This is a genomic window from Anabaena sp. CCY 0017, from assembly GCF_963920885.1.
Classification (GTDB): Bacteria; Cyanobacteriota; Cyanobacteriia; order Cyanobacteriales; family Nostocaceae; genus Nodularia.
The window spans coordinates 1-230,686 of the sequence record NZ_CAWUDG010000006.1 but is presented as its reverse complement, the minus strand read 5'-3'; the positions used below and the strand labels follow the sequence as shown (position 1 = coordinate 230,686).

Here is a 230,686-nt window from a genome sequence, read left to right as displayed (position 1 = left end):
GGTCACGTCCTCCCACGGGAATGGTAAAATAGAAGGTTGAACCTTCTCCGAGTTGTGATTCTACCCAGATCCGCCCCCGGTGGCACTCAATAATCTTTTTGCAGATGGCTAGACCCATACCTGTACCGGGATATTCATCTCGCGTGTGCAAGCGTTGAAAGATGATAAAAATGCGATCGCTAAATTGGGGATCTAGGCCTATACCGTTATCTTTTACCCAGAATAACCACTCATCTTCTAACCTTTCGGCTCCTATATGGATTTTTGGTGGTTCATCGCTGCGGAATTTGATGGCGTTAGCAATGAGGTTGAGAAATAGCTGCATCAGTTGGGTACTACCAGCCATGACGGTGGGTAAGGGATCATGGGTAATAGTTGCCCCAGTTTCGGTAATGCGTTGGCGTAAGTTGCTGAGGGCGCGTTCTAAAGGTGTTTCTACTTCAGTCAGTTGAAAGGCGATCGCCTGAGTATCTACTTTAGAATATACCAACACGTCATCAATTAAGGTCTGCATTAAGCTGACTCCTTCGACGGCGTAGGTAATAAATTCCTTAGCATCTTCATCCAGTTGTGCTTCATAGCGCATCTCTAACAACTGCACATAATTAGCCACTTGATTTAATGGTTCTTGCAAGTCATGGGAAGCGACGTAGGCAAACTTTTTCAGTTCGGCGTTGGAACGTTCTAAATCATGAGCTAATTGTGCTAGTTCATCGGCTTGACGCAGAACAATATTGACAATTGCTTTCCGCAATTCTAATGCGGCTTTAATTTCCACATATCGCCACGGTAAAGAGGTGAGGCTGACTGTTTCTTTCCACAGTTCAAATGATTTACGGGGACACAAACGCACATTACCATCTGTGTGACTCACTTCAAAAGCTTTATGAGGATCACCACCCCAATTCACAGTTTGAATTACTTCTGGTCGGAACCATAAAACATAATTGCGCTGGGAAATGGGAATTGCTAATAAACCACTGGCGAGATTTTTAAATCTTTCGGCATCTGGATAGATTTGTGGTAAAGAATCTGTGTAGAAAACTTCATCGTCAACGTTATTTTTTAACCACTGTACTAAGAAATTCAGGTCTTCTGGTTGAGGAGTTTCTCCAATTACTGTACATTCTTCACCAAAACAGACAGCCGCACCTTGAGCGCTGGTTAAATCCAACAAATTCGGCTGATTTTTCAGCAAACCATCAATAAAGTTTTCTTCTTGAGACATATATTCCACTAGCTTGGTTTGAATATATGTCAAATTCATCCGATAGTCGTAATCTTCTGTTTCCTCTCTGGCGGAGATTTCTGAAAATATGACTCGCCCTAAAAATTCACAAGCTTTCCGCAATTCATAAGAAACATATTTGGGTACTTGATGATGACAAGCTATTAATCCCCAGAGTTTTTGGTCTTTAATTAAAGAAATAGTCAACGAAGCACCTACACCCATATTGTGTAAGTATTCTGTATGACAAGTAGCGGCGCTGCGCAGAATTGAATTAGTTAAATCAACCGGGCGATCGCTCAATGGATTTTGAGCCGGTATAATCTGTATTGATTGGGCATGAGAATCGGGAATGATTCTGATGGAATTAGCAACGAATAATTTTCTGGCTGGTTTGGGTATATCTGACTCAGGATAATGTAATCCTAAGTATGGTTCCATACTTTCTAGTTTTTCTTCGGCGATGACTGAACCATGTCCGTCGTCATCAAATTTATATAGCATCACCCGATCAAATCCGGTGACTTTTCGCACTTCCTGCACAATTATTTGGCAAAAATCATGCAAATTTGCCGTTTTTTCTAATTGATTAATCGAAGCTTTGGCTAAATGATAAAAACTCAGAAAAGGAATATTTTCGCGAGAAACTGCGGGTTCTAGCTCTAGAATCAAAAATCCTTCGGAATTGCGGTGAAAAACTGCATCAAATACTGCATATTCATCACCTTTTTTTCTTGCCCAAATTTTTGTAGGATTGATAAATTCCAGATTACCTTCTGATATACCGGTTTTAATTCTTTCGATTTGAAACGGATCTAGCAGGTCTTCTAGTTTTGTTTGCAAAATATTTTCAGGATGAATTCCAAAAATACTCCAAGTATTATTACTAATTTGTAATATTTTTAAATCTGGTTCTTCTAAAACCAAAAGCACCCCGTGGGGTTGAATATGCTTAAAAAGATGTATAGGAGCCTCTTTTAAGCTATTTACATTAATCCCTGGCAGTTCTAATTCTATACTCATTATGATCCGATCCTCCTCTGTTATTTGGGAGCATCAAAAGTAGAGTTGATATTTTTTATTATATATAAGCTACTCTACTTAGATGTTATTATGTAATATTTTTCTAATTCAACAAACAACGTATCGAAACATTACTGATGATTAACAATTGAGAAATTTCATCCAGTTCCTCAAATTTCAATGTTCTCACTTAATCTTGTTTTCATCAGCAATTCCTAAAATAAGATTTTTTTATACAGCTAATTTTTGATTTCTTAGTAGTATTTGGCAGTGTTTCTTAAGCGGCTTGCGTTTAACAGTCTAACAGTCAAATCATGAAAATAGAGATAAGAAATATGAAAAATTTGGTGATTGATTAGAATAGCCTATATGTAGATATATGAAGTAAGTCTACAAAATATATTCTGTTTTGGCTTTTTCTTCAAATTAGCTTAAATCGCTGACAAAGCCGTATAATTTTGGTTGTGAAAATTATTTTTTAAATTCCTCTCCCCTATAACCAGGCGATCGCTAAAAATATAAATACTTCAGCACACATATAGGAAGGGATGAAAAAATTTAAGTATTGTATTGGATTGAAAGTAGGTTGGGTTAAGCGCAGCGCAACCCAACGCTGCCAATAATGATGTTGGGTTTCCTTCCCTCAACCCAAACTACAATTTTTTGCATCACTTTAAGCTTGCTAAACACGCCATGATTAAGGCTGTCAAGGATGCAGATATCAAAATTGATGTCGTTAGTTTTCCCTAACTTACGCGTAATTACTGGTACATATTATACTATTATTTGGGTAAACTAAGAGAATTACTAATACATTTGTATTGACAGACTTGTAGCTGACCACAGTAGAGGGGTATATTAGATGATTAATACCAGTTACGACTTTGACCAGGCTATTCTACCTACTGGCTCTTCATTAAAGACTAATATTCTGCTTCGTTTTCGGGCTGCTATTGCAGAATCTCCCCGACGTAACCTGAATCTTTCCTTGGTAATTGACCGTTCCGGCTCTATGGCGGGTGGTGCTTTGCATCACGCACTCAAAGCGGCTGAGTCGGTGGTTGATCAGCTGGAGTCCAATGATATTCTCTCTGTGGTGGTTTACGATGATGAAGTGGATACCGTCATACCACCCCAGCCGGTAACTGATAAACCTGAACTGAAAAAATCCATTCGCAAAGTTAGAGCCGGCGGTATTACTAATTTATCTGGGGGTTGGTTGAAAGGTTGCGAATATGTCAAGGCGCAACTTGACCCCCAAAAAGTCAATCGTGTGCTTTTACTTACCGATGGTCACGCCAATATGGGTATTGTAGACCCCAAAGTACTGACGGCGACTTCGGGAAAAAAAGCTGAAGAAGGTATAACTACAACTACATTGGGATTTGCTCAAGGTTTCAATGAAGATTTGTTAATTGGAATGGCGAGAGCCGCCAATGGTAATTTCTACTTTATCCAAAGCATTGATGAAGCTACGGAAGTATTTAGTATTGAGTTAGACAGTCTCAGAGCCGTGGTTGGTCAAAATCTGACAGTAACTCTGGAATTAGCTGATGGTGTCAAGCTTGTAGATACTTTGAGTCTGGCGACAGTTAATCACAATGATGCTGGTCAAACTGTGATTAATTTGGGCGAGCTTTATGAAGGGGAAGATAAACTTTTGGGGTTGAGTTTAGAGATATCCTCAGCGAACCTCGGCGATTTACCTGTGATGAAGTTGCATTATAGCGCTGATGTTGTGCAAGATAACCTGATTTCAAGTGTTTCAGGTACAACCGATGTGATTGCTAAAGTTGGTACTATCGAGGAATCTGCTGCTGCGTCTTCGAGTGGTGTGATTCTGGAACTTAGTCGCCTGACCATTGCGAAAGCCAAGGAAATCGCCCTTGATTTAGCTGAACATGGTAAACATGAAAAAGCTGAACAAATCCTGCGGGTATTAATTAAAGACCTTAAGGATAAAGGGTTAAATGAAAATTTTGAAATTGCGGAAGAGATAGAGCAGCTAGAGTATTTCGCTGGTAGAATTGCTCAAAAAGCTTTGGGTAATGCGGGACGTAAAGAACTGCGAGATCAAAGTTACCAGACAATGACGCGCAATCGCAGCGATTTGGCGGGTCGTGGTATCACTGCTGGCGATGAAGTCTATGCAATGCCGGTGGTGAATGAAGTTGGTTCTGGGGTAGAACTACAATGTGTTCGAGAAGGTGGTAAATTGCGGGTCAAAGTTGTCTCTGAGGGTTACGATAATAGTAAAAATGTCCAGTTTCCGCGAGCAATACGGGCTGAGGGCGCACATTATATTGTAGAAGGATTGGAACTTTCAAGCGATCGCACTTTCTACCGTGTCCAGGGAGACATCACTCGTTTTGCTCAAGCAGGTGTTGAAGATACCTTTGTCAACAGTAGAAATACACAACGAGTTAGCACAGGTAAAGCTTCTAAAGGTCCCGCCAGTGCTGCTGACTTGGAAACAACTGATACTGTTGATCATCAGGTTTTAGTGCAGTGTGTCAAAGATGGTAGTAAGCTCAGAGCCAGGGTGGTTTCTGATGGTTATGAATCAGATTGGAATATGCGCTTTCCTCGTTCGGTACGGGAAGAAGGAATGCTTTACGTTGTTGATGAAGTGAAAACAGCACCTGATGGTAAATCTTATATTGCTTGTGGTGAAATTAAACGTTTTGTGCAACCCATTTAAGAGGCAGAGGGGCAGGGTGCAGGGTGCAGGGGGGAAGAGTTTAGCTAGTAGGGTGGGTTAGCGATAGCGTAACCCACCATTAATTATGACTAGATATTTTTGAGCTTATGCTTCAATTAATGGATGATAATCATCTGGGTTGTTAAAACCTGCAATCCAGGCTGCTGCTTGATGACAGGTTCTCATGTTGGGGGGAACGCGTAAAACATGAATGTGTCCTGTGGAGGGACAAGTGACTTTTAATACCATTAATGGTTCATCGTCTTCAAAGGGGATGTATACAAGTTGACGTTCTCCACCAGCATCTTGATCGCGATCGCGAACCAAACCTCCCACTTGCTGCAATAATGTTTCATATCCCAAACGCTCAATTAACACACGGCGTAATTCTACATTCTCAATGTTAAGGACATCTTGCCCTGTGATAGAATCTGATGCAAAAGCAATCTGATCATTTACCTGCACACCTCGCCAGCGCAAAACGAAACCATGTCCCGCAGGTAAATTCGTAATTCCGCTATTAGCTAACTCAATCCCATGAGTGACGTGTAAACCTGGGGGAAGGGTAGTTAAATTTATACAGTCGCTGATATCTAAACTTTCACAGGTGAGATTTTCCGGTAAATTGTAAATATCTGATGCGCCGCTTAAATTCAAATTACCCAAGACACGCATCCCATCCCAGGCGTGATGTGCCAAAATGAGTTTTCTGGCAGTTTCAGGCGACACAGGCTCATGGCTGGCTTGAGAGTGCTGTTTAATGGGCTTTTTGGGGATACGACCCTTGGACATCAAATTTAGCATTAGTCCTCTACCTCTACATAAGCATCAGGACGGTATTCCCGTTGTTTCCAAACTCGGTAAAGTCCCTGGGGTAATTCAATGGCTCGATGTTCTTCATGAATTAAGGTAGCACTTACTGCTTTAACTTCCAGAAATAACTCACTACCATTTACCCACAATTGTACAGCCTGGGTTTGCTGAATGCGGTGGCTATGTCCGGTAACTTCACCGTGTGCGAGGGTAGCACCTGTCCGCTTTTGCACACCTATGGGTAAAGCCGGAATTTTGCTGATGAGAACGTCGCCATGTCTGTAAAGCATATCAGTTTGGGAATTTATTTCACGCAGAGGCGCAGAGAGTTGGAGAGTTTGTTTGACATTACATTTATACTCGCTTAAGTTTAAACAAACAAGCTAAATTACATACGTGAAATTACGTGATTATGAATAATCCAGATTTTTTCAATGATGAACTTCTCGAAAAATTCATTGAAACATTTTATGGCTACGGTAATTTGCAAGGAAAGTATTGGTTTATCGGAATGGAAGAATCAGGACAAGACTTTAAAGACATTAATAACAGAATAAATATATGGGATGATAGAAAACAGAAGGAAATAGAAGATGTTGCAGAATATCATATAGCTCTCGGATATGAGGAAAGTTTTAAACCAGGTGCAAAATTACAACCAACATGGAATAAATTAATTCGCATTGTATTAAGTTCCAAAGGAAATGAAAATAATATTAATACAGAAGATGTTCTTACATATCAAATAAATGAATTAGGTAGAATAGGTAAAGAAACTTGTTTATTAGAATTATTGCCTTTACCGTCACCATCTCTCAAGCATTGGATATATAAGGATCATTCTCGGCTGAGTTATTTATCGGATAGAGTTCATTATGAAAAGCATTGTCTAGAAACCCGCATCAATAAAATTAGCGAGAAAATCAAAGAACATCAACCTAAAGCAGTTGTGTTTTATGGAACTGGATATGAATATTTTTGGAGAAAAATCACACAACAAATAACAGACGTTGAATTTTTACCAACTTCAGAAGGTTTCTTAACCTGTAGAAACAGTCAAACCGTATTTGTGATATCTCAACATCCTGTAGCCTTCCGTGCAACAAACGAATATTTCCATAACATTGGTAAATTAATAGCTGCTAACCCAACGTAAAATCCTAACTTCTCTTACTCTCTGCGCCTCTGCGTCTCTGCGTGATAAAAATCATTTATTAAACCACTCCACAACACCCTCAGCCAAAACCCTCGCTAACCTCCTTTGTTCCTGAACATCCATCGCTAACTCAAAATCTTCAGGGTTACTCATAAAACCCAACTCCAATAAAACCGATGGCGCAGTGTGGGGACGAGTCAGCGCTAAATTATTCCAATACACCCCAAAAGAAGACCTACCTAAATTTTGCACTAAGCGATTTTGTAGCAACACAGCTAAACTGTGCGCTTGGGGATGATACCAATAACTGCTAACTCCCTTGGTATTTTCCGCATCATCATCATCAGCCAAAAATCGATAATGAAAAGTCAGTGCGATGCCTACGGCGGGCGAAGCCATCGCAGGTTGATTTTGATCTATCATTTTCTGACGGGCTACTAAAGACAAATTCCGGTCATCTTCTCTAGCCATTACAACTGTTGCACCTCGTCGCTGCAATTCATCCCGCAACAGTTTTGTAACTACCAAATTTAAATCTTTCGCTAAATATCCCGTCGGTCCTGCTGCGCCTAATTCTTCACCACCATGTCCGGCGTTCAGCAGAATCTTTACCCCAGATAAAGGTTGTGTTTGTCTGCGGGGAACAACCGGAGGATGACGCAAACTCAAAACTAAGCTTGTATTTCGGTATTGCAGGTTATATCCCCACTGTTGGTTTGTTTTGAGGTTAAAAGTATATTGCACCTTGCCAGGAGCTATTTGCTGCCAATTTAGACGAGAAATTAAAGGGTTATCATCTAGGCGAATTGTGTCTGTTTGGGCTGTGGTGTTATGCAAAGTCAGGGTAAATGTTTTATCACCCTGTTCGACACTTACAGGGACAGGAACTTGCAAAGGAAAAACTATCTCTGTCTCTGTCGGTAATTCCCGTGATATTATGCTGCGAATCTTCGAGTGTGGTGGAATTGCGCCTGGAATAATCCGAGTTTCTTGACTATGAATCCAGCCTCCATAGTCTAAACGTAACCAATCACCTTCTTTACCTGTAACAGATGCTCTCACACCTTGGGGTAAAGGCGTTAACCGTGAATCAGTGGTACTAGGGCCTGTGCGCGCCACACCAGCTTCGGCTATGATTTCGACTACTGGGAGTTTAGCTGGTGACAGGGTTTGAATCTTACCAGAACTGACTTGAGTTATTGTCTCGCCATTGAGAGTAAGTTGAAATTCCGGTTTTCCCCCTGCTTCTAATCTTCCTAATGTAGTGCATCCCTGATATTTACCTGTGACAGTTTGAGTGATGGGTCGATTTTTACCATCTATATATATGGCTGAATTACTGGGTAGAGATATTTGTTTTGGTTGCGGTGATAGTTTAACAGTTTGCTCTCCCAATCTTACGTTTAAATTAGCATTGGGAGAGGCAATTGCACTAAAACAAATCTTTTCTCCTGCTAAACGGGAAATATCAACTTTGGGAGTTAGTGAATCTTCGACAAAGGCTAATCCTTGGGGTATTTTCGGCTGATTATCAACCCTAGTTACCTGCATCTGAATTTCTTGATTTTGGTAACGGACAGTAAACAGATTTTCTCCCACATCCAAGGGAAAGCTAGGGGCGAAATGTCCAGATTTGCTGCGCTTAATTGGTTGATTATTTATTAAAACTTGTCCCGTTGGTGGTGCAGTTCCCAGGAGAAATATTTTATCTGTATTAGTTTGGTGATTCGCTGGCGGATAAACCACCTTGAGCGTGTTTTCTTGCGCCCAAGCTAGCCGGGGAGTTGTGAGGGAACCGAGAATGATGAATCCAATAAGCGATCGCATGATGGAAATGTTTTGTTGGGTAAGCCTTCTCGGTGGGTTGCGACGGTACAAACCTTTTCAAGAAAATATACATAGTCGCCGTCTAACCCACCCTACTTCTAAATACTGGTTTTAAACCACTCAACAACACCATCAGCCAAGGCTTTTGCTAATTTTTTCTGTTCTTGGGGATTTGTCAGCCATTCAAATTCTTGGGGGTTAATCATAAAACCCAATTCCAATAAAACTGATGGCGCAGAATGGGGACGTGTGAGGGCGAGATTGTTCCAAAATACGCCATAAGAAGGTCTATTTAATTTTTTCACGAGATAATTGTGCATAAATATAGCTAGGCTATGAGCTTGGGGATGATACCAGAAAGTGCCAATTCCCTTGGTATTCTCCGCATCACCACTATCAGGTAAAGCATTGTAATGTATGGAAAGTGCGATCGCTGGTTCTTCTCGATCTATCATGGCCATGCGATCGCCTAAAGAAACTTCAATATCAGTGTCCCTAGTCATCACTACTGTGGCCCCTAGTTTCACCAATTCATCGCGGAATAACTTGGAGACAACTAAATTGACTTCTTTTTCTGGATATCCATTCGGCCCCACTGCACCTGATTCTTTGCCACCATGTCCGGGATCGAGTAAAATCTTCGTACCAGTTAGGGGTCTTCGTCTTTCCCGTCCCATCGTGGGTGGATGACGCAAAGCTAACGTCAGGGTTGTATCGTCGTATCTCAGCTTATACCCCCACTGTTGAGAAGTTTTTAGGTTAAAGGTGTATCGTGCCTGCCCTGGAGTCACCTGTTGCCAATCTAGACGAGAAATTAAAGGGTCATCATCTAAACGAATTGTGTCTGTTTGGGCTGTAGTGTTGTAAAGTGTGAGAGTGAAATTATTATCGCTCTGTTGTACACTCACAGGGACAGGAACTTGTAGGGGGAAAACCATTTCTGTGGCACTAGGAAGTCGCCGATATCCGACACTGCGAATAGTTGTGCGTGGCGGAATAGCACCGGGTAAAACGCGAGTTTCCCTACTATTAATCCAACCGCCATAGTCTAAGCGCAACCATTCACCGTCACGACCTGTAATTAATGCCTGTGTGCCTTTGGGGAGTGGGGTGAGTCGGGAATAATCGGTGCTGGGGCCTGTGCGTGCTACACCTGCATCTGCTACTACCTCAGCAACTTCTAAGTTCGCAGGTGAGAGAATTTGAATTTTGCCAGTTCCTGGTTGAGTTATCGTCTCGCCGTTGAGTGTTAGTTTAAATTCCGGTTTCCCCAAATCTATGGTTTTACTGCTATCTGGGGTAACAACATCATCTCTGGTGTTGTTACCGTAGATGAGGGAACCAGCTTGTTCAAGTGTCGTGCAACCTTCATACTTTCCTGGGATAAACTCAGCAGTAGGCTGGTTATTTCCGGTAAGGGCAGCCGAATTACTTGGTAGACTTACTTGCTGAGGTTGGGGTGCAAGAGAAATAGTTTTATTTGCCAGATTGACAGATACACTGGCATTAGGGGGTGCAATGGCGCTAAAACAAATTAATTCTCCCGGTAGTCTGGCTATATCGGCTGCTGGAATCAGAGAATCTTTGGCAAAGCCTAATTCTTGAGGTAACTCAGGCTGAGTGGAAAGCCTTGTAACTTGAATTTTTAGTTCTTGATTTTGGTGGCGGACAGTAAAGAGATTTTCTCCTAACTGTAGAGGAAAACTTGGAGCAAAATGGCCTGCTTGACTGCGGTTAATTGGCTTACCATTGATGAGAACCTGTCCATCTGGTGGTGCTGTGCCAATCAAGAATATTTTTTCTGCCCTTGTCTGGTGGTTGTTTGGAGGATAGACAACCAAAAATGATGATACTGCCAATGCTACGACAGAGGAGGTAACAATAAACCCTAATATTAGTAATCCTAGAAGTTTTTTCACGACAACAGCACAAAAGATTTCACCACAGAAACTGTGGCACAATAACGGGATGTTTTTTGAGAAGTTGCTAAAAATTCAAAATACTATACTATGACTAAATTTATTTTTGTAACTGGAGGTGTAGTTTCCAGTATTGGCAAGGGCATTGTAGCAGCAAGTCTAGGACGTTTACTCAAATCGCGAGATTATTCGGTGTCGATTTTGAAACTCGACCCTTATATTAATATCGATCCAGGTACAATGAGTCCTTTTCAGCATGGAGAAGTTTTTGTTACCGAAGATGGTGCGGAAACAGATTTAGACTTGGGACATTACGAACGTTTTACTGATACCTCAATGTCGCGTTTGAACAGTGTTACCACTGGCTCAATTTACCAAGCGGTAATTAATAAGGAGCGACGTGGAGATTATAATGGCGGTACTGTCCAGGTTATCCCCCATATTACCAACGAAATTAAAGAACGGATTCTGAGTGTTGCTCAAGAGACTAATCCCTCTGTGTTAATTACGGAAATTGGTGGTACGGTGGGGGATATTGAATCACTACCATTTTTAGAAGCCATTCGTCAGTTACGTAAGGAAGTGGGACGGCAAAATGTATTGTATATGCACGTTACCCTCATTCCTTGGATAGCGTCGGCTGGGGAAATGAAAACTAAGCCAACGCAGCATTCTGTGAAAGAATTGAGATCAATTGGCATTCAACCAGATATTTTAGTCTGTCGGTGCGATCGCGCCATACCTCTGGGCTTAAAACGCAAGTTATCAGAATTTTGCGATGTTCCCCAAGAATGTGTAATCACCGCCCAAGATGCCAGCAGTATCTATGAAGTACCGTTAATTGTAGAACGGGAAGGACTGGCAGAGCAAGTCTTAGATTTGCTGCAAATGGAACAACGCCAACCGAATTTGGTGCAATGGCAAACAATGGTAGAACGCTTATACAGTCCTAAGTATACTGTAGAAATTGCCATTGTTGGGAAATATGTGCGGTTAAGTGATGCTTATCTGTCTGTTGTCGAGGCGTTGCGTCATGCGGCTATTTCTACTTATGGGGATTTACGTTTACGGTGGGTGAACTCCGAAGATATAGAAAACGAATCACCCGAAACTTATTTGGCCGGCGTTGATGGTATTTTAGTCCCTGGAGGTTTCGGTGTGCGGGGGGTAGACGGTAAAATTGCAGCCATTAAATATGCTCGCGATCGCCAAATCCCCTTCTTAGGTTTATGCTTAGGAATGCAATGTTCCGTAATTGAATGGGCGAGAAATGTAGAAGGATTAGTTGATGCTAATAGTTCTGAATTTGATTCGGACACTAAGTATCCAGTAATTAACCTGTTACCAGAACAGCAAGATGTGGTTGATTTGGGCGGAACCATGCGATTAGGACTCTATCCTTGTCATCTTGTTCCTAACACTATGGCTGCTAATCTTTATCAAACAGAAGTAGTTAATGAACGTCATCGCCATCGCTATGAATTTAACAATAATTACCGTAATATGTTGTTAGAATCTGGTTATGTGATCAGTGGAACTTCCCCCGATGGACGTTTAGTAGAAATCGTCGAATTTCCCCAGCATCCATTCTTTTTATCTTGTCAATTTCATCCAGAGTTTCATTCGCGTCCTAGCACTCCTCATCCTTTATTTAAAGGATTTATGGCAGCTGCAATTAACCGGACTCACCCTATGTCTAACTTACCAACACCAGTAGAGGTTTCTTAAACAATTCAAAACTCAAGAAAATCATTTTTTTGAGTTTTGAATGAGTACTCAGCAACATTAACTTAGGATTGGAGGATAATTTCCGTTATATATATAGGGTGCATCATTATAAACTTCAAACTTCAGGAGATGTTGTGGCGTACTGGGTGAAAATCCTTTACGATAGGAGAAAGTATATAGTCAATCTTGACCGTGTGAATGCTTTTTGTTATGAAAAGAACGGCAGGGTAACTTTTTGGTTGCCTGATTGTGCTATTCCTATTGTGCTGAATCCGCAGACTAATTTAGAAGACTATCAGAAACTTCTAGAATATTTAGAATTTGTGACCGGCTTAGAACTAGAAAATGCCCAGTGGGTAAAAATAATTTATGAGCAAAATGAATATATAGTTAACCTCACCTGTATCAGTTCTTTTTGTCAAGAAGCTAATGGCAGGATAACATTTTGGTTACCTGATGGTACTATCCCCATTATTATCAATCCCGCCAGTAATCCCGAATCCTATGAAAAAGTTTTAAACTTTGTGCAAAAATCAACCGGGTATTCTTTTTCTTGAAGCCGGAAAATAAAACCTTTGTAGAGACGCGATTCATCACGTCTTGATATATTCATTTTTCAGATGCACAATCTCTCTCTCTTGTCAAGCCATCAATAGCATCACCCAAAGCTGTAGTGAGGTTATTACGGGTTAGGGAGTGATTCTCTTGTTCAGTTTTTAAGGCTTGCAATAGGCGATCGCGTTCTTTCATAATTGCAATTAGTTTACCTTGCAACTCTTCCAATGATTGGATTTGTTGAATTTCTGCGTGGGCGGCTGTGCTGGCTTTCCCATCAATGAGTATACCTGATTCCAGTCCATTGAGTTGGTGGATCTCTGTCTTCAGAGAAGCGATCGCCTGTTGGGCTAAATTCGCATCTGTCCGACGTTGTTCAGCTTCAGTATTATAAAGCTTACGCCATTTTTCAGCGCTTTCCCAAGCCATATCGCGATCGCGTTGCTGTTCTGAGAGTTGTTGCTTGAGGACTTGGATTTCGGCTAACCACTGTTGGGTTAAATCAGTGGTTTTATCAATATTTTCCGACATATTAATGCTCTTTTATATACTTTTAATATACCCAATTTAAGTATAATTTAGCTAGGCGATCGCATTAAATAATTGCAACGCCGTGCTAGAGGGAATCACATCCAGCCGCAACCAGTAAAGAATTAAAGATTTTTTCATCTGAGGATGATTTGCAGAGCAAACAAGGGATAAATAAAGATAGTTCTATCTAAGTGACCATTCTCTTAGTTACTCTATGACCTACTGTCTCAGAATTGCCGATATCCCCACGGATGAGCGTCCGCGTGAGCGTTTAATGACCCACGGCCCCAAAATTTTAGCCACAGCTGAGTTAATTGCAATTCTGTTAGGGACTGGTCAAGGGCCGGGAAAACTTTCAGCCGTGGGTTTAGGGCAGTATTTATTACAGGAACTTAGTAAACACCAACGTGACCCCTTAGCTGTCCTTCGAGAAGTCACCCCGGCGGAATTAATGCAAATTCCCGGTATTGGCCCAGCAAAAGCCACAACCATATTAGCCGCAATTGAACTGGGGAAACGTGCCTTTCAATTTCGTCCCTCAGACAGTACACCCATTGATAACCCCATTGTAGCTGCGGCTGCCCTTAGTCAAGACCTGATGTGGCAAAGTCAAGAGCGTTTTGCAGTGCTGCTATTAGATGTCAAAAATCGCTTATTGGGAACCCAAGTAATTACCATTGGGACTGCCACAGAAACCTTAGCATCTCCCCGTGATATATTTCGAGAAATCATTCGTCAAGGAGCAACAAGGGCAATTATTGCTCATAATCACCCTTCAGGTAACGTAGAACCTAGCGAAGAAGATATAGAATTAACGCGTCAATTGTTAGCAGGGGCGCAGCTTTTGGGCATCCCGTTATTAGATCATTTAATTCTGGGTAATGGTAATCACCAAAGTTTACGTGAAACTACAAAGTTATGGGATGAATCTCCCCAAGCTGATTGATGGTTTGTAGTCAGGACTTTAGTCCTCTCTACAAACTCAATTAACAGGTTGAATGGTGATGCGGATAAACAGATTACTCAACTCTGGTCTTGTGCCATCGTTATTCTGTGCTGGCAAAAACCGATCATTGATGAAAAAATTGTTGACAACTTGCTCATATAAGCTTCTTTTATCTTGTAATCTCGCTGGTTCTATTTCTAAAACTTGAGCTTGTTGAAAGTTGCCATTTTGATCAATTACTAAGCTAGCTAGTAACTGTACCGGCTCAATTGCCGAATCCCCAGGAATATAGCTTAACTCTAAATTTTTGGTATTATTTCCCTTGTGTACAGCGAGAACATCGGGTAGACCATCTGGCCTGATTCTACCCTCTAGAATTAATTGATCTACTTCAGTTTTATTTACTGGAGTAAATGTCACCCTCACTCCTGTCTCTGTGGGAGTGTTGGCAGTTGCGCCGGTGGGTGTAGGTAAAGCTTCCTCTTCGGGAGTGTTGGCAGTTTCGCCGGTGGGTGTAGGTAAAGCTTCCTCTTCGGGAGTGTTGGCAGTTGCGCCGGTGGGTGTAGGTAAAGCTTCCTCTTCGGGAGTGTTGGCAGTTTCGCCGGTGGGTGTAGGTAAAGCTTCCTCTTCGGGAGTGTTAGCAGTTTCGCCGGTGGGTGTGGGTAAAGCCTCCTCTTCCAGAATGCGTGCCGTTTCGGCTTGTTCAGCTTCAGAAAGTTTTGGTAGTTCGGAAGAAATAGATGGAATATCGCTTGGTAGTGCCTGTCCTTGCCCTAGTACAACTTCCTGACGACGGTTCCAAGGGAGATCCCCGACTGGAATTGTTGGTGTCGGCGTTGGTACTGGCGTTGGTACTGGTGTTGAAACGGTTTCTTCCGGCAAAACTGGAGTTTCAGGTGGAGAAGCTTCTATTGTGCTTTCACTTTCACGGAAGAGACTAGCATCAGAATTTATCGTTTCAGTGTCCTGATAACTAGGTGTAATTGGTGCAACAGAAGTTTCTGGTAAAGGCGCTGATGCAGACTCTTGAGCCGATATTGATGATTTCGGTGAGACTATTTCAGCTTCTAAGTTAGATTTATCTGGCGATTCTGCTGTGGGAGAAATTTCGATAAATTCAATAGGAACAATAGTTTGGTTTTGCTCAGGAAACCACGGTTTAAAGACATTAGATGAGCGCATAAACCAGAAAACCAGCAAATGCAAGGAAACGGAACTGATAGCGATCGCAATCCATAAACTTGGTGGATCTGTGTGTCGTCTCCGTTCATTGGCTGGGATTGGCGTTTTGTCAGTAACCGATGATGTCATATTTGAACCCAAGAATGATTCGGAAATTTTGCAGCATGAGCAATGAGCAAAATTCAGTTTCTATCTTAGCGACTAGCCATCATTTCTGGTGTAACAACAAAGGTGAGAACTGTTTCATCGATGCCTTTCAGTTTTAACGGACTACCTTTAGTAATTTCTTCTTCTTGTAAATAATCTGCCACAGCCGCAGAAACCAGAATAGTACCGGGAATAGCCGCAGCTTGTAACCTAGCAGCAATATTCACACTCGGACCAATAGCTGTATAGTCGGCACGTTCAGCACTACCAAACATCCCCACAACTGCTGTGCCTTGGTGGATACCACAGCGAAACTGTACGCCTGCATCTTCGTGATTTTCAAAGATACCTTGCTCTTGCCAGCGCTTGTTTAACTTAACTAGTGAGCGTTGCATGGCTCTGGCTGTACTGATAGCCCGACGTACTTGTTCGTTTGGAGTGAGTTCTTCTGGCGCTCCGTATAAAGCTAAAATGGCATCTCCCATAAATTTATCTACAGTACCACCATTACTAAACACAACTTTGGTCATGCTTTCTAAATATTCATTCAGCAACTCTGCCACTCGTCGGGATCTGAGAGTATTTGATAGCTGGGTAAAACCCACGATGTCACTAAATAAAACTGTAATCAAGCGTGGTTCTGGGCGCAAATCAAGAGTTAAAGTGCCGGCGGCGGCTCTTTTCACCAATACAGCCGGCAAAAACCGTTTAAGCACGGATTCTGTGAGGTAAGTATTTAGTTCTAAAACCCGTCGTTCATTGGCTTTCAATGCTAAAAGATTTCTCACTTCTGCCAGAAGTTCCCGATCATTAAATGGTTTTGCTAAATAAGCATCCGCGCCATGTTCTGTACTTTCAATGCGGGTTTCTTCATCGACTTTGGCTGTGAGTAAAATAATTGGTGTGCCTTTTAAATTATCCTGATCGCGAATCATCCCGATCATTTCTAATCCTGTCACCATCGGCATCATTAAATCAGTAACTATCAAGTTGGGTAAAATTTCTTGAGTTTTACTGAATCCTTCATAGCCGTTACGAGCCGTGACAACTCGATAACCGTTGCGGCGCAGTATATCAGATACATAGTTCCGCAAATCAGGATTGTCGTCTACAACCAAAATAGTGTGTAGTTTGTCTGAATCTGATAATAGGTTTTCTGTAATATTTTCAATATTTTCTGTGGTTGTTTCGATCAATTCTAAATCAGCTAATTCTACTTTGGCGCGAGCTGTATTTAATGCCAGAGGAGTTTCTACTACTTGCTCTATAGGTAAGTGAGAATTGCCCGTAACCAGCCAGAGAGTAAAAGTTGTACCTTTTCCATAAACTGAGTCTACAGTGACTTTGCCCCCATGCATTTCCACTAATTCTTTGACTAAAGCCAAACCTAGACCACTACCTTCATAGGAGCGATTTTCTGCACCTTCGGCTTGACGAAAGCGCTCAAATAGTTGGGGCATTTGTGCTTGAGGAATACCAATTCCTGTATCTTGTACTTGCAATTTGCAATGGCTATCTGTTAATTGCAACTTGACGGTGATTGTGCCACCTTCAGGAGTGAACTTCATAGCATTTGACAGCAGGTTGTACACTACTTTGTCAAATTTTTCCATGTCCAAGTAGACTTGAGGACATTCACTCATTTCAGTCTCTAGATACAGTCCCTTCTTTTCACCATAGGGACGGAATGATTCTACAATTTGGTTGACAAATTCGACTAAATCACAGGGATGGAAACTGGGTTGCATCTTGCCAGCATCGAGGCGTTGTAAATCTAGTAGTTGGTTTACCAGTCTTAATAGGCGGCGGGAGTTCCGCAGGGCGATCGCACTTTGTTGATTAGATAATCCTTCCCCAGCCGCTACCGCAGACTCTAAAGGCCCTTGAATTAAGGTAATGGGAGTGCGGAATTCATGGGAAATATTTTGGAAAAATTCGGTTTTTTGTTTATCTAGTTGTAACAAGCGCTCGGCTTGCTCACGAGTTTTTTGGTATAAGCGTGATTGCTGCACGGCGATCGCCGCTTGAGCTGCTACTGCTTGAGCTAGTTCAATATCGGATGCTAACCACTTACGTATTTTACTACCTTCTTGGAGAGTAATACTACCGTTACATTTCCCATCAGCCAGTAGGGGAACTACCATGAGCGATCGCGCTGGAATATCCAAAGGCAAATCGACATCTTTAATTTCTAAAGCACAATCGCTGATATCGTTAATTACTACTGGCTCCTGTGTCCGCAAAATTTCTTGCAGGATCGGACTCTTTTCAATCGGTGCTAGTGTTGCTGCTACCCGCTTGGCCAAGACATGACTGTTTACAACTGGCTTTTCAGGATTGAGAGAACTATTATACAAGCCCACACAATCGACAAACTCATCTTCCTCTCCCCATAAAGACAACATACAGCCATTAACTTCTAAGGCTTGTCCCAATTGTTGAGTAATAGCTGCAAATATATCTTGCGGATTTAAGCTAGAGCGAATCGCCGTTGTAATGGTATTAATTAAAGATTCTCTCTTTGCAAGGGCGCGTACCTGCTCGTAGGCATAAGATTGAGACAAAGCTAAGGCTGCCTGATCCACTACCATCAGTACCAGATGTATTTCATCCTTATCCCAGGATCGAGATTGAAAACACTGGTGTAAGGCCAAGACTGCCATCAATTCCTGTTGACAAATCAGGGGTACGATCAAACTAGAACAGATGTTCGCTGTAGCAAAAGCTTCAGATCGTTGATAAAGTTCGGATGTTTCCCCATGAATGCGCTGATCACCGGCTACATCGTAAATTACCTGAACTTCGCGAGTTTCCCAAACAGTGTGAGCTAGAACAGAGACGGGGGGTATGGGGGGATGGGAGGATGAGGAAACAACTTTCTGGTAGATGAATCCTTCATCTATCAATTGCCCATCTTGAAAGGGACGTAAGAGACAAACGTCCACCTCCAAAAGATCACCCACTGTATTCACAATTGTTTGTAAAATTTGCCGATAATCTAGGGCGCTGCGGATGGTATTTGTCACTGCATTCAGCAGTGATTCCCGGCGGAGGGTGCGTGTTAGTTCGCGGGTGCGGGCTTTAAGGACGTTATGGGTATCTAGCGCCTGTCGGACTACGGCTTTGAGTTCGTCCGATTCCCAAGGTTTGGTGACATATTTGAACACCTTACCAGAGTTAATTGCTTCAACTAGGTCTTCAACGTCAGTATAACCAGTTAAAATAATGCGAATAATATCTGGATATTGAGTTGCTGTCTGACTTAAAAATTCTGTACCACTCATGATCGGCATTCGCTGATCTGAGATGATCACAGAAACATCTCCTTCTTGCTCTAGCAAATCCAGTGCCGCCGGGCCAGAGATAGCTCTTAGCACCTGATAATCGCGACAAAAAGTGCGGTAGAGCAAGTCAAGGTTGTCGGGTTCGTCGTCAACAACTAAAATTTTAGGCTTACTGTTTACTTGAGATTTCATGCACTGCTTTCCTGCAGCAACGGCAGTCGGATAAAGAATAATCGAAGTATTAGGTGGAAATGTTTCTGAGTCAGGTAAGAGCAGAGCATTTTGAGTAATAAAGCTATTTTGCTACATAAGTGCTGAATGTCAAAATATTTACTCACACTAATTAGACTCAATCGCTTGTGCAGATGGCCAATTGCTCTAGGGCAGTGCAATTTGCCGAGTTAGTCGTAGTGTGACAGAGTTAATCATCGGTTGCCAATTTTTTTTTATCTCCTGTCAGAACTGTCTCATAATAGATATAGCGTTCAAAACTGACTGCTAAAACCACGTTTAGCTACATATTTAAGTTTTCCCGTTGCAGCAGCTGCACTAACACGTGCAGGTAAATTTTATTTACGCTGGGAATGATATAGTAAGTGATCCTACAATCAATAATATTTTAAGGAAAAGTATAGTATAAGACACACAAATTTTCCCAACTTATAATTCGCATCGTAACTCAGATCAGTAGCAGTGGCATCTTTAATTTATTGTGGTTGACACGTAGCATATTTGACTCTAGCCAAGACCACAGGCGATCGCTTATCCTCCCGCCGCAAAAGTCCTCAACTATAGCATAATTTCCCAATTATTCTTGCCCAGATGATCACGAGGGAAAAATTTGCAGCCCCCAGAAATTTTATTGACAATAAACAAAATTTGTGTTATTTGCATCCTTAAAAAAAGATAATTTTGTAGTTGATTAAGTAAGAAAACGTAAATATTTACAGGTTAATAGTCACAAATTTACCCCTGGCTACGACATAGTTTGCTCAATTTAACATTATCTAACATTATTTAACACAGTTTAATTTATCAGCACCCTGATCAGGGTAAAACTTCGTAGCTTTAGCCATAAAACTGCCAATCTGACCAACTTACAGGTATTTTCAGGTAAATAGACCACACGGTAGGGGCGCAAGGCCTTGCGCCCCTACGACAGATGTGGTTCAAATACATGAAAACAGATGTAAGGATAGCGATCGCCAATTAGACGTGATGATGACTATCATCTTGCACAGTCCCACAATGATGACAGTGAGAGAGATACTTGTAAGTCAGATTATGGCAGTTTGGGCATTCAACATACTGGTAATATCCACAATGGGGACAGTATGTATCATGCGGCCGAATTTTTTTAGCACAGTTAATACAGCGTGAGTCTTGAACTCTTCTCACTGCTTGTGCTTTAGTATTCAAGATAACTTTTTGGAAAAGTTGGATAATTCCAAAACCCACAACTGGGATCAGTAAAATATAAACATAACTGATCAGGAATAGCAACCCACCTAAAAGAGTATTAAGAATATCAAAGATAAATGTAAATAATACACCAACTTGTAGAAATTCAAAGACTTTGAAAATTAGCGGCAGAAAAAAGATCACCAGCAAATGCCAACTAATCAGGGAGACTAGTCCATATTCTCTGCGTTGAGCAAAGTTGTGAACCGACAAGGCCACCAGAATCAGTGGAACAAGAAATAGGGACTGAAAAACTAGTTGGATACTTGGATACCAAAAAGACGCTTGCTGATAATTTGCTTTAACTTGATTAAAATCACTATCATCTTTCAGAAAGCTTAAAAAATTAATACTTTCCGGTTTAGCAAGCAGTTGATTTTTTAAACTAGAAATTTCTTGTTTCCGTATAGAAATTTGACGATTATTTTGGTCTAACTCTTGTTTAGCCTTTTCCGCACCGACTAGATTAATTGATTGTTCCCGCGACTGACCAGCAATTTTTTCTAAAAGTGTGGAGTCATATTGACTACGAATATTGCTATTGCTTTGTTCCAACTGAGCAATCTGACTTTGCTTCTGCTCAATATTTTGGATAATTTGCTGGTTTGGGGGGATATTAATCTGATCTTGATATTTAGCATACTGCAAGCACGTTGGCGAAACCTTACCCAGATGTCTCTCTTGAGTTTGTTGGTAAATTTGCTCTTGACTCAGTTCATTATATCTACCAGACAATGAACTTTGGATAATTTCGTAGTCTTTACCTGTAGTAGTTTGACTTTTGTAATTTTGCCATTGGGAATAACAGGGATAAGCCTGTGATGGGCTGATATACCATCTACTAATATCATCTAATCCTGTAAAAACATTGATTAATATAAAGATATCAATCACAATCAGGACAACCAAACTCACTTTATTGAGTGGTTCATTATTGATTTTTCTAGACTTATTAAAAAAATGACTCCAGAAACGGCGAATTTTGTTAAGCATATTGTTTTTTTATAGCTGCTCAATCAAAGTATGCAAGTAAAGAAAGACAACCTATCCCCAGTCATGTGGGAAAATTATCATTTCTACATCTAACGAAATAATTAGGGGAAAATAACTCTGTACTTTTATGGAGGGCAGACAAATTAGATACATCTCAAAACAGTCTAATCATCATACAATGTTCCCATTGTCTTGAGTAAGATAGAAATCCAGGTTAATTTATCAAAAAAGTTAAGTCCAGTAGGGTTTGTAAGCGCAAAGCGCAGGCTACGCCAACAAAAATCAAATAGTAGTCCTATATTTAGTCAATATATCAGACAGATGTCAATACACGTTGCTAAATACACATTGTTAACTATGCTTGCTGTAGCAAATATTACTATTGCCTGGAAAAAACATTTTAGAGATTGTCATACGCTGATGGGAAAAAACCAATAATCAAGTTTTGCATCTCTGCTGGTGATATGCAGATACATTGTCCCAGTTGTGCCAATCATCTCACCAACAGTCTAGCAAATTTTATTTGGTCGTAAAAATTATGTTAAAACAATATTTAGTCACATAAATCTGCATACAAATTTTGAATTTTTGTAAAAATATCCTGAAGTAGAAAATATTTAATCAAACTGTTTCAAGTGAAAAAATTAATGGGATTATCATTCTATAAATACCAAATTATGGGGATAGTAAGTTTATTAATGCTGGGTGAAAGTATGCTTTTGCCATTACCCAGTTACTCTACAACTTTATTAGCCCAATATAGTTTACCAACATCTACAACTTTGCTCAATCAAGGTTTACAGGCAATTCAGGCGGGAAGAATACCAGATGCGATCGCCGCTTTTCAGCAAGCAATTCAACTAGAGCCAAATTTGGCAGCAGCCCATTATAATTTAGGGTTAGCACTGCGACAAACAGGGCAATTAAAGCCGGCGGCTGATGCCTTTTATCAAGCCACACAAGCTGATCCCAAGTTTGCTCCCGCCTTTGCTAACTTAGGTGGAGCATTATTAGAAGGAAATAATTTACAGCAAGCAGTTGATTACTTAGAACGCGCCTTAGAACTGGAACCAAAGCTGGGTTTTGCCCACTATAACTTGGGATTAGCACGACAACAGCAACGAGATTGGGATAGAGCGATCGCATCTTTTAGAAAAGCTATGGAGTATAGTAAAAATGCCCCAGAAGCTCCTTATCATTTAGGAATGTCTTATCTCCAGCAAGGTAAAATTAATCAAGCTAGAGATGCTTTTCGCCAAGCAATTAAAATTAATCCCAAATATCCAGAAGCTCATTATAATCTGGGGACAATTTTGTTTAATCAAGGCAAACTAACAGAAGCATTAGCAGCTTTTAGACAATCAGCCGAAGCTAATGCTAATTATCCCAATGCTTATTATGGGGCTGGGTTGGTTTTTATGCAGCAGCAGCAGTATGCACAAGCAACGCAAGTTTTACAATATGCCAGGGATTTATACAATATTCAAGGTAATTCCCAATGGGCTAAAAATGCCGAACAATTGTTGCAACAGGCACAAAATTTAAATTACCAACCTCGCTGAGGCGCAATTTATTAATTTTACATATTATGAGATTAATAGGTGGAATAACTAGTATGGTCGGAACTTGACCAGATGGAAATAGAAAAGTAAATGTACAAGCGTTCCAAGAGTCGATTTTTATTTTGCGATCGCTGGCTGGATAGACACACAATTGTTCGCAACATGGAAGCTTTCCAAGACTTGATTGTGATTGTCTTGTGTTTGGGTTTGTTTGCCGTCATGCTGATCCAGTTGTGGGGCATATTTATGGACATCGTACAGTCACTAGATTATAAACTTGTGACGGCTAAAGTATTATTTGTGTTAATTTTGGTCGAGTTATTTCGGCTACTCATGGTCTACTTGCAAGAACATAGTATTTCAGTGGGGGTAGCAGTTGAAGTCACTATTGTATCACTCTTACGGGAAGTAGTAGTTCACGGAGTATTGGAGACTTCTTGGATTCAAACAGCAGCAATTTGTGGTTTGCTGCTTGTTTTGGCTACTCTACTACTTGTATGTGCCAAAATACCACACATGGATTGCATGAGTGCTAACACAAAATTTTGCCCTATTACCCATTTAGAAGGTATAGAAAGGCAAGATGAGCATGGATTCTAGAATTCGCATCAATATGACGATAATCGATTGTTTTTAGCTGAAAAAATCATCAACCACAGATGTAGAGGCTTTAGCTGACTTACTTATATCTATAGCCAAAATTTACCAGTAAAAAGGCTTTGACGCATCTGCTAGGTGGTAGATATTATCCAAAAACCAGGAAGTTTAAAACACCGTGTAAAAGTTCTTTTAGGCGTATCTTTTCCTACGCTTTTGGAGAGATGAATAAATCTTTGAGGATGAGTAAAAATTAATTAGTCACCTCAAGGAGAATAAAATTATGGCTACAGGTAACGGACAATCACAACAACCAATTAGCAACCTAGAGTATGACTTTATCACTGTACTGCACAATAAAGCGGAAGCAGTAAAAGCTTATGATTGCTACATCAAAGATGCACAGGAAATTAACTCTCAGCCCTGTGTAGAATTATTTCAAAAATTGCGACAATCGGAAGTAGAACAAGCGCAAGAAGTTCGCCACCATCTGCAACAAGTAATGCAGCACGGGAAAATGTAATAAAAAAGAACAGCGAACGCGTTTTCTACTTTAGTAGGTACTTGAACCCCACCCCAACCCCCTTCTCGCTTGCGAGGAGGGGTTGGGGAGAGGTTATCGAACTCACGTTAACAAAAAAGAGCGGGTTAAAAAACCCACTCCAAGAGAAACATTAATTTAAACTAGCGTTAATTAACGAACAAGTTCCGGCGCACTCAAAGAAATTTGAGGCACTTCTTTTTGCTGTGCTAAAGTCGGCACAGAATCACGCAACCTTGCTGTTAACTGTACAGTTGTCGCGTCGTACATCTGAGTTAGTAACTTGGGATAAAACCCAATCCCAATAATTGGCACTAACAAACAAGCAACGATAAACACTTCGCGGGGTTCAGCATCAATCAAAGCTTGGTGAGAAACTAATTCTTCGTTTTCTTCACCATAGAAAATTTCGCGTAACATCGACAGTAAATAAATTGGAGTTAAAATTACTCCAACAGCCATCAAAAACACCACGATAACTTTAAAAGTGGAGCTATAAGCATCGCTGGTGGCAAAGCCGACAAAGATCATTAATTCTGCAACAAAACCGCTCATTCCTGGCAATGCTAAAGAAGCCATTGAACAAGTCGTGAACAGAGCGAAAATCTTTTTCATCCTCTTACCAACACCACCCATTTCATCTAACATTAGGGTGTGTGTCCGGTCATAAGTCGCCCCCACAAGGAAGAACAAACTCGCCCCAATCAACCCGTGGGAAACCATTTGTAAAACTGCGCCACTCAATCCTAAATCGGTGAACGAAGCAATCCCAATCAGGACAAACCCCATGTGAGAAATTGAGGAGTAGGCAATTTTTCGCTTCAGGTTGCGCTGGGCGAAAGATGTCAGGGCGGCGTAGATGATATTTACTACCCCCAAAACCACTAACACAGGGGCAAAATAAGCATGGGCATCGGGCAGCATTTGGGCATTCATGCGAATTAAGGCGTAACCGCCCATTTTCAGCAAAATCCCGGCTAGCAACATATGCACGGGGGCTGTAGCTTCACCGTGGGCATCTGGTAGCCACGTATGCAGGGGAATAATCGGCAACTTGACTGCATAAGCAATCAGAAACCCAGCGTATAAGGCTAACTGAAAATTGAGGGCGAAATCCTTCAAAGCCAACGCGCGCATATCGAAAGTCACCGTATCGCCGTAAAATCCCATTGTCAGGGCAGACAGCAAAATAAACAGCGATCCACCAGCAGTGTATAAAATAAATTTAGTCGCTGCATATTGTCGCTTTTTGCCTCCCCAAATCGACAACAGAAAGTAGATGGGTACCAGTTCCAGTTCCCACACCAAGAAAAATAACAGCATATCCTGAACGGCGAACACGGCAATTTGACCGCCATACATCGCCAGAATCAAGAAATAAAATAGTTTTGGCTTGAACGTTACAGGCCAAGCTGCTAAAATCGCCAGCGTGGAAATAAACCCAGTCAAAATAATCAGAGGCATGGACAAGCCATCAGCCCCTACTGACCAATTTAAATCCAGTTGAGTCACCCAGGGGTAACTCTCCACCATCTGTAAATCTGGATTGGAGAAGTCGTAAGCATTAGAAAAAGCGTAAACAATTAGTGCAAAATCTATTAACCCCACAATCAGGGAATACCAGCGCACTGTTTTGCCGTCTTTATCTGGGATGATCGGAATCAGTAGCGACGCGGCTATCGGTAACAAAATAATGGTCGTCAGCCACGGGAAATTAACTGTATTCATCGCAATTCGTCTGCAATCAGAATTATGTTTGGCAAAAAGTCACTAGTTATTAAGTAACAGTTTTTTTGCACTTTTCCCTTCATTGTTAGGTTGATTTAATCAAATTGGCAATCCCCCATCGTCCCAAGTCACCTAGACCACATCTACAAGCCAGAATTATCCGCCAACAGGTAAACTGCCAGCTATAGCAACCGCCAGGGTGCTTAGGGCATGACAAAATTCCAAAACCAACTCACAGCCCCACAGGAGGGCGGGTTTACTCATATCCTCGTTGATGTTGAATGATATCTATGAACCCGCCCCTACCATAATTGCCTCCCACAGAGCAAGTGTGCCATCTGCTCTACATTAAAATAGGCTATTTTTAGATTATTATCGTATTCTGGGAGCATTTCATTATCTTCGCTATCTGACTGTTCAGCGTTCATATTGTTCATAGATTTTCTTTTCTGCGTTTGTAGCTTTACGGCAACTAAGTAATGCCAATATTTGATTGACGTTCTGTGTAAACTACAACGACTAATTTATCTCTACTAGAAAGACCAATATCAATTATGAAATGTCAAAATTACCTTAATTTTCTTCCTACCTTTGCGCCTAACGCACTTCGTGCTTCGCTTCGCTAGTGCGCGAACCTAATTCATATTTAAAATCAGCAATGCCAAAAATCTTGTCATCTTTTCAAACGCAACTCTCTGCGACTCTGCGCCTCTGCGTGAAATAAAAAATAATGTCGGGGCGGACAGCCGCCCACCCCTGAAAAAACTAGGTTACACCGAAGACAATCACTAAACCCAAAACCGCCCCAAAAATAATCAAGGCATAGAATTGAGCGCGACCGTTTTCTAGGTACTTCAGACCTTCACCACTAACGAGGGTGAAAAAGCCTGTGAGGTTAACAGCACCATCTACCACGCGGAAGTCAACTTCCATCACTTGTCTGGCTAGGCGACGTAAGCCCAGAACAAAGACACGATGGTAAATGTCATCGAAATACCACTTGTTGAGGGATAGATCGTAAAGTGGTTTGATTTGAGATGCGATCGCAGCTGGGTCAATTTTACCCCGCAAGTACATCAGCGAAGCCAAGGTAATGCCAATCAAGGAAATACCCACTGAAGCCCCCGCCATGACGTAAAATTCCGTCGGGTTGAACTCAGCAGCTTTTTCCAAAACTTCGGCGAGGGTTTCGCTAGGCGGGAAAATAAACTCCTCGAAGTAATTGGCATAAGGTGTCCCCAGCAAACCAATCAACATTGAAGGAATCGCCAACAGCGCCAAAGGCAAAGTCATCGTCCACGGCGACTCATGGGGAGTATCGCTGTGATGTTCGTGGGAGTCATGAGCATTTGCTGCCAATTCTCCTTGTTTCATCGCCCCTGGACCAAAATTAGGTGCTAGTGCGGCTGAATCTAATTCCACAATCAGTGGAGCGGCGGCTTTTTTGAGTTTAGCCTTGATTTTCTCGTCCGTTCCCCGGAATTTGCCTTCAAATGTCATGAAGTACATTCTAAACATATAGAAAGCGGTGATGCCGGCAGTTAACCAGCCAATCAACCACAGCAGGGGGCTGGCTTCAAAAGCCTTACCGAGAATTTCATCTTTTGACCAAAAACCGGCAAAAGGTGGCACACCAGAAATTGCCAAGCAACCAATCAAGAAGGTAATGCCGGTGATGGGCATATACTTTCGCATTCCTCCCATCAAGCGCATATCTTGCGCTAAAACGGCATCATGACCAACAACGCCTTCCATACCGTGAATCACGGAACCAGAACCCAAGAACAACATCGCCTTAAAGTAGGCGTGAGTCATCAGGTGAAATAATCCCGCACTGTATGAGCCTAATCCCATCGCCATCACCATGTAGCCTAATTGGGAGATGGTGGAGTATGCTAGACCCTTTTTGATGTCATTTTGGGTCATGGCAATGCTAGCCCCCAAAAACGCCGTAAATGCCCCAGTAAAGGCAATGACGTTCATGGCGACTGGGACGTGTTCAAATACGGGGTACATCCGGGCAATCAGGAACACCCCGGCTGCTACCATTGTGGCGGCGTGAATCAGGGCTGAAATCGGGGTAGGGCCTTCCATTGCATCTGGTAGCCAGACGTGGAGAGGAAATTGGGCGGATTTGGCCACTGGCCCTAAGAACACCAAAATCGCCAATAAGATGGCGAGAAAATTGCTGATAGAACCTGTTTCTACCAGTTGTGCTAGGCGATCGCCCATCACACCAAAATCAAAGCTTCCTGTCGCCCAGAACAGTCCCAGGATGCCCAGTAGCAGACCAAAGTCACCCACCCGGTTAGTGACAAATGCTTTTTGACAAGCATCGGCTGCGGCTTTGCGATCGTACCAAAAGCCGACCAGCAAGTAAGAACACATCCCCACTAGTTCCCAGAAGATGTAAATCTGTACCAAGTTGGGGCTAATGACTAGACCCAACATTGAGGAACCAAATAAGCTGAGATAGGCGTAAAACCTGACATATCCTGGGTCATGAGCCATATAGCCATCGGTATAGACCATGACTAATAAGGCCACCGTCGTCACAATCACCAGCATCACGGCTGTTAAGTGGTCGATAGTGTAGCCCATACTCAAGTGAAAATTGCCTGCTGCTGCCCATTCGAGGGTATAGAGGTAAGGAGCGTGTCCTTGAATTTGACTCCACAGCAAGGCCAACGATAAACTCATGGCTGCTGCCATCATGGAGATGATCAATACAGCGTTGAGTTGTCGCAGGCGGTTTGTCACCTGATTTAAAGAGATTAATCCTAGACCAACCAGCATCGCCCCTAAAAGCGGAAATACTGGAATTAGCCAGGCATATTCATAGATTACTTCCATCACTGACGCTTACTTTTAGTATTCTTGACTAAGGCGGAACTGTTAATAATTGTGACACACACCCTTGAGGATAAAATACCCCACTCAAAGCTGATTAGGTGGGGTAATTAAGCATGGTTTTATATTTGTGGACGATGACCTAGTTATTGAATCTTGATTTTTGAGTCTAATTATTACTCAGCACTCAGTCAGCTAGGAAGGAAGTACTTTGCTTAAGCTGAACGATATTCTAAGTCTGCTGTTGTGAGATTGTTGTATGTTTGAGAACGGTTGTTGTAAGTAAGTTTAATTTCTTCTAAAGCCAGACGTAAATCTTCTTTACCACGGAAATTTTCTAGACGATGCCGAATTATGCCATTTTCCACCAACAGTAAAGTTGGTAGTGACGTTAATCGGTAAGTGTTAGCCAGTTTAAAATTATCATCAGCGTTAACCCCTACTAGCTTAATTTTGTCACCACATTGAGCATTAAATTGCAACAACAGAGGGTGAATAATGCGACACAGGCCACACCAGGGTGCTTCAAAATTAACTAAAACAGGAATTGGAGATTGTAAAACTTCTTGAGTAAATGTCCGTTCACTAACCGACAACACCATGACGCCTCTAAGATTTATAAGGTTTTGATATTAAACTAGCTATCAGTAGCAAGAATTTGCCAGCCGGTCATTTCCTCAGATTCAGCTTTGAGGAAACCATGAATTATGCAACTATTCCAGTGTTGATTTTCATTCTGACAAAAAACTAGTACAGCACGGCGTAAATAGATTAATTATTCCCAGTCAATGAAAAGCCTATATAATCAGCTTTTTAACTTTTGACTTTTGTTCGCGTAGCGTGTTGGAGGCTCCCTTTTGACGAACGCCCTGCGGTGCTAGCAACACACTACTGCAAAATCTCAACCCGACTGAGCGCACCCCCACTGACAGCTTATTTAAATTTATCCTACATTGATTTGGTAGCAGTTGAATAGGGTAAATGTCCCCTAACTTATATTTTCTTTTGATAGTGGGGATCATTTCAAACTACCATTGTATCCTACTAGTCGCTACAAGTAACATGGGGTGCGCCCACGAAAGTAGAGCAATAAAAATTCCTACGCCTAAATAGGCTGGGCGGAGAAATTCCTGCCATTTGATAGATTGACGACCATCAATAATGGCTTGGAAAGGAATAATTGATGTCCTTTGTTTAGCCATTTCAAAGGACTCACCATAGCGGGCTGCAAGACGGCGATCGCCATGCCAAACTCCAAATAAGTGATGCAAAATCAACCCAATGGAAGTAACCAGGGTAAAGCTAGTACCTAACCAGAGGGTATGGGCAAAACACCAAATTATTTGTCCTACCATTTGAGGATGGCGGGTAATACGAATAATTCCTGTCTCGAACAGGTAGACTTGGGGCTTTTGAATAGCGGCAATTTCTAGTAAATTAAAGGTGGCAGGATACAAAAATAAAAAGGAAATTGCTGACAATACCCAAACTACTTCCCTAACTCCCGGCACTGCTTGCACGAACCAAAGTTGCAAGCCATCATAGCGATGATTGAAAAAGTAAATAATTAAGATTACAGCTAACGGTAAACTAACTAATGCAAAGCAAATGCGATAAAGCCTTGGTCCTATGCGTTTTTCTGCCCAAGGACGGAGGGCGGCTCCCCCACTGTGAGCGATCGCGAAAGCTAATTGTAACCCCAACATGACAAAATGACTGGGTGTAAGCCAAGAATTTGACATCGTATACATAGGTGAAGTAATTTAACAAAAATTTAACTCAGTACAACCAATACCACAAAGTATTCCCCAGGAGACTTTAGTCAAGATGTTGTGGTACTGTCTTTTTCGAGTAAAGCCTCCAAGTTGAAGATGCAATAAATCAAGCTCCGTAGCCAGATGCAAAACTTGATTAAGTAGTCATTAGTCATTGGGGGTGCATACTCAGATCATAATGGGTATAAAAACTAATAGCTGAGGACTGCATTCCAAGCATATCCCAGGCTATATCACTCAAGCTATTGTGGGTGTGGTTAACTAAGGACTAATGACTAATGACTAACGACTCCGCGTAGCGGATTGATTTGTTGCCAAAGCTGCTCCTTTCAAAATTTGTGGGTTGAGCCTTATGTCTGACCTTCCTTTTACTTTAGATCAGTTACGTATCCTGAAAGCGATCGCCGCAGAAGGAAGCTTCAAGCGCGCTGCTGATAGTCTTTACGTCTCCCAACCTGCGGTGAGTTTACAAGTCCAAAATTTAGAACGACAGTTGGATGTGCCTTTATTCGACCGTGGAGGTCGTCGCGCACAATTAACCGAAGCTGGGCATTTACTCTTAAGCTACGGTGAAAAAATCCTCAGTCTGTGTCAAGAAACCTGCCGTGCTGTTGAAGATTTACAAAATCTCCAAGGTGGTACTTTAATTGTCGGTGCTTCCCAAACCACTGGCACTTATCTGTTACCTCAAATGATCGGGATGTTCCGGCAAAAATATCCAGATGTGGCTGTACAGTTACACGTCCACTCTACCCGGCGCACCGCTTGGAGTGTAGCTAATGGACAAGTTGATTTGGCGATTATCGGGGGTGAAATCCCGGCTGAATTGGCAGAATCGTTGGAAGTGATGCCCTACGCCGAAGATGAACTAGTGCTGATTTTACCGATATTTCATCCCTTTGCAAAACTGGAAAAAATTCAGAAAGAAGACCTATATAAATTACAATTCATTGCTCTCGATTCTCAGTCAACTATCCGTAAGGTGATAGATCAGGTATTAGCACGCTCTGATATTGATACCAGACGGTTTAAATTTGAAATGGAACTCAATTCCATAGAAGCTATCAAAAATGCCGTGCAGTCAGGCTTAGGAGCGGCTTTTGTCTCCTCCTCAGCCATTGCTAAAGAATTACAAATGGGTGTACTACGATGTACCCCCATTGAAGGTGTCGTCGTTAAGCGAACGCTATGGATGATTTTTAATCCTAATCGTTATCGTTCCAAGGCGGCAGAAGCCTTTAGTCGAGAGATTTTGCCTCAGTTTGCTACTCCAGAATGGAATCAAGATATGTTAAAATTATCACAACCAAAGCTAGTGATAAATACACTGGATGCAGCTACCACTAATTCTATTGACGCAGGCTAACATCTAGTCATTAGTCTGTTATTATTAGTCTCTTGTTTTTTGTGCAGATGACTAATGAATAAATAATTACTAATTCGTAGTTCGTAATTCGTAATTAATAAGTCCAGAATGCAAATTACTGAAGTTATTAGTTAGAAAATACAATTTATTTGTGGTATCCAGTAAATTGATTAATTGATAGCAAAAAAAATTACGGATTACGAATTATAAATTACTAATTATTATGACTAATCACTAACATGAAAATTTACTGCACTCGTCCCAGTTGCCCTCGCCCAGAAAACTTTTTTGCAGATTTAGATGATACGACAAAACTGAAAACAACCCAGCAAAAATACTGTACAACCTGTGGGATGCCACTGTTACTTGATGGTCGATACGTACCAACTAAATTGCTAGGCAGAGGGGGTTTTGGTACAGCCTTTTTAGCACGCGATCGCCGCATACCTGGAATGCGTAAATGCGTAGTTAAGCAGTTTCAACCTGCGGGCAGTTTGTCCCCAACTCAACTAGAAAAAGCACAAAAGCTATTTGAGAGAGAAGCAGAAGTTTTAGCCCAAATAGGTAGCGAACACGAACAAATACCTGATTTATTTGCCTTCTTTCCAGTTACAGTTAATAGCTTGCAAGCAGGAAGAGAAGACCAGTTTTTTTACTTGGTACAAGAATATATTGATGGGCAAAACTTGGAGGAGGAATTAATTCAAACTGGGAATTTCTCAGAAGAGGCTATTTTGGAGGTACTACAAGAAATTCTTAAGGTTTTACAGTTTGTCCATGATAAAAATATTATTCACAGAGATATTAAACCTTCCAATATCATGCGTCGTCGTGATGGCAAACTCTTTCTGCTAGATTTCGGTGCAGTTAAGCAAGTAACTAATGCTAATTTAACGGAAACTGGTAAGTCTACAGGAATTTATTCTATGGGATTTGCCCCGCCTGAGCAAATGTCTGGAAATCAAGTTTTTCCCTCTACAGACTTATACGCTTTGGCTGTAACTATTCTCAACTTGCTCACGGGACAGGAAGCAACTCAGCTGTTTGATGCTTATACTAATCAGTGGAAATGGCGATCGCAAGTAAAAGTCAGTTCTCATCTGGCTGATGTTTTAGACAAAATGCTCTTAGCTGCGGCTAATCAACGCTTTCAGTCAGCTGATGATGTTCTTACAGCCCTGAATCACCAATTAATCCCCCCAACTGTTTTACCATCATCTCCACCGCAACCACAACAGAAACCACAGGTACAACAACCACCACAGCAACAACCGCAATCTCAGGTACAGCAACCACCACAGCCAAAACTTCAGAAAGTAAAATCTCAACCAGCTTTTTCAACTTGGGAATTATTGGGTGGAGCAGCTTTTAGTGGCGTTGAGGGAGCATTAATAGCGATCGCTCTTTTTAGTTTATCTCGATCATTCACAATTTCCTTAGCAGTTTCGGCTGTGATTTTAGGCATTCTAATTGTTGCCCAAACCAGGCGATGGATTGAAAAATTTGATTTATTGATAATTCCGGGAATTACCGCCGCAATTATGTTTTTTGTTCCCTTTTTGCGGCATGGTATTCAAATTCAGGAAATTGCACTGCTAGCAATTGCGGCTGGATTAGTAGCTATTTCAGTTACAGCTATATTTCGCCTAATTTTTAAATTATTATCTTTGATCCTATAATTCACAACTTAGAAATATTCTATGTCTAATAAAAACGAAACTACTGTACTTGTTTTGTCTCTGCTGGTTACATTAGGATTAGTGGGTGGTGGTCTATGGTTTTTTAAAGACCAAATATTTCCTCAAAACCAGTCTGCTAATAATTTACCAACAACAGATAATCAATCCATTGCCGACCGCATTAGTTTTGGAGAAAAAACTTTAGTTACCGGTGAAGTGACTCCAGATAAAAAACAGGGGATACAAGCCTTCGCGGATCAAAATTATCCCCAGGCGATCGCTAGTTTAGAAAAATCCTTAAAACTCAAGCGTAATGACCCCACGGCACTAATATATCTCAATAATGCCCGGATTGCTTCAGCTAAAAGTTATAGCATTGTTGCATCTGTACCGTTAGGGACTGCTCCCAATTCTGCTTTAGAAATTTTACGTGGCATCGCCCAAGCGCAAAATGCCATTAACACCTCTGGCGGAATTAAGGGAGTGCCTTTAAAGGTAGGGATAGCGAATGATGATGACCATCCTGAAATCTCTAAACAAATCGCTGCTAGCTTAGTTAAAAATGCCGATGTTTTAGGCGTAGTCGGGCCTAATGCCAGTGATACGACTTTAGCCGCAGGGGATATATATAGTAGCGGGAAACTGGTAGCCATTTCTCCTACTAGCACTTCTGTGAAAATTACTAATTTTAGCCCCTACATTTTCCGCACAGTGCCTAGTGATTTTATGGCTGCTAGAAGCTTGGCTAATTATATGGTCAAAAATTTGCAGAAAAAACAGGCGGCGGTTTTCTTTAATTCCCAAAGTAATTACAGTCAATCTTTGAAAACGGAATTTGTTTCATCTGTTTCCTTGGAAGGCGGACAAGTTTCGAGCGAATTTGATTTGTCACCGGGCAATTTTAGTGCGGCAAAAAGTCTAGAACAAGCTACCCAGCAAGGTGCAGAAGTTTTGATGTTCGCAACTAACACTGAAACTCTTGATAGAGCTTTGCAAGTAGTACAAATTAACCAAAAACGGTTAAGTCTACTGGGAGGAGATGATGTTTACACCGTGAAAACTTTAGAAGTTGGTGGAGAACAAGCCTCTGGAATGGTGGTAGCTGTTCCCTGGCACATTGAAGGCGACCGCAATTCAGAATTTCCCCAAAAGTCTCGGCAGTTGTGGGGTGGTGATGTCAGTTGGCGAACTGCTATGGCTTATGATGCCACTGTTGCCCTCATTGCCGCCTTAGAACAAAATCCGACGCGTTTGGGGGTACAACAAGCACTTTCCGCATCTAACTTCTCTGCTATGGGTGCTTCTGGTGCGATTCGATTCTTACCTTCAGGCGATCGCACCAGTCCTGTTCAATTAGTGAAAATAGTTCCTGGTAAACGCTCACGTACTGGCTATGACTTTGAACCACTATGATAAGTGTTGAGTGCGTAGGGGCGGGTTCAAGCAATCAATCTGTGGTTCATCGAAATTCTTAGTAAACCCGCCCTTCCAGGAGTGCTGAGTCTGTGTAAAAAGACTGCGTAAAGTTCAACAATTGTTATTTTATAGCTGTATTCATATCAGTTAGAACAGTGTTAATGCAGCACTCAGAACTTCAATATGCTATTAGCCCTTGCCGTTGGGGCGGACGCAAGGGCTATAGACTCTTTGATTTATTACCAAAACATTTATTCTCCCTTTTAAATGTTTTGGTAAATCGAAAAAATTGAGCATTGAGATTTTTGAATCAACATATTACCCAATCAAGCGCAATCTGTTTGTGGTGGTCAAACAGATTGTTTAAACCAAGCAGCAAGTAGGTGTTGCTGACTCTAACTTACTGTGGCTTCTTGTCATCAGCTCTGAACTGCGTTTTAGTTAACTCGATTAATCGAGTCTGCCGGCAAGCAAATGAGATTGTCTCCTTGGGTCAGGATCAAGCCACGTTGACGCAGCTTGCCCATCAAGCGAGTGACAGTAACACGAGTTGAACCGATAGCGCTACCAATTTGGGCATGGGTCAAGGGGAAGGGCAGAGCGTAGCCACGAATCACATCGGGGTCTGTTTCGCTCATGGAGGGTTCTCCATATTCCTCAATCAACAGTGTGAGGAATCCTAACAGCCGGTCAATTGTGCGCCGTTGTCCCAAGGCACTCAGCCACAGCAATTTACGTTGGTGCTGATACCTAAAGGCATCCATCACTTCACGGCGGAAGTGAGGCCAATTGTCTAAGTCGTGCCAGTACATCCACAGCACCGCAGTTTGATCGACGTGGGCGTATGCTTGGAGCGTGAATGGAGACTGAGCCACAATTTCAAACGGCTGTCCCGCACCGACAAAACCCAAAAAGGCTTCTTCTGGTGTTCTGTTAATTCGTCGAGAAGTTAGCTGACTGGCAGTAGCACTTACTTGTGCGGTTCCTACCATGCGAATTGCGCCCCTTTGCACCAAGTACAACAAACCAGGCCGAGCTGGAATGCGTTCATCTTTGCTAAAGGTGCGGCAGCGGTAGTGTTCTTGAGCCCAGTCAAGAATCCGTTGCCAAGTCAGAAAAGGCCGTGATGCCTCAGAAAAAGAAGATGGAGATTGCATAGGTAACAAAGAGCGTTCGGCTGAAGACAAAGACATAATAAAAAGGTGCAAGGAGTGTCTTTGTGTTGGCAGGGTAGGCTTAACGCCTAACAGCGCCAGCCATTCAAAGAGTAGAAAAGCAGTTAATTTGCACTCTACTCTTTTGTTATACTTCCTACTGTACAACGATGGTAGTAAAGTTTACTTACTATTCATCGAATATTCATCAAATTTTATGCTACTCTCATTTTTCTTCATGAAGATTAGATTTATATCTTAAGATAGCTGATGAAAATATACAAGCAAATAAAAGATACATGGTGAGTACAGTCCTATGTATACTAAAAGCTACTAGTGGTTAAATATCTAGCAATTAAGCGCTTATTACACAATAATTTACTATATTCAGTAAATATATATACTTTAAATACTGAATTAATCAGCACAGAAACCCATAAATTACCCTTATACAAAGGTAGAGATAATAGTCGAATTTTATATATTTCAGGTGTAGCCCTGCGGTTAGCAAAATCTCATAATCGAACAAGTTTGGAGATAGCCAATGGTATTGGCTCTCACTTGTCAGCGATTCGTGAGGACGTTTTTAGCGTAAAAATAGTTCCCCCAGGATGGATTTATTTAGAATTAAGTCATCCATTTTTAGCTACTTGGTTACAAAGCCTCCTGGTGACGAATGTCAAAGCAGAGGGGGAAATAGAAGCGAGAAAGATTACCATTCAAAATCCGGCTCGCGTATTTGCTATTCAATATACTCATGCGCGTTGTTCCTCGTTGGTACAGTTAGCTGGTCGAGAAGGATTAATTAAACTTAGAGAACTAAGTCCAGATATAAGCGAAAGCGCTGCTTTAGATTATTTAGTATCAGAAGAACACATACCTTGGTTGAATGATCAGCAAAAACTCCGCCTCAATCACCCCGCAGAGGGTCGTCTCATTGCCCAGCTAGTACAGGTAATAGACTATTTAGAGTCTCCTGATTTAAGTGATGCGGTGAATTGGGAAAAAGTAGCCCTGGATTTAAGTCAAGCTTTTGAGGCGTTTTGGAGCCAGTGCCGTATTTGGGGTAAGGTAAAAATTTCTGCCCCAGAATTAGCCCAAGCCAGGCTGGGATTAATGATTGCTACTCAGTCTGTGTTGAGGTGTTTACTGGTAGATAAACTGGGTACTAATGCGCCTCTGGAGCTATAAGAACTTTAAGCAATTTCGTGCTGAAGGACCGTACCGTCAGCCAATAGGATTTTACAAGGAAAAAATCAAAACTTTTCTCGTAACTATTGACTCATTTCATCCCCTCGGCTATATTATCAGTTGTGTGAGGAGCGAACCAGTAAAGGCACCGAGACGAAACACGGCCAGTCGTCGGTGTCTTTTCTGATTTTTAGTTTCTCTGGGTAGGTAAGAAAAATCTTTACGACAGTAAGAATTTTTCTATCGCGATCGCAGCTCCATCTTGTTCTACATGAGGAGCTACCCATTGAGCGATCGCTTGCACACCATCTGGAGCATTACCCATCGCTACACCAATTCCAGCATATTGCAGCATTTCCAAGTCATTAAAGTTATCTCCAATAGTCATCACATTGCTGCTTTCTAAACCTAGCAGTTCTTCAGCTATGTAGCGCACAGCCGTTCCCTTGTTCACTAAGGGATTAGTGGCTTCAAAAAAGGTAGCGACAGATGTTGTTAAATAAAGTTCAGCAGGTGTATATTGTCGGCGCAAGTTACCCAATAGCTCGCTGATTACTTCTGCATCGTCGCACAAAGCTAATATTTTGGTGGGTTCATTGGTGAGAACTTGACGCAAATCCCCCACGGGAATCGGCGTAATCCCAGAACGTTCGGCATAAATTCGACTTTCTTGGCTCAAATCCCGCACGTAAAGCTGATCATTGATATAGAAGTGGACGGATAGGAGCGATCGCAGATGCGGCTGTTCAAAGTAATCTAATAGTTGGTGTGCCATATCTGTGGGAACAGACCAATGGCGATGAATTTTCTGATTAACTGGGTCTTGAATCCAAGCGCCTTGATAAGCTGATAATGGTAGTACAGAGTTAACTTCTTGGTGGAAGCGTAAAGCGGAACAATACATCCGACCAGTGGCGATCGCCACCTTAATTCCTTTAGCTTGTACTGCGGCGATCGCCTGCTTTACAGGTTCGCTGACTGTGTTAGATGCTCCAGAAATCGTGCCATCTATATCTAGAACCAATAATTTAATGTTTTTTGCAGCTATAGCCAAGTCAGCCGCAGATGCTTTTTCCATAAATTCCCCAGGTTTGAACTCCCAGTATGAGGTTAGCAGTCTCTAGCAGGCAGTGGGGAGTAGTTAGGCTAAAATTTGTAGAACTTCAAAATATAAGCCAGAAATTTTGAAAAATTACTTCTATGGGACAGGAAAGCTGCTTGTCGTCTATTTATTTACAAGTTGCAACCGCTTTTATGTATGCTCATCGACACAAAAAAAACCGATTTTTTAAAACCGGTTTTTTTTATAATTAATTTAAGAATTAAATACCAGCAGCTATTTGATCAGCTCAACAGACAAACACTCAACTGCTGAAAAGCTATATTTTTGCAAGTATAACTTGTGACAATACCAAAAAATACCAACGTTCAATTAAGTAGGTACGCACAAATAAACCTAACTATGTAACAAAATGTAAAATCATCAAAACCCTTGCGTTCGCGGAGCGTGACCGCTTCGGTCTTATGCTGCACTCCGCTACGCTCCGTTCGCAATGACATACCTTTAAATTTTCACGCCTACCTACTTAGTTAAACAACCAAAGTCTAGGAATAGGAAATCTTAAACCAGCTTTTTTTGCGTTGTGATAACAGACCAATGCCGGCAAATAGACCAATTCCCAGAAGAGCAGAGGGTTCAGGAACAGTCTTCAAATCATCATAGTTATATGTGACTGAGAGACTTGCTTTGGCTAAGGTATCCACAAAAGATGCCATATTTCCAGAACCTGTCACATTTGAGTGAGCTAAAGCTGAGAATAAAAAGTCTAGATTTCCCGTACCAGTAAATACGGCTAAATCTGATAAATCAGTGAACATTTTAGTGGCTGACTGTGTAGCCGTTAGTCCTGTTACAGTCATTCCAGAAGTACCATTCCAATCAAATACACCGTCAAAGCTACTAACTGAGTATAATTCTTCACTAGTTAGAGTTATGGGGAAGGAAGATGATAGATCCAAATTAAGTTGTTTTAACTCAACGTTAGCACCTAATTTAATTTTGATTGTAGAAGCACCAGCACCTCTATTTTCAAATCCGGCTGATCCAGTCAAATTGCTTGTAAAATCTAGATAGACGCTATTAAGCGTACCCAGTGATGAGTCAAATTTTTCGATGCTCAGAACTGAATCAACGATGTTTGTTAACGCGAAATCTGTAGACACGGTACGGGTGAGTGAAGCGGCATTAGCAACTCCTGCTGTCACCATCATCCCAGCTAAAGTTGTGGCAGCAGCCAGAGAATTGAGTAGTTTAGTTGTCATAAAAAATGATTTTCTCAGAGGAATAGCTGCATGATCACTGACCTATTTATAACTCTAAGCTTTAATTTTTAGTAATAATGAATATACGTAATTTTGGATAAAGTTAATAATAGAATTACTGTGTAATTACATCTTTGATAACCTAAATATGATAAAATTTACTTAGAGTAAGTATTCGTACTGCTAATTAGTTAGGGCAGCATAATCATGATTTCTACTGATACCCGAAAATTTTGATTTTAAAGGAAATAAATCGCCAAATTGTTTAAAACTCTAGTTTATCTCAGATACATTAGCAATTTAGGATATACGATGCTATTTATACTTGAATAGAGAATTAAGTATAATTTCAGAGTATCAGTATTTTGAAGATATCAAGATTCACGCTTCTCGCGAATCATTTAAATATGCTATGGGTAAAATAGGCTTATGTCTCAAACTTTCGATGCTGTCACCGTCACACGTCCTACCGTCATCCTTGTGGATGGACACTCTCTCGCCTATCGTTCTTATTTCGCTTTCGCCAAAGGACGAGACGGCGGATTGCGGACTAAAGAGGGAATTCCTACCAGTGTATGTTTTGGCTTTCTCAAATGTCTGTTAGAAGTCATAACCACAGAACAGCCAGAAGCGATCGCGATCGCCTTTGATTTAAACTTGCCAACTTTTCGCCACGAAGCCGACGATACCTATAAAGCTGATCGTCCGGGAACACCAGAAGACTTTGTTCCTGATTTAAAAAATCTCCAGGAATTGCTCACAGGTCTTAACTTACCCATTTTCACAGCCCCCGGTTATGAAGCAGATGATGTGTTAGGAACTTTAGCACAAAAAGCCAGCGCCGCAGGATATAAAGTCAAGATTTTGTCAGGCGATAAAGATTTATTTCAACTCATCAACCCTGAGCAAGAAATCACCGTTTTAAACTTTAGTCCAGATGCTCTCAAACGCTCCACAAATAGCATCACCGAATTTAGTATAGAAGAAGTTAAAGCCAAATTAGGTGTATTACCTACGCAGATTGTTGATTATAAAGCCCTTTGCGGTGATAAATCAGATAATATCCCTGGTGTCAAGGGCATTGGTGAAAAAACCGCCGTACAGCTACTAACTAAATACGGTTCTCTGGCTGATATTTATGCAGCATTAGATGAAATCAAAGGCGCAGTTCAGAAAAAATTAGCAGCAGGTAAAGAAGACGCGGAAAAATCGCAATATTTAGCAAAGATTGTTTTAGATGTTCCCTTAGAAATCAAATTAGAAAACTGCAAATTAACAGGATTTGATACCAGTCTTCTCACACCTATTTTAGAAAAGCTCGAATTTAAACATTTCTTGGGGAAAATAGACGAACTTCAGCAACATTTTGGCGGAGAAATTACCAAAACTGCCACAGTAATCTCCAGTGATGACGAAGAGGAGGATATATCGTTTTTCAGTGCTGCTGAAACAGCCGCAGCAGTATTACAGCAACCAGCTTCATTAATTCAACCCAGAATTATTAACACCCCCGAAAAACTCAAAGAATTAGTAAAACTGCTGGAAACATTTACAAACCCAGATATCCCCGTCGCTTGGGATACAGAAACCTCTGATTTAGAACCACGGGATGCAACTTTAGTGGGAATTGGCTGCTGTTGGGGAACACAACCAGATGAATCAGCATATATTCCCATAGCGCATAAATTTGGGGAAAATTTGAATCAAGATGTGGTATTTGCAGAACTCAGTCACATTCTGACAAGTGCTGATTATCCCAAGACTTTCCAAAATGGCAAATTTGACCGCTTAGTATTTCGTTGTCAAGGAATTAAGCTGGCGGGAATTGTATTTGATACCATGTTAGCCAGTTATGTTCTCAATCCAGATACTCCCCACAATCTGAATGATATATCACTGCGTTATTTAGGTTTAATTCTCAAAAGTTATGAAGATTTAGTTCCTAAAGGTCAAACTATTGCTGACATCAGTATTGCATCTGTAGGATATTATTGCTGTTTGCAAGTCCACGCTACATTTCAACTTGTGCAGAAATTACGAGAGGAACTAGAAAAAATTCCCGCTTTGCACAAGTTATTATTAGAAGTAGAACAACCGCTAGAAGAAGTTTTAGCGGAAATGGAATATACAGGTGTTTGTATTAATTCAGCTTATTTAAACGAACTATCGCAGCAATTAGAAATAGATTTAGCCAAATTGCAGGAAACAGCAATTGAAATTGCTGGAGAAACATTTAACTTGGGTTCTCCTAAACAATTGAGCGTCATCTTATTTGATAAATTGGGATTAAGTACCAAATATTCCCGGAAAATCAAAACTGGTTACTCTACAGATGTGGCGACATTAGAAAAACTCCAAGAAGTTGATCAAAGTGGGTTTGTTGATGCCATTATGGAGTATCGCACCTTATCTAAATTAAAGTCTACTTATGTAGATGCTTTACCAGCATTAGTCCGTCCAGATACTCAGCGACTCCATACTAATTTTAATCAGACAGTAACAGCCACGGGTAGGTTGTCTTCTTCTAGTCCCAACTTACAAAATATTCCTATTCGCACAGCTTTTAGTCGTCAGATTCGCAAAGCATTTTTACCAGAATCAGGATATTTAATGGCTGCGGCTGATTACTCACAAATAGAGTTGCGAATTTTAGCTCATTTAAGTCAAGAGCCAATATTATTACAAGCATATCAGCAAAATGAAGATATTCATACTGTCACAGCCCGTTTGGTGTTTGAAAAATCAGATATTACATCAGATGAACGCCGCATAGCTAAAACTATCAATTTTGGTGTGATTTATGGTATGGGTTCGCTGAGGTTTTCCCGTTCCACCGGGATAGATAAAAGTGTTGCTAATGAGTTTATTAAGCGATTTAATGAACGTTATCCCCAGGTTTTTGCATATTTGGAAGGGGTTAAAAAACAAGCAATTTCCCAAGGTTATGTCGAAACTATTCTCGGTCGTCGGCGTTATGTTGACTTTAGAAATGATAGCTTAAGAAAATTAAAAAACAGCAACCCAGAAGACATTGACTTGAGTAAATTAAAAAATCTCGGTCCTGAAGATGCGGGATTATTACGTTCTGCGGCTAATGCGCCAATTCAAGGTTCTAGTGCTGATATTATCAAAATTGCCATGATTAGAATGCATGAAGTTTTGCAGAAATATCAAGCGCGTTTGTTATTACAAGTTCACGATGAATTAGTATTTGAAGTTCCTCCCCAAGAGTGGGAAGAATTGCAACCACAAATTAAATCTGTGATGGAAAATGCTGTATCTTTGAGTGTTCCATTGCTGGTAGATGTCCGCGCCGGTGATAATTGGATGGAGACCAAATAATTACAAAGTATTGTAGGGTGTGTTAGCGGAGCGTAACGCACCAAAGCCTTAATGACAGTGCGTTACGGACTTCATCCTAACACACCCTACAATACTGTTTATGATTGATCATGATCGCTTATTTAAAGAACTGCTAACAACTTTTTTTGTAGAGTTTCTAGAATTGTTCTTACCAGAAGTACTAACTTATTTAGAACGAGATTCTATACAGTTCTTGGATAAGGAAGTTTTCACTGATGTCACTGCTGGAGAAAGATACGAAGCCGACTTAATTGTTAAAGCTAAATTTCTGGGTCAAGACTCTTGCTTTCTGATTCACGTTGAAAATCAATCCTCTAAACAAGCAAGTTTTGATAAGCGGATGTTTCGCTACTTCTCCCGGTTGTATGAAAAATTCGACATACCTGTATATCCGATAGTTTTATTATCTTACGATTCTCCAAAAACGCCGGAAACCAATGTACATCAAGTCGCATTTCCTCACAAAGTTATTTTACAATTTAACTATGATGTAATTCAGCTAAATCAACTCAACTGGCGTGATTTTCTCCGTCAAAAAAATCCCGTAGCTACTGCATTAATGGCAAAAATGAACATCGCACCAGCAGAACGCCGTCAAGTCAAGTTTGAATGTTTGCGTCTGTTAGCGACGTTAAAATTAGACCCAGCTAGAATGCGGTTAATTTCCGGTTTTATTGATACTTATTTGCGCCTCAGTCCACAAGAGCAAGAACTTTTACAAGACGATATTGCTACCATAGAGCCAAGACAACAGGAGGAAGTTATGGAAATAGTTACAAGTTGGATGGAAGAGGGAATGGAGAAAGCAACACTATCTTTAGTTATGCGCCAACTTCCTCGAAGAGTGGGGACGCTGACACCAGAGTTAGAAGCACGGGTTCAGCAGTTATCGCTGACTCAGTTGGAAGATTTATCTGTAGCGCTGCTGGATTTTTCCTCGGTAGAAGATTTAACAGTTTGGTTGGAACAAATTTCAGTCAATACTTCTAATTAGGGATAAGGGACTGATAAATAAAAAATACCTATTTTGTAGGGTGGGTATAACCCTGGGGGTATGGCTACGCTAAAGCGCAGCGTAACCCACCATAAACTTACAGCGATTTTCAGCTAAATGAACCACATTTTTATATCTCACGCAAAGGCGCATCAGCGAAGCGTTCGCGTAGCGTGCTGTAAGCTCTAGCACGAAGTGCGTTAGGCGCAAAGGAAGAAAGAAATACAGATATCAGGGTGTGGTATAAATACATGAAAACTGCTGTAAGAGATAATAATAGGTGATGCTGTTGAGTTTATCTATTGATTTTATCCTCGATAATTTGAATCTCTTCTGCTGTTAACCCGTAAAGTTGATAAACCAGTTGATTTATTTCTGCTTCTAATGCGGTTGTGTCTGCTTGGGTGTCTGATTTTTTGGCGGTGAGGATTTGCTTAACTAATTTTTCTAATAATATTCTTTGGGGTTCTGTAGCTGTAGCGATGGGTATTTGAGAAACATACATTGGCTTAAATTCAAAAAATCCCCCCTGTTTAGATGCGGCTATTTGTTGAATAAACCACCACATTAAAGATGAGTTGAGAATGGCTAAAGTATAATTAATATTTTTCGGAATACAAATAGAGGTTTTATCGTTGCTGTAATATCCATAAAAATCTGGAGCATATTCAACATTATTAATAATTGCAGGAATAATAATTTTAGGTTGTTCAAATTCTTCCCAGTAAATACAAGAGCGTAATTCCCAAAAGAATTTACCGTGGTCGCATCGCTTAATTAATGCTTCCCTAAATTGAGTAAAATGTTGATAAATTGCAGGATATGTGATAGCCAAAACTTTCTCTGCTTCTTTTTCCGGTTTATCAGACCAAGGATGTTTTTTATTTTCAGAAGATTCGATCTTGATGATATATTGATTAGCAAATTCTACAGACCAACGCTTCACATCTCGACCACGCAAGAAAGGTTTTAACACCTCAGCAGAAGAGGGATGTTCGTTAATCAATTTATCATGAGTAGCTTTATCTACAACAAAAGCTTGATTAAATCCTGTTTTAATACCATAATAAAATCTGCCATTTACATACTCTCCTAACGGCGTTCCAGCGGTTCTGATTTTTTCTAACAAATCTAAAATATCTGAAGATTCTACCCTCCACCCGTCAGGTTTTAAATTCTCTTGTGAAATTATCACACCTGACTGATTTAACACCGTTGCAAATTGTGCAATATTTTCTTTCTTGGCTTTGTCCCATGACAAAGCTTTGACTTCATTTTGATCAGATTTAGAGTTACTTAATGTAATAATACTAGGGTAGGCGATCGCTTCCTCAAAAACCGGAAAATCACCAAAATCAATTAAACTATGAATAGTTGTTGTAGTTGTCAAAAGCTGACGTAACTTTTCACCATAACCAGCGCGAAAATATTTATTAGAGGAAATATAAGTTAAATAACCTTTTGGCTTTAATAATTTTAAACCTAGCTCATAAAAATATACAAATAAATCTGCAATTCCTGTATAACATTGATAGGTTTGTTGCAAAATTAGTTTTAAATCCTTAATTTCTTCTTGTCTAATATAAGGAGGATTCCCAATTACCACATCAAACCCGACAAACTCCCCTTTGTTATCTAAAACTTCAGGAAATTCAAAACGCCATTCCATCGAATTTTCATAAATCTGACCGTTTTGTATATCATCAATCTCAGCTTTTAACTTGTCAATCTCATTATTTAACTTAGTAACTTTTTTCTCCCGTGTCTTTTTCTCAGCTTTGGTTTCTTCAAACAACAAAATCTGATTTTCCAAATTATAAAGTTCACCATCCAACCGTCTTAATTTGGTTTTATTGGGGTCACTTAGTCCCAGCGTCGTCTGAAAATTACCCTTAATATCTTTAATTAGCTTTTCCATTTCCCGTTTCTGCTGTTTATTTTCAGCATTGCGGTAAGTTTCCACAGCATGGCGATAATTATTTATACTGTATTGCTTTTTCTTTAAAGCTTGTCGTAAATCAGCATCCAACGCAAAACGACTCATTAAAGAATTACCGCATTTGATATTAATATCAATATTTGGTAGAGTTTCTAACTCTGTGTAATTACTCTCAGCTTTATAATAAGCATTTTTGAGAAGTTCAATCCATAACCGCAGACGACATATTTTTACAGAATTGGGATTAATATCTACACCAAATAAACAATTTTCAATAATCGTCTGCTTTTCATAAAAAAGCGTTTCTTGTATGCGTTGACTTTCTTTATTTTTAGGATTATACTCAAATAATGAGCCATCATCATCAGTGATAACTAACTCATCATTTACCACTTCAATGTGATAATCTCTTAATGTTTTACCTGACCTATCTAGTAAAATCTTGAGTTCGCTTTTAATGGCTATAATTTCGTTGAGAGCTGAAACTAAAAAATGTCCTGAACCCACAGCAGGATCACAAATCTTTAAACTGTTAATAATTTGATTAGCTTCTGGTTTATCGGATATTTTCTCATATAATTGATCAATATCTTGACAATTCCAACCTTTAGCCTGATTAAATTTCTGCAAAACGACTCGGCGAATTGTTTCACGACACATATACATGGTAATGAAACCAGGAGTAAAGAAGGAACCATCTTTATATCCGTTAATTTTCTCGAAAATTAAGCCAAGTACAGAAGCATTAATTAGTCTTTTGTTGTCTTCTTGAATTTCTTCGGAACCTTCGCTGCTGAAGTCGTAAGCGTTCAGAAATTCAAATAGGTATTCTAATGTGTTGAGTTCACCTGTGCGCTTTTTACCATTGCTGTCTTTCAAGACGCTAGAGGAGAAAATCGGCAAATTCTCATCTCTGAGGTTGCTGATAAATATTGTTACTTGTTCAATATCTGTTGGTTCAAATAGGGAACTATTCAAATAAGGAACATTAGTAAATATTTTTTGGAGATTTTCGTTTCTATCGCTGGGTTTTCGAGCTAAGACGCTAAAGAAAAGACTGTTTAGATCATCGAAGTTTTTGATTTTTTCTAAATTCAGAAAGCCAAAAGACTGATCATTTTTGTGATATCTAATTAATTGCGCTTCTAATAATTTCAGAAAAAGTATGCGATTAATCCAAGTGATCGATAATTCTAACCCAAGATTAAAAAGTTGGTCTTGGTAAGTTTCCCCAAATTGTTCTGGCTTTTTTAGGCGAGAAATTTTATCTAAGCTATCAAGTTGGACAATTGCATTTTCAATTAGGGAACCTGAATTTCGTTCACCTGCTTTTTTACGTTGAATGAGTTTTTTACTACCTTCTTTGGTTTCCGTTAAACCAATAATATGTAATAGTTCGCTATAAAAACCTTTGTCAAGACTATTGCTATCGTTCGCAAAGGGTAATTTTAATAAATGTGCTGGTGAAAGTAATTTAAACAGCGCTATTAGCTGATGATCATTTTGCTGCTGTGAATGATTTAGAATTTCTGCATAGTCTCGAATATCAAAATAGGTAAAAGAAATTGAGTCTTGAATTTGGGCTATGGCTGGTTGAGCTATTTCTTTATAGAAAAATTCTGTTTTTTTACTGGATAATCTCCCCGCTTCAAATTCGATAAATTGGTTTAGAAATGTTTTGTTTTCAATGAACAATTTTTCAAAAGTATTTACGTCAAAAATGAACCATTCGTAAATATTGGTAGCGATTAAATATTTAATTTCTAGGTTTTTATTTTTAATGCGATCGCACAAAAAATACAATACCAATTCATGAAATGCTTTAGTATTTAAGTTATCAATTTTTAGCATTTCGCTTTTGTTCGTTGGCTTTTTAGTTTCTAAAATTACACCAACGGTAGTTTGAGCATCTTTACCGTTATGAATAACAAGGTCATTACGTCCTTTTGTATTGATAAAATGATTGGGGCTATAATAAGTATTCTTTAAAAAATCGGCAATCAAATTTTTATGAAATTCTTCTGATTCAACTTCGTTGATTTGGGCGAGGAGGGTGGACAGATGATTTTTAAATCGGTCAATTTCAACTCTGTTGGGTTTTACTTTTAGGAATGCTTTATTTAAGGCTTGTCTTGGTTGAATTTTATTCATTTTTTTAAAGATTTATAGATATGCAGACGCGATTTATCGCGTCTCTACAATTAATTTACCGGACGCGACAAAATTTGCGATCGCTATCATGTTCTGGGTATTGCCAAGAATAGGCAAAATGGCTAACACCTGCTAATTGGGGAGTAGATTGGCGTAGTGCTTGCATTTGCGTTTCTAGTGATGGACGATTACCTACTGATTTTCCCCAACTTCCGGCTAAAGCTGGAATAACTTTGGTTCCTGGTTGTGCAGCATTCAAAACTCGTTGGACTTCCTGCACAATGCAACTAGCATTACCACAAGTAGAATAAGACATGGGATGCCATTCTAAAGAACTAGGGAACCTATCCCAAGGTTGCAAGCGGGAATCATAGCCCTGTCCGATAGCTTGATTACCATCAGGAAAAAATACTGCCCCAGAGGGTATTCCTTGCTGCTGGGCTGGATAAGCAGCTAAGTTCACAAAGTCTAAAATACCTTGCATGGCGTGAGCAACTGCTAGTTGCCACAATTGCACTTGTAATAATGGTTGTCTCTGAGTTGCAGAGAGGATTGACTTTTGCTCCGGTTGCGTAATCCTACCTTGCCACATAGGTTCGCTTTCTTGAGGGTGAAGTTGATCAACTGCGGTGATATCGCCTGCTGTGACGTAACCCTTCCCTAAAAAACGCCGAATTAGTTCTAATCCTTTGTTGTTCTGGGCGCGCCGAAATAATGCTTCTTTAGTGGCTGGACTAAATAGCCATAAATCAGAAACCTTTGTGGCAATAGAATTACTTCCTGTTTGTCGGGGATAGCGCACATAATCAAAGAGTATTCCATCCGGGCGACGGCGTACTACTTCCTGTACCATTTGATAGTAGTCGCGTTTTGCTTGTGTATTATAAGGATCAATATATAGTTGAGAACTATTACCAGGTAAATATAAGCTTGTTTGACCTTTGCCATTGCGAGCGATCGCCTCTGCCCGATCTGGACGCTGGGCGTAGGTATACCCGAAATTGTTGGTAAACACCCAAGCGTAAACTTTTAAACCACGTTCTCGCCCTTTTTGAATAGCCGCAGAAAGCAAATCGATGTTTTCGGCTCCTGGAGTACGTACTATAGATGGCCACACTGTGGGATTACTTGCTACAGGTAATAATACTTGCCCATCCGAGAAAACTTCTACATAAATTTTGTTGTAACCACGGTTGACAACACGATCCATAACCTGGTCAATCGCACCGGGTTGAATATCACAGGGGTATAAACGTAACCAAATAGCTTGGGTTTCTGGCCATGTCCGATTGCGGCAATTCTGCAACTCCTGGGCGTGTTGTTGCACCAGTTGTTGGTAGCGGTTCTGAGCATCTTGATTGCCTTTGAGCGCTGACAAACGTAAGTCTTCTTTGGCTTTTGCTGCTGCTGTGGATAATTGGCAATACTCCGTTATTTGTGCCTGTGCTGGTTGCTTACCAAACGGGGAAACTAATAAACTACTGGTAAAAATTGTAGCGAACAGGCAACGCCAAAATAAAATTTTGCTGGCAAAATTCAAAGGAGAGTTAAACATACCTAAAAGTAGAATCACAAATCAGTCATCAATCCGAATACAAATAATTTCTAGTTTCAGGTATAAATCGTTATACTTGATAACCGAAAGTTTTGCAGGTTACTTATTCAAGACTGTCAAAATTCTATTTCTGTTGCCAGATTTTTAGAGAAATTTTTAACCTCAAGTGCAGAATGGCCTGTTTTGGGGGAATTTCGTACTCTAATTTTTTAGTTATCTTATTGACAGGATAAACTTAAGTACAGAGTTTTATCATATTCTCAGTACGTAAATATTTGTATACTTGAACTTAACAAAGCAGTCAAGAGTCAACGGTCGAGAGTGAAAACTGAAGACTCTAGACTTTTGACTCTTAACAATTGAACTGCCAATAGTTAAGCCCCACGCCTCAACGCGGTTTCTACCCGTTGTAACTCCTGCTCTAGACGATTTCTGAGCTTTTGGGGTACGGGACGATTTGGGTAAGAACTGTAGTGTCCAGCTAGGGAGTTGAGAGCTGTTCGCATGGTTGTAAAGGAACTCAGATTAGAAACAGAGTTATTCCGTTGGTAGCGAGCCGAAAAATCGTTGATTTTTTGACGTGCTTCTGCTTGGATTGCGGCTCTGTCTGGTGAATCTGGTGTTAAATCCAGAGCTTCTTTCATCACATTGACTACAGCCAAGGTGTCTTGACGGTAATCGCCTGTTAAACTGTCACGACTGTCAGAACAGCCCATGAGACCAATGGTTAAAACCAAAACCAAGGCAAGTAGACGCGACCAATAGCGCTTCATATTTCTTCAATGAATAATAAGTAAATCAACGTCTATCCTATCCTGGATTGGTATCCTGGGGATCATTTCCGGGGATCAGGTGGCAGGGGAGAATAAAGAGTATCTCGTTGTTGGTAGGGTCTTCCTAGAGAAGCGATCGCACTTTGTAGAGTTTCCACTTCCATACAAGTACCGCCCACAGCACCAGCCATGTTAGTAATGTGTTCCTCCATCAGCGTACCGCCAATATCGTTGCAACCCCACAATAAAGCTTCTGTAGCACCAGCCAGCCCTAGTTTTACCCAACTTGGTTGATGATTGGGTATGTAATTTCCTAAATAAATCCGCGCCACAGCCGTGAGTAGTAGTGCATCATTTAACACTGGTTGATCACGTCCGACACGACGGCGTAATGATTTAGGTGCTTCTTGTCCAACAAATGGTAATGGAATAAACTCAGTAATGCGTGCTGGATATCCCTGATCAATGGCAGTTTTTTGCAGCGATCGCAATTTTTCTAAATGCCCAATTTGTTGTTCAGGGGTTTCGATATGTCCCGATAATATGGTGCTAGTTGTGGGTAAACCTAATTTGTGAGCCGTACCAACAATTTCTAGCCAAGTAGCTGTGTCAATCTTTTCTGGACACAGTACCCGCCTGACTTGATCATCTAACACCTCGGCTGCTGTTCCTGGCATTGAGCCTACACCAGCATCCCGCAAAGCCGCAATTACATCAGCATATTCAATTCTGTCAATTCTGGCGATAAATTCCACTTCTTGGGGCGAAAAAGCGTGTAAATGTATCTGGGTAAATTCTTGCTTGATGGTTTCTACAAGCTTCAGGTAATAATCTAAAGATTTGCCGTTAATCTGTGCTTGTGGGTTTAATCCCCCCTGCATACAGATTTCTGTTGCACCTCTTTGCACCGCATCTGTGGATTTTTCGACGATTTGCGCCCAATCCAACCAGTAAGCACCAGCATCGCCCTCATCCCGCCGGAAAGCGCAAAAACTACAGTGTTGCTCACAGATATTAGTAAAGTTGATATTGCGGTTAATAATGTAAGTTACCGTATCGCCGGCTTGACTGTAGCGGAGTTTGTTCGCTGTGGTACGAATGGCAGCGATCGCTTCTGGCTCAGTTTGTTTTAACAATACCACTCCATCGGCCGGAGATAAATCGTACCCCAAAAGGGCGTGATCCAAAATACTATCAACAGTTTTACACGGCATCGGTGATAACCAAGTTACTCTTACTATTTTGGCAGAAATTAAGAATTAATCTTCAGACAATCAAAATTGAACCAATCCATATTTAAACTAAATTTACAGAAGTAAAAATATCGTTTGTATAATTTTAATCATTCAGTATGAATCAAAAAAACAATGCCTTGTTGTCAGAAATCACTACCCCATTACAAATTTCGGAATTACCGCCTCCCAGCTTAGGTGCTGATAGTCAACCCATCTATTTTTCACTTGTGATTCCCACTTATCAAGAGCGTGAAAATATTCAAAATATTGTCAAAATCTTGAGTGAACTGCTCAATGAATCTATACTAGGACAGTACGAACTAATTGTAGTTGACGATGATAGTCCCGACCACACTTGGGAAATAGCACAATCCCTCATAGAGGAATACCCGCAGTTGCAGGTAATGCGACGTGAACAAGAACGGGGGCTGTCTTCAGCTGTAATTCGTGGATGGCAAGTAGCCAAGGGTACAATTCTAGGGCTAATTGACGGAGATTTACAGCATCCACCAGAAATATTAATCCAATTATTAGTTGCAAAACAGGGCGCAGATTTAGCCGTCGCTAGCCGTCATGTCGATGGTGGTGGCGTTAGTAGTTGTGACTTTTTGGAAGTTCTGGGTGAACTTAAAACTCAGTTGGCAAGTCACCGAGGTAAAGTAGACCAAACCTAATTGAATTGAGAACTAGTTAATAAATGATATTAATTAAATACCTTTTATGAATTACCTACATCTGTCTATTATCATTATATTCAGCTTATTTTTTCGGTTGCCATTTTTCTTTCGCGCTACATTCAACTGGGATGAAAGTACATTTATTTTGATGGGTCAATCTATTTTAGACGGAAACTTACCTTATGTAGAACTCTGGGATTTAAAGCCACCACTAGTATTTTTTAGCTATGCTTTAGCTATTCTAGCTTTTGGCAAATCTATTATATCTGTGCGCCTATTTGGAACGCTGTGCGTCATGATTGCAGCAATTCTTATATATTATATATGTTGCTCTGTGTGGAGTTCAAAACCTAGTATATTTGCTGCGATCATATTTGTAGTCTTAACAGGCCCTTTGATGGATGGTAAAGCTGTCATGACGGAGCATATAGCTATTGTGCCTCTACTCGGTTCTTTAGCTATACTTGTCAGCAGCAATAAGTTGATTAATATTAAAGCTTTTTTTGTTGGCTTGCTGATAGGCTCTGCGTGTATGATCCGCCTAAACTTAGCTTATTTAGCATTGATTTTAGGCTTATACATTGCAGCGAAAAGTATCAAAATTAATGCAATTAAAAAAATATCTGGAGCAGCATTTGCTTATGGTATTGGTTGTTTAATTCCGTTTATAGCTTTGCTTTTGCCATACATATTAACTAAAAATACTCAAATATTTAAAATTTCTGTTATTGATGCCGCATTAACTTACTCTAATGCTCAAGCATCATTATGGGAACTTATATTTAAGCAAATTTATGATATTTGGGGAATTATATTTCTCATTGGCTGCTTCCAAATTATCAGAATGATTAAAGAATCAGAAAAATCTTCAGCTAAAGAAAGTCAATTAATATACTGCTTTATATTCTTTTGTGGTATTGAGTGGTCGATTTTAAATAGTGGTGCAGGATATAGTCATTATATGATTCAACTGGCTCCCTTCTTTGCAGTGGTATTGGCATCTTGGTTCTGGGGAATCTTGAATTCCAACCTGAAAGCAGGCTATTTTATCCTGATATTCAGTTTGATTCTGACGGCGTTACCAACATTCAATGAATATAAAATAGTAGGATTGCGCCTAGTGGTACAACAATCAATGTCCTATGGGAAAGAATATGATTTAGCTCAATACTTATCTGAAGCGGGAGGGCGCAATCCAACGGCGTACATGATGGATCATCACCTCGTTTATTGGCTGCTGGATATTAAACCGCCAAGCAAAATAGTAACGCATCCATCGAATATATCAAAAGAATATTTATTGCGTGTTTTGCAAAGTCCAACCGCTAATACGAATCAAGAATTGCTCAAAGTGTTGGAACAAAAACCTGAGTTTATTGTCAAGAAGGAAAATGTCTGGTATTTACAAGGTCATCCAGAGGCGATCGCTTTACTGGAAACCACACTAGAAACGCAGTACACACTGTTAAAGAACATGGAAGAAACGCAAATTTATCGTAAAATATCTAGTGTTAAACAATAAATAGAAGCGCAAGGTAGTTTACTTTCTAGCTTCAGCCAGCAAAAATTCTGCCTAAAAATAGATGTATTTATATAAGAATTGGCGCTATACCGTTTCTGCTCCCTGGTTTCATCCTTTACTGCTGTTGATTTGGTTAATCATTGGAATTGGCTTACGTTTGGCTAATTTGACTGGAAAACCTCCTTGGACTGATGAGTTTTCTACCTTGGTATTTAGCTTGGGAAATAGTTTTTTAGCAGTACCTTTAGATCAAGCGATCGCACCTGATATTTTATTACAGCCACTGCAACCACAAGCAACTGCCAATATCCAAGACGTATGGACACATCTGAGTCAAGAAACTAACCATCCTCCGCTTTACTTTTTTCTGGCTCATCTGTGGATGCAGTTATTTCCTACACCAGGGGGTCTAGTATCTTTATGGGGAGCGCGATCGCTAGCCGCTATTTTGGGTGCAGCCTCAATTCCAGCTATCTATGTTTTAGGCTGGCTAACTTTTCGCTCTCGATTAGTGAGTCATTTAGCTGCTGCTATGATGACAGTCTCACCCTTTGGGATCTTTTTAGCACAAGAAGCACGTCATTATACTTTGGCTATTTTGTGGGTAATTGCTTCCTTTGCTTGTTTAGTAATTGCTACACATCATATTAAAAATCATACTCAACTACCAATTTATCTAGTCTTTTCCTGGATAGGAATTAATGCGTTGGGTATTGCAACTCATTATTTTTTCGCTCTTACCCTGTTTGCAGAAGCGTTTGTTGTAGTTTTTTTAGCTTGGTATCAATGGACACAGCCAAATAAAAAGAATAATTTTCCCGACATCTTCATCTTTTCAACCATTTGGCAGCGTATTTATATAGTTGCTGCTGGTACTTTTGTGGCAGGATTGGTTTGGCTACCTGTGTTTTTACAGAATAGCTATGGTAGTAAACTAACCGAATGGATTCAGCAACCACGAGTAGGAATTGCTTGGATCAGCCCCATTTTTCAAGCTTTAGCAGCTTGGCTTACCATGCTTTACTTACTCCCAGTGGAATCACCACAGCTAGGAATTGTGATTGCTTCTGGGGTGGCGATGCTCATTTTTTTGGTTTGGGCTTTACCAATACTGATTCGTGGCTTTAAGGTGCAACTACAGCAACCAGAGAATGGGTTTATCACTCAGGTAGTAGCTGGTTTAGTTGTGGGAGCGATCGCTTTATTCTTTATTTTTACCTACTTTCTGGGCATTGATTTAACACGAGGCGCTCGTTACAACTTTGTCTACTTTCCCGCAGTCATGATTTTATTAGGTGCAAGCCTCGCAGTTTGTTGGCGTAATGACAGTATGGGTAAATGGGGAATCACTGGCAAAAAAGCCGTCATCCTCATTTGGTTCATGGGATTTTTCAGTGCTGTGACAGTTGTGTCCAATCTGGGTTATCAAAAATACTACCGCCCTGATCTTTTTGTCCAAGTTATTCAACAAACATCTCAAGTCCCAGTCCTGATTGCTAATACACAGATAACTCATGTACACATTGGCGAAATGATGGGGATAGCCAGGGAATTTAAAATGAAAAATTCACCTTCTCCGTCTCCTCTGTTTCTTCTCGCCCATCAAGACCAAGACCCCAATACTTCCACTACATCCTTAGAAAAAACTTTAAAGGAGTTACCACGACCGCTTGATTTATGGTTAGTGAATTTTCATGCTCCCATAGCTGAGGAAGCTAAAAACTGTGCGCCTGATACCCAAAGTTTGCCAGCAATCAATGGGTATTCGTATAAAATATATCATTGTACTTGATTTGTGGCTACTTCTGAAGATGCAAAAATTAGCGATCGCACTCCTAGATCAATCACAAGTTTCTGAATTGGACTCAGATAATTGGGTATCAATTTAAACAATTAGGAACATGAATTCATGCTGAATGCTAAAACTAGCTTTGCCTTACTGATGCTTGTGTGTTTGATAGCTACTGGCGTGACAGGATATTTACTGGGAGGAATCGATCCTGAGCTAATTCAATCCTGGTTACAAGCTGCGGGAATTTGGGCCCCAGTAACTTATATAGCTGTCTACGTGGTAGCAACGTTTTTGATTTTGCCTTCCACAGCCTTGAATTTAACAGGAGGAGCAATTTTTGGCCCTTGGATGGGGACATTTTGGACAAGTCTGGGGGCAATTATTGCCGCGATCGCCGCCTTTATTTTTGCCCGTACAGTAGGACATGATATTGTTTCTCAAAGACTAGCTGGACGTTGGCAAGCCATAGATGCGGAAGTGAGACAAGGCGGCATCTTTTATATGTTTGCTATCCGACTAATGCCCATTTTGCCTTATGGATTAGTCAATTTTGCCGCCGGTTTAACATCAATTAGCTTCAAAAATTACTTAATTGGCACAACCTTGGGGACAGTACCGGGAATTTTGCCATTTGTACTCTTGGGTAGCTCTGGCTTAAAAGCAATCCGCACTGGCGAAATTTTACCATTGGTAACTGCTTTGGTATTGATCGGAATGCTAGTAGGTGTTTCGACTTGGTATCGTCGTCGGCGCTCTTTTCCAAATCGGAAAAAACTTTAACACAGATGTGGATCAATAGTTTTATATTTTTAATTTTACCACAACTCAGTGACATGGAAAAAGTGTTGCTGAAAAGCTAGGTTTTTATCCTATAAGAAGAACCAAGTTATGAATTTTGGCTAAAGTCAATCTAACCGAAAAGGCTGGTTGATATGTAAGTTCAAGAAGCTTCGAGAAGGTTGCCTCTAATCCCTTAAGAGAAATTAATATGTTTTTAGAACCTAATTCTATAGTGATATCTGTTGTTGTTCCTTGTTATAACGAAGAACTTAATCTTGACTCTCTTTTTGAACGATTAGTTAAGGTACTTGATACCCTAAATCTCCAGTATGAAATTGTTTGTGTCAATGATGGTAGTCGAGACAATACACTCAAGCATTTAATTGAATATCATCATCGTAACCCAGTGATTAAGGTTGTGAATTTTTCACGTAATTTTGGCAAAGAAATCGCTTTAACTGCGGGAATTGAATATGCAACAGGTGATGCTATTATTCCAATTGATGCTGATTTACAAGATCCACCTGAATTAATTGGAGAATTAATTGAAAAGTGGCGTGAAGGTTATGATGTAGTTTATTGTAAACGCCGATCTCGTCAAGGTGAAACTTGGCTGAAAAAAATTACAGCAAATGCCTTTTACAGAGTGATTCAAAAAATGACCTCAGTGGAAATTCCTCGCGATACAGGTGACTTTCGGTTAATGGATCGACGGGTAGTAGAAGCATTAAAACAACTTCCAGAAACCCATCGTTTTATGAAGGGTTTATTTGCTTGGGTGGGATTTAAACAAAGTTTCATAGAATATGATCGTCTTCCCCGTTTTCAAGGAACAACTAAATGGAATTATTGGAAACTTTGGAATTTTGCATTAGAAGGAATTACATCTTTCAGTTCTCTACCTTTAAAAATTTGGAGTTATCTGGGTTTATTTATCTCTTTGCTGGCTTTTTTATACGGGTCTTTTCTCATCGTTCGCACGCTGATTTTGGGGATTGATGTACCAGGATACGCTTCTTTGATGGTTGCCATCTTATTTCTAGGAGGGATTCAACTTTTAACATTGGGAATTATTGGTGAATACCTCGGTCGTGTTCATGATGAAGTCAAAAAACGGCCTCTTTATATCGTGCGAGATTGTTATGGTTTTGATTCGGTTTATCATGAGATAAAAGTAGTCAACTCTAAATAGATTCAATTATGCAGGCGATCGCCATTTATAATTACTAATATCAGGAGTGACAAATTTCCAATTGAATGCCTCGTTTAACTGCTATGGTTAGTATTGCCATTTTGACTGAGCATATTGGCTGAATTTTTAATCTCCCTCTCCCAAGACATAACTTTTTGGTACACCCACAGGAGATAAACCAGCGATCGCGCGGAGATTTTGACAACGAATTAACTCGCTAAAATTCAAGGTAGAATGTTTCTCAATCTGAGCGATCGCTTCTATTGCAGATAATAGATGCTGTGCGGCTTCAGTTTCCGAGTAACCCCGACGTTCGGCTATCCGCAGCGCTGCTAAATCGGCATTTAACTCTGATTGAGAAGATTTGTTAGTGCGCCAAATCCGCACCAAAGCGATCGCACTTAATCCCCCACCTACAGCCACACCCACTACATCTGACTGTGCTGATTCCACTAATCCCGCCAATAACCCCAGCAGAACCACACCTTGATAAATATCAGGTTTAAACCACTTCACTCCCAGCAACCAGCTAACCTTCTGTAATAGTAATAAGTCCCGTTGTGGTTTAGCCAAGCGCAACCATAAATCAAAATTAATATATATTGGTCGATCCTGATTCCAAGGTAAAGGAAAAACAGCATCAATCACTTTTGGCTGCTCAGGTTTGCTGACAATTTTTGTTGTCATCCGACTAGAAGCAGGTATGACATCTAACAACCGACGAATTTCAATCCTTGGCTCCATTGGAATAATTCGTAATTCGTAATTCGTAGTTATCATCCAAAATCTTAACTCAGCGTACCTTGGCGCTAACTTAGCGTTCCTCTGCGTTGAAAAATATATTCTATTACTGTGATAATACTACTTAAGTGCTTCACTACAAACTCCTAATTAAGATTACATGGACGCATTTGCTCCCATACCCCCTAAATGGACAGATCAGGCAGTTCACGCTTACGAATTTTGCTGTCCTAGTTGTCATGCTAGTAGCCGTGAAGCTTTAGAAGTTTGGATCAATAGGCGATCGCCTGTCATGACAGCAGACCATCGTCGCAAATGGCAGGAGTTTTACAATTGCCAATGTGGTTATGTTTGGTGGGCTTGGAGTAGCGATCGCCCCCCAGTCGATATACCAAATCAACCAGATTATTTTCCGAAATAGTGATTATTTTCAAACAAAAAGCCCGCACCAAGGCGGGCTTCTTATTTAACTTCTCACTAACACCAGTTCTAGAAACTGAAGGTGGTACGGATTGTACCTACATAAATGGTGTCGTTATCGTTATTGTGTTCAGGGTTGAAAATTACCAACAAACCAGGGGTGACAGCGATATTATCAGTGAGGCGCATCTTGTAGAGACCTTCTAAATGATAAGATGTGTCGGGTTCAGAAGTTACTCCATTAGAACCACCTGTTACTTTCGGGGGTTGTCCGAAGATCAAACCAAGTACGTTCCCTTCTCTACCAAAGTCTTTCACAGCTAAACTACTAGCCCAGTAAAAAATGTCTGCATCTGCATCGCTAACTTCAGAGTTGGCTGTGGTGTAACCTGCCCAACCACCAATTGTTAACTTTGAACTAGGTTGGAAATTAGCTTGTATACCGTAATTGTTGGATGTAGTGGCTTGATCAGAAAATGGGTTGTTAGCGAAACTACTTCCTGTGCTGTCAAAAAGGCCGATGCCAGACTCATTATTTCGATAAGAGCGAGCATAGGTCAAACCAACATTGAAGGCTTGGCTAGGTTTGAAACCTATCTGACCAAAGATGGTATTGCTACCATCGAAAATTGCATTTCTATCGGCGGGATCATTAGCTCTGGGTGCAAGATAAGCCGCACTCAATGTTAAAGGTCCGCTGGGATTTAATTCCACAGTTAAACCTGCACCGCCGGCACCTTGGCGATAGATGGGGCTAAAACGTCCATAACGAGAAAGCGCACCTCCACCAGAACTGGCAAAGTCGGGGTGGAAATTATTAACGTTGTCGTTTAACTCAGCACCAGTGGCATCAATCTTGACGCGGATAGAGTCACTGAAGTTGAAAGCATAGTTAACTTTATCGATTTCAAGGTTGTTGTCGTCATCGCCTGTACCAGTGTCAAAACCAAGACGGGTCATTCTAGTACCAGTTACGTCATCATTACTGACAAAGTTACCAGAATTCAATCGAGTTTCCAGTTTGTCTCTACCAGTGAAGCTAGTATTCAGGGTTAAACGCACCCGATTAGAGAATGTGGTGTTGCTCTCCAAGTCAGCACCACCAACTCTTGTATCCCCAAATGCCTGAGACAAGCCAAAAATAGCTTCACCCTTTAACTTGGTGGTGGTAGAAAATTGATTCGCTTCTAACTCAGCAGTCCGAGCTTCTAAGGAATCTACACGACCACGCAGGGTTGCCAATTCAGCCGAAAATTCTTCTTGCAAGCGCTGTAATGTAGCTAAATCTTGTCTAGTAACTACATCGGCGGTTGCTGTCGCAATCAGTTCATTAACTCTGTCTAAACAAGCGTTCAAACCAGCTGCAAATTCGTAACGAGTCAGCGCACGATTACCACGGTATGTAGCGTTGGGATAACCTGCGATACAACCGTAACGCTCAACTAGAGATTGCAAAGCTTGAAACGCCCAGTCTGTAGGCTGTACATCCGAGAACTGAGAAACAGATGTTACTTGACCGATGCTGTTAGCCTCTTGGGATAACTGAGCAACGGTTGTTACTTGTTCGTTGACTTCAACAGCTAAAGCACTACCAGCAGCAAATAATGTAGCAGCGATCGCTGGGCTAACCTTTAGAGCATTCCAAAGTAGTTTTGTCATCTTTTTAATTTCACTCACACCCAATAATTTAAATCCTGAAAAAACTTACAGCTTTTCCATCGCGATTTACTTAAACCTTCAGTAATGAAGATAGCAAACTTTTGTTCATTAGCACAAGTAAATTATCATTTTTTTATACTATGGTTTTCATTTGTTTATTTGCTGAAAGAAGAATAATTCGACGCTTATAGCGTAACAAGTCTCCTTGCTCTTCAAATTGCTGTAGCAACCGCGTCACTGTAACACGCGTAGTATTCAACACTTCTGATATTTCTTGATGAGTAATATTGAGGTCAATTAATTTACCCTGTTCTACATCACGTCCAAACTTTTCGCTTAACCACAGCAAAAATTTCCCCAAACGTAAAGACATGGGTTTGGTATGTACAATGCTTAGAAGCTCTTCTGAGTGTTTAATATGGGATAAAAAAGCATCAATGTCTTTGTACCAAAGTTGCTGCGGTATGATGCTGACTTCTACGCTTGTTAAACATTCAATTTGGTAGGGTTGAACTTTTGATAAAGAATAGCCAATCAAATCACCAGCACCCCAGTAACCTAGGGTAATAAATATTCCGTCTTCGCTCCAGGTTAATGTCCGAACTGCTCCACGATCAATGCGCCACAGAACATCTTTATCCGGCGGAATTAACTCTCTGCGAGTAAATAACCTTTGTGGTAAATCTCCATCGGTTTTAGATTCATTGGATACATGAGATAAATTAGGAGTGAGACTTGTGGAATACATCATGCAAGTACTTGTAAGAGTGCAAAACTTAAATTTGTCTATTAAGGCAAAGTGCTGAGTAGAAAACAAGTAGGGGCGGGTTTATAGATATGTTGAATTACCAAGAATAATTTGAATAAACCCGCCCCTACATCAAGGCTTTCAGCTTTTTAGGAAATATACTTACATAATTAAAATTATTTAGACAAAAAACCGTTTCGCATTCAAAAAATAAATGCGGCGGATGTTTAATTTAATACTTTATAAACTTTGACTAAAAATTTAGCTTTTATGCTTGTAATATTTCCAAAGAGATCATTTCCCCCTCCTCGCTTGCACCAGAGGGGGTTGGGGTTGGGGTTCTTGTATCTCATTCAACCGATAACTGCTATATTGTTTAATTACATTCAATTTATTAGCTGGTGAGATAAAGAACAGCTTTTATATTGTCTGTAGGTACTCTAACTGAGCAAGTTTAAGAAAAGGTAATCGTTTGGTAAAAAGTATGTTAGTTAACAAAGTTTTAATTGTTGTCACTTACCAAGTAGGTAGACCCAACTAGACCCAACTATTTAAAAACGTTGTCCAGTGACGATGTATGCTACTCTCTGACCGATATTAGTAGCATGATCCGCCATCCGTTCCAGACAACGAATAGCCAGCGCTAACAGCAAAATTGGCTCAACCACCCCAGGTACATCCCTTTGCTGGGCTAAAGTCTGATAAACGCGATCATAAGCATTGTCTACAGCATCATCTAGGTGCTTTAAACCTCGTCCACCAACCTCATCCAAATCAGCTAAAGCCTTTAAGCTAGTTGCTAACATTGCTTGTGCATGGTGAGACATATTTTCAATCTCTGGTAAAGATGTATGCGGCGGATAAGGAAAAATTTTAACGGCAATATTTGCTAAATCCTCCGCATAATCGCCAATGCGTTCTAAATCTCGTACTAACTGCATAAAAGCACTCAAACAGCGCAAATCTTGAGCCGTAGGTGCTTGGAGAGTCATGATTGCTGTGCAATCTGATTCTATCTGTCTATAAAAGCGATCAATTTTTTTTTCTAATCTGGGAAGTTCCTCAGCTGCGGTTAAATCACGGGCAAACAGTGCTTGGTGGCAGAGGCGAAAGGATTGTTCTACCAAAGCGCCCATGCGTAATACGTCCCGTTCTAAGCGTCTAATGGCACGCGCCAACTGGGGATTTTTAGGGTTAGGATTGTGATCATACAAGGCAGCTTCCACACTTATAGTCTCAAAGGTGAAGATATTCTTAACTATAGTCTTGGCTTCGGGAGTTTGCCATAACTTCAGGAAGTTGGAGTTGCATCCAAGCCCCACCAGTTTTTGGATCGTTCATAGCTTTGATCGAACCGCCGTGGGCGACAATAATTTGCCGGACGATCGCCAAACCTAAACCATTACCCACAATCGTCCCTAGAGATTTATTTTCTGGTAATGAGGAATGAGTCCGCGCTTTATCTCCCCGGTAAAAGCGCTCAAAAATATATGGCAAATCAGCTTCAGAAAAACCTAGTCCTGAATCAATAAGATTTATTTCTAAAATATTGGCAGGGCGTAGCCCATCACGACTATCAGTATCTTGTCCAGATAGGATTTTTACCTGGACTTGAATGCTGGTATGAGGAGGACTGTATTTAATACTGTTATCCAGCAAATTCAGAAAAACTTGATAAATGCGGGCAGGATCTACTTTAATCCACAGATTTTCTGGCCCAGAATAATCAAGACACAGATGTTGCTTTTGCGTTAATGGTTCTAATGTTTCCCAAACAGATGCAATCAGCGATCGCACTTCCAACACTTCTAGATGCAATTGCATCGTTGGATTAGCTTCCATTTGGGTCAGTTCTAACCAGCTTTGCACCAAGTTAATTAGCCGATCAACTTCCTGCATCAGCCGATTCACCCAACGATCTAAGGGCGGATCTAAACGATTTTGTAAGGTTTCCACCACCAAACGAATCGAAGTCAATGGCGTTCTCAGTTCGTGGGCTAGATCAGAAAAAGAGCGATCGCGTTGTTGATTCATGTCCAGCAGAGGTTGACGATTTTCTAAGAAAACCCCTACTTGTCCGTTAGGTAAAGGTAAACTGGATGCTCGCAAAAGCAGTGATTTTACGGTTGGCATCTGTGCTGCATCATCACAAGATGGATGAAATACCCACTCTTTTGTCTGTGGTTTCTGCCAGTCACGAGTTTGTTCAATTAAATGATCAAGTTCATAAGACCGCACCAACTCCAGCAATAAGCGCACTTGTCCTGCCTGCCATGTTTGCAGATACAATATATCTTGCGCTTGCTGATTACACCACAGCAATTGATTTTCTTCATCTACCTGCAAATATCCTAATGGGGCAAAATCTAGCAAGTCTTGGTAGGTTTGTAGTGACTGCTGCAAATTGTCTCGTTGCTGCTTCACTTTGGCTATTTCCCTCTGCAAACGAGGTATTAGCGGTAACGTTAGCTTGTCAGCGCCAGAGTTTAAAGGTTGCAGTATTCGCCCCAAATAGCGTTTTAATTGAACTTGTTGCCAAATCCAAATCCCAATACCTACCGCTAAACCCAGAAAAAATCCTAGTAAGAGCATTAAAATGTGAATTGCTAGTTGCTTGGTGATTAATCAAAACTAACAACTATTTTTATCCAAAGCGATAACCAAACCCTCTGACAGTGACAATGTGTTCGGGATGGCTAGGATCTTCTTCTAGTTTTTCGCGTAACCAACGGATATGAACATCTACAGTTTTACTGTCACCAACAAATTCTGGTCCCCAAACCTGATCTAGTAACTGTTCGCGAGACCAGACCCGACGAGCATAACTCATAAACAGTTCTAGCAATCGAAACTCTTTGGGAGACAAGTTCACCTCTTGATCCCGAACCAGCACACGGCATTCTTGAGGATTTAAAGTAATATTCTTGTGTTTCAATACTTGTAGTTGTGGCAAACTACACAAGCGTTGGCGACGGAGTAGAGCGCGACACCGAGCTACTAACTCCCTCATACTAAAAGGTTTGGTCAGATAATCATCTGCACCTACTTCTAAACCCAAAACTCGGTCAGTTTCACTACCTTTAGCACTGAGGATCAAAATTGGGACTGGGTTTCCTTGATGACGCAACAAGCGGCAGATATCTAGCCCATTAATATGAGGTAGCATCAAATCAAGAATTATTAAGTCAAAAGGAGGTTCCCCTGAGTTGGGTTCACAATTTTTGAGATATTCCACAGCCGACCGCCCATCAGGGGCAGTTATGACACCAAAACCTTCTTCTTCCAATGCTACAGCTAGCATTTCTTGGATTAATTCTTCATCTTCTACAATCAGAACACGACTTGTTTGCCCGATTTCTGCTCTGGTAGAGTACTTGATTGACTCACTAGTATACATTGATATCACAAAAAGCTAGGTTTGTGGTTGTATCAATTAACATTTTGGAATTAATTATCTAATCTCAGTAGATTTATGCCTCTACTGCAATGATTTTTTTGCCAAAAGTAACATATATAACAATACATTATAAATACTTGTGATTGCAAGCGGTCAATCAGATGTTTAGTAATTCAGTCGTAAAATGTGAGATACTAAAACTTACGCAAGATGATGAAAGAACAAACCATAGACGACTCACATATCTAGAGGAATGAACTTTCACAGGGTTCCTGCGTAAGTTTTAGAGGGTGTTTTGACAGTTTTAGGCGAATGCCATTCGCTACGATCCAAACTAACTTCCTTTAGGTTTGCTAGTTGCTGGGGAATTGCTCAAGTTCCCAAAGCCCTGCACTCACCGCCTGCGAGAAAAAACCTCAAAAACTCAGGGTTTTCATCCACGCAGGTGGTCTCCTTTTTAGTAATACGCGTAGCGTCCTATCTGTATAGCCACGACTGACGGTAGCCGAGGTCAATGTGAATTGATACTTTACAAACATCCTCTTTATTGACCTAATTAATGGCACTTAGTGGCCTGTTTTTTCAGGTTTGCCATTGTTAGCAGGTCTTTTTTGGTCATTTTTAGCTGTTTCGTTGATTTTTTTGTTGGATTGTTGGTTGGAATTGTATTGTTGGTTAGACATAAATCAGCCTTCATTTGCAAATTAACTACAACTATAAATACAGCGAAGATACGAGCAATTCCAGACAAAAGTTAAAATAATCACAAAAATAAAATTTTCTTAGTTCGTATATTTATTTACTTGTATAAGAAATTACATAAATCACAACAAGATCCATTTATGTCTCCAGATTTATCTGTGGGTCAAACTAAAATCTCAAATTGGATGATTTAAGGGAGATACTTTTGAACCACAATCCAACCAGTCAGGGATACCCAAGTAAAACCCCCAAAGAGAATTATATTTACACCAATATGTAAAGGTCTAGCCCAAGAACGCCGAGGACTAATTTGTGTAGCGCTGAAAGCAGACAGCAAAACCAGCATGACTACGATTAATCCAGCAATCAAGTGCGATGAGTGTCCCAAGGAACCAAAGTGACCTAAAGTGCCAACAATGCCAATAGCCAGTAGTAGCAACACTAAAGTCACCATAGTGATGCCAATTATATAGTGGAGCGATCGCACCGTTCTACGTCCGCCCATAAACCACGGAAAACTAGGGAAATCCGGCGCAGTTCTCGCCCGAAACATCCAAATACCCGTAAGTGCTAGCAGTAAATAAGCCAACAGAGACAACCCCATTGACCAGGCGGCTGCTTTCCACAACCAAATAAAAGAAGGCAAATTCATAACATTGATTGTAAACCGGAACGGAAGCGCTGTAACCCATGAGCAATGACTAAATAAAAAGGGTTGCTGAATTTCGCAACCCTAAAATTATATAAAATTGTTTTTTTATCAACGGATTATCAGCCTGCAATTTTTAAGGGTTTTGTTGTATTTTCAATTTTTGTATTAATTGACTGCACCATTGGTTTTGTACTGATAGTATCGATGCCAATTGAGTCTGTATGAAACTCACTACTGCTAGGCTCGTGAATAGCAAGGCGATCGCACGCAATTGTATCAGACAAAATCGCACTGGCCATCATTCCCGTATGAATCTCCATTTGCGCTTCTACTGGAGCTTCAAACACCAGGCGCTGTCCTGGAAAAACAACTCTTTCAAAATACCAGTTGGAAATATTGCAGATGCGAGCTATCTGAATTTTGCTCGTAGCATTAACGTAACAACAAAGGAGATTCCCGGATTGCTCAGGTGGTAGAGGATCTAATATTTGAGCCATAACTGCGGAGGAGCTTTACGCCACAATTTTACATTACACCAGCTAAACTAACATCGCCTGATCCCCAGATGCTGTAACTCCGACTACCAACTGAAATTTTCTACGCTATATCTATCTAAATATATATTAACTATATGTTCAAGTTATGAAATTTTCACCAAAAAGCGGATAACAGGGAAAATAATATACTACGCTAGAGGGATTTGAGATTTTTTTGCAGAATAAAAGCATCACATATTACTCCCATTAGCAGAACTCTGGCAGTTATACCCTGATACCTCCTCAACTGTAAAGTCAGGTTTGTTGATTTCATCTATCCTGAGACTTACAGGCAGAGTGAATAGCTTAATAGTCAAACTCAATGTTATGGTAAAGATATATGACAATTCTCCTCATAAAATTTATCTATTTCGTCTAATGCCGAACAAATTCAACTATTCCCACAATTGTTAACACAGGCTAACTTAATCCAGCCATTGGCTGAAATGCCAATCATAATTGTGAAAAACACAGCACACTAAAACAAACAAACAGTTTTAAACCGCATATCTCTCTATATATTTCATTAAGAACTGCAAGATGGAAATTCAACAATCCATGATGGAAAATCGCATCCTCTACGTTCGCCTTCCGTGTAACCCCATCTTTCCCATTGGGGTAGTATACCTTTCCGATCACGTCCACAAGCAATTTCCCGGCATAGCACAGCGTATATTTGATTTGGGAACAGTACCACCTTTAGACTACGCCTCCGCCCTAGATACCTGTATCGATGAATTTAAACCGACACTCCTAGTATTTTCTTGGCGTGATATTCAAATCTATGCCCCTGTGGGTGGACGTGGTGGGAACCCACTACAAAACGCCTTTGAATTTTATTACGCCAAAAATCCCCTGATTAAGTTACGTGGCGCATTCGGCGGGTTGCGGATTTTTATCGCTTACTATGTAGAATTGTGGCGCAACCAGGGATTAGTCAAACGCGGTTTACGACGCGCCCAAAAATATCATGCTGATGCCCGTGCCATTTTAGGTGGTGGTGCAGTCAGCGTATTTTATGAACAATTGGGTAAAACTTTACCCCAAGGAACAATTATTTCTGTGGGTGAAGGCGAAACACTCCTAGAAAAACTGCTAAGTGGTAAAGAAATTCAAGATGAACGTTGCTATGTAGTGGGAGAAACTCAACCACGGCAACGAATGATTCATGAACAACCCACCCCCCTAGAAAAAACCGCCTGTAACTACAATTATATAGAAAGCATCTGGCCGGAATTCAACTTTTACCTGCAAGAACAAGACTTTTATATAGGCGTACAAACCAAGCGCGGTTGTCCCCATAATTGTTGTTATTGCGTTTACACCGTCGTCGAAGGCAAGCAAGTCCGCATCAACCCAGCCGACGAAGTAGTTGCCGAGATTCGTCAATTATACGATCGCGGCATTCGCAATTTCTGGTTTACTGATGCTCAATTCATCCCCGCCCGTAAATTTATGGACGATGCGGTAGAACTCTTACAGAAAATCGTCGATTCTGGCATGACAGATATTCATTGGGCAGCATACATCAGAGCCGACAACTTAACACCAGAGTTGTGTGATTTGATGGCTAAAACCGGGATGAACTACTTTGAAATCGGCATTACCAGTGGTTCTCAGGAACTCGTGCGGAAAATGCGGATGGGTTACAACTTACGAACCGTCTTGCAAAATTGCCGTGACTTAAAAGCTGCTGGTTTTAACGATGTGGTTTCCGTTAACTACTCCTTTAACGTTATTGACGAACGTCCCGAAACCATTCGCCAAACCATCGCCTACCACCGCGAACTAGAAAAGATTTTTGGGGCTGACAAAGTTGAACCTGCCATCTTCTTTATTGGACTGCAACCCCATACCCATTTAGAAGAATATGCCTTTAAAGAAGGTATCCTTAAACCAGGGTATGACCCCATGAGCTTAATGCCGTGGACAGCTAAAAAACTCCTCTGGAATCCTGAACCTCTTGGTTCCTTCTTTGGGGAAGTTTGCTTGCAAGCTTGGCAACAAAATCCCAATGACTTTGGACGCGAAGTTATGAAAATCTTAGAAGAAAAATTGGGTTGTGCCGATTTGGAAGAAGCACTTTCTGCACCTATGGAAAAGAAAGATAAACAGTTGGCTGGCATATCATAGTATTCAGGGACTGGGGATAAGAAGCAGGAGAGCAGGGAGCAGGGGGAAATTTTTGGGCTAGTCACAATCATCTCCTGTATCCCTCTTCTCCTCTAGTCTCTAATCCTTAACAATTTACGAATTACGTTCGCGCAGCGTTTCCGATAGCGCAGCGTGGCGTTAGCCATAGGAAATATTACAAATTATTAAAGCCTATGTTAGAAGGATCAATACTACAAAAACTGGAAACAGCACACCGTAATACTACTAGACCAATCCGATTTGGGGTTTATTACAAAAATACTTTAGTCTCTCTGTGCCATGCTTTAGAAGACCATATTTTAACCGAAGATAGTACACCCTTAGTCATTACAGCCTTTCAACAGGGTAAATGGTATCTGCAAGAAGCCGAAAGATATGCAGATATCGCTAAGTGTAGCCGCGAAATTGTGATTATGGCAGCATCGGATGCTAGTTTTGCTGAACATCCCACCAGCCAACTGCCTAACGTGGATTTAGTGCCGTTAGATTTAGCTGACCCAGTGGCGCAAGAGTGGCACTTAATTATCTTATCGCCAGAATACACAGCAATGGTACTTTGTCAAGAGTTATCAGAAGCCGATTATGGTGCAGGTGGAATCCCCGCGTCAGATGTAGAGCGTAAATTCTATGGCTTATGGACATTTGAACCAGACTTAGTGCAAGAAACAGCAAAATTAGCGATCGCGCACATCCAAAAATACAATCCAGAACTAGCACAAAAACTTACACATCATAAAGATGCTATAAAGTCAAGCCTAGCAACACCGGAACATTTCAGTGCAGTTGTTTCTCGCGTCGTCGATTATCTCCAGACAGGACAGGATAATTTATCCATCCCCACAGCCCTGCGTCAACAAGCATTAGACCGCAACTTGGTTTCTAACGAAATCCAGGCATTCTTGCGAATGGCGCAATTAATGGATATGGCAGATGTCAATAATCCAATGGCGGCGACGGAAGTAGTAGCACTTTCTGAGATCATGGGGCAGCTTTTAGAACTACCTGCATGGCAGATTAAGCGATTGCGACTAGCAGGTTTTTTACATCGTATAGACCCACTCCAAAAAGCCGAAAGCGTCCTGACTCCCGGTACATCCACTCGCTACCAGGAACAAGCCCCCAGTTGTCCCTTAACTTGTCCTCTAGTACCAGGAGCGCAAGTATTACGAACCATGCCCAGACTGCGGGCAATTGCCCAAATTATCACCCACCAAAGCGAATGGTGGAACGGTACAGGAGAACCAGCAAGTTTAGCTGGGGATGAAATTCCCTTAGAATCGAGAATTTTGGCCTTAGTTGCGGATTTCCAATGGCGAGTCAACAACATCAAATCATCCCAAAAAACTCGCGCCGAAATATTTGCTCAAGCTTTAGACGAATGCAGACAACAACAGTCAACCCGCTTTGACCCTAAACTTGTAGATGCTCTAAGTTTATTAGTTATGGGTTTACAGCAAGGGCTAGACTTACCTCTGATATCACCTAAAGTCAGCACCGGCGTATGGCTACTTGACTCTCAATGGGATAGCTACAGCAAGACAAGTGAGGAGATTAGTAATTACTTTAAATGAATATTGAAGCCATTAAATCAGGACAACTCAAACAACTCCCAGGTGCAAATTTAGAAGATGAGGAACTCTCTCAGCTCGATTTAAGCCGCATCAATCTTGCAGGCGCTACCCTTGTTGGGACTAATTTCAAGGGTTCCAAACTCGAAGGCGCGCATTTCGAGGGAGCGAACTTGATGGGTGCAAACCTCCAAAAAACTGACTTGCGCGCGAACCTGATGGGCGCGAACTTAATGCAAGCAGACTTAACAAGTGCTGACTTGCGCGGTAGTAATTTGCGCGGCGCTAACTTGATGGGGGCTAAACTCAGCGATGTCTCTTTGGCTGGCGCTTTCTTGAGTGGTGCAAACTTGATGAACGTCAACTTACAAGGCGTTGACTTACGCAGTGCTGACTTGCGCGGTGCAAACCTCACAGGGGCAAACCTCAAAGGTGCTGACTTGAGTGGCGCTGATTTACAAGGGGCTTTATTAAGTGAAGCCAATTTAGAAGAAGCGGATTTACGCAGGACAAATTTAGCGGGGGCGAACTTCACAGGCGCAAATCTACTCTGTGCAGAGTTAGAAGGAGCAAATTTAAGCGGGGTAAATTTAGATAAAGCTTGCTTGGTCGGTACAGTAGTTAAAATGTCTTAGTTATGAGAATAACCTTGATCATGTAGGTCTAAAATCCCACTAATTTCTTGCCGATAACGCTTGGGGGTTGTATTTAGCATTCGTCGAAACACAGATGTCATGTGACTCTGGTTGCCAAATCCCGTTTCTACCGCTACTTCTACCAGGGATTTACTTTGATTTTGTAAGAGTTGTTGGGCAAGTTTCAATCGACACCGGAGGACATATTGATAAGGCGATAATCCAGTTGTAGCTTTGAATGCTCTGGCAAAATGGTAAGGGCTGAATCCTACCTTGGCGGCTATGTGATTTAGGCTAAGTGCCTGTGGAAGATGCGCTCTAATATATTCAATAGCAGACTTTAATATATTTGGGTCTAAATACTCTGGGGGACGTTTTAGCTGTCCCGATAAATTTGAACGTCGGTAAATTATTTGTCCCAGCACCGCAGTTGCCACCGATTCTAAATAAAATACACCCCCTACTTGTCCATTATCAAAGAATTCTTGCATAGCGATCGCTACATTCAAACCCCAATAGGTTTTGGGAATTTGGCCAGGTTGTAACTCAATCATCTGTCCTTCTGCTTCTACTGTGACTATGCGGGATAGAAAAGATGGGGAATATCCAAAGACCACAGAACAAGAAGCATCCTCTACAGAACTATAGGTACTTCCTTGAGGCACAATATCAAAACCTCCTGGTAGCGCTTGGTAAGGTTGTAGCCGATCCGTATTAAAAGCCGCAATTCCACTGCTGACACCAAAACTCGTCACCACAAGGTTAAGTGGTGAGCGAATATTGACTTCTAACTTTCCTGCCGGAATTATTGCTACCATCATCTCCGGTGTTTCTATCCAGCGTCCCCATTGCGATCGCACTTCTAGTGGAGGCTGATCAAGGGGAATTTTATCCTCTGGGGGATGAAATAAAGATTCTTCTCGCAGATTCATAGACAGAGGCAATGCTTCAATCCCTATTGTTTCAGAAAGTAGATGGTTATATTCCGCAAGAATTGACAAGACAAAAACCTTTAAATTTCAGTATTTTAAACAAGTTGCTAACGGAACACTGGAAAGGTTTTTCATCATGGACAAAGTATTTAAACAAATATCTTCGGTGATGCTGCGTGCGGGACAGCCCGACGACGCACTCCCCTGTGGCACCATTTTGTATGAAGGGTTACGTGTTGTTGCGGAACAGCACGGCTTCATACCCGACTTTCCTTCTGCGGAGTTTGGGGCGGATATGTTGACCGAACTGTTGACAGACCCAACGGTTTATTCGGTCGTGGCTGAGGCTGAGGATGGGCGCGTCATCGGCAGCAACTGTTTGTGGGAAGGCGGCACTATCGCCGGCATCGGCCCCACTACAGTAGACCCCGGCGCGCAAAACAGGTCGGTTGGTCGCCGCCTAATGGAACATATTTTACAGCGGGCGCACGAAAATCGGTACGCCGGTGTGCGGCTCGTTCAGGCCGCGCATAACAGCTGTTCTCTTGCCCTGTATACAAAACTTGGCTTCGACGTGCGCGAGTCACTGGTAGACCTGCGAGGACAACCCCTCGGCTTGAAGATACCGGGCCGCACCGTTCGTCCGGCGACTGAAGCAGACCTTGCTGCGTGTAACCACCTCTGCTATCGCATTCATGGTCATGACCGGGCGGGCGAACTAAAGGGATCTGTCGGGCGGGGTACGGCAATGCTGGTCGAGTGTGATGGGCGCGTATCGGGCTACGCCACAGAAATTGGCTTCTTCGGTCACGCTGTTGGCGAGAACAATGAGGACTTAAAGGCGCTGATCGGGGCGGCTCCAGCATCCGCTGAGTTTGGCTTCTATCTTCCGATGCGTAACGCCGACCTGTTCCGTTGGTGTTTGAATCATGGCTTGCGTGTCACCCAGACCGCAACGTTGATGAGCCTCGGACTGTATAACGAACCGACAGGGGTTTTTCTACCTTCCGCCCTATATTAATAGCAGCATTAACCGTCGCCGTAAAATGTAAAATAAGATGAGTTCGGGAATCTATCAAATTTATACAGTTTGAGATTTGGTATTTGCTCGCCACCGCATCCAAAAAGCCAATATACCCATAAACACCACTCCCATAACTCCTTGTAGAGGATTCTGATTTACACCAGTTATCCAATCAGGAACTTGACCAGAATATTCAATTAATCCCCCAACATTAATGATGTAATAGCCCCAAACTAAACCACCATGCAAACCAATTGGTAAACCCAAGCGTCCCCTACGCCAGCGCTTTCCCCATACCTGCGTTAACCCCAGCAATACTAAAGCTGGAAATTGTGGCAGTGTGTGAATAATTGCCTCTAAAGGCTTAATAAAGTGCAAGACCGCAAAGGCCACAGCATTTATCCAAAGTGCCACACCTAGACTATAATCCCGTTCCAACTCATCCAGTAACCAACCTCGAAATAACAATTCTTCAGCAAACCCGATACCCAAAGAGACAAGTAAACCCTCGATAATTATTCTCAGCAAGAAAACCTGCGGTGGTTGCCACACCAGCCAACCAAAGAAACCTTGTAGCCCGAATACTACAAGAATGCTAATTATCCCAGTTGCTAGACCACTCAGCAAATCCACAGCGTTTATCTGCGTGGTTTCCCAACCATATTGCTTGAGGATCTGGGGTTGCTGATAGACATTTTTCCCCCATAGCTTCAAGAGAAAAATAAATTCAACATATAACACCACCATTGTCAAGATACTTACTAAGTTAGAATCACTAACTAATAAGTAAATCGGTATAGCAAAGGGTAGCCATAGCAGTAATAAAGCTGCAACAAAATAACCCAGCCTGATGGGAACAGGGCGTTGGGCTAAACGAATGAGGTTTATTTTCATGCGGAATTGAGGAAGAGGACAAAATCAACGTCACAAGTTAGAGGCAATATCTTTGTCTGATCTTCCTTACAATATGTATATTTATTCTTCAGGTTCAATTGTGCTACTTAGACCATGACCTTTTAACGTTTCGCAATAAAACTCAGCGTGTTCTTGAGCGCAAGTAATGACTAAAGCCAGACCATTAGTGTGGGCTTCCATCATAATACTTACAGCTTGGGGCTGGGTAAGGCTCGACACTGTGGTTAATAGTGACTGCACCACATGCTCCATAGAATTATAGTCGTCATTATGGAGCAAAACGCGATACCGAGGCGCGAGCTTGCGGGACGTGGAAGGCTTTTCAATAGTTTCGACTGACACGGCTCTTTGCTCTTTCTGCGAAAATTTACTACAACCGAATAACTGTTTAGCATTTACTTAACAGTTATTTACTTAATGCTATAACATTCCCATACAAACCTGATGGCGGCGGAATGCTTTTTTGCTGAAGCAGTTTCGTGTAAAAGTTCCAATACCTTACAGGCGTAATAGTAATTATCCAATTTTAAAGTATTTTTGTGTAAAGGTAGCGCATTTTAGGTTTTAAAATAAAAGAACCTGCAAAAATCTTTGCTTGCCACTGTCTCAACTGCGCGAACATGAGCTTAGACTTTAAACCAGGACAAATTGTGTCTTTAGACCATATTGACAGGCATCTGTTTGCAGAAGTCATTCAAGTAGTGGTTTCTCGTCAGTTGTGCTGGGTACGTCCCTTGCTGCTACTCAGCTTTACCGAAGAATCACCACTGGTTACTGATATGCGAGATGCGTCTGATTTGCTTTGGCCTGTAAATTTATTTCGACTAGCTTTAGATACAGAAGTAATTACCCACTTGAGCCAAGTTTTGGCAAAAGAACCAAAAACCGAACCTGATTCCGGGGCTAAACTGCAATTTAATCAATTTATTCACCAATTTTGGCAAGCGGATGAAAAGTGCTGAGTGCTGTTAGCGGTAGCGGGGCGTTTAGCCCGTGCTGAGTGCTGAGTGGGGAGATCGTTCACAAGCATAGGGTTATTCGGAAAAAGCTATTGCCTGGATAACCATAATGCCATATTTGTCAAGTAATTGCGAGGTTAAAGCTCTCTAGCACAGTTTAAGCCACGCTGGGGTGATAAATACTAAAGTTCACAGAAAAGCCCCAGCAATCATATTGTGGCTATATCAGGGCTGCTGTTAGTCTATACTTAAGGCTTAATTTTGCTATTTATGCTCAAAATTAGGTTTATATCCGAAGTTACATAAGTTGGGACAGTGTTGATTGCTGAGAGTTATGAAGCAACTCGTCTGATATTCAGCACTTTGCTGGTCAGGATTAATATCCCCAACTAGGTACTAACTTAATTCGACCAGCATCCATTTCTGCCATTAATAACTCTAAAGCTTCATAATCAACATCAGAAATGTGACCCAATTGAGTCAGTTCCGAATTGATTTCATTTTCGATTTCGGGGGTTAATTTTTTAATGTCAAGCGCTTTTTCTACCAATTGACGAATAACGTGCTTAGTTCTCATAATTAATAAACCAACTATATGTGATAACAATTATCCAAGATAAGCCTTCGGATCAAATGTGATTTAACTTCGCAGGCTTGTGTGATCTATATCACTAAAGACTTGGATAAATAATTTGTGTTTAACTCTGATATGCACCCCTAGCCAGTATGAAAATAAAGTCTTGAAATCTACATCTGCTACTGAGCTAAATTAGCTGAATTATCGACTAGATAAGCTAATTTCGCAAAGTTACTGTAAGTGTCTCTACTCTATGACTGTCTATGTAGATTGTTTTGGAACTGGGTTGGAAAAAAAGTATATATGAATACATTTCATCCTGTATTTATGACAATCTTTAAACAGACCCATGTAAGTCATAAAGATTTAGCAAAGACACCGGAAGAGTTTGACCAAAATTAGAAATAACAGTTTATGTTCAAAGAAATATAGGCGGAAAAATTTAATACCTCCCATCAGATTGGGATGTCAATATGCAAAGAGTCCTGAAGTGTCTAAAAATTCAAGTTCCTACGTAGCACATAATAATGTGTATTAACAGTCGAAAAGTAAATTTGTGTAAAGGAGTTGTAAGTTGCAGCGATAAACTCTACTTAATGGTAAGATATTGAAAGTCTTGACGACGAATGCCGTAAGCGAAAATCAAGCTGTATAGGTAAGTGTTGCAAGAGAAATATTTGGGTCTTGGAAGGACTCCTGCCCAGAGAGGAAATGTAAGACCAAAAAAACTATGGAGTTTTTGAGGCTGTTACCGATGAATTGGGAAGCTCAGACTCCAGCTGCAGGCAAGTGTGAGTAGTTCACAATCCTCAATCAATGCTAAGTTAGATTTGATTTCTGCAAGCCGCACACTCGTGAATTCTAGTCATGACTTAGGCGCTCCATATTTATATGTTTAGAATAGTATATGGTTGCGTATTATGGTAAAATTATTCGATATAGCCGCCGTAGGTGCGCCGGATGCTCTAAACGCTTGTGGAGAACTTGTAAGTCCTGGATTACTTCAGGCGGAGGTCGTTGAAGCAGGAATCGCGTGACTTCTAGTCATGCGAGGTTCAAAAGCTGTAATTAAGGTAGCTAGAAGATAGCATAGTGGCTGTTGCAGTTGAAAAATTAATCACACCGGATATTTTAAAGCCAGCGCGTTACTTGGGTAACGAACACTTGGCGGTACATAAACCTTGGGATACGGCAACAATACGTTGGGCGTTAACCTACCCAGAAGTATATGAAGTCGGATCGTCCAACTTAGGGCATATCATTCTCTATAACATTTTGAATGCCCAGCCTCAGCAATTATGCGATCGCTCTTATCTACCAGGTGCTGATCTGGCGGCTAAACTCCGGAGTACCAATACACCCTTGTTTGCCGTAGAATCAAAGCGATCGCTCCGAGAATTTGACATTTTGGGTTTTAGCCTCAGTTACGAACTGGGAGCAACTAATATCCTGGAAATGTTAGACTTAGCGGGAATTCCCCTAACATGGCAAGAAAGAGCCAAGGGTAACTACCCGTTAATTTTTGCTGGGGGACAGACAGCAACATCAAACCCCGAACCTTATGCCGATTTCTTTGACTTTTTCGCCCTCGGAGATGGGGAAGAATTACTCCCAGAAGTTGGTTTAGTCTTATCAGAAGGCAAACAAGAAAAATTGAGTCGGGAGAATTTGCTCCTGGATTTGGCACAGATACCAGGCGTATACGTCCCTCAGTTTTACGATATGGCGGCCGATGGTTCAGTTTATCCTTCCCGCACAGACGTACCAAAACGGGTTCTGCGCCGGGTAGCAACCCCAATTCCCGCTTATTCTATTGGGTTAGTTCCTTACGTAGAAACAGTACATGACCGCCTGACACTGGAAATTCGCCGGGGTTGTACTCGTGGTTGTCGCTTTTGTCAACCAGGAATGCTCACTCGTCCAGCTAGGGATGTGGAACCAGATCAAGTAATCACAGCCATTGAATCAGGAATGCGGGCGACTGGTTACAACGAGTTTTCCCTGTTATCCCTGAGTTGTTCTGATTATTTATCCTTACCAGCTGTAGGGATGGAAATCAAAAATCGCTTAAAAAACGACAATATTTCCCTGACTCTTCCTAGTCAACGGGTAGATAGATTTGACGAAAATATTGCCAACATTCTCGGTGGTACAAGGCAAGGTGGATTGACTTTTGCCCCAGAAGCCGGTACCCAAAGAATGCGGGACATTGTAAATAAAGGTTTAACGAATGAAGAATTACTAAGAGGTGTCAAAACTGCCTGGGAACAAGGTTGGGATAAGATTAAGTTATATTTCATGATTGGCTTACCCGGTGAAACTGATCCTGATGTTGTGGGCATTGCCGAAACAGTCAGCTGGCTACAACGAGAATGTCGGGGTAGAGGTAGAAAACCTTTAAACTTTAACTTGACGATTTCTAACTTTACACCCAAGCCCCATACACCCTTTCAGTGGCATTCAGTTTCGACTACAGAGTTCAAACGAAAACAAAACCTGCTCAGGCAAGAATTCCGCCGAATTAGGGGTGTGAAGGTGAATTTCACCGATGTCCGCATTTCGGCTATGGAAGACTTTGTGGGCAGAGGCGATCGCACTTTAGGGAAAGTTGTCCGTCGCGCCTGGGAGTTGGGTGCAGGGATGGATTCCTGGTACGAAAATTTAGATGCAGCTTTTGGTGCTTGGGAGTCAGCCATAGCCGAAGCTGGTTTAGAGGGGAAATACCGTCTGCTGGAAGAAGCAGGGGAGCAAGGAGCCGGTAGCAGGGGAGACTTTTTAAATCAACCTTTGCCTTGGGACCACATTGACACCGGTATCGATAAAAAATGGCTCCAAGAAGACTTAAACCGGGCTTTAGAAGCCGCAATAGTCCCTGATTGCTCTTTTGAAGGTTGCTCACACTGCGGTGTCTGCGGCACTGATTTTGGACATAATATTGTGATTCCGCCGCCGGCAATCCCAGAATTTACTGGTAATTTTGTCCCGAATACCACTAAAACCCAAAGAGTGCGTGTCTGGTTTGGCAAGCAAGGGTCAATGGCTTTAGTCAGTCATTTGGATTTAATGCGTCTGTTTGATCGGGTGATCCGTAGAGCCGGTTTACCAATTGCTTTTACAGGTGGATTTCATCCTGGCCCCCGAATTGCGATCGCTAGTGCCTTAGCTTTAGGAGCTACCAGCAGTGGGGAAATTGTGGATTTTGAGTTAACCCAGACAGTGGAAGTTGAAACCTTCCGGCAACAACTGGCGAAAGAACTACCCCCAGACATCCCCATATATGATGTTGGTAATATAGATTTAAAAGACCCAGCAGCTAACCAAGTCATGGAGGCGGCAGATTATTTAATTACAGTAGCAACACCCAGCGCGGTTACAGCTACACAATGGCAAGACTGGGTTGACACAATCAAAGCCAAAGAAGAACTTTGGTGGGAGAAAACAACTAAGTCAGGTAAGCAGACCTTAATAAATCTGCGCTCGCGGTTGTTTGAACTAGAATTAGTAGAAAGTGACACCAGTGTTGCCGAGTCTACAGTTGTTCTACGTTATTTAGGTAGTTGTCGCCATGATGGTGTGATATTGCGTCCTGAACAAATCCTGTCTATGCTGGAAATGGTCACAGGTCGAGAATTTCAACTCTTGCACATTCACCGGAATGGGCTAGTTTTAGGGGTATAATTCGTGATAGCAGAACTTGGCTTTAGCCTTATGGCAATTTGCTAATAGTTCTGCTTACAGTAGAGCATCATCATGGGAATTGATTCCCTAGTTTGCGTTAGAATCAGATCAAGAGAATTTTCTGGCGCTGCATTAAATGGACTGGTTCACTCCCGGTGGTCATCACTGGAGGGAAAGCGAAGACTTGTACTGAGCTTGTCGAAGTATATGAGAGTGCGACTTCTAAAGATTTTATTCCAAATCAGGCTTTGCTTTGCTTCGCAACGCCAAGGGCGAACGACATCAGCGATTAGCCGAACGGTAAGGCAGATTAAAGAACCCACTCTTTCTATAGCTACTTTGTGAACTAGTAACTTAAAAACAGGCTCGTCGGCAACTCTTTCTCTATGCTTTTTAAACAACTGCTGAATGCCTAATCCCTAGGTGGTAATGGTATCGCATCAAAAATCAACCATCTGTGGTTGATTTATTTGCATAAACCATAAGCAGGCAGTTGAAAATAATCGAGAGTGCGTAAACGCAAATTTTTAGTCAATAGCTCATTAAATTTGAGCAAAGAAGTCACAATTTTTATGATCAGCAGCGCCTTTGAGAGAGCCGCAGGGGCGAAAGGTACAAAGTACTGAGTGCCATATCCTGAGTCTTGAGTATAAACTCAGTTGATTCCAGGGCATCAAGCGATCAGCATTGTCCTGATCACAAACCTCCGAGCTTCTCGTTGCTGCTGTTAATTTTTGAGGAAATTGAATGCCAAAGCAAATTATCATCGCAGAACAGCATCAAATTGCTGCCGTCTTTTCAGAAGATCAAATACAAGAACTCGTTGTTGCTACTGGACATCACCAAATTGGTGATGTCTACTTAGGTGTAGTAGAAAATGTTTTACCTGGAATAGATGCCGCTTTTGTCAATATCGGCGACCCAGAGCGTAATGGCTTTATCCATGTTACTGACTTGGGTCCATTAAAACTCAAGCGCACCGCAGCAGCCATCACAGAACTATTAGCACCACAGCAGAAAGTGTTAGTACAAGTGATGAAAGAGCCAACAGGGTCAAAGGGTCCAAGGCTCACAGGTAACATTACTTCACCTGGACGCTATGTAGTATTAATGCCCTATGGTAGGGGTGTAAATTTATCCCGACGGATAAAAAGTGAAAGTGAGCGCAACCGTTTACGCGCCTTAGCAATTTTGATTAAACCAGCCGGTATGGGCTTGCTGGTGCGGACAGAAGCAGAAGGCAAACCAGAAGAAGCGATTATTGAAGATTTGGAACTGTTGCAAAAGCAATGGGAAGCTATTCAGCAAGAAGCACATTCTACCCGTGCGCCGGCGCTACTGAATCGAGACGATGATTTTATTCAGCGTGTGTTAAGGGATATGTATGGTGCTGATGTGAATCGCATCGTCGTGGACTCTAGCACTGGTTTGAAACGAGTTAAGCATTACTTGCAGAATTGGAGTGGAGGCCAAACACCACAGGGTGTGTTAATTGACCATCACCGCGATCGCTCTCCTATCTTAGAATATTTCCGCATCAGTGCAGCAATTAAAGAAGCACTGAAACCCAGAGTAGATTTGCCTTCTGGGGGCTACATTATCATCGAGCCGACTGAAGCATTAACAGTAGTTGATGTCAACTCTGGTTCCTTCACCCGTTCGGCGACAGCCAGAGAAACAGTTTTGTGGACAAACTGCGAAGCCGCAACAGAAATCGCCCGCCAGTTACGTCTGCGAAATATTGCCGGTGTCATTGTAGTTGATTTCATTGATATGGAATCACGGCGTGACCAATTGCAAGTTCTAGAACACTTTAATAAGGCACTGAAAGCAGACAAAGCTCGTCCTCAGATTGCCCAACTAACAGAGTTAGGACTAGTAGAACTTACCCGTAAGCGCCAAGGTCAAAATATTTACGAATTGTTTGGTCATACTTGTCCAACCTGCGGTGGTTTGGGACTGATGATGCATCTACCAGGAGACACAGAACCCCGATTACCAACAACGGCAGAAATACCAGATCGTTTTGACCTGGGCAACACTCCATCCAAAACCAGTAGCCCTCAGTCTAAAGTATCATTACCTCACAAAGAACCACGTCTGCCAAATAATCGCATCGCTGAACCACGGTTTGCTTATGATAGCTTTGGCGAAGTATTCGATGCCGAACCTGACATCGGTCCCTTAGATTTAATTAATCATCCCAGCTATCAAGAACCAGGAGACAGCAAGCGTCGTACCCGTGTGCGTCGTAATCGACCTGGTATCAATGAAGCTAATGGCAAAGATGAAAGTTTGCGTGGCGAAGCCATCAATCGAGTTACACCTCGAACAGTAGATTTTGACAACGAACCAGAATTAGAATCGGATACTGAAGTTGAACTGCGGCTGCGCTCTGTTCAAGAACTAGAAAAATCACCATCAGAAATCCCCTCTCCCACATTGGGCAAATCAGGTTGGCATGAAAGGGCAGAACGCACATCTTCCTTCGGTTCAGCTCAGTCGTCCAACACTTCCCTCAGTCGCACCACCAAAGTCACTAAAGTGGAGCCAGTTAAACCAGTGGTAGAACCACCGGAAATTAGAAGCGTGGAAATGACTCTAGAGGAACAAGATGTATTTGCATTGATGGGAGTTTCTCCTTTAGTCAAGTTAGATCAGGAAGTTAAAAGTTCTAAATCTGTAATTATTAACATTATTAGCCCTGATACCGGTAGAACTCAACCCACTGAATCAGCTTCAGACTCAACCACAGTCACAACACTCAGCAATCGAGCAAATACTGAAGTTGATACCTCAGACATTGAGCTAGAAGAGAAACCCCTTAGCCTAGTTGAAGCCCTGAAAAATTCAACTGAGTCAATGGATGTAGAAGAAAAAGCCGAGGAAAATCCAGCAAACAACACTTCCACTGGCAACCGTCGCCGCCGTCGTCGTTCTTCAGCTCTAGAATCAGATTCTTCTACATCTGAGGATAATTAACTGTTTGATGGTCAAGACAGAGCAAACTGCCACAGATATCTATTCGCCAGCACTCTTAGTCCCACCGATTTGGCTAGAGTTGTCCTCAACCCAAACACTAGTCTCTGGGTCAACTTTATCCGTAATTCCCGAGTTAGTTGCCGGCATAGATGAAGTTGGGCGAGGGGCGTTATTTGGGCCTGTGGTAGCGGCGGCTGTGATGTTGCCTGCTTGTGCCTGGCCCAAACTAATCGCATCTGACATTAAAGACAGTAAAAAGCTGTCTAGTTCTCGGAGAACTCAGCTAGCACAACAAATTTGCGAGCTAGCCACAGACTGGAAAATTGGTTTTGCTTCCACTACTGAAATTGATCAAATAAATATTTTGCAGGCCACCCTGTTAGCCATGAAACGGGCTGTACTGAAACTGAAGGTACAGCCTCAGCTATGTTTAGTTGATGGTAATCAGCCCATTAAAGACTTGAGAGTATCGCAAAAAACAATAGTGAAAGGGGACGAGCGATCGCTTAATATAGCAGCTGCTAGTATTGTGGCTAAAGTTTGGCGCGATGATCTGATCACGCGTCTAGCATTAAAGTATCCTTTGTATAATCTGGAGCAGAACAAGGGCTACGGTAGCCAAAAACATTTGGTAGCGCTGCAACAACACGGTCCGTCACCACTGCATCGTAAATCTTTTCGTCCTTGTCAAAAGGAGTGCTGAGTGTTAGAGCTTTGGCGGTTGCTATAGTTGCTGCTTGACGAAAGTTTCTATCACTTATGTGGCAAAATCGGTGAAGATGTCAACAATTATTCACCGATTCACCCGTTAAGGGCAAATCCACACTGTCATATAGCAGGGCATTTTCTGACATTTGTGATGTTACCCAGCAGCGATAGTCAGCTAAAAGTTGATGTAACAAGCGTTGTTTAACTGTCATCAGCACACTTTTGAGCAAGCCATTGCCAGTGGCTTCTAAAATTGCCTTGGGAGTAAAACAAAATGGGGGTGGTATCTCCACCTGTACTTCTAAATCGGCTCTTCCTTGCAGAGTCGTCACACCGTTTAGCTGGTGCAACGATAAATGTCCTTGTAAATTTAAAGAAAAACGCTGGTTAATATACTCAAAACCTAGTATTTTACAACTAAGCGATCGCAAGTTAATTGTGCCGTTTGATTCTGCCCAAATTTTCAAGTCTACAGTGGGTTGAATACTTAGGGACATAAAATTGAGAGGACGCATTTTCAAGCGAAATACTTCGTCGGAAAGCTGATATATCCGACTGTTATCAGCTAAAGCATTTACCAGGCGTTGAGGCTGTCGCAAGTAGTGTTGAATAGGAATCGGCTGTGGCGGAACATTAATTTTTACAGTTTGGGAGGCAGTAAACTGGGTCGCCATAAATTGAAAGTTCCTAGTTGTTTAATATTTCTATTATTAATTAAATTATAATTTTATTAATTTTAATTTGAATAAATCCCTTCTGATACCAAATCTGATTGAATCTGAAAATTTTTTTGGCAATATCAGTATTTAAAATCAGGAAAAATATCCATCACAAAGTCAGTTTTTGACAATAATGAGTTTAATTGTCTGATTGTATGTCATCTAGACTCATATTTCAGTTCAAAACAACTAATTTTGCCTAAAATAGAGTCTATAAACCCAAAAAATTAGGACTTAATCTTGTGACTATATCCATTGCCCATTTAGGGCCTCCTGGCACTTACGCAGAACAAGCAACCGTTTTTTATGCCGACTGGCTAGCTAACACAACAGGACTCACAGCTATGTTATGTCCATGTTCCAGTATTGCCCAATCACTCCAAGCCGTTGCTAGTGGACAAACTCAGTTAGCTGTTGTGCCAGTAGAAAATTCTATTGAAGGCAGTGTCACAATGACAATGGACACAATGTGGCAATTGGATAGTTTACAAATTCAGTTAGCTTTGGTTATGCCCATTGCCCATGCTTTTATTTCTAGCGCTACCAGTATAGATAGTATTCAAACTGTTTATTCTCACCCCCAAGCTTTGGCGCAATGTCAAGGATGGTTGGGGCGAACTCTCCCAAATGTGCAGCTAATACCCAGTAATTCTACAACTGAATCATTACAGCGACTAGATCAGGACTTAACAGCAGCCGCGATCGCATCCAGTCGGGCGGCTCAAATCTATAACTTACCTATATTAGCCAGTAATATTAACGACTATCCAGAAAACTGTACTCGCTTTTGGGTGGTCAGTCAAAGTCAAGAAGATTTAATCAATATATCAACAACTCCTAGTCACACGTCCCTAGCCTTCAGCGTACCTGCAAATTTACCGGGAGCGCTGCTAAAAGCACTACAAGGATTTGCTCAACGAGGGATTAATCTCAGCCGCATTGAATCTCGACCCACAAAGCGATCGCTAGGAGAATACTTGTTTTTCCTTGACTTAGAAGCAGATGCCAAACAAGCACAAATGCAATCTGCTTTAGCACAATTAACTACATACGCGGAAATAATCAAGATTTTTGGCAGCTATCATGTCCTACCAATTACCATTGCACCATAATCCGCAATTACAAATTACAAATTACAAATTACGAATTACGAATTACGAATTATTAAAAGTGTCCTTGAGAACAGCACGGGCTGCTAAATGATTGCGAGTAGAAGTCAAAATTTCTGCTTCTCTTTCCAGACGAAGCACGGTATCCTGTGTTTCTAGCAATGCTTGTTGCTCTGAGGCCACACCGTAGAGATTACTGGCCACCCAATAGGAAAGTTCTGTGGGCAAAGCGGGTAATTCTTCGGGTAGTTCCATATTTTGTTCAGTTAACTTAGCTGAAAGACGCACTACATCTCGCAGCAGTTGTTCTACCTCACTAGCCAAAGGACGTAAATCTTTGGTTGGTGGCTGGTCTTCTAACCACTCTACCAAACCAACACGGTAAGGCTTTTCTCGAACGTATTCTAAGACCCGAAACCGTTGCTGTCCCAAAGTCAACATTTTCATGCGGTCATCTGGCATCCGTTGGTAATGAATGATTTCTGCACAGCAACCAACGTTAGCAATTGTACCTTCAACTGGATCAACCATTAATACACCAAACCTGCGATCGCTCTCCAAAATCGTGTTCATCATGATTCTGTAGCGAAATTCAAAGACGTGTAGGGGTAATGGTCTAGTGGGAAATAGAACTACTTCAGGTAACGGGAACAGAGGTAGTTCGCGAACTGCAATTTTAGAAGAAGATGTCATTGTTACCTTGGTATAAATTTAATTTTAAAATTTATTATTATTCTCTGCTTTTCCCGTACTTTATTTATATTCTATCACTTGTTTTCCAGGCAATAAAAAGCCCTGAGATAAATTTTTGCTTTCTCTGGGTAAATCTTCATAGCAATGAATTTAATGTATCGTCTAGCCATGAAAACATGACCGAAGAGGCAGGGGAGTAAGAGCAGGGAGCAGGGACAGGTAAGATTTTTAACTCTCCTGCTCAAAGGATTCTGAGCAACTACATTTATTTATGCTCAAAGTATTTATGCTCAAAGGAAAAATATTTATTGTGAGATGCAAGAACCCAGAAATTATCTGTCCTTGTTTCAGAGCAAATACATTTATGTCTGGGGTCTTCTCCCCTACACCCTGTCCCCTGCTCTCTTTGGGCTACTTTAACCAAGGACTAATGACTTATAACCAATGACTAAATTATAGTTTTACTTCAATGTCCACACCAGAAGGCAAATCTAGTTTCATCAGAGCATCAATAGTTTTAGAAGAAGGTTGATAAATGTCAATAATCCGGCGATGGGTACGAGTTTCAAAGTGTTCCCGCGCATCCTTATCTACGTGAGGCGATCGCAGCACACAATAGATTTTACGTTTTGTAGGTAAAGGAATGGGGCCTATGGCTGTAGCGTTAGTCCTGTTTGCCGTATCTACAATCTTCTCGCAAGATGTGTCTAATAAACGACGGTCAAAAGCCTGTAAACGAATTCTAATTTTCTGCTGCTGTAGAGTTGCCATCTTTAATTTTCCAGGTTCTGATGAATATTTGTGATTTTTTTGACAATTTTGGGGGATTTTGGCTTAAATAGCCAAATTTTTGTAAACCATAATTTTACATAATCCCGGACGGAAGAGAAAGGAGCAGAGAGGTATTTTACCATCTCTGCTCCTTTGTTATGGGACAAAAAGGTGTTACTTCAGGATTTTGGAGACGACACCAGCACCAATGGTGCGGCCACCTTCACGAATTGCGAAGCGCATTCCTTGCTCAATCGCGATCGCGTTGATCAGTTCTACTGTCATTTTAATGCGATCGCCTGGCATCACCATTTCTGCTTCACTACCATCATCAGAAGTAAAGGCTGTGATTGTGCCAGTTACATCGGTTGTCCGCACGTAAAACTGAGGACGGTAACCAGAGAAAAATGGAGTCTTGCGACCGCCTTCTTTTTCTGTCAATACATACACTTCACCTTCAAATTGAGTGTGAGGAGTAATAGAACCGGGCTTGGCGATTACCATACCGCGTTCAATATCAGCCTTTTGGATACCGCGCAGGAGTACACCGGCGTTATCTCCAGCCATACCTTGATCGAGACTCTTCTTGAACATCTCAATCCCGGTGACAGTGGTGTTACGAGTGTCTCTGATACCCACTAATTCAACGTTGTCGCCCACTTTTACTACACCACGTTCAATCCGACCGGTAGCAACAGTACCACGACCTGTGATCGAGAACACGTCTTCCACAGCCATCAAGAAAGGCTTATCTATAGCACGGTCAGGAGTAGGAATATAGGAATCTACTGCTTCCATCAGGGCGTAGATTTTGTCTACCCAAGGATCTTCACCCTTTTTAACTTTGGGGTTAGCAGTCATTGCTTCGAGTGCTTTAAGACCGGAGCCTGTGACGATGGGAATGTCATCACCAGGAAAATCGTAGCTAGATAATAGCTCCCGGACTTCCAATTCCACCAACTCTAGGAGTTCTGCGTCGTCTACCATATCTTCCTTGTTCAAGAAGACAACTAGACTGGGAACACCTACTTGCTTTGCCAGCAGAATATGTTCACGGGTTTGGGGCATGGGGCCATCAGCAGCCGAAACCACAAGGATGCCACCATCCATTTGAGCCGCACCAGTGATCATGTTTTTGACATAATCAGCGTGTCCGGGGCAATCTACGTGAGCATAGTGCCGCTCGCCGGTTTCATACTCAACGTGAGCCGTATTAATGGTAATACCCCGTGCTTTTTCTTCAGGGGCGTTATCAATTTGGTCGTAGCCTTTACCTGTAGCTTGACCCATAGCGGCCAGAGTCATGGTAATAGCGGCTGTTAAAGTGGTTTTACCATGATCAACGTGGCCAACTGTACCGATATTAACGTGGGGTTTAGTCCTTTCAAATTTTGCGCGTGCCATGAATGCTCGTTTCCTTTTTTAATTAAGCGTTCCCTTTACTTTTCGCTATGATTGCTTCAGCCACGTTGCGAGGTACTTCTTCGTAGCGGCTAAATTCCATTGAGAAGATGCCCCGACCTTGGGTCTTCGAGCGGATATCAGTAGCGTAACCAAACATTTCTGCCAATGGGACTTTAGCAGTTACTTTGGCAATACCATCATCAGATCCCATACCCTCAATTTGCCCACGACGGGAATTAAGGTCGCCCATTACATCCCCAAGGTAGTTTTCGGGAACTTCAACCTCAACTTTCATCATAGGTTCTAAGAGTACAGGTGAAGCTTTCAACACTGCCTCTTTCATTGCCATTGAGCCAGCAATTTTGAAAGCCATTTCTGAAGAGTCTACATCGTGGTATGACCCATCAATCAAAGTTGCTTTGACATCAATCAATGGGTATCCAGCCAAAATACCGGATTCGCAACTTTCTTTCATTCCTTGTTCTGCGGGGCTAATATACTCTTTAGGTACAGTACCACCGACAATTTTAGAAACAAATTCAAAGCCCGTACCGGGTTCGCCTGGTTCCAAATTGATCACGACGTGACCATATTGACCTTTACCACCACTTTGGCGAATGAATTTACCTTCAATTTTGGTGACTTGTTTACGAATTGTTTCGCGGTAAGCTACTTGCGGCGCACCGACATTCGCTTCTACTTTGAATTCTCGTAACATCCGGTCTACCAGAATTTCCAGGTGTAGCTCTCCCATGCCGGCAATCACGGTTTGATTCGTTTCCGGATCAACGTGAACGCGGAAGGTGGGGTCTTCTTCTGAAAGAGATTGTAGAGCTTTGGAGAGCTTGTCCATGTCATTCTTGGTTTTGGGTTCAACCGCTACCGAGATAACAGGCTCAGGAATGAATAGAGATTCCAGAATTACTGGTGAACCTTCATCGGTGATGGTATCACCTGTCAAGGTATCTTTTAGCCCCAATGCTGCTCCCAAATCGCCAGCCCGCATTTCGTCCACGTCCATGCGTTCATCTGCTTTTAAAATCACCAGACGGGAAATGCGCTCTTTTTTGTTCTTGGTAGCGTTCAGAACGTAGCTACCTTTTTTCAGAACACCAGAATAAACTCGAACAAAGGTTAGACGACCATAAGGGTCGGCCATAATCTTGAACGCTAGGGCTGATAGAGGTTCATTGTCATCAGCTTTGCGTTCAATAGTCTCACCATTCGGTAATGTACCTTGAATTGCTGGTACTTCAGTTGGTGCTGGGAGATAGTCCACTACCGCATCCAGCATCAACTGCACGCCTTTGTTTTTAAATGCCGAGCCGCAAAGTACTGGCACAATCTTACCCGCAATTGTACCTTTACGCAGGGCATTACAAATTTCAGCTTCTGTAAGTTCTTCTCCCTCGAAGTACTTATTCATCAGAACGTCACTTGTTTCTGCCACCGCTTCGATAAGCTTGGTGCGGTATTCTTCTGCCTTTGCTTGCATTTCTGCGGGGATAGCTGTTTCCTCAATATCTGTCCCCTGATCGTTGTTGTACATATAGGCACATTTCCGTACCAGATCAACGATGCCGCGAAATTCAGTTTCACTACCAATTGGCAGTTGAATGGCAATGGCATTAGCCCGCAAGCGATCGCACATTTGATCGTGAACTCTATAGAAGTTCGCGCCTGTACGGTCCATTTTGTTGATGAAGGCGATTCGAGGTACTTTGTAGCGGTCTGCTTGTCGCCACACTGTTTCCGACTGTGGTTGCACGCCACCTACTGAACAAAATACTGCGATTACGCCATCTAAAACGCGCATGGAACGTTCTACTTCAATTGTGAAGTCAACGTGTCCTGGAGTATCGATAATGTTAATTTGATGATCTTTCCAACTGGTAGTGATCGCAGCCGCGGTGATGGTAATTCCCCGCTCACGCTCTTGTTCCATCCAGTCTGTGACGGCAGTTCCTTCATGAACTTCGCCAATTTTATGAATAATGCCAGAGTAAAACAATATTCTCTCGGTTGTCGTTGTCTTGCCCGCATCTATATGCGCCGCAATACCGATATTGCGTACTCTCTCTAGCGGGATGGTACGTGCCACAGTAGCCTCCTATTATAGTTTTTGCCTCATGATATCTTGTATATTACTCTTTGTTAAGATTCTATACTTCTACGGAAAACCGTATTCGTCTTTATGAGTCCGCGATATACCGCTTTTATATCCACGATATACCGCCGCTTTTCTTAGTAACGATAGTGGGCAAAAGCTTTGTTAGCTTCTGCCATCCGGTGTGTTTCTTCGCGCTTACGAATTGCATTTCCGGTTTCGTTGGCAGCATCCATTAACTCATTCGCTAATTTACTTGCCATTGTGCGCCCTGGTCTAGACCGGGAAAAATTTACTAGCCAGCGCAAAGCTAGAGTTGTACCTCGGTCTGTGCGAACTTCCATCGGTACTTGGTAGGTGGCTCCACCCACTCTTCGAGCTTTTACTTCCACCAAGGGTGTGGCGTTTCGCACTGCTCTTTCAAAGGTTTCCAAAGGAGCAGCACCAGTGCGTTCTTCAATAGTTTTCATGGCATCATAAACCAGCCTTGCAGCTAGTGATTTCTTGCCATGACGCATTACCCGCCGGATTATCATGCTTACCAGGCGACTGTTATATACGGAATCAGGCGGAACTGGACGCCTTTGAATAACACCACGACGAGACATACTTTACCTTTAATTCGGATTTGTCAACGAAATTATATGCTATCAGACACTGGATATGTGGGCGGAAAAAGCCGCCGTTCAAATTTTGTCTTTTTTTTCTCTACAGTTGCAGCGAGACTGACTGATTAATTTGCTCACTACAACTAGAGAAGGCGATAACATCATAAATTTTAATATTTAGATGCAACCGCTGCGATGCTTACGGCAGCAAGCTACGCTTTGCTGGATACTGCTTTAAATTACCTACTTCTGCCAGCTTCATCCGGCTTTAGCGAGATTTATGCAAAGAAACAGCCAGCGCTGCTAGTTTTTCTGTTCCTAGGTTTTTCCCACTGAATAGGTTAATCGTCATTCAACTACGATTAGTCGCCTATTTTCTACTTTTTCGCTTCTTTAGGACGCTTTGTTCCATACTTGGAACGCCCTTGCTTGCGGTCTTTGACTCCAGCTGTATCTAAAGTACCACGGATAATGTGATATCTTACACCTGGTAAGTCTTTCACCCGACCGCCACGAATCATGACTACTGAGTGTTCTTGCAAGTTATGACCAATACCTGGAATGTAAGCTGTGACTTCAAATCCAGAGGTTAGTCTTACCCTTGCTACTTTACGTAGAGCTGAGTTCGGCTTTTTCGGTGTGGTTGTGTATACTCTTGTACAAACACCCCGACGTTGTGGGCATTGCTTCAGAGCTGGAGATTTCGTTTTCTGACGCGCTTTTTCGCGTTCAGTACGTATGAGTTGCTGTATTGTTGGCATGAGTTACAGCGCGTAAAGCTGCTTAGAGGTCTAAGTTTTAACAAATCCTGATTATATCTTTTTTTTGGCTTTTATGTCAAACTTATTATTTTTCTTAGTTAAACATGACTCTGTGTAGCAATGGAGAAAGAATTACCACAGCCACAGGTAGCGATCGCTTGAGGGTTGTGGAAGCGAAAACCCCCACCCATTAAATCTTCTGAATAATCCAATGCCAACCCATTTACATAATTAAAGCTTTCGTCATCTATGACAACTTTAATACTGCTCAAGTCAAAAACGTGATCGCCAGCTTTTACAGTTTCGTCAAAAGACATATCATAAAACCAACCAGAACAGCCACCCAGCTTAATTGTTAATCTCAACAAAGAATTTGGTTGCTGTTTTAACTGTAATCGCCCAATTTCACTGATGGCTGCTTGACTCAGGTGAATCATAGAATCAATTTTGGCAATAAAAACCCCATCTTAAACATTACAGACGAGTGAATTACAAAAATCACACTTACCCAAAAAAAATTTTGATTGTTTGCGGACAAGATATGATTGTCTTCTTGACTAGGTATTCCCAACCTTGTCTTAATTGATTAGTAGATTACTATGACAACGAGTATATCACTATTGAGTATTACTCCCCAGCAAAATTGTGGCATTGCCGATTTTGAGTAGGGACAACTCATGATATGAACTGCCCCTACATCAAGTATTTTCAATTGAATTGCGGCAAATTAATCATAATTTTTACACTTTAAACAGCACTGTTATGGTGTTAAACCTTGGTACGGGCATAGTCATCTTGGTAGCGAATAATATCGTCTTCACCCAAGTATTCGCCATTTTGGACTTCAATTAAAACTAAAGGAATCACACCAGGATTCTCTAGACGATGAGATGTACATTGAGGAACATAGGTTGATTCATTATTGCTAAGTAGTACTTCTTGCTCACCACAAACAACCCTAGCTGTACCAGAGACAACAATCCAGTGTTCGCTACGGTGATGGTGCATTTGCAAACTGAGGCGGTGTCCGGGCTTGACTTCGATACGCTTAATTTTGTATCCGCGCCCTTCTTCCAAAACTGTAAAAGAACCCCAAGGACGCAGTTCAGTTGCAGCTACGCCTTTATTAGCGATCGCGACGGGTAGAGGCAGGGTGTTAGTTTGTGTGGTTTCTTGAAGTTGAGCCATAGTTACCTCATTGATCGACATAACAAACCGTCATTCCTGTTCAACATTAGTAGAAAAGTTTGGCGTAATTTTACAATCGTAAAACTCATAAATTTAGTTACACCTTGCTAAACATAGCAAAATTAAACTTAAAGGTGTAAAGGATTACTGCCGAAACGGGCATATCTATACCAAGTCTTCATCCAATAAATGGCAGCTTATCCTTAACTTTAAAATTGGTCATTGGGAAGTTACAGTTTCCCCACTGCTTCCTGCCCCCCTGCACCCTGCACCCTGCCCCCCTGCCTCTTCCTGCGCCTTTACTGTTGCTGCAAGAAAACGCCAATACCGTTGTGTACACGAGCCGCAGTATTTGGGGAACGGTCGAGTAGTTGTCCTCCTAGATAAAGACTAGTTGAACTACCACCGTCTAAATTAAGGGCGTTCACACAACCAATATTCTTCATTAATTGGGCGTGTTCCGCCAAGGTTGGGCCTAATCCTCCAGCCCGATTGTGAACAGCCGCAATCATTAAAGAGCCGCTTGCTGTGGTACAAATGCCACTACGAATCGCTTTTTGTGTACTAAAAGCTTTACTAAACTTTTCGCCTTCAGCGTCAAGGACAATTTTATTATTTTGTACCAATAGCGGCCCGGCTCCCATAATTTGGTGATAGCGGTTAAATTCAGCCGAATTAGTGCTGCTAGTAATGCTAACTGCTGTGCCAATAGGCAATTTTGATGCAGTATTAGTCGAATTGGCACGTAAGGTTAACAGGTAGCCATCTGAGGGAATGGGAACGGCTGTTTCACCAGCTTTTCCACCTGGTAGCTGATTTGTAACTCGGTCTTTTTGAACAACAATCAGAACTTCGTTGTCTGTTAAAGGCGTGTAACTGCTTCCCCAAGTCGGGGTATAACGAGCAATACCACTCTGAACGTAGCCACTATTCAGGAATAGAATCGGTAATCTCTGATTATTGGGAGCAATTAAAGTTTCTTGTAAGGTAAGACGACCTAAGTAAAACTGTCCAGAATCATTCCAAGCGATCGCTCCCCGGTTGAGAATCGGCCCTGATAACCACTGATTATCCCGCCGAATTGCCCCCAAAGGTAATCTATTATTCCGGTTGAAATAACCAGCATTGATTGCGGCTACGGCTGAAGACTGCTGTGCCATTTGAATTAGCGGTGCAGTACCCGTTTGGGTGTTGGGTTCTGTGCCAATGGGTTTTAAAGTTAACCCAGCTTGACGGGGATTAATATCTAACCAAACTACAGGAAAACGGTCTGTACCTAAATTGACTAATTGCTGTCGCCAGCGCAATCCAGAAGCCCAAGTAATATCTCGTTGTACGAGCGCATCGGCACGAAGGTCAATTACCAAGCGGTTAGGGTTTGCTAAGGTCATCACCTGGGGAGACATCCCAAAAGGCACACTCAGACTAATAAGTGTACGGTTGTTGACTACCTCCAATTTTGTAATTAGTGGTTCTGGAGTTGGTTGTGCAGGTAATTGTGGGAGTGAAGTTGGCGGCGCATATTGTTGAATTAAAGCTGGGTCGGCTGTGCCTTCTAAGATCACTACCCACTCTCTATTGAGTGGTGTGGTTGCTTGGGTGGTTGGTCCGTCAGAGTCAACAGGTCTATTTATGGGTAAGCCTTGGGAAAGTTGCCAAGGTACTGGGCGATCTAAATCTAAGACGATGCGAGCTGAGTTGAAAGGAGGATTACTTACGCCTGAAGGTTGCTGACTCTGACGAATATTTTTTACTTGGGCGGGTGGAATTGCGATCGCCAAAATATTACCATTGGCTTGAAATTGCCAACCTGCTGTTTGGGCAAAATTAGTAATATCAACATAGCGATACCCTTTTAACAGTCTTGTAGCTAAAATCAGTGGTTGACTAACTGACGAAAACCACTCTACTGGTTGTCTGGCTGGACTGTTGCTGCTTAAAAAATCGACTCCAATGAACTGCCTAAAAGCCCCATCACTCAGATGAGTTTTTAGCTGACCGTCTGTTCCGCGCTGCTGCAACCAAGCCCCTGACAAGGTACGACCATTGAGGGTAATTTGATTACCAGAAGCTAATCCTGGGGCAGGAGAAGTGCGTGACTGGGCGAACAACTCTGAAGTGGGATTAGGATTAATTGGGGATTTTTGGGCGCTAGGAGCTTGGGTAGCAGACAAACACAATATCGTAATTGCCACGATTATTGGTGCTATAGACCGGAATAACTTTTGTTTAGCCTTTTTAGTAATAGGGCTGTGATGTTTTCTGATGGGGCGATTTGACATTTTTACAGATACTTTTAAAAAATCTACTGGTAGTTGAATCTGTGAGGAAAGTTTTGATGGCTCTGAGCAATAAAGCCACTGAATTTTGTCCGATGCTCACGCTCCTTTCCTCTGACGCAATATCTTCAACAGACGTAATTTATCGCGTTTGAGTCTCACCACTGAGTTAACTAATTGTGAGGAAACCTTAAAAAATAGTGATTTTATTTTTGAATAAATATGATAGCCTGTATATTGGCTATCTATCTCTTGTAAAACTTAAAAGGTAATCATACCATTAAAAGCACTGTTACTAAGTGTTTTAACTATCACTTATTTCAGTAGGACTATACACAGTAGTTGTAGTGCTTCAAACTGAGTGAGAATATCTCATCCTCACCGATGATTGCTATTTAAGTGAGGTCTGTGTTGTTGCAATACAGATAATAATGTTCAGCAAAAAATAAAGAATATATACAACAACAGATATTTCTAGGAATTTTCAACTGGTCATGTTGTATAATACCTTGATTTTGTGCATGAATCAGGATTGTTTTGGCCTTTAAAACGCTGGTTGTGTTATTTGTAAGCCAAACACGTTTTATTTGAAAGCTAATCTGAATCTGGGAAGAGGGAATTGAGCAAAAAAATAGCTATGGATAACCCTACGTGACGCTATCACGATATAAATAAAGGGCTGTGAGGGCGGTATAGTCTCACATATCATTCCCACCAAAGGTATAAAAAAGTACTGCACAGATTTTAACAGGGTTAAAGAAGAAAAAAAACCGGAGTTAAAATTTTTTTCCCTAAAATTTCGGTTTGTTTATGTATTTCTCACAGGAACTAACTTTAGCCCTTCGGCTACGCTCAGGACTAGCAAATTTTTCTCACAAATATTGGCAAGATTTGTGACTAACCATCTCAGGAACAGGCTATGAAAGATAAAGCGATGCATCAATCACAAGAAATGAATTTTTCAGATATTAAATCTCAGGAGAACTATCAGGGACAAAGGTGGTTAGTAGAAGAACGAGATGCCTGTGGTGTAGGTTTTATTGCTCATCGCCAGAATCATGCTAGCCACGAAATTGTCACAAAATCTTTAGCTGCTTTGACCTGCTTAGAACACCGGGGTGGTTGTAGCGCTGACCAAGATTCTGGTGATGGTGCAGGAATATTGACAGCTATCCCTTGGGAGTTGTTCCAAAAGGACTATACTGCTGGAAATGTGGCGGTAGGAATGCTATTTTTACCCCAAAATCCCGAAATAGCCGCAAAAGCTAAAGCCACTATTGAGCAAATAGCCGCAGAAGAAAAATTAACTGTACTGGGTTGGCGAGTAGTACCAGTGCAGCCTCATTTACTGGGGAGACAAGCAAGAGAAAATCAACCCCAAATAGAACAAGTTTTTCTCGCATCAGCCGATAAGAGTGGTGAAGAACTAGAAAGAGAACTGTATATCACCCGCAGAAGAATTTTCAAAGCTACCAAAAATATTTCCGAAGAATTATATATTTGCTCCTTGTCCAGTCGCACAATTGTTTATAAAGGCATGGTGCGTTCTGCTATTTTGGGAGATTTTTATCTAGATTTAAAAAACCCAGCTTACAAAAGTGCTTTTGCTGTTTATCATCGCCGCTTTAGTACTAATACACTACCGAAATGGCCTCTAGCCCAACCAATGCGGCTATTGGGTCATAATGGTGAAATTAATACTCTACTGGGTAACATCAACTGGATGACGGCACGAGAAGCCAGCCTGAATCATCCAGTATGGGGCGTTGGCGGAGCCTCTCCGAAGGAGAATCGCGCGGATGAATTCAAGCCCTTAGTTCACATTGATAATAGTGACTCGGCGACTTTAGATAACGTCCTAGAATTAATGGTGCGTTCTGGACGTAGCCCCCTGGAAGCCTTAATGATGATGGTTCCAGAAGCATACCAAAATCAACCTTCTTTAGCTAAATATCCAGAAATTGTCGATTTCTACGAATATTACAGTGGTCTGCAAGAATCCTGGGATGGTCCGGCGCTTTTAGTATTTAGTGATGGTGAAAAAGTTGGCGCGACATTAGACCGAAATGGTTTAAGACCAGCACGTTACGTCATTACTAAAGATGATTATATTGTTGTGGCTTCCGAAGCTGGTGTAGTTGACATCCCAGAAGCCAACATTGTGGAAAAAGGCAGACTTGGCCCAGGACAAATGATTGCTGTGGATTTAGTCAATCATGAAGTGCTGAAAAATTGGGAAATTAAGCAGCGCATCGCCAAGCAGCATCCTTATGGGGAATGGTTAAAACAGTATCGTCAAGAACTGAAACACCTTGTTAGTCAGCCTTCATCTGTGAATGGTAATGGCAAGAGTCATTCCCCTACAAATACAATTGATAAACAAACCTTACTACGTCATCAATTAGCCTTTGGCTACACCACTGAAGATGTAGAAATGGTAATTCAGCCAATGGCGGCTGAGGGTAAAGAAGCGACTTTCTGCATGGGAGATGATATTCCTTTGGCGGTGCTGTCAGAAAAACCCCACCTGCTGTATGACTATTTCAAACAGCGTTTTGCTCAAGTTACAAACCCAGCTATTGACCCGTTACGGGAAAAGTTGGTGATGTCGTTGAATGTGGAACTGGGTGAACGGGGTAATTTACTGGAAGTGAAGCCAGAACACGCCCGAAAACTGAAGTTAGAATCGCCTGTGTTGACTGAAACGGAATTGGAAGCGATTCGGTTATCAGGATTTGCGACGGCGGAATTATCGACGTTGTTTGCTATTGCTAACGGTCCCGATGGTTTGAAAGAGGCTGTAGAGTCTTTGCAATCACAAGCTGCGGAATCTGTCAAGGCAGGGGCGAAGATTTTGATTTTGAGTGACCGCCACCTGGAAGGAGAAAGTGGTATCGGGACTGAATATACCTATATTCCCCCTTTGTTAGCCGCAGGTGCTGTACATCATTATTTGATTCGCCAAGGATTGCGAACAAAAACTTCGCTGATTGTGAATACAGCCCAGTGCTGGAGTACACATCATTTTGCTTGTCTGATTGGTTATGGTGTGGATGCTGTTTGTCCTTACACAGCGTTGGATACTGTCCGCAATTGGTGGTTTGAACCTAAAACTCAAAGCTTCATGGAACGGGGTAAAATTGCTACCCTGACTTTAGATGAAGCTATCGGAAATTACCGTCAAGCCATAAATTCCGGGTTACTGAAAATTCTCTCTAAAATGGGAATTTCTCTACTTTCCAGCTATCAAGCCGCACAAATTTTTGAAGCTATTGGTATCGGTGGGGATTTATTAAAACTGGGATTCTATGGCACAACTTCCCGCATCGGTGGGTTGAGTGTGAGCGAATTGGCGCAAGAGGTGCTGTCTTTCCATAGCAAGGCTTTTCCAGAACTGACGGCGAAGAAATTAGAAAATTTGGGTTTTGTGCAGTGTCTTCCCAAGGGTGAATACCACATGAACAACCCGGAATTGGCAAAGGCGCTGCATAAGGCTGTGGATGGGAAGCAATATGACCACTATGAGGTTTATAAACAGCATCTGCAAGGCCGACCGGTGACAGCTTTGCGTGATTTGTTGGATTTTGAAAGCGATCGCTCGCCCATTCCTTTAGACGAAGTAGAATCAGTCAGTGAGATTCTCAAACGCTTCTGCACTGGTGGAATGTCTTTAGGCGCGTTGTCACGAGAAGCCCATGAAACTTTAGCGATCGCCATGAACCGGATTGGCGGAAAATCTAACTCAGGGGAAGGCGGCGAAGATCCAGTCCGCTATAAAGTTCTCAATGATGTAGACGCAGCAGGTAAATCGCCCACTCTGCCCCATTTACATGGATTACGGAATGGTGATACTGCTTCTAGTGCCATTAAGCAAGTCGCATCAGGACGCTTTGGTGTCACACCAGGATATTTAAGCAGCGCCAGACAAATTGAAATCAAAATTGCCCAAGGTGCAAAACCTGGGGAAGGTGGACAACTACCAGGGCCAAAAGTTAGTCCTTACATTGCGATGTTAAGGCGTTCCAAGCCCGGTGTGACACTGATTTCACCACCACCGCACCATGATATTTATTCCATTGAAGATTTAGCACAGCTAATTTTTGACCTGCACCAAATTAACCCCAAAGCCCAGGTATCAGTGAAACTGGTGGCAGAAATTGGTATTGGGACGATTGCGGCTGGTGTAGCGAAAGCTAACGCCGATATCATTCAAGTATCTGGTCATGATGGTGGTACTGGTGCATCACCTCTGAGTTCAATTAAACACGCTGGTTCACCGTGGGAACTGGGTTTAAGTGAAGTACATCGAGTTTTGATGCAAAATGGTCTGCGCGATCGCGTAATTTTGCGTGTAGACGGTGGGCTAAAAAGTGGTTGGGATGTGGTAATAGGTGCATTAATGGGTGGTGAAGAATTCGGTTTTGGTTCCATCGCCATGATTGCTGAAGGCTGTATTATGGCGCGGATTTGCCACACGAATAACTGCCCTGTGGGTGTTGCTTCTCAGAAGGAAGAACTCCGCAAACGGTTCACGGGAATGCCGGAACACGTTGTGAATTTCTTCTGCTTCATTGCTGAGGAAGTGCGTCATCTCTTAGCCAGACTGGGATACCCTTCTTTGTTGGATATCGTGGGACGTGCTGATTTGTTGACAACACGCGCCGATGCAACAGTTACTAAAACCCAAGGACTCAACCTCGACTGTTTACTTCAGCTACCAGATGCCAAAAATGATCGTAGCTGGTTGGTACACGAAGAAGTCCACAGCAACGGTGCGGTGATCGATGACCAATTCCTGGCTGACCCTGAAATTCAAGCGGCTATTAGTAATCAATCCACTGTTAGCAAAAGCTTAAAGTTAGTCAATACCGATAGAACAGTGGGCGCACGGTTGGCTGGTGCGATCGCTACCCAATATGGTGATAGTGGTTTTGAAGGACAAATTAACCTCAATTTCCAAGGTAGTGTGGGACAAAGCTTTGGTGCTTTCAACCTTCCTGGCATGATTCTCTCATTAGAAGGAGAAGCCAACGACTACGTAGGTAAGGGAATGCACGGTGGCGAAATCATCATCAAACCCCCGGCTGATGCCACTTATGACCCAGCAGAAAATGTCATAGTTGGCAATACCTGTCTTTATGGTTCTACTGGTGGGGTATTGTTTGCCAACGGTTTAGCCGGAGAACGCTTTGCTGTACGCAACTCTAAAGGTATGGCAGTAATTGAAGGGGCTGGGGATCACTGCTGCGAGTATATGACTGGTGGCGTGATTGTTGTCCTCGGAAAAGTTGGGCGTAACGTCGGTGCGGGGATGACTGGGGGACTGGCTTATTTCTTAGATGAAGATAATTCATTCCCGGAATCAGTTAATCCTGAAATTGTCAAAATCCAGCGAGTGCTGACAGCCGCCGGTGCAAAACAACTGCAAGAATTAATTAAAACTCATGGCGATCGCACTGGTTCACCAAAAGCGAAAATGATTCTGCAAAATTGGTCAGAATATTTGCCTAAATTCTGGCAATTAGTACCACCGTCTGAAGCTGATAGTCCCGAAGCAAATCCCCAAGCTGTTCTGGAAAAACAGTTGAGTTCAGTTTAATTGCGAAAAACAAGATCCCCGACTTTTCTAAAAAGCGGGGATCTGAACTTTGTAGTATTTTCAGGATAAATATTACTTTTTATTTGCTAACAATCTTTGCTCCTTATCTTCCATTGCTAGAAGTTCGGGAATAGTCACAAAACTATAGCCTTGCTGGCGAAACTTACTAATAATTTCTGGTAATGCTTGTACAGTTTGGGAACGATTACCACCCCCATCATGTAATAATACAATACCTCCTGGTGTGGCGTTCCTGAAAACATTATTCACTAAGTTTGGAACACTAGGACGTGAATAGTCTAAGGAGTCAGAGGACCACATAATGATGGCATACTTGCTATTTCTAGCATAGGCAGCTACCCCATTATGCATGATCCCCCCAGGTGGTCGAAACAAATTGGTTTTTACACCTGTAGTTTGATAAATCAAATTTGAGGTGTGATCAATTTCATAAGCAGCTACCTGTTGATTCATGTAATGATACCAATGATGCCAAGTATGATTAGCAATAGAGTGACCTTCAGCAACTACTCGCTTTGCTAAGTGGGGATAATTTTTCACATTCTGTCCAACGACAAAAAATGTCCCTTTGATATTATTTTGTTTGAGAATATCCAGCACTTGTGCAGTAGTTTCAGGCCAAGGGCCATCATCAAAGGTGAGAGCAATTACTTTCTTACCTTTAATTAGTTTTGCCTCCTTAATGGTTGCTCCTTGAAAGCGTGCTGGGGCAGCAGAGGCTAAACCCTTAGTGTTGGCTTCTTCTTGCCAACTGTTAAGCATCGCTGTCTTTAATTCCTCAATCCTCTGCTGAGTGCCGACTTTAGCAGCAGATAAATTATTGATATCTATACTTTGTTTTCTCTGAGCCTCAGAAGCATCGGGTTTGATGAGTAACATTAAGCTAACGCTGAAAGTAGTACTCAAGGCAAGTAACGCAATTAATATTCCTTGCGGCCAGAGAAACGATTTATTATTTTCCACTTCATAGCTCCTTCAAGGTACTTAATAGCACACTTGTTTCTAAATATTAGATACACAAAGTTTGACTGCTAATCCAGAATTTTTGGATACAGAGTCACCGAAATTTAAGAAATATGGGCTATGACTGATAAGGCTTCAACTGTAACCTAGATAATCTGGTTTTGGCTGAACAATAGCCAGACAATATTTGTGAATATTTAATACTCAGGACTAACTGTACTAAGGAATTATTCTGAAAATTTGGATTATCTAGAATTTTTAGTATAATTCAGCACTTATTGACATCACTTACCTTTTAAGAAAAAGTTAAAATTTTAACTGACTGACTGTCACTTTTTAACTGCTATGAAGTAGACGGACGATGACCAACTGCATATAGTTTCCCATTATTAAAGTAAACTTAGCAGTTACTCTCTATACTGTTTACTCATTTATTTCGCATAAATTTGTTCGGCACTCAGCAATACAGAAAGCTATCATCTAATGATTGTCAAAAGATGATGGTAATTTGAGATATACGTCCATTTCGAGCAAAAAAATGGCTATTAAGCTTGGTTGTGGGGTCTCTGATTCTTTGGCTAATATTTTTAGGAAACTTACCTCTACGGGATTGGGATGAGGGGACTGTAGCACAGGTTGTCCGTGAAATCTGGCGCGCCCCAGTTGGTTCGATGCGTTGGCTTTACCCCATATTGGGAGATGAACCATATTACAACAAACCACCTCTCATCCATATACTAGTTGCTTGGGCTTACTCTCTAGGAGGAGTGAATGAGTGGACAACACGCTTACTTAGTGCAATTTTAACTGCCTTGGGAGTACCTATACTGTACTTAGTCGGAGGTTTGGTTTTTCAGCAGAATTTGCCAGCTTTGTTTACGGCTTTGGTTTACTTAACAATGTTGCCTGTAGTACGTCATGGTAGACTGGCGATGCTGGATGGCGCGAGTATTACTTTTTTCTTATTATCGTTATTTTTCTTCCTAAAAGCTCGTCAAAATAAATACTACGCTCTAAGTGTGGGCATTTGTCTGGGGCTAATTACTCTAACCAAGGGGATGCTGGTTTTATTGCTGGGTGCGATCGCTTGTTTATTCCCTTGCTATTTTCGACAATGTATTTAGTTTTAGGACTATTAATGAGTTCGCAATCCTGGATTTGGGAGTTAAATGAAGCATTTCCGGTCAAGCCTGTGGCGACATTAATTCGCGCCCATATTTCCCCAGGAACTAAAATTTATACTTCTTTTGCATATCAGCGTCCAAGTTTAGATTTTTACTGTGATTGTCAAGTCATCCCCGCAGATATCACAGTTTGACAACAAATGTGGTCAAATAAATCTTCTTTACTATTAGATCATGCCAGTTTACAGAATCTCAATTTATCCGGCGGTCGAGTCTTAGGCACATCTGAAGAATTTACCTTAATTTCGCCACCAAGGTCATAATTTTTGCGTTTTTATGTTTGACCAAGGTTATAAATGCTTATTGAATAAATACACATCGTCACTTTGAAATTGTAATTTAAATCTAGGTTCGGATTTTAGTTTATTTACTAAGCTATTAGCAAATGCTTCATTACTTCCCCAACCTGGATGACGTACATTCAATAATACATAATCAAAAATATGCAAGTCAATTGCAGGGGAACTAGCATCTGTAAACTTAATTAGTTTGCGGTGACTTAAATGGGGGGAAATTTGGGATGTTGTATAAACACCTCCTTGGGGTGAAACTAAGGAAACTGCTTGTTGTGTGGCTTGCAAATTATCTAAATATCTCAAATATCTACCGCCAAAATGGGTGAATTTTGCCAAACACAGAAATGCGATTAATGACCAGATAATAATTCCTCGTCTATGTTGTAGCCATCCTTTACCCACAGCCAAACTAGCAATTACAGCTAATATTAGAAATGGTAAAGCTGGTAATGAATATTGATGAACCAAATCTTTTTGGGCTTGATAATCAGCTAAGAAGTTAATTACTATACAGGGAATAGCAGGTATTAAGGGCTTGAGACTAGCAGAGGAAAAACCCCAAACTATAGGTATAAATAATAAAATTAAATATCCAAAGTTATCTAGTGAAAAAAGATTTTCTAGTATTATTACTGGGTTAAATATTAAATTTTTAAAAATTTCAAAAACTGAATTACCTAAGTAGCTATAACGCCCTACTGCTGCTGCTTCTCTACCACTAAATACAGGAATAATTATTTGAGTAGCGATTAAAAACCAACTCACACCTAAAAAAATAGCGATCGCACCAAACAAACGTCGCTTCTCACACAACAGTAAATAAAAACCCATTGCTACAACAGTCAGGGAAAGTACTGCTTTACATCCCAAAACTAGAATCATCGATAAGCAAAACCAAACTATTTTTCGTTCGCGTGCTGCTAAAATTGCACTTAGTAGTAAAGGAACAGCAATAACTTCAGGGTGGAAATCAAATAAGTTGGCATTAAAAACCACTGGATACAACAAATATACAACACCCATAGCCATTGCTTGGCTCTCTTTTAATCCTGCTGCAATGGCTAAATAGTATGTCGGTAAAGCACCTAAAGATAAAGAAGATGCTTGTATGGCAAATAACCAATAAACGCTGGGATAGATTTTATAAAATACAGCTAAAGGATAAAAAATCCAAGCAGCATGATCACCGAAAATGTGGAATCCGATGAAAGAAGAGATAGGGTTTTGACCTTGACTAATTAAGTAAGTGGCTTGGTCAAAAATACCCAAGTCAAAAGCAGTTGATTGAAATAAAATATGTCTTAAACTACTAGCGGCAAATAAAATTAAAGTACTCACACCAATCATCCAAGCAACAGCACGAGGTGGAATGAGTCCTTTGTGCCATCGCCCTAAAAAAATATTTTTAGTTAGCATCTTGATATTTAAAACACATAATTAACTACCTGTATTCTGCTAATTATTGCCTAAAACTACTGAAACTACAATCCCAAGTATTATTTCAAAATTTTGGGTGCAAAGGTGTGAACTATAGATGAGAAAAACCCAGAGGGGCGATATTCATTCCAAGAATCATCAGCCATCTGGGGCGGGAGAGTGTCAAACTGGAAGTTGTTTGTAAATTTTAAAGCAATTGTGAAAGCTATTACTCTTGTTGGTTCTACTGGCTCAATCGGTACTCAAACTTTAGATATCGTTACTCAGTATCCAGATCAGTTTCGGATTGTGGGATTGGCTGCTGGGAGCAATGTGGAGATGTTGGCGGCTCAAATTCGGCAGTTTCGACCAAGTATAGCAGCGATTTCGGCTGAGGAGAAATTACCAGAACTCCAAGAAGCGATCAAAGACCTTGATCCCCAACCAATTCTACTAGCTGGTATTTCTGGGGTGATAGAAGTCGCCCGTTATGGTGATGCAGAAACTGTGGTAACGGGTATTGTGGGTTGTGCTGGTTTATTACCAACCATCGCCGCGATTGAAGCTGGTAAAGATATCGCTTTGGCGAATAAAGAAACTTTGATTGCTGGTGGTCCTGTGGTTTTACCTCTAGTAGAAAAACATGGTGTCAAATTATTACCGGCTGATTCGGAACATTCAGCCATATTTCAGTGCCTTCAAGGTATCCCCAAGGGTGGCTTGCGGCGAATTTTGCTCACGGCTTCTGGTGGCGCTTTCCGTGATTGGGATGTAGAAAAGTTAGCTCAGGTGACGGTTGCTGATGCGCTGAAGCATCCTAACTGGTCGATGGGGCGGAAAATTACTGTAGACTCAGCCACTTTGATGAATAAGGGTCTGGAAGTAATTGAGGCGCATTTTCTGTTTGGCTTGGATTATGAAGATATTGATATTGTCATTCATCCCCAGAGTATTATTCACTCTTTAATTGAGTTGCAGGATACATCTGTTTTAGCTCAACTCGGTTGGCCGGATATGCGTTTACCTTTACTCTATGCTTTATCTTGGCCTGAGCGCATCTACACTGATTGGGAAAGGCTGGATTTGGTGAAAGCGGGTAATTTAACTTTCCGTGAACCAGACCACCAGAAGTATCCTTGTATGCAATTGGCTTATGCTGCTGGTAAAGCTGGGGGTTCCATGCCGGCGGTGTTAAATGCTGCCAATGAGCAGGTTGTGGCGTTATTTTTAGAAGAGAAAATTCGATTTTTAGATATTCCCCGATGTATCGAATTAGTGTGCGATCGCCATCAAAATGATAACTGTACAAATCCTGCTTTAGATGACATTTTGGCAGCAGATCAATGGGCAAGACAAGAAGTTTTAACAGTAGCTGACAAGTTAGAATCTTCTCCTCAAGTAATTTCGCTACATCAAACAACTCGATAGGACAACAGTATTAGTCATCCCGGTACAGAATGTAGAGACGTTCAATGTAACGTCTCTGCAAGGGATTTTAAACACTAATTTTAGACTTTATGTAATTAGATAATTTATATATATTTAACAATCCACCCAAAAAATTTACTAAGTTATTATATAAAACAATATTTTGAGCTAAGAATTGGGAAGTTATCCTAGTATACTTAGGAAATAACAATTACTCAAAAAATTTCCTAAAACCTTTATGGTAATGATTATTACAGCTTGGGTGCAATATTTTTTACAATAGTAATTGTTCAACTAATAACTATTTACTGTAGCCCTCAAATAAGGATAATTTTAAGGAATTGATATTGATGATTCCTACCTTAATTCTTTCTTGGATAGTCTTTGTCTTCTTGTTAAAAATTCTCAAAACTACTTTGAAGAATGCTTTAACAATTGCGGCAATACTGGTTTTGTTAAATATCGGGTTTGGGATTACACCTCAAGATATTTGGCATCAAATCACACAATTTGCTCAAATAATTTCGCCGAACTGAGTGCTGAGTGCTGTAAAGCCCTGCGGGCATGGCTGCGCTTAAAGCGGTAGCGGGGCGTTGAGCAGCGTGCTGAGTATAAACCAATTAGGGGCGGGTTTATTAAAATTATTATTGGTAATTGAACATATCTATAAACCCGCCCCTACATCAAGGCTATCAGTAATCAACAATGTTCTAACCTCCTTGGCGGTTGCGATAATAAATTAACTTTTTACAAGAAAGTAATTATGTGAATACGGCGATTAATTAAAATAAAAACAAGGATGAAGGAGAATATGTTCAAGCAAAGCTACGATCAGCTGTTTGCCAAACATCTGCATTCTTCATCCTTTTTTGTTAATTATTGGGTAAAGTGGAAATCTTAGCTAACGCGTCCTTAACAGTTGGAGGTAGCTGACGCATAATTTTACCTCTTTCGCGATCCAACCCTACTAATGTCACTTTAGCAGTAGTATATAATTCCTGTCCGTCAGTTGAGACAATTCCATAATCCCAGTTCATGCGGACACCAGTGACTTCAGCGATACGTATTTTGACGATCACTGCCATTCCTAAATGAATTGCACGGTGATAGCGTACTGAAAGTTCTACAACTGGTAAGTCGCAGCCTAAAGTTACTAAATCAGCAAAATCAATGCCGATGGATCTCAAACATTCTACCCTGGCTTCTTCCATCCAAGCGATATAAGTGCCATGCCAGACAACACCTGCATAGTCAGTATGATGGGGTTGCACTCTCACCGGATATTCAAACCAACTTTCAAATTCCGGGTTCGATGGTAGATCAATGGCGCTGGTTGGCGGTAATTGTGCTGGAATTGGTTGTTTTTCCGACATTTTTGAGTTTCTTAACAGCTATGAATGTTTCACATCTGACAGAATTCTCTCATAAAGTTTTCATTAAAGAATTTAAAATACGTGACAGCCCAAGAGTAATTTTAAATAGGTAATGTGAGATGGCAAACTCAGTCACAGTTACCTATTACCAATTACTAGCCATAGATTTCCAATGCGAGGGCGACTATTGGAACCTGTTTTGAAGTACCGCATCTGATACAGTCAGCCCTAGCACTTTTTGGCCAGGGTTTTATTACCTGAACTAGCTGATGTAGATTCTTTGACAAGATTAGCCAGTTCTTGTAACTGATTAATTGCCTCTGCACCTTCTAATTTCATTAATTCGCGGTCGTCTCGCATTTCTGTCCAAGTAATCCCGTAATCGGATACCAAGAATCGAATTAAGTGATTGTCGCCCAAGCTAACCATAAATGAAGCACTATTCATTTGGTCGCCGCAGGTATAACAGGACGCAGGATATCCCCGTCGTTCTAGTACAATTGCCAAGGCTTGTAGGTTCATTACCAAGTCTTGGACGAATTGTCGGTGTTGATGCGCTAATCTCAGAAACACGTTTTTCCTCCAGACACCACAGTGATTTTAATGTCTTTTATATTTTCTTTAGCTTTTTTCATCTACTGGTATTGTAAACTATTTATTACATTTCCCAGAATCTAACGAAATCGTTAATTGACTACCTTGCTTAGGGTAGTAGATAAATATTTAGCTTGCCGTATCAAACTATTCAATTTGTAAGTTCAATTTATCAGACAGATTGGATAAGCTTAACTTTTGTTAATATATTTCTGTCTGACTAAAGGATTCCGTTCTAAGAGTAACGCAAATTCGGTATTGGTAAACAACAGAAAAGTTACGGATATCATTTTTGTTGGACATATACTGGTAGGTTCATCTCTGGCTAAGGCTTTAAGAATACTTTAGTATTTTTTATATCCTTTATCGGGTGGTTAACCGATGTGTCCGGAAAGAAACTGGACTTTATTACTGCTAGGCGGAATACGTCAACTCTTTAGCCTTCGTCAGAACAAGTATCTTCACTGTTGCACACGAATTTTGTGGGCGAGAGGTTCAGAGATTTTTAAGTAATTCCCACAAGAGTCCCAAATACTTACCCTAAATATCTACGACTTAATACTGAAAGTAACCGAACATTGCATAAGTGTGTTGCCATTTCGCCAGTATTTTTCCATATTCCGAATTTGTGCTGCCAAAGCTACTAAAACACCTAAATTTTACTTAATTAGCAGAAAAAATAAGTTACGTTAGCTACATAAAACTTATTTTAAGTAGACCAAATTTAAATAAATTTGACAAACTAGGGAGTTTTCTCCTTGAGCCGGGAAACCACCGCTATAGTTAGGACGTTGAGTATAGCGGTGAGTATTTTAATAGACTACTTCCCACCAACCGAAGGCGGGACCGATAAAACGGATAGTTATCCACGCCACAACGATCGCACCAATACAGAACCAGGTACTACGAGTAGTCAACTCCATAAACTTTTGGGATTGGGTTTTGGTGATGGGAACCCAAGGTAAGATGCGTGTATCTTGACCGTAGTTATCTCCCATTGTAGTTTTACGACGCTTTGCTTCACCCATAATTAGGAATTCAAATTTAATGAGGTTTTAGGTTTAAACATAACTTGCACCAAAATTGATGATAGCAAGCTCTAGGAGGCGATCGCTTTGGAATTGACAAAACGTAAATACTCAACTAGTCGGGATCTTCCTCACTCGGATGGGAAAAGAGACTGGGATCAAGGTAGTTAATCCGTGCTAGAGGACTGAGAACAGCCAGGACTTGCGCGCCATAGCTACGGTTAACTACACGGCTGTCTAGTAAGGCCACAATGCCCTGACTTTCTCTGACTGGTGCGATCGCGCGTTGTAATTCATTCAAAGCAGTTGGTAATAAAAATAACCGAAACCAATCTTGATGCGATCGCTTGTAGTGAGCAACTCTACCAGCCACGAGGGGATTTTCTAAAGATGGTAACGGTAAAGTGGCAATAATTAATAGATGAGGTGCAGGTAAAACCGATTGATGCGATCGCCAAAATTCCCAGCCACTGATCAAAATCCCATTCTCATCCAAACAAGTTTTTTCCACCTGCACCCGTGAACCAAACTCAGAAGCCAAAATAGCACCGACTTGAGCCTTCAGTGGCACATCTCCCACCAATACCACCGTTAAACCTGGGGCTGCGGCACTCAGACACAGCAGTGTCCGAACCTTGTGAATAAATGCGGCTTGAAACTCTGGGGTATTGGGTAAAGGCAACTTATGGGGTACATACAATTGAATTGCTGTCCCTTGATGATCATTAGAAAACTTCAAACAAGTTACATCATCTAAACCCAAACGCTGACGAAATAATGGGGCTTCAGTTTCAGGTTCCAAGGCACTACCAATTAATACCACTGGTTGTCTGTGCCAAATAGCCTTGAGACTTTCGCCTAATTCAATCGGGGTGTAGTGTAAAGAAAATAACCCTTGACGACGGGCGATCGTTGCCCAGAAGAGATTAGATGGGGGGAGATTTTCGTTACTGGTGGAGAATTGCTGCCAGAAATCTTTCCAGGAGTCTGGTAATGTTTCCACTGACTCCAGTTGTGAATATAAATCACTGAGAATCTCTACTTCTCCTTGGGAAATGAGATAGCACTGATATGGATTAGCTGGATGCTGAAACAGTTTGTGTGTTAGCTGCGCCCGTGTAGAGCGAATTATTTCGGCTTGGTCGGGACAAGCTAACATGAGTTGATCCCAGTCATGGGGTTGAATATCTTGGGTAAGCTGATCACGTACCCAATCTTCTAGATCATCTACGCCATCAATAATTGTGGGAATGCCTGGAGGAAAACTATCAGCAGATGTGAACTGCCCTTTTAACCAAGCTTCCGGGGAAGTGAGGAGTAATCCTTGAAAATCATTTCCCGGCCAAACTTCACCTGTCCTAATGGGTTTATTCGCTTGTAGCCACGGCTGGAGACGAGGAATTTCCACTTGCAGGAGACGCTGCTGTACTGCTGCTGAGGCGACAATAATTACAGGGCCATGCCACATCAAGGCCGATGCCACAAAACTCGTGCGATAACGACCTTGATAGCCAGAAACCGCCCCCACTTGAATTAAGGCACTACGTCCCAGACGCAAGGCGCGTGCTACCAACCGTGCCATCGTTAAATGATGGGGCCAGGAAGGAAACCCCGCCTGCGATCGCAGGAAGTTATGTAGTGACAAATGAACTTCAGCCTCAATCACAAGCTTTTCATCCCATACAAAGTGATTTCTAATTCCAATCGCCCCATTTCTATTATCTTGTAGAGACGCGATTCATCACGTCTAGACATGAGTTGTTACTACCCTAAATTATGCCAACATACAAAGGAATCTCCAGCGAAGCCTTCAGGCATCCACTGGATCGCCAAGCCGAAGAAGCTTTACGAAATTTACCGGGATTTGATTTAATAGCTCGTAAATTTGTGGAATTTGTCTACGAACGCCCTCAGTTAGTCTATCTAATGGGTAATGCCATCCAAGTAGGGCCGCGGCAATATTCCACTATTTACCAGATGTTCCGCGAATGCGTGCGAGATTTGGACATTTACCCAGAACCTGCTTTGTTTGTCGTGCAGAACCCCCAAGCAAATAGCTATGCCCTGGGGCAAGAGAATCCTTACATAGTCATAAATACAGGCATACTAGACTTACTTGACGAAGCCGAGATTCGGGCAGTGTTAGCCCATGAACTGGGGCATATTAAATGTGGTCATACTATTTTAATTCAAATGGCGATGTGGGCGATGAGTGCTGCTTCCGCCTTGGGAGATTTAACCTTCGGTATTGGCAATTTTGTCTCTCAAGCTTTGATTTATGCCTTTTTTGAATGGCGACGCAAAGCCGAGTTAACCGCAGATCGGGCGGCTTTGTTAGTGATGGATGACTTAAATATTGTCATGTCATCCATGATGAAGGTTTCTGGCGGTAGTATCAAATATGCTCATGAATGCAGTTTACAGGAGTTTATGAAGCAGTCAGAAAACTATCATGCACTGGATGACGATGGACTGAATCAGGTATATAAATTCTTGATTTACAATGGCGCTCAAGGTACGATGTTGAGCCATCCTTTCCCTGTGGAACGCTTACGGTATTTACAAGAGTGGGCTGTATCAGAAGAGTACAAGCAAATTCGCCAAGGAAACTACCAGCGAACGAAATCCGGTGCTGTAAATGTTGCCGCCGACACCTCACCACAGGAAGTAGAAACTTTGCGACAGCAAATTGAAGAATTGCAACAAGAAATTAACAAAATGAAAAAATCTGAGTAGGGGCGGGTTTAGCAATATCCCCGTTAATGGCGAATCATATCTGTCAACCCGCCCCTACAAATATTATTTCAGCATTTTTGTAGGGTAAGCACCTTACCTATAGACAGCTCACTTTTCACGTTATGTGGAAAAACCAAAGCGAAACCTAACCCCCTAGCCCCCTTCCCTGGTAGGGAAGGGGGAAAATTCAAAGCCTCTCCCCTTGCAGGGGCTACGGTGTACACACAAGTGATCTGATCCCCCTAAATCCCCCTAAACCCCTTCGGGGATGCGCCTTCGGCGTAGAAAAAGGGGGACTTTAAGAAATTTTCCCCCCTTCTCAAGGGGGGTTAGGGGGGATCGAAACGCTGTTAGGCAACTTGATAAGACTTGTGTGTACACGGTAGCCTTGCAGGGGAGAGGAATGGAAGCGAGGTTTTCCAAATCCCGTGAAAAGTCAGATATACAGAGGCTGTAGCATAATTTATCTTTCAAGATTCCCTGACGTTGGATAATACTTTCTAGGTGGACTGCTGTCCCCTTAACTAACACAGTGGAAAATTGCTGAAATATCACTCAGCGTAAAATTTGATGTAGGCACTTGAAAATATGGCAATTCACCTGATTAAACGGCTAACCGTATTCGCTAGTATTCTGTTCTTTGTGATCTTTATTCCAGGAATTGCCCTGGCTGCACCAGTTCAAATCAATCCTACTTCTAGTATCATTATTGCCCAATTTTCTAACATAACTACTGGTGCTAGCTTATTCTCGGATACTAACCTGACACCGCAACAACAGCAACAAATCCAGGCTGTACGTCAGAGAAGAAATCGAGAAATCGGGGCAGTATTGAATTCATCCCAGCGAACCAAACTGGCTCACAATATGCGTTCTGGCGATGATATCAATCAGGGCTTAAAAAAACTCAACCTGCCACCAGAACAAAAAGACCTGGTAAATGCGATCATGGAATTTACTAACCTGAAAATGCAGGCTATTTCATCTCGGAATTCGCTTTAGAGGTTTGATTGACTCGCCTAGCATTCTTGAAGTAGCCCACAGATCATAAATATCTATGACTGTCAACTTTTCCAGCATCTATAATATATCTTGCCCTATTTAGTCCCTTACCATGTCGGAAGAAGATATCCGTGCCGCCAGGCTGGAAAAAGTCAACCAACTCAAGCAGCTAGGATCTAATCCTTACGCCTATCGTTGGGAGTCTACTCATCACACAGCCGAATTACAAGCAAAATTTGCTGATTTACCCAGTGGTGAAGAAGTTGATCTAGATGTTGCCGTTGCTGGACGCATTATGGCGCGTCGTGTTTTCGGTAAATTGGCTTTCTTTACGCTGCAAGATGAAACTGGCACTATTCAACTTTACTTAGAGAAAAGCCGTATCCAAGAATGCATGGCAGATGCTGATGCCGATGCCTTCGCTCACCTCAAACAACTTACAGATGCAGGTGATATTCTGGGAGTCAAAGGCACGATTAAACGGACTGAAAAGGGCGAATTATCTGTCTACGTCAAAGAATACAGCATCCTGACAAAATCCCTGTTGCCTCTACCCGACAAGTGGCATGGTTTAACGGATGTTGCTAAACGCTACCGCCAGCGCTACGTTGATTTGATTGTTAATCCCGAAGTGCGGCAAACCTTCCGCCGTCGCGCCCAAATTACTGCGGGAATTCGTCGCTATTTGACAGAACGGGATTTTCTGGAAATTGAAACTCCTGTTTTGCAAAGTGAAGCAGGTGGTGCTGATGCGCGTCCGTTTGTGACTTACCACAACACCTTAGATATGCAGTTGTATCTGCGAATTGCTACAGAACTGCATTTAAAACGGTTGATTGTCGGTGGGTTTGAAAAGGTGTTTGAATTAGGGCGAATTTTTCGGAATGAGGGCGTATCGACTCGCCACAATCCTGAATTTACCTCGATTGAGGTTTACCAAGCCTACGTTGATTACAACGATATGATGGCGCTGACAGAGGGAATTATTACCACTGTTGCCCAAGAAGTACTCGGCACACTGCAAATTACCTACCAAGGGACAGCGATAGATTTATCAGCACCTTGGCGACGGGTGACGATGCACGATTTAGTTAAAGAATATACAGGCTTGGATTTTAATTCTTTCTCGACATTGGAAGAGGCGAAAGCGGCGAGTAAAAATGCGGGGCTTCATGGTATAGAAGATGTCCCCACAATGGGCAAACTTTTGAATGCAGCTTTTGAACAAAAGATAGAAGAAAACTTAATTCAGCCTACCTTTGTCATTGATTATCCTGTAGAAATTTCACCTTTAGCTAAACCTCATCGTTCTCAGGCGGGTTTGGTAGAACGATTTGAATTATTTATCGTGGGGCGTGAGACTGCTAACAGTTTCTCGGAGTTAACAGATCCAGTGGATCAAAGAGAACGTTTAGAAGCCCAAGCAGCGCTGAAAGCTGCTGGTGATTTAGAAGCCCAAGGTGTTGATGAAGACTTTATCACAGCTTTGGAATATGGAATGCCACCTACGGGTGGTTTAGGTATTGGTATTGATAGGTTAGTGATGTTATTAACCGATTGTGCCAGTATTCGGGATGCGATCGCCTTTCCGTTACTTAAGCCAGAAGGCAGCGTGATTAGGCAATTTAGCTATAATCCCCAAACTCAAACACTAACTATTGAATTTGATAGTGGCAGTGTTTACGAGTATTTCAAAGTACCTCCTAGCGTCAAGGAAGACTTAGATAATGCACCGTCTAAAGGTCAATACTTCAACAAATCGATTAAAGGCAAATTTAAGCATGAACAATTGAGTTAGTTCTAAGTTGAGAATTTAATAGAAAAAACCATAAACTTGTAGACTTACCTCTACAAGTTTTACTATGTACAAACCTATGAAAATAACAGCGATTACAACAAATCTTATAAATATTTATTTACAAATTCTTCAGGAGTTAAACATTCAAACTCTTTTGTTTCTTGAACTAAACAGCGAATTAGCTTATAGTTAGCAGAAACAAAACACTGAGTTTCCCCCTTGCTAGCAGTTAAATAAACTCCAATATCTTCACGAGGGATTAAACCTAATTTTTCTATATTTAGCCATTCTTCAGAAGTAAAGCTTACGTAAATAACTTGTAATTTCTGCCAAATACGAGAAACAATCTGACTACCCCAGTCTTTACCATATAAACGTTTCGATACACGTAAAATCTGATCAAATAACTCTTCTGAAACGATAATTTCTACAGGTGCTGGTTCTTGAAAACCCACTAACTCCAATATTTTTCTTTCATTACTATTCTCCTGAGCCACTCCAATAATATAAATATTAGTATCTAAAAATATACGTTGGGGAATATCATGAATCATTTGGCTTATGTGCTTTTAATAAATGTTCATCAGCCATTTCTTTTTTGACATCTTGAATTAACTGGATAATCTTGTCCGGTGAATCATATCCTGTATTATCTAAAGATTCTTTGACCTCTTGTGCTAATGTTTCCAACGGAATTAACTTTTCTTGTTTCAAGTCTTGAGGGATTTCAGCAACAGCTTGTGCTAAAATGAGCTTTAACTCAGACTGTAGAGTTCGCCCATGTTTTTGCGCTTGATATTTGAGTTTTTCAACTAGATTGGGTTCTAGTCCATCGAGAATTATTTGAATCATATTCAATTGCTTGAGTGCTTTTAATTCATATTTTAGCATGAATAATTTAGACAAAATAAATAAACAATAGCTAGAATATTCATAAACACACTAAATATAAACAGATTCATGGAAAAGCAATAGATAAGTTTAATCTCAGTTTAGTTAATCAATATTTCCTCTTTTAGAGTTTTCCACTTTCTCAACTTGCTTGGGTGCTTCCATTTCGTTGAATAATCGGATAGCTTCATCAAAACTTGTGTTGCTGTTCTCCGTTTCACCCATTTTTTGATATGTTAAACCTAGTTGGTAGTATGCTTCTGCTAAATCACATTTAGCACCGATTTTATCTAATAGTTCGATTGATTGCGAATGATTAGAAAGTGCTTTTTCAAAGTATCCTTGTATTCGATATAGTTCAGCTAAACCAGTTAATGCTTTTGCTTTAACTTGAGTATAATTACTATTTTCAGCATAATCAATGGCTTGATTATACATAGAGAATGCTCTAATTTCATCTTTTAGATTTTTATAGGTTAGTGCTAGAAAAATTCTGCTATATCCTTTAATCCATGAATCACGCTTGTCTGAGTATAAATCGATGTCTCTCTCAGCTTTTAGTGCAAAATCATAAGCTAATTCTGTATCTCCAAAACATGAATTTAAAAAAGCTAATAAAAATGCGGAAGATGTTGATTGATGAAATAAATTATTATCGCCAACAGCTAAATTAACTTTATTTAAAAAAACATGAGCTTTATTTAATTCCTTAAGTTCTAAGTAACATAGACCCAAATTAATCCAACAAGATAATCTCACTGATGTTATTTTATATTCAGCTTGATATGATATGTCTTTATAAGTAAAATATTTATTTATTTTATTTATTGCTATATTATGACATTCTATTGCTTGAGATATATTTCCTGATAACCAATACAAGTCTCCTAGTAGCTTATAAATTTCACTGCTATGATAATCAGACAATTCAACATTAATTTTGAACAATAAATTAATAACATAAATCAGAATTTGTAATATTCCCAATCTAAAGAATGAATATCCTAAAGATTCATTACTTTCCCATTTATTATTTCTTCCTTTTAAAATTACACTAGCAGATTGCTCATAATCATGAATTTCAAAGTAATGATAATAAGCTTCAAAAGCTCTCCTGGCATCCTCTATAGTTTCAATACTCTTCACATTCTCTGTCCAAAAATTGGCTGCTTTCCGATTTACTTCCTCCCATTCTCCACTGCTTTTCAACCTCTCTATCCCCTGTTCACGAATAATTGGATGTAACCAGTATTCTCCCTTTTCAAACTCAACTAAACACCGATTACGCAAAGATTTAATTACACTTCTTTGCTTATCTTCTGGAACATCCCACAATAAAGCTAACAGCGCATCACTAGACACTCTTGGTACATCCTGATAACGAAAGCATCCCAAGCGACAAAGCAGTTTATAAGCTTCAGTATCTAAAGTTTGCAACCTGTTAAATTGACTATCGACTAAATTTTTTAATTCCGTTTCCACCAAAGTAGAATTTTCTTGCCAATAAGCAGCCATATCCCCATCAAAATCTGTTCTCATTACCCCAAGAGGATATCCATTGCTTTCGCATTACCCCCATAACCTTTGTGCATTGCTGAAAGAGTATCAGCATCAATTCTAATTTTGAAAGATGTAAAAAACTCTTCCCATGCAGTTACATCCAACACAGATAAAGGATAAGGACAAATACCATTGACACGCTCATCAGATAAACGTTCTCTACTCGTTATTAGGGTGATAGACTGCACGGATGAATCAGCCAAAACCCGCAACAGTTCTACATAAAGACTATGTTTTTCAATAAACCTACCTTGTTGATCTAGTGCAGGTTCTAAGTTATCAATTAATATCCCCACTTTACGGGTTTGCAGTTGTCGTCGTAATCTTATGAGGGTAATTCCAAATTCTCTTCCTGGTTCTTCCTGAAAGTCTTGTTTCAGCCATTCTTCAACTACACTTTCAACAGCCGTAATATTCTCCTTGTCTTTCGCCATTTCGAGTTGTAATACTAACTCAAATCCTTGAGTATTTAGATATTCCTTGGCTAAAGTTGACTTACCAACCCCCCCGGCTGCTTGAATAAGTATGATTTTGTTGCGCTGACTAACGAGAGTGTTGATATCGCTAATAGCCTCGTCACGTCCAACAATATAAATTATTTCATCATTACATCTAGGCAAATTTTCAACATTAAATATTTGCTGTTTTTCAGGAGGTAAATGTCTTTCGATAACGCTTCTGAGATTTCTTTTGGTAACTTTCACACCCAAAGCCGCAGAAAGTTTTTCCCATAAGAGGGGACCTATTTCTCTACTATAATATACGCTAATTTTGTATGCGTCGTATATCTCTTTATAACTTTTATCCTCTAAAGAACCCCTCAGTACAGTCATCTGTGAATCACTGAGGGGTTTTGTAGTGTGGTTTTCAATTAGACCTTGAGCAAATTTTAAGCCATTATCAATATTCATTTTATAGCGGAATTTAGGCTGTTTTTACGTAGATATTACCCAAATTTAGCATTATTTATGTAGAAAACCCACTAAAACCCACTTTTGCCCACAATTCTTTTTATACAACTCCCCACTTGTAGTGGGTATACAATTCCGTTAGATTTTGGTTTACTGTTTTTATTGGTTGAGAAGACAGTACAAACACAACACTGAATCATCAATCCAAATCTTGAACTGAAGCGCAAAAAAAACCTAACCCACCAAGGTTAGGAGTTTCTAAATTATTTCTACAGGTTATTATGACACAACTTACCTCTATAGGTAAACTCTTGATGATGTTTACCAAAACGGCATCTGCTGGCTTTGCTGTATCTATGATGTTTTCAAGTTTTGCTTCTCCAGCTTTTGCTGAATCCTTACAAGTAGGAGACAAAACATTTGAAATCATTGATATGCCTATTGTTATCAATCGAAATGCCACTGATAACAATAATCAATTGATGAACATACAAAGCAATAACAGATATCAACTTATCAAAATGTTGCCTGCTTTAACTCAGGAAAGAACCGTTGCTCCACCACCATCAGCGCGTTTATTATATAGACTTGCAGAAGTGCAAGATTTAAAAACAGGCAAAAGATTAAAAGTGGCTTTACCTGTTGTATTCAACCCTTAACTTTCTCTTAGTTAGATTCTAACTAACTTTTGATGGCTGGTTATTTGATTATACCAGCCTCTATTTCAGCATTGAATTTTTTATCAAGTCAAATTTTGAGGTAATTAGTATGAAGACCATGAGAATTGTCAAAATATCAGGTGTAATTCTAGCTGGGCTTAGTTTATCTCTTCTCTCTGGAAAAGCAGTTCATGCTGCCAATTTACATAATAATTGGTATTATGCGGTCGATTCTTTAAACGACAGTGTTAGTGGTAATGACGTTGGCGGAACTAAATATGAAATTGGTGGTATGGCTTACACACAAAAGAATGGTAAGTCTATTTTTTCAATTGTTACTAAACTTCCTCTAGAAGGAACTAGCTCTAATTTTGCTGATGATGGTCGCGTAGCATTAGGAGATATTCTGTTGAACTTTACCACAGATAGTTTTAATGTAGCTAGTGAGAAAGGTAATTTAAAAGCAATACGTTTTGTTGATAATAATGAAGCTGGAGTTAATGCTTTAGGTTTTTATGACAATGTTGTAGCTAAATCTATGTCCTCAGTTAATGGACTGAAGTTAGCAAATGTAGGAGCATATCATGATTATGTTAAAGACAATGGAGGGACACCCTCAATGGGAGATTTGCCAATTAATACTTCTGAAATTGATTCCAGTCAACATATTTTAAATGTTATTGATTCTGGAAATTGGCGCGGTAATATCAATCTTCTAGATTCTAATGCTTTAAAAGACCTCGGTTTTGATTTTGGTTATTTTGGTGTTGAGGGTTTTAACACTATAGCAGTAAGTGTTGATTCATCTTTACTTCCTAACGGTAGGTTTACTACTTTGTTTTCTCCTGAATGTGGTAATGATATAGTCGCTATGTCACACATAAAGACAACCGTACCAGAATCATCAACAATTTTAGGTTTATTAGCTTTCGGTATGGTCGGTGCGGGAAGTTTTGTAAAATCTCAAAAACGTAGTGTAAAATTGTTGAATTAATTTCTAAGTTGTCAACAAAAATATAATTTTATGTCATAATCTCTTCAATTAATTAAGAAGGGATTATTTTTTTATGCAATCAAATGTCATACCGACAAGATAATTTGAAATATTGTATTATTTGTTATTCCTAAAATAGTATCCCAGATAATCACTGTAAACAGCGCGAGGTTCAGATCCCCGACTTCTTGAAGAAGTCGGGGATCTTTCTTGTTCTTTAATAAACAAATACAGGGACTCTTTTATAAGCAGGTGTACCAGAAATCTGGTCAATTTTGGCTTTAAAAATTACGTTTACTTCAGGATAAAACATCATCGCTGCACCTGCGCGAATATCTCCGCAAATAATTTCTACATCTTCTAATTTGCCAGCGTCACCTTGCACTGTCACTCGTTGATGTTCGCTGAAACCTGCTGTTTCCATATCTTGAACATTCATCAAAATACAGTTACGGTGTGGCATTCCCCGATAATAATCCCCCTCTTTATAAACAACCGTATTGTGTTGGGCATAACTTCTTCCTGTTCCCAAAATTAATACAATCCCTGGGGTTGATTCTGTAAAACCAAAATCTACTTTTCTGGGTAACTTTAACTTTGGTAAAGTAGTTATAAACATCTTGGCTTTACCTGTTGATGTGGCAAACTTTGGTGTATCCAAAATCCTACCTGCAATGGTAAATTCTTCGCCTGTCTGATCAATTTCGGAAATTTTTTCGTAACCGGGAATCGTCTTCGCAATCAGTTCGCGGATGTATTTTGGGTCTTGGAGTTTGCGCCAATTTATCGGCGTATCTCCTAAAACTCTATGGGCAATTTCGGTAATTAATTCTATTTCAGAAATCAAATCAGCCGTTTTTAAATGAGTGGTTCCCTCATCATTGAGACGGACAAAATTATTACCCGATTCGGTGGTGGTTTTGTGGGGATTTTCAAAGCGCGTAAATACTGGGAGAATAATTGTATTGTGCTGGGCTAAACCGTGAAAATGTCCGAGGTTGGGTTTAGTGGCGACATAAAAAATGGTGGCAATTTTTCCTAAAGCGCGTTTTGCTTGGTTTAAATCTGGGTTGGCTGCATAGAGATTTCCTCCCAAACAAATCAATGTCTCAACTTCTCCCCTCTCTGCGGCTGTAATTAATGCCCTGGTATCATAGCCAGGAATGCGGCTGAGAGGACGTTGCAGGAGTTTTTCTAAAGCTTGCTGAATTTCCTTTTTTAAGTTGATGGTGACACCCATAGAGCCAAACCCTTGGACGTTTGAGTGTCCGCGAATCGGCATTGTACCTGCACCGGGTTTGCCGATATTTCCGGTTAACAGGGCTGTATTGGCAATGCTATAAATGTTATCAACACCGTTTTCTTGTTGCGTGACTCCCATCGCCCAAGCAAATACTACGCCTGTAGATGTGCCAATTATTCGGGCGGCGGCGATAATTTCAGCTTGAGAAATACCGCAAGTTGCTGTGATGGTTTCCCAAGGGGTAGCTTCGGCATTTTGAATAATGTTTTCCCAGTCTTCGGTATAGGCTTGGAGAAAATCTGGTTTAATTAAATTTTCGGCGATTAATGCTTTTTGGATACCGACAAATAAAGCGACATCACTACCGGGTATGGGTTGCAGGTACAATGAGGAAATTTCAGAACCACCAGCTAGGAAGGATTTGATGGGATAGGCTGGGGAGGAGAATTTGACTAAACCAACTTCTATTGTGGGGTTGACAATGATTACTTTACCGCCCGTTTCCCGTAATTTGATTAATTCATTCATTAACCGGGGATGGTTGGCTGGGGCGTTGGAACCTATTAAAACTACACAATCGGCTTGCTTGAGGCTTTCTAAACTTACCGTGGAAGTTCCAGAACCGAACATTTGATTTAATCCGACGGTGGAAGCTGCATGACACAAATCTGAACAGTCGGCGAGGTTATTGGAATCAAGCGATCGCATCATCAACTGTAACAAAAATGCTGCTTCATTGGATGATCTCCCGGAACTGTAAGAAGCTAACTTTTGTGGTGGTTTTTGAAATGCTGTCTCGGCAATTTGATAAACTTCATCCCAAGAAATTCGCTCATAGTGGGAACTCCCAGCACGTAAAATTAAAGGATGACTTAATCTACCTAAATTATTCGCTGCTTGGGAATTTAATTCTTGTAATTGGCATAAATTATACTGTGTTTCAAAGGTAGTTGCGGCTTGTAGTTCCGAGGCGATCGCCTCTACACTTTTAGCGCAGCGTTGTAAAACTTCCCCATCTTCATTGACAAAACCGCCCTTTTGTCCACCTGTCCCCCACGCGCAGGAAAGACAAGCACTTTTGTGAAATAACTTCTGCCAAACCTGGACACCATCAGCAGAAATAGTTTTTTCTGCCCAGTATTTAATCACAGGCATTCCGCCGCCGACATCTGGTGTTTTTTCAGCACTCATGACATCACCTTGAAACAATAACCATTGCTGACGATGAGAGTTGAAGCTGGGAAAATTAACACTTTGGAATTAACTAAACCTCGTCTAGGTTGAGACCCGTAGTTTTTAGTCAAGATGGTGAGATTGCTTCCTTACGTCGCAATGACAAAAACTCCACTTTTCATGATGGACAAGGTTTATATCAATTTTAATTCAGTTTCATATTGGTGTGAGGTGTACATCCTTCTTCACTTGGCGCACTTGGCGACTTGGCGGTTCGTTCTTTTATATAAAAAAATGGGGTGTTAATCAGATTAAACCTGAAACACCCAAAATAACTAATTTGCGACTTCAGCGATTTCAATCACGCGTCCTTCATAGTCCTTAACCAAAAAATTGAGCGGCTTTTGGTTGCGAATTTTAAATTTTAAACCACGCATTTCCACTCGTAATAAAATCAGATCCAAGCAGTCGCGGTCAAAACAAACATGACGTTGCTGATTTTTATTACCCAAACTAGCCCCTGTAATGACGTGCAACTGGGTGTTTTTCTTCATCTGATACCACAACCCATCATTAGCATTATTCATCACCTTATTAGACCAACTGGGGCTGGTAGACATATACAGTGGATCAATACCAGTCGCACCTAAAGTTTGTTCGTAGTTGTAGTAGTAGTGCAAAGGTACTTCGGCAGCTGGCAAATCTAGTAGCCCTTCATATAACTGTCGGGCAATTTCCAAGTCAGACACCATCACAGTGTGTACTTTGGGCGCACTCGTGAGGAACATCCACATAGCGCCAGCATAAGCCGCCAGCAACATCACCATAATGCCTTGGGTGGAAAATAAGCTATCCAAGGGCAAGGAAGATAAAAAAGAGCCTGAAGTCAGAGGGGCGAATAAGAAAGGCATCACATTAACTGCTATAACCATGAACAAACCAAAAAATTCTATAAGGGAGCGCTTTTATTATTGTCGATAGAACTAAATTTAAGTCCTTGTTCCTAGTTTATCAATACTAAACTAGTCTGAGTTTGAGTACTTAACAGACCAAGACCTGGATTTTATACAGATAAGCACAACGTTGGGATGAAAAATACTATTTTAACTACTATCCACTCTCAAGCTATGCAAATTCCCCATTTTCCCGAAGCTAATCACCCGCTAGTGAAGTCGCTGTTCCATCACAATGATCAGGAACTGCTGGATTTATTTCAGAGTTATCCCGATGCTGGCAAGTATTTTACGGTGATTTTTTGCCGTTATAGCCCCATAGTTTACACCTTGATTCAGCATTCAGCGCGATCGCCTGTGCAAGCAGATTATTTATTCGCCCTGACTTGGAAACATATCTACTACGAACTTGGGGGACTCAATTTAGCTGATCCCTCATCTAGCCCAGAAGCTTTAACTTTGCAAAATTGGCTAATTAATATCACCGCTTTCTGTATCAACGAGATTCAACTACCACCCACCGAATCAATTCATTATTCCCTTTCAGATACTTCGCCACCTCTATGGTGCTATGTAGAACAGGCTTTAGACCAACTACCACCCATATTGCGCTTAATAGTTTTAATGGCTCAAACTTTCCACTGGAGTGAAACGAGAATTGCTGCTTACTTGCAAGCCGAAGGAGAAAAAATATCGCCTCTCGAAGTAGCCAATTTTCTTCAGGAAGGCTATTCTATGCTAGAGGACAAACTACCCGCAGATATTCGTGTCATCTACTTGGGCGAAGACTTGGTACAATCATAACCTACATATAAATACGTAAACTGCTAGTCTTCATTTAAGAAAATGAATTCTGCTTGGGAAACCTTCTACTTAAAGCCGCAATTGTATCGGTAAATTTTATGAAACAACGGCATTTATTACCAGGGTGTTACGCTTTAGTTTTTATTGGTTTATTCAGTCCTACAGTGGCACGTGCGGCTGATATTACGCAACAACTCCACCGTCCTGCGAATAATTCGAGTCGGCAACAATCTAGAGAACAAGCTGATACATTGCTGCGTATTGGTGAACAACAATCTGCTTTGGGATTTGCTGATAAAGCCGTGACATCCGGTTTAGAAGCATTGGAAATTTATCACGCGATTGGTGATCTCAGGGCGCAAGGACTGACTTATGATTTGCTGGGAATGTCTTATATCCAGTTAAATCGCCTCAAAGAAGCGGAAGATGCTTTGCGCCGCCGGTTAGCGATCGCTCGTGATACAAAAGACTTTCAAGGTCAAATTTTTGGCTTAAATAATCTCAGCACCTTGTTATTGCGGAAAGGTGAACCCATACCCGCAGGTGAAACCCTCGAAGAAGCCTTGACAATTGCGCGTCATGTCAAAAACATTGAAGGCGAAGGACTATCTTTAAGTAACTTAGGTTTGGTAGCAATCAGACAGGGAGAATATAACAAAGCCATTAAACTCTATGAAACTGCCCTAACCTTCCGCCGTAAAACTCGTGATCCCATCGGTGAAGCTAATACGCTGAATAATTTAGGTGATGCTTACTTAGAAGCCAGAGATTATCAAGAGACAATTGGCACTTATGGGGCAGCATTGCGAATTGCTCAAGCTAGCCGCGATCGCGCTAATCAATTACGCGCAATTGATGGTTTAGTATTCTCCCACAGTGCTGTCGGACGTTATCAACGTGCCTTTGATTTACTAGAACAACGGTTAGCAATTGCCCAGGAATTACAAAGTTTCCGAGAAGAATTAAAATCTTTTGAATCTTATGCTCATTTATACGAGCAGCTAGGTAATTACGAAACTGCCCGTAATTTTTATGAACGGGCGATTGTTCTAGCACGAACTCTTGAAGATAACAAAACCGAAGTGCAATTAATTGATAGATTGACTCAAATGCTCAAGCGGTAATTCGTAATTCGTAATTCGTAATTGAATCTTTCTCCCCTCCTCCGCTTGCTTGCACTGGAGGGGTTAGGGGCGTGTTTCTAATTTAAGAAAACTGTACCATCCTCTTGAATTCGTACTGTATTTTTATCCTGCATTACATCAGTTGTGGCGTTCAATCTGACTTCAATCATTCCTGTTTCCGCAGAAGGTTGGGGAGTTACTTGAAGTAATCCGCCATCTTTACGGAAGAATGTCAAAGTTACCGGTGCGTTTAAATTTCGCAGCATCGTGTCTGATTTACCCTCAAGCGATCGCGCTGGTGTATCACCAACCACCTCATAAGTCACCTCAGCCCCACTATCATTGACTAGGCGGATATTTACCCTACCATTAGCAAGGGCAACCTGGGTACTAGGTGGTTGTTGTTGTTCTGGTAAAGGTGGCTGAATTCCGGTAACTGGTGGACGCGCCGGCACAACTGGGCTAGGAGAAATACCTTGTGCTTGCAGTTTTTGTGTAAAAGCATTGGGAGGGCATCCTTCTGGGACTAATACCTGATTATTGTGTGGTGCTTCGTAGAAAATACGTGGACAGGGATTAAGTCCGGGAGGGGCTGAATCAGGTGCTTCACCGCCCACACTGAACGGTATCTGACTAGGCGCAGGGGTAGGGGTGGTAAGAGGTGGAAGCATCCCTTGTGCTGCTAATTTTCGCGTTAGGGCATTGGGAGGGCATCCCTGTGGCACTAAAATTCGGCTATTGTGTGGTTCTTCGTAATAAATACTAGGACAAGGATTGATTTGAGAAGTTGGTCGCTGTGCTACAGCCCTTTGAGAAATTGCTGGCGCACTAATCAGCAATCCGCCGCAAATAGCACCGAATAATCCAGCATACTTGCGAATCTTTTGGGTATGTTTATTCATAATTCACTCCTAAAACATCTTAACTTTTCTTGCCTTAAAAATTTTTCAATCTATTTAAATTAGGTAAGACAATCCTAAAATATGGGATAATAAATTTTAAATCACCAGATACTTAAAATATAGCAATTAACTTGAGTTATTAAATCTAACTAGAGTACCGTAATCAATATAAACTTAAGCTCTTATTTCAATCGCAAGGCTGAGGTTATTAAATAACAAATAATTAGCAAACACCGGTAAACTCAGATCCCCGACTTCTTGAAGAAGTCGGGGATCTTAATGTTCGTAACTTATTGCTAATTTTTTAAGCTTCTTCCCAGAGTTGGCGAACTTTATCTGGTAGCCAACTAGCAATTTCTTGAATTCTTTCTGGTGATAATTCATCTTTAGTGGCAGAAAATACAGCTTTTACCACTTTTTCACGATCTACATTGGGTGGCATTCCGCCTTCATTTGCTACTCTAAATAAGAAGCGATCGCTATCAATTTTAAAAATACCAGGCCCTTGCCAAGGTGGACGCACCCGACTCAAAAATCCCACAATTGGATTTGTATCATGCCACAAATCGGCAATTTCCATTTGTAGCGATTTATCATTAGTGGTTTCAACTGGTTTGTGTAGTTCCTCTTCTACTCGGTCGGCGGCTGCTGTGGTCATTAAGTCGCGCATCACCCTATAGATTACTTCTGTCAGGTCTCTAGCGTCGAAAATATCGTTTAAACCACTTTTTGACATCACCTTTTCTAAGAAAGGCATATCTTTGGTAGCAATGGGAACTGATGAACCTGCTTTTAAACCTTCAGGTGGATTCGCCTCCAATTTCTTGAGCATTTTCTCACCTTTCTCTGTCAATTCTGCTTTTTTAAAGCTAATCAAGTGAGGTAAAGGATTATTGCTAATTTCTTGGGGATTAATGAAGTCAGGAACATCATTACTGGCGTAAGCATTACCTGTAAACTCAGCATTAATATAATCCTTTTGATTCAGATAATCTAAATGTCCTAAAAATTCTGCTGGAGTTAATTCACGACTGGCTAAATCAGCCTCATTAAACCTCACTTCGTGCATTCCTTCCCCAGTATCATTGATTTTTTTAAGCAAAATATAAGCAACATCTTTTCTAATAGAAATTGGCATATAAACCTCCAAAAATTTATTATGCAAGTATTTAGCAAAGCTAAAGCTAGCAGTTGATATAACTACCAAAGACAATGTGCAAAGTAGCAATATTAAACTGTTAGCAAAATCGTGGCTGGACAAACTCAACCTCGTTACACAGGTCGCATCAAGTCCTGGCAAAGACTCAGTTTATGTAGCTTTAGATTTTTACAAGCGCTATCACTTAAGTTAATAGATAAACTGATAGTTTTCATCTATCACCAGAAACAAATGTTAAGAATAAATTTAATACTCTAGAGTGATTGGTAAAGTGACAGTAAAAGTTGTACCTTGACCGATATTGCTTTCAACTTGCAGATGACCTTGATGATGTTCGACAATTGCCGCAGCGATCGCTAGTCCTAATCCTGAACCTGTAGAACTTGCTGCATTAGTTTTTGCTGTCTGATGGGTACGGGCTGGATCTACCCGATAAAAGCGGTCAAATAAGCGGGGTAAGGCTTCGGTGGGAATACCAATACCAGTATCGCGGACTTTAATTTGCAATAAATTCGTGTTGTAACGAACTTTAGAAACGCGATTGTTTCCCTCTAGACGCGCCAATTGTACATACACCTCTCCCTCGGCTGGGGTGTATTGCAAAGCATTACTAATTAAATTTGTCAATAGCCGTAGCAATTGATCCCATTTACCCGGAAGTGTAAACCAATTTTCTAATAATTCGGGGCTAGTTTCCGAGGTAGGAGGATCAACCAAATCCAAAGTTAAAGTAATTTTTTTTTCGTGGGCTAATAATTGTTGTTCTTCAACTACTTCCATTAGTAAAGCGTCCAAAGGACAAGATGAAAACACATCTTGGCTAATACCACTATCCTTTCTGGCTAAGAACAACAAATCATTGACTAGCTTACCCAATCGCTGTGTTAGCCTTTCCACTACCTTTAATTGTTGGCGATAGTTGACAAAAGCAGTAGTTTGTGAGTCTGCCAATTCTAAATCAGCCAGTGCAACTTGCACATTAGTTTGAATCAAAGTAATGGGACTGCGGAGTTCGTGAGAAGCGTCAGCCGTAAATTGTTTCAGGCGTTGGTAAGATTCTCCCACTGGTTCCATCGCTTTACCTGACAGAAACCAGCCACTTCCGGCGACAGATAGCACCATAAACCAAGTCCCTAATGCCAAATCAATGATTAACTGACGACTGGGTTTAGTAACTTCAAACCAGGGATGACTAACACGCAGATATCCTAATACTTGCCGTCCCACTTCTACACGCTGGGTAACTTGTCTAAGTAGGAGTGCTGAGTGCTGAGTGCTGTTAGCGATAGCGGGGCGTTTAGCCCGTGCTGAGTCTTGATTTTTGCCATCTTCCGGCTTTTCTTGCTTAACGACTCTGACAGTTTCACCGAGATGGCTACCATGAATGGGTATATTTAGAGGTTCTGATAGGGTTGACCAAATTAATTTACCATTGGGACTAAACCATTCTAGGTCAATGTGGTCATCTTCTACTGTGCTGGCATTGTCGCGAAAACTGGCTTCTACATTAACGCGCAGTTTTTCACCATCCCCATCAACTGGCGAAATTACCAAAGAGCGCTCGACAATTTCCACTACGTGATGAAGGGTATCATCAACGCGCTCAATTAATGTACTGCGGACATATAAATATACACCACTGGCGAATAGTAAAAGTAAAATCGCAGTGACGGCAGTGTACCAGATAGCAAGACGGCGGCGAGTAGCTTGAAACATTTGGCAAAGCAGAAAAATTCTGTGGTTATTCTTCTTGAAATTACCGCAAAATTTGTCCAGTGAAGATTTCGCTATTAATGTAACTTGAGAGTTTCCCTCCAGCCCCAATTTAATTTACTATAGGTATTGTCCCCCAGCTGTAGAGCTTCATCTGGCTACCCTGAGATCGTTATGCCGAAATCAAAAAAGAACGCTAATCCCATTGATTTAAACGATCCGCAATATTACATTAACCGCGAGTTAAGCTGGTTAGAATTTAACAGTCGCGTACTCCATGAAGCCTGTGACCCCCGGACACTGCTTTTAGAACGACTAAAATTTTTGGCAATCTTTAGCGCCAATTTAGACGAGTTCTTTATGGTGCGGATTGCTGCTTTAAAACAACAAGTAGAAGCGAAAGTTGCCCAGTTAACTCCTGATGGTCGCACACCACAAAAACAGCTAGAGGATGTTAGAGGAACCCTCAGTCCTCTGTTTACAAAGCAGCACCAACAATTTGAAGAAGTCCTACAACCTCTGTTGGCTAGTCATCGCATCCATATACTGGACTACATTAATTTAAATCAAAAACAACGGACTTATTTAGATAATTACTTTGAAGAACAAATCTTTCCGGTTCTGACTCCCCTGGCGGTTGACCCTAGCCATCCTTTCCCCTTCATTTCTAATCTCAGCCTAAATTTGGCAGTTGTGGTCAAAAATCCCGACACCGAAGAAGAATTTTTTGCCAGGGTGAAAGTCCCCAGTGTGCTACCGCGATTTTTGCCTATACCGCCAGAGTTAGGAATTTCTGAAACCGGACAAATTGCTCACTGGACTGGTGTACCTTTAGAACAGGCGATCGCTCATAACCTGGAATTTCTATTTCCAGGCATGAATATCCAAGAATATCATCCCTTCCGCATTACCCGTGATGCTGATTTGGCTTTAGAAGAAGATGAAGCAGATGATTTGCTGTTAGCCATTGAACAAGAATTACGCAAACGGCGCATGGGTGGGACTCCCGTCAGACTAGAAATTAAATCCCAAACACCTGACCCCATCCGTTCTCGGTTGTTGCAAGATTTAGACTTAACCGAAAATGATGTTTATGAAGTTGATGGTCTTTTAGGACTCCGGGATTTAATGTATTTTATGGCCTTGCCATTACCCGAACTCAAAGAACCACCACGTCAATCTGTAGTCCCTTCACGTTTGCAAAGGTTGAGAGAACCGAGTTTAACCTCAGATCCTTTGGAATTAGAAGAAGGTCAAGACTTTTTTGCAGTCATTCGGGAAAAGGATTTGCTGGTACATCATCCCTATCAATCCTTCTCCTCAACAGTGGTTCGCTTCATCACCCATGCAGCCCATGACCCGAATGTGCTGGCGATTAAAATGACCCTTTACCGCACTTCTGGAGACTCGCCCATAGTCAAAGCTTTAATTGCTGCGGCGGAAAATGGCAAGCAAGTATCTGTGTTAGTGGAATTAAAGGCGCGGTTTGATGAAGAAAATAATATTTACTGGGCGCGGAGTTTAGAAAGAGTTGGCGTTCACGTTGTCTATGGTTTAGTAGGGCTAAAAACCCATTGCAAAACCGTCATGGTGGTGCGACGAGAAAAAGACCGGATGCGCCGCTATGTACATATAGGGACTGGAAACTATAACCCTAAAACAGCACGATTGTATACAGATTTGGGATTATTTAGCTGTCGGGAAGAATTGGGTGCTGATATTACAGATTTATTTAACTTTTTAACCGGCTATTCTCGGCAAAAATCTTATCGAGAAGTGCTAGTTGCACCTGTAAATATGCGCGATCGCTTTTTGGGATTAATTCATCGGGAAATAGAAAATGTTCAAAATGGCTTTTCTGGGCGCATTGTTGCCAAAATGAATTCCCTGGTAGACCCCCAAATTATCGCCACTTTATACGAAGCTTCTCGCGCGGGAGTCCAAATTGATCTGATTATTCGAGGCATTTGCTGTTTGCGTCCAGGACTCAAAGACATCAGTGAAAATATTCGGATCATCAGCATTATTGGCCGCTTCTTAGAACATTCTCGCATTTATTATTTCCATAATAATGGACAGGAGGAAATTTATATTGGCAGTGCTGATTGGATGCGTCGCAACTTAGATCGCCGAGTTGAAGTAATTACCCCAATCAAAGATCCAGATATTGCTAAAGATTTGCAAGAAATTATGGGGATTCTGTTAGCTGATAATCGTCAAGCCTGGGAATTACAAACTGATGGTACTTATATCCAGCGTCGTCCAGGTGATAGCTTGGATGGCGAAGCTGTAGATTGTCCAGAAACTAATTCCCAAAAAACTCTGATAAATATGGCATTACGCTCAACTGGTATAGCCTCAAACTTGATTGATTCCAAAAAGAGTTACTACTACACAGACAAACAGAGGAATTAAATTTTGTTTAAATAAATTTAATTCCTGAGTAAACTGTCTGGTTAATTAATATGGGTAAAGAAAATTTATTCACCCATAAGATAGAGTGCTTTATGGTGCGTTTTCCCATAAGCTGTAGGGGTTATGGTATCTATTTTTTATTCCCTTAAATGTTAATGCTTTCTTGTCGATCTACGACCTTACGTGTTCTAGTGGTTGATGATCACGAACTTACACGTTTAACTCTACATCTAGCTTTTTCGGCGCAAGAAAATCTCCACGTAGTTGGGTTAGCTTGCAATGGTCAAGAAGCTATAGAAATGGTGAAAAGCTGCCAACCTGATGTCATTGTTCTAGATTTACAAATGCCAGTTATGGATGGTTGGAGTGCTTCTAGTCAGATTAAAGCAATATCTCCCCATACTCAAATCCTGGCTTATTCCTCAGTCGAAGATGCGAATTTGGGCGCTAGGAATACAGTAAATTTTGACGATATTTGCCAAAAAGATGTTCCCACAAATCAACTGATTGCTTTGGTGAGACAATTAGGAGAACGTACCGGCAATGCTTAAGTCAGAATAGCTAACGCTGCCAAATTATTGTCAAATTTTCACTCAGGCTGCGTTCTATAGCAACCGCCAAGGAAGTTAGGACATTGTTGATTGTTGAAAGCCTTGAGATAAATTGGTTTCTACTCAGCACGGGCTAAACGCCCCGCTACCGCTAACAGCACTTTGCTTTTATAGAGAAACAGCGCCAATTTAACCGCTAATTCACGGTTATGTTAGCGCTGCTGTGTGTTTTCGTATACCTAGTGTAGCCTAATTATTATCTGTTTCCGGAATAGTCCGTTTAAATTCATCAATTAAATCATCCATTTCTTCCAAAGCCTGGTTAACATCAATCCTTAAAGTGCCTAAGTTTGGTTGCTCCAAAAGGCTGAGTAGGTACTCACGCTTGCTTTGAACTACGGCAATTCGTTCTTTTATAGTCTGTAAATCCATGATTTTTTTCCAGTCTTGAAATAGCCTCAACTCTAAAGTTAACCCAAAATGGCGTAGAGACGCGATGAGTCGCATCTGCACCAGAGGTATGGGGATGAATTCCACCAATCTATAGTTCTGCGTGAGGAACTCTTCCTTAACTGTTACCAATAAGCGATGATAATAAACATAAGATGTTAAGAATTTATAAAATCCTCAGCTCATGTTACGTAAAATTTCTTTGGGGACTATCGGTTTAACCATCGGCGGTATATTAATCATTGTTGGTTTCGTCGCCTATGCTGCTGATAATGCCACACTTAATCTGGTCGGGTTTTTTTATGGGTTTCCTCTTTTTTTAGGAGGACTGGCGCTCAAAGCTAATGAAATTCTGCCTATACCCTTCAGTCAAGATACAACTCCCTCAGTATTACTCTTGCGGGAACAGCAAGCAACTATCACTCAAAATAAAATTCGCAAGGACATCACTCGATACTGTTATGGTCAAGAAGCTCATTTAGATGAAGCGCTATCTTATCTTGGTCTGAGTCCCACAGATGAAGAGCGCCCAGAGGTGACAGGTTTGCGAGAAATCGAAATTAATGGGGCTTATGCCTTAATTTTAGAATTTGATTCGCCGTTCATTTCATTTGATGATTGGCAGGAAAAACAGGAAAAAATGATCAGATATTTTGGGCCTGGAGTAGATATTAAAATTACAGAAGTTGGGGAAGATATGATTGAATTAACAATTGTTACTCAACCAGAAGTAAGCAAAACTGAGTAAATAATTAAAAGTTTGCATTTAAACTTAAGTCCTGCCTGAAATATAGCAATTGCCCAGACGGTTTAGTTAGTGTTGATTGCTTGAGGTTAATAACCTGGGTTTATCCGGGCTAAATCCCCTTGCCAACAGCAATCAGCACTCATCGCCGCAAGAAGCGTAGCTACGCCTCCTGGACTTTACAGCCCTTTGCTATCCAAGGTTTGATTTCGTTTTTCAGCCCCACCTAAATTCATCAAGGATAGGCAGCTACTTTTCTAATCGGATAGCGTACCACTGCAAATATTTTCCTGGGCCAACATCCAATTCACAACTTGTATCAATTAAATATTGGGCTTGAGCATTGACAGAATCAAACTTTTGTAAATCTGTGGGCAAATCCTGACGACTCATTTTTTGTAGCACAAGCTTGAGTTTGTCTAACAATTCATTAACTGTCATAAATTGTTCTGGTTGGTCTGTTTCTAGAACGACGAAATTATCCTGCTGATACATGAGTGAGTCTGGCATTTAAGAATATTCTCAATAAATTTTAATCTTTAAACAGAATGGTAAAATGAAATTTTTTGACCGTTTTTGTGGGTAAATAGGCATTACAGCCTTTTTTGTTACTGGCTAAAACAAGCGTTATCTGCCAGTTAACTCATCTATTTTTGATACTTCTGCACCATCTTAGGTAGTATACTGATATTTTTCATCAAAAGTCACCTATCTTTTGCCAGGAATATAAATATCTCCATTTGAAATTACACTTTTTTCTGGTCTCAATCACACAAAATAGACTGAATCACCAAGTTTGTTTCAGGATTTTTACTACTGTAAAACAACTCTCGCTTGTAGGCGATTTAGTGATGAGGTCTAGGTTTTCTCAGCTTTTTCCTAACCCGATACTCTCATTTTCACTGGAACGCTACTCATGTCATGCCTAACCCGGATTTCTCGATCTAAACAACCGCCAGTGATTCTGGTGGCTGATGATGACAAGACCATTCGATTACTGTTGCGTGAAGCTATGGAAAACGAAGGCTATCGAGTCGTTGAGGTTGCTGACGGTCAGGAGTGTTTAGATGCTTATGAAACTGTCAAACCAGATATAGTGTTACTAGATGCAATAATGCCTGTGATGGATGGCTTTACTTGCTGTAGACGATTGCTGCAAATTGCCAGAAACAATTTGATGACAGCATTGGAAAATCTTGATACTGAATCTCCTTTGGGCAATGCTGTGATCTCGAAGTTATGGGAACGCACTCCCATATTGATGATTACAAGTTTAGATGATCAAGAGTCTGTAGACCGTGCTTTTGATGCCGGTGCAACAGATTACCTGACTAAGCCAATTCATTGGGCGGTATTGCGGCAAAGATTACGAAAATTACTCCAACAAGCGCAAGTATATAAACAATTAGAAGCTGCAAATCAGGCTTTGCAGCATTTGGCTAATATAGATAGTTTAACGGGGCTGGCTAATCGTCGTCGCTTTGATGATTATCTGAACACCCAGTGGATTCACTCAGCACAGAAACAATCGCCTTTATCATTAATTTTATGTGATATTGATTTCTTTAAATTATATAACGATGAATATGGTCATCCAGCCGGAGATATTTGCATCCGGGAGGTGGGTAATGTTCTCAACTATAAGGCGCAAAACAATCAAGTTTTGGTCGCACGTTATGGTGGTGAAGAATTTGCTGTGATTATGCCTAAGACTGATGCTGCTGGTGCTTTATATGTCGCCACGGCCATGCAAGTTGGTGTCATGAATTTAGAAATTTCTCATAGTGGTTCTGCGATTAGTCAGTATGTCACCATTAGTATGGGAGTGGCAACGATTACGCCTACATGGGAGTCCTCCCCGGCTGATTTAGTGATGGCTGCGGATCAGGCACTTTACCAAGCAAAAAAAAAGGGGCGCAATCAAATTGTGCAAAAATGAGATTTTTTGGCTATTTTCTCTCTCTAAGCTGGGTATACAGGCAATGTAAAATGGAACCATGCGCCGCCATTGGGGGCAGAATCTACCCAGATTTGACCGTAATGTGATTGAATAATACGTTGGCATAAACAAAGACCAATGCCGTACCCATCGATCGCTTGATCTCGTTGTAGCCTGTAGTGGTTTTCAAAGATGCGATCGCGCTTTTCTAAGGGAATTCCGGGGCCAGTGTCACCAATACTAAATTGAATTTTTTGGGTTGTGCGATGTAATCCAGCAATGCTGATTTGGCCGCCTTCTGGCGTGTATTTGATGGCATTATCCAACAGGTTGATTAGCACTTGGCGCACACGTTCTGGATCGGCATAGACCTTGGGTAAATCTTGCGGAATATCTGTTTCTATTTGTTGGGATTTGGCAGTGTAGCGATCGCGCAATTCTTCCAATACGTTCAAGCAAAGGCTACCAAGTTCCATTTTTTGGGGTATGATTGGCAATTCTGTATCATTGCCCCGGCCAACCTGCAACAAATCAGCAATCATCCGGTCAATTGTCTTGGTTTGAATCCGGGCTTGTTTTAATAAATGTGCCGCCATAGCTGGTTTGAGCCGCACAAATGCCGCCATTTCGATATTGTAATTAGATTGGAGAGTTTCGATGGCGATCGCCGCAGCTGTGAGGGGATTGCGAAGATCGTGCGCCAGCATAGAGATTACCCTGTCTTTAAATTGTAACTGCTCCTGAAGTTTCTCTTTTTCTTGTTTTAAACGAAAAACTTCGTCTGAAAGTTTAATCAGTTCCGCAGAAACAGCTACCGAACGAATTGTAGATTTTGGTGATGACATCCGAGTGTTGTCATCGATTCGTTCTTGTAAATCTTCTTGCAATTTTAAGTAAGCATCTACAGCCCCTTGCCAGCGAGGCCACCAATTTTTCAATTGGGCGATAATATTACTTCCAGCGATAATCTGTCTCGGTTCGGGGTGGATTTTGATTAAAGCTGGCGTAGCAACTAATTTAAAGTGTTCTGCTAAATAGGGTTGTTGCCCTACATCAATAATCTGAAGTTCAAAGTTATACTGAGCTTGTAATTCTTTTAAGTAAGCACGGATACGCTGCACTTGTTGTCGAGACTTTGGTCGTCCATCGACAAATAGCAACAGTTGGAGTGGAGCCTCAGAATAAATAGGCTGATCCTGGGAAACTTGCATGTAATCGTGTTTCAGCACTGGTAACAACCTGGCGACGCTTCGCTTAACAGAAAGTAGAATGGATTGACTGTTGTCGATGGTCGTTGATTTTCTTCAATTTAATATCTATTTTAGATTTTTCATCCTCCTATCTGCTCGGCGTTTTTGACATGAGACACTTCTTTTTCAGCTTTTTGCTGCCTTTTGGTCTAATTTACCTTCCAGGAATCACTTTGGCTGTTGGATACGAGTCCCAATCTCCCCTAATTCAAAATCTTACATCAAAGCCAACAGATGAAAATTTTTATACTGAAGCTGGCAGACTGGTACAGCGTCAGCTAGATTTGATGGCTCGGATTGAGCAATCACTCACAGATCCTGATGTCAATCGTATACGAGCGGTGAGAGGACAATTAAGAATTCAAGTGAAGACGGTAGAAAGTTTTGTGAATCGTCAGCAAAAAAATCCCCAAGCTTTCTGTAATTCTCAAAGAGATTCATTGAGAAATCTGTCGCCCTTACTTGACCAGTTAACTAAAGCCCCAGATCAAATTTACTGCCCTTTGTATACTTCTAGCCAGGAGTTATTAAAACTATTTCCAGTGCTAGACATACTGTTATCTAGACGGGGTGAATTAGCTTTAGTCAGACAGCTACCCCTAGTCACTGGTGAACGCCAATCAGATCCTGTGCTTGCTATTGCACCTGTAGAGTATCCTGATCTGAGAAACCCAGCAGTATCTTTCTCTACATGGGAACCAAATTTATCGTCGGACACTTTAGGATCGCCAGCAGAATCCCCACAATTACACTTAATTGGGAGAAATGCCAAAACAGCCATAGCCAATTATGCACCGCCTGTACAACCTGCAATTGCAGCCCCTGAGTCAGCACTGACTACTTTGGCAAATGCCAAGCAAATCTTGACCGCAGCACAAGCGGCTTTTCCCCCAGAAATTCGCTTTACAGATCCTTGGGAAAATGCGGCAGTACTTGAGCGCTTTGCCTACGGACTTGATCTGCAAGAACCTCAAATTTACGCTAAGTTCTTGGAGTTGCCTCGGACTGGTATTTTCCGTGTTTTACAGTCTTCAGTTTACCAACGTCCCCTGAATACTCTGTGGAATCGATTGCAACCCAATGTTAGTGAGCGTTATCCTTTCCCCTCTTTGGGTGATGCTAAGGATGGATTTAATCCTAGTTTAGCACTTCAGCTTAGTGGGGAGCGCTTTCAATTAGTGGATCAAGGCGTAGATTATAGTTTCATGGTTGACGTGGGTGATATCCCCCTAGATAAGTTAGATGGACGGCTACAAGCTGTCGCGTCTTCACCAACGCGAGACTTTCTGCTCAATTACCAACCGCCCCAGCAGTTAGAAGCTTTACAAGTAGAAAGAAGGCGGTTTTTGACAGGTAAAAATCAGGCAGGAATTTTGCCCTATGCTGAAGCTGAATTAAACCATACTTATGTAGTGAGATCGCTACAATTTCAATTGCCAGATACCATGTTGAATGGTCAGCCTATATCCTCAAAGCAACTACAAAATATTCCCAGTAGTGACATGATCTTAGCCTTCCGTCCAGTGCGCCGCCGTGATGATGGTAGTTACACAGTACTTTGGCGAGTTTTGAATGAATTACCAGCACCGCACATTAAAAAATAAAAATTTCTCAGCCTGCACAAGTGGGCTTTATTCTTGCTATTTTCAGTAAAAATAAATACAGGAATGTATTATTTATAAAGAGGCGCATAATTAGCCCACATCAGCAGGCTTTGCTTGTAAGCCAGTCACATTGCTTCCTGTGGACGAATCAAGCGCAACCTCACATACCATTAATTTAAATCACCCAAAACCACTGAATAACACCAATTTATCCATGAAAATTTTAATTCAACACCGTCATTATGAAGAAGAGATTTCTGGAGTTTTAACTTATATTAATGCAATTATTCCAGAGCTAAAAAATAGAGCAGTTGAAGTTAAAACTATTTCCACAAGACAAGACAATTGGGCAAAAATTTTGAATCATATAGTCTGGTCAGATATAGTACATACAAACTCCAATGATTTATTTTTTACAATCATCTGTAAACTTTTCGGCAAAAAGATAATTATTAAATATCATTATATTTTTTATCAGTCTACCCATAATCGTTATGAAAAAATGCCATTCTTCAAAAGACTCAAAGCAGAATTAAAAAGGACATTACCTAAACCTCATGTACCTTGGAAATGGAAATTATACACTTTGGTTAAATGGGCTAAACTCGCTGCCCGCCTATGTACAGCACTTTTAGTTGATTATCGTACAGCTTGTAGCAGTTTCTTAGGAGAATCCTGTGCATTTCCCTATCCACTAGAAACTTTGTATAATCCCATAGAAATTAAACATCAGCATCAACAAAAATCCTTAAAAACTTTATCTAATCCATATACATTTGTTTTTATTGGTAGATTAGATAGAGATAAGGGAGTAGATATTCTATTAAAAGCAGCACAAATATTGCAGAATGAAACCCCAAAATTTCAAATATTAATCATTGGTGATGGAGGACAAGGTAAAAAATTGCAAAAGCTAGCCTCTGATTTAGGCATTCTCGACAGTGTTAGTTTTTTAGGTAAACTCCCCAATCAGGAAGCACTCGCAAAAGTTCAAGATGCACTAGCTTTAGTTGCGCCTTCTCGCTGGCAAGAACCAGCCGGCTACGTAGTGCTAGAAGCCTCTAGTGTGCAAACCTGCTCTATTGTTTCCAGAATGGGAGGACTACCAGAAATAGCTGGACAGCACAACCTATTTTTTGAAAATGAAGATGTAGAAGGATTAGTCAGCTGTATGAGAATCTGCTTAAATGATCCAGAAGCAGCAATTAAACGAGGCTTTGAGTCCAGCCAATATGTGAGCGAAAACTTTGCTCCAGCCCTTGTTGCGACTCAATTATTAAAAATTTGTAACGACCTCGTTCCTAAAAGATTAACAAAAACTGTTGATAATTCAATATCGACTCATTAATTTTCAACAGTCTGCGCTAGGGTAGGAATTGACACGTCATTTGTGATTTCTTGTGCTTTTGCGTAAACGTCCAGCTGTCTTACTGAGTTTGGCTATTTTATTCACCTCTTTAACAGCTTGTGGTAACAATCCCACCGCCAAAACCCTAGAACAGTCTTTGGCGGCAGATCCCAGGCTGCAAGAGAACCCAGGAATATTTGGTCAATCTCCGAGAAATGAACCGCAACCAGGGCAAAACCAACCCACAGTTCAGTTACCATCTGATTTTCCCCCAAATATCCCTTTATATCCCAATGCTAAATTAGAGTCAGTCACAGCTGAAAGGACTGCCGAAAATAGCGTAGTCACTCGCTGGCTAAGTTCCGACCCCAGCAATTTTATTACTAGCTTTTATAGTGACCAGTTTCAGAAAAATGACTGGCAAATTTTACAACAGCCCACAGATGATGCGGAAAATATCTTTAAAGCACGTCGGGACGATTTGCAGGTAAAGGTGTCTATTCAGGCACAATCAGTTACTAACCCCAAACCGGATCAGCCACAAACAGCCAGTGCATTGATTATTGAGTACGTATCTAATAGTACAGCTACAACACAACCTGAAACTGCAACTTCTCAATCCAGCAATCCCAATGTTTTTGGTCCACCACTCCCTGATAATTTGGCTACATCGCCAAATAACACATCCGGTAGCCAAACACCCGCTATAGCTACAGTAAAATCTCAGCAATTCAACGATCTCAACCAAGCACCACCAGAATTGCGTCAATCCATCCAAGATTTAGCCGCTTTGGGTGTTTTGTCTTTAAAATCTCAGGAAGTGAAGAGTAGTTCTAATAATGCCATAACTAACTCCTTTGAACCAAGTAAAAACGTGACGCGCCGGGAATATGCCCGTTGGCTAGTTGCGGCTAACAATGCCATGTATATTAATAATCCGGCTAAACAGATTCGTTTGGCATCCGCAAGCACACAATCCACTTTTAGTGATGTATCAAAAACTGATGTTGATTTTCCTGTAATTCAAGGGTTAGCTGAAGCAGGGTTAATTCCCAGTCCCTTATCTGGTGACTCTACAACAGTTTTATTTCAACCTGATGCACCACTGACACGAGAACAGTTAATACTGTGGAAAATTCCCCTAGATACTCGTCAAGCCTTACCTACTGCCAATTTAGATGCAGTCAAGGAAACCTGGGGTTTTCAAGACACGGGAAAAATTGACCCCAAAGCATTACGCGCCGTGCTGGCTGATTTCCAAAATGGCGAACAATCAAATATTAGACGGGTGTTTGGTTATACAACTTTGTTCCAACCCAAAAAACCAGTGTCTCGTGCTGAAGCTGCGGCAGCTTTGGGTTACTTTGGCACTCAAGGTGAGGGGATATCGGCTGCTGAGGCTTTGAAGTTAAAGGCTTCTAATTAAAAAAATATCCCATATACAGGGCTTGAAAAACCAGTCATAAAGCCCTGCTTACGAACCAAATAAAATAGCTAGGAACAGCTTAAACATTTAGAATTTTAGCCGTGCAACAACCTTGTTAGATATCGGTCAACGATAAAAATTACCTGAATTGCTGGACTTAAACAGCAATTTACCCTATATTTAAGTTTAGTATTACCATCTGTACTAAATTGGCATTTCCGGAAGAAAATAGGGAAAATTTATAAATTATCCCGCAGATAATTTCGGCTAACCCATAATAATTGTATAGATATATTTCATTTAATTACGCAAGTGGAGCCAGTCATCTGACTGGATTTTGCAATAAGTAATTATTTTAAATCCATGCATATATCATTCTTCATAAATATTGCTCAAGCTTAAGACGCGATAGAATACACCACAAAATAAACATGAAAAAGCAATTTCTGGCGGCGGGATTCGTCCTTTTTTCCTTTATGTTGCCGATGAAAGCTTCAGCTGCAATTTTTAGTCAGCTTTACGTATTTGGTGACAGTACAGTTGATAATGGTAATTTTTTTCGTTTAACCCAGGATAATTTCGGCATTGGAATTCCCCCTATTCCCTACTTTGAAGGACGAATTTCCAATGGACTAGTATGGGTGGAATATCTAGCAGCGGATCTGGGATTAACGACCAATAACTTTGCTTTTGCTGGTGCTACAACGGGAGATTCTAATACTCTTAATGTTAATTTGCCAGGATTAACCCAGCAAATACAGCTTTTTTCATCAATACTCCCTAATTTACAAGCTGATACAGATGCACTCTACATAGTATCAGCTGGCGCTAACGATTATCTTGGCGCTGGCAATCAAGACTTTACTCAACCAGTCAATAATTTACTCAATGTAGTTACTAATCTCGCTTCTGTTGGGGCTAAAAACTTTTTGATAGCTAATCTTCCTAATTTAGGAAATACTCCCGATATCAATGATCCTATTGCTTCTGCGGGACTCAATTTGTTGACTGGATTCCATAATTCTGCCTTGAGTCAAGGTCTCCAATTTTTAAGTCAGCAGCAACCAAACCTCAACATCAATCTGTTCGATGTTAATTCTTTAATTAGTCAAATTACGAACAATAGCGGAGAGTTTGGGTTGACAAATGTAACTGATCGTTGTTTAGAACAATCAATTGAATTCATAGTAGCAACAGGCAACTTTACCCAATGTTCTAATCCTGATGAGTATTTGTTTTGGGATAATATCCATCCGACAACAGCTACTCATCGGCTGATAGCAGACGCAGCACTTGTAGCACTTCACCCTCAATCTGTTCCCGAACCTGGGGCTGTATTGGGGATATTGGCCTTTGGTGCTTTAGGTGCAGCAGGAGTTATTAAACGCCAACAAAAAAAGTTTGCTTTCACTCCAGCAAGTCCGGTTCTTGCCGCACAATCATCTCATACAATGGTTGAAAACTAAGCCAACCCAAATAATCTGAACCAACCTGAGTATGTGCCAAACTCGCATACTCAGGTTTAATTGCGCTAGGTTTACCCACAGCCTCAGCTAGTAATTGAGCTTGACAAGAGCGCTCCATTGTGATGAACCACCAAGCAGCTTCATCAACTGAGTGACCAACTGTAAGCAACCCGTGGTTTTTGAGAATAATAGCTTTATTGTTCCTTAATGTTTGGGCAATACGTTGACCTTCTTCTACTTCTAAAACCACACCTGTATAGTCATTAAACAGGCTGTGGTCTTGGTAGAATGAGCAAGCATCTTGGGTAATGGGGTCAAGGAGACGACCGAGGCTAGACCAGCTTTTACCATGTATGGAATGAGCATGAGCTGCTGCTACCACATCGGGACGTGCTGCATGAATTTGGGAATGAATTGCAAAAGCTGCTTGATTTACTGGATAATTGCCCGAAATTACTTCACCTTCCTGGTTAACTAGAATTAAATCACTAACTTTAATTAGACTAAAGTGCATCGCTAAGGGATTCACCCAAAAATGTTCCGGGTGTTCAGGGTCGCGTGCTGTGATGTGTCCTGCAATACCCTCATCAAAACCATAGCGGGCAAATAGGCGTAATGCTGCGGTGAGGCGCTGTTTACGATGCAGGCGTTCATCCTCAAGAGAAGTAAAGGTTGGCGGTTGGGGTGTATTCGGCTTTTCTTGAGAGATAACTTGCATATTGCCTCGGAAATTTGTTTTTTATAGGAAGATGTCTATATTATTGCTGAAATATCTGGTAAAAACCCAGAGGAAGCGATGGGCAAAGCCCCGCCTCCGGCGATCGCGATCGCCGCACAAAAAAACATCCTACATGGGACAATAGCTGGAGTGAAGTATTTTTCAGTCATTCAACTCAAGCCGATGACGGGATTTGAACCCGTGGCCTGCTGATTACGAATCAGCTGCTCTACCACTGAGCCACATCGGCGCGTACAGCAAAACATTATAGCATTATTTACTGATGGTAAAACCAAATTCTAAAAATAACCTTAATCCTGAACAATATGCTCGCCTCAAAGCCGAAATGGCAACACCCTATCGTGGTTTTCGGCAATTTATTTATGTTGGTTTTGGTGCATCTGCTTTAATTGGGGCGTTTATTTTCTTTTTTCAAGTCCTGGCTGGAAGAGATATTGAGAACGCAGCGCCTAATTTAGCTCTACAAGTCGGAGTTTTAGCCCTGATGATTTTTCTCTGGCGCTGGGAGCAAAATCGGCAAAAACGTTCGTAAAGATACTTTGACACCCTCGAAAAATCACCAGGATGTCAAAGCGAGAAGTTTTACTGCGCTGTTACCAAATAGGGTGAAGGAATTGGTTCAACACGTCCAGCATTAACTAGCGCCTGATAAACAAAGGCGGCAATTTCTGCTCTAGTTGCGGGACGATTGGGATTGAGTTGTCTAGCTGAGGGGTAGTTAATCACTAATTGTCGTGTAGTTGCAGCAGCTACTGGGCCAATGGCGTAATTAGGAATTTGGGCAGCATCACTGTAAAAAGTCAGAGCATTTTGATTATTAGCAGTGAAACCCAGACCGTTGGCTAAAGAAACGAGTGCCTGTACTCTAGGAATTTGCTGCTGTGGTTGAAATCTCCCATCGGGATAGCCTGCGAGAAATTCACTCCGGTAAGCAGATTGAATCGCACCGTAAGCCCAGAAATTGCTAGCTACATCTCTAAAATTAGTACCCCCACGTTTCATTGGTGGTGTCAAAGCTTTAGTGACAATGGTGGCAAATTGAGCGCGGGTTACAGGGTCATTGGGTTTAAAAGTGCCATCAGGGAAACCAGCGATGATATTTTGCGCTGCGAGGGCTTCAATGTAAGCTTTTGCCCAATAACCCTCTGGCACATCTCCAAAGGCCGTTTGACCAGTAGGCAGGTCAACCGTGGCAGCTACAAAATTGACTTGACCAGAAATGCGACTCTGATCAATATCGTTGCCAATAGCGAGAATCGTATTTCTAGAGGTGGCGTTATTCACATCATGACGAGTATTACCCCGAATCAGATTGCCACCAGGATTTTCATTACTACCAAGGTCAGGTTGAGCATTGACAGTTGCCACAATACCATCCCGCTTATTGTTTTGAATGACATTCTTACGCAGAATAGGTCTAGCAGATTCTGAGATAAACAAACCATCTTGGTTTTGAACTATTTGGTTTCCTTCGATTAGGGGTGTGGAAGTACCACCGATAGCTAGACCAAAACCTGTATCTTGAAACAAATTATTGCGAATTTCACCTTGGGCAGTTTTAGTTATGGAAATCCCGTTACCCTGGTTCTGCACAAACCGATTATTTTCAACTTTGGGTCTAGCTGAACCTGTAACAAAAACACCCTCTCTAGAACTGTTAGTGAAAGTATTGTTCTTAATTGTAGGGTTACTCGATTCTACCCAAACGGCAGTACCACGCTGATTTGGGTTAGTAACCGTTAAACCTGCAACGGTAGTATTTTCGGTAGCTAAGATTGTAATATTTTGTCTGGCAAAGGTAACACTTGTGTAAAAACCACCACCAGTAATCAAAGTTGCCTGACCTTTACTAGATTCATCACCCTGGAGGGTAACACCTGGTTTCAGCAACAAAGGAAATTGTTCTCCAGATTCGCTGTTATAAGTCCCTGGTGCTAGTTGAATAACTGTACCTGCTTCGGCTGCTTCGGCTTGTCTGAGAGCAAAAGCAATAGTTTTATAAGGCGCTGCTGCGGTAGTCCCAACACCAGTTGTATCTGCACCTGTTTCTGGATTAACGTAAATTACTGTTGCAGATGTAGGCACTTGCGCCATTAAAGTCTGTTGCTGGGATGCACCTGCATTGGCCTGAGTAGTTAGTAATATGGAACTGCTTGATGCAACTAACAAAGCAGTTAGTCCAGCTCGCAAGGGTAAAGTCGATTTGAAATGACTGTTAAACAAAAGACGAAAATTTTTGGCTGATAGCTGGCGTGGCGCAGCCAGAGAAATATGAAAACCCCGATATTTCATTTTATGTATGTGGTTAGCTGAACTACAGTTGTTAAACAGGGTCAAATATAGCAGCTAAAAGCTATTTAATCCATGCAAAACTATATCTGATGACTAGCAATTAGTCAGCTAAGTTTCTGATGCAATTTGTAAATCAGAGTTTTAGCATAGCTAACCGTAGGTATTCCCACAGCCAATTTATCTTATTAACACCAGCTTACGAGTTAGATAAAAGTATAAATATGTGCCTATAGTATAGTAATTTCCATCAGATAAATACCTAGAGCCAGATACCGTAATTAACTAGGGTGGTTATGATTTCAGGAAAAGTCAACGGAGAAATATGCTGTATCGTTTTATAGTGCTGCGCCGAGCCTTATTTATAGTTAGTATGTGTGTGTTATTTAGCCAAACTTCTGCCTTGGCGGCTGAACAAGTAGTGCTAAAATACGGTATTTTCCGTGAATCAATTTCAGTAGAGGAATTATCCAAGTTTGCTGAAACTGGGGAACTCTCACGTTCACTGCGAGTTAATTTTGCTTTAGCGCAACAAGACCCCAAAGCAATTCGTCCATATTTGACGACACCTGTTAAGATTGACCTGGTGATTTTAGATAGAATTTTGAATAGCCCAATTGGTAACGTCATCCTTGATGAACTGAGTCAAGTGATTCATACGCCATCCCGTAGAGCCGACCGGCAAGCTTTACGCGCCGCTTTGATACTCTCTGCTAGTGAAGATGGGCAGGTGACGCTGCTAGAAATAATTGAAAATTATCCCACAGTAAATGTAGAAGTTGATGGAGAACGCTTAGAAAATGCTTACCATCAACTCCGCCGCTTGCAAGTAGGTCTACAAGATTTGCTCAAATTTTAGTAAGCTAAAGTTTCTAAAGTTTCTCGTAAATATCTTTGTACCTGTTGTTCCAGGTGAAGTCCCTGCAATTGGGTATTGTGTTCTAGTTGCCAGCGTTGAAAACCTGAACTAGTAGCGATCGCGCATTTTAGACTATACCAAATTTGTGGGTCAGCAGAAAAGCGGCGATCGCTAGCAGATGGAATTTGAGCCATAGTTCCTCATTCCTTCATTTTAACTTCAACCGTTATGGCAGTGTTCATTAATCAAACAGTGCATAACTCGTTTCACACCCATCAGGGTCTACTTTAAGGGTTTTTGTGGTTTTATGTTAATCTCTCTTAGGGATGGAAATATCCGAGGCACAATTTGATTAACCCTGACACCCAAAATAGTAAAATCCTGTTGAATCTTTTCTAAAGATAATGGTTCTATCGCGGCAAATTCTGTCTCATTGGTCACTAAAACGCGCGCCACACTCACGGGTATTTGTAAAAATAGATTACTGGCAAAAAAAGCTAAGGCAGCTAATATTAAACCTAAGCTGCGCCACTGGGGGAGAAATTTAGCTAAATTTTCTAGCTGTGGAAGCACCCCATAGAGTTGCCACAATACTCCAATTAATAATATTGCTGCCACCAAGGACAAAAAACGATTTAACTTTGTATTAATTAAACAGAGAATTTTACGCTGTTGCTCCGTGAGATTTTCCGGCTTCAGCGCTACAACCAAAATGGCAAATATATAAAAAGGGCGGTGTAATTGCATCCATAACAGTGGTAAAACACCAACACCAGCGACTAGAAATAACTCCATCCACACTGGCAAAAACGGTTCACCCACAGATAAAAACAATAAACACAGGACTAAAAAAATTGGCAGCATCGCCAATCCAGCCACGTGAATCCACAAGATAGGTTCAGAGCGAAAGGAGGTCATATAAAATTTGTAAGTGCTGTAGACGCTGGTGTGGCGTTATTCCAGTTTTCTCCCAGAGGTATAGACCAAAGCCGATATAAATAAATTCTTGCTGTGAGCAACGGCAAAAGACTGTACCTCCGGGGCGGCTTTCCTGACTAGGGTGGCAACTGGCATTGCTAAACGCTGTAAGCATTAAGGGCGTAGCCAGTGCGGGAGGATGAGTTTTGAAGTTTGAGTTGTCAACTCTGTTCAACTCAAAACTCATCATTTTTACTCATGACCCAGCAGTTAGTAACAGACACTACTTCGTTAGTGTGAGTGTACGACGCTTAGTTACCATCTGGAAGGCTTCAATGAGGTCTCCTTCAACCCAGTCATGGAATTTATCAATGTTGATGCCGCATTCGTAACCGGAGTTAACTTCACGCGCATCTTCTTTGATTCGTTTCAGGGAATCAAGGACACCTTCGTAGACCACCTTACCGGAACGACGCACCCGAACTTTACAGTTGCGAACCAATTTACCCGACTGCACATAGCAACCAGCAACTGCTCCACGACCGACTGGGAAGACGGCACGGACTTCGGTTTGACCAAGGGGTTCTTCCACCAACTCTGGTTCCAGAAGACCTTCTAAGGCTCCTTGGATGTCTTCCAAGAGTTTGTAGATGATATTGTATTCCCTCACATCCACCCCAGATTCGTCGGCAGCTTGTCTAGCACCACTGGCGAAGGTGGTATTGAAGCCAATAATTACGGCTCCACTCGCTGCGGCTAGGTCAATATCTGTTTCAGTTATTTCTCCAGCAGTAGCCAATAGCATCCGAATTTGAACTTCGTTTTGGGGGATTTGTCTGAGAGATCCCACAATGGCTTCTACAGAACCTTGGACATCTCCCTTCAGGATCAAGTTGAGTTCTTTTAACTCGCCTTCTTGTGCTTGAGCCGAGAGAGTTGTCAGAGTAATACGTCCCTGTAACAGGCGGGATAGACGTTGTTTGTCAGCGCGAGTTGCAGCCAGCGCTCTGGCTTCTTTTTCATTAGCGAATACTTCAAAGTCATCGCCTGCACCCGGCACATCGCTTAAACCTAGAACCTCTACAGCAAAGGAAGGACTAGCAATATCTACTCTCTTGCCTCGGTCATCGACCATTGCCCGCACTTTACCAAATGCCGAGCCAGCTACTAACATATCGCCGACGTGCAGGGTGCCATTCTGAATCAGCAAGGTAGCTACTGCTCCTTTAGCCTTATCCAGATGCGCCTCAATGACTGTTCCCTTAGCAGAACGGTCTGGGTTAGCAGATAGTTCTCCGACTTCTGCGACTAGCAGAATCATTTCTAAGAGGGTATCAAGGTTTTCACCTTTAATCGCACTCACAGGAACCATGATAGTTTCACCACCCCATTCTTCAGGTGTGAGACCATACTGAGTCAGTTCTTGTTTAACGCGGTCTGGCTGTGCGCCTTCCTTATCAATTTTGTTGATGGCTACAACAATTGGGACTTCAGCAGCTTGAGCATGGCTAATAGCTTCTATGGTTTGAGGACGAACACCATCATCAGCCGCTACTACCAAGATGGCAATGTCTGTGACTCTTGCACCCCGTGCGCGCATTGCTGTAAATGCTTCGTGTCCGGGAGTGTCTAAGAAGACGATTTGCTGCGCCTTACCGTCGTGTTCCACATCCACATGGTATGCACCAATGTGCTGGGTAATACCACCAGCTTCACCAGAAGCTACTTTGGTTTTGCGAATGGAATCGAGTAGAGTAGTTTTACCGTGGTCTACGTGACCCATAATTGTCACAACTGGCGGACGACGTTGGAGCAGTTGCATATCTGCCACATCCAACATTTCTGTGACTTTGCGGGCTTCTGCTTCTCGTTCGGTGGTTTCGATTTCAATTTCTAGCTCTTTACCTACCAAATTAATGGTGGGAATATCCAAATTCTGGGTGATACTCACCGCCATGCCTTTGAGGAACAGGATTTTCACAATCTCTGTATCGGCAACAGCTAAAAGATCAGACAGTTCTTGGACTGTCATTGGCCCTGTAATCTCTACTTTTTCTGGACGATCTACCTTGGTATCGACTTCTTGGCGACGGTTGTGGTCGCGGCGAGAAGAAAAGGTTCTCTTCTTCCTAGTATTGGGGGCGCTAATAACTGCTGCACTGGGTGATTGTGCAGATCGAGCTGCTTTTGGTTTGGGAGGACGGGCGATGGAAAGACTGACTTGCACGGTTGCTGGTGAGTCTTTATCCTCATCATCAAGTAAATCGTCTTCTTCAAAGTCATCCTCAACAACTGGTTTGACTCGCTTGCCTTTAACCCCTAGCTTGCCAGCTTTTTCCTTGATTTCGTCAATAATTTCTTCTTCTTGCCACTTTTTACCACCTTTGGCTAGACGTGGTGGGGTGGGGCGTTTTAAATCAAGTAATTCGGCGGAAACTCGATCATTGCTGAGATCATCTTTTCCTTGTCCGCCTGACATCGGTCTACTAGGCGGTGTAGCAATTGGCATTGCCGCTACAGCTTCCGATGGACGTACTGGGCGGCTGGGTCTTGGTCCGTCTCCTAGTGGTGATTGTCCGGGAGGTCTATTTCCTCTTGGCTCGGATCTGGTTGGAGATGGAGTCGGACGAGCCTGTTTTGGCACTGGAGCCTGTGGGGCATCTGTGGTGCTTGGCTTCGCCACCTTTTGCTTGGTTTGATCTCGTTTGAGTAATGGTTTCTCTGCTGGAGTTAGCTGTTCAGGGGCTACATGAGCATTTCCCGCAGCCGGACGGGCTGGTGGGGAGACCAGATGTGGTTTTTGAGGTTTTTCCCCTTTCGGTCTCGGTGAAACCGCACTTCGGCTGCGCTCAGTGCCAGCTTGTTCAGGTTTTCCCGTTGCTATTGTTTCCGGTGCCTCTGTCTTAGAAACTTGTTCTGCTGGTGTGCTTGCAGGTTCTGTTGAGGTCTCTGATTGATTCCGGGGTACAGGTCGAATTGGTGCCGTCGGCTTCATGGGTGAGACTGTTGTATCTGAGGGCTGTGATGTTGAAGTAGAATTAACTTCCGAGGAAGCTAGTTGGCTATCATGAGCAACTGAAGCTTCTGGGGCGTTTGAGGTAGTATTTCTCAATATTTTGGGTTTGCGAATTTCCAAAATTTGCTGTTTGTGAGGTGGGGTTGGTCGATTGCGATCGCCTGTCTGTGATGCATTTGACTTATGGCTGGATATACCTTGTTCTTTTTTATGCATCGCATTGCTAGCTATCAGTTTTTCGGCAGTTGTGCGGATGCGTTCTGCCTCAGATTCTGAAATAGTGCTGCTATGACTTTTGACCGCAATGTTGAGCTGGTCGCAGATTGCTAATAGCTCTTTGTTATCCAAATTCAATTCCTTTGATAATTCGTAGATTCTAACTTTGCCGTTGTTCATCCACTCTTCCCCTTTAATTTACAGTTTTTTAGCGGATGGTTGCCTGGTTTTCGACATCTCCATCCTTTGATTACTGTTTTTAGGTTGCCCTTGGTGATTTTGCCGGTGCCTCCAGTCAGGAAAGAGAGATGTTTAGGTTTAACTTTGGCATGACCACCTGGAATGATGGTTGATGCCAAGGTGCGCCTGAGCGCTACCAGGTTGCCATTTTTTGGTTTTTTGTTTTGCTGATTCTGAGTCTTCTACAACACAATCGAGTAAAACTTATTGGGGTATTGTTCTGCCACTTTTCTTGTGAAAAAGTTACATCTGACTACACCCATTTACTATTTTGGCATTCACCCCATGAATTGCAGAGTCGGCTTGATGCACAAGTACTCTGGGGATTAGCGCCAGTAGGTTTTTGTACCTAATTTTAATTTTGATTTTGGGGATAGCTTGGGGCTAGACGTTGCCACAATGTTTGGTACACTGTTTCTGGCACTGACGCACGTAGCGATCGCCCTAGTCGATTTTTTTTCTGAGCTGCTTGTAGGCAACTCATTTGCGGGCAGATATAGGCGGAACGCCCCATGCCCTGATCTAATTGTACCTTTCCAGATGGAAAGACGCGGACAATCCGCCAAAAGTCTTCTTTCACGCCTACTTTGCGGCAACTTATACAACGCCGATAATTTGGTTTCATTGGTCTAATTTGGCTACAGGTGAGCAATCTGGTGATGAAAATAAATTTGGCTTTACCAATCTTTACTTACATTGGAATGATTGATGCCTGTAATCATTAAGACTAGTAATCTTGTCAATAGTAGCAGAACTCCATAAGACTAATAAATTAATCTCGATCGCTCGTCTCAAAAGATTCTTCTTCCTCTTCTAGTTGTTCTTGATTTTCATAATCTAGCTCCTCTAGTTCCAGATCATCTTCCTCTGGTTGATATTTGGCTCGTGCAGCAGCGAACTTAGTGTCCTCTCCTGCATAATCGTACTTAGCTTTGTCTTTAATGTCTATTTTCCAACCAGTTAAGCGGGCTGCTAACCGCACATTTTGTCCTTCTTTACCAATAGCTAAACTCAGTTGATCTTCAGCCACAAGGACGTGAGTTTGGCGAGTTTCGGGGTCCATGAGCCGGACTTCATCTACCCGCGCTGGACTCAAGGCGTTAGCAATATATGTAGATGGGTCTGGAGACCAGCGAATCACATCTATTTTTTCGCCGCGTAATTCATTGACTACGACTTGAATCCGTGATCCCCTGGCTCCAATACAAGCCCCAACTGGGTCTACATCTCGGTCAAGGGTATCTACAGCAATTTTAGTCCGAGGACCGACATAACGGGAAGGGGGGTTAGCTTCTCGTGCTACGGCCACAATTCTGACCACTTCATCCTCAATTTCTGGGACTTCGTTGGCAAATAGATAAACTACCAAACCAGCATCAGCACGAGATACTAATAACTGGGGTCCCCGTTGTTGCCCTTGGGAAACTTTTTTCAGATATACCTTAAACGTGGCATTTGCGCGATAATTGTCATTGGGTAGTTGTTCTCGCTTTGGTAACTCAGCTTCCACTTCTGGCTGACCAAAACCACTAGCTACTGCCAAAATTACTGATTGTCTCTCAAACCGCAAAACTCTGGCTTGCAAGACAGTTCCTTCCAAGTCTTGGAATTCTTCTTGCACCATTTGGCGTTGTTGATCCCGGAGTTTCTGCGCCAGGACTTGCTTGGTTTGCATTGCTGCCATGCGGCCAAATTCACCTTGATCTGGGGTGACATCTAGCACTACAGAATCTCCCAATTGGGCTTCAGGAGCAACTTGTTGTACTTCCTCTAGGGAAATTTGATGATCGGTGTTATCCACTGCTTCTACAATGCTTTTAGTAGAAAGAACGCGAAATCCTTCACCTTCGATATCAAGTTCTACTTCAAAATTATCAAAATATTCTTCATCAAACAGTCTTCTTTCTAAGTTTTGGGCGCGACGATAACGTTCGTAGCCTTTCAGTAATGCTTCTCTAATCGCTGATTGGACTGCTAGACGAGGTAAATTGCGCTCGCGACTGATACTTTCAATTAATTCTTTTAATCCTGGTAAACTAACCATTGACATAAGCAATCTCCTTTAAAATCGATTCTAAAAAATAGAGATAAGAAACAGCGCAGACGCGATGAATCACGTCTGTAGAAGGGGATGAGGAGTGAGAAACTACGCATCAAAGACTGGGGATTAGAGAAAAGTTTAACTCTACTCCCTATCCTTTAGCTTCTAGCACCGCACGGCGTAAATAGGCATACCATTTGAAAAAGTCCAAAAGTTCAAAATTCCAGCCTTTTGACTTTTGACGAACGCTCTGCGGTACTAGTTCTTAGTCTCTAGCCCCTAGCCCTTAGTTCCTCGTCTATTGGCACTCATCTAGCAGCACCCTAGTAATGAGGGTGCGGGGAATCTCGATCACGCGACCTTTTTGATTTAAGTAAACAGTGGTTTCGTCCCGGCGAATCAACTTACCAATCCACTCTTGCTGTCCGTCGTAGGGTGGGGAAGTGGAGACGATTACAGGAAATCCTTTGAAGGAAATAAACTCTCTGTCTGTTATTAATTGTCGTGAAATTCCCGGACTGGAAACTTCCAAGACATAAGTATCTGGAATGATCTCTGCCGCATCTAAGGAAGCTTCTAAAGCACGACTCATGCGCTCACAATCATTCAAACCAGTATCCTCCTGGGGATTGCGGATGTCTACCCGTAAGACTGGTGGACGTTGGTTAGTGTGGAAAACTATGCCAACGACTTCCAAGCCCAGTTCTGCTGCTACTGGTGTCGCCAAATCGATAATTTGTGGAACTAAAGGATGAGTCATGCGAAATTTCAATAAAAAAAGTGGGCATAGACCCACTTCCTGCGATAGGGATATCTTCCAAGAAGTCTTGTGACGAATCAATAATGGTTCGTCTCTATTCCGAGTTTAGCGCATTTCTTTCATAGTCAATAGTCATTAGTCGTTGGTCATTGGTCAATTTTTTCTGGAATTGTCTGCCTATTTGCATTAACTTTGCTTCTTGACTGGGAGAACAGTACCTTGATCTACTAATGGTCGAACTGATGATTTTGTTCTTAGTTGTTTAGTTTGCTCCATAATCTGGTCTATATCTTCTTGGGACAAGCGCTGGACATAGTTGAGCTTAACTTCTTCGAGGAAGTCGGACATTAAGCTTTGAATTTCGCCAATTACGTGTTTTTGTTGGACTTCTTCCCCCAAGGCTTTGGTGAAGCTTTCGGCTAGTTGATTAGAAAGTTTAGCTCCCACGGGGTCTTCCATAGCCGTAGTGACAGCACTGTAAAGGTTGGCGGTGATTTGAGTTGCTAGTTGTTCGCTGAGTTGGTTTTGCATATCTCCTATCCCCGGAAGATTGTGGAGGTTGCGATAACCGGGGGTTTGATTGATTGCAGTGGCAATGTTATGGCGTAAAATGGCGATGATTTCTGGTTGAATTTTGGGCAGCACTTGATAAACTAATGTTTGCACCACAATTCCGGCGATCGCCTCCACTTCATTTGTATTATTAATATCTATGTAAGGTCGCAAATTCTCTTTTTGCGTCAGCCAGCTAGTTAAATCACCGCGCCGAATTGATCCTTGAATTTGGTTAATTACTCTAACTACGACTATTTCTGTAAGATCCTCGGCAAAATTAGCTAATATTGATTGATTTATTTGCTGCTGTAACGGTTGCAGATTCAATAACCGGGCTTGGTCAAGGCGAATAATTACGGGTAGAATGCGTAACCACCGCCCGAAAGGGAGTATGAGAAATAAATCGTACCACCGCCACAATATGGCATTTATCCAGGTAAAACTGGGATGACGGCGGCGCAGATAAAAGGAACGCGCCAGCAACTCTGCACCAAATAACAAGACAAATGGTAGGTCAATCACCCAAAAGTTATCCAGAAGGTCGCCATTTTCACCAATACGGCGGAAATAGTTACTGGCGATTAAAGGGCGGATTTGCCTGTTAAAAAAATCAATTTCTTCGTTCCAGCGCTGTGGCGATAAATATTCTGGACTCCAAAATTGGGAAAAGGACTCTTTTGCTGATTCTTCACCGATGCGATCGCGCATCTGATTTTTGGCTTTTTCAAAGTTACCACTTTTATTTGCGGCTGCAAATGGATTCGTATCAACCATTTCGCTGCTGAGACGATCAAGTTCCTCTAATTTAGCCTTGGCTTCTGGTGAGGTTAACCCAGTTTGACTAACCTGTTCTTGGAGTGCATCGACGCTGTTTAAATAATTTTTCGTTTCTCTATGGTCTTCAATTCCCTTGACGGGATCATAAATTTGGGTGATTTGGGGGAAATTCCGCAAATAGAAATCCCGCCACGGTACGTAGCTTAAATCAAACAAGACTAAGCCTAAATTTACGGTGGCAATCAATGCCATTAGTCTTTCAAAAAAAAGGTTTGGCTGTTTTGGTGATTTTTTCTTCGTCATTTTTGCTGCTTCTTTATACATGAAAATGCAGTTATTTTCGTTGCATAATTATTAAACCCATGATGACGGCTCAATTAAAATACCTCTATAGGATGATGGCAAATATATGTGGTTTAGATAATAAGTTAAATTTAATTAACTAAATTTAGATTAATTAACAAACCTTGATAATTACCAACACAAATTTTAAAGAAATGTAAGATTATTCTGTAAACTTCTATATACTTATATTTTTGAAGATTCTTGATTTAACCAGAGGAATTTTAAATTATGTGGTGTGGATTTGGAAAATCCAGTATGACTATTGCCGTTACTTGCTTAGTAACTGCTAGTTTGGTAGTTGCAGATACAAGTTTTGCAGCGCGTCAGCGTAATTATACGCCAGAGGAATTCCGGACTGTGTTGCGGGGATTAGGCTATGACGTGAAGGTAACAAAGACCGCTCTCACAGATGAAGAAACAAGAAAGGCAATCCGTGAATTTCAAAGGGGTTATAAGCTTACTGTTGATGGTATAGCAGGCCCTCAAACCCAAGATTTTGCAGCTACTATTGTGCAAATTTTGCAAGCAAATTTGAATGCGGTACTTCAACCAGATACTCCTTTACCTCGTGATCAGTTTTATGGAACTCAGACAGAAGCTGCTGTAAAAGAAGCTCAGAAAAAATTTCAAATGGAAGAAACTGGTATTGCTGATTTGCGATTCCGTCAGATGTTGAATGAAGAGGCAAGAAAGATTATAACTCAGCCTAGCACTGAGGCAAAGCCGACCCCAACACCAACGCCAACACCGACCCCAACGCCAACGCCGAGAGCGACACCAAGCCCAACACCAACGCCGAGAGCGACACCAAGCCCAACACCAACGCCGAGAGCGACACCGACCCCAACACCAAGAGCGACACCGACCCCAACCCCAACACCAACGCCAACGCCGAGAGCGACACCAACCCCAACACCAACGCCAAGAGCGACACCGACACCGACACCAACGCCAACACCAACGCCGACACCAACACCCACACCCACACCAATACCAACACCAATACCAACACCAACGCCAACGCCGACACCGACACCAACACCAACCCCTTAAGTTAACAAAAGAGTCAAAACTATTTTGACGGTTGGAGAGACGCGATAAATCGCCGTCTCTACAGAAAATATATCTGTCAATTATTTTTTGACAAAATACTAGTCCACTGAAGTGGACTTTAGCTATTAGTCAGGAACTTAAGTTCCTGGCTTTTTTGCTTTGCAGTTAATCCCTTGGGTGCGATCGCCAAATTTTGATATTTCCGCTATCATCTCCAGCCGCAAGCCATTTTCCATTGGGACTAAAGACGACGGAATTAACTGAATCAAAATGATTCAGGGAGCAAATTTCTTTCCTTGTTGCCACTGACCACAGTTTGATAGTGTTGTCATGACTACCACTAGCTAGAATTTGTCCATCACTACTAAAAGCGACACAATTCACAGATTTGGAATGAGCATTCAGGGTGCAAATTTCTCTACCTGTTGCTAATTCCCATAATTTGATTGTTTTATCCAAACTACCACTAGCTAGAATTTGTCCATCACTACTAAAGGCTACGGAATAAACCCAGTTAGAATGACCAGTAAGTGTGCGAATTTCTTTCCCTGTGGACATTTCCCACAGTTTGATAGTGTTATCCCTAATACCACTAGCCAGAAACTGCCCCTCACTACTGAAAGCTACGGATTTCACCCAGCCAAAATGTATAGTCAGGGAGCGAATTTCTTTCCCTGTGGACACCTCCCATAGTTTGATAGTGTTGTCAGGACTAGCACTAGCCAGAATTTTGCCATTATTACTGAATACTACGGATTTAACTGATTTAGAATGACCAGACAGAGTGTGAAGTTCTCTACCTGTAGCCACTTCCCACAGTTTGATGGTGTGGTCATAACTACCACTAGCCAAAATTTGCCCATTCTGACTGAAGGCTACGGAATGAACCCAACTGGAATGACCAGAAAAAGTGCGAAGTTTTTTACCTGTTTTTACTGACCACAGTTTGATAGTGTGGTCATAAATACCACTAGCCAAAATTTGCCCATCACTACTGAAGGCTATGGATTTAGCATCAGAGGCCGTAAGATTGTGAATTTCTTTACCTGTTTTTACTGACCACAGTTTGATAGTGTTATCCACGCTACCACTAGCCAGCATTCGCCCATCACTACTAAAGGCTACAGAATTAACTGATTCGGAATGACCAGTCAGGGTACGAATTTCTTTACCTGTTGCTACATTCCACAGTTTAATTGTGTTATCCCAACTACTACTAGCCAGCGATCGCCCATCACTACTGAAGGCTACAGAATTAACTGAGTAGGAATGACCAGTCAAGGTGTAAATTATATTGCCTGTTGCTACGTCCCAAAGTTTGATGGTGTTGTCCCAACTACCACTAGCCAGCATTCGCCCATCACTGCTGAAAGCTAAAGAATTCACCGATTCAGAATGACTGGCCAGGGTGTAAATTTCTATGCCTGTGGCTATATTCCACAATTTAATAGTGTGATCATAACTACCACTAGCGAGCGATCGCCCATCATTACTAAAGGCGACGGAATTAACCAATTTGGCATGACCAATCAGAGTATAAATTTCTGTGCCTGTTGCTACATTCCACAGTTTGATGGTTTCCCAATTACCACTAGCTAGAATTTGCCCATCTATACTGAAGGCTAAGGAATTAACTGATTTGGAATCAGCAGTCAGAGTGCGGATTTCTTTGCCTGTGGCTACATCCCACAGTTTTATTATGTTGTCATTACTACGACTAGCCAGCATTCGCCCATCACTACTGAATACTACGGAATTAATTCTGTCTTCATGACTAATCAGGGTGCGGATAAGTTTACCTGTAGCGACGGACAACAAGTGAATAGCACTACCAGCTACACTGGCAAGTATTTCTTGTTTGGGACTAAAGGCGATGATTCCCATAATTCCAGGGATGATGCGTATACATTCCCAGTGTAGGGGTGTACGACGATCAGATATTACTGGTTGTGTTAGTGATATACCGTTACTTAACAAATCCAACCACTCCTGCACAGATTGGGGGCGAAACTTGTAATTTAACGCCATTCCCTTCATAATTGCCTGATTTACCCTGTCGCTGATTTTGGGGTTCAACTCTTGAGGCGATCGCATGGTAAAATTTTGCAGTCTGACTGGTGCTGACATTGGTAATTCTCCAGTCAGCAAAGAATATAATGTAGCGGCTAAGGCGTAAACATCAATATATTCTCCCCGTTCCTCTATAGGTGCATACTGTTCTGGTGGCGCATAGCCAGGGGTAAGACTTTCTGTATGTTGTAAAACTGCACCGGGAATAAATTGTTTAGCAATGCCAAAGTCAATCAATACGGCTTCTGGCTTACCTGCACGCATCATAATGTTACTGGGTTTTAAATCCCGATGCAGCAAGCCTTTTTCATGAACCAGTTTTAACGCATAACCAATTTGCTTCATGTATTGTAGAGCTTCAGCTTCTGGTAATGCGCCTTGTTGACTGATACGCTTGCTTAAATCTTCCCCTTCGATGTACTCCATCGCCATACAGGGTAAATCGTCGTGATTAAAGACATTTTCTATTTCTACAATGTGGGGATGGCGGCATAAGGCTAGGCGTAATGCTTCTTCTTTGAACTCTTGTTTGAGTCTATTTTGATTTGTTATCCAAGCAGGATTATTGAGTATTTCTATACGTAGAGTTTTAATTACCCGTAGTTCACCTTGTTGATTTCTCGCTAGGTAAGTAATACCAATTCCACCTTCACCTAAATATTTTTCGATGATGTAGCGCCCACCAAATAATTGCTGCCCTGGATTCCACACGATAGGTAAAGACGGTAGTTTTCACTGATATTTTATTTCTAATCCTCAAAAGCTTGGTTTTTTGGCAAGAAAAATTTGAGGTGCTGCTGATTTCGCCTACAGAAGCTCTCACACAGGAAAAGCATTATTTTGATGTTTGGCAGTCATCGGTAACTATTATACAACCGTCTCAGGAAAATCGTATAGTTTTATGTTTTTTTATACTTTACTACCTCTGATTTGGTTCTTCCATCGGTCTGCCTTTGGGCGAGGGTAATATGGGACGACGGTCATCGTAGGGCATGGGAATGTACTGGACGCTGGGTCGTCCTCCTTGTGGTTGTGGATACAAATCCATGAGTTTGTAAATAGAAAGGGGTAGCCCGACGGTTATGGGTAGCCCCATTTCTGTTGCTTCCTCGACGGTGACTGGATAGTCGTGGGTGACGCGTCCTGTTGTTAAGGCTTCAATAATCGGTTCGATATCTTCTGGTAAAACTTTTTGTTTGGGTACACTATCTTTCAGTAGAGTCCTGACAAAGCGCTGTACCTGCTGAATTGCTTTGCCTGCCAGGTCGGCCATAATTAGGGTTTGGTCGTCAATATCACCGACAGGTTTATCTGCAACCACTTTTAAAATACTGGCTGCCGGAAAACTACCTAATTGGGGATCAACTGGCCCTAAGACAGCGTTGGCATCCATGATAATTTCATCTGAGGCCAGGGCAAGCATTGTACCGCCACTCATGGCATAGTGAGGCACAAAAACGGTGACTTTGGCAGGGTGACGAATTAATGCTCTAGCGATTTGTTCGGTAGCTAAGACCAAACCACCAGGGGTGTGTAAAATCAAGTCAATGGCAACATCGGGCGGGGTGAGGCGAATAGCCCGTAATATCTGTTCTGAGTCTTCAATGGTAATGTAACGCGATATGGGAATTCCTAATAAACTGATGGATTCTTGGCGGTGTATCAGTAATATTACTCGACTTTTGCGTTCCTGCTGGAATCCGTGTAGGGTGCGTACGCGCTGAGATTCTATTTGGCGCTTTTGCCAGATAGGTTGTAGGGAAGTGAAGACGAGGAAAATCCAGAATAAATCACCAATGCCAAAATCCATAGGATTGTTGTCTCAATAATAACGGTTAATATCATTAATTGTGACAATTTTTAGGCGATCGCGTGTCTATCTAGAGATTTAACTCAGATGATCAGATTACTGTTTTGCCAGTTCCCAGAATATTTTGACACTGTTATTCTACGAGGTGCTGCTGACCAAGCTGAGATCAAACATTCTTGAGCCATTCCTAAGAACGAAAACCAGAACACGAACCTATTTTGTTAAAATACGAACGAAATATGTGCTTTTTAGTGCTATACATATTTATTATTTATTGTCAATGCGTAAGCCCTAGTTTTTAGTTACGCTTTAGCGCTAAAGCGTAACTACGAGCGAATTCGGGTTTTTGAGGTTTATTCTTCTTCTTCCTCTTCCTCGTCATCCAGTTCTAAGTCGCTGGCTTCTAAGGTTTGGTGAGGGATAGCAGCGATAATTGCATCTATTACTTTGGCGACTGGTAATATCTCGATGTCATAATCAGGGTATTTTTGACCTTTGGGAACGATCGCACGTTTAAATCCTAGTTTGGCAGCTTCTTTTAATCGTAGTTCCATTTGGGACACTGAGCGCACTTGTCCGCCTAAGCCGACTTCACCGATTAATACTGTGCCTGGATCGACGATGCGATCGCGGAAACTGGCGACAATGGCGATCGCAATCCCTAAATCTACGGCTGGTTCTGCTACACTCAACCCACCAGCCGAGGCGACGTAAGAATCTAGTTTAGACATGGGAATCCCCACACGTTTTTCTAAGACGGCGAGAATCTGCACGAGGCGGTTATAGTCTATACCCGTACCCGCACGCCGGGGGGAAGGATAACTGGTAGGACTAACTAAAGCTTGCAATTCCACAACAATGGGGCGAGTTCCTTCGCAAGCTACGACAATGGCTGTTCCCGGTGCAGGATCATCACGGTTGCCTAAAAATAGCTCTGAAGGGTTGGAAACTTCTCGCAATCCGTGTTCCACCATTTCAAAAATGCCGATTTCGTGAGTTGCACCAAAACGGTTTTTTACGGTTCTTAATAGTCGATGAGAGGCAAAGCGATCGCCTTCAAAGTACAATACTGTATCTACTAAGTGTTCTAAAACTTTCGGCCCGGCGATCGCACCTTCTTTGGTTACGTGTCCAACAATTAACATGGTAATATCTTCATGCTTTGCCACCTTCATCAAAGCTGAGGTACATTCCCTGACTTGGGCTACAGAACCCGGTGCAGAAGTTAGTGCCGGAAAGAACACTGTTTGAATACTATCAATTACTGCTAAATTAGGTCGGAGAGAATCTATCTCTCGTAAAATCTCCTCTAAATCTGTTTCTGGTAATACATACAAATCCGCATTTTTACCTTCTTCAATTTCTTCTGAACTCAGCGTTTTTACCTCTACATCTGCTTCTACTTTGCCGTTCTCAGCATGATCTTCATTTTCCTCACTAGACAAATCAGTATGCTTTGATACTCCCAAGCGAGAAGCTCGTAATTTTACCTGTTGCCCTGATTCTTCCCCAGTTACGTAGAGGATACGGTATCTCTGCGCCAGTGCATTTGATACCTGTAACAGTAGAGTAGATTTACCAATTCCAGGATCACCACCAATGAGAACCATTGAACCTGGAACAATTCCCCCGCCCAGCACCCGATCTAGTTCACCATAACCTGATTCCCATCGAGCAATTTGGCGATCTGTAATTTGATCAAATGTTAGCGAAGCTCGTGCTTTAGCTGGTTTATGAGCAGGTTTGCCATTACCTTGAGTTGCTTGCCAGTTGCTGACTCCTCCTCTAGAAGGTACATCTACCGATGATTGGATAGAAATCTGCTCTTCTAAGGAGTTGTAAGTACCGCAGGCTGGACATTTGCCAAACCACTGAGAAGATTCAGATCCACAGGCGTTACAAACGAAAGAGGTTTTAGGCTTTGCCATTCTTACAATTTATTAAATAATCTTAATATTTACTTAATCTTTTAGCTAAAATTAGAATCCAAGAATATTGACACTCCTCGACCTAAAGGTAGGAGGATTCTTGCTTCGCGGGGATTCCAATGAATTTACCCTCAGCAAGCATCTTGACCGTATGCCCTACGGCTGCAAGTCCGCGGATTGCGACTACTTGAGCGGCTGCAACATCTCTATCAGTCGTATAACCGCAATTTGAGCAAACATGAGTACGTTGAGAAAGTTCTTTCTTTCCTGTCTTAATTCCGCAGTTGGGACAGATTTGGCTTGTTTTCCGCGCATCTACTTTTTGAAAATAGACATCACGTTTAAAACAAGTTTGTTCGAGGATATTAAAGAATTGACCAAACCCCGCATCCAGGCAATGTTTACCCAACATTCCACGGGACAAACCAACTAAATTTAAATCCTCAACAAACACCATCCCGGCACTGTCACAAATTTGGTGAGACAGCTTTCTGTGCCAATCTTTACGACAATTAGCAACGTACTCATGCAATGAAGCTACTTTCTTTTGTGCTTTTTTCCAATTGTTCGAGCCTAATCGTTTTCTGGAGACACGCTGTTGCAGCAATTTCAGCTTGCGTTCGGCATCTACAAAAAACCTCGGACGCTTGACTAATAGATTATTAGAAGTAGCAATAAAATTTGTTAATCCAACATCAATTCCTACTGCTTCCCCATGTGGGATGGGTTGGGGTAGACTAACATCCCACTGGATAATTAACATTACGTACCACCCAGAAACACGCTTGACTACACGTGCTTGTTTCATCACTCCCCCATCTGGGATTGAACGGGATTGTCGGAATTTAACCCAACCAATCACAGGTAGGTTAATTCTCCCACCACTTAATTTATCCCCCTTCATTTGCGGGAAGACAAAACTACGCATATTTCCAGATTTTTTAAATCTAGGAAATCCATGATTTTGTTCCCACATACTTGTGAATGCGTTTTCAACTCGTTTTAACGTTTGTTGCAATACCTGAGATTGTACTGATTTTAGATCAGGATTAGTCCTTTTCGCTTCGGTTAATGACTTGCATTGACTAGCGTAGGTGGGACGGGAAGTCTCAGCAGAAATGATGTATTCAGAGCGGAGCGAACAAGCATTAACCTGACAACTGCGAGATTTATACCAATCCTTACGTTCGCGCAAAGCATAGTTATAGACTCGACGATTAATTTCAAGCCATTGCTCAAAAGTATTCGATTGTTTTTGAGTCGGTTTGAGTTTGAATTCGTAGGTCAGGTTAAACACTTTTATCATCTCCTGGGTACATTATACATTATTTTTAACTATCGCTAAACTGAAAGATAAAAGAAATGCTCAAATAAAAAGCCGTTCTAGAAGGCGATGCACTGAGCAGTTCGACAGGCTCACTGTATCACCTGTCGAAGTGACGGGGCTTTAAACCCACTATTTTCGGTAAAAGATACAGCTTTTTCTCAATCAATTGATGGAATGATATCTTAATATTATGGTATTAAAAATTAATCATGGTAAATTTTAGTTAGGGAGCGCAGAGAAACTTGGAAAGCCATAAAGAAAAAATCCTGGTGGTAGACGACGAAGCCAGCATTCGCCGGATTTTGGAAACGCGCCTTTCCATGATTGGCTACGATGTAGTAACGGCTGGCGATGGAGAAGAAGCTCTAGAAACCTTTCGCAAATCAGAACCTGACTTAGTAGTGTTAGATGTGATGATGCCAAAGCTTGACGGCTACGGTGTGTGTCAAGAATTGCGTAAAGAATCTGATGTCCCAATTATTATGCTAACAGCCTTGGGGGACGTTGCCGATCGCATCACTGGTTTAGAACTAGGTGCTGATGATTATGTAGTCAAACCATTTTCCCCTAAAGAGTTAGAAGCACGGATTCGTTCAGTGCTGCGCCGAGTAGACAAAACCGGAGCTTCTGGGATACCTAGCTCTGGGGTGATTCATGTTGGTAATCTGAAAATAGATACCAATAAACGCCAAGTTTACAAAGGCGATGAGCGCATTCGTTTGACAGGGATGGAATTCAGCCTTCTAGAATTGCTAGTCAGCCGTTCTGGAGAAGCGTTTTCTCGTTCGGAAATTTTGCAGGAAGTATGGGGTTACACACCAGAACGTCACGTAGATACCCGTGTTGTAGATGTGCATATTTCCCGTTTGCGGGCAAAGTTAGAAGATGATCCTAGTAACCCAGAGTTAATTCTCACAGCCAGAGGTACTGGTTATTTGTTTCAGAGAATCATAGAACCTGGGGAGGAGTAGGAAGAAGAAGCAGGGGAGCAGGGGGAAAATTGTAACTTCTAATGACTAATGACTAAACCAGATCCCAATCGAATTTTACGGCGTTTACCCTTATTTGTGGGTGGGTTAGGCGCTGTACTTTTATTGATTAACCGTTTGCTGACTCCCGAATTAACGGAGTCACAAGCGCGTGGGGATGTGGTGGGTGTGATTTTGAGTGCAGTGTTGATTTTAACAGGTTTAATTTGGCAGCAAGTACAACCGCGATCGCCTGATACTGTAGAACTAATTGGAGAACAAGGTTTTGTACTGGCGACAGATTTACCAGAAATTGTCAAAACAGAGTTAGCTTGGGCATCTCATTTATTATTGACTAATACAGTCACGCGATCGCTCATAGTTTACTATCAAGGCAAAGTTTTATTGCGTCGTGGTATTCTCGCTCCTAAAGCCGAAGTAATACCAGGGCCAATCTTAAAACGAGTCTTGGAAACAAAAAAGCCAATTTATCTAGTTGCTTTGTATGTCTATCCAGGCAGAATAGAATTTGATTATTTACCAGAGAACACACAAGGTGTAGTTTGTCAACCTATAGGTAATCAGGGTGTGTTGATTTTAGCAGCGAATGCACCCCGCAGTTACACCAAACAAGATGAAACCTGGATTGCGGGTATTGCTGACAAATTAGCCGTAACTCTTCAAGAGTAAGATATGGGAAAGAAAAAATTACGAACCAAGTAAGTCGTCGTCAATAATTAAACGTTTGTATTCAGGACTTTAGTCCTGAATACAGGGCTAAATTACAATATTGTTACATTTATTCACATAGTTAGGTTTATTCTCGCCAACTGTCAACCCAGCAGCATAGCTGCACTCACCCCCAACCGCAAGCTAAATTACGAACTACGAATTACGAATTACGAACTACGAACTACGAATTATGCAAGTTATTTATTGGCTACTAATTATCGTCATGATAGTGGGTATCATCGGTGCTGTGGTTCCCGGTATTCCTGGTAGTGGCTTAATTTTAACCTCAATTATTATTTGGGGTGTTCTGGGCGGTTCCTTTGCAGCGATTAAAACTCCACTCATTGTCACAGTTTTAGTTTTAGTCCTCAGCATCGGTGTTGATATTTTAGCTAGTTACTTAGGTGCAAAGAAAGCCGGTGCTAGTAAGTGGGGACAGATTGGCGCAATTGTGGGGTTAATAGTGGGCTTTTTGGGTTTGCTACCAACTTTACCCTTCGGCGGTCCCTTGTTAGGAATTTTATTAGGGCCTCTGCTAGGAGCGATTATTGGTGAATTTATTTACCGTCGTCAATTATGGTTAGCAGTTAAGGCTGGCATAGGTATTATAGTCGGTTCGCTGATTGGAAATTTGATTCAAGGCGTATTGGCGATCGCCGCAGTTGTAGTTTTTGTACTCACAACTTGGCCTCAAGTTTATGGGGCTTAATCATAAAAATAACAACCCAATCACTTAATTTAAGCAGATTGGGTGTTACGTATACTTACTTAAAATGAGTGTAAAGATTTCTTAGCTTCACTTGCCACTGCTTCCACTTGATCATTAGAGAGAGTTTCTAGAATTAATTTTGCATCTGTACCACCCAAATGAGTCAAAGCTTGAACAACTCTGTAACGGATTTGCCAATCGGAGTTGCTTGCAAAAGGTGCTAAAAGGGGAATTGCTTGCATATCTCCCAGTTCTCCGAAAGAACTAATGGCGGCTGTTTGGACTAATTCATTTTCTGATGAGAGTGCTTGTTTGAGTAATTCAAACGCTCGTGGATCGCCTAACTCACCTAATGTGGCAATGATGCTGAATTGCACTAGCCATTCTGGAGTTGTATTGTAAAGTTGCTGTAAATCTTCAAAAGCATCATGTAGTTTTAACGCGCCCAAACAATCTGCGGCTGCGGCCTGCACATCCGGTTCAGGATCACTGAGCAAACCACGCAATACATCCAAAGATAGTTGTAAATTTTGATTTCCTAATGTGTCCATCTGACTAACTGCTGAGTATCGCACTCGCGAATTACTATCACCCATAGCAATTTGAATCAGCTCAAAAGCTGTTGCTGGTTCCAAATCACGAGCTTGATTGACCGCACGCAAGCGATCGCCCAAATCTTCAGAACTGAGCATTTGCTTTACAGACTCAGGAGTAACACTCATTTATTTATCCTAATTTTCAAAATTGTTTAAAAAAGTCAACAGCCAGATATAGCAAAGTTCTGAGTGGGTAGGGGCGAGTTTACAGATATGCTCAATTGCTAATAATAATTTTAATAAACCCGCCCTTACTTCAAGGCTTTCAGCAATCAAAAATGTCCTAACCACCTTGACCGTTGTTATAACTGACTAACTAGCAGCCATTGCGCGAACAATATCGCCACGGGTAAGAATACCAACTACTTGACTCGCGCTGTCAATTACAGGTAAGCGGTGAATACTCTGTTCTTGCATAAGTTGAGCCGCTTCTTTTACAGTTTTTTCTGGAGAAATAGTCACAGTATTTTTGCTCATAACCTCGCCCACAGTTTGACCCAAGGCTTTGTGTAACTCGCGTTCGTAAGTACCAGGATTTTGTAAATAGATAACGCTATCAAGAAACATGATATACGCCGGAGGGGTGACACCAGTTTCTTGCCACATCAAGTCTGTTTCAGAAATAATTCCCACTAATTTACCGACATCATCCACAACAGGTATACCACTGATGCGTTTTTCTGCCAGAATTTGGATAGCTTCCTTTAGTGGAGTTTCCGGCCGGACAACAATTGGATCACGGCTCATTACGTCGGTAACGGTTTTAGACATTTGCTTACTTATACCCTTGATCAAAGTCTCTGGAATCATTGTAGAAAATTGCGGGACTCAACCTGATTCAGTTCATACATTGTTACTGTATTAGTCATTGGTCATTTGTCATTGGGAAGTTACCTTCTTCTCCCCCCTGCTCCCTGCTCCCTGCTTCAATGCGGCGATAATTTGACTATTAGCTGCGGGAAAAGTAAAGTTTTCTAAGTCATCCAAGTTTACCCAGCAAATTTCATCGCATTCGATGGGTTGGGGAATACCTGCAATTAGACGACAGTGATGCACAGTCAGGGTAACGCGTAAGTGAGTGTAAGTGTGATCAATGGTGATCAAATGTTTTCCGACTGCAATTTCTATTCCTAGTTCTTCTTGAATTTCCCGTTGAATACACTCTTCGATGCTTTCACCAGGCTCAATTTTACCCCCAGGAAATTCCCATAGACCACCCATTTCACCTTTTGGAAGGCGACGATCTATTAAAATTTGCTCATACTCATTCCAAATTACAGCCACACCAATAATTTTGTGGGGCGGGAAAGAACTAGTTACACTCATAGATTATCGGTAGCGGCGAAAATGTATATCTCAATCAGCCAGGGTTTCTGCCGAATCAAGAAAACTCAATTGTGATTTTTGAATTAAGCTAAAACCAGAATATAGCAAAAATCGGCAAAATAAACTTACTTTCTGCCGAGTTTGCCATTTATTTGTAGGAAAGTTAGGTTAAGAAAATTCTACTTGAAATTAAATTTAGTGGGTTTATTCGTGACTGCAAAGAAAATAAACCCAATAATGTTGAATTTTTTGGCGAAGATTTGAAATTGTTAGTCAATTTCGTTATTATTACTTTCGGTTCCTTGCAAAACAGCTTCAAAATTCATTCTCTGTTCAGCGTTACGGAGAAAATAACCGCTAATCATCGCGGAAGCAAGTAGCTGACCAAGACTTTCCCGACTGGTTGTCACTGTAATATCAAAGTGTTCTGAAGGTAGGTTGCCTAATAATCCGATGATATTACGCTCCATGACCTGAAAAACTTCAGAAGAAGTGGGTTTAGAAAGTTGGGTAACTGTGTCCGGACTCAGAGATTTAACGTATTGCCATAGCAAATTGCTAGTTTCTGACTCACCGTTAAAGAATTCTGAGACTCTATTGGATCTGTTACTCATGCTGTACCTCCTGTACTATCACTACTAGCGTAGTGTAGTGTTTGCAACTTGAATAGTAAATGCCTGTTTTTTGTGACTTTAACTGGCTATGAACTGTTCCTATCAATTAATGTAACAGCCTCATCCCCGCTTTGAAGTCGGTGGAACCGTACCTAAAGTAGCGTATTTTCTGCTATATAACACCTAGAGAAGCCTAGACATTATGGAACGTTTCACAGGGTAGCGTCGGGGCATCCGTAAGATTTAGCTGAGTTTTCCTGGATAGCAGCATTGTTCGACCTTAATTTCTGAGATACTCGGCGTTTTTTATAAAGACGCGATGAATCGGGAGGAGACGCGATGAATCGCGTCTCTACAATTTAACTGGCTAAATATTCGTTCATGTTGGCTTTAGATTTACGAAGTTTGGTTAAGGCTTCCCGTTCAATTTGTCGGACTCGTTCACGGCTGATGTTCAGGAGATCACCTATTTTTGCTAGGGTGAGAGCTTGTCCATCCTGTAAGCCAAAGCGGAGTTTTAGGACTTCTTTTTGTTGGGGGGTGAGTTCCTCCATCAGACGCTCTAGGTCATAGGATAAAGAAGATTGCATAACAAATTCTTCGGGTGAAGCGCCTGGATCTTCCAACATTTCTCCTAGTTCGGTGTCGTAGTTGTCTCCCAACCGCAAATCTAAGGATAGAGGTAAACGCGCTCTTTCGAGATACTCTCGGACTTGCTTTGGTGTCAAGTCTAATTCTTGGGCTAGTTCCGCAGCTGAAGGTGCGCGTCCTAGTTGCTGAGATAACTGGCGCTGTGCCTTTTTAATTTTATTTAATTTTTCAGTAATGTGAATGGGTAATCGGATAGTCCGCGCTTTTTCGGCGATCGCTCTCGTAATAGCTTGACGTATCCACCAATAAGCATAGGTCGAAAATCTGTAGCCCTTGGTTGGGTCAAATTTTTCTACCCCCCGTTGCATCCCGATACTACCTTCTTGAATCAAATCCAGTAGATCGACGTTACGTTTAATATACTTTTTGGCAACGGATACCACTAACCGCAAATTGGCTTCTACCATCTTACGTTTGGCAATTTCACCGTCGGCGATCGCATCGTTCAACTGTGCTACTTCTAAATTTGCGGCTCCAGCCCACTCTTCTAGATCCGGTTGACGACCCAGTTTGTTGACAAGAGAATCCCTGACTTCATGCAAAACACGGGAATGTTGCACTTGTTTACCAAAGCAAATTTCTTCCTCGTGGGTTAAGAGTGGCACACGGCCAATCTCACGCAGGTAAGTCCGCACGAGGTCTGTGGCTGTCTGAGCGGTCTTCATGGCGCTACTCTGTGGTAATGATGGATTTGACGATGGGATCATTCATTGATAGATGCTGCTACGGGAGTGTTACCCAGTTAAACTGAGAACCCATACTCAGGTTGGTAATTTACGCATCCGATGTTACCGGCTGCTCATAGTAATCAAATTTAAAGTCTTAATTGCTAGACGCTACAATGATTTTTCATTTCTCACAACTGTCTTTGGTTAGATAAAACGTAATAAACAGAAAAGTTTATGTATCCTCTAATATTAATAATTGTAACCTTTATGAGAAAAAATGGAAAGACCTGTAGCCTGGATTTTTTTGAGCATTTAACGCTTGTGGACTCTATGATCTTTTCGTCAGAGTAAAATAATTCCTCATATTTCTTAACATATCTCAATATAAACACTAATTATGTTTCTATAATAATTGCTTAATTTTCCTTGTAAATACCGCTTAATGCAGATTAAGTAAAGAGGATGGGGGGAATTTTTCATACCAATTTTCCCCCATAGTCCCCAACTTACTTAGCAAAAGCAAGTCTCCTCATACTTTCTGGGCGTTTAGCCCAGGTCAAGAACCGTGCAGTAATCTTGGATAACTTTTACGTCTAAAGTAGTAGTCTGTAGTGAATGGATAGCGGCCACAGTCGCTCTGGCTCCGGCGATAGTAGTGATAATGGGAATTTTGTAAGCTAAAGCTGTGCGCCGGATTAACCTCGCATCAGTTTGAGCTTCTTCCCCGGAAGGTGTGTTAATAATCAGTTGAATTTTCTGATTTTTAATTGCATCAAGGACATGGGGACGACCTTCATGGAGTTTTAGCACTAACTCCACATCCAAGCCATTTTCTTCTAGGACACGGCGTGTACCTAATGTCGCCATCACCGTAAAGCCCAATGTGATCAATTCTTTAACCACATTCACCGCATCAGATTTATCGCGATCGCTCATGGAGACAAATACAGTCCCTTTGAGGGGTAAAAACTCACCAGCTGCTAATTCTGCCTTAGCAAACGCCCGCCCAAAGTCGCTGTCGATTCCCATCACCTCACCAGTAGAGCGCATTTCTGGGCCTAATATTGTATCAGTTCCAGGAAATTTATTAAACGGTAATACAGCTTCTTTGACAGCAATATGCGATGGTATCACTTCCTGAGTAAAATTAAGCTCTGCTAGGGTTTTCCCAGACATAATTAGAGATGCAACTTTTGCTAAAGGTATCCCGGTAGATTTAGAGACAAAAGGCACTGTGCGCGAAGCACGGGGGTTAGCTTCCAAAATATAAACTTGGGGAGAATAACCTTGAGCGCCCACAACCGCAAACTGAATATTCATCAATCCCACAACTGATAAGGCTTGGGCTAACTGCACCGTCCAAGTGCGAATTTGTTCTAGAACGGCTGGGGAGAGGGAAATAGACGGTAAGGAACAAGCAGAATCTCCAGAGTGAATCCCGGCTTGCTCAATGTGTTCCATAATGCCACCAATCACTACTCTTCCGGTGTGATCTGCGATCGCATCTACATCGACTTCAATGGCATTTTCCAAGAACTTATCGATTAAAATGGGATGTTCAGGTTCCACCAGCACCGCAAAGGTCATGTAACGTTCCAAATCCGTATCAGAGTAAACGATTTCCATCGCCCGACCCCCCAACACGTAGCTAGGACGCACAACTACCGGATAGCCAATGCGTTTCGCCACAATCAGCGCATCTTCATAACTGCGAGCAATTCCATTGGGTGGTTGAGAAATATTCAATTCATTGAGAATCTTCTCGAAGCGTTCCCGATTTTCCGCCATATCGATAGAATCCGGCGATGTTCCCCAAATTTTGGTGGGGAGAGACGGGTTATTTTTGAGAAACTCTTCTAAAGGAACCGCCAATTTCAGAGGTGTTTGTCCGCCAAACTGAATAATTATCCCCACCGGATTTTCGGCTTCGATAATGTTGATTACATCTTCTTTGGTCAACGGCTCAAAGTAGAGGCGATCGCTCGTGTCATAATCTGTAGAAACCGTCTCTGGATTAGAGTTAACCATAATTGTCTCAAATCCCGCTTTCTTCAAAGCATAAGCGGCGTGACAACAGCAATAGTCAAACTCAATTCCCTGTCCAATGCGGTTCGGACCTCCACCCAAAATCATCACCTTGGGTTTGCTGGTGGGTAAAACTTCGGTTTCGTCTTCGTAGGTGGAGTAATAGTAAGGAGTAAAAGCTTCAAACTCAGCCGCACAGGTATCCACAGTTTTGTAAACCGGGATAACGCCTAATTCTTTGCGGTAACGGCGGACTTCATCTTCAGTAGTTTTCGTTGCAAAGGCAATTTGGCGATCGCTAAATCCATCACGCTTTACCTCATAAAACTGCTCTTTTGTCAACTGTTTTAAAGGAGTCCGCTTCAGGAACTTTTCCACATCCAGCATTTGCTGCATTTTATCCAAGAACCACGGATCAATCGCCGTAAGTTCATAGATTTCCTCAGTACTTAAACCAAGTTGTAAAGCATGACGCACCGCGAAAATTCGGTCAGGATGAGGGGTTCGCAGTTGAGCGCGAATTTGTTCACCACTGGGTAACTTTTCGGCTTGGTCACAACCCCAACCAGCGCGACCAGTTTCTAACGAACGCAAAGCCTTTTGGAAAGATTCATTAAATGTCCGCCCAATCGCCATTGCTTCACCCACCGACTTCATTTGAGTGGTCAGCACAGCATCTGAACCTGGGAACTTCTCAAAAGCAAAGCGGGGGATTTTGGTCACTACATAGTCAATCGTCGGCTCAAAGGATGCGGGGGTTTGCTTGGTGATATCGTTCTTAATTTCGTCCAAGGTGTAACCCACAGCTAACTTCGCCGCAATTTTCGCAATGGGGAAACCGGTAGCTTTAGAAGCCAAAGCCGAACTGCGGGAAACACGGGGATTCATCTCAATGACTACCACATCCCCATTCACGGGATTCACAGCAAATTGGATATTAGAACCGCCAGTTTCTACCCCAATCTCGCGGATAATTTTAATCGCCATATCCCGCAGACGCTGATATTCTTTATCAGTTAGGGTTTGGGCGGGAGCAACTGTAATGGAGTCGCCTGTGTGAATACCCATAGGGTCAATGTTCTCGATAGAACAGATAATTACAACGTTATCTGCCAAATCGCGCATGACTTCCAACTCGTATTCTTTCCAACCGAGTAAAGATTGGTCAATCAGAATTTGGGAAACAGGGCTAGCATCAATACCCACCTGCGCCATTTCTTCAAATTCTTCTTTGTTGTAGGCAATACCCCCACCAGTACCACCCATTGTAAAGGCAGGACGGATAATTAGGGGGTAAGTACCAATGCGTTCTGCGATCGCTTTGGATTCTGCTAAAGATGACGCTGTACCACTAGGACACACAGCCACCCCTATCTTGTCCATAGCCTCGTTAAACAGTTTCCGATCTTCGGCCTTTTCTATCGCTGGTAACTTTGCGCCGATTAACTCCACGTTATACTTATCTAGAGCGCCATTTTTCGCCAAGGCTACAGCCAGATTGAGAGCAGTTTGTCCTCCCATTGTGGGTAGCAAAGCATCGGGACGTTCTTTAGCAATCACTTTTTCGACGAAATCTGGTGTCAGCGGCTCAATGTAGGTACGATCAGCCGTTTCTGGGTCTGTCATAATCGTTGCGGGGTTAGAATTGACTAACACCACTTCATAGCCTTCTTCTCGCAGGGCTTTACAGGCTTGAGTCCCAGAATAGTCAAACTCACAGGCTTGTCCGATGACGATAGGGCCAGAACCTAACAGCAGTATTTTATGTATGTCTTGACGGCGGGGCATAGTAATTGGGTTGGAGTAAGAGAATACAAATCCTGATTATTTTAAGGGTCTTTACCCTCGTTCATATAATTTCTTATTAAGTTTTCCAGGTTGGAGTTAGCACAGACCTTCGTCTATCCCACCGGGAAGTCCAACAATTTCATCAGAAAAACTGCTGTAGCTACAGTGTATCAATGCCATAGGCGTAGACGCAGCCGGTTGTAGACATCCCCACTGATTTCTGCGATGTACCTCCTATCCCCTAGAGAGGTTCAGATCCCCGACTTATTGGAGAAGTCGGGGATCTTTGGGATCTTTGGGTTCGTAATTTCTGGTACGAACAATTTTAATTAATTTTCAGTAAGTATATGCCGTTTTGTTGGCAAATATTTGTAATTACAACTAACTACATGATGAAATAACTAAGTAACAGTTTAATTTACCTCCTTTAATTTAATACAAATATTTTCTAACTAGCTACTTATTAATATTTTCTCCTATTTATCGCTTACATAGAAAGTGTTTGTTATCTTACTTTTTCTTTATACCAAATTTATCTTTAACTGTGGTAAATTTATTTAAATTGACTAATATATACATCTACAAAGAAGCCTGTTTACGCAAGCTAATTGAATACATGGTAAGCAAAAAATGGATTTTAATTAAAAATGGCAGAGAGTATTCAAATCCTCCTGCCATTTTTAGATTGTTTTAAGGTTTAAGTCTGCCAACTCTTTCCTCGGTGTAGATTTCACCAAACTGAAATTATTAAAGCACTAATTTTGAGCAGGTTGGACAAATCCTAAAGTTAAGCTATCTTTAGCGAGGAAGTGAGCTAAATGGTAAGCCCGTTCTTCAGTTTTGATCAGAATTTGCTCATAGAGATAGCGTGTACCACGGTCGCCCAAACTCTCAGCCTGAGAGGCTTGACCACGAATTACTTTAATAATGGCTTGCTCTGCGGCTAAGTCGTTTTCTACCATTTGGCGGCAAGAATATACGCCATCGGGTTCTTGTGCAAAACAGGTTAATTCTGCTAATTTGCTGAAGCTAGCAGCTGGTACACCACCCAGACCATTTAACCGTTCGCCGATTTCATGGATATGATCTTGTACTTGCTCATAGTGGTCGCTAAATAACTCATGCAGGGAGTAAAATTCTGCACCTTCCACTACAAAATGATGCTTTTGGTATTGCAAGTATAGTGCTTGGAAGCTAGCTAATACAACGTTAAAACCTTCAGTGACTGGAGCAGTTACACTGCGATCTAGCAGTACAGGATTGTCATAAACCTGACCAAAGTTTTGTAATAAGGTTTGTGTATCAGACATGGTTCTCCTCGGTTTTTAACAGTAATGGTTTTTAACTGCTTATCTTTTACATATTAACATTTAAAAAATAAATTCAACCCTAATAAATATTTAATATTTAAGAGTTTTCTACCTCTAAAATAGTAATTTTTCCTCTTTAGTAAGATGATTACATTTCCATTATGTAATGTTTTATTCCTACTAATGAGAATAATTGGAAACTATTTTATAAATATCAAAATGAAAGCATCTCAGTTTTTGAGAAAGCCATAAATAACCTCACCCCAACCCTCTCCTTGGTAAGGCTACGGTGTACACACAAGTGATCTGATCCCCCTAAATCCCCCTAAACCCCTTCGGGGATGCGCCTTCGGCGTAGAAAAAGGGGGACTTTGATTCTAGTTCCCCCCTTATCAAGGGGGGTTAGGGGGGATCGAAACGCTGTTAGGCAATTTGATCAGACTTGTGTGTACACGGTAGACCAAGGAGAGGGAGCCGGAATTTCTTTTTCAGCTTGTCACGCCAGTAGTGGCGTTATGGACTAGCGTCCATAACGCACCGGGAATTGAAGATGGTGCGTTGCGCTACGCGACAACACACCCTACACACAAGGATGAGAAGTCATTTAATCGTTGGTGTGTAGACGGTAGCGCAAGCGAGGAGGGGAACTGGATTTCCGCCTTGCAGTACTACTCCCTACTCCTGATTCTCCGATTCATAACCGGAAATTATTACAAAGTTTTGATATTTTTTCTTTAAATAACTGAGAATTGTTTGCACTTAAGGTATGCTGGTTTAAAGAGGTATGACTCCCTAAGATTCTAGGAATGGGGGGGGTGAAGACAAAATAGTTACTGCAATTTAGTCGCACGTTGAGGGCTAGTCACTTGAAATCTTTAAGTTCAGAAATCGAGAAAAGTTTTGTTGTTGGGGTAGGGGTGGACTGGGCGAACAGATGGCAAGTCTATAGACGCTTACAGGAACTAGATATTCCCTGTTGCTGTGAGGCTAACCAACCATTGCGGGTGGAGATTAATCACCCTTTAGCAGTGGTTCAACTGTGGTCTGTAATGCAGCAATTAACAGCATCTCGGCAAGAGTTAATTTGGAATCTTGAAGATTGCTGGAAGAGTCGCTACCGAAAGTTTTGAAGTTTTGACCTATAACAGATATTCAGACTGAGTTAGTTAACAGGAGGTTAAGGAAAATGAGTGCATCTTACAGTACAGACATTTCAGAGTTTTGCCTGGAAGGAAGATTAATTGATTTGGTAATTAAAGATGGCTACAAGGTCAAAGGCTTGTTATTAGGGACTTCCGAGGGTGAATGTTATGTTAAACTCGCTAAACATTTACGTATGGCTTTTGACTTGCGTTTAGCCCCAGGAACTTGGCTGCAAGTTGTTGGTTATAAAAAGCATGATATAAAAAAGGATAAAGTTACATTAAAAGCCGAGCGTGTAATGGCAGCACGTTCTGAGAGTGGGAGAGTCGCAATTGCTACCCCAGTAGAGGAATCCGCAGCAATGAAAACGAATAAGGCGAAATCAGCTAAAAATAAACACACAATTTTAGTGTGTCAAAAGTCTGATTGTATGAAACGTGGTGGTAAAGAGGTTTGTCAAGCATTGGAGGCGGCTTTAAGTCATCGCGGTTTGGAAGACCAAGTGACGATTAAAGGTACTGGCTGCATGAAAAATTGCAAGGCTGGGCCGAATGTAGTGATGCCAGACAAAACCCGCTATAGTCGTATTCCATGTAAACAAGTTCCTGTAATTATGGACAAGCATTTTGCCGATAATCGAGAAGAAGAAGAGCAGCAAGTTATGCGCCAGAGCAAATTGCGCTGAATCTGCTGGTAATTTTGTGATTTTTTATTGAGAAAATTTAATAAGTATTTATTTGTGTTTTTTGTGGTGTGCGATCGCCTACGGCGGAGCTTTGCTCATCGCCTTCGGTGGGGCTTTGCCCATCGCCTAAATTTGATAATATTTCTCAAGGCGATCGCTTAACCCGGAAACCCCACCCCCAGCCCCTCCCCGCAAGCGAGGAGGGGGGCAAGAGTAGATTAAATTACTGCTATACAATCGATTTCTACTAAAACATTTTTTGGTAGACGAGAAACCTGCACACAAGCACGGGCTGGGGCTGTTTCTTCAGAAAAATATTGAGCGTAAACCGCATTTACTGTGGCAAAATCATTCATATCAGCTAAAAATACTGTGGTTTTGACCACGTTTTCAAATTTCGCACCAGATGCAATTAAAATAGCTTCCATATTAGCCATTACCTGCTCGGTTTGCTTTTTTACGTCATCTGTGTAGACGACATCACCGAGACGAGGGTCAATGGCAATTTGACCAGCTACGAAGATCATTTTACCCGAAGCGGCGATCGCCTGATTATATGGTCCCACTGGAGCCGGTGCGTTATCTGTGCGAATTACTTCACGAGTCATAAATATCACTTTTTCTAATAATGTTTCTGGCTGACCAATTTCCCCCTCAGAGGTTGTCGGCTGGTAAACTTGCCCATTAGGCATTATCGCACCAGTGAGGTCAGCATTTTTAAAGGTTGCACCGTAAATATTTGCTCCAGTTAAATTCGCCTTTTTCAGATTTGCACCATCAAAATTTGCCAGCATTAAATTTGCACTGGCAAAATTGGTTCTTTCTAAATTTGCTCCTTGCAAACAGGCTTCTTGAAGATTTGCTTGTTCTAGCGATACTCCGACTAAATCAGCCTCAGCTAAATTCACCCCTGATAAATTAGAATTATCCAGACTGACTCCCCGAAGTTGAGCTTTTTGGAGATTGGCATTTTCAAATAATGCGTTAGTGACATCAGCCTGAGTCAAGTTTGCTTCTGTTAAATCTGCCCTAAAAAAATTTGCCTCTTTCAAATTTGCGTAGCTTAAATCCGCACCAGTCAGGTCAGCCAAACTGAAATTCAGCGATCCGCCCTGAATTTTGCTCAAATTAGTACATTTTAAAAATGCCCTAGATAGGTTTGCTTCCCAAAGATGAGCTTTTTTTAGTGTTGCTTTACTTAAATCTGCTCCACTCAAATTTGATTTGTATAGGTTTATCTCATTTAATTCTGCACCTTTGAGTTCTACTCCTCTTAAGTTTGCTTCCTTAAAGTCCCGATGACCTTTTGCATATCTCTCCAAGAATCCCTCAGCATCCATAAAGCACCCTAAAATACCACCAACCCAGTATAATCGCAGAAATTCTCTCTTCTCTTGGCGTTCTTGGCGACTTGGCGGTTCGTTAATCCAAATCAAGTTTTCAAATTACTGCTACACAATCAATTTCCACTAAAACATTCTTTGGCAGACGCGACACTTGCACACAAGCACGGGCTGGGGCTGTTTCTTCAGGAAAATATTTTGCATAAATCGCATTGACTGCGGCAAAATCATTCATATCAGCTAAAAATACTGTGGTTTTGACAACGTTTTCAAAGGTTGCACCAGATGCAATCAGAATAGCCTCCATATTAGCCATTAACTGCTCGGCTTGCTTTTTCACATCATCTGTGTAGACGACATCACCGAGACGAGGGTCAATGGCAATTTGACCAGCTACGAAGATCATTTTACCCGAAGCGGCGATCGCCTGATTATATGGTCCCACTGGAGCCGGTGCGTTATCTGTGCGAATTACTTCACGAGTCATAAATATCACTTTTTCTAATAATGTTTCTGGCTGACCAATTTCCCCCTCAGAGGTTGTCGGCTGATAAACTTCCCCATCAGGCATTATCGCACCAGTTAGGTCAGCATTTTTGAAGGTTGCACCGTAAATATTGGCTCCGGTTAAATCTGCTCTTCTGAGATTTGCACCATCTAGATTTGCTCTAGTCAGATTTGCATATTGCAGTATCGCCCGTTCTAAATTTGCCCCTTGAAGAATAGCTTTTGTCAGGTTTGTAACTAGAAGATTTGCACCTGTAAAATCGCAATTAGCTAAATTCATCCCTGAGAAATCAACTTGAGTTAGATTTGCTCTCTGAAATTTAGCTCCTTGAATTTTGGCTTTTTGTAAGTTGGCTTCCTTTAAAGTTGCCAGAGTAAAATTAGCTCCGATTAAGTATGATTCTTCCAAGTCTGCTTTATTCAAAAAAGCCTTACTCAAATTTGCTCCGCCTAATGAAGCATTATTAAGATTTGCGTTATTAAGATTTGCACCACTAAGATTTGCCATATCTAGATTTGCAAATGATAATTTGGCATTGGTTAAATTTACCCCGATCAGAGTTGCTTCTTCTAAGTTTGCCGAGTTAAACTGAGCATCATTCAAGGTTGACCAACTTAAGTCAGCACTATTTAGGTCTGCCCAACTAAATATTGATGAAGAAGCAGTAACACTATGTAAATCGGCATTTTTGAGAGACGCTTTAGTAAAGTTTGCACTATTAAAGCTTGCTTTAGTTAAGTTTGCTTCACTTAAATCAGTTCCCTTCAAATTTGTACCATATAGATCAATCTCACTTAAGTTAGCACCTTTGAGATTTTCCTCCGCCAGATTTACTTTTTGAAATTGCCGTTCTCCTGCGGCATATTTCTCTAACAGTGTCTCAGCATTCATAAAGCACCCTAAAATACCATTATTTCAGTATAATCGCAGAAATCACCTCTTCTCTTGGCGTTCTTGGCGACTTGGCGGTTAGTTAATCAAAACCCAACCTTGGACGCAGCCCATAATGCCGATACCGCCAATAATCCTGCAAAATCCGGTCATGGTCAAAACATAAATTACTCGGCACACGCCAAGACTCAAAAACGGCTATATTCTTAGCATCATCACCCGCCATTGGTTCCCCCGATGCAGTTGCCAAAAACACAATACTGATAGTATGCTGACGGGCATCCCGGTCAGGGTCAGAATAGACCAAAAACTGTTCAACCAACTCCACCTTTAAACCCGTTTCTTCCTCAGCCTCCCGCCGCGCCGCCACTTCCACAGCCTCACCATAATCAACAAAACCACCAGGAATAGCCCAACCCAAAGGTGAATTATGACGCTCAATTAACACTATCGGTCGATGTGGACGATCCACCAACTCAATGATGATATCAACCGTCGGTGCAGGATTTCTATAAGTCATACAATTTTGGATTTTAGATTTTAGATTTCGGTCATTGGTTATTAGTCATTGGGGAAAATATAGCAACCGCCAAGGCAGTTAGGACATGACAAAATTACCAACCCCAGTAGTGGCGTGACAAGCTTAAAATGTTGCAAAAAATTGAAAAATTGTAGGTTGGGTTGACGTAAGGAAACCCAACATCATTGGCAGCGTTGGGTTGCGCTGCGCTTAACCCAACCTACGTCTAATGCACTATTTTAGGCTTGTCAGTCCAGTAGGGTGGGTTAGCGAGAGCGTAACCCACCATTTACCTCGCAAAGGTGGGTTACGGCGCAACTGATGCAAATCTTGCTCATCATCTGAATCTTGTGCGCCTAACCCACCCTACAACTTTTAACTTTTGACTTTTGACTTTCGCCATATTCTTACATCTGACGACAGCTTTCAATGCTGACCTCAGCATGATAGATTCTATGGGATCACTCATTTCTATATTTGAAGTTAAATATGCCTTTTCCTAGATCCAGTGGAATTTTGCTGCATCCTACATCCTTTCCCAGCCGATTTGGTATTGGCGACTTAGGCTTAGAAGCCTATAAATTTATTGATTTCCTCAGAGAAACTTATCAGCAATATTGGCAAGTCTTACCATTAGGACCGACTGGATACGGTAATTCTCCCTATGCTGCATATTCAGCAATGGCGGGAAACCCCATGCTTATCAGCCCAGAACAACTGCAAGAACAAGGTTTACTATCTGAAGAAGACTTTGCTAATTTACCAGTATTTAACGAATCTAAAGTAGATTACGACCAAGTAAATTCAATCAAAATCGCATTGCTCAAAAAAGCTTGCGAGAATTTTCAAGTTAAAGCAACACCTTTCCAACAAAAGGAATTTGCCGGGTTTTGTGACAGCAAAGCCTATTGGCTGGATGATTACGCCTTATTTATGGCGCTAAAAGATGCTAATGATAATACCAGCTGGCACACTTGGAAATCAGAACTTGTCAAACGTGAACCAGCCGCAATGGATCAAGCTAAGGAAAAATTAGCCTCTGAAATTTATTATTATAAGTTTGTCCAATTTGAATTTTTCCGCCAGTGGTCAGAACTCAAATCTTATGCCAACATGAGCGGGATTTATATTATTGGCGATATTCCTATCTATGTAGCCCAAGATAGCGCCGATGTCTGGGCGCATCCCCATATCTTTTGTCTAGATGAAGAGACTAGAGAACCCGCATTAATGGCGGGAGTTCCACCAGATTACTTTAGTGAAACTGGTCAATTATGGGGCAATCCGGTTTATAACTGGGAAGAATTACAAAAACAAGACTTTAAGTGGTGGCTGGGTCGCTTTGAAGCAATGCTGGATTATATAGATGTAATTCGCATTGACCACTTCCGGGGGTTTGAGGCTTACTGGGCTGTGGAACAAGGAGAAGACACAGCAATGAATGGAGTGTGGATGAAAGCCCCAGGAGATGAATTATTTGATGCAATTAAAGATAAATTGGGGACTTTACCAGTTTTAGCAGAAGATTTGGGAGTAATTACCCCAGAAGTAGAAGCACTGCGGGATAAGTATGAATTTCCCGGTATGAAGGTTTTGCAATTTGCCTTTGGTTCTGATCCCGGTAATGCTTTTTTACCCTTCAACTACACCCGTAATGCTGTAGTTTATACAGGTACTCACGATAATGACACAACTGTAGGCTGGTTCAATCAAGCTAATGATTGGGAAAAGCGCAACTTACTACTGTATTTAGGTTGTATCAGTGACGAAGGTATTCACTGGGATGTAATTCGACTAGCTTTAAGTTCTATCGCTAATCAAGCAATTATTCCTTTACAAGATATTTTAGGCTTGGGAACTGAGGCGCGGATGAATTTCCCCAGTACTGCTGAGGGTAACTGGGATTGGCGTTATCAGCCGTCATTATTGACACCAGAATTAGGAGAAAGGCTGAAAAATCTCACTCAACTCTATGGACGCGCACCCCAGGCAAGATGAAGAGGTAGAGGTGCAGGGTGCAGGGTGCAGGGGAGAAAAACTTTCCAGTACCCAGTACGGGCGGGTTGACAGATATAGCGGTATGCACTTGAATGAAGTACATCATAGCCCAATACGGTTCAGTTAAGGATAAATTGTAGGTTGGGTTGTAGCTTGCTTCCCCGTAGGGGTACGCAGTGAAACCCAACAAGCCCCCGGAAATGTTGGGTTTCGTTCCTCAACCCAACCTACACATTTTAAGGTTTTTGACGCTAACTGAACGGTATTGCATCATAGCCCCCTCCTCGCTTGCGGGGAGGGGGTTGGGGGTGGGGTTCTTGTACCTCATAACACCGGGAAGTTCTGTATCATTCAACATCAACGAGAATGTGAAGAATATTACTAAATCCGCCCCTACTAAGCCCTTGCTTATGACCTAGGTTTAGCAGCTATCTTGATTTCTCTCTCTTTTCCTGGTTCTCCCATGCGCTGGGCTTGTTGCTGATTCACACTCATCAACACACTACCCGCATTGTCAGTTTTTACGGTTAGTTGTTCTTCGGCTTTCCAAGTGCGCTGAGATCCTTCTGGGAGAACCCCTTCAAACTCAATTTTGCCATCAGCCACTACACGAATCCAGGATGATGCCTGCAAGGTAACACCAATATGTACTGACTTATTGGTATTGATGGAATTGGGGTTATTACTAATTGGTTGTGAATTACTTGATTCTGGGGAATTTAATTGATTTAGCTCTGGTTTTAAAACAGTTTCTCGTCTTGACTCTTGATTACTGTCGCTCAGAACATTATTATTCAGTAATTGAGATAAGCTACTTACAGAGCATACAATGACGAATATGTAAAGTAAGTAAAGGTGGACAGGACGTAATAGACCAATTGACTGATTCTTTTCCGTCGGCGGTAAACTCACGGCTTGAGAACCAACAGGAAAACTACTGGCAAATTCTACTCCATTCAAGCTTAATGCGTCGGCAAATTGTCTGATTAAGCCTTGAATATAAACTGGTTCTGGCAGGTCATCTAATTTACCTTCTTCAATGGCTTGTAACAACCGCCGGGGAATTTTGGTCAGAACTACCATTTCTTCTAGTGATAAAGCACGTTCTTCACGAGAAGCCCACAGACGAGCGCCCAGTTCTGCCAATTTTTCCGATTGTTGTTGTTTGAATGAAACTTTGGGCTGCTGTGTACCTTTACTTTTTAGCCATTTCATGCTTTTTTGGATCTCCTGACCTCAACTAAATCTTTAACAGGTAGATGCTTAATATGCTCTTTTAAAAAGAGAACTTCAGCGTCTTTTAGAGAACGATAGTTACCCTCATCCAACAAGGGTATATTTGGCGTTTGTAATTGAATGGGGCCTATGGCAGTACGATGTAGCTTAATTACTGGATATCCCAACTGTTGGGCTACACGGCGGATTTGTCTGTTTCTCCCCTCCTTTAAAACTATTTCTAAATGGGTATTTTTAGCAAGAGTATCGATTAAACGGACTTTTGCAGGACGTGTTTTTCTCCCTTCTAAGACCACACCTTGACACCACATTTCTAGCACTGCTTCAGAGGGATGTCCTTTTACTAAAACCTGATATGTCTTAGGAATACTGTGACTTGGATGGGTGAGTCCAAATGTCAAGTCTCCATCGTTGGTGAGAATTAATGCTCCAGTTGATTCTGCATCTAAACGACCAACTGGGTGCAAACCTGAACCTACCCGTAATTCTGGAGGCAGTAAATGCAAAACTGTTTTTCTTCCTTGTGGGTCGTGGCAAGTGGAAACTACTCCGCCTGGTTTGTGTAGCAATAAATACATTAAAGGCGGCTGTTGCTGGGCAGAGACTGGCTGACCATCTACACAAATCTTATCTTTTTTTGGGTCAACTTTCTGACCTAAATGTGCAGGGGTTCCATTGACCTGCACACGCGATCGCCGAATCATTTCTTCAGCTTCGCGACGTGAGGCGATTCCCCATTGCGCCAAAATTTTTTGTACCCGTGCCTCCATGTTGAAATTACTGTGTATAATCTAAAGTTTTTAGATAATAAAGATAATATTTGTGTTTTGTGCTGAGGAGCTATCAATGTTACATTTAAAGCTTATTTTAGTTCACTGAGTGGTTGAGCAAATACCCATCAATCAAGTGGTTTAATGGAAAAATTACCCAATCAAAGATTACACAAAATCCCCATCATTACAAACGTCCTCACAAAAGCGCTCAAGCTTTGGTTAAAATCGCAAGTCAGCGAAGTTTCGCAGCTAGAAGTCGAGATTAAAGCGAGCGATCGCCAAATTCTCTCTGGTTGTATACCTTGGGTATCTATTTTGGCAAGTGATGCCGTGTATCAAGGCCTTAATATTACACGAATTCAACTCATAGCTGAAAATATTCAGATAAACATAGGAGCCATACTCAAGGGTAAACCAGTAAAACTCTTAGAAATAGTACCAGTAGTTGGCAATCTGATCGTCGAAGAAAAGGATCTCAATACTTCTCTCTCATCTGAACTATTATCTACAGCTTTAAATGATGTAGTATCTAAAATCTTACCAGAAGACTGTTTAAAATCTCAGCTAATTTCTTGGCAAGAAATAATACTTGGTAATAATAAAATTATACTCAAATCTATTATATCACCTGCAAGCGAACCCACACCCCTGGACATTTGTTTAAATTTAAACTTAGTTGGCGGTCATGAATTGAAGCTAGAGAAAATCCAAGCCATCCAAAACGAAGTCCCACTTTTAGAGGATGAGCATAGTTACAATCTGGATCTTGGTTCAGATGTGGATATTCAAGAACTCAGTTTGCTCCCAGGCAAGCTGGTCTGTCAAGGAAGAATTAATATAAATCCTTAAAAAAGTGCTGGGTGGGGAAAGTGCTGAGTGGGTAGGGGCGGGTTTAAGTAATCAGTCTGTGGTGCGTCAAAATCCTTAGTAAACCCGCCCGTACAGGAGTGAGGAAAGTGCTGAGTGGGTAGGGGCGGGTTTAAGTAATCAGTCTGCGGTTCGTCAAAATCCTTGGTAAACCCGCCCGTACAGGAGCGGGGAAAGTGCTGAGTACTGAGTAAGTTTCTTCACCCCTGCACCCTGCCCCCTGCCCCCCTGCGTCTTCACTCCTGCCCTCCTGCCTCTTCCTGCTCAGATATTTGCTATCAAGGGCAATAGAAGAGTCACGAAATAGTAAACCAAGGGGGCGGTAAAGATATAACTATCTGTACGGTCTAAAATGCCACCGTGACCGGGGATCAACTGACCTGAGTCCTTAACCCCAGCATCACGTTTGAGCATAGACTCGGTGAGATCACCCAAAAGACTGGCAATACCAATCAGTAAACCCAGTGCTACACCAGTAAACAGGAATTGTGGCAAATGCAAGTAATAGGCTCCAGCTATGGCTACGACAATGCTGGCAGCGATGCCAAAGACGGCACCCTCAACAGTCTTTTTGGGACTGATGTCAGACAAAGGGGTTTTCCCAAAGAATTTGCCAATAACGTAAGCACCAATATCAGCTGCCCAAATACACAAGAAAGTTAACACTGTCAAAGTCAATCCTTGTGGTAAAGAGGCGAAACTTTTTTCCTGTAAGATATTTGTCCAATCTGTAGGCCAGTAACCACCAAAAGGGAGATTGCTGTGGGCTAAACTGCCCAGGGTGCGTAATCTTACCCAGTAACTTGATAAGTAACCCACATAAAATAGTCCCATGATTGAAGCAGAAATATCGGCAATCGTCGCCATTTTTGGTTGAAACAGCAAATAAAAACAAATTAGCGTCCCAGCTATTGGCATGATGGCATCAGCCAAAGTTTGATTAAGGTTACAAATCACCAGTAAGGCTTGGCTGACAAACATCGTTGTTTTAGCAGCAGGAACAATACCTCTAGCTCGTACCAAATTAAAATATTCTTCTTGACCTAAAAACACGACGATCGCAATGGCGATGGTAAAATACCAGCCACCCAAAAGGGTTGCAACCAGAGCAAGGGCGATCGCGACAATTCCACTAATAATCCGAGACCAAGGCATAAAAGTAAGTATGAAGTATAAAGGATGAAGTCTGAAGTATGAGGTGTGATTTATCCTTTATGCATCAGTTTTCATCCTTTGAATCTAGTCTAGTTTCTCACCACTGAGGATAAAAATGGGATCAACAGATGTAAAGGTTTGAGAAAAGCCGCGTGTCTCTAAACGGTTAACCGCAGATTGGACGACTTCAATATTTCTGGCTCGCAACACAGAGAAGCTTTGAGAAATAGCATACAAGCCTTCTAGATTAGCAGCTGTGGCGACAACTCTACCCGATGAGGGCAAATAATGCCATACTGCTGGCAAAATGTCTTGGATGAGTTTTCCTCCCTCAATACAAACTCGGTCAGGTGCTACTTTGAGATCATGCAAACACTCTGGGGCGCTACCTTCAATTATTTCCACATTTTTGACTTCAAAGCGATCGCAGTTGCGCCTAATTAATTTGGCTACATCTTCGTCTCGTTCTACGGCAATAATCTTTCCTTGAGGACACAGTAGCCCTGCTTCTACGGGAATCGTCCCCGTTCCCGCCCCAATATCCCATAATACAGAATCAGGTTTGAGCCGCAGTTGAGAAATCAATAATAACCGAACTTCTCGCTGGCTGAAGGGAATACCAGGCAAATGCTCAAATAATTCATCGGGAATACCAGGGGTAATATAAGGCCAAATTTGGGAGGGCATAGAAAGACACAATTATACTAAAGATATCAGCTTGCCCAATATGACAAGCCATCAGCGAAGAAAGCTCTTAAACTCAGCGTTATCAGCAATCATAATGGTCAGCGAAATTTTAGGCGACCGCTACGAAGTCCAGCAGCTATTGGGAAAAAAGTCAGGGCGGCGATCGCTATTAGCTAGGGATCAAGTAACTGGGGAATTGGTAGTTATCAAGTTACTCTCGTTTAATAGTGACTTTGAATGGGATGATCTCAAGCTGTTTGAGCGTGAAGCCGAAACTTTAAAATCTTTGTCCCATCCTGCCATCCCTCGCTATTTAAACTATTTTGAAGTAAATTCACCCAACATTAAAGGATTTGCTCTAGTACAAAGTTATATCCCTGCTCAAACTTTAGAACAATATTTACAAACTGGGCGCACTTTTACAGAAACTGAAGTTAAACAAGTCGCCACAGCCCTTTTAGAAATTCTGATTTACCTACATGGGTTACATCCCCCTGTGATTCACCGTGATCTTAAGCCTAGCAATATTTTATTGGGTGAACGTTCTGGGAATAGTGTCGGTCAAGTTTACCTAGTAGATTTTGGTTCAGTACAAACCGTCCTCGCCACAGAAGGCGGAACCAGAACAGTAGTCGGAACTTATGGTTATATGCCTCCAGAGCAATTTGGGGCGCGGACTGTTCCGGCTTCTGACCTTTATAGTTTAGGCGCAACTTTAATTTATTTAATCACAGGAAACCATCCCGCCGATTTACCTCAAAAGGATTTTCGCATTCAGTTTGAGCAACTAACTCATCTGAGTCCCGGCTTGACTCGTTGGTTACAGTGGATGACTGAACCGAATTTAGCATTGCGGCCAAGTTCTGCTGAGTCAGCATTGAAAGCTTTGAATGAGTCCGATTTGAAGATTCCTGATGCTTTAAATATTGTCAAACCTGCTGGGAGTAAAATTCAACTCACCAAGAACTTGGATCTCACCAATAACTGGGGTCATTTAGAAATTCTGATTCCACCAGTTGGCTTTAAGCCGTCGATGCTATTCACAGGTTTATTTGCGATCGCCTGGAATTCGTTTCTGTTATTGTGGACAATTAAAGTTCTTTCTCTCCCTTTTCCTGCCAACATCCCCTTTATTGTGGCTTCACTGCCTTTTTGGGGGATTGGCTTTTTCACGGTATATACTATATTGGTGGGGTTATTTGGCAATATCAGACTACATTTAGATCACCAGCAAATTTCCTACCAATATGAATTAGGATTTAAATTTCGTCGTCCCCGTCCATCGCCCAGAGAAAGTATCACTAAACTCGTTTATATTCCCAGACATATTAATAAAGATCCTGAAGGTTACACTACAGTATCAGCACAATTGGAGATTCTAGCAGGAGTACAAAAGTATCAGCTTGGTGTCAATCCGAGTATTCACTCTGAAAAGAAACTGGAATGGCTAACCTTTGGTAGTATTCAATCTGAAGCAGAACTGGAATGGCTAGCCCATGAGTTAAGTGATTGGTTAAATGTAGAAATAACCCACGAAGTAGTCTTTTAATGTCTAGCGTTATCAGCAACCATTATGGTCAGCGAAATTTTAGGCGACCGCTACGAAGTCCAGCAGCTATTGGGAAAAAAGTCAGGGCGGCGATCGCTATTAGCTAGGGATCAAGTAACTGGGGAATTGGTAGTTATCAAGTTACTCTCGTTTAATAGTGACTTTGAATGGGATGATCTCAAGCTGTTTGAGCGTGAAGCCGAAACTTTAAAATCTTTGTCCCATCCTGCCATCCCTCGCTATTTAAACTATTTTGAAGTAAATTCACCCAACATTAAAGGATTTGCTCTAGTACAAAGTTATATCCCTGCTCAAACTTTAGAACAATATTTACAAACTGGGCGCACTTTTACAGAAACTGAAGTTAAACAAGTCGCCACAGCCCTTTTAGAAATTCTGATTTACCTACATGGGTTACATCCCCCTGTGATTCACCGTGATCTTAAGCCTAGCAATATTTTATTGGGTGAACGTTCTGGGAATAGTGTCGGTCAAGTTTACCTAGTAGATTTTGGTTCAGTACAAACCGTCCTCGCCACAGAAGGCGGAACCAGAACAGTAGTCGGAACTTATGGTTATATGCCTCCAGAGCAATTTGGGGCGCGGACTGTTCCGGCTTCTGACCTTTATAGTTTAGGCGCAACTTTAATTTATTTAATCACAGGAAACCATCCCGCCGATTTACCTCAAAAGGATTTTCGCATTCAGTTTGAGCAACTAACTCATCTGAGTCCCGGCTTGACTCGTTGGTTACAGTGGATGACTGAACCGAATTTAGCATTGCGGCCAAGTTCTGCTGAGTCAGCATTGAAAGCTTTGAATGAGTCCGATTTGAAGATTCCTGATGCTTTAAATATTGTCAAACCTGCTGGGAGTAAAATTCAACTCACCAAGAACTTGGATCTCACCAATAACTGGGGTCATTTAGAAATTCTGATTCCACCAGTTGGCTTTAAGCCGTCGATGCTATTTACAGGTTTATTTGCGATCGCCTGGAATTCCTTTATCCTTTTTTGGACAATTGGCGCTCTTTCTGCACCTTTTCCGCTCAACGTCCCCTTTGCGTTGTTCTCACTGCCTTTTTGGGGGGCTGGCTTTTTCATGTTGAGGACTTTATTGCTGGGTTTATTTGGCAAAATTATACTAAGTTTAGATAACGAGGAAATTGCCTTGGCATATGAGCTATTCGGAGTCCGATATCTTAGTCCCCCGCCAGCGCCCAGAAATAGCATTACTAAACTCGTTTATATTCCCAGACATATCACAAAAGACTCTGACGGAGATAAAACTACAGTGGCGGCTCAATTAGAGATTTGGGCAGGAGTACAAAAATATCAACTTGGTATCAATTCCAGTGCTATTCAATCTGAAGCAGAACTAGAATGGCTAGCTCATGAATTAAGTGATTGGTTACGTATGGAAATCACCAGATAATGCTACGTTAATATTTATGTACCCTTAACAGGCAAGACATTATGTTTGGACTGGGATTGCCGGAAGTAGTGATAATTGCCGTAGTCGCCATTGTCATTTTTGGCCCTAAAAAACTTCCTGAATTGGGAAATGCCCTGGGTAAAACCTTACGGGGTTTTAAGGAAGAACTCAACTCTCATGATGATGACACCACTGTTGAACAGGAAAAGCAATAGCCAATGGTAGAGACGCGATTATCCGTCTCTACTGTGTGACTATAGCAATGTATTGATCACAGAAGATGTCACCCCATTTTGGTTGTCTACGATGGTTGTGGAGGTATTTTGTGGCTGTACCTCCTCTGTCACTAAACCACGCAGCTTGATTAACTTGATAGCTCGATTGACACTTTCTGGCAAAATTACCACCAGACTGTTATCGGGAGCCATATCTAAAGCTTTATTAATCGCTGCGGTTTCATCCAAAATCGATTCATAACGAGAATTTGGATTAACTTCGGTGATGCCTTGAGTAATCAATTCGGCGGCTGATCCCCGTGACCGTCCCCTGGTATCATCATCTTCTTTGACAATGATGTGGTCAAAAATATTTGCGGATAATTTACCCAAGGTAACAAAATCTTCATCACGGCGATCGCCAGGGCCACCAACTACGCCAATGCGCTCTCCTGTGGTCCAATTCCGGACAAAAGAACCCAAGGCTTCGTAACTAGCTGGATTGTGAGCATAGTCTACTAAAGCGTGATATTTCCCTAGATTAAATAAATTCATCCGTCCTGGCGTTTGACTTACCGAAGCCCGGAAGGTCTTCAAGCCAGCCCGAATCTCTTCAATTGTGACGTTTTGGACAAAGGCTGCCAAACTAGCTGCTAAAGCATTAGCAATCATAAACGGCGCACGTCCGCCCATTGTCAAGGGAATATTTTCGGCTCTTTCGATGCGATGCGTCCAATCACCTTTAACAATTGACAGATAGCCATTTTCGTAAACTGCGGCTACTCCTCCCTTTTGAATGTGCTTCCGCACTAATTCCGAGTCAGGATTCATTGTGAAGTAGGCAATATTAGCTTTTGTTCTCTCTGCCATTGCCGCCACACGGTGATCATCAGCGTTCAGAACTGCGTAGCCATCAGGAAAAACAGCTTCGGCTACGACACTCTTCAGGTTAGCTAACTGATCGATAGTATCTATATCACCTATGCCGAGATGATCAGCAGCTACGTTCAGCACTACACCGACGTTAGCATTTTCAAACCCTAGTCCAGAGCGAAGAATCCCACCACGAGCCGTTTCCAGCACCGCTACTTCTACAGTTGGATCTTCGAGAATCACGTGAGCGCTTTGCGGCCCAGTATTATCTCCAGATTCAACTAAGTATTCACCGATGTAAGTCCCATCTGTAGTTGTATATCCGACTACTTTCCCTGTCTGCTTGTAAATATGTGCTAATAGTCGAGTTGTAGTGGTTTTACCATTAGTACCTGTGACACTTAATATCGGAATCAGTCCCGATTGTTGGTTGGGAAACAGCATATCCATCACTGCGCCGGCAACGTTGCGGGGAGTGCCAATACTTGGGGCAACGTGCATCCTGAAACCAGGTGCAGCATTTACTTCCACAATTACAGCATCCATTTCTCTCAGAGGACGACTAATATCTGTAGTGACAATATCGAGTCCAGCGATATCCAAACCAATAATTTTTACTATCCTTTGTGCTAGCCAAACATTTTCTGGATGGATTTCGTCAGTGCGATCTATAGCACTACCACCCGTACTTAAATTGGCCGTTGCTCGCAGGTAACAAATTACTCCCTTTGGTGGTACGCTATTGAGAGTGTAACCTTGCCTTTCTAACAGTTGGTAGCTGTTGCGATCTAGTTCAATTTTCGTGAGGATTTTATCGTGACCGTCACCGCGATTAGGATCTTGGTTGGTTTCTTCCACTAGATCGCCAATGGTGGATCTGCCATTACCAACTACGTGAGCTGGAACGCGTTCGGCTACTGCTACGACTTTGCCATCTACAACTAGTACCCGATGGTCTCGCCCAACGTAATAGCGCTCAATAATAATTGACCGAGAGACAAGTCTGGCCGCCTCATAACCTGCTTCAGCTTCATCCCAGGTTCTAATATCAATGGTAATACCACGTCCGTGATTACCATCCGATGGTTTGATGACGATGGGATAGCCGCCAACATATTCAATGGCTTCTTCGAGGTCGTCTAAAAAGTTAATCACCGTACCTCTGGGAACTGGAGCGCCAGCTGCGGCGAGAATGCGTTTGGTCGCTTCTTTGTCGCAAGCTAGTTCTACACCCAAAATACCGGTTTTATTGGTCATTGTGGCCTGCATACGCTTCTGATTCACGCCGTAACCCATCTGAATCAAAAAGCGGGCGCTCAATTGTGTCCAGGGAATACCCCGTTTTTCGGCTTCTTTAACGATTGCTTCTGTGGAAGGCCCTAAAGAAGATTCGCGGTATAAGTCTTTCAGGTCGAGAATATCTTGCTCGAGTTCGGCTTTGGGATAACGACCTCTATCAACGATACTTTGGCACAGCCGCACAGCAGCTCGTCCAGCGTAGCGTCCCGCTTCCTCATTCAGGTACTCGATTACTACCTGGAAAATTCCAGGTGTGGCAGTTTCACGGGTGCGCCCAAAGCCGACGTGCATTCCGGCTAATTCCTGGAGTTCTAGGGCTACGTGTTCCACGATATGGCCCATCATGGTGCCTTCTTTGACCCGCATTAGAAAACCACCGCGACAGCCAGGCGAGCAATAGTGACCCTCCAGACTTGGTAGCGCCTCTACTAATCCTTCATAAAAGCCAGGGATTTCATTCGAGGGCATCTCGGCAAGTTTTTCTAAATCGAGGCGCATGACGATCAGCTTATGGCGTCGAATGCTCCAGTAATTTGGGCCACGTAAGGTCTGGATCTTGAGGATTCTCATGGGAATAGGTAGATGGAGATTCGGAACCGAAATTCTAGTTTCTTACTGAAATTGATCGCTAAACTGTTCCTAACAAACAGTTTTTTCTTTTTCATGGTATGCTTATGATTTTTTTACAGCAAGAAACCCAGTCAGCGATGCCTTCGGCTGCAAGCAACAACACAGTGTAACCGAGCATACTTTATTCCCTCAGCTAGAGATTCGATGCACAGCAGGTAGTACAGTCCTCTGGTACAAATGGAAGCGATCGCCATAGCTGAGGATGTGCAGTCGTAAATTATGCACAGTTAGAGGTTCATTTGCGCCGACGTGAGGTTCATTGGTATGGGTAACTTCTGTGGGATCGACAATGGTGACACTGCCTTTACCGACAACTTGTAGCCAACCATCACGTTCAAATACAGCACAGGTATCTTCATCAATGCCAATACCGAGACGATCGGGATGAGCTGCGATCGCACTAATCAGGCGACCCATACGGTTACGATTGTGAAAATGCTGGTCAACAATCACTTCGGGAATAAAACCTAAACCCGTTGCCATATCGACCAAGGAACGATTTGGAGTTTCACCACTACCACCGCCAGCAATCATGTGATGACCCATGACAGCAGCCCCCGCACTAGTGCCTGCTAGGGTCAGCTGTCCGGCTCGCACTCGTTGTCGGATAATTTCCATCGCTGGTGTATCTGAAAGTACGCCACAAAGACGTAATTGATCGCCTCCTGTCAGAAATACACCAGTACAGGCTTCCAATGATTCTTTGATTTCGGGAGTTTCACACTGTTCCCGTTCGCGGATGTCTAAAATTTCGACCTTTTCGGCACCCATTTCTTCAAACAGGCGAATATACCTACTACCGATGATAGCGGGTTCGCGAGAAGCCGATGGAATAATTGTAATATAGGCCTTACTAGCACCAGCACGACCAACAAAAGTTCTGAGGATATCGCGTCCATGAACTTTATCTTCTGCGCCTCCGATAACCAGAACGGCGGTTTTAGTTGCTTGGGGTGTCCTCATTTCCAGCGATTTAGCTTTTAATTGCGGCATTATGTTTCTCCTGTCAACAACTTCAGGTGAATTTAACAAGGTTTAGGCCATTGCCACGCAGGCTATCAGTCGGCTGATAATTTTTGCACTGAGCTTTTTGGAGAGGGAACTTGTCCGAAGTTATGATCGAGGTAAGTGGTCGATTTAACTTCTTGCTTGGTATACATATTCGCGCAGCGTCTCCGTTAAGAGAAGCCTCTATTTTTATGTATCCGTAGCTGTTCCTCAAAGCCAAGGTTCCTTGTTGTCCACCTGTACACTTTTTCCAGACTGGCAAAATAATGCTTGGGAGACTAGATTTGACACTTGGTGTGCAGGGGTTTCCCCCGTGGAATAAAACGTCCGTTTTCCCTCTGGTATTGGTATCCATCAGGTTTTAACACGCTTTTTTTGAGGCTGGGGCTATGCAGCCACCGAAGTTGTTAACTTAGTCAGATTATTAATTTAAATGTACTTGTGACAATATTTAAACACAAATTAAGTAATTAGAAAAACTTTTGATCCTACCTAACATCAATAGTTCTGGTAGTTTTAGTCACTATTGATTAAACTTATCTGTAGTTCTATCCTACATTGACTGATTGTGTTTGCTAGACATTCAAATTTAAGATTAGTGTTCTCGAATACGAATTACTGTGCGCTTTGATATAGTTACACTTTTTCCTGACTGTTTTACCTCAGTCTTAAATTCTGGGCTGCTAGCTAAAGCCTTAGCTAAACAGATTGCCCAGGTGAATCTGGTTAACCCCAGAGATTTTACCACCGATAAGCATCATAAGGCGGATGATGAACCCTACGGCGGTGGGGTGGGGATGCTGATGAAGCCGGAACCCATCTTTACTGCTGTGGAGTCGCTGCCAACTCTACCCCGTAGAGAGATTATTTTAATGAGTCCCCAGGGTCAAACCATAAATCAACCCCTGCTCAAAGAATTAGCCACTAATTACGACCAACTAGTAGTAATCTGTGGTCATTACGAAGGGGTCGATGAGAGGGTGCTGCATTTAGTGACCCGTGAGGTGTCTTTAGGCGATTTTATTCTCACGGGTGGGGAAATTCCCTCAATGGCATTACTTAATGGTGTGGTGAGGCTTCTACCAGGCACTGTGGGCAAAGTCGAGTCACTCAAGTCCGAAAGTTTTGAGGAGGGGTTGCTGGATTATCCCCAGTACACTCGCCCAGCTGATTTTCGGGGCTGGAAAGTCCCTGATGTCTTGCTTTCTGGCAATCATGCCGAAATTGCCCGATGGCGATATGAACAACAAATCCAAAGAACAGGCGATCGCCGCCCTGATTTGCTGCAAAAATGGCAACAGGAAAAGCAGGGGAGTAGGGAGTAGGGGGCAGGGGGAGCGGGCAGGGTGCAGGGGAGAAGATACTTAGTAATGACTAATGACCATGAATATTCGGATTGGTAACGGCTACGATATCCATAGATTAGTGAGCGATCGCCCTTTAATTTTAGGAGGAATCCAAATTCCTCATGAACTGGGCTTATTGGGGCATAGTGACGCTGATGTACTAACTCACGCCATTATGGATGCCATGTTGGGGGCATTATCCCTGGGGGATATTGGTCATTATTTTCCCCCTACTGATCCTCAATGGGCTGGGGCGGATAGTTTGGTGTTATTAACTCAAGTACATCAGCTCATTAGGGAGCAAGGTTGGCAGATCGGGAATATTGACTCGGTAGTAGTAGCAGAACGTCCCAAATTGAAACCGCATATTGAAAAAATGCGTGCTAAGTTAGCGACTGTTTTAGAATTACTACCAAATCAAATTGGTATAAAAGCTACCACTAACGAAAAGTTAGGCCCTGTTGGTCGAGAAGAAGGTATATGTGCTTACGCTGTAATTTTATTAGTTGCTAGCGATTAGTAAATTGTTAGCATATAGCTAAACAAAGGTATACAGTTTTTATCAGCTAAATTTAGATGATAAAAATTTATTTATTAATAATAGTACAGATTTTGATACACCTCAAGCTGGGATTAGGTATTTTACTATGACGCAGCATTTTCTTGACTGGTTTACGTCTAGATCATCAAACTAAACGAGAAATTATGATATTAACTAAAAAAATCTCTAATCAAATTAAACGTTTTTGGCTACCAATAATTCTAGCCTCACTAGCAGCCATTACAGTTGCGGCTTGCAATCCATCTAACTTTAAAAGTACAGCCGCTCAAGTACCACAGTTAGTAAACAGCATCCTGAGTGACCCCAAAACCTTTAACTATGCCCTCAGTTCAGAAGTCCCTAACATATTTAGTTTGACTTACGAGGGGTTAACCAATCAAAACCCGATAACTGGGGAAATAGAGCCGAATTTAGCAGAGTCTTGGCAAACTACTGATGATGACTTGGGATTTATCTTCACTCTCAGAGAGGGTTTGAAATGGTCTGATGGTCAAGCATTAACAGTGGATGATGTAGTTTTTACTTATAACGAGATTTATCTGAATGAAGAAATTCCCACAGACACTAGAGACGTTTTGCGAATTGGTGAAAGTCGGGCATTACCTAATGTCAAAAAAATCGATAACCGACGGGTTCAATTCACTACTCCAGAACCATTTGCACCATTTTTACAAATTCTAGGACTACCCATTTTACCTGCCCATATTCTCGCAGAATCTATTAAGACAAAAGACCAAGAAGGTAAGCCCATATTTCTGACAAAGTGGGGCGTTGATACTCCTGTGGAGCAAATTATCGTCAATGGCCCTTACAAGTTAGAGCGTTACGATACCAGTCAACGGGTAATTTTTCAGCGTAACCCCTACTATTGGCGCAAAGGGACACAAGGAGAATCTCAACCTTATATTGAACGAATAGTATGGTCAATTGTGGAATCCACAGATACTTCATTGCTGCAATTTCGTTCTGGTAGTTTAGATTCTATCGCAGTCACAGCAGATTACTTTTCTTTGCTGAAAAAGCAAGAAAAACAGGGTAATTTCACTATCTACAATGGTGGACCAACTACTGTGACATCATTTGTTTTGTTTAATCTCAACAAAGGTAGAAGAGATGGTAAACCGCTAGTAGATCCCATAAAATCACGTTGGTTTAATACAGTAGAATTTCGGCAGGCTGTAGCTTATGCTATTGACCGCAAAACAATGATTAATAATACTTTTCGTGGCTTGGGTAAACCTCAAGATTCACCCATTCCCGTCCAAAGTCCCTTTTATTTTTCACCTGAAGAAGGACTAAAAACCTACGATTACAATCCAGAAAAAGCGAAAGAATTGCTGACAAAAGCTGGATTTAAATACAATGCCCAAGGGGAACTATTAGATGCCGAAGGAAATCGCGTTCGCTTCACTTTACTGACGAATGCTGGCAACCGTATCCGCGAAGCAATGGGAGCGCAAATTAGACAAGATTTAGGCAAAATTGGGATGCAAGTGGATTTCACGCCTTTGGCATGGAATACTTACACTGATAAGCTAGCCAATACTCTTGACTGGGATGCTTCTTTACTAGGATTGAGTGGTGGTTTAGAACCAAATAATGGGGCTAATGTCTGGAACCCTGAAGGTGGATTACATATGTTTAATCAAAAACCCCAAGCGGGACAAAAGCCCGTTGAAGGTTGGGAAGTCGCGCCTTGGGAGGCCAGAATTGGTGAACTTTACATTCAAGCCGCCAGGGAATTAGACGAAGCTAAACGAAAAGAAATTTATGCTGAAACTCAGAGGATTACCCAGGAGTATTTACCACTTATTCACTTGGTTAATCCTTACTCATTGTCAGCCGTGCGGAATAAATTTGAAGGTATTCAATACTCAGCTTTGGGAGGCGCATTCTGGAATATTTATGAAATCAAAGTTACCGACTAAGTAAATGATCATGAAAAATTTAGTGTTATTTATTACTGTCTCATTGCCCTCAATCTCTTCATTCCTCAATCTAAAATTATTGTGACTCAACCTGAAAATTTGCGATCGCTCCTGCAAGCGGTTGCCAATGGTAAAGTTACCCCAGATATGGCCTTAGATTCACTCAAAGATTTAGCCTATGAACCTGTGGGTGAGTTTGCCAAAATTGACCACCATCGCGAACTCAGAACTGGTTTTCCAGAAGTAATTTGGGGGCCAGGTAAAACTCCCCAACAGATTGCTCAAATTATGGGAGTGATGCGGCGGCGTAATTCGGTGGTCATGGCAACCCGCATTGAACCAGCAGTTTATACTGCACTGCAAGCAAAAATTATAGATTTGCAGTATTACGAATTGGCGAGAATTTGTGCGATTACTCCCCCTATCATCGAACCCAAAATGGAGGGGTTAATTGGTATTCTCTCCGCCGGCACTGCTGACTTAGCTGTAGCTGAAGAGGCGGCTGTCACAGCAGAACTTTCGGGCTTTCGTGTCCAGCGTCTTTGGGATGTGGGTGTGGCGGGAATTCACCGTTTGCTAAGTAATCGCCATCTGATTGAATCAGCTTCAGTTCTCATTGTTGTGGCTGGAATGGAAGGTGCTTTGCCCAGCGTTGTGGCAGGTTTGGCAGATTGTCCGGTGATTGCTGTTCCTACCAGTATCGGTTATGGCGCGAGTTTTGGCGGTTTAGCCCCTCTATTGACAATGCTGAACTCCTGTGCGGCTGGTATTGGTGTGGTGAATATTGATAATGGTTTTGGTGCTGCTGTTCTAGCGGGGCAAATTTTGCGAACAGCCGAGAAATTACGGTTGTTATCTGCTACATCTTGAGTTGTTACAGTCAAGTTATCGTAAGATTTCAATGGGTAGTCAGTGTTTAGTGGATAAAAACTAACAACTGGCTACTAAATATTGCCGTAAATCACCCATAAATTACCAAGCTATGAACTACTTAAGCGGTGTAATATCTCAGTTAGTTTGGCAACTGCCAGTAAATCTGACAATGCTAGCTCAAAGCATTAACGATCCAGATGTTGTAGGTCAAATGCAACAAGCTTGGAACAACTTTGTACTAACAGGTCAAGTGTGGGCGCTGTTGATTGGTCTGGTTATTGGTTATATTCTCCGGGGTCTTACAAGTTACGGTTGATGAGAGTAGGGGAGTAGCGGAAAAAAAGCAGAAAGAGTGATAAATTTCTTGTGGTATTCCTAAATCACTACTCCCCATTCTCTAATTTCTAATTTCCTCATCATCTATAAATTACTTCGCTCGTTTCCCTCTCAGGTCTGAAGACGCTGAGTTTTCCAATTACCGTATTATTTTTATGACTAAAGAACAAACGTGGAGTCAGCGCTTTGAATCGGCATTGCATCCAGCGATCGCGCGTTTTAATGCCAGTATAGGTTTTGATATTGAATTAATCGAATATGATCTGACTGGTTCTCAAGCTCATGCCAAAATGTTGGCTCACACTGGTATTATCTCCCCATCTGAGGGGGAAGAACTGGTGCTGGGTTTAGAACAAATTCGCCAAGAATACCGCCAAGGAAAATTTCAGCCGGGAATTGATGCGGAAGATGTGCATTTTGCGGTGGAACGACGATTGACGGAAATTGTGGGTGATGTGGGTAAAAAGCTGCATACAGCGCGATCGCGTAATGACCAAGTAGGCACTGACACTAGACTTTATCTCCGCGACCAAATCATAGCCATCCGTAGCCACTTGCGAGAATTTCAAGGTGTGTTGCTAGATATAGCGGAAAAGCACGTGGAAACTCTAATTCCCGGCTATACTCACCTACAACGCGCCCAACCCCTGAGTTTAGCTCATCATCTTATGGCATATTTCCAAATGGCACAACGGGACTGGGAACGCCTGGAGGATGTTGCCCGCCGAGTGAATATTTCACCTCTGGGGTGTGGTGCATTGGCGGGAACCACTTTCCCCATTGATCGACATTACACAGCCGAACTCTTGCATTTTGAGAGTGTTTATGCTAATAGCTTGGATGGAGTCAGCGATCGCGACTTTGCCATTGAATTTCTCTGTGCTGCAAGCTTAATCATGGTTCACCTCAGCCGCCTTTCAGAGGAAATTATTCTTTGGTCATCTGAAGAATTTCGTTTCGTTACTCTCAAAGATAGCTGTGCCACTGGTTCTAGCATTATGCCGCAAAAGAAAAATCCTGATGTCCCAGAATTGGTGCGGGGAAAAACTGGGCGAGTCTTTGGTCATTTGCAAGCCATGCTGGTAATTATGAAAGGACTACCCCTGGCATACAATAAAGACCTGCAAGAAGACAAAGAAGGTTTATTTGACAGCGTTAACACCATCAAAGCTTCTCTAGAAGCAATGACAATACTTTTGCGCGAAGGTTTAGAATTTCGTACCCAGCGTTTAGCAACAGCCGTAGCTGAAGATTTTTCCAACGCTACAGATGTAGCAGATTATCTAGCTGCAAAGGGTGTACCCTTCAGAGAAGCTTATAACCTCGTAGGTAAAGTAGTAAAAACCAGTATTGCCGCAGGTAAACTTTTAAAAGATTTGACTTTAGAAGAATGGCAACAACTGCATCCCGCATTTGCCACAGATATTTATGAAGCAATATCGCCCCGTCAAGTTGTCGCCGCCCGTAACAGTTATGGTGGCACAGGTTTTGCACAGGTTAATCAGGCAATTGCCACAGCCCGCACTCAAATTGGTGAATAGCGCTCTTTTACGACTCTGATGAAAGAAAAAAAATATAGGTTGGGTTGAACACAGTGTTCGCGTAGCGTGCCGAAGGCATAACCCCACAAAACCCAGGATTTTTGGCATTTGGTTATGCTTTATACAAACAAATCAGGGCGTACATATAATATGTACGCCCTGAAAATTCAAGATTTAAGTAATAAGGATTTCAACAGACGGCTTATTCAGTATCAGTTGCTGCTGCGCCTTCTTCTTCCTCACTCTTCGGAGGTCTTTGTTGGAACCTTCTTTGCATTCTTCCTGTAGTAGTTCGTTTACGAAACTTTCTGGCATACGCCTGGTTCCGTAGCGCCTTTTCTTTTTTCGGGTTACGGCGCTTGGCCATGTTCACCTCATTTAATAAACAACAAAAAAGTGAAACTAGGCATCACATAAGCAATATTAGCTACTTATGTCATTGATATACTTTTGGCCTAGCTTAGTCATCCACATACTTTTAACAGTATACTAGTCTATCGTATACAATTTATTTATGTCAATAGCACCCAACATCGTTTCTCAAGTCCCAAGATATTCAATAATATAATAGTTATTATATCTGTTAGAAGAGGCGAGTTAGTATAAATAAGTACCAAGATTAAAAAATTTTTGTGGCAACAAATGAGAAGACTGATATATTATACAAAAGTCATTAAAATCAAATCCTCAATTACAGTATTGTAGCCAAAATAAGAGGCTACAAAGATTTTGGCAAAACTGGCAAAATCACCCATACATAGGCATTTTGCTAAAAAGGTAGTTTTTGAGCTCAAATTTGCTCAAAAAATTGGTGTTTGTGTTAAGACCTGGCAAAGGTGGGATGTAGGAAACTCTCGGCAATTGACAACTCTGATCAAGTTCTGGGAGAATTAGACGATTCAGAAATCCAGTGTTGAAGGTCATTCAATGCTTTTATCTATCAAAACAAAACTCAAATTGAACGAATCTCAAAAAACAATTATGAGTAAACACGCAGGCATTGCTCGGTTTACTTACAACTGGGGTTTAGCTACTTGGCAAAATTTGTACAACGATGGATTAAAGCCTGATAAATACCTCCTCAAGAAATTCTTTAACAACCATGTAAAGCCTGAATATACCTGGATAAAAGAAAAAGGGATATGTCAAAAAATTACTCAATATGCTTTTGATAATTTAGGTAATGCGTTTCAACGATTCTTTAAAGGACAGGGTAAATATCCTCGATTCAAAATCAAAGGAATTAATGATATTTTTACTATAGATGCTAGTGGCACACCTATCACTGTAGGCGGTAAATCAATAAAATTACCTACGATTGGTTGGGTGAAAACTTATGAAGGTTTACCCCATACTAATTGTAAAAGTATCACAATTTCTCGGACATCTGATAGTTGGTTTATTGCCTTTACTTATGAACATGAGCATGAACTAATAGCTAAAAAGCATTCAGTTGTTGGTGTTGACTTAGGGGTGAAAGAATTGGCTACCCTGAGTACAGGTGTAGTTTTTTCCAACCCTAAGCATTACAAACAAAATCTCGCTCAACTCAAAAGATTATCCAAAATACATTCTAGAAAAGAAAAAGGCTCTAATAATCGACATAAATCAAAAATCAAATTAGCTAAACACCATGCAAAAGTAACTAATTCAAGAAAAGATACATTACATAAAATTACTACTTACTTATGCAAGAACCACGCAAAAATAGTAGTAGAAAATTTAAACGTATCTGGGATGATTTCTAACCATAAGCTAGCGCAAGCAATAGCTGATTGTGGATTTTACGAGTTCAAGCGTCAACTTGAATATAAGGCTCAGAAATTTGGATGTGAAATCATAGTCGCTGACCGTTGGTATCCATCAAGTAAAACTTGCTCTCATTGTGGATATAAACAAGAAATGCCTTTAAAAGAAAGGGTATTCCAATGTGGCAATTGTGGATATAGCATCGATAGAGATTTAAACGCATCTATTAATTTATCGCGTTTGGCTAAAGCGTGAATGCTTACCGAGGGATAACCGCTCCCATGCTCCCATTGAAGTAAGAAGTAAATGTCTAGATTTGTCTAGTTTTTATATAGCAGAACACACACATATAGATTAAGTTTGAATGTTCTTGCTTTTTTTTGCCACAGTTGTCCAGTCAACACGTAATTTATGGCGTGTAGGACAGACGGTACTTGGTCTAATTTTCCGTCATCCCATTACTGGTGCTAGTATCATACCAATATTGCCAGATGGTCGAATTGTTCTGATTAAGCGGCGCGATGATGGCTGCTGGGCGTTACCTGGAGGTATGGTGGATTGGGGAGAGGATATTCCTAAAACAGTCAACCGAGAACTGGCGGAAGAAACTGGATTGGAGTTGGTGAAAATTACCCGTTTAGTAGGAGTTTACTCAGCACCTGACCGAGATCCCCGCATTCATTCAATTTGTGTTGTGGTAGAAGCAGAAGTTCAAGGGGAAATGGAGATTCAAGATACTTTAGAAGTTATGGAAATCCAGGCTTTTTCTGCTGATTCTTTACCTCTAGGCAAAATGTCTCATGACCATACTCGGCAATTGCAGGATTACTTGAATGGCTTGACAACACTAGCGTAGAGCTATTTTTTATTTGAGATTTAACGTTAAATGAAAATGGATACCCTATTCCGTAACTCCCGGAGGAAACTCTCTCAAGGGCTATTATTCTGGCGCGAAGCTGGTGAAGGCACACCTGTGATTTTTTTGCATGGTGCTTGGAACGATAGTAGTCAATGGGTATCAGTGATAAATTCACTATCTCAGCATTTTCATTGTCTGTCACCAGATTTATTAGGGTTTGGTGAGTCTGAAAACCCTGATGTTCATTACTCAATTGATTTACAGGTTGAGTGTATTGCTGAGTTTCTGCAAGCTGTGAAACTTGAGAAAGTATACTTAGTCGGCTATTCTCTAGGTGCTTGGATTGCGGCTAGCTATGCTTTAAAGTATCCAGAAAAAGTTTGTGGTTTAGTATTACTAGCCCCAGAAGGTGTAGGCATAGAAGGACAAGAAAAATATTCGCAGAAAATGCAAAAATTAGTGAATAGTCCCCCCATATTATCGAAACTATTAAAATGGTTTCGACCTTTAAATAAAATCTGGGGTTTGAAGGAAAAATTGGATAAAGATTTTAGCCTGCGTCAGAAGTTGTTAGAATATCCTGCTGCCTGTCAGTTATTATTTCAAAGGCGACAATCAGAAATTGAAGCTGAGTTTCTGCATAAGAGATTGCATTTGATGGAAGTTCCAGTTTTAATTTTGCAAGGCGGTCAAGATTTACTAGATGCTGTAGTTAAAACTCAAACCTACACTCAACTGCTTCCTAAAGTCGAGTTGCAAATAATTGCTCACGCTGGTAATGATTTACCTGGTTCTTGTGCTGGAATTGTAGCTAGAGATATTCAGAATTTTATCAACGCTAATTAAGGATAAATACAGAACCTCACCCCCAGCCCCTCTCCTTAGTAAGGAGAGGGGAGAATTTAGGAGTTAGGAGAGGGGAGAATTTAAAAGTCTCTGGTTATTTCCCGCATTCCCCAAAAAATTAAATTTGGTTCCACTATTAAATGCGCGGCTATTTCGGGAAATTGATTTTGCAAATAGTGTAATATTGAGATGCGATCGCCTCCTTTAATCATAATTTTGCTATCTGGAAATAACCGCCACCAGCTTGTAATAAAATCTTTAATTCCAGCTAAGAAAGTATAAATAATTCCACTTTGAATTGCCTGTTTTGTATTCATGGCAAAACGTGGTGGTAAAGAGATAATTTCTGTTTCCAACTGTGGTAATTGTCCGGTATTTTGACCCAGGGTACTAAACTGTAAACCTAGTCCCGGCAAAATTGCACCTCCTACCAAAGACTCGTTAGCATCTGCACCTGTAAAAGTGAGTGCAGTTCCAGCATCAATTACTAATATCGGAAAACCCCAAGTTTTTCCAGCCCCCCACAAAGCCAGCGCCCGGTCAATTCCCAAAGTGGGATACATATTTAATAAGGGGATTTGCTCTAAGGTAATCACGTGAACATGAGGGTGAGTTTGCCAAAGTGCTGTTTGCTGGGGAACGACGGAGGCTAAAAAAATAGGGGGATGGGGGGAGTGTTTTTCAGCTACTTCTCTACGGCGACTGGGAGGAAAAATTTGTGGTGGTAAATCAGCAAGTGTTTGACATTTAGCTAGTTTTTGTGTTAAAAATTCTGGCAAATGGTCAGTATCCCAAGTGTCAGTCAGGGTTTCCCCTGTAAATAAAGCCCAGTGCAACCGCGAATTGCCAATTTCCAAGGCTAACCAAATATTCTCTCTGTGTCCTCTGCGCCTCTGTGGTTTCACAGTTTTAATTTTTTTAAGTCAGTCATTATATTTTTTCATAAAACTTAATAATCCAGGCGTGTCACAATAAAACTAGGGAAAATATACTCATTGTGTCAAGGAGGACAAGTATGGTAGCACTCACCGAAAGAACAGAAAAACGGCTCACCATAGAGACTGTGGAAATTGCTCAAGAAACTATGGCAATTCGGTCTTTGGATTGGGATCGCGATCGCTTTGATATTGAGTTCGGTTTACAAAACGGTACAACCTATAACTCGTTTTTGGTTCGTGGTGAGCAAACTGCCTTAGTGGACACTTCTCACGAAAAGTTTCGCCAGTTATATTTTGATACTCTCACAGGATTAATCAATCCCACAGAAATTGATTATCTAATTATTAGCCATACCGAGCCAGACCATAGCGGCTTAGTCAAAGATTTGTTAAAAATGGCTCCAGATATCACCGTTGTGGCTTCTAAAGTTGCAATTCAGTTTCTGGAAAATTTAGTCCATCAGCCATTTAAACGCCAAATTGTCAAAAATGGCGATCGCTTGGATTTAGGCAATGGTCACGAATTTGAATTTGTGATTGCGCCTAATTTACACTGGCCAGATACTATCTTCAGCTTTGACCATAAAACCAAAATTCTCTACACCTGTGATGCTTTTGGGTTGCATTATTGCTCAGATAGCACCTTTGATGAAGATTTAGCAGCGATTGAAGCCGATTTTAAATATTACTACGAGTGCTTAATGGGGCCAAATGCCAGATCGGTTTTATCTGCCCTGAAGCGCATGGGTGAACTGAAAACCATTGAGATGATCGCCACTGGTCACGGCCCCTTATTATCTCACAACGTCGAAGAATTAACGGGACGTTACCGTATTTGGAGTCAAAGCCAAAGCAAACCTGAAACAGCAATTGGCATATTTTACGTTTCAGAATACGGATATAGCGATCGCCTAGCCCAAGCAATTGCTAAAGGTATCAATAAAACTGATGTGGCGGTAGAAATTGTAGACTTGGGCGCAGGGATAGATTTACAAGAACTGCGGGAATTAGTCAGCCGTTGTACAGGAATTGTCGTGGGTATGCCTCCAGCTGGCAGTAATGCTAATATCCAAGCGGCAATCAGTACCATTTTAGGATCTGCCAAAGAAAAACAAGCCATCGGCATCTTTGAAGCAGGTGGTGGAGACGATGAACCAATAGATCCTCTGCTGAATAAATTCCGCAACTTGGGTTTAACAACAGTTTTCCCGGCAATTCGGATTAAACAAACCCCCACAGAAAATACTTACCAACTTTGTGAAGAAGCGGGTACAGACTTAGGACAATGGGTAACACGCGATCGCAGCATCAAAGCGATGAAATCCCTGGGTGCAGACCTAGACAAAGCACTAGGTAGAATCAGTGGGGGACTATATATTATTACCGCCAAAAAAGGTGATGTATCCAGTGCCATGTTAGCCTCCTGGGTTTCTCAAGCCAGCTTCAAACCGATGGGATTATCCATTGCGGTAGCTAAGGATAGAGCAATTGAATCACTGATGCAAGTAGGCGATCGCTTTGTTCTCAATGTCTTAGAAGAAGGTAATTATCAAATACTCATGAGACACTTTTTAAAGAGGTTCGCCCCTGGTGCTGATCGCTTTGAAGGTGTAAGAACTCAGCCCGCCCAAAACGGCGCTCCCATCCTCGCCGATGCCTTAGCCTACATGGAGTGTGAAGTTGTAAGTCGGATGGACTGCGGCGACCACTGGGCAGTATATAGCAACGTTTACGAAGGGCGAGTTTCTAAACCAGAAGCACTCACAGCCGTCCATCATCGTAAAGTGGGAAACCATTATTAAGAGTGTTTGTGCAATAAGACCCCACCCCTAGCCCCTCCCCGCAAGCGAGGAGGGGAACAAGATTTCTGATTAAATCTTGTTTTTATGGTTGAAAACTCTCTTTGGCTCAGGATGTGTGTAGACGGTAGCGCAAGCGATGAGGGGAACTGGATTTCCGGTTAAATCTTATTTTTAGAGATGGAAACCCTTTATGAATCAGGATTGTGTACACCGTAGCTATTAAAACAGGTAGTAGGAAGTAGGGGAAAAACCATCAGAATTTAATAGTCTCAACCTCAACTGAAAGCGTTGTGAAGAAACCCACGCCGCTGTTGCTAAATACTTAGAATAGCAAGATGAAATGACGCAAAATCAACACATCACCAATAATCCTAATTCCTGTCCCCCCTCCTCGCTTGCGGGGAGGGGGCTAGGGGGTGGGGTCTCTTGGCAAAGCCCACCCGACCTCTGGAAACAACTCAAACCTTTTGCCAAACAAATGCGGAGTGAACCCACATTAGCAGAAAAGCAACTTTGGCAAAGATTAAAAAATAAGCAACTGCTAGGTTTTAAGTTTCGTCGTCAGCAGGTTATTGATAGATTTATCGTTGACTTTTATTGCCACGAAATCAAATTAGTGATTGAGGTGGATGGAGAGGTTCATAATTACACTCAAGTAGAAGATGCTATTCGACAAGAGTTTTTAGAATCTTTGGGTTTGCGGGTGATGAGGTTTAATAATGAGGATGTTTTTTTAAGGATAGAGAGTGTTTTAGAGGAAATTGTGCGTTGGTTGGAATAAGACCCCACCCCTAACCCCTCCCCGCAAGCGAGGAGGGGGACAAGAATGAGGAGGGGGACAAGAATTATTAGAAATTAGAAATAAAGAAACAAAACCATGTCAATAAGTAAACCCCGTGATGTTCAAGTTTTGCCCATTGGGACAGATACTACAGTGATGCGATCGCGCAGTTGGTCAAGACTAAGATTTGAAATTGAATATGCCCTTGCTAAGGGTACAACTGCCAATTCTTACCTAATTCAAGGCGATAACATTGCTCTGATTGACCCTCCAGGTGAAACATTTTCCCCAATTTATCTGGAAGCTTTGCAGCAACGGATGGATGTAAGCACCATTGATTATGTAATTCTAGGTCATATTAATCCCAACCGCGCCGCCACTCTCAAAGCTTTATTAGAACTAGCACCACAGATTACCTTTGTCTGTTCCAATCCTGGGGCTAAAAATTTACGGGATATTTTAGAAAATCAGGATTTACCAATTATCGTCATGCGGGGGGAAGAAACCCTGAATTTAGGCAAAGGACATGATTTACAGTTCATTCCTACCCCTAACCCCCGTTATGCAGACCAACTCTGCACTTATGACCCACAAACAGAAATTCTTTACTCAGATAAACTATTTGGGGCGCATATTTGTGGTGATCAGGTATTTGATGAGGGTTGGGAAAGTATAAACGAAGACCGACGCTATTATTTTGATTGTCTGATGGCTCCCCATGCCCGTCAAGTGGAAACAGCTTTAGATAAACTGGCTGATTTACCCATCAGAATGTATGCAACTGGACATGGCCCCATCGTCCGTTATGGCTTAATCGAACTGACTAAAGCTTATCGGCAATGGCTGCAACAACAAGCATCTTCTGACTTGACAGTGGCGATGATTTATGCGTCAGCTTATGGAAATACTGCTACATTGGCTCAGGCGATCGCTCGTGGTATTACTAAAGCTGGGGTAGCTGTAGAATCAATTAATTGTGAATTTACAGAACCCGAAGAAATCCAGACGGCTGTAGAAAAATCTGCCGGTTTCGTGATTGGTTCACCTACCCTGGGCGGTCATGCACCCACACCAGTGCAAACAGCGTTAGGAATTGTCCTCTCTACCGCGACAAACAATAAACTGGCTGGGGTTTTTGGTTCCTTTGGTTGGAGTGGTGAAGCAGTCGATTTAATTGAAAGCAAACTCAAAGATGCTGGCTACAGATTTGGTTTTGATGCCATTCGGGTCAAATTCAAACCCGATGATGTCGCCTTACAATTATGTGAAGAAGCCGGAACCGATTTTGCCCAAGCACTGAAGAAAGCCAAAAAAGTGCGTGTCCCTAGCCAACCTGCGACAAATGTAGAACAAGCCGTGGGGCGTATCGTGGGTTCTCTGAGCGTCGTTACAGCCAAGGAAGGGGATATATCCAGCGCCATGTTAGCCTCTTGGGTATCTCAAGCCAGTTTTAATCCTCCGGGTTTAACCATAGCGGTAGCGAAAGACCGGGCTTTAGAAACGCTGATGCACTCAGGAAATAAATTTGTCCTCAATATTCTTCCTGAAGGTAAGCATATAGGCTTAATGAAACATTTTCTTAAACCTTTTGCCCCAGGACAAGACCGATTTGGTGATGTCGCTACTGAGGACAGCGAAAGTGGTTCTCCAATTCTCACTGATGCTTTGGCATATTTGGAATGCTCAGTACAAGGTCGGTTAGAATCGGGTGATCATTGGCTGGTGTATGCAACGGTAGATAATGGCAAAGTATTAGATAAAGATGGTGTGACAGCTGTGCATCAACGTAAAACGGGAAGTCATTATTAGATATTGACCAAAAGAGGCAGGGGAGCGTGGCGCAGGGAGCAAGGGGGAGTAAGAAATTACTTTAAACTTCCGGTTACTTAACAACAATACCTCTTCTCCCCTACCGCTTGGTCTATTTACCTGAAAATATGCTGTTTCCAAAACCCTTGTAGCGATTTCCATGTATCTCTACATTTTTTGTTGGGGAAATTTTTGTCATGTATAGCAAAATGCTAAGTAGAAAACAATAATTTTAGTTAAAAATACTGGTTTTTCAGTATTTTCCCCTTACTTAACCCTTACTTAACCTTTGCTTTAAGTTTAATTAATCTTTAGCAGATATTTTGCAAATATACTTAGTTCCTGTGTAAATTTACTATCCTATTTTATAAATTTAGACAGGTGTAATTTTTGTCAAAAATTTACGAATAACCCTGCATAGCTACATAGCAGCTAAGTGGGCAGTTTTTCGTGCGTTCAATTTGCGGTTAAGGGTAGACCGCAGTTAACGAGATTTTTCCAGCCAAGCATTCAATTATTCTTTGAAATCATGATCATCCAAAAGCTTATTGCCTTTATCGCTCCATCCGCTTTTTTGTTAGGAATAATGGTGGCTCCGGCTGAGGCAGTTTCGCTCAAACCTATTGGTACTTATAGCACGGGAAGTTTCGATGCTAGTGCTGCTGAAATCCCAACTTATGACCCAGTAAGTCAACGGCTGTTTGTGGTGAATGCAGGAGCCAAAAGCATCGATGTTATAAGTATTAGCGACCCGACAAATCCATTCTTGGAATTTAAGATTGATATCAATACTTACTTTTTAGGTGGTAATGCTAACAGCGTCGCGTTTAAAAATGGCATCCTAGCAGCAGCAGTAGAAGCACCTGTTACTCAAGATTTAGGTAAGGCTTTATTTTTTAACGCTGATGGTCGTTTCCTCGGTGATGTCACTGTGGGAGCGCTACCTGATATGTTAACTTTCACTCCAGATGGCAACCGCTTGTTAGTGGCTAATGAAGGTGAGCCGAACAATAGCTATACTATCGACCCTGAAGGCTCGGTCAGTATTATTGATTTAGATTACTCGAATCTCTCGAATTCCAATGTTATTACTGCGGGATTTACCCAGTTTAATAGCCAGATTGATCAGTTGCGGGCTGCGGGAGTCCGCATTTTTGGACCTAATGCCACCGTAGCGCAGGATGTAGAGCCTGAATACATTACAGTTGCTCCAGATTCTAATACTGCTTGGGTAGCGTTGCAAGAGAATAACGCGATCGCAGTACTGGATCTGATTAATAACAAATTTACCGACATTATTCCTTTGGGCTTTAAGGATCATAGCCTGCCAGGAAATGGATTTGATGCCAGCAATAGTGATAATGCTATTAATATCACTAACTGGCCTGTGCTGGGTATGTACCAACCCGATGGTATTACTTCCTACACAGTCAACGGTAAAACTTACGTTGTCACAGCCAACGAAGGCGATGCTCGTGATTATGACAGTTTTAGCGAAGAGGTGCGATTGGGTAGCGCTAGGTATCTGCTCGATCCGGCCGTGTTATCCAATGACCTCAAGGACAATAAAAAGCTAGGTCGCCTGAATCTAACCAATACTCTGGGCGATACAGATGGTGATGGTGATTTTGATCAGATTTACGCCTATGGAGGCCGTTCATTCTCTATTTTAGAGTGGGATGAAACTACCGGTACACTTACACAAGTTTACGACAGTGGGGACGACTTCGAGCAAATTATTGCCAAACGCTTACCTGATTTCTTCAACTCTAATAACGATGAGAACAGCTTTGACGCTCGCAGCGATGACAAAGGCCCAGAACCAGAAGATGTGAAGATTGCCGAAATTAATGGTCGTTTTTATGCTTTCATCGGATTGGAGCGTGTCGGGGGTATCATGACCTACGATGTCACTAATCCTCTAAATCCTGTCTTTGTAGACTACATTAACAACCGCAATTTCATGGCGGAAGTAAGTTTGAATGGGATGACTAACCCGGCTGCTGGAGATTTAGGTGTAGAAGGTTTACTGTATATTTCCGCCACAGACAGTCCTAATGGTCGGCCATTATTGGTTGCCGCTAATGAAGTTAGTGGCACAACAACAGTTTTTTCTATTGAAACCAAGTCTGTTCCTGAGCCAGGAGCTATATTTGGTTTACTGGCAATTGGTGCAATGGGTATGCTGAAATTCAAGCGTCAGCATTAAGGGTTTCCCCAAAATTTTAGGGTGGGTTGGGGGCATGGTGCGCTAAAGCGACAGCTTAACCCACCCTCACCAAGTCTAAGCTTCGATTCTTTTCTCTAAATATTGACCAATCATCAACTGCTCACCAGCACGAGAGATAATTGTCTGTCTGGTGCGATATTTGCTACCAATAAGTTTTAATTCCTCCTCAAATACCGAGCCGTTGTACTCAGTTCGTAAACATAGTGTTTTAGGGTTAGGGAAATAATATTTAGCGGTTACAGGTTTGGATGTCGCAAAACCGCGATCGCGATATAAAATATTTCCCAAAACTCCAAATAATGTGGAACCTTGAGACTCTTTTTTGTCTTTTAAAACATTTGTACTATCCCAGGTGACTTCCGCACCACAGATTAAACTCACAGAATCTGGCAAATCATGTATTTGTCCTAGATTTTGTAATTGATCACATCCTGGTTCTAAAAACCGGATGCTGATCAAACTTTCCATTTCCTTCGTTTCGCCCTCTGGCAAAGTATAGTAGCGTCTTTCCGATATCCACTGACCTACAGATTCTTGGAAAAACTCTGCAATCTGGAATTCGTCAACGGTTTGTGCAAGTTTTAGCGGTGATGTCACTCTGAGTCCTCGCCTGAGCAAAAATTGGTATTATCTATATAGTACATGGAGATAAAACGCAATTTTTAGTAAAAAAAATTAATAATCAGCGCAAGATACTAGTGAATTTGCAACATTATATATATTTATGTAAAATAAGGTATCATAATTCGATCCTAGTCAAATTACCGTTATAAGTCTAAAAAAGTCCGGGAAATGGCTATTTTAGATTACTCAACTTGGGAGCGTAAACTAGATGAGGAGTAATATTTATACTAAAATCCCATTTTTATCAGGGGCTAAAAAATATTTACTTTTGCATAGGCAGCATAATGGTAAATATTTTAATGAATGAAACGAAACACTAAAGCCAAAAAAACTGTCAGATCGCTTATATATTCATTCTTCTTAGAAGTTAGTAATATCCATCTTAAATTACTGGGAAATATACAGGCTGTTGCAGTTTAAAAACTCCATTTTAGGAGCAAAACACATGATTTTGGATAAAGAAATGCCTAAAAAACAGGCAAAATTGCCAACCTATAACGGCTCCTTAAACCAGGTAATTAATCCCCAGTTGCACTCAATTTCAGAAACGAAACAAAAAATAGCACTAGCAAATCACATTTTATTAAAATCCATCTCATACATTACTTTTTTGCTAGGTGTTGGACTCTTGACGGCAAGTTGTGGATCGATGCCGAAAGAGTCTGCTAAAGCGCAATCTCAGCAAGGTATTCAAGGAGGGCGCGGTAACAATCCCACACCTGTAGATGTAGCGATCGCTCGGACTGGTTCGTTGCGCGTACAACCAACTTATACAGGCAATACCACACCATATCGGACTGTTTCTTTGCGATCGCAAGTAGAAGCCAGACTACTAGCTTTGAACTTAGACGTAGGCGATAGAGTTAACCAGGGGCAGAACGTGGGACTATTAGATGATGCCATCCTCTTAACATCACTCAAGCAATCAGAAGCCGAACTAGCAGCCCTCGGATCAGAAGTTGCTAGGGCAGAGACTCAGGTAAGTAATGCCCGTGCAGAAGTGGAAAGAGCGAGATTAGAATTAGTGCAAGCACAGGCAGACTCCCAACGACAACAGGAACTCTTCCAAGTCGGTGCTATATCCCAACAAACTGCCGAACAAGCCCGCACTCAAGCCAAAACAGCCGCCCAGTCACTACGAGCATCAGAAGATCGGGTACGTACAGAACAGCAAGCCGTCGCCGCCGCCCAAGGTAGAGTCATAGCTCAACAAGCTGTAGTTGCTCAATTTAAAGAGCGCCGCTCCTATGCTCGCTTAATTTCCCCCATCACTGGTGTAATTACCCAAAGAGTTACAGAACCAGGTAATCTTCTCCAACCAGGTAATGAAGTATTGCAGATTGCCGAATTTAGCCGTGTAAAAGTCGTAGTGCAAGTTTCCGAATTAGAACTATCGCAAATCCAAGTGGGACAATCTGTGCAAGTCAGCTTAGATGCTTTCCCCAATGAATCATTAATTGGCAGAGTTACACGCATCTCTCCAGTTGCTGATGCTACAGCGCGTTTAATCCCAGTAGAGGTAGTGATTCCCAATAGCGATAACAAAATTGGTAGTGGACTATTGGCCAGAGTCAAATTTGAACCCCAGATATTAGAGCGAGTAGTGGTTTCCCAAGCCGCAATTCAAAAAGAAGCAAAAAATCATAATTTTGCCGACTCTACAACAGCTAAAAGCGAGTCAGAGGAACGCAATGGTAAAGTCTTTGTAATTGCAGACCGAGACGGTAAAACCAAGGTGACGGCGCGTGTTGTTACTTTAGGGAACAAGGCTGACGGCAACGTAGAAATTGTATCTGGATTGCAAGCCGGGGAATCCTATGTTGCTCGTAGTGGTAGACCTTTAAAAGAAGGTGACGCTGTAGTTCTTTCAGTTTTGTCAGAAACAGTAGATCAAAATTAAAAATCACTTTTTGAGGCGTTTATTTAGCCCTTTTATTGGAGATTAGCAATAGATGCAGGAAATACAGAAGGGCAGCGGATTCAGTATTAGTACTATTTCTATCCGCCGACATATCGGCACACTCATGCTGGCTTTAGCAGTAGTGGTAATGGGTGTATTTTTTATCATCAAAATCCCTGTAGATTTACTCCCATCAATTACCTATCCCCGAATTGGTGTGCGGATAGCCGCACCAGGAATTTCTCCAGAGGTAGCAATTGATGAAGTCACAAGACCTTTAGAATCAGCCTTTTCAGCCACAGAAGGTGTATTACAGATTTTTTCCCAAACTCGTGAAGGACAGGTCAGTTTGGATCTGTATTTTCAACCAGGGGGCGATATTGATCAAGCCTTAAACGATGCGACAGCTTCCTTTAATCGAGCTAGAGGAAGTTTACCAGACACAATTGAAACACCACGCTTATTCAAATTCGATCCTTCCCAGTTACCAGTTTACGAATTTGCCTTAACTTCGCCCTCATTAGATAGCCTAAATTTGCGGGTTTTTGCCGAAGAAGAATTAGTTCGAGAACTCGGTGTTGTCCCTGGAGTCGCATCAGTAGACGTATCAGGAGGAGTGAAAGAAGAAGTTAGAGTCAATCTAGATTTGGATCGTTTGCAAGCCTTGGGAGTGGGTTTGACCGATGTCTTGGATGAACTGAGAGACCGCAATCAAGATGTTTCTGGTGGTCGGCTTTTAGGGTCAAATTCTGAGCCATTGACTCGGACTGTGGGACGTTTCCAAAGTGCAGACGAAATTAAAAATTTATCTTTTGAGGTCAATTCTGACCCAGATTCCAATACCCAGCCCCCAGTGTTGAATCGCCGCGTTTATTTGCGAGATTTTGCTGAAGTTATTGATGGTTCTGAACAACAACGCATTTCCGTTTTACTGAATGGGGAACCATCTGTTAAAGTCAGCATTCAAAAACAGCCAGATGCTAACACCGTTAATGTTGTTGATGGTGTAAAACAACGTTTAGCAGAACTCCAAACATCGGGTGTAGTTCCTGAAGGAACAATACTTACATCTACCTTGGATGAGTCACAGTTTATCCGCAATTCTATTTCTAATGTTGTGACTTCTGGATTAATTGGGACGGGACTAGCTGCGTTTGCGGTTTTACTCTTCCTTGGTTCTCTGCGACAAACTTTTATTATTGTCATTGCTATCCCTTTAGCCAGTTTAGCCGCCATCATCTTAATGGGAATATTTGGCTTATCCCTCAACATTTTCAGCTTGGGTGGTTTAGCTTTAGGCGTGGGTATTGTGGTGGATAACTCCATAGTCATGTTGGAGAATATTGCCGAGGGTGCAGGGATGACTCCCGGTAAAGATACCAAAACGCGATTGAATTCCCAACAACTGATTCAACAGGCTGAACGAAGTAGTCAGGAAGTAGAGTCAGCTTTAATTGCTTCTACCAGCACCAACTTAGTGGCAGTGATGCCATTTTTGCTGATTGGCGGCTTTATTTCACTGCTATTTAATGAGTTAATTCTCACCATCACCTTTTCTGTCGCCGCTTCGATTTTGATTGCAGTGACAATAATACCCATGCTTACCTCCCGCACCTTGTCATGGAAATTTTCCAGTGGGTTGAGTAAATTTTGGCTGCTAGAAGAATTTAACAGCCGCTTTGATACAGCGACAAATAGATATAAACGGTTTTTGACTGATATATTGCGCTGGCGATTTTTAACAGTCGCGATCGCTTTCATCATATTCGGTGGTGGTAGTTTGTGGATAGCTCCGCAAATTCCCCAAGAAATTCTACCTCGCATTAGTACAGGACAAGCCAGATTAAATGCTCAGTTTCCGCCTGGTACGCCCCTAGAAACCAACCGAAGGGTAATGGCGATGGTGGATGATATCCTCCTGAAGCAACCAGAGACAGAATATGTCTTCACTACAGCTGGTGGTGGGCTTTTTGGAACAAATGTCAGTGCTAATCCCCTCAGAGGCACAAGCACTATTACCCTGAAACCAGGGACCGATACCGAAGCTTATGTGGAACGAGTCACCGAAGAATTTAACCAGCTGAATTTAGTTGGAATTCGCCTGCGCCTTTCTCCTGGTCAAGTGCGGGGTTTAATTCTCAGCAACTCCCCAGTCCGTGGTGCTGATGTTGATATCATCCTTCAGGGCAACGATACAGAGAACTTAGAACAAGCTGGTCAAAACGTGCTGACTGCTTTGGAAGACCGTGCCAACTTAGTCAGATTCCGTCCCGATGCTGATGAGCGTCAACCAGAACTCCAAATTATTCCTGACTGGGACAGAGTAGCCAATTTTGGCTTAAGTACTCAAGATATTGGTGACACAATTCAAACGGCTATCCAAGGTAGTGTACCCACCAGACTACAACGCAGTAACCGTTTAGTGGATGTCAGAGTGCAGTTAAATGAAGCATCGATCCAAGAAGTTTCTCAATTAGAGAGATTACCTTTGTTTGTTGATAATAATCGCCAAGTCCGCCTGAGCGATGTCGCTACAATTACTGAAGGACAAGCACCTGGGGAAATTCAGCGGATTAATCAGCGTCAGGTATTCATACTGGCTGGTAATTTGACTGAAGGAGCTAACCTTAGTGATGCTTTCACCGAGGTAGATACAATATTAGCTAGTTTAAATTTACCTGAAGGTGTGAGTATTCTACCCAGTTCGGCGGCTGCGTCTAATCAGGAACTGCAAAACTCACTGCAATTATTAGGTGGATTAGCCAGCTTTCTTGTATTTGTGGTCATGGCAGTGCAGTACAATTCACTTATTGACCCCTTGGTGATTATGTTGACAATTCCTCTGGCTTTAGCCGGGGGAATTTTTGGACTTTACGTGACGAATACCGCTATTGGTGCAACTGTCATCGTTGGGGCGGTGTTGTTGGTGGGTATTGTAGTCAACAATGCCATCATCATGGTAGAACTAGCAAATCAAATCCGTGAACGAGACAACGTTGATAGGAAAACGGCAATTTTACAAGCTGCTCCTCAACGCTTACGTCCAATATTGATGACCACCATCACTACAGTGTTAGGTATGTTTCCTCTAGCTTTGGGAATTGGTGAGGGTTCAGAATTTCTGCAACCATTAGGTGTCGTAGTATTTTCGGGTTTGTCTTTAGCCACATTGCTTACATTGTTTATCATCCCCTGTTTTTATACAATGCTGCACGATTTATTACATTGGCATTGGGCGAAGCCAATTTTAATCTTTATGGGTGGATGGAAGAAAAAGTTCTACTAAGAAAAGTTACCTTAGCACCCTATAGGCGTTCTAATTGTGTATAATAAAATACTTGGTTAGGGTGCAAGGTTTTGCGCCCTAATTCATGATTCATCTTTTGAAGGTGCATTGACTTTATTCATTTAATGTTGATAAATAATCATGAAAATTTTAGCCGTAATCTGGAATCGCTTTTTGCCCAACTGTATATTAACATTGTAAAATCCAGTTAATTTAGCAATCAGAAATTTTCTAATATTTGGCAATATTTTAGTATTCCTAAAATATTGCTGTTTTGAAATTGGGTGAAGTAAAGGAAAGTGCTGGATAAATTCAGTTACTTTAAGGCTGAGAGCGCTGAAATTTTTCCTACCCCATATAACTACAACTATAAATAGCAATAGCTCTGTACTTAATGCACATACAAATTTTTATCTACGCATTCCAAGGGTATGGGAAAAATATGCCAGATATGTACTAAATTTAATCCCTTGTAGGATAAAGGAAGATGGAATTTTTTAACCAGGTTTCTACTTCTAATAATCGAGAGAATTTACAACCTGATTTTCAAGTGTCTCTGCGGAATATTCTGAATGGAATCAAAGATAATAGTTTTGTAAATAAAGAGCAGCCATTAGAATTTTTTTTACAACAAATTAATGAAAGCTTAGAGCAAGAAATACAAGCACGAACAGCACTGTTAAACCAAAAGGTTCATCAGTTAGAACAAGAAATTAACGAATACAAGAAAGCTGAAGCAATCAGACAGCAAACTGAACAGAGCTTTCGGAGACACAATAATGCGTTGCAACAACTTGTGCAAAGCGAGTCATTGCAATACGATGACTTCCCCACTGCTATCAAATATGTTACAGAAGTGGCTAGTCTTGGTCTGAATGTAGATCGTGTTGGTGTTTGGTTGTACACAGAAGATTATACCAAAATTCAATGCGCTGATTTATATGAACGTCCTAACAATTTTCACAGAGCTGGGTTGGAATTATTAGTTTGTGACTATCCCAGCTATTTTCAAGCTTTGAAAGAGGAACAAGTGATTGCCGTCCCTGATGTTCATCAAGATCCTCGCACTTCAGAATTTTCTGCAACTTATACACTACCGCTAGGCATTAGCTCAATGCTTGATGTCAGGATTTGGTCGAGGGGAAAGGTGATTGGTGTAGTGTGTTGTGAACATCTGGGTAGTCAACGTCAGTGGACTTTAGAAGAAGAAAACTTTATTAGCTCGATTACTGAATTTGTCCGGCTTGTAATTGAATCTAGCGAACGCAAATCTGTAGAAGCGGCTTTAGCGGTCAGCAAAAATCAGTTTCGTTTAGTTGTTGAGCAAACAGGACAATTGATTTATGTTTATGATCTAGCTGACCGTTACATTCATTGGGCAGGAGCAATTGAGGAAATTACGGGATACACTCCTGATGAATGGAAACAATTTGATCTAGCTACCTGGGAAGCGCACATTGAAGATGAAGATCGCTCAAAGGTGATGTTGATGTGGGCATCTGCAATTCAGAGCAAAAGTCAGTATCAAATTGAATATCGCCTGCGTAAAAAAGACGGTTCCTATATCTATGTAGAAGACCGGGGAAAATTTTTAGTCAATCAGATCACAGGAACTGACTGTATAGCTGGGACAATGAGTAATGTGAGCGATCGCAAAACTGCTGAAAAAGCTTTACGACAATCAGAAGTTCAATTTCGGCAACAAGCTCAAACATTAGAAAAAGCTCTCAGGGAGTTACAACGTACTCAAACTCAAATGATCCAGAATGAAAAAATGTCTTCTCTTGGTCAATTAGTCGCAGGGGTAGCCCATGAGATTAATAACCCAGTTAATTTTATTTATGGAAATATTACACCTGCCAATGATTACATTCAAATTTTATTTAAACTGATTAGCTTATATCAAGAACACTATCCTCAACCAGTGCCGATAATTCAGGAAGAAATTGAGGCAATTGACCTAGAGTTTGTCAGACAAGATTTACCTAAATTACTGCATTCGATGAAAATAGGTGCAGAACGTATTAGCCAAATTGTGCTTTCACTACGAAATTTTTCACGCCTGGATGAAGCTGAATATAAAGCAGTTGATATCCATGAAGGAATTGATAGCACTTTGCTAATTTTAAGAAATCGCTTGAAAGATAAGGATGACTATCCAGGCATTGAAGTGATTAAAGAATATGGTAATCTACCACTTGTAGAGTGCTATGCTGGACAATTAAATCAGGTATTTATCAACATTTTAAATAATGCTATAGATGTATTAGAAGAACGAGACGAAAAAAGGTCTTTCCATGAAATACAGCAATCTCCCAGCATAATTCGCATTTCTACACAAATGCTTAATGAGCATCAAATTACTATTAAAATTAGCGATAATGGGCTAGGTATACCAGAAAAAATCAAACAACTAATTTTTAATCCTTTCTTTACCACTAAGCCAATTGGGAAAGGAACTGGTATGGGTATGTCAATTAGCTATCAAATTATTACCAAAAATCACGGTGGTAAGTTTTACTGCGTTTCATCTTCAGGCCAGGGAACACAATTTGTGATTGAGATTCCGTTAAAACAGCAACTAAAGTTTAAAATATACTAAAGTGCGGATATGGTGGCACTGAAAGCGGGGTTTTAAGCAGCGTTATAAAAACTGTTCTCACAGATATAACTACAGCGATAAAAATTAAGACTTAATTAAAATGAATTTACGTAAATTAGAATTGCAAAAATAAGATTTCCGGGATAAAACTGTTGCTAATAAAATTTGCCAAGAAACAGGTAAAAACATCGTTTTATCTAACATTAATAGAAAGCTGTGGAAGTTTCTTTGCTTAAGAGCTGCTAAAGTCCAATGCAGTTTCAAGTAATTTTTTATATTCTCAAGTGTCGGCAGATGAGATTGGTGTTTTGGATCAACTAAAGCGTAAATTTTCTCTTTAATCATTATATTTGCCTTTAGCCTCTGGGAAAAAGAAAGCTTTTGATTATAAGCGCCAGGCCAAATAGTTCGATAGGCTAAACACTGATTAAGAAAAACTGCATGACCAAACTGAGCAATGCGAATCCAAGAATCAATGTCATCACAGTTAGTATCGAGTTGGGAGTCCCAACCATAAGTTTGGCAAAAAGCATCTCGTTGACAAGCTACCTGAACAGGTGTACCAAAGGGTACAAGCTCTAGCAGCATCCCGTAGTGAATATCCGCTTGTGGGATATAAAAAGCTAACCCAGGGCCAATTTGGGGGGTACGACTTAATTCTGTTTCATGGCTATCTACCTGAGCTGCTATACAGGAACAAATTACAGCACCTGGACACAAAGCGATCGCTCTGGTCATTTCTGCTATACAGTTGGGAGCTAAATAATCATCATCATCCAAAAACTTAATCCAGTCACCACTAGCCTGTTGCACTCCAACATTTACTGTAGCAGCGTGGCCTTTGTTAACCTCATTGCGATGATAAACCACTGAATTACCTAAGCTTTTGAGGTACTTTTCAGTTTCATCAGATGAACAGTCATCGGCTACAACTACCTCACAAGGTATTGTCTGGTTAAGTGCAGAGTTAATAGCTCTTTTTAACAAGTTTAAGCGGTTGTAAGTAGTGATGACGACGCTAAATTTCATAATCCGATGCTTTTGGCACAGACTCGTATAATATACCTTGTATGTCCAGTCCATTGGAATCGGTAAAATTATCGATATTTTCATCTAAATAAGTAGACTGAAATAGGAATATCGATTTATCATTAGTGATTGTGAGTTTTTAAAGCAGAAAGACTATGAGCGCTCAAGAGATCATCCGCTCCATTGAAGCGGAACAGCTGAAATCGGATCTGCCCATCATCTATGTGGGCGATACCGTAAAAGTCGGTGTCAAGATTAAAGAAGGGGAAAAGTTTCGCATCCAACCTTACGAAGGCGTAGTCATTGCCAAACGTAATGGTGGTATTAACGAAACTATTACAGTCCGCCGCGTGTTTCAAGGTATTGGTGTAGAGCGAGTATTTTTGTTACATTCTCCCCGCATCGACACCATTAAAATCCTCCGCCGAGGTAAAGTCCGCCGTGCTAAACTCTATTACTTGCGTGGACGTGTAGGTAAAGCTACTCGAATCAAGCAACGGTTTGATCGTGCTTTATGAAAAGTGCTGTTAGCGGTAGCGGGGCGTTTAGCCCGTGCTGAGTAAGTAAATTTCGGCTCAAAGTATGGGAGAAATTTCTACTAGCAAGCGGCTGAAGCCGTTAATTTGTCCCCCCGGCAAAAATAAGTTGAAATAAGAGTCGAAATGCGTTATACTAAAAAAGGTTCAGATAAATAACTGAATCCAACGCACTTCGTGCGCTCTTAGTTCAGTTGGTAGAACGCAGGTCTCCAAAACCTGATGTCGGGGGTTCAAGTCCTCCAGGGCGCGCTTAAAATCAAAAAACCCATCCCTAAATAACAGTACGCCTGCTAATATAGCAGATAGCCCTGTTGCTTTCGGGTATGATTATTTTGTATTTACAGCCTTTTTGTTTTCAGTAAGTATGATGCAATCCAAGCTGTGAACCTGAATGAAAATTAGCAGGGTATAGCTTTATCTAAGAACCGGGGGAAAACGACAATGGCCAAAAAAAATGAAGCAGAAATGCCAGCAAACGCCAATGGATTCAGTTTAGTCAACTTCTTTCAGGGTACGAAAGAAGAACTGGAAAAAGTGGTTTGGCCAAGTCGAAAGCAGCTAGTGAGCGAATCAGCAGGTGTGCTGCTAATGGTGACACTCTCCGCATCTTTGATATATTTGGTCGATGGATTGTTCGGTTGGGTAGCACAACAGGTATTCTGATGACTTCTGCAACAGACGAACCATACAACTCAGCGTTGCATTCCGATGAAGCAGCAGAAACAGCGCTCAATGAAGTACGCTGGTATGCAGTACAAGTAGCTTCAGGCTGTGAAAAACGCGTCAAGACAAACTTGGAGCAACGTATCCAAACCTTTGATGTATCCGACAAAATTGTTCAAGTGGAAATTCCCCACACGCCTGCGGTGAAAATCCGTAAAGATGGCAGTCGTCAGCAAACAGAGGAAAAGGTTTTTCCGGGTTATGTGCTAGTACGAATGGTGATGGAAGATGACACTTGGCAAGTGGTGCGAAACACCTCCCATGTAATTAATTTCGTGGGAGCAGAACAAAAGCGTGGCGGCAGCAAAAGCCGTGGTCACGTTAAACCAGTACCTTTAGGTCCATCAGAAGTAGAACGGATATTCAAGCAGACTAGCGAACAGGAGCCGATTGTCAAAATTGACATGGCGACTGGTGATAAGATAGTCGTGCTTTCGGGTCCTTTTAAAGACTTTGAAGGCGAGGTGATTGAAGTCAGTCCAGAGCGTAGTAAATTAAAAGCCTTGCTCTCGATTTTTGGACGAGATACACCAGTAGAATTAGAATTTAATCAGGTAGAGAAACAGAGCTAACACAAAATGGCGAAGAAAGTAGTAGCGGTCATTAAACTGGCCCTGAATGCTGGAAAAGCCAACCCAGCACCACCAGTGGGACCCGCATTGGGTCAACACGGTGTGAACATTATGATGTTCTGTAAAGAGTACAATGCCAAAACAGCAGACCAAGCTGGAATGGTAATTCCTGTAGAAATTTCGGTGTTTGAAGACCGGAGTTTTACATTTGTACTCAAGACACCACCAGCATCAGTACTGATTCGCAAGGCAGCGAAAATTGAACGCGGCTCTAGTGAACCCAACAAAAATAAAGTTGGGTCAATTACAAAAGCTCAATTGCAAGAAATTGCCCAAACCAAAATGCCTGATCTAAACGCCAATGACATCGAAGCGGCGATGAAGATTGTGGAAGGTACTGCCAAAAATATGGGTGTTACCGTCTCAGATTAGTCAAGAGTTTAGAGCCATGAAAATTAGCAAAACGCTAAACACTCAGAAGTCAGAACTCAGCACGGGCTAAACGCCCCGCTACCGCTAACAGCACTTAATTTATCGGGGGAGAGGTAAAGTCTCGTAATTACCCCAGGAGAGAAAAATGGGCAAGAAATTATCGCGCCGCTTGCAGGCGCTGTTAGAAAAAGTCGAAGATAGGGACTATACGCCCCTAGAAGCTTTAAATCTCTTAAAAGAAACGGCAACAGCCAAGTTTTCTGAAGCCGCAGAAGCGCATATCAGATTAGGGATTGACCCCAAGTATACAGACCAACAGTTGCGGACAACAGTAACACTACCCAAAGGTACAGGACAAACTGTGCGGGTGGCAGTAATTGCCAGAGGTGAAAAAGTTACCGAAGCAAGCAATGCGGGTGCTGATATTGTTGGCTCTGATGAGCTAATTAACGAAATCCAACAAGGGATGATGGATTTCGATAAGCTAATTGCTACACCGGATGTGATGCCACAGGTGGCGAAACTGGGTAAGTTACTCGGTCCTCGTGGTTTGATGCCATCACCCAAGGGTGGAACTGTGACATTTGACGTTGCAAGTGCGATCGCTGAATTCAAAGCTGGTAAATTAGAATTCCGGGCTGATCGGACTGGTATTGTCCATGTTATGTTTGGTAAGGCATCTTTCACGCCTGAAGATTTGTTGGTAAACTTGAAGGCGTTGCAAGAGACGATTGATCGAAACCGTCCTTCAGGAGCCAAAGGTCGTTATTGGCGGACAATTTATGTCACCTCAACTATGGGGCCATCAATTAAAGTCGATATCAACGCTCTCCGGGATTTAAAACTGACCGAATTAGCTTAATCGGGATGAGGAACTAAAGGCTAGGGACTAGAGACGAGAAAAGATTGTTTTAAGTGATCAATTTTTTTAGCTTAGTACCGACAGCACTCCCCCCCAAAATTAAATAAGCCAAGCCGGAGACAGCAGGAGCCAATGGCTCAAATATCCTGCCGAGGTTAAAGCTCTAATTACCTGAAGTGCCACCCATTGAAGTGTGATGACTGAGGTATTATGAGTTTTTCTATGAAACCCCGGCTCAGATAGCTGGGGTTAATTGTTTTTAATGGGTCATCAAAAAACGCATTTGAAGCAAGCGGTCAGATTAGTCGTGTCACGGCTAGGTTGTTCGTCGCAGGCGTTACCGTCAAACCCTGGGGTCATAGCTGTGCTGATTGTGTAGTCATGACCACAGGAGAAAAGTAGCAAGAAAAGAATGTTAGCATTTTTGAATTGGCTGCTCTCGAATGAACACAGGTGAACAAGAACCAAGCGACAGGTTTAGTTAAAGCACCGAAGTAAAACCGAATTGAGTCTCAAGAGTAGATTTGCTGAAAGTTTTACTTAATGGAAAATAATGATTTTGCCCTTGGAGGTAAAACTAAGCATGGGTAGAACGCTAGAAAATAAAAAAGAGATAGTAGCTGATCTCAAAGAAAGTCTGAGTGAGTCAACTTTGGCACTGGTAATTGATTATCAGGGTTTAACAGTTGCTCAAATCACTGACTTACGGCAGAAGTTACGTCCGAGTGGTGCTGTCTGTAAGGTAACGAAAAATACCTTAATGGGCATTGCCATTGATGGTGACGAAAAATGGCAACAACTTTCGGAACTGCTCCAAGGTTCTTCGGCCTTTTTGCTGGTTAAAGAAGATTTTTCATCGGCAATTAAGGCTTATCAAGAGTTTCAGAAAGTTACCAAGAAGACAGAACTTCGCGGTGGCGTTATGGAAGGTCGCCTGCTCAAGGACACGGATGTCAAGGCTTTAGGAGACTTGCCATCCAAGGAACAACTCATGGCGCAAATTGCCGGAGCTATCAATGCTTTGGCTACCAAAGTGGCCGTGGGTATCAACGAAGTTCCCAGTTCTTTGGCTCGTGCTTTACAAGCTGTGGCTGAACAAGAGCAAGGTGAAAGTACCGAAAGTACCGAAAGTACCGAAAGTACCGAAAGTACCGAAAATGCGGCTGAATAAAATTCGCCAAATTAGATCAAAGTTTGCCGGCTGGAATTTACTGTTAATTGCAGCTTTTGGTAAGCAAAAACACAATTTACATTACAGGAGTTATATCAATGTCTGCTGCAACTGATCAAATTCTCGAACAATTAAAAAACCTACGTTTGCTAGAAGCATCTGAATTAGTTAAGCAAATTGAAGAAGCTTTCGGCGTGAGTGCTGCTGCACCTGCTGGTGGAATGATGATGATGGCTCCTGGTGCTGCTGCTGCTGCTGAACCAGTAGAAGAAAAAACCGAGTTTGACGTGGTACTAGATTCAGTTCCAGCTGACAAGAAGATCGCTGTTCTGAAGATTGTCCGCGAATTGACTGGTTTAGGTCTCAAAGAAGCCAAAGATATGGTGGAAGCTGCGCCTAAAGCAATCAAAGAAGGTATTACTAAGGACGCTGCTGAAGACGCGAAGAAGCGCATCGAAGAAGCTGGCGGTAAGGTAACTGTCAAGTAATCAAGATAGTACCCCAATACTTGAAAAAGAGGCAAGGGTGCAGGGTGCAGGCTTGCCCTGAGCGCGGTCGTAGGGGTGCAGGGAGAATAATTCAGATGGATATTCAAACCTGTGTTTCCTGCCACCTTCCACCTGCATCTTCTTAAAGTTTAGGGACTTTCAGAAAAAGCCTGCTTGTGCAGGCTTTTTTTTAATGCAAATCAGCGTCCCAGACACCAATGTAAATCCGATCCTGCTGATTGCGTTCAATTACACCTTTTAATCCGCCCACATTAAATGAGTGTCTCTTAGTTTGGCGATCGCGTACTCTTTGTAGTCCTTGTTTAATATCACTATTAGCTTTACCAGCAAGCATTCCCTGTAATGTTGTTTGCATTACTTCTGGCGGCACAGATTGGGCAAAAGATACTTCAGTTTGGCGCAAGACCCCGGTTTTTTGGTCAAATAAGTAACCAAGGTCAACATTGCCTTCTAACTGATAAAGCAAAGCACGAGTATTCCATAACCCTTTAGTATTTTTACTGGGCTTACCTAGTGCTGCTTTGACTGCATCTTGAGAAGTTCCTGTAGGAAATGCTGGCACACTAGAAGTTGTGGTATTGCTAGGCGCAGCCTCTTGATTTTGCTGTGGTGGTGGTTGAGGTGTTTCGGGCTGTGGTGGGGGTTCAGAAATTTCTGGCTGCGGTGGTGGTTCAAAAATTTCTGGAACTGTCGAAGATTCCGGGGTTTCTCCCTGCGGTTCAGGGAAGAGGTTATCTTCTGGCTGCGGTGATGAGGTGGAAAGATCCGCTTCGGGTGTAAATATGGGATTTTCTTGTGGCTGCGGTCTTACAGGTACTACTCTATCTCGACTAGGTTGTATAGTCCCTGGCGGATTGGCAGATTCTGAAGGCGAGGATTTCTGTGCAGAAGTGGGATCTATAGTAGTATTCGAGTTGGAAAATGGTTTTGGTGTAGGGGATGTGGTGAGAGATTCTTCAGACTGTGGTTGACGAGTGAAGCTAGAAATTCCTACCCCACCAATTAAGCCAACCAAAACTAAACTGCCGACAATTAAAGCGGGTTTTAGCGATTTCCGGCTATGAACAGTTGGCGCAGAAGATATTGCTTGGGTTTTCTGCGTTGATGCTACATGGGCAGGACTCAGGCTGACTGTGGCGGTAGTGTGATAAGACGGTGGGGATGATGGGGATATATTAGTGGCGGGTTTTAAAGCATATAGCATTTTACTGGCAGTACTATAGCGATCGCTCACATGAGGCTGAATTGCCTGATTAATTACTTTTGCTAGATGTGGCGAGATATCCGGGACGAATTCTTGCCAGATAATTTCCCCAGTTTGCAGGTGTGTCTGTAGTTCTGGTGGGTGTTTGCCCGTCAGTAAATAAATTGCCGTCAAGCCTAAACTATAGATATCAGTGGCGTAAACTGGTCGTCCAATGGCTTGTTCTGTGGGCATATATCCAGGTGTCCCAATGACAAGCGATCGCGTAGGATGATTGGAGGGACTAACCACTGAACGTATAGTTTCCTTGACTGCCCCAAAATCAATCAAAAATGGCTTGTTATCAGTCGCGCGCAGAATAATGTTATCCGGTTTAATATCCCGGTGAATAATGCCTTTACTATGGACATAATCTAAAACTGATAACAGACTTAAAAGAATTTCTCGAACAGTAGTTTCCTTCTCATAGCCTCTTTCCTCGACAATATTTGTCAAAGTTGGCCCTTCAATCCATTCTTGAACCAAGTAAAATAATTCATTCTCCGAAAAGTAGGCAAATAACTTAGGAATTTGGTTACAACTGTCACCCAGATACTCCAAAGTTGCAGCTTCCCTCTCAAAGCGCTGTTGAATCATTTGGTAGGTTTTTGGGTCATTAGCTATCGGTTTAAGTTGCTTGATCACACAGCGACGGCGCGAAGGGATATGTGTGTCTTCTGCCAGAAAGGTTTCCCCAAATCCACCTGCGCCGAGTACTTTAATTACTTGATAGCGATTGTTCAGCAGCGTTATTGTCATGAAAATTTACAAGCGATCGCCCTTTCCAAATGTACATCAGTTACAAGAGACGAGTTTAAGACAGGTTATATCCCAATATGCTTCCAATGGGAATAATTAACCGCCAATAAATCCAAATTTTTCCGTTGTTGCAGAACTATTTAAGTTGACTAACGACCCATCGGCTATTTTCAGCATCCCATAAAAGCGAAAATCTCACCGAACCAGGAACTTGTCTACCATTTTTCATCAAGTATTTAAACTTAGCATTGACGGTGGCTGTTTCTGTACTGGCTTCTAACAAACTAACTTGTTCAACATTGACGCTTTCAACCTTTCCTCCCCACCAGTCGATGTAAGAAAGATAACCATCAGGATGAAGACGTTGATTATTTTGTAGACTGGGGGCTAGTTGATTCCACGCACTTTCATATTCACCCTGATTAATATTGACATAATAATTTTGTACAGCTTCGGCAGGAGTTGGTCGATTAATTTCTGGCTGTATGACCGCAGGAGGTGGAGAAGATGGGGGTTGAGAAATAACTCTTGCAGGAGGTGGGGAATTTACAGGTGGTGTAACTCTCCTTGGTGGAATAGGATTTGGTGCAGGTTCTGTAATTGTGGCAGTGGGAGAATTTACAGGTGGTGTAACTTCTTGTGGTTCAATCGGATTTGGTGCAGGTTCTGCAATATTCCGCACTTCATTTCTGTTTGGCGCAGGTTCTTTAAATGAGTCAGTTAATTGGGTAACTGGTTGTGGAGGTCTATTGAGGGCAAAACCAACAATGATAGAAGCTCCTATTAAACCACCGACAATTAAACTGCCGAGAAAAATACCCTTTTGTCCACTAGCTGGCTCAGGCGGTTTGGAAATAGTCGATCCTGGACTAACCGCAACTGTTTGTTGAGATGGGATTTGAGGCGGTGCTGTGGCGACTACTGGATGTTGATAAGCTACTGTAGAAGGGAAACTTTTTGAAGCTAATTGCAAGGCTGACAGCATTTCTGTAGGTGTAGAAAATCGCTCGCGTGGGTGATAGGCGATCGCTCTATCTATTACCCCTGCTAATGTAGGACTAACCTGGTTAGCATACTGTCGCCAGACAATTTCACCTGTCTGAGAATCTGACTCTAACTGTTGTGGCTGTTTTCCAGTCAATAAATAAACTGCTGTCAATGCCAAACTATATAAATCACTAGAATAAACTGGTCTACCGGCGGCTTGCTCACTCGGCATATATCCAGGCGTACCAATGACAATCGAACTGGTAGGATTACCTTGGGAATTCATCACCGTTCCCATTGATTCCCGTACCGCACCGAAATCAATTAACACCGATTTACCGTCACGATGACGCAGCATAATGTTATCCGGCTTAATATCCCGGTGAATAATGCGCTTTGAGTGGACATACTCCAACACTGGTAACAAATCCACCAGAATTTCTCGCACAGCACTTTCGCTAAATAACCCCTGCTTTTGCAATTTTGCCGTCAGCGTATCACCTTCAATCCATTCTTGAACTAAATAAAACTGCTCTTCTAACCGGAAATAAGCATACAAAGTAGGAATTTGGTCAGTATAACCACCCAAATCTTCTAAAATTGCCGCTTCTCGTTGAAACCGTTCCTGCACCAACTGATAAATCTGGGGATTATTCTGAATTGGTCTTAACTGTTTAATCACACAACGACGACTAGAAGGCATTTGGGTATCCTCCGCCAGAAAAGTTTCCCCAAACCCTCCACTTCCTAAAGTCCGAATCACTTGATAGCGGTTGTTTAGCAGTATTTGCATAAATGGTCCTTCACCCACATCAAACCTCTGCGTACCTTTGCGCTCAACTCCGCGCTTCTTTGCGTTAAAATTCCTAACTATTTCGGAAAATGTCGTCTTTGATGACGGTCTTGAAATTTACTAATATATTCAGCATTACGCTGCTCTAAATTTGACAGTAATTTAAAAGGAAATGCTTGTGGTGAGTATACAGGATTATACCAAGTTTGATTATTAAAATATTGTTGTAATCCAGGAGTATCAAAGCGACGGCCGTGACGAGCATAAATCGAATTTCGCATAATATCTAGCTCTAAACCTTCTTTATCGTCCAGATCAGCATCAATTACGGCTCTTTCCGACAGCCACAAATAACTGTTTGTTGTCGGAGATGGCAACATAGTTTGTTGGATGACCGGAAATGTAATATTTTTTTGGATTACTGGAGATGAAGACACAACAGGAGTTTCGGTAACTTCGGGTGTAACTTTTTGGTTAACGACAGGTTGAGGAGATGGTTTCAACACCTGACTAATAATTACAGATGCACCGATTAACCCACCTGCAATTAAACTACCCATGAGGATGCTATGGCGATTATTGCTTTGAGTTACAAGCTGCTGATTAACAGGAACGGTGAGCGGGGGAGATAAAAACGGTTGAGTCGGTGGTACTGGATTTGCTACGATATGCAAGGCTGACAGCATTTCTGTAGGTGTAGAGAATCGCTCGCGTGGGTGATAGGCGATCGCTCGGTCAATAACCCCTGCTAATGTAGGACTAACCTGGCTAGCATACTGTCGCCAGACGATTTCACCTGTCTGAGAATCTGACTCTAACTGTTGTGGTTGTTTCCCCGTCAACAAATAAATTGCTGTCAATGCCAAACTATATAAATCACTAGAATAAACTGGTCTACCGGCAGCTTGCTCACTCGGCATATATCCAGGCGTACCAATCACAATCGAGCTCGTAGGATTACCTTGGGAATTCATCACCGTTCCCATTGATTCCCGCACCGCACCGAAATCAATTAACACCGATTTACCGTCACGATGACGCAGCATAATATTATCCGGCTTAATATCACGGTGAATAATGCGCTTTGAGTGGACATACTCCAGCACTGGTAACAAATCCACCAAAATTTGCCGCACCGCACTTTCGCTAAATAACCCCTGCTTTTGCAGTTTTGCCGTCAGCGTATCACCTTCGATCCATTCTTGAACCAAATAGAATTGCCCTTCTGATTGAAAATAAGCATACAGCGTCGGTATTTGGTCAGTATATCCACCCAAATCTTCTAAAATTGCCGCTTCTCGTTGAAACCGTTCCTGCACCAACTGATAAATCTGGGGATTATTCTGAATTGGTCTTAACTGTTTAATCACACAACGACGACTAGAAGGCATTTGGGTATCCTCCGCCAGAAAAGTTTCCCCAAACCCTCCACTTCCTAAAGTCCGAATCACTTGATAGCGGTTGTTCAGCAGCATTTGCATAAATTAGCGCCGATAAATGCAAGAATCATGTTATATATCTTACAATTTTTCATTCCTCCCCTCCGCGTACCTTTGCGCTAAACTCCGCGCCCCTTTGCGTTTAAACTCCCCCTCAACTCACTTCAAATCTAATAATCCTTCCTCCTTCAACTTAGGACTAAAACGAAATTGTTCCTGCAAGCCCCGTTCCTGCAATACCAGTAAAATTTCTGCTTCTACTCGCCGAGCTACATTTTTAATGATTTTCATTTCTGCCAATTCATCATTAGCGGGATGGTGATATTTCTCCTGTTCTTCAGAAGTCATTAACGGTTTAACATTTATCGGCTGTGTCCAGGTTTCCTTATTATCTGCATTTCCTAAAGGAACACTACCATTTTCAGCAATCCAAGCATTTTCAATATTTTCTAAAACTGTGCGACTAGGGCGTTCAATAGTTTGAACCTTCACCCAATAACATTCTTGAGGCTGACGGACTAAATGCTGCTTCAGACTCAGGTAAACATCACGGGAATATCCTACAAATTGCAGCACTTTTTCAGCGTTGAAGATGGCATATACTCCTATTTTGCCCTGATAAGTTTCAGGTAAGTGGCCGTTATCATCAATGTAAGGAGAATATTCCAAGTTTGCCAAAGAAGGAATATTTATTTCAGTAGTCATGCGTGGTTTTCCTTAATAATTAAAAAATAGTCAACCAATATTTTGATAAATTGCACAAAGGCGACTGGGTTGAAAAATCTTAGCGGTGAACATGAAATTTCGCGGTACATTGATGATTACATACTCGTCAGAATCATGATATTTTTCCAATTCTGCTGGCATTCCTTTGGGAGTAGATAAGCTATAGGGAACTGGTTGAAAAAGTAATTCTGTGAATTCAACTTTCCCAAATTTGGATTGTTGGCAAACTTGTTGTAAAAAGGATTCATTTTTCAAAAGATTGAACAGAGTTTTTTGTGCTTCTGCTTCTAGAGTAAAACTGCTATCAAAGTTTTTGACGATTTTAAAAGGCATTTTGTGTATAGGTAATTTATTTTTAGTTGCTAGGGATAGTGTAGCTATATAGCAAAGCGCTGTTAGCGGGGCGTTGAGCAGCGTGCTGAGTAGAAACTAAGTAGGGGCGGGTTTACAGATATGCTCAATTACTAATAATAATTTTCATAAACCCGCCCCGACATCAAGGCTTTGGGCAATCAACAATGTCCTAACCTCCTTGGCGGTTGCTATAGATCAGCATAGTGGGATTGGTGGAACTTCATCAACTATGGAAGGAGTTACTTAGATTAAGAATATTTAAGTCGGGCAGATTTTTGACAAACAGCGAAAAGTAAAAAGGCAAAAGAAGTGATTCCTTTGCCTTTTATGTTTAACGTTTTAGCTTTTAGCTTTAATCTATGGCTACGCCAACCTAGCTATCGTAATCATCATCATCATC

At 41.6% G+C, this 230,686-nt stretch carries 183 protein-coding genes, 2 tRNA genes, 2 pseudogenes and 1 other annotated feature (1 of these 188 cut by a window edge); of the genes and pseudogenes, 87 read left to right on the top strand and 100 right to left on the bottom strand.

The features are described from left to right. Positions 1–2,251: the 5' portion of an ATP-binding protein gene (locus ACM0OW_RS10230; protein ID WP_414549945.1), read on the bottom strand. Its footprint begins 47 nt before the window's first position; only the first 2,251 of its 2,298 coding nucleotides appear in the window; its start codon is at positions 2,249–2,251; its stop codon lies off the left edge, out of view. A gap of 862 nt (positions 2,252–3,113) precedes the next feature. Here ACM0OW_RS10230 and ACM0OW_RS10225 point away from each other — a divergent pair. Further along, positions 3,114–4,952, top strand: a complete 1,839-nt coding sequence (locus ACM0OW_RS10225) for a vWA domain-containing protein (RefSeq protein WP_414549944.1) — start codon at positions 3,114–3,116, stop codon at positions 4,950–4,952. A 105-nt stretch (positions 4,953–5,057) separates the two neighbouring features. Here ACM0OW_RS10225 and ACM0OW_RS10220 read toward each other — a convergent pair whose 3' ends face one another. Both ACM0OW_RS10220 and ACM0OW_RS10215 read right to left on the bottom strand, forming a co-directional pair. Further along, a complete protein-coding gene (locus ACM0OW_RS10220) occupies positions 5,058–5,756 on the bottom strand; it encodes a DUF6745 domain-containing protein (RefSeq protein ID WP_414549943.1) in 699 nt (232 codons plus the stop codon). Then, a complete protein-coding gene (locus tag ACM0OW_RS10215; protein WP_414549942.1) occupies positions 5,756–6,055 on the bottom strand; it encodes a hypothetical protein in 300 nt (99 codons plus the stop codon). The genes ACM0OW_RS10220 and ACM0OW_RS10215 overlap by 1 nt, the downstream gene beginning before the upstream one ends. A 122-nt stretch (positions 6,056–6,177) precedes the next feature. On the opposite strand from ACM0OW_RS10215, the gene ACM0OW_RS10210 reads away from it, so the two are divergent. Next, a complete protein-coding gene (locus ACM0OW_RS10210; RefSeq protein WP_414549941.1) occupies positions 6,178–6,921 on the top strand; it encodes a hypothetical protein in 744 nt (247 codons plus the stop codon). A gap of 51 nt (positions 6,922–6,972) precedes the next feature. Here the strand turns inward: ACM0OW_RS10210 and ACM0OW_RS10205 are convergent, their stop codons facing one another. Further along, a complete protein-coding gene (locus ACM0OW_RS10205; RefSeq protein WP_414549940.1) occupies positions 6,973–8,748 on the bottom strand; it encodes an N-acetylmuramoyl-L-alanine amidase in 1,776 nt (591 codons plus the stop codon). 98 nt (positions 8,749–8,846) lie between these two features. Continuing rightward, entirely contained in the window at positions 8,847–10,667 is a 1,821-nt protein-coding gene (locus ACM0OW_RS10200; RefSeq protein ID WP_414549939.1) for an N-acetylmuramoyl-L-alanine amidase, read from the bottom strand. Positions 10,668–10,757: 90 nt separating this feature from the next. On the opposite strand from ACM0OW_RS10200, the gene ACM0OW_RS10195 reads away from it, so the two are divergent. Together ACM0OW_RS10195 and ACM0OW_RS10190 are read left to right on the top strand one after the other, a co-directional pair. Continuing rightward, positions 10,758–12,395 carry a CTP synthase gene (locus ACM0OW_RS10195; RefSeq protein WP_414549938.1) on the top strand — a complete coding sequence of 546 codons (1,638 nt, stop codon included), beginning with the start codon at positions 10,758–10,760 and terminating at the stop codon, positions 12,393–12,395. Between the two features lie 134 nt (positions 12,396–12,529). Further along, positions 12,530–12,952, top strand: coding sequence for a hypothetical protein (locus ACM0OW_RS10190; protein WP_414549937.1), 423 nt, complete (start codon positions 12,530–12,532; stop codon positions 12,950–12,952). A 52-nt stretch (positions 12,953–13,004) separates the two neighbouring features. On the opposite strand, the gene ACM0OW_RS10185 is transcribed toward ACM0OW_RS10190, so the two are convergent. Beyond that, on the bottom strand, positions 13,005–13,481 hold the full coding sequence (locus ACM0OW_RS10185) for a hypothetical protein (protein ID WP_414549936.1): 477 nt from the start codon (positions 13,479–13,481) through the stop codon (positions 13,005–13,007). 214 nt (positions 13,482–13,695) lie between these two features. Here ACM0OW_RS10185 and radC point away from each other — a divergent pair, with 214 nt between their 5' ends. Then, the gene (gene radC / locus ACM0OW_RS10180) at positions 13,696–14,427 is read left to right on the top strand and encodes a RadC family protein (RefSeq protein ID WP_414549935.1); all 732 of its coding nucleotides are present in this window, start codon (positions 13,696–13,698) and stop codon (positions 14,425–14,427) included. A 36-nt stretch (positions 14,428–14,463) separates the two neighbouring features. Here radC and ACM0OW_RS10175 read toward each other — a convergent pair whose 3' ends face one another. From ACM0OW_RS10175 to ACM0OW_RS10165, 3 genes are all read right to left on the bottom strand, one after another. Continuing rightward, positions 14,464–15,738: a hypothetical protein gene (locus tag ACM0OW_RS10175; protein WP_414549934.1), complete on the bottom strand. Its 1,275-nt coding sequence runs from the start codon at positions 15,736–15,738 to the stop codon at positions 14,464–14,466. Between the two features lie 65 nt (positions 15,739–15,803). Beyond that, on the bottom strand, positions 15,804–19,232 hold the full coding sequence (locus ACM0OW_RS10170) for a response regulator (RefSeq protein ID WP_414549933.1): 3,429 nt from the start codon (positions 19,230–19,232) through the stop codon (positions 15,804–15,806). 1,017 nt (positions 19,233–20,249) lie between these two features. Beyond that, positions 20,250–21,494 (bottom strand): hypothetical protein, encoded by a 1,245-nt coding sequence (locus ACM0OW_RS10165; RefSeq protein WP_414549932.1) that lies wholly within the window; start codon positions 21,492–21,494, stop codon positions 20,250–20,252. A gap of 647 nt (positions 21,495–22,141) precedes the next feature. Here ACM0OW_RS10165 and ACM0OW_RS10160 point away from each other — a divergent pair. From ACM0OW_RS10160 to ACM0OW_RS10150, 3 genes are all read left to right on the top strand, one after another. Next, positions 22,142–23,056, top strand: coding sequence for a tetratricopeptide repeat protein (locus ACM0OW_RS10160; RefSeq protein ID WP_414549931.1), 915 nt, complete (start codon positions 22,142–22,144; stop codon positions 23,054–23,056). A 90-nt stretch (positions 23,057–23,146) separates the two neighbouring features. Beyond that, complete coding sequence (locus ACM0OW_RS10155) at positions 23,147–23,656, top strand: phosphate-starvation-inducible PsiE family protein (protein WP_414549930.1); 510 nt, start codon at positions 23,147–23,149, stop codon at positions 23,654–23,656. Between the two features lie 280 nt (positions 23,657–23,936). Continuing rightward, positions 23,937–24,176 (top strand): hypothetical protein, encoded by a 240-nt coding sequence (locus tag ACM0OW_RS10150; RefSeq protein WP_414549929.1) that lies wholly within the window; start codon positions 23,937–23,939, stop codon positions 24,174–24,176. Positions 24,177–24,347: 171 nt separating this feature from the next. Here ACM0OW_RS10150 and ACM0OW_RS10145 read toward each other — a convergent pair whose 3' ends face one another. The 5 genes from ACM0OW_RS10145 to ACM0OW_RS10125 all read right to left on the bottom strand — a co-directional run bounded on the left by ACM0OW_RS10145 (position 24,348) and on the right by ACM0OW_RS10125 (position 30,514). Next, positions 24,348–25,922, bottom strand: coding sequence for an NAD(P)H-quinone oxidoreductase subunit 4 (locus ACM0OW_RS10145; RefSeq protein WP_414549928.1), 1,575 nt, complete (start codon positions 25,920–25,922; stop codon positions 24,348–24,350). A 302-nt stretch (positions 25,923–26,224) separates the two neighbouring features. Further along, a complete protein-coding gene (locus tag ACM0OW_RS10140) occupies positions 26,225–26,359 on the bottom strand; it encodes a hypothetical protein (RefSeq protein ID WP_414549927.1) in 135 nt (44 codons plus the stop codon). A 328-nt stretch (positions 26,360–26,687) separates the two neighbouring features. Further along, on the bottom strand, positions 26,688–28,775 hold the full coding sequence (locus tag ACM0OW_RS10135; RefSeq protein ID WP_414549926.1) for an NAD(P)H-quinone oxidoreductase subunit 5: 2,088 nt from the start codon (positions 28,773–28,775) through the stop codon (positions 26,688–26,690). 212 nt (positions 28,776–28,987) lie between these two features. Continuing rightward, positions 28,988–29,374 (bottom strand): thioredoxin family protein, encoded by a 387-nt coding sequence (locus ACM0OW_RS10130; RefSeq protein ID WP_414549925.1) that lies wholly within the window; start codon positions 29,372–29,374, stop codon positions 28,988–28,990. 426 nt (positions 29,375–29,800) lie between these two features. Continuing rightward, complete coding sequence (locus tag ACM0OW_RS10125) at positions 29,801–30,514, bottom strand: NnrU family protein (protein WP_414549924.1); 714 nt, start codon at positions 30,512–30,514, stop codon at positions 29,801–29,803. Positions 30,515–30,899: 385 nt separating this feature from the next. Here ACM0OW_RS10125 and ACM0OW_RS10120 point away from each other — a divergent pair, with 385 nt between their 5' ends. From ACM0OW_RS10120 to ACM0OW_RS10110, 3 genes are all read left to right on the top strand, one after another. Next, positions 30,900–31,913: a LysR family transcriptional regulator gene (locus tag ACM0OW_RS10120; protein ID WP_414549922.1), complete on the top strand. Its 1,014-nt coding sequence runs from the start codon at positions 30,900–30,902 to the stop codon at positions 31,911–31,913. 239 nt (positions 31,914–32,152) lie between these two features. Further along, complete coding sequence (locus tag ACM0OW_RS10115) at positions 32,153–33,592, top strand: protein kinase domain-containing protein (protein WP_414549921.1); 1,440 nt, start codon at positions 32,153–32,155, stop codon at positions 33,590–33,592. 21 nt (positions 33,593–33,613) lie between these two features. Continuing rightward, entirely contained in the window at positions 33,614–35,005 is a 1,392-nt protein-coding gene (locus ACM0OW_RS10110; protein WP_414549920.1) for an ABC transporter substrate-binding protein, read from the top strand. A 440-nt stretch (positions 35,006–35,445) separates the two neighbouring features. Here ACM0OW_RS10110 and ACM0OW_RS10105 read toward each other — a convergent pair whose 3' ends face one another. Next, positions 35,446–36,165: a Crp/Fnr family transcriptional regulator gene (locus tag ACM0OW_RS10105; protein ID WP_006198059.1), complete on the bottom strand. Its 720-nt coding sequence runs from the start codon at positions 36,163–36,165 to the stop codon at positions 35,446–35,448. A 333-nt stretch (positions 36,166–36,498) separates the two neighbouring features. Here ACM0OW_RS10105 and ACM0OW_RS10100 point away from each other — a divergent pair, with 333 nt between their 5' ends. Next, a complete protein-coding gene (locus tag ACM0OW_RS10100) occupies positions 36,499–37,353 on the top strand; it encodes a DALR anticodon-binding domain-containing protein (protein WP_414549919.1) in 855 nt (284 codons plus the stop codon). 220 nt (positions 37,354–37,573) lie between these two features. On the opposite strand, the gene ACM0OW_RS10095 is transcribed toward ACM0OW_RS10100, so the two are convergent. Together ACM0OW_RS10095 and ACM0OW_RS10090 are read right to left on the bottom strand one after the other, a co-directional pair. Further along, positions 37,574–38,431, bottom strand: a complete 858-nt coding sequence (locus ACM0OW_RS10095; protein ID WP_414549918.1) for a Cof-type HAD-IIB family hydrolase — start codon at positions 38,429–38,431, stop codon at positions 37,574–37,576. Positions 38,432–38,958: 527 nt separating this feature from the next. Further along, a complete protein-coding gene (locus ACM0OW_RS10090) occupies positions 38,959–39,675 on the bottom strand; it encodes a choice-of-anchor E domain-containing protein (protein WP_414549917.1) in 717 nt (238 codons plus the stop codon). A gap of 429 nt (positions 39,676–40,104) precedes the next feature. Here ACM0OW_RS10090 and polA point away from each other — a divergent pair, with 429 nt between their 5' ends. Together polA and ACM0OW_RS10080 are read left to right on the top strand one after the other, a co-directional pair. Beyond that, complete coding sequence (gene polA, locus ACM0OW_RS10085; RefSeq protein ID WP_414549916.1) at positions 40,105–43,017, top strand: DNA polymerase I; 2,913 nt, start codon at positions 40,105–40,107, stop codon at positions 43,015–43,017. Positions 43,018–43,117: 100 nt separating this feature from the next. After that, on the top strand, positions 43,118–44,032 hold the full coding sequence (locus ACM0OW_RS10080; protein WP_414549915.1) for an Rpn family recombination-promoting nuclease/putative transposase: 915 nt from the start codon (positions 43,118–43,120) through the stop codon (positions 44,030–44,032). A gap of 295 nt (positions 44,033–44,327) precedes the next feature. Here the strand turns inward: ACM0OW_RS10080 and ACM0OW_RS10075 are convergent, their stop codons facing one another. The 4 genes from ACM0OW_RS10075 to cofH all read right to left on the bottom strand — a co-directional run bounded on the left by ACM0OW_RS10075 (position 44,328) and on the right by cofH (position 51,664). Continuing rightward, a complete protein-coding gene (locus ACM0OW_RS10075; RefSeq protein ID WP_414549914.1) occupies positions 44,328–48,122 on the bottom strand; it encodes an Eco57I restriction-modification methylase domain-containing protein in 3,795 nt (1,264 codons plus the stop codon). Positions 48,123–48,177: 55 nt separating this feature from the next. Next, positions 48,178–49,677 (bottom strand): family 10 glycosylhydrolase, encoded by a 1,500-nt coding sequence (locus tag ACM0OW_RS10070; RefSeq protein WP_414549913.1) that lies wholly within the window; start codon positions 49,675–49,677, stop codon positions 48,178–48,180. A 374-nt stretch (positions 49,678–50,051) separates the two neighbouring features. Further along, positions 50,052–50,450 (bottom strand): photosystem II protein Psb27, encoded by a 399-nt coding sequence (gene psb27 / locus ACM0OW_RS10065; protein ID WP_414549912.1) that lies wholly within the window; start codon positions 50,448–50,450, stop codon positions 50,052–50,054. Positions 50,451–50,512: 62 nt separating this feature from the next. Next, positions 50,513–51,664, bottom strand: a complete 1,152-nt coding sequence (gene cofH / locus ACM0OW_RS10060) for a 7,8-didemethyl-8-hydroxy-5-deazariboflavin synthase subunit CofH (protein ID WP_414549911.1) — start codon at positions 51,662–51,664, stop codon at positions 50,513–50,515. 137 nt (positions 51,665–51,801) lie between these two features. Here cofH and ACM0OW_RS10055 point away from each other — a divergent pair. From ACM0OW_RS10055 to ACM0OW_RS10035, 5 genes and pseudogenes are all read left to right on the top strand, one after another. Then, positions 51,802–52,284 (top strand): annotated as a pseudogene (locus ACM0OW_RS10055) (glycosyltransferase); the annotation flags it as partial. 121 nt (positions 52,285–52,405) lie between these two features. Next, on the top strand, positions 52,406–53,884 hold the full coding sequence (locus ACM0OW_RS10050) for an ArnT family glycosyltransferase (protein WP_414549909.1): 1,479 nt from the start codon (positions 52,406–52,408) through the stop codon (positions 53,882–53,884). A gap of 61 nt (positions 53,885–53,945) precedes the next feature. Beyond that, a complete protein-coding gene (locus tag ACM0OW_RS10045; RefSeq protein WP_414549908.1) occupies positions 53,946–55,676 on the top strand; it encodes a glycosyltransferase in 1,731 nt (576 codons plus the stop codon). 117 nt (positions 55,677–55,793) lie between these two features. Then, the gene (locus tag ACM0OW_RS10040; protein ID WP_414549907.1) at positions 55,794–56,456 is read left to right on the top strand and encodes a TVP38/TMEM64 family protein; all 663 of its coding nucleotides are present in this window, start codon (positions 55,794–55,796) and stop codon (positions 56,454–56,456) included. A 208-nt stretch (positions 56,457–56,664) separates the two neighbouring features. After that, complete coding sequence (locus tag ACM0OW_RS10035; RefSeq protein WP_414549906.1) at positions 56,665–57,648, top strand: glycosyltransferase family 2 protein; 984 nt, start codon at positions 56,665–56,667, stop codon at positions 57,646–57,648. 126 nt (positions 57,649–57,774) lie between these two features. On the opposite strand, the gene ACM0OW_RS10030 is transcribed toward ACM0OW_RS10035, so the two are convergent. After that, positions 57,775–58,392: a DUF3318 domain-containing protein gene (locus ACM0OW_RS10030; RefSeq protein WP_414550019.1), complete on the bottom strand. Its 618-nt coding sequence runs from the start codon at positions 58,390–58,392 to the stop codon at positions 57,775–57,777. A gap of 157 nt (positions 58,393–58,549) precedes the next feature. Between ACM0OW_RS10030 and ACM0OW_RS10025 the strand changes: the two genes are divergently transcribed. Next, positions 58,550–58,810: a hypothetical protein gene (locus ACM0OW_RS10025; RefSeq protein WP_414549905.1), complete on the top strand. Its 261-nt coding sequence runs from the start codon at positions 58,550–58,552 to the stop codon at positions 58,808–58,810. A 68-nt stretch (positions 58,811–58,878) separates the two neighbouring features. Here ACM0OW_RS10025 and ACM0OW_RS10020 read toward each other — a convergent pair whose 3' ends face one another. From ACM0OW_RS10020 to ACM0OW_RS09990, 7 genes are all read right to left on the bottom strand, one after another. Beyond that, positions 58,879–60,468, bottom strand: coding sequence for an iron uptake porin (locus tag ACM0OW_RS10020; RefSeq protein WP_414549904.1), 1,590 nt, complete (start codon positions 60,466–60,468; stop codon positions 58,879–58,881). 133 nt (positions 60,469–60,601) lie between these two features. Beyond that, positions 60,602–61,216 (bottom strand): Crp/Fnr family transcriptional regulator, encoded by a 615-nt coding sequence (locus ACM0OW_RS10015; protein WP_414550018.1) that lies wholly within the window; start codon positions 61,214–61,216, stop codon positions 60,602–60,604. Between the two features lie 551 nt (positions 61,217–61,767). Beyond that, positions 61,768–62,442, bottom strand: coding sequence for a phosphate signaling complex protein PhoU (phoU, locus tag ACM0OW_RS10010; protein WP_414550017.1), 675 nt, complete (start codon positions 62,440–62,442; stop codon positions 61,768–61,770). A 28-nt stretch (positions 62,443–62,470) separates the two neighbouring features. Beyond that, entirely contained in the window at positions 62,471–63,808 is a 1,338-nt protein-coding gene (locus tag ACM0OW_RS10005; protein WP_414549903.1) for a sensor histidine kinase, read from the bottom strand. A gap of 52 nt (positions 63,809–63,860) precedes the next feature. Further along, a complete protein-coding gene (locus tag ACM0OW_RS10000) occupies positions 63,861–64,613 on the bottom strand; it encodes a winged helix-turn-helix domain-containing protein (RefSeq protein ID WP_414549902.1) in 753 nt (250 codons plus the stop codon). Positions 64,614–65,505: 892 nt separating this feature from the next. Then, positions 65,506–65,967: a DUF4079 domain-containing protein gene (locus tag ACM0OW_RS09995; RefSeq protein ID WP_414549901.1), complete on the bottom strand. Its 462-nt coding sequence runs from the start codon at positions 65,965–65,967 to the stop codon at positions 65,506–65,508. Between the two features lie 119 nt (positions 65,968–66,086). Continuing rightward, positions 66,087–66,464, bottom strand: a complete 378-nt coding sequence (locus ACM0OW_RS09990; protein WP_414549900.1) for a DUF1830 domain-containing protein — start codon at positions 66,462–66,464, stop codon at positions 66,087–66,089. Between the two features lie 579 nt (positions 66,465–67,043). Between ACM0OW_RS09990 and ACM0OW_RS09985 the strand changes: the two genes are divergently transcribed. From ACM0OW_RS09985 to ACM0OW_RS09975, 3 genes are all read left to right on the top strand, one after another. Beyond that, complete coding sequence (locus ACM0OW_RS09985) at positions 67,044–68,636, top strand: photosystem II high light acclimation radical SAM protein (protein ID WP_414549899.1); 1,593 nt, start codon at positions 67,044–67,046, stop codon at positions 68,634–68,636. A gap of 194 nt (positions 68,637–68,830) precedes the next feature. Continuing rightward, positions 68,831–70,228 (top strand): DICT sensory domain-containing protein, encoded by a 1,398-nt coding sequence (locus tag ACM0OW_RS09980; protein WP_414549898.1) that lies wholly within the window; start codon positions 68,831–68,833, stop codon positions 70,226–70,228. Next, positions 70,225–70,860, top strand: coding sequence for a pentapeptide repeat-containing protein (locus ACM0OW_RS09975; RefSeq protein ID WP_414549897.1), 636 nt, complete (start codon positions 70,225–70,227; stop codon positions 70,858–70,860). Before ACM0OW_RS09980 ends, ACM0OW_RS09975 begins: the two co-directional genes overlap by 4 nt. Here ACM0OW_RS09975 and ACM0OW_RS09970 read toward each other — a convergent pair. Continuing rightward, positions 70,857–71,861, bottom strand: a complete 1,005-nt coding sequence (locus ACM0OW_RS09970) for a helix-turn-helix domain-containing protein (protein WP_414549896.1) — start codon at positions 71,859–71,861, stop codon at positions 70,857–70,859. The two genes, ACM0OW_RS09975 and ACM0OW_RS09970, sit on opposite strands and share 4 nt — an antisense overlap. Positions 71,862–71,928: 67 nt before the next feature. On the opposite strand from ACM0OW_RS09970, the gene ACM0OW_RS09965 reads away from it, so the two are divergent. After that, positions 71,929–72,813 carry a GNAT family N-acetyltransferase gene (locus ACM0OW_RS09965; protein ID WP_414549895.1) on the top strand — a complete coding sequence of 295 codons (885 nt, stop codon included), beginning with the start codon at positions 71,929–71,931 and terminating at the stop codon, positions 72,811–72,813. Between the two features lie 60 nt (positions 72,814–72,873). Here the strand turns inward: ACM0OW_RS09965 and ACM0OW_RS09960 are convergent, their stop codons facing one another. Further along, a complete protein-coding gene (locus ACM0OW_RS09960; protein ID WP_414549894.1) occupies positions 72,874–73,710 on the bottom strand; it encodes a lysostaphin resistance A-like protein in 837 nt (278 codons plus the stop codon). An 81-nt stretch (positions 73,711–73,791) separates the two neighbouring features. Continuing rightward, entirely contained in the window at positions 73,792–74,073 is a 282-nt protein-coding gene (gene clpS, locus ACM0OW_RS09955) for an ATP-dependent Clp protease adapter ClpS (protein WP_414549893.1), read from the bottom strand. Positions 74,074–74,351: 278 nt separating this feature from the next. Between clpS and ACM0OW_RS09950 the strand changes: the two genes are divergently transcribed. Further along, on the top strand, positions 74,352–74,693 hold the full coding sequence (locus tag ACM0OW_RS09950) for a hypothetical protein (RefSeq protein ID WP_414549892.1): 342 nt from the start codon (positions 74,352–74,354) through the stop codon (positions 74,691–74,693). Positions 74,694–75,066: 373 nt separating this feature from the next. On the opposite strand, the gene ACM0OW_RS09945 is transcribed toward ACM0OW_RS09950, so the two are convergent. Next, on the bottom strand, positions 75,067–75,267 hold the full coding sequence (locus ACM0OW_RS09945) for a hypothetical protein (protein ID WP_089091546.1): 201 nt from the start codon (positions 75,265–75,267) through the stop codon (positions 75,067–75,069). Positions 75,268–76,359: 1,092 nt separating this feature from the next. Here ACM0OW_RS09945 and ACM0OW_RS09940 point away from each other — a divergent pair. The 3 genes from ACM0OW_RS09940 (at position 76,360) to ACM0OW_RS09930 (ending at position 82,630) form a co-directional block, all read left to right on the top strand. Beyond that, positions 76,360–78,945 (top strand): TIGR03960 family B12-binding radical SAM protein, encoded by a 2,586-nt coding sequence (locus ACM0OW_RS09940; protein WP_414549891.1) that lies wholly within the window; start codon positions 76,360–76,362, stop codon positions 78,943–78,945. Positions 78,946–79,692: 747 nt separating this feature from the next. After that, complete coding sequence (locus ACM0OW_RS09935) at positions 79,693–81,927, top strand: Rne/Rng family ribonuclease (protein WP_414549890.1); 2,235 nt, start codon at positions 79,693–79,695, stop codon at positions 81,925–81,927. A gap of 7 nt (positions 81,928–81,934) precedes the next feature. Further along, positions 81,935–82,630 carry a ribonuclease HII gene (locus ACM0OW_RS09930; protein ID WP_414549889.1) on the top strand — a complete coding sequence of 232 codons (696 nt, stop codon included), beginning with the start codon at positions 81,935–81,937 and terminating at the stop codon, positions 82,628–82,630. 79 nt (positions 82,631–82,709) lie between these two features. Here ACM0OW_RS09930 and ACM0OW_RS09925 read toward each other — a convergent pair whose 3' ends face one another. Continuing rightward, the gene (locus ACM0OW_RS09925) at positions 82,710–83,309 is read right to left on the bottom strand and encodes a DUF1997 domain-containing protein (protein ID WP_414549888.1); all 600 of its coding nucleotides are present in this window, start codon (positions 83,307–83,309) and stop codon (positions 82,710–82,712) included. Between the two features lie 287 nt (positions 83,310–83,596). On the opposite strand from ACM0OW_RS09925, the gene pheA reads away from it, so the two are divergent. Further along, positions 83,597–84,466 carry a prephenate dehydratase gene (gene pheA / locus ACM0OW_RS09920; RefSeq protein WP_414549887.1) on the top strand — a complete coding sequence of 290 codons (870 nt, stop codon included), beginning with the start codon at positions 83,597–83,599 and terminating at the stop codon, positions 84,464–84,466. A gap of 42 nt (positions 84,467–84,508) precedes the next feature. On the opposite strand, the gene ACM0OW_RS09915 is transcribed toward pheA, so the two are convergent. The 9 genes from ACM0OW_RS09915 to ACM0OW_RS09875 form a co-directional block, all read right to left on the bottom strand. Further along, positions 84,509–85,156, bottom strand: coding sequence for an LON peptidase substrate-binding domain-containing protein (locus ACM0OW_RS09915; protein ID WP_414549885.1), 648 nt, complete (start codon positions 85,154–85,156; stop codon positions 84,509–84,511). A gap of 453 nt (positions 85,157–85,609) precedes the next feature. Next, on the bottom strand, positions 85,610–85,927 hold the full coding sequence (gene rpsJ, locus ACM0OW_RS09910) for a 30S ribosomal protein S10 (RefSeq protein WP_006196404.1): 318 nt from the start codon (positions 85,925–85,927) through the stop codon (positions 85,610–85,612). 174 nt (positions 85,928–86,101) lie between these two features. Beyond that, positions 86,102–87,331, bottom strand: coding sequence for an elongation factor Tu (gene tuf / locus ACM0OW_RS09905; RefSeq protein ID WP_414549884.1), 1,230 nt, complete (start codon positions 87,329–87,331; stop codon positions 86,102–86,104). 22 nt (positions 87,332–87,353) lie between these two features. Continuing rightward, on the bottom strand, positions 87,354–89,432 hold the full coding sequence (fusA, locus tag ACM0OW_RS09900) for an elongation factor G (protein ID WP_414549883.1): 2,079 nt from the start codon (positions 89,430–89,432) through the stop codon (positions 87,354–87,356). Positions 89,433–89,575: 143 nt separating this feature from the next. Next, positions 89,576–90,046, bottom strand: coding sequence for a 30S ribosomal protein S7 (gene rpsG / locus ACM0OW_RS09895; protein WP_006196399.1), 471 nt, complete (start codon positions 90,044–90,046; stop codon positions 89,576–89,578). Between the two features lie 377 nt (positions 90,047–90,423). Continuing rightward, positions 90,424–90,807, bottom strand: coding sequence for a 30S ribosomal protein S12 (gene rpsL, locus ACM0OW_RS09890; RefSeq protein ID WP_006196398.1), 384 nt, complete (start codon positions 90,805–90,807; stop codon positions 90,424–90,426). 98 nt (positions 90,808–90,905) lie between these two features. After that, the gene (locus ACM0OW_RS09885; protein WP_414549882.1) at positions 90,906–91,244 is read right to left on the bottom strand and encodes a HesB/IscA family protein; all 339 of its coding nucleotides are present in this window, start codon (positions 91,242–91,244) and stop codon (positions 90,906–90,908) included. Positions 91,245–91,575: 331 nt separating this feature from the next. After that, positions 91,576–91,995, bottom strand: a complete 420-nt coding sequence (locus ACM0OW_RS09880) for a cupin domain-containing protein (protein WP_323213000.1) — start codon at positions 91,993–91,995, stop codon at positions 91,576–91,578. 299 nt (positions 91,996–92,294) lie between these two features. Then, complete coding sequence (locus ACM0OW_RS09875; protein ID WP_414549880.1) at positions 92,295–94,277, bottom strand: phosphodiester glycosidase family protein; 1,983 nt, start codon at positions 94,275–94,277, stop codon at positions 92,295–92,297. A 916-nt stretch (positions 94,278–95,193) separates the two neighbouring features. Between ACM0OW_RS09875 and ACM0OW_RS09870 the strand changes: the two genes are divergently transcribed. Further along, the gene (locus ACM0OW_RS09870) at positions 95,194–99,873 is read left to right on the top strand and encodes a glutamate synthase-related protein (protein ID WP_414549879.1); all 4,680 of its coding nucleotides are present in this window, start codon (positions 95,194–95,196) and stop codon (positions 99,871–99,873) included. Positions 99,874–99,945: 72 nt separating this feature from the next. Here the strand turns inward: ACM0OW_RS09870 and ACM0OW_RS09865 are convergent, their stop codons facing one another. Further along, positions 99,946–100,857: a polysaccharide deacetylase family protein gene (locus tag ACM0OW_RS09865; protein ID WP_414549878.1), complete on the bottom strand. Its 912-nt coding sequence runs from the start codon at positions 100,855–100,857 to the stop codon at positions 99,946–99,948. 515 nt (positions 100,858–101,372) lie between these two features. Here ACM0OW_RS09865 and ACM0OW_RS09860 point away from each other — a divergent pair. After that, positions 101,373–102,304 (top strand): annotated as a pseudogene (locus ACM0OW_RS09860) (ArnT family glycosyltransferase). 27 nt (positions 102,305–102,331) lie between these two features. Here the strand turns inward: ACM0OW_RS09860 and ACM0OW_RS09855 are convergent. Then, positions 102,332–103,753 (bottom strand): DUF2079 domain-containing protein, encoded by a 1,422-nt coding sequence (locus ACM0OW_RS09855; protein WP_414549877.1) that lies wholly within the window; start codon positions 103,751–103,753, stop codon positions 102,332–102,334. Between the two features lie 219 nt (positions 103,754–103,972). Here ACM0OW_RS09855 and dxr point away from each other — a divergent pair, with 219 nt between their 5' ends. Continuing rightward, positions 103,973–105,181, top strand: coding sequence for a 1-deoxy-D-xylulose-5-phosphate reductoisomerase (gene dxr, locus ACM0OW_RS09850; protein WP_414549876.1), 1,209 nt, complete (start codon positions 103,973–103,975; stop codon positions 105,179–105,181). A 350-nt stretch (positions 105,182–105,531) separates the two neighbouring features. Continuing rightward, positions 105,532–105,717, top strand: coding sequence for a hypothetical protein (locus ACM0OW_RS09845; RefSeq protein WP_414549875.1), 186 nt, complete (start codon positions 105,532–105,534; stop codon positions 105,715–105,717). Between the two features lie 336 nt (positions 105,718–106,053). Here ACM0OW_RS09845 and ACM0OW_RS09840 read toward each other — a convergent pair whose 3' ends face one another. The 4 genes from ACM0OW_RS09840 to ACM0OW_RS09825 form a co-directional block, all read right to left on the bottom strand. Beyond that, positions 106,054–106,554, bottom strand: coding sequence for an acyl-CoA thioesterase (locus ACM0OW_RS09840; protein WP_414549874.1), 501 nt, complete (start codon positions 106,552–106,554; stop codon positions 106,054–106,056). Positions 106,555–106,782: 228 nt separating this feature from the next. After that, positions 106,783–107,127 carry a DUF1815 family protein gene (locus ACM0OW_RS09835; protein WP_414549873.1) on the bottom strand — a complete coding sequence of 115 codons (345 nt, stop codon included), beginning with the start codon at positions 107,125–107,127 and terminating at the stop codon, positions 106,783–106,785. Positions 107,128–107,960: 833 nt separating this feature from the next. Next, positions 107,961–108,176, bottom strand: coding sequence for a DUF2839 domain-containing protein (locus ACM0OW_RS09830; protein WP_414549872.1), 216 nt, complete (start codon positions 108,174–108,176; stop codon positions 107,961–107,963). Between the two features lie 115 nt (positions 108,177–108,291). Next, positions 108,292–109,842: an ATP-dependent DNA helicase gene (locus ACM0OW_RS09825; protein WP_414549871.1), complete on the bottom strand. Its 1,551-nt coding sequence runs from the start codon at positions 109,840–109,842 to the stop codon at positions 108,292–108,294. A gap of 110 nt (positions 109,843–109,952) precedes the next feature. On the opposite strand from ACM0OW_RS09825, the gene ACM0OW_RS09820 reads away from it, so the two are divergent. From ACM0OW_RS09820 to lysS, 3 genes are all read left to right on the top strand, one after another. Beyond that, on the top strand, positions 109,953–110,912 hold the full coding sequence (locus tag ACM0OW_RS09820) for a M48 family metallopeptidase (RefSeq protein WP_414549870.1): 960 nt from the start codon (positions 109,953–109,955) through the stop codon (positions 110,910–110,912). Between the two features lie 588 nt (positions 110,913–111,500). Next, positions 111,501–111,914 carry a hypothetical protein gene (locus ACM0OW_RS09815; protein WP_414549869.1) on the top strand — a complete coding sequence of 138 codons (414 nt, stop codon included), beginning with the start codon at positions 111,501–111,503 and terminating at the stop codon, positions 111,912–111,914. Positions 111,915–112,026: 112 nt separating this feature from the next. Continuing rightward, positions 112,027–113,712 carry a lysine--tRNA ligase gene (gene lysS, locus ACM0OW_RS09810; RefSeq protein ID WP_414549868.1) on the top strand — a complete coding sequence of 562 codons (1,686 nt, stop codon included), beginning with the start codon at positions 112,027–112,029 and terminating at the stop codon, positions 113,710–113,712. Positions 113,713–113,816: 104 nt separating this feature from the next. On the opposite strand, the gene ACM0OW_RS09805 is transcribed toward lysS, so the two are convergent. The 4 genes from ACM0OW_RS09805 to ACM0OW_RS09790 all read right to left on the bottom strand — a co-directional run bounded on the left by ACM0OW_RS09805 (position 113,817) and on the right by ACM0OW_RS09790 (position 117,074). Further along, a complete protein-coding gene (locus tag ACM0OW_RS09805) occupies positions 113,817–114,266 on the bottom strand; it encodes a hypothetical protein (RefSeq protein WP_414549867.1) in 450 nt (149 codons plus the stop codon). Further along, positions 114,256–114,564 carry a hypothetical protein gene (locus tag ACM0OW_RS09800; protein ID WP_414549866.1) on the bottom strand — a complete coding sequence of 103 codons (309 nt, stop codon included), beginning with the start codon at positions 114,562–114,564 and terminating at the stop codon, positions 114,256–114,258. The genes ACM0OW_RS09805 and ACM0OW_RS09800 overlap by 11 nt, the downstream gene beginning before the upstream one ends. A gap of 144 nt (positions 114,565–114,708) precedes the next feature. Beyond that, a complete protein-coding gene (locus tag ACM0OW_RS09795) occupies positions 114,709–116,142 on the bottom strand; it encodes a tetratricopeptide repeat protein (protein ID WP_414549865.1) in 1,434 nt (477 codons plus the stop codon). Continuing rightward, positions 116,142–117,074, bottom strand: a complete 933-nt coding sequence (locus tag ACM0OW_RS09790; RefSeq protein ID WP_414549864.1) for an NB-ARC domain-containing protein — start codon at positions 117,072–117,074, stop codon at positions 116,142–116,144. Before ACM0OW_RS09790 ends, ACM0OW_RS09795 begins: the two co-directional genes overlap by 1 nt. Before the next feature lie 281 nt (positions 117,075–117,355). Here ACM0OW_RS09790 and ACM0OW_RS09785 point away from each other — a divergent pair, with 281 nt between their 5' ends. Together ACM0OW_RS09785 and ACM0OW_RS09780 are read left to right on the top strand one after the other, a co-directional pair. Next, positions 117,356–117,733 carry a hypothetical protein gene (locus ACM0OW_RS09785; protein WP_414549863.1) on the top strand — a complete coding sequence of 126 codons (378 nt, stop codon included), beginning with the start codon at positions 117,356–117,358 and terminating at the stop codon, positions 117,731–117,733. 118 nt (positions 117,734–117,851) lie between these two features. Then, positions 117,852–118,727, top strand: coding sequence for an XDD3 family exosortase-dependent surface protein (locus ACM0OW_RS09780; protein WP_414549862.1), 876 nt, complete (start codon positions 117,852–117,854; stop codon positions 118,725–118,727). 217 nt (positions 118,728–118,944) lie between these two features. On the opposite strand, the gene ACM0OW_RS09775 is transcribed toward ACM0OW_RS09780, so the two are convergent. Next, the gene (locus ACM0OW_RS09775) at positions 118,945–121,161 is read right to left on the bottom strand and encodes an FdhF/YdeP family oxidoreductase (protein WP_414549861.1); all 2,217 of its coding nucleotides are present in this window, start codon (positions 121,159–121,161) and stop codon (positions 118,945–118,947) included. Between the two features lie 317 nt (positions 121,162–121,478). Beyond that, complete coding sequence (locus tag ACM0OW_RS09770; protein ID WP_414549860.1) at positions 121,479–122,075, bottom strand: glyoxalase-like domain protein; 597 nt, start codon at positions 122,073–122,075, stop codon at positions 121,479–121,481. 195 nt (positions 122,076–122,270) lie between these two features. On the opposite strand from ACM0OW_RS09770, the gene ACM0OW_RS09765 reads away from it, so the two are divergent. Both ACM0OW_RS09765 and ACM0OW_RS09760 read left to right on the top strand, forming a co-directional pair. Continuing rightward, the gene (locus tag ACM0OW_RS09765; protein ID WP_414550016.1) at positions 122,271–122,900 is read left to right on the top strand and encodes a sigma-70 family RNA polymerase sigma factor; all 630 of its coding nucleotides are present in this window, start codon (positions 122,271–122,273) and stop codon (positions 122,898–122,900) included. 98 nt (positions 122,901–122,998) lie between these two features. Further along, entirely contained in the window at positions 122,999–124,024 is a 1,026-nt protein-coding gene (locus ACM0OW_RS09760; RefSeq protein WP_414549859.1) for a tetratricopeptide repeat protein, read from the top strand. A 77-nt stretch (positions 124,025–124,101) separates the two neighbouring features. On the opposite strand, the gene ACM0OW_RS09755 is transcribed toward ACM0OW_RS09760, so the two are convergent. From ACM0OW_RS09755 to ACM0OW_RS09745, 3 genes are all read right to left on the bottom strand, one after another. Beyond that, complete coding sequence (locus tag ACM0OW_RS09755; RefSeq protein ID WP_414549858.1) at positions 124,102–124,926, bottom strand: hypothetical protein; 825 nt, start codon at positions 124,924–124,926, stop codon at positions 124,102–124,104. Positions 124,927–125,230: 304 nt separating this feature from the next. Continuing rightward, positions 125,231–125,683, bottom strand: a complete 453-nt coding sequence (locus tag ACM0OW_RS09750) for a DUF2267 domain-containing protein (RefSeq protein WP_414550015.1) — start codon at positions 125,681–125,683, stop codon at positions 125,231–125,233. Between the two features lie 648 nt (positions 125,684–126,331). Further along, entirely contained in the window at positions 126,332–127,801 is a 1,470-nt protein-coding gene (locus ACM0OW_RS09745) for a sensor histidine kinase (protein ID WP_414549857.1), read from the bottom strand. 171 nt (positions 127,802–127,972) lie between these two features. On the opposite strand from ACM0OW_RS09745, the gene ppk1 reads away from it, so the two are divergent. Both ppk1 and ACM0OW_RS09735 read left to right on the top strand, forming a co-directional pair. Continuing rightward, positions 127,973–130,213: a polyphosphate kinase 1 gene (gene ppk1 / locus ACM0OW_RS09740; protein ID WP_414549856.1), complete on the top strand. Its 2,241-nt coding sequence runs from the start codon at positions 127,973–127,975 to the stop codon at positions 130,211–130,213. Between the two features lie 149 nt (positions 130,214–130,362). Next, a complete protein-coding gene (locus tag ACM0OW_RS09735; protein ID WP_414549854.1) occupies positions 130,363–130,764 on the top strand; it encodes a response regulator transcription factor in 402 nt (133 codons plus the stop codon). Positions 130,765–131,013: 249 nt separating this feature from the next. On the opposite strand, the gene ACM0OW_RS09730 is transcribed toward ACM0OW_RS09735, so the two are convergent. After that, positions 131,014–131,196 (bottom strand): hypothetical protein, encoded by a 183-nt coding sequence (locus tag ACM0OW_RS09730; protein ID WP_089091508.1) that lies wholly within the window; start codon positions 131,194–131,196, stop codon positions 131,014–131,016. A 202-nt stretch (positions 131,197–131,398) separates the two neighbouring features. On the opposite strand from ACM0OW_RS09730, the gene ACM0OW_RS09725 reads away from it, so the two are divergent. Further along, on the top strand, positions 131,399–131,962 hold the full coding sequence (locus ACM0OW_RS09725) for a DUF2854 domain-containing protein (RefSeq protein ID WP_414549853.1): 564 nt from the start codon (positions 131,399–131,401) through the stop codon (positions 131,960–131,962). 246 nt (positions 131,963–132,208) lie between these two features. On the opposite strand, the gene ACM0OW_RS09720 is transcribed toward ACM0OW_RS09725, so the two are convergent. Further along, on the bottom strand, positions 132,209–132,469 hold the full coding sequence (locus ACM0OW_RS09720) for a chlororespiratory reduction protein 7 (protein WP_414549852.1): 261 nt from the start codon (positions 132,467–132,469) through the stop codon (positions 132,209–132,211). A 406-nt stretch (positions 132,470–132,875) separates the two neighbouring features. On the opposite strand from ACM0OW_RS09720, the gene ACM0OW_RS09715 reads away from it, so the two are divergent. Then, the gene (locus ACM0OW_RS09715) at positions 132,876–133,898 is read left to right on the top strand and encodes a diguanylate cyclase domain-containing protein (protein WP_414549851.1); all 1,023 of its coding nucleotides are present in this window, start codon (positions 132,876–132,878) and stop codon (positions 133,896–133,898) included. A gap of 23 nt (positions 133,899–133,921) precedes the next feature. Here the strand turns inward: ACM0OW_RS09715 and ACM0OW_RS09710 are convergent, their stop codons facing one another. Next, a complete protein-coding gene (locus ACM0OW_RS09710) occupies positions 133,922–135,127 on the bottom strand; it encodes a histidine kinase (RefSeq protein ID WP_414549850.1) in 1,206 nt (401 codons plus the stop codon). 131 nt (positions 135,128–135,258) lie between these two features. Here ACM0OW_RS09710 and ACM0OW_RS09705 point away from each other — a divergent pair, with 131 nt between their 5' ends. The 4 genes from ACM0OW_RS09705 (at position 135,259) to ACM0OW_RS09690 (ending at position 140,992) form a co-directional block, all read left to right on the top strand. Beyond that, on the top strand, positions 135,259–136,752 hold the full coding sequence (locus ACM0OW_RS09705) for a hypothetical protein (protein WP_414549849.1): 1,494 nt from the start codon (positions 135,259–135,261) through the stop codon (positions 136,750–136,752). Positions 136,753–136,966: 214 nt separating this feature from the next. Beyond that, positions 136,967–138,100 (top strand): glycosyltransferase family 4 protein, encoded by a 1,134-nt coding sequence (locus ACM0OW_RS09700; protein WP_414549848.1) that lies wholly within the window; start codon positions 136,967–136,969, stop codon positions 138,098–138,100. 52 nt (positions 138,101–138,152) lie between these two features. Further along, positions 138,153–139,526, top strand: a complete 1,374-nt coding sequence (locus tag ACM0OW_RS09695) for an S-layer homology domain-containing protein (RefSeq protein ID WP_414549847.1) — start codon at positions 138,153–138,155, stop codon at positions 139,524–139,526. A gap of 431 nt (positions 139,527–139,957) precedes the next feature. Next, a complete protein-coding gene (locus ACM0OW_RS09690; RefSeq protein ID WP_414549846.1) occupies positions 139,958–140,992 on the top strand; it encodes an SGNH/GDSL hydrolase family protein in 1,035 nt (344 codons plus the stop codon). On the opposite strand, the gene ACM0OW_RS09685 is transcribed toward ACM0OW_RS09690, so the two are convergent. Beyond that, on the bottom strand, positions 140,934–141,710 hold the full coding sequence (locus ACM0OW_RS09685) for a class II aldolase/adducin family protein (RefSeq protein ID WP_414549845.1): 777 nt from the start codon (positions 141,708–141,710) through the stop codon (positions 140,934–140,936). The two genes, ACM0OW_RS09690 and ACM0OW_RS09685, sit on opposite strands and share 59 nt — an antisense overlap. A gap of 78 nt (positions 141,711–141,788) precedes the next feature. Between ACM0OW_RS09685 and ACM0OW_RS09680 the strand changes: the two genes are divergently transcribed. After that, positions 141,789–141,923, top strand: a complete 135-nt coding sequence (locus ACM0OW_RS09680; protein ID WP_414549844.1) for a hypothetical protein — start codon at positions 141,789–141,791, stop codon at positions 141,921–141,923. Here the strand turns inward: ACM0OW_RS09680 and ACM0OW_RS09675 are convergent. Further along, positions 141,889–141,960 (bottom strand) — tRNA-Thr (locus ACM0OW_RS09675). The two genes, ACM0OW_RS09680 and ACM0OW_RS09675, sit on opposite strands and share 35 nt — an antisense overlap. A 33-nt stretch (positions 141,961–141,993) precedes the next feature. On the opposite strand from ACM0OW_RS09675, the gene ACM0OW_RS09670 reads away from it, so the two are divergent. Then, the gene (locus ACM0OW_RS09670) at positions 141,994–142,263 is read left to right on the top strand and encodes a DUF3493 domain-containing protein (RefSeq protein WP_414549843.1); all 270 of its coding nucleotides are present in this window, start codon (positions 141,994–141,996) and stop codon (positions 142,261–142,263) included. A 50-nt stretch (positions 142,264–142,313) separates the two neighbouring features. Here the strand turns inward: ACM0OW_RS09670 and ACM0OW_RS09665 are convergent, their stop codons facing one another. Further along, positions 142,314–144,023, bottom strand: coding sequence for a DUF1565 domain-containing protein (locus ACM0OW_RS09665; RefSeq protein ID WP_414549842.1), 1,710 nt, complete (start codon positions 144,021–144,023; stop codon positions 142,314–142,316). 322 nt (positions 144,024–144,345) lie between these two features. Here ACM0OW_RS09665 and ACM0OW_RS09660 point away from each other — a divergent pair, with 322 nt between their 5' ends. Continuing rightward, on the top strand, positions 144,346–144,879 hold the full coding sequence (locus ACM0OW_RS09660) for an alpha/beta hydrolase (protein ID WP_414549841.1): 534 nt from the start codon (positions 144,346–144,348) through the stop codon (positions 144,877–144,879). Here the strand turns inward: ACM0OW_RS09660 and ACM0OW_RS09655 are convergent. The 7 genes from ACM0OW_RS09655 to ACM0OW_RS09625 form a co-directional block, all read right to left on the bottom strand. After that, positions 144,876–145,073, bottom strand: coding sequence for a hypothetical protein (locus ACM0OW_RS09655; protein ID WP_414549840.1), 198 nt, complete (start codon positions 145,071–145,073; stop codon positions 144,876–144,878). The two genes, ACM0OW_RS09660 and ACM0OW_RS09655, sit on opposite strands and share 4 nt — an antisense overlap. 88 nt (positions 145,074–145,161) lie before the next feature. Next, a complete protein-coding gene (locus ACM0OW_RS09650) occupies positions 145,162–145,797 on the bottom strand; it encodes a low-complexity tail membrane protein (RefSeq protein ID WP_414549839.1) in 636 nt (211 codons plus the stop codon). A 283-nt stretch (positions 145,798–146,080) separates the two neighbouring features. Continuing rightward, a complete protein-coding gene (infB, locus tag ACM0OW_RS09645; protein WP_414549838.1) occupies positions 146,081–149,209 on the bottom strand; it encodes a translation initiation factor IF-2 in 3,129 nt (1,042 codons plus the stop codon). 415 nt (positions 149,210–149,624) lie between these two features. Next, complete coding sequence (locus tag ACM0OW_RS09640; protein ID WP_414549837.1) at positions 149,625–149,894, bottom strand: YlxR family protein; 270 nt, start codon at positions 149,892–149,894, stop codon at positions 149,625–149,627. Between the two features lie 147 nt (positions 149,895–150,041). After that, entirely contained in the window at positions 150,042–151,319 is a 1,278-nt protein-coding gene (gene nusA, locus ACM0OW_RS09635) for a transcription termination factor NusA (RefSeq protein WP_414549836.1), read from the bottom strand. A 289-nt stretch (positions 151,320–151,608) separates the two neighbouring features. Then, a complete protein-coding gene (gene rimP / locus ACM0OW_RS09630) occupies positions 151,609–152,070 on the bottom strand; it encodes a ribosome maturation factor RimP (RefSeq protein ID WP_414549835.1) in 462 nt (153 codons plus the stop codon). Between the two features lie 186 nt (positions 152,071–152,256). Beyond that, entirely contained in the window at positions 152,257–153,705 is a 1,449-nt protein-coding gene (locus ACM0OW_RS09625) for a hypothetical protein (RefSeq protein WP_414549833.1), read from the bottom strand. A gap of 270 nt (positions 153,706–153,975) precedes the next feature. Here ACM0OW_RS09625 and ACM0OW_RS09620 point away from each other — a divergent pair, with 270 nt between their 5' ends. Continuing rightward, a complete protein-coding gene (locus ACM0OW_RS09620; protein WP_414549832.1) occupies positions 153,976–154,800 on the top strand; it encodes a peptidoglycan-binding protein in 825 nt (274 codons plus the stop codon). A gap of 165 nt (positions 154,801–154,965) precedes the next feature. Here the strand turns inward: ACM0OW_RS09620 and ACM0OW_RS09615 are convergent, their stop codons facing one another. The 4 genes from ACM0OW_RS09615 to ACM0OW_RS09600 form a co-directional block, all read right to left on the bottom strand. Further along, a complete protein-coding gene (locus ACM0OW_RS09615) occupies positions 154,966–157,584 on the bottom strand; it encodes a protein kinase domain-containing protein (RefSeq protein WP_414550014.1) in 2,619 nt (872 codons plus the stop codon). Between the two features lie 205 nt (positions 157,585–157,789). Beyond that, the gene (locus ACM0OW_RS09610) at positions 157,790–158,680 is read right to left on the bottom strand and encodes an SDH family Clp fold serine proteinase (RefSeq protein WP_414549831.1); all 891 of its coding nucleotides are present in this window, start codon (positions 158,678–158,680) and stop codon (positions 157,790–157,792) included. A gap of 353 nt (positions 158,681–159,033) precedes the next feature. Then, a complete protein-coding gene (gene radA, locus ACM0OW_RS09605) occupies positions 159,034–160,608 on the bottom strand; it encodes a DNA repair protein RadA (RefSeq protein ID WP_414549830.1) in 1,575 nt (524 codons plus the stop codon). Between the two features lie 82 nt (positions 160,609–160,690). Then, positions 160,691–161,905 carry an RNA-guided endonuclease InsQ/TnpB family protein gene (locus ACM0OW_RS09600; RefSeq protein ID WP_414549829.1) on the bottom strand — a complete coding sequence of 405 codons (1,215 nt, stop codon included), beginning with the start codon at positions 161,903–161,905 and terminating at the stop codon, positions 160,691–160,693. 272 nt (positions 161,906–162,177) lie between these two features. Between ACM0OW_RS09600 and rpaB the strand changes: the two genes are divergently transcribed. The 3 genes from rpaB to ACM0OW_RS09585 all read left to right on the top strand — a co-directional run bounded on the left by rpaB (position 162,178) and on the right by ACM0OW_RS09585 (position 164,344). Further along, a complete protein-coding gene (rpaB, locus tag ACM0OW_RS09595; RefSeq protein WP_414549828.1) occupies positions 162,178–162,906 on the top strand; it encodes a response regulator transcription factor RpaB in 729 nt (242 codons plus the stop codon). Between the two features lie 48 nt (positions 162,907–162,954). Then, positions 162,955–163,593 (top strand): cofactor assembly of complex C subunit B, encoded by a 639-nt coding sequence (locus ACM0OW_RS09590; protein WP_414549827.1) that lies wholly within the window; start codon positions 162,955–162,957, stop codon positions 163,591–163,593. A 232-nt stretch (positions 163,594–163,825) separates the two neighbouring features. Next, a complete protein-coding gene (locus tag ACM0OW_RS09585; protein WP_414549826.1) occupies positions 163,826–164,344 on the top strand; it encodes a DUF456 domain-containing protein in 519 nt (172 codons plus the stop codon). Between the two features lie 59 nt (positions 164,345–164,403). Here the strand turns inward: ACM0OW_RS09585 and nblB are convergent, their stop codons facing one another. The 7 genes from nblB to ACM0OW_RS09550 form a co-directional block, all read right to left on the bottom strand. Beyond that, complete coding sequence (nblB, locus tag ACM0OW_RS09580) at positions 164,404–165,066, bottom strand: phycobilisome degradation protein NblB (protein WP_414549825.1); 663 nt, start codon at positions 165,064–165,066, stop codon at positions 164,404–164,406. Positions 165,067–165,252: 186 nt separating this feature from the next. Beyond that, positions 165,253–165,711 carry a CBS domain-containing protein gene (locus tag ACM0OW_RS09575; RefSeq protein WP_414549823.1) on the bottom strand — a complete coding sequence of 153 codons (459 nt, stop codon included), beginning with the start codon at positions 165,709–165,711 and terminating at the stop codon, positions 165,253–165,255. A gap of 108 nt (positions 165,712–165,819) precedes the next feature. Continuing rightward, entirely contained in the window at positions 165,820–166,266 is a 447-nt protein-coding gene (gene mutT, locus ACM0OW_RS09570; RefSeq protein WP_414549822.1) for an 8-oxo-dGTP diphosphatase MutT, read from the bottom strand. Between the two features lie 269 nt (positions 166,267–166,535). Beyond that, positions 166,536–166,880: a DUF760 domain-containing protein gene (locus ACM0OW_RS09565; protein WP_414549821.1), complete on the bottom strand. Its 345-nt coding sequence runs from the start codon at positions 166,878–166,880 to the stop codon at positions 166,536–166,538. Between the two features lie 359 nt (positions 166,881–167,239). Further along, positions 167,240–168,196 (bottom strand): RNA polymerase sigma factor, RpoD/SigA family, encoded by a 957-nt coding sequence (locus ACM0OW_RS09560; RefSeq protein WP_414549820.1) that lies wholly within the window; start codon positions 168,194–168,196, stop codon positions 167,240–167,242. A 549-nt stretch (positions 168,197–168,745) separates the two neighbouring features. Further along, complete coding sequence (carB, locus tag ACM0OW_RS09555) at positions 168,746–172,012, bottom strand: carbamoyl-phosphate synthase large subunit (protein ID WP_414549819.1); 3,267 nt, start codon at positions 172,010–172,012, stop codon at positions 168,746–168,748. Between the two features lie 755 nt (positions 172,013–172,767). Continuing rightward, positions 172,768–173,322 carry a Dps family protein gene (locus ACM0OW_RS09550; RefSeq protein WP_414549818.1) on the bottom strand — a complete coding sequence of 185 codons (555 nt, stop codon included), beginning with the start codon at positions 173,320–173,322 and terminating at the stop codon, positions 172,768–172,770. Between the two features lie 866 nt (positions 173,323–174,188). Between ACM0OW_RS09550 and ACM0OW_RS09545 the strand changes: the two genes are divergently transcribed. From ACM0OW_RS09545 to ACM0OW_RS09535, 3 genes are read left to right on the top strand one after another with little or no spacing between them, the layout of a single operon-like run. Next, positions 174,189–174,452 carry an Asr1405/Asl0597 family protein gene (locus ACM0OW_RS09545; RefSeq protein WP_414549817.1) on the top strand — a complete coding sequence of 88 codons (264 nt, stop codon included), beginning with the start codon at positions 174,189–174,191 and terminating at the stop codon, positions 174,450–174,452. 56 nt (positions 174,453–174,508) lie between these two features. Then, complete coding sequence (locus ACM0OW_RS09540; RefSeq protein WP_414549816.1) at positions 174,509–175,150, top strand: (2Fe-2S) ferredoxin domain-containing protein; 642 nt, start codon at positions 174,509–174,511, stop codon at positions 175,148–175,150. Positions 175,151–175,177: 27 nt separating this feature from the next. Next, the gene (locus ACM0OW_RS09535) at positions 175,178–175,312 is read left to right on the top strand and encodes a hypothetical protein (protein ID WP_414549815.1); all 135 of its coding nucleotides are present in this window, start codon (positions 175,178–175,180) and stop codon (positions 175,310–175,312) included. A 56-nt stretch (positions 175,313–175,368) separates the two neighbouring features. Here the strand turns inward: ACM0OW_RS09535 and ACM0OW_RS09530 are convergent, their stop codons facing one another. The 3 genes from ACM0OW_RS09530 to ACM0OW_RS09520 form a co-directional block, all read right to left on the bottom strand. Next, positions 175,369–176,490 carry a Rid family detoxifying hydrolase gene (locus ACM0OW_RS09530; RefSeq protein ID WP_414550013.1) on the bottom strand — a complete coding sequence of 374 codons (1,122 nt, stop codon included), beginning with the start codon at positions 176,488–176,490 and terminating at the stop codon, positions 175,369–175,371. Between the two features lie 100 nt (positions 176,491–176,590). After that, on the bottom strand, positions 176,591–177,892 hold the full coding sequence (locus ACM0OW_RS09525) for a Rid family detoxifying hydrolase (protein WP_414549814.1): 1,302 nt from the start codon (positions 177,890–177,892) through the stop codon (positions 176,591–176,593). A gap of 82 nt (positions 177,893–177,974) precedes the next feature. Next, positions 177,975–178,412 (bottom strand): NUDIX domain-containing protein, encoded by a 438-nt coding sequence (locus ACM0OW_RS09520; protein WP_414549813.1) that lies wholly within the window; start codon positions 178,410–178,412, stop codon positions 177,975–177,977. Positions 178,413–178,901: 489 nt separating this feature from the next. Between ACM0OW_RS09520 and malQ the strand changes: the two genes are divergently transcribed. Next, positions 178,902–180,410: a 4-alpha-glucanotransferase gene (gene malQ / locus ACM0OW_RS09515; RefSeq protein WP_414549812.1), complete on the top strand. Its 1,509-nt coding sequence runs from the start codon at positions 178,902–178,904 to the stop codon at positions 180,408–180,410. A gap of 408 nt (positions 180,411–180,818) precedes the next feature. Here the strand turns inward: malQ and ACM0OW_RS09510 are convergent, their stop codons facing one another. After that, positions 180,819–181,625 carry a helix-turn-helix domain-containing protein gene (locus ACM0OW_RS09510; protein ID WP_414549811.1) on the bottom strand — a complete coding sequence of 269 codons (807 nt, stop codon included), beginning with the start codon at positions 181,623–181,625 and terminating at the stop codon, positions 180,819–180,821. Beyond that, complete coding sequence (locus ACM0OW_RS09505; protein ID WP_414549810.1) at positions 181,622–182,416, bottom strand: pseudouridine synthase; 795 nt, start codon at positions 182,414–182,416, stop codon at positions 181,622–181,624. Before ACM0OW_RS09505 ends, ACM0OW_RS09510 begins: the two co-directional genes overlap by 4 nt. A 144-nt stretch (positions 182,417–182,560) precedes the next feature. On the opposite strand from ACM0OW_RS09505, the gene ACM0OW_RS09500 reads away from it, so the two are divergent. Next, entirely contained in the window at positions 182,561–183,268 is a 708-nt protein-coding gene (locus ACM0OW_RS09500) for a DUF2993 domain-containing protein (RefSeq protein WP_414549809.1), read from the top strand. Between the two features lie 282 nt (positions 183,269–183,550). Here ACM0OW_RS09500 and ACM0OW_RS09495 read toward each other — a convergent pair whose 3' ends face one another. Together ACM0OW_RS09495 and cbiT are read right to left on the bottom strand one after the other, a co-directional pair. Further along, positions 183,551–184,441 carry a phosphatidate cytidylyltransferase gene (locus tag ACM0OW_RS09495; protein WP_414549808.1) on the bottom strand — a complete coding sequence of 297 codons (891 nt, stop codon included), beginning with the start codon at positions 184,439–184,441 and terminating at the stop codon, positions 183,551–183,553. An 84-nt stretch (positions 184,442–184,525) separates the two neighbouring features. Further along, positions 184,526–185,128 (bottom strand): precorrin-6Y C5,15-methyltransferase subunit CbiT, encoded by a 603-nt coding sequence (gene cbiT, locus ACM0OW_RS09490; RefSeq protein WP_414549807.1) that lies wholly within the window; start codon positions 185,126–185,128, stop codon positions 184,526–184,528. 94 nt (positions 185,129–185,222) lie between these two features. Between cbiT and ACM0OW_RS09485 the strand changes: the two genes are divergently transcribed. Genes ACM0OW_RS09485 through tatA form a run of 3 tightly spaced genes read left to right on the top strand, consistent with a single transcriptional unit; the run spans position 185,223 to position 188,326 of the window. Then, on the top strand, positions 185,223–186,677 hold the full coding sequence (locus ACM0OW_RS09485) for a serine/threonine protein kinase (RefSeq protein ID WP_414549806.1): 1,455 nt from the start codon (positions 185,223–185,225) through the stop codon (positions 186,675–186,677). A gap of 24 nt (positions 186,678–186,701) precedes the next feature. Continuing rightward, positions 186,702–188,111, top strand: coding sequence for a serine/threonine protein kinase (locus ACM0OW_RS09480; protein ID WP_414549805.1), 1,410 nt, complete (start codon positions 186,702–186,704; stop codon positions 188,109–188,111). Positions 188,112–188,152: 41 nt separating this feature from the next. Next, entirely contained in the window at positions 188,153–188,326 is a 174-nt protein-coding gene (tatA, locus tag ACM0OW_RS09475; protein WP_414549804.1) for a twin-arginine translocase TatA/TatE family subunit, read from the top strand. Between the two features lie 39 nt (positions 188,327–188,365). Here the strand turns inward: tatA and cphA are convergent, their stop codons facing one another. Together cphA and ACM0OW_RS09465 are read right to left on the bottom strand one after the other, a co-directional pair. After that, the gene (gene cphA / locus ACM0OW_RS09470; RefSeq protein ID WP_414549803.1) at positions 188,366–191,068 is read right to left on the bottom strand and encodes a cyanophycin synthetase; all 2,703 of its coding nucleotides are present in this window, start codon (positions 191,066–191,068) and stop codon (positions 188,366–188,368) included. A gap of 189 nt (positions 191,069–191,257) precedes the next feature. Then, positions 191,258–192,121: a cyanophycinase gene (locus ACM0OW_RS09465; protein WP_414549801.1), complete on the bottom strand. Its 864-nt coding sequence runs from the start codon at positions 192,119–192,121 to the stop codon at positions 191,258–191,260. Positions 192,122–192,756: 635 nt separating this feature from the next. On the opposite strand from ACM0OW_RS09465, the gene trmD reads away from it, so the two are divergent. From trmD to argH, 6 genes are all read left to right on the top strand, one after another. Then, positions 192,757–193,461, top strand: a complete 705-nt coding sequence (gene trmD, locus ACM0OW_RS09460; protein WP_414549800.1) for a tRNA (guanosine(37)-N1)-methyltransferase TrmD — start codon at positions 192,757–192,759, stop codon at positions 193,459–193,461. Positions 193,462–193,513: 52 nt separating this feature from the next. Beyond that, on the top strand, positions 193,514–194,002 hold the full coding sequence (gene ispF, locus ACM0OW_RS09455; protein WP_414549799.1) for a 2-C-methyl-D-erythritol 2,4-cyclodiphosphate synthase: 489 nt from the start codon (positions 193,514–193,516) through the stop codon (positions 194,000–194,002). 185 nt (positions 194,003–194,187) lie between these two features. Further along, positions 194,188–195,972: an ABC transporter substrate-binding protein gene (locus ACM0OW_RS09450; RefSeq protein WP_414549798.1), complete on the top strand. Its 1,785-nt coding sequence runs from the start codon at positions 194,188–194,190 to the stop codon at positions 195,970–195,972. A gap of 81 nt (positions 195,973–196,053) precedes the next feature. Beyond that, positions 196,054–196,842, top strand: a complete 789-nt coding sequence (gene larB, locus ACM0OW_RS09445) for a nickel pincer cofactor biosynthesis protein LarB (RefSeq protein WP_414549796.1) — start codon at positions 196,054–196,056, stop codon at positions 196,840–196,842. A 112-nt stretch (positions 196,843–196,954) separates the two neighbouring features. Further along, complete coding sequence (locus tag ACM0OW_RS09440) at positions 196,955–197,161, top strand: hypothetical protein (protein ID WP_414549794.1); 207 nt, start codon at positions 196,955–196,957, stop codon at positions 197,159–197,161. A 175-nt stretch (positions 197,162–197,336) separates the two neighbouring features. Continuing rightward, positions 197,337–198,722, top strand: coding sequence for an argininosuccinate lyase (gene argH / locus ACM0OW_RS09435; protein ID WP_414549793.1), 1,386 nt, complete (start codon positions 197,337–197,339; stop codon positions 198,720–198,722). Positions 198,723–198,924: 202 nt separating this feature from the next. Here the strand turns inward: argH and ACM0OW_RS09430 are convergent, their stop codons facing one another. Continuing rightward, positions 198,925–199,089, bottom strand: coding sequence for a hypothetical protein (locus ACM0OW_RS09430; RefSeq protein WP_414549792.1), 165 nt, complete (start codon positions 199,087–199,089; stop codon positions 198,925–198,927). Between the two features lie 560 nt (positions 199,090–199,649). On the opposite strand from ACM0OW_RS09430, the gene ACM0OW_RS09425 reads away from it, so the two are divergent. The 3 genes from ACM0OW_RS09425 (at position 199,650) to ACM0OW_RS09415 (ending at position 202,176) form a co-directional block, all read left to right on the top strand. Beyond that, positions 199,650–200,726 (top strand): RNA-guided endonuclease InsQ/TnpB family protein, encoded by a 1,077-nt coding sequence (locus tag ACM0OW_RS09425; RefSeq protein ID WP_414549790.1) that lies wholly within the window; start codon positions 199,650–199,652, stop codon positions 200,724–200,726. A gap of 109 nt (positions 200,727–200,835) precedes the next feature. After that, positions 200,836–201,327, top strand: a complete 492-nt coding sequence (locus ACM0OW_RS09420; RefSeq protein ID WP_414549788.1) for an NUDIX hydrolase — start codon at positions 200,836–200,838, stop codon at positions 201,325–201,327. Between the two features lie 36 nt (positions 201,328–201,363). Next, complete coding sequence (locus tag ACM0OW_RS09415) at positions 201,364–202,176, top strand: alpha/beta fold hydrolase (RefSeq protein WP_414549787.1); 813 nt, start codon at positions 201,364–201,366, stop codon at positions 202,174–202,176. Positions 202,177–202,256: 80 nt separating this feature from the next. Here the strand turns inward: ACM0OW_RS09415 and ACM0OW_RS09410 are convergent, their stop codons facing one another. Then, positions 202,257–203,081 (bottom strand): pantothenate kinase, encoded by an 825-nt coding sequence (locus ACM0OW_RS09410; protein WP_414549786.1) that lies wholly within the window; start codon positions 203,079–203,081, stop codon positions 202,257–202,259. A gap of 110 nt (positions 203,082–203,191) precedes the next feature. Between ACM0OW_RS09410 and ACM0OW_RS09405 the strand changes: the two genes are divergently transcribed. From ACM0OW_RS09405 to ACM0OW_RS09390, 4 genes are all read left to right on the top strand, one after another. Then, positions 203,192–204,916, top strand: coding sequence for a diflavin flavoprotein (locus ACM0OW_RS09405; RefSeq protein WP_414549784.1), 1,725 nt, complete (start codon positions 203,192–203,194; stop codon positions 204,914–204,916). 340 nt (positions 204,917–205,256) lie between these two features. After that, positions 205,257–205,697, top strand: coding sequence for an endonuclease domain-containing protein (locus ACM0OW_RS09400; protein WP_414549783.1), 441 nt, complete (start codon positions 205,257–205,259; stop codon positions 205,695–205,697). 96 nt (positions 205,698–205,793) lie between these two features. Next, positions 205,794–207,506, top strand: a complete 1,713-nt coding sequence (locus ACM0OW_RS09395; protein WP_414549782.1) for a diflavin flavoprotein — start codon at positions 205,794–205,796, stop codon at positions 207,504–207,506. 529 nt (positions 207,507–208,035) lie between these two features. Beyond that, positions 208,036–209,715: a choice-of-anchor I family protein gene (locus ACM0OW_RS09390; protein ID WP_414549781.1), complete on the top strand. Its 1,680-nt coding sequence runs from the start codon at positions 208,036–208,038 to the stop codon at positions 209,713–209,715. A 75-nt stretch (positions 209,716–209,790) separates the two neighbouring features. Here the strand turns inward: ACM0OW_RS09390 and ACM0OW_RS09385 are convergent, their stop codons facing one another. Further along, the gene (locus ACM0OW_RS09385) at positions 209,791–210,333 is read right to left on the bottom strand and encodes a phycobiliprotein lyase (protein WP_414549780.1); all 543 of its coding nucleotides are present in this window, start codon (positions 210,331–210,333) and stop codon (positions 209,791–209,793) included. Positions 210,334–210,805: 472 nt separating this feature from the next. Here ACM0OW_RS09385 and ACM0OW_RS09380 point away from each other — a divergent pair, with 472 nt between their 5' ends. The 3 genes from ACM0OW_RS09380 (at position 210,806) to ACM0OW_RS09370 (ending at position 218,148) form a co-directional block, all read left to right on the top strand. Continuing rightward, the gene (locus ACM0OW_RS09380) at positions 210,806–212,260 is read left to right on the top strand and encodes an efflux RND transporter periplasmic adaptor subunit (RefSeq protein ID WP_414549779.1); all 1,455 of its coding nucleotides are present in this window, start codon (positions 210,806–210,808) and stop codon (positions 212,258–212,260) included. Positions 212,261–212,312: 52 nt separating this feature from the next. Next, complete coding sequence (locus ACM0OW_RS09375; RefSeq protein ID WP_414549778.1) at positions 212,313–215,546, top strand: efflux RND transporter permease subunit; 3,234 nt, start codon at positions 212,313–212,315, stop codon at positions 215,544–215,546. Positions 215,547–216,033: 487 nt separating this feature from the next. Then, positions 216,034–218,148, top strand: a complete 2,115-nt coding sequence (locus tag ACM0OW_RS09370; protein WP_414549777.1) for an ATP-binding protein — start codon at positions 216,034–216,036, stop codon at positions 218,146–218,148. An 84-nt stretch (positions 218,149–218,232) separates the two neighbouring features. Here ACM0OW_RS09370 and ACM0OW_RS09365 read toward each other — a convergent pair whose 3' ends face one another. Further along, positions 218,233–219,177, bottom strand: coding sequence for a glycosyltransferase family 2 protein (locus ACM0OW_RS09365; RefSeq protein ID WP_414549776.1), 945 nt, complete (start codon positions 219,175–219,177; stop codon positions 218,233–218,235). A 155-nt stretch (positions 219,178–219,332) separates the two neighbouring features. On the opposite strand from ACM0OW_RS09365, the gene rplS reads away from it, so the two are divergent. From rplS to rplL, 8 genes are all read left to right on the top strand, one after another. After that, positions 219,333–219,695 carry a 50S ribosomal protein L19 gene (gene rplS / locus ACM0OW_RS09360; protein ID WP_414549775.1) on the top strand — a complete coding sequence of 121 codons (363 nt, stop codon included), beginning with the start codon at positions 219,333–219,335 and terminating at the stop codon, positions 219,693–219,695. A gap of 197 nt (positions 219,696–219,892) precedes the next feature. After that, positions 219,893–219,965 (top strand) — tRNA-Trp (locus tag ACM0OW_RS09355). A 192-nt stretch (positions 219,966–220,157) separates the two neighbouring features. Beyond that, positions 220,158–220,379 carry a preprotein translocase subunit SecE gene (secE, locus tag ACM0OW_RS09350; protein WP_414549773.1) on the top strand — a complete coding sequence of 74 codons (222 nt, stop codon included), beginning with the start codon at positions 220,158–220,160 and terminating at the stop codon, positions 220,377–220,379. After that, positions 220,379–221,011 (top strand): transcription termination/antitermination protein NusG, encoded by a 633-nt coding sequence (gene nusG / locus ACM0OW_RS09345; protein WP_414549772.1) that lies wholly within the window; start codon positions 220,379–220,381, stop codon positions 221,009–221,011. Before secE ends, nusG begins: the two co-directional genes overlap by 1 nt. A gap of 6 nt (positions 221,012–221,017) precedes the next feature. Further along, a complete protein-coding gene (gene rplK / locus ACM0OW_RS09340) occupies positions 221,018–221,443 on the top strand; it encodes a 50S ribosomal protein L11 (RefSeq protein ID WP_414549771.1) in 426 nt (141 codons plus the stop codon). A 145-nt stretch (positions 221,444–221,588) separates the two neighbouring features. Further along, positions 221,589–222,305, top strand: coding sequence for a 50S ribosomal protein L1 (gene rplA / locus ACM0OW_RS09335; protein WP_414549770.1), 717 nt, complete (start codon positions 221,589–221,591; stop codon positions 222,303–222,305). Positions 222,306–222,400: 95 nt separating this feature from the next. After that, positions 222,401–222,569, top strand: a sequence feature (ribosomal protein L10 leader region). Between the two features lie 319 nt (positions 222,570–222,888). Further along, positions 222,889–223,476 (top strand): 50S ribosomal protein L10, encoded by a 588-nt coding sequence (gene rplJ, locus ACM0OW_RS09330; RefSeq protein WP_414549769.1) that lies wholly within the window; start codon positions 222,889–222,891, stop codon positions 223,474–223,476. A gap of 98 nt (positions 223,477–223,574) precedes the next feature. Further along, entirely contained in the window at positions 223,575–223,964 is a 390-nt protein-coding gene (gene rplL, locus ACM0OW_RS09325; RefSeq protein WP_414549768.1) for a 50S ribosomal protein L7/L12, read from the top strand. A 190-nt stretch (positions 223,965–224,154) separates the two neighbouring features. Here the strand turns inward: rplL and ACM0OW_RS09320 are convergent, their stop codons facing one another. From ACM0OW_RS09320 to ACM0OW_RS09300, 5 genes are all read right to left on the bottom strand, one after another. Then, entirely contained in the window at positions 224,155–225,987 is a 1,833-nt protein-coding gene (locus ACM0OW_RS09320) for a protein kinase domain-containing protein (RefSeq protein WP_414549767.1), read from the bottom strand. Positions 225,988–226,123: 136 nt separating this feature from the next. Further along, positions 226,124–227,767, bottom strand: a complete 1,644-nt coding sequence (locus ACM0OW_RS09315; protein WP_414549766.1) for a protein kinase domain-containing protein — start codon at positions 227,765–227,767, stop codon at positions 226,124–226,126. Positions 227,768–227,844: 77 nt separating this feature from the next. Next, the gene (locus ACM0OW_RS09310) at positions 227,845–229,248 is read right to left on the bottom strand and encodes a protein kinase domain-containing protein (RefSeq protein ID WP_414549765.1); all 1,404 of its coding nucleotides are present in this window, start codon (positions 229,246–229,248) and stop codon (positions 227,845–227,847) included. A 117-nt stretch (positions 229,249–229,365) separates the two neighbouring features. Further along, positions 229,366–229,911, bottom strand: a complete 546-nt coding sequence (locus tag ACM0OW_RS09305; protein ID WP_414549764.1) for a GIY-YIG nuclease family protein — start codon at positions 229,909–229,911, stop codon at positions 229,366–229,368. Positions 229,912–229,941: 30 nt separating this feature from the next. Then, the gene (locus ACM0OW_RS09300; RefSeq protein WP_414549762.1) at positions 229,942–230,265 is read right to left on the bottom strand and encodes a hypothetical protein; all 324 of its coding nucleotides are present in this window, start codon (positions 230,263–230,265) and stop codon (positions 229,942–229,944) included. Between the last annotated feature and the right edge of the window lie 421 nt (positions 230,266–230,686).

Bases quoted from the DNA above. Each gene is read 5' to 3' on its own strand.
- tatA (WP_414549804.1), top strand. From the start codon at position 188,153: ATGTTTGGACTGGGATTGCCGGAAGTAGTGATAATTGCCGTAGTCGCC.
- ACM0OW_RS09705 (WP_414549849.1), top strand. From the start codon at position 135,259: ATGAGACACTTCTTTTTCAGCTTTTTGCTGCCTTTTGGTCTAATTTAC.
- ACM0OW_RS09375 (WP_414549778.1), top strand. From the start codon at position 212,313: ATGCAGGAAATACAGAAGGGCAGCGGATTCAGTATTAGTACTATTTCT.
- ACM0OW_RS09730 (WP_089091508.1), bottom strand. From the start codon at position 131,196: ATGGATTTACAGACTATAAAAGAACGAATTGCCGTAGTTCAAAGCAAG.
- ACM0OW_RS09400 (WP_414549783.1), top strand. From the start codon at position 205,257: ATGACGCAAAATCAACACATCACCAATAATCCTAATTCCTGTCCCCCC.
- ACM0OW_RS10105 (WP_006198059.1), bottom strand. From the start codon at position 36,165: ATGCAATCTCCATCTTCTTTTTCTGAGGCATCACGGCCTTTTCTGACT.
- ACM0OW_RS09755 (WP_414549858.1), bottom strand. From the start codon at position 124,926: ATGAATAAACATACCCAAAAGATTCGCAAGTATGCTGGATTATTCGGT.
- ACM0OW_RS10120 (WP_414549922.1), top strand. From the start codon at position 30,900: ATGTCTGACCTTCCTTTTACTTTAGATCAGTTACGTATCCTGAAAGCG.
- ACM0OW_RS09815 (WP_414549869.1), top strand. From the start codon at position 111,501: ATGGCAATTCACCTGATTAAACGGCTAACCGTATTCGCTAGTATTCTG.
- cphA (WP_414549803.1), bottom strand. From the start codon at position 191,068: ATGAGAATCCTCAAGATCCAGACCTTACGTGGCCCAAATTACTGGAGC.
- ACM0OW_RS10150 (WP_414549929.1), top strand. From the start codon at position 23,937: ATGGCTACAGGTAACGGACAATCACAACAACCAATTAGCAACCTAGAG.
- ACM0OW_RS09670 (WP_414549843.1), top strand. From the start codon at position 141,994: ATGGTAAAACCAAATTCTAAAAATAACCTTAATCCTGAACAATATGCT.
- ACM0OW_RS10195 (WP_414549938.1), top strand. From the start codon at position 10,758: ATGACTAAATTTATTTTTGTAACTGGAGGTGTAGTTTCCAGTATTGGC.
- rpsG (WP_006196399.1), bottom strand. From the start codon at position 90,046: ATGTCTCGTCGTGGTGTTATTCAAAGGCGTCCAGTTCCGCCTGATTCC.
- ACM0OW_RS09885 (WP_414549882.1), bottom strand. From the start codon at position 91,244: ATGATTCACCTGAGTCAAGCAGCCATCAGTGAAATTGGGCGATTACAG.
- rplA (WP_414549770.1), top strand. From the start codon at position 221,589: ATGGGCAAGAAATTATCGCGCCGCTTGCAGGCGCTGTTAGAAAAAGTC.
- ACM0OW_RS09985 (WP_414549899.1), top strand. From the start codon at position 67,044: ATGGAAATTCAACAATCCATGATGGAAAATCGCATCCTCTACGTTCGC.
- psb27 (WP_414549912.1), bottom strand. From the start codon at position 50,450: ATGAAGCGCTATTGGTCGCGTCTACTTGCCTTGGTTTTGGTTTTAACC.
- ACM0OW_RS09320 (WP_414549767.1), bottom strand. From the start codon at position 225,987: ATGACAATAACGCTGCTGAACAATCGCTATCAAGTAATTAAAGTACTC.
- ACM0OW_RS10020 (WP_414549904.1), bottom strand. From the start codon at position 60,468: ATGACAAAACTACTTTGGAATGCTCTAAAGGTTAGCCCAGCGATCGCT.
- ACM0OW_RS09520 (WP_414549813.1), bottom strand. From the start codon at position 178,412: ATGACTTATAGAAATCCTGCACCGACGGTTGATATCATCATTGAGTTG.
- ACM0OW_RS09610 (WP_414549831.1), bottom strand. From the start codon at position 158,680: ATGGATTTTGGCATTGGTGATTTATTCTGGATTTTCCTCGTCTTCACT.
- ACM0OW_RS09370 (WP_414549777.1), top strand. From the start codon at position 216,034: ATGGAATTTTTTAACCAGGTTTCTACTTCTAATAATCGAGAGAATTTA.
- radC (WP_414549935.1), top strand. From the start codon at position 13,696: ATGACCTACTGTCTCAGAATTGCCGATATCCCCACGGATGAGCGTCCG.
- ACM0OW_RS09315 (WP_414549766.1), bottom strand. From the start codon at position 227,767: ATGCAAATACTGCTAAACAACCGCTATCAAGTGATTCGGACTTTAGGA.
- ispF (WP_414549799.1), top strand. From the start codon at position 193,514: ATGACCATGAATATTCGGATTGGTAACGGCTACGATATCCATAGATTA.
- ACM0OW_RS10125 (WP_414549924.1), bottom strand. From the start codon at position 30,514: ATGTCAAATTCTTGGCTTACACCCAGTCATTTTGTCATGTTGGGGTTA.
- ACM0OW_RS09485 (WP_414549806.1), top strand. From the start codon at position 185,223: ATGGTCAGCGAAATTTTAGGCGACCGCTACGAAGTCCAGCAGCTATTG.
- nusG (WP_414549772.1), top strand. From the start codon at position 220,379: ATGACTTCTGCAACAGACGAACCATACAACTCAGCGTTGCATTCCGAT.
- rplK (WP_414549771.1), top strand. From the start codon at position 221,018: ATGGCGAAGAAAGTAGTAGCGGTCATTAAACTGGCCCTGAATGCTGGA.
- nblB (WP_414549825.1), bottom strand. From the start codon at position 165,066: ATGAGTGTTACTCCTGAGTCTGTAAAGCAAATGCTCAGTTCTGAAGAT.
- ACM0OW_RS09590 (WP_414549827.1), top strand. From the start codon at position 162,955: ATGACTAAACCAGATCCCAATCGAATTTTACGGCGTTTACCCTTATTT.
- ACM0OW_RS09990 (WP_414549900.1), bottom strand. From the start codon at position 66,464: ATGGCTCAAATATTAGATCCTCTACCACCTGAGCAATCCGGGAATCTC.
- ACM0OW_RS09300 (WP_414549762.1), bottom strand. From the start codon at position 230,265: ATGCCTTTTAAAATCGTCAAAAACTTTGATAGCAGTTTTACTCTAGAA.
- ACM0OW_RS09530 (WP_414550013.1), bottom strand. From the start codon at position 176,490: ATGGATGCTGAGGGATTCTTGGAGAGATATGCAAAAGGTCATCGGGAC.
- ACM0OW_RS09440 (WP_414549794.1), top strand. From the start codon at position 196,955: ATGAACTACTTAAGCGGTGTAATATCTCAGTTAGTTTGGCAACTGCCA.
- ACM0OW_RS09770 (WP_414549860.1), bottom strand. From the start codon at position 122,075: ATGGTTATAGCAGTTAATGTGATGCCTTTCTTATTCGCCCCTCTGACT.
- ACM0OW_RS09550 (WP_414549818.1), bottom strand. From the start codon at position 173,322: ATGTCTGATACACAAACCTTATTACAAAACTTTGGTCAGGTTTATGAC.
- ACM0OW_RS09780 (WP_414549862.1), top strand. From the start codon at position 117,852: ATGAGAATTGTCAAAATATCAGGTGTAATTCTAGCTGGGCTTAGTTTA.
- ACM0OW_RS10035 (WP_414549906.1), top strand. From the start codon at position 56,665: ATGTTTTTAGAACCTAATTCTATAGTGATATCTGTTGTTGTTCCTTGT.
- ACM0OW_RS09765 (WP_414550016.1), top strand. From the start codon at position 122,271: ATGCAAATTCCCCATTTTCCCGAAGCTAATCACCCGCTAGTGAAGTCG.
- ACM0OW_RS09965 (WP_414549895.1), top strand. From the start codon at position 71,929: ATGGACAAAGTATTTAAACAAATATCTTCGGTGATGCTGCGTGCGGGA.
- ACM0OW_RS09560 (WP_414549820.1), bottom strand. From the start codon at position 168,196: ATGAAGACCGCTCAGACAGCCACAGACCTCGTGCGGACTTACCTGCGT.
- rimP (WP_414549835.1), bottom strand. From the start codon at position 152,070: ATGACTCATCCTTTAGTTCCACAAATTATCGATTTGGCGACACCAGTA.
- ACM0OW_RS09310 (WP_414549765.1), bottom strand. From the start codon at position 229,248: ATGCAAATGCTGCTGAACAACCGCTATCAAGTGATTCGGACTTTAGGA.
- ACM0OW_RS09415 (WP_414549787.1), top strand. From the start codon at position 201,364: ATGGATACCCTATTCCGTAACTCCCGGAGGAAACTCTCTCAAGGGCTA.
- ACM0OW_RS10075 (WP_414549914.1), bottom strand. From the start codon at position 48,122: ATGAATAAAATTCAACCAAGACAAGCCTTAAATAAAGCATTCCTAAAA.
- ACM0OW_RS09395 (WP_414549782.1), top strand. From the start codon at position 205,794: ATGTCAATAAGTAAACCCCGTGATGTTCAAGTTTTGCCCATTGGGACA.
- ACM0OW_RS09880 (WP_323213000.1), bottom strand. From the start codon at position 91,995: ATGGCTCAACTTCAAGAAACCACACAAACTAACACCCTGCCTCTACCC.
- ACM0OW_RS10165 (WP_414549932.1), bottom strand. From the start codon at position 21,494: ATGCTTAACAAAATTCGCCGTTTCTGGAGTCATTTTTTTAATAAGTCT.
- ACM0OW_RS09690 (WP_414549846.1), top strand. From the start codon at position 139,958: ATGAAAAAGCAATTTCTGGCGGCGGGATTCGTCCTTTTTTCCTTTATG.
- rplL (WP_414549768.1), top strand. From the start codon at position 223,575: ATGTCTGCTGCAACTGATCAAATTCTCGAACAATTAAAAAACCTACGT.
- ACM0OW_RS10155 (WP_414549930.1), top strand. From the start codon at position 23,147: ATGTACAAGCGTTCCAAGAGTCGATTTTTATTTTGCGATCGCTGGCTG.
- rpsJ (WP_006196404.1), bottom strand. From the start codon at position 85,927: ATGGCAACTCTACAGCAGCAGAAAATTAGAATTCGTTTACAGGCTTTT.
- ACM0OW_RS10005 (WP_414549903.1), bottom strand. From the start codon at position 63,808: ATGCTCTTACTAGGATTTTTTCTGGGTTTAGCGGTAGGTATTGGGATT.
- ACM0OW_RS09620 (WP_414549832.1), top strand. From the start codon at position 153,976: ATGTGGTGTGGATTTGGAAAATCCAGTATGACTATTGCCGTTACTTGC.
- ACM0OW_RS09505 (WP_414549810.1), bottom strand. From the start codon at position 182,416: ATGGAGGCACGGGTACAAAAAATTTTGGCGCAATGGGGAATCGCCTCA.
- ACM0OW_RS10220 (WP_414549943.1), bottom strand. From the start codon at position 5,756: ATGCTAAATTTGATGTCCAAGGGTCGTATCCCCAAAAAGCCCATTAAA.
- ACM0OW_RS09660 (WP_414549841.1), top strand. From the start codon at position 144,346: ATGCTGTATCGTTTTATAGTGCTGCGCCGAGCCTTATTTATAGTTAGT.
- ACM0OW_RS09795 (WP_414549865.1), bottom strand. From the start codon at position 116,142: ATGAGAACAGATTTTGATGGGGATATGGCTGCTTATTGGCAAGAAAAT.
- mutT (WP_414549822.1), bottom strand. From the start codon at position 166,266: ATGAGTGTAACTAGTTCTTTCCCGCCCCACAAAATTATTGGTGTGGCT.
- ACM0OW_RS09450 (WP_414549798.1), top strand. From the start codon at position 194,188: ATGATATTAACTAAAAAAATCTCTAATCAAATTAAACGTTTTTGGCTA.
- ACM0OW_RS10170 (WP_414549933.1), bottom strand. From the start codon at position 19,232: ATGAAATCTCAAGTAAACAGTAAGCCTAAAATTTTAGTTGTTGACGAC.
- ACM0OW_RS10185 (WP_414549936.1), bottom strand. From the start codon at position 13,481: ATGTCGGAAAATATTGATAAAACCACTGATTTAACCCAACAGTGGTTA.
- ACM0OW_RS09480 (WP_414549805.1), top strand. From the start codon at position 186,702: ATGGTCAGCGAAATTTTAGGCGACCGCTACGAAGTCCAGCAGCTATTG.
- ACM0OW_RS09875 (WP_414549880.1), bottom strand. From the start codon at position 94,277: ATGTCAAATCGCCCCATCAGAAAACATCACAGCCCTATTACTAAAAAG.
- tuf (WP_414549884.1), bottom strand. From the start codon at position 87,331: ATGGCACGCGCAAAATTTGAAAGGACTAAACCCCACGTTAATATCGGT.
- ACM0OW_RS10140 (WP_414549927.1), bottom strand. From the start codon at position 26,359: ATGAACAATATGAACGCTGAACAGTCAGATAGCGAAGATAATGAAATG.
- ACM0OW_RS10050 (WP_414549909.1), top strand. From the start codon at position 52,406: ATGAATTACCTACATCTGTCTATTATCATTATATTCAGCTTATTTTTT.
- ACM0OW_RS10095 (WP_414549918.1), bottom strand. From the start codon at position 38,431: ATGGAAAAAGCATCTGCGGCTGACTTGGCTATAGCTGCAAAAAACATT.
- ACM0OW_RS10145 (WP_414549928.1), bottom strand. From the start codon at position 25,922: ATGAATACAGTTAATTTCCCGTGGCTGACGACCATTATTTTGTTACCG.
- ACM0OW_RS09925 (WP_414549888.1), bottom strand. From the start codon at position 83,309: ATGGCGACCCAGTTTACTGCCTCCCAAACTGTAAAAATTAATGTTCCG.
- ppk1 (WP_414549856.1), top strand. From the start codon at position 127,973: ATGCCGAAATCAAAAAAGAACGCTAATCCCATTGATTTAAACGATCCG.
- ACM0OW_RS09785 (WP_414549863.1), top strand. From the start codon at position 117,356: ATGACACAACTTACCTCTATAGGTAAACTCTTGATGATGTTTACCAAA.
- cbiT (WP_414549807.1), bottom strand. From the start codon at position 185,128: ATGCCCTCCCAAATTTGGCCTTATATTACCCCTGGTATTCCCGATGAA.
- ACM0OW_RS09760 (WP_414549859.1), top strand. From the start codon at position 122,999: ATGAAACAACGGCATTTATTACCAGGGTGTTACGCTTTAGTTTTTATT.
- ACM0OW_RS10040 (WP_414549907.1), top strand. From the start codon at position 55,794: ATGCTGAATGCTAAAACTAGCTTTGCCTTACTGATGCTTGTGTGTTTG.
- ACM0OW_RS09500 (WP_414549809.1), top strand. From the start codon at position 182,561: ATGGAAAAATTACCCAATCAAAGATTACACAAAATCCCCATCATTACA.
- ACM0OW_RS09405 (WP_414549784.1), top strand. From the start codon at position 203,192: ATGGTAGCACTCACCGAAAGAACAGAAAAACGGCTCACCATAGAGACT.
- ACM0OW_RS10015 (WP_414550018.1), bottom strand. From the start codon at position 61,216: ATGTATTCCACAAGTCTCACTCCTAATTTATCTCATGTATCCAATGAA.
- ACM0OW_RS09685 (WP_414549845.1), bottom strand. From the start codon at position 141,710: ATGCAAGTTATCTCTCAAGAAAAGCCGAATACACCCCAACCGCCAACC.
- ACM0OW_RS09830 (WP_414549872.1), bottom strand. From the start codon at position 108,176: ATGGGTGAAGCAAAGCGTCGTAAAACTACAATGGGAGATAACTACGGT.
- ACM0OW_RS09720 (WP_414549852.1), bottom strand. From the start codon at position 132,469: ATGCCAGACTCACTCATGTATCAGCAGGATAATTTCGTCGTTCTAGAA.
- ACM0OW_RS09365 (WP_414549776.1), bottom strand. From the start codon at position 219,177: ATGAAATTTAGCGTCGTCATCACTACTTACAACCGCTTAAACTTGTTA.
- infB (WP_414549838.1), bottom strand. From the start codon at position 149,209: ATGAACAACGGCAAAGTTAGAATCTACGAATTATCAAAGGAATTGAAT.
- ACM0OW_RS09975 (WP_414549897.1), top strand. From the start codon at position 70,225: ATGAATATTGAAGCCATTAAATCAGGACAACTCAAACAACTCCCAGGT.
- ACM0OW_RS09840 (WP_414549874.1), bottom strand. From the start codon at position 106,554: ATGTCGGAAAAACAACCAATTCCAGCACAATTACCGCCAACCAGCGCC.
- ACM0OW_RS10110 (WP_414549920.1), top strand. From the start codon at position 33,614: ATGTCTAATAAAAACGAAACTACTGTACTTGTTTTGTCTCTGCTGGTT.
- ACM0OW_RS09575 (WP_414549823.1), bottom strand. From the start codon at position 165,711: ATGTCTAAAACCGTTACCGACGTAATGAGCCGTGATCCAATTGTTGTC.
- ACM0OW_RS09950 (WP_414549892.1), top strand. From the start codon at position 74,352: ATGAGCTTAGACTTTAAACCAGGACAAATTGTGTCTTTAGACCATATT.
- ACM0OW_RS09305 (WP_414549764.1), bottom strand. From the start codon at position 229,911: ATGACTACTGAAATAAATATTCCTTCTTTGGCAAACTTGGAATATTCT.
- ACM0OW_RS10130 (WP_414549925.1), bottom strand. From the start codon at position 29,374: ATGGTGTTGTCGGTTAGTGAACGGACATTTACTCAAGAAGTTTTACAA.
- ACM0OW_RS09525 (WP_414549814.1), bottom strand. From the start codon at position 177,892: ATGAATGCTGAGACACTGTTAGAGAAATATGCCGCAGGAGAACGGCAA.
- ACM0OW_RS09510 (WP_414549811.1), bottom strand. From the start codon at position 181,625: ATGAAATGGCTAAAAAGTAAAGGTACACAGCAGCCCAAAGTTTCATTC.
- ACM0OW_RS09725 (WP_414549853.1), top strand. From the start codon at position 131,399: ATGTTACGTAAAATTTCTTTGGGGACTATCGGTTTAACCATCGGCGGT.
- ACM0OW_RS10045 (WP_414549908.1), top strand. From the start codon at position 53,946: ATGTATTTATATAAGAATTGGCGCTATACCGTTTCTGCTCCCTGGTTT.
- ACM0OW_RS10175 (WP_414549934.1), bottom strand. From the start codon at position 15,738: ATGACATCATCGGTTACTGACAAAACGCCAATCCCAGCCAATGAACGG.
- ACM0OW_RS09995 (WP_414549901.1), bottom strand. From the start codon at position 65,967: ATGAATTTGCCTTCTTTTATTTGGTTGTGGAAAGCAGCCGCCTGGTCA.
- ACM0OW_RS09665 (WP_414549842.1), bottom strand. From the start codon at position 144,023: ATGAAATATCGGGGTTTTCATATTTCTCTGGCTGCGCCACGCCAGCTA.
- ACM0OW_RS09425 (WP_414549790.1), top strand. From the start codon at position 199,650: ATGCTTTTATCTATCAAAACAAAACTCAAATTGAACGAATCTCAAAAA.
- ACM0OW_RS09855 (WP_414549877.1), bottom strand. From the start codon at position 103,753: ATGCTAACTAAAAATATTTTTTTAGGGCGATGGCACAAAGGACTCATT.
- ACM0OW_RS09915 (WP_414549885.1), bottom strand. From the start codon at position 85,156: ATGACATCTTCTTCTAAAATTGCAGTTCGCGAACTACCTCTGTTCCCG.
- ACM0OW_RS09935 (WP_414549890.1), top strand. From the start codon at position 79,693: ATGCCAAAGCAAATTATCATCGCAGAACAGCATCAAATTGCTGCCGTC.
- ACM0OW_RS09655 (WP_414549840.1), bottom strand. From the start codon at position 145,073: ATGGCTCAAATTCCATCTGCTAGCGATCGCCGCTTTTCTGCTGACCCA.
- ACM0OW_RS09700 (WP_414549848.1), top strand. From the start codon at position 136,967: ATGAAAATTTTAATTCAACACCGTCATTATGAAGAAGAGATTTCTGGA.
- ACM0OW_RS09960 (WP_414549894.1), bottom strand. From the start codon at position 73,710: ATGAAAATAAACCTCATTCGTTTAGCCCAACGCCCTGTTCCCATCAGG.
- ACM0OW_RS09540 (WP_414549816.1), top strand. From the start codon at position 174,509: ATGAGTGCATCTTACAGTACAGACATTTCAGAGTTTTGCCTGGAAGGA.
- ACM0OW_RS09380 (WP_414549779.1), top strand. From the start codon at position 210,806: ATGATTTTGGATAAAGAAATGCCTAAAAAACAGGCAAAATTGCCAACC.
- ACM0OW_RS09735 (WP_414549854.1), top strand. From the start codon at position 130,363: ATGTTAATGCTTTCTTGTCGATCTACGACCTTACGTGTTCTAGTGGTT.
- ACM0OW_RS09430 (WP_414549792.1), bottom strand. From the start codon at position 199,089: ATGGCCAAGCGCCGTAACCCGAAAAAAGAAAAGGCGCTACGGAACCAG.
- ACM0OW_RS10215 (WP_414549942.1), bottom strand. From the start codon at position 6,055: ATGCTTTACAGACATGGCGACGTTCTCATCAGCAAAATTCCGGCTTTA.
- ACM0OW_RS10030 (WP_414550019.1), bottom strand. From the start codon at position 58,392: ATGGAGCCAAGGATTGAAATTCGTCGGTTGTTAGATGTCATACCTGCT.
- ACM0OW_RS09980 (WP_414549898.1), top strand. From the start codon at position 68,831: ATGTTAGAAGGATCAATACTACAAAAACTGGAAACAGCACACCGTAAT.
- malQ (WP_414549812.1), top strand. From the start codon at position 178,902: ATGCCTTTTCCTAGATCCAGTGGAATTTTGCTGCATCCTACATCCTTT.
- ACM0OW_RS09495 (WP_414549808.1), bottom strand. From the start codon at position 184,441: ATGCCTTGGTCTCGGATTATTAGTGGAATTGTCGCGATCGCCCTTGCT.
- ACM0OW_RS10115 (WP_414549921.1), top strand. From the start codon at position 32,153: ATGAAAATTTACTGCACTCGTCCCAGTTGCCCTCGCCCAGAAAACTTT.
- ACM0OW_RS09625 (WP_414549833.1), bottom strand. From the start codon at position 153,705: ATGACGAAGAAAAAATCACCAAAACAGCCAAACCTTTTTTTTGAAAGA.
- ACM0OW_RS10090 (WP_414549917.1), bottom strand. From the start codon at position 39,675: ATGACAACTAAACTACTCAATTCTCTGGCTGCTGCCACAACTTTAGCT.
- ACM0OW_RS10160 (WP_414549931.1), top strand. From the start codon at position 22,142: ATGGGATTATCATTCTATAAATACCAAATTATGGGGATAGTAAGTTTA.
- polA (WP_414549916.1), top strand. From the start codon at position 40,105: ATGTCTCAAACTTTCGATGCTGTCACCGTCACACGTCCTACCGTCATC.
- ACM0OW_RS10135 (WP_414549926.1), bottom strand. From the start codon at position 28,775: ATGGAAGTAATCTATGAATATGCCTGGCTAATTCCAGTATTTCCGCTT.
- lysS (WP_414549868.1), top strand. From the start codon at position 112,027: ATGTCGGAAGAAGATATCCGTGCCGCCAGGCTGGAAAAAGTCAACCAA.
- ACM0OW_RS10000 (WP_414549902.1), bottom strand. From the start codon at position 64,613: ATGTATACTAGTGAGTCAATCAAGTACTCTACCAGAGCAGAAATCGGG.
- ACM0OW_RS09465 (WP_414549801.1), bottom strand. From the start codon at position 192,121: ATGCCGCAATTAAAAGCTAAATCGCTGGAAATGAGGACACCCCAAGCA.
- radA (WP_414549830.1), bottom strand. From the start codon at position 160,608: ATGGCAAAGCCTAAAACCTCTTTCGTTTGTAACGCCTGTGGATCTGAA.
- ACM0OW_RS10210 (WP_414549941.1), top strand. From the start codon at position 6,178: ATGAATAATCCAGATTTTTTCAATGATGAACTTCTCGAAAAATTCATT.
- ACM0OW_RS09640 (WP_414549837.1), bottom strand. From the start codon at position 149,894: ATGAAACCAAATTATCGGCGTTGTATAAGTTGCCGCAAAGTAGGCGTG.
- ACM0OW_RS09750 (WP_414550015.1), bottom strand. From the start codon at position 125,683: ATGCCTTTCTTAGAAAAGGTGATGTCAAAAAGTGGTTTAAACGATATT.
- carB (WP_414549819.1), bottom strand. From the start codon at position 172,012: ATGCCCCGCCGTCAAGACATACATAAAATACTGCTGTTAGGTTCTGGC.
- ACM0OW_RS10205 (WP_414549940.1), bottom strand. From the start codon at position 8,748: ATGCGATCGCTTATTGGATTCATCATTCTCGGTTCCCTCACAACTCCC.
- ACM0OW_RS09680 (WP_414549844.1), top strand. From the start codon at position 141,789: ATGGGCAAAGCCCCGCCTCCGGCGATCGCGATCGCCGCACAAAAAAAC.
- ACM0OW_RS09845 (WP_414549875.1), top strand. From the start codon at position 105,532: ATGATTCCTACCTTAATTCTTTCTTGGATAGTCTTTGTCTTCTTGTTA.
- ACM0OW_RS10080 (WP_414549915.1), top strand. From the start codon at position 43,118: ATGATTGATCATGATCGCTTATTTAAAGAACTGCTAACAACTTTTTTT.
- ACM0OW_RS09800 (WP_414549866.1), bottom strand. From the start codon at position 114,564: ATGATTCAAATAATTCTCGATGGACTAGAACCCAATCTAGTTGAAAAA.
- ACM0OW_RS10225 (WP_414549944.1), top strand. From the start codon at position 3,114: ATGATTAATACCAGTTACGACTTTGACCAGGCTATTCTACCTACTGGC.
- secE (WP_414549773.1), top strand. From the start codon at position 220,158: ATGGCCAAAAAAAATGAAGCAGAAATGCCAGCAAACGCCAATGGATTC.
- argH (WP_414549793.1), top strand. From the start codon at position 197,337: ATGACTAAAGAACAAACGTGGAGTCAGCGCTTTGAATCGGCATTGCAT.
- ACM0OW_RS09790 (WP_414549864.1), bottom strand. From the start codon at position 117,074: ATGAATATTGATAATGGCTTAAAATTTGCTCAAGGTCTAATTGAAAAC.
- ACM0OW_RS09420 (WP_414549788.1), top strand. From the start codon at position 200,836: ATGTTCTTGCTTTTTTTTGCCACAGTTGTCCAGTCAACACGTAATTTA.
- ACM0OW_RS09565 (WP_414549821.1), bottom strand. From the start codon at position 166,880: ATGAGTAACAGATCCAATAGAGTCTCAGAATTCTTTAACGGTGAGTCA.
- ACM0OW_RS09650 (WP_414549839.1), bottom strand. From the start codon at position 145,797: ATGACCTCCTTTCGCTCTGAACCTATCTTGTGGATTCACGTGGCTGGA.
- ACM0OW_RS09945 (WP_089091546.1), bottom strand. From the start codon at position 75,267: ATGAGAACTAAGCACGTTATTCGTCAATTGGTAGAAAAAGCGCTTGAC.
- nusA (WP_414549836.1), bottom strand. From the start codon at position 151,319: ATGTCAATGGTTAGTTTACCAGGATTAAAAGAATTAATTGAAAGTATC.
- ACM0OW_RS09820 (WP_414549870.1), top strand. From the start codon at position 109,953: ATGCCAACATACAAAGGAATCTCCAGCGAAGCCTTCAGGCATCCACTG.
- ACM0OW_RS09870 (WP_414549879.1), top strand. From the start codon at position 95,194: ATGAAAGATAAAGCGATGCATCAATCACAAGAAATGAATTTTTCAGAT.
- ACM0OW_RS09390 (WP_414549781.1), top strand. From the start codon at position 208,036: ATGATCATCCAAAAGCTTATTGCCTTTATCGCTCCATCCGCTTTTTTG.
- ACM0OW_RS09715 (WP_414549851.1), top strand. From the start codon at position 132,876: ATGTCATGCCTAACCCGGATTTCTCGATCTAAACAACCGCCAGTGATT.
- cofH (WP_414549911.1), bottom strand. From the start codon at position 51,664: ATGCCGTGTAAAACTGTTGATAGTATTTTGGATCACGCCCTTTTGGGG.
- rpsL (WP_006196398.1), bottom strand. From the start codon at position 90,807: ATGCCAACAATACAGCAACTCATACGTACTGAACGCGAAAAAGCGCGT.
- ACM0OW_RS09585 (WP_414549826.1), top strand. From the start codon at position 163,826: ATGCAAGTTATTTATTGGCTACTAATTATCGTCATGATAGTGGGTATC.
- ACM0OW_RS09775 (WP_414549861.1), bottom strand. From the start codon at position 121,161: ATGAGTGCTGAAAAAACACCAGATGTCGGCGGCGGAATGCCTGTGATT.
- rplS (WP_414549775.1), top strand. From the start codon at position 219,333: ATGAGCGCTCAAGAGATCATCCGCTCCATTGAAGCGGAACAGCTGAAA.
- ACM0OW_RS09805 (WP_414549867.1), bottom strand. From the start codon at position 114,266: ATGATTCATGATATTCCCCAACGTATATTTTTAGATACTAATATTTAT.
- ACM0OW_RS09745 (WP_414549857.1), bottom strand. From the start codon at position 127,801: ATGTTTCAAGCTACTCGCCGCCGTCTTGCTATCTGGTACACTGCCGTC.
- rplJ (WP_414549769.1), top strand. From the start codon at position 222,889: ATGGGTAGAACGCTAGAAAATAAAAAAGAGATAGTAGCTGATCTCAAA.
- ACM0OW_RS10070 (WP_414549913.1), bottom strand. From the start codon at position 49,677: ATGTTTAACTCTCCTTTGAATTTTGCCAGCAAAATTTTATTTTGGCGT.
- ACM0OW_RS10025 (WP_414549905.1), top strand. From the start codon at position 58,550: ATGGACGCATTTGCTCCCATACCCCCTAAATGGACAGATCAGGCAGTT.
- ACM0OW_RS09930 (WP_414549889.1), top strand. From the start codon at position 81,935: ATGGTCAAGACAGAGCAAACTGCCACAGATATCTATTCGCCAGCACTC.